Below are 230,686 nucleotides of genomic sequence, written 5' to 3'. Positions count from 1 at the left end.
GCTCGGTGCTGACCACCGCGATTTCGTGCGATACGGGTGCGACCTTGCGCAGCATCTGCATCATGCCGCAGTACTTTTCGTGCGCCAGCGTCACCGCACGGCTCACTTTGGCCTGGTCGTCCTCGGTGTCGCATTCGATGTTGTAGACTACGTGGAACGATTTGAAGGTGCTTTCGGATTGGGGCGTTTCGTCCGAGAGCTCGCCCGAAATGCCGATCTCGAAGCGTTTGGGGCGGAAACGTTCCTTGTCCATAATCATCAGGGCTGTCTTGCCGACGCATTTCGCCGCGGCATAGAGCAGCAGTGTCTTGGGGTTCATCTCTTCGCAGCGGGGCCCGCCTTCGGACGTGAAGTCCGCATCCCCGGAGAGTTGCAGCGTTACTTTTTCGATCATAAGTCACAGAATTTATGTTGAACGCTGCAAGCGGGGCAAGAATCGTACCTTACCGGTATGCCCCCGCGGTTTCCGCCGCCGTTTCCGTACGGCGGACGGGGTGCACGATCTTAAAGCAGGTGCCCTCGCCCGGCGCGGAGACGACCGATATCTCGCCGCCGAGTAGTTCGGTGATCGTACGGCAGATGGAAAGCCCCAGCCCGACGCCTTTTACATAGGAATCGGCCTTGTAGAATCGCTCGAAGATTCGGCTCAGGTGCTCTTGCGAAATGCCTTTCCCCGTATCCCTGACGAACAGTTCGACCTCTCCCGCACCGTCGGCCGTGCGGTACCCGAACGTAATGTTGCCCTTGTCGGTAAATTTCGCGGCGTTGTTTATCAGGTTGTTGACGACCTGTTTCAGCCGCGAGGCATCGGTGCGGATTGTCGTGTCGGCCTGCGGGAGTTCGAGCCTCAGTTCGACCTGCGGGGGCATGGTGAGCAGTTGGGACTGGTAGATGTCCGACAGCAGCGTGTGCAGCGAATGCTCCCCGAAACAGAACTCCATGGTGTTCGACTCGATCTTCGAAAGGTCGAGGATGTCCGATATCAGACGCAGCAACTGGTCGCCGTTGGCCGTGATCAGGCGGCTGTACTCCTGTCTTTCCGTTTCGCTGAAGGGGACGTCGTCGCACGTCAAGAGGTTGGCGAAGCCGATGATGGCGTTGAGCGGCGTCCGGATTTCATGGCTCATGTTGGCCAGGAACGCCGATTTGAGCCGGTCGTTTTCGCGGGCCTTGTCGCGCGCTTCGCGCAGGCGTCCTTCGACCTCCTTGTGGGCCTGGATGCTCTGGCAGATGCCTGCGATGCGGTAGGGTAAACCGTCGGCGGCCCGGCCCGGGGAGACGGACTGCTCCTCGAACCATTCCCAAGTCCCGTCCCCGCGGCGCAGCCGGTAGGTGACTGTTTGGGGGGCAGGTTCGCCGGCGAGTCGGTTGGCGAAAGCCTGCGACAGCGCTTTCCGGTCGTCGGGGTGGACGAGGCTGAAAAATGTTTCGGCACTGATCGTGTCGCCGTCATTCGGGAGCCCCAGGTATGCGAACCAGCGTCGGTCGATGGTCAGCAGGTTGCTGTCAGGGTCGAAGGACCACGGAAAGATTTTCGTCTGCGACAACGCCGTGTCGAGGATGAACTTCCGGGATATTTCCTCCTCGGTGTCCCGGAACAGGAACACGACCCGGCGCAACTTCCTGTGCCGGTCGTATTGGCCGACGAAGCGGCCTTCGATGTGGAATTTCAGCTGGTGCCTGCGGAGCCGGATGTACGTCCGCGGCGGCAGGTCGCCGCAGTCCCTGTGTTGCTGCAGCCCCTCGAAAATAGCGGGCAAAAGGTCTTTTTGGTATTGGCAGACGGAGAACAGGTCGGAAATCCTCAGCGGATGGGAAAAATCCCCCCCCCGAGGCGGAGTACCTTGTATGCCTGCATGTTGATATCCGTTAATTCCCCTTCGGGCGTCAGTTCGATGCAGGCGACGGAAACCCGGCTGAGCGTGTCGCATACGGCCGGAACCTGTATTCCGGCGGGCTTGTTACGGTGGAAGAGACGCAATTTCATTTTGAGTGAGTTAAGGACGTAACGGCCCGGCTAAGGTATGGATAATTTTCGACAGATGCAAACCTTCCCGGGCGCCGCCGGGGTGTCGGTTCCGGTTTTATACCGGTATATTTGGGGCAGGGGTATGCGGGGAAGGCAAATTTTCGTATATTTGCCCTTTGTAAGAATTTATGTGCGTATGCGGAAAAAACTGAGCTTGTTGCTGACCCTCGCGCTGTGCGCGGTATGCACCCTGCGGGTGCAGGCCGGGGTGCCCGAAAGTGAGACCTTTATCGAGCGCGGACGGTCGTTGTTCGACTATGGCCGCTGGAGCGATGCCCGGCATGAGTTCCTCCGGGCCCGGGACGTGCTCGCGCCTTCCGACCGTGTCGCGGCGCAGACGGTCGATTTCTACCTGGCGGCCTGTGCCGTCGAACTGGGCAGCCGCGATGCCGAAGGGGCGCTCCGCGATTTCGAGGCGCGTTATCCCGGTTCGGTCTACGCCAACGACGTGCGGTTTTCGCTGGGGTCGCTCTATTGCGCCGAGGGCGATATGAGGCGTGCCCGCGAGGCTTTCGCAAAGACCGATTACAAGGCGCTGAGCCGGTCGCGCAAGGAACAGTACGACATTCGCATGGGCTATGTCGAGTTCACCGAAGGCAATTACGACAAGGCGTTCGGTTATTTCGACCGCATCGGCCCCCAGAGCGAGTATGCCGACCACGCACTCTATTACAAATCCTATATCGACTATGCCCAGGGGCGCTACGGGCGTGCGAAGCAGGGCTTCACGGCCTTGCAGCGCAGCGATGCCTACCGCGCCGTGGTGCCGTATTACCTCCTGCAGATCGAATTCCGCGACGGAAACTACCGCTATGTCGTCGAACACGGCGACGAACTGGCGCGCCGTGCCGTGCCCGAACGCCGGCAGGAACTGGAGCGTATCATCGCCGAATCGTGGTTTCACCTGGGCGACTATAACAAGACCATCGGGCACCTGGACGCCTTTACGGCTGCCGGCGGCGAACTCGACCGTGACGGCAGCTACCTGATGGGCTTCTCGCTTTACCGCACGGCACGCTATCCCGAGGCCGTGGAGTTTCTGCGCAAGGCCTGCGGTGCCGAGGATGCACTGACGCAGAATGCCTCGTACCACCTGGCAGACTGTTACCTGCGTGCCGGGGATAAACAGGCGGCCATGCAGTCGTTCGCCATGGCAGCGGACGACAAGCTCGATCCGGCCATTGCCGAAGACGCGCTGTTCAACTACGGCAAACTGCAATACGAGCTGGGCGGCGGTGCCTTCAACGGCGCGATCAACGTGCTGACGCGCTATGTCGGACAATATCCCGATTCTCCGCGCGTGGGCGAAGCCCGTTCGCTGCTGATCGCGGCCTACTACAATTCGAACGATTACGACGCGGCTTACCGGGCCATCAAATCCTTCCCGACACAGGATGCCGACATCCGTGCCGCATTGCAAAAGATCACCTATTTCCGCGGTCTGGAGGCGTACAGCGCCGGTGACATGCGTGCCGCGCAGCGTTACCTGGCCGAATCCGCGGCCATCAATGTCAGCCCCAAATACAGTGCGCTCAACTCCTTCTGGCAGGGCGAAATCGCCTTCGCACAGGGCGACTATACGGTCGCTGCGGCCAAATACAACGCCTACCTGAAGCGTGCCCCCCGCAGCGAGGACGAATATGCCATGGCGCTCTACAACCTCGGCTACTGCGATTTCTCGCGCAAGGACATGGCCGGGGCGCGCAGTTCGTTCGAGAAGTTCCTCGAAGCCTATCCGGCCCGCGACCGCTACCGCGCCGATGCCTACAACCGGCTGGGCGATATCCGCTATTCCGACCGCGAATTCGAAGCGGCCGTAGGGGATTACGACCGTGCCGTTGCGCTGAACACCCCCGAACGCTATTACGCACAGTATAAACGCGCCGTGACGCTCGGCATCCTCGGGCGCACGGAGTCCAAGCTGCAGGCGCTGCGGCAGATCGTTGCCGCAGGGCAGGGCGACTATGTCGATGCCGCCTCGTACGAGCTCGGCCGTTCCTATATCGCGCAGGAACGCTATGCCGAAGGTGCCGGACAATTGGAACGGTTCATTGCCGACTATCCCTCGTCGCCGCGCCGTGCACAGGCGCTTGCCGACCTGGGGCTCGCCTACCTCAACCTGGGGGACAAGGAAAAGTCGCTGAAATATTACGACATGGTGGTCGAGACGGCCCCGCAGTCGTCCGAAGCCAAAGGGGCCATGCAGGGTATCCGCGAGATCTATGTCTCGGACGGCAAGGTCGACGACTATTTCGATTATGCCGCCAGGGTGGGCATGGAGAGCGACCTGACAGCCGTGTCGCGCGACTCGCTGTCGTTCGCCGCCGCCCAGAAACTTTACCTGGCCGGGCAGACCGACGCTGCCGCCAAGTCGCTGCGCAGTTATGTCAGGAGCTACCCCAAGGGGTATTACCTGAACGATGCCCTCTATTTCCTGAGCGACTGTTACCTCCGCACGGGCGAGCGCGGCGATGCCATCGAAACCCTCACCGAACTGGCCGGGCAGGGTACGAACCAGTATTCGGTCACGGTACTCGAAAAACTTTCGGAGCTGACCTATGAGGACAAGCGTTACGACGAGGCCGCCGCCGCATTCCGCAAGCTGTACGACGTCACGACGACGGTGGCCGGGCGCGAGGATGCCATGACGGGCTACGTGCGCGCCACGCTGGCCGGGGGCGACGCTTCGAAAATCGAGGCGATGGCTGCCGATGTCGCCGCGCATCCCGATGCCGGGGCCGTGGCGCTGCGCGAATCGAAATTCGCATGGGCGGAGTTGCTGCGGCAGCAGGATCGCCGTGCCGATGCTGTGAAGCTTTACAGGGAACTGGCCGCGGACGTCCGCTCGAAGGAGGGTTCCGCCGCTGCCTATTACGTGCTGGAGGACATCTTCGAAAAGGGCGATATGGACAAGACCGAGAAGGCGATATTCGCCTATTCCGAACGGGAACCCCAGGCCTACTGGCTGGCCAAGGCCTTCATCCTGCTGGGCGACGTCTATGTCCGCAAGGGAGACAATTTCCAGGCGCGGGCGACCTACCAGAGCGTCGCGGACGGCTATTCGCCTGCCGACGACGGGATCGTGGACGAAGCCAAGGAACGGATCGCAAAACTGAACTGACGATGAAACGCATGTTGTTTGTAGCCGCGCTGATGGCGGCATTGCCCTGGGGCGCGAGCGCGCAGGTCGAGAAACGGGTCGAAGTGACCAAGGCCTATGTGCCGAGTGTGGAGGGGGCGTCGAAACTCGCCGTCGTGCCCGACATGACCGACACGGTGAAGATGCGTCCCGAGATCGACTATACGATCACACCGCTGTCGTTGCAGACCACCCTCGCCACGCGGCCGATCCGCCCTGCGACGGTAACCTACTGGGAATTCAACCGCCCGCTGCCTTTCTACCTCAAGGCCGGGATGGGCTACCCGTTCAATTCGGTGTTGGATTTCTATGCTTCGAGCCAGAACCCCGGGACGGGGTATGTGGTGGGCTATGTCAACCACGAGGGGCGCTATTCCAAGATCGGGAACGACTTTGGCGTCAAGAACAATTCGACGCGGATGCTCAACCGCATCGGCGCCGCTGCGGGTAAATATTTCGGCCGTCACGTGCTCGAGGGCGACCTCTCCTACGAGAACCGCATGTACCACCGCTACGGTATGTACCTCGCGCCGGACATCTCTGCCGATGCCGTACCCGGTTCGATGGCCGATTACGGCGATGCGAACATCGCGGTGCGCTTCGGCGACGATTTCCAGGATCTGAGCCGCGTGAATTTCGAAATCGCCATCCGGGGCGGCATGTTTTTCGACCATTCCGAGTGGCCGGACTATAACGACAAGGCCCGCCAGACCACACTGGAAACCCATGCGAAGATCGCCCGCGGTTTCGGGCGTCACCGCCTGGCTGCCGAAGTGGGCTACGAGCGCCTTGCGGGACAGAAGGCCCTCGACGAATATAACCAGCAACGGATACATGCCGCGCTGCGTTACGGTATCGAGGGTGGGGTAGTACGCCTCGAAGCGGGTGCGGACTATTACCACGACAAGATTAAATCCGTCGAGGCGGAGAACTACATCCTCCCCTTCGTGCGGCTGAACCTGAACCTCGGTACGGACGGGTTGTGCCCGTTCTTCGAGATGGACGGGAGCGTCGACGACAACAGCTACCGCTCGCTTACGAAGCTGAATCCCTATTTGCTGAATCCCGTATTCGGGACTAAGAGTTCGGTCGATTACAACGGCCGCTTCGGTATCGGGGGCAGTATCTGGCGCGGGAAGTTCGACTACCGGGCCTATGCCGGGTTCTCGATCCGTGACAACCACCTTTACTGGTATAGTGCCGATGTCGTGCAGGGGAGCGATATTCTTGCCGCCGGGCTGACCATGCTGCCGTCGATGGCCCGCCAAACCGTCTTGTCGTTCAACGGCGAGGTGACGTGGCGTCCCGCGAGCAGTTTCCGGACGGAATTGGGCGTGCACGGCTATATCTATAACGACGACGAGACCAAACTCCATAACGGTGCCCCGGCTTTCGATGGCAATTTTTCCGCCCACTACGACGGCCGCAAGATTTCGTTCGGTGCGGGTATCTGGCTGCAAAGCACTCGTAAATGGTCCGATTACCAGCTGGATGCAGCATCCGGGGCGGAGAGTTTCGGCAGTGTCGAAGTGCCCTTTGCCGCCGACCTGCGGGTCAATTTCGACTGGAAGGTTTCGGGACGCATTACGCTCTTCGCCGAGGGCCGTAACCTGATCAACCGCCGCCTGTACCAATACCCGTGGTATCCGGAATACGGGGCAAATTTCACGGTCGGGGTGAAAGCCAACTTCTGAAATCCCACCTCCGGTCTGTGACGCGCAGCTGTTGCTGTTGCCGTCGGTTTTTGCAGGAATTTGCACATTTGTGTGATATATTGAAAAAATATATTAATTTTGTGAAACCTGATATGGCATAAATACAACTTTTTGAACTTATATGGCACTGAAGAACCTCCCCAAGATATGCCCCTCCTGCGGTAAACGATTGAGCGTACAAGCGATGCATTGCAACGGATGCGATACGCATATCGAAGGCGACTACAACCTCCCGGTGATGATGCAGCTTTCGGCTCCCGACCAGCAATTCGTGCTCGATTTCGTAAAAAGCAGCGGCTCCCTGAAGGAGATGGCGCAGAAATTAGGGCTCAGTTACCCTACGGTACGCAACCGTTTGGACGACATAATTGCTCAACTTAATCAATTCGAAGGCGATGAACAGGATTCTTAACCCGTTTGAATACCTTTCTACCGGGAAAGCGCTCGGCTGGGGCCTTGCCGGGACTCTTTTTTCCATCTGCCTGCTGACGGCGGTGAGCTGGCCTGTCGGGGACGATCTGTCGAAGATCGTCACGATCCTCTCTTCGAACCTGCTTTTGTGGATTCCCCTTTCGCTGTTGCTCTACGTGCTGGCCCTGCTCTTCTCGCCGTCGCGTATCCGCGCAGTCGATATCTTTGCCACGAACCTTTTTGCCATGTTGCCCACGATCGTCATACTCGGGGTGCTGAGCGTGCCTTCGAAATGGCTGGGAGGGCTTGTCTGCGAGCCCCGCAGCGCCTGCGAAGTGATGAAGCTCGCAGGGTATAACCTGATCGTGATCCTGCTGTCGGTCTCGATGGCCTGGTCGATGGTCTGGGGCTGTTTCGCCTACCTCGTCTCGGCCAATATGAAGGGGTGGCGCGGGATTTCCATCTTTGTCATCTGCTATGTTTTCGTCAGCGTCGTCAACCAGTTGCTGATCGCCTATTCGAAATAAAATACCGGATATCATGCCGCGCGGGACTTCTTTGTCCCGCTTTTTTTGTGCCTTCACGGAACCGGCGCCCAGCGATAGCAACCGGATGCATCTTCTTTACTAACTTTTTTTATCTGATAACTTATTGGAAATTAATGATGTGCATTTCTGTTGGAAATGTCGTGGCCGTTTCCGGGCAATGAATCGGCCGATGAGCCGTTTATATATCAGACGGAAAGTATGAACCGGTTGATCTGCGATCACTGCCATCCTTTCTGCGATCGGCCGAAAGACCGTTTGCCATCCTTGACGTATCCGGATACCCCGGGTTTTGCGACAAGACGGATGTTCTTATTTCGAGTTACCATATCTGACGTGTAACACGCCCGCTTACCTCTCCTTCCCTTCGGGCCATTTATTACGGTGCATAGCATCCCTTCCGAACACGCACCTTTCCAAAAAAATCCTCTTTACAAGCTGACCCGTGCGGAGCTTTTCCGCGATACATCTATTCCCGGCCCCTTTTGCGACCGGGGTGAACATGGCCCGGTATATCCTGTATGCGGGTATTCCGGCCGGTACGGGGAGTCCCACGGCTGCCGCTGAATAATATTGCGTCCGAATTCAGCGGCCGGATCCCCGAATTGCTTATTCGTTCCCTTTCCCGATTCTTCTCGGTGGAGTGTGTCTATGCTCCTGTTCCCGGCAACTTGCGTATTGCCGGAATATTCTTCCTGTGTCTTATTACGTGCATTTGTAAATTGCTGTTGTATAGTAATTTATGTGTATGAGTCATGTCTGAGCCCGTTGCCGGCTGCATGGCCTGGCTGTTCCTGTGTCCGTGCCTGGCATGCGACGGGAGCCTTATGCCGAGGCAACAATTTTAAATTTTTCTTGGGACAAATCGCCCGGGGACAACTCTAAGTAAATAGAAGTATATGGATCATCAATATTGGGATTTGATCAGGGAAGGTGACGAACAGGCCTTCAGGACATTGTATAGTCTGTACGAAGACAGGTTATTCCGGTACGGGATAGGGATCTCGCATGACGAAGAACTGGTGAACAATGCCATTCAGACATTGTTCACATACCTCTTTGAACGGCGGAAGAAACTCTCCGTCCCCATCTCCCTGTATGCCTATCTGGCCAGTTCCCTGCGCCGCCTCATCCTCAAGGAATTGGGGAAAAGGCGGACGGATTTCCTGTCGATAGATGAATTGCGCCATACCGGTAGCGATTTCGCGCTGGAGATTGATGTCGAGGCCTCGATGGTGCGTGCGGAATGTTCCGAACTGACAATCCGCAAGCTCCAGGCCGCCCTCGGAGAACTTACCAACATGCAGCGGGAGATCATCTACCTGAAATACTACGAAGGAATGGACAACAAGGGCATTGCCGAAGTTACGGGATATGCCGACAAGACCATCCGCAATGTGGCTTCCACGGCACTTTCCCGGTTACGGCAGGACAAAACGCTGAAGAACATGTACAACTGATCCACAGTTTGTTGTTTTTAATTAATTACGGGGTTCAAAATCATGGATAGAAATGAAAAGGACATGGCGCGGAGCGGCCTGGATAAATTGCTGACCAGGATCGAATACAAGACTCCGGTTAACTCCCGTATCGAAGAGATCGGAGAGTTGCTGGCGCGCAGGCGCGCGGTTATCCGCCGCCATGAAACTTTCCGCCACAAGTTGGTGCAGTGGTGCATGGCGGCTTCTGTTGTGGTGATGTTGGTTGCCGGCAGCCTGTGGCATTTCTCGGAGCACGTGCTCGTGAGCGGCGACCGGGAGCTGGCATATACGCTGCCCGATGGTTCGGGGGTGGTGGTCATGCCGCATTCCGAGTTGTCGTACAACAGTTTTACCTGGACACTCCGGCGCAGGGTCTCGCTCAAAGGCGAAGCCGTATTCTCCGTCGTGCATGGCGGGAGATTCCGTGTCGGGACACCGGCGGGACGGATTACCGTCCTCGGGACGCAGTTCCGGGTAAAACAACACCGGCAGGATATGCAGGTTTTCTGCTACGAGGGTTTCGTATTGGTCGAAACCCCGGTCGGAAAGCGTGTGCTCGTCGCCGGACAGAAAGCCGCATGCGATACGGTTGCCATCACGCTGACGGATATTCCCGAACCGTTGCCGCCTTTTATCCCGTTCCAGGCCGTCCCGCTCAGGGAGGTAATCCGGGACATCGAGGCGATCTTCGGCGTATCCGTATCTGGGAAGGAAAAATACGGTGACCTGGTCTTTACCGGGTTCATCATAACTTCGGACATGGATGGGACGCTCGAGGCGGTTTTTCATTCGTGCGGGATTCCTTATGAAATCTCGGGAACCGAAATCCTGCTGAAATAATGAAATCTGTAAGATATATTTTTATACTCGTCTTCCTGTTGTCCGTTTGCCGGATTTCATGGGCGGTGCAGCCGCCGAACCTGACGAGCCTGTTGAACGAGCTGTTGCACCGGCGCGATGTCAAGATCGCCTTCAGCCATGTCGTGACCGATCCTGTCATTGTGAAGGACAGCATTTCGACCGGGGATACCCCGGTCGTACTGGCACGCTGGCTTGCCGGAACGGATCTGGCATATAAAGAGCTGGACGGCGGTTATTATATTTATAAGAAATACGGGCCGCCGACCCGGAACCCGCGGCCCGCTTCGCGGCCGGTTCCAGTCCCTGTACCGGAAATACCCCCGGCACCGGTATATACGGCTGCATATCCTCCAGTCCTGACGGTTCCCGTGCAGCTTGCTCCACAGCTGCATTTTCCGTATGCCAGGCTGCTGCCGTTGTGGACGCCTGCTCCTTCGGGCATTTCGGGGCCGTCGTCCCTGCCCGTTGCGAAATGGGCCGTGAAGACCAACCTGCTTTACGACGCGACTTCGACGCTGAACCTGGGTGTGGAGTTCGGTCTGGGGCATCGGTGGACGCTGGACATCTCGGGCAACTATAATCCGTGGACATTTTCCGGGAACCGCAAAATGAAGCACTGGCTCGTGCAGCCCGAGGTTCGCTGGTGGAGTTGCACCCGTTTTTCGGGGCACTTCGTGGGCCTCCATGCCTACGGCGGCGGCTACAACTGGGGCGGGATGCTGCCGTGGGCGATCCGCCCGGGAGCCGGCATCCGCAATTACCGCTACGAAGGGTGGCTGGCCGGCGCGGGCGTCAGCTACGGCTACCATTGGGTGCTGGGCAACCGCTGGGGCCTCGAGGCGACGGTCGGCGTGGGTTACGCTTACCTCGATTACGACAAATATCCGTGTGCGAAATGCGGCCGGAAAATCGGCAGCGCCTCCGAACACTATTTCGGCCCCACCAAAGCGGGCTTCACCCTGATTTTTATGATAAAATAAATTTTCGCCCCGATCGGAGGAAAAAATAGTCGAAAAATTCTTGGGACAAAACGAAGTTCCGGCTCTCTTTGCTTATGGAGCGACTTTTCCGGAAGACGGGTTTCCGCAGCGTGCGTTCGCACGTGGGATAGAAGACGCAGTAAAACAATACGAGAAAACAATGAGAAAAGCTTTGATACTGCTCCTTGTGACGGTATGTTTCGGCTGTTACGTGTCGTATGCTCAGAAAGCGGCGGTCAAGACCAACCTGCTTTATGATGCGACTTCGACGCTGAACCTGGGTGTGGAGTTCGGTCTGGGGCATCGGTGGACGCTGGACGTCTCGGGCAACTATAATCCGTGGACATTTTCCGGGAACCGTAAGATGAAGCACTGGCTCGTGCAGCCCGAGGTTCGCTGGTGGAGCTGTACCCGTTTTTCGGGGCATTTCGTGGGTGTCCATGCGCACGGCGGCGGCTACAACTGGGGCGGGATGCTGCCGTGGGCGATCCGCCCGGGAGCCGGCATCCGCAATTACCGCTACGAAGGGTGGCTGGCCGGCGCGGGCGTCAGCTACGGCTACCACTGGGTGCTGGGCAACCGCTGGGGCCTCGAGGCGACGGTCGGCGTGGGTTACGCTTACCTCGATTACGACAAATATCCGTGTGCGAAATGCGGCCGGAAAATCGGCAGCGCCTCCGAACACTATTTCGGCCCCACCAAAGCGGGCATCACCCTGATATTCATGATCAAATAATTTGGATCCCTCGACTATGAAGAAAATACGCATGATCTTGTTGGCGGCTTGTCCGGCGCTGTTCTGCCCGGTTCCGGGCAGCATGGCTCAGGTGCGGCAGGGCAGCGTCACCGTGCAGGTGAACGAACTCGCGCAGCGGGGCGATTCGCTGTACGTCGATATGGCCGTGACGACCGAAGGACGCAACGTCCCCTCGCGGATGAGCGCGGACTTTACGCCGGTGCTCGTCTCCGGCGAACGTTCGCTTGCCCTGCCTGCCGTTTCGCTTATGGGGCGCAACAGTTACAGGAATCACCGCCGCGCGTTGGCGCTGATGAGCGCGAAGGAGCGCGGCGCCTATGAAAAATCCGCTCCTTATTACGTCGTACCCGATTACAAGGGCGACAGTCGGATGGATTACCGGCTGGCGCTGCCTTACGAAGCGTGGATGTCCTCGGCGCAGCTGACCCTTCAACGGATCGACTGCGGCTGCGGAAAATCCAGCGTTACGGACGTGCGCCTGCTGGCCGGCAAGGTGTCGCTGGAAGAGGTGATCGTCATCGAGCGCTACCGCATCGAGCCTCATCTGGCCTATATTCGTCCCGAAGCCGAGGCGGTGAAGAGCCGTGCCGAACAGGGCGAGTCGTTCCTCGACTTCGCCGTCGGGAAGACGTCCGTCAACCCCGAGTTCGGCCGCAATGCCGCGGAACTGGAAAAGATCCGCCGGATGATCGACCTCGTGCAGGACGACAAGGACTTGACGATCAAACGTATCGTCATCGTGGGCTACGCCTCTCCCGAGGGTTCGCTGGCGATGAACGAACGCCTCTCCGAGGGGCGTGCGAAAGCCCTCCGGGATTATCTGCAAAGCCGTTATCCGGCGATTCCGGGGTCGCTCTACTCGATCCGTTTCGGCGGTGAGAACTGGGATGACCTCGTGGAGGCCGTTCAGACCTCCGACATGCCCGACAAACAGGCCGTGCTGGATATTATCGACCGATATTCGATCATCGGGGGCCGCGAAGCGAAGCTGATGGCCCTGAAAGGCGGCACTCCGTGGCGCTACATGCTCCGGGAGATGTTCCCCTCCCTGCGTAAGGTGACGGTCACCGTGGATTACGACGTGCGGAATTTCGACGCCGAAGAGGCGAAGGCCGTGGTGAAGACCCACCCCCAGAACCTCAGCCTGAACGAACTGTATCTGGTCGCCAACACATACGAACCGGGTTCGGAGGATTTCAACAGCCTGTTCGAGACTGCGGTGAGGCTCTATCCCGAAAGTGTGACCGCGACCGTCAACGCAGCTGTCGCGGCGCTGGAACGGCGGGATTTCGTCGGTGCCGAAAGATACCTCCGGAGCGTGAAGTCTCCGGATCGGATTCCCGAATGCGACAATGCCTGGGGCCTGCTGCTGATGCTGCGCGACCAGGATTATGACCGCGCTGCGCCCTATTTCGAAGCCGCCCGGGCGGCGGGTCTGAAAGCCGCGCAGCAGAACCTTGACGAGATTGACCGCCTGCGCCGAAATCTCGACGAGATTAAAACCGCGGAACTGAAAAACGGGGACAGATGACTTTCATACAATCCATTAAAAAATTGACGCCTTTTTATTATTTAAATTTCAAAACTATGAAGATGAAAACTTATTTTGTCGCCGCTCTGGCGACGATGACGCTGGCTGCATGCAGCAAGGACGCCGAAACGGGGGCGCCGCCCCCTGCCGCGAAGACCAATTTCTCGGTATCTCTTCCGGGTGCCCTGGAGACCTATGGTGTCGAAGACCCACAGGCCGCAGGCCAGATCGCACCGTACTATGAGAACGTCGTGGTCTATCTGGTCGATGCCGGCAACAATGCGATGGGTTATTCCTGGACCGACGCCGAGATTTCGGCGAAGCAGAAGCGTTTCGAGCAGGTCGTCGAGCCTGCCAAGGTCATTGTCGTTGCGAATACGGGCAGCACGTCCCTGCTGACGGGGCCCACGTCGCTTGCAAGTATCGAGAACGGGCTGAAAAACCTGGCCGTTGCCGATCAGAACCGGGCAGTCAAGACCATCGGTGCCTCTGACGTCAAAGGCAACGCTGCCGGCGACTATCTTTCGGTACAGCAGGTAGCGCTCTACGGTGAGCAGACGACGTTCACCTCCGAGACGCCGACCGACGGCCACACGCTGAAGAAAGCCGCCGTGGAGCTCAAATCGCTGGTGTCGCGTTTCGAAGTGGGCACCGTGAAGGCCGGAACCGGCCTGGACGCGCTGACCGTCGAGGCCGTTTACGTCAATTTCTTCTATAACGACTACGGGCAGACCTCCAGTCAGAATTTCTCTGAACTGACCTGGCCCGTGACCTATACGCCCGCGTGGGCTACCGACGCCGCCAATGCGGCCGTGACCTCGCAGACCGGAACGAAAGCCTATACCTATCAGGTGTTCGCCGGCAGTCTGATTCCGCACATTATCTACAAGGTTAGCGGTACGGTTTCGGCCGGTTACAAACTCGCCGACGGAACGGGCGATGCGGATAACTCGACCTCCTTTACCGGCAAGTACATCACGGTGAAAGGTTTCCGTGACAGCGGCAGCCTGATTTCGGCGATCGAAGCCCACAAGATCTACAAGATGGGCCTGGCGGATAGCGGTATCGAGATCACTCCCGACAAGATCACCGACAAGCCCGAGAAGGCCAAGATCGACCTGATCGTTGCCGTCTCGGTCGCCGACTGGACAGTGGCCAACGTTACTCCTGAAATTTAAATTTTATCGAATTACCCCGGGGGAGGGGAAGCCCTCTCCTCCGGTTTTTATTGAATGATCTATGGAAAAATTGACGAAAAGTCTTTGCATCCTGACCGCTCTGGCATTGCTGGCGGCTTGTGACAAGGACGCCGATTCGGGCGCTCAGATCCCTGCCGCGAAAACTAACTTCGAGGTATCCCTTCCGGGCGCACTGGAGACCTATGGTGTCGAAGATCCGCAGGCCGCAGGCCAGATCACGCCCTACTACGACAATGTTACGGTTTATCTGGTGGATGCCGGCGGCAATGCGACGTATTACGCCTGGACCAACGACGAAATCAAGGCAAAGCAAAAGCGTTTCGAACAGATCACGGAACCGGCGCAAGTGCTCGTTATCGTGAATTCGGGAAGCGCCATCTTGCCGACCGGAACCGTTCCGCTCAGCGAACTCACGGCCGCGATGATGAAAAGCAGCGTGGTTGACCATAACCAGATTGCCAGAACCCTTGCGGTCGAGGACGCCAATGGCAATGCGGCCGGCACTTACAATTCCGTGCAGCAGGTGATGCTTGCCGGTGAGCAGTCTGTCTTCACGATGGAAACGTCAGATGACGGTCACACGCTGAAGAAGGCGTCCGTGGAACTCAGCTCGATAGTATCCCGCTTTGAGATAGGAACCGTGAAAAAAGGGACGGGTCTGGATGCACTGACCGTAGAGGCTGTTTACGTCAACAATTTCCTGAACTTCAACGGTGGCGCCCTCAATAGCACCATCCAGAATTACAACGAAATTACTTGGCCCGCAACGTTCACTCCTGCATGGGCGACCGACAGCTATAATGCAGCCGTGACTTCCGCAACAGGCACGAAAGCTTATGCTTATCAGGTTTTCAGCGGCAACGTGGTTCCCCATATCATTTACAAGGTTAGCGGTACGGTTTCGGCCGGTTACAAGCTCGCCGACGGTACGGGAGACGCGGATAATCCGACCCCTTTTACCGGGAAGTATATCACCGTGAAAGGCTTCCGTGAAAGCGGCACGCTGCTCTCAGCTACCGAACCCCACAAGATCTACAAGCTGGGGCTGGAGGACGGCGGTATCGAGATCACTCCCGACAAGATCACCGACAAGCCCGAGAAGGCCAAGATAGACCTGATCGCAGCCATTACGGTCGCCGACTGGACGACAGCCAACGTCACCCCCGAAATTTAAGTTTTGCCGAATTACCCGGAGGGGAGAGCTTCTTCCCTCCGGTCTTTACCCCAAAAAGCAACACATGAAAAAACTATCGAAAACCCTTTGTATCCTGATTACGCTGGCATTGCCCGCGGGGTGCATCAATGAGGATATGAGCGATTGCCCGCCCCCGTACAACACGGAGCTTACTTTCAGCTACTCCGGCGATCGGCAGGAACCGGCAATGTTCTCCCGGATGATCGTCGGGGTGACGCTTGTCGTTTTCGATAGGGCCGGCGGAGAGCGTGTGCTGGATAAAACGGTCGTGCAGGCCGACCTGAGCCGGTTTCAGGGAACAGAACTCTATCTGCCTGCGGGCGATTACCGGATCGTCTGCTGGGGCAATGCCTTCGACGACACGGAGCTGCTTTCGGGCAGTCTCTCCGAAAGCCGCGTGCATGCGCCTGCCTACGGTAAGGGCGAAAAAATCGCCACCAACGACCACCTCTATTACGGTGAGTGCGACATAACGGTTCCGACGACCGCGAATGCGTCGGGAAAGGTGACGGGAGACATCCCGTTCCGAAGCGCACATATTGACATGCGCATCTACATCAAGGGCGTGAACGGGTTGTCCGATCCGTCCGCGTGGCCGGAGCTCGAAATCGGGAACCTGATGCCCCAATACGATATACGGATGAATGCCGTACAGCCTTTCGGCGCGACGTATTATCCTGCGCTGGCGCGGGACGACGGAAAAAAGGCACTGGCGGCCTGCTTCCAGGTGCTGCGTTTCGCCGACGACAATCCCGTAACGGTAACTGTCCGCGAACCTGCGCCGGGCCGTGCGGTCAAGGTTGCGGTGGATCTTCGGGAATACATGGAGAAGAACGCTATTTCCGTGGACGGCCTTCACGAAGCGGCCGTCGAGATGCTGATCGAATTCACCGATCTGGGCGTCTCGATTACGATTCCCGACTGGAGCTCGGGCACTACGGATCCCGAAATATAGTAAAAAGAAAGATTGAGCGATGAGAAAATATAATGTACTGCGGAACTGGGCCCTGCCTCTCCTGCTATCGGCCTTTCTGTACGGCTGTGCCGAGGACAATACCGATGGCGGAGCCGGGATGGTAGACCTTAAACTTGCACTGAACACCTATGCGGCGGGCGACGATCCGAATGCCTTGGCGAACGAAGTCACGGTCGGATCGGCGTGGGTCTATATTTTCAACGAACACGGGGCGCTCGAAAATCCCGGCAAAACCGCTGTCCTGCCGGCGCCTTCGGGCTCTGCCGCCGACGGGAGCGGCCGGCTGAACGATACGTGGCGCGTCACCGTGGGACGGAAGGATATTTACGTGCTGCTCAATGCCGGACACCTGACGCGCAGCGGTACGGCAGTCGATCTGGCCTCCTACAATCCCTATTCGAAAACGGAGCTGGAAACGCTGATGACCGATCCGGCGAATTTCCCGGCGGATTTTCTGGCTGCGGGGAGCAGCGGGATGCTGATGAGCGGCAAGCTGAGCACGAACGTCACCTCAGCCGCTTCGATGGCGACGGTTCCCGTGGAGCGCCGCTATGCACGCATCGACCTGAGCCTGCGCCGCAAAGCCGACCTTGTCGGAGCGGCCGTCGTGGTCAAGAGCACGACGCTCGAAAACCGCCGCGAAACGGCTCATGCCTTCGCCCCGGCGGTCGAAAGCACGGGTGCCGATGCCGTGTGTGTGAACAGCCACGGAAACGTCACGATCGGCGCGAGTACGACGAGTTATACCGCCGTCACCTCGTTCTACACCCTGCCGCGCACCGGTGCGCCGAAAGCAGCCTGCCTGAAACTGGCGCTCAGCATCGACGGTACGGATTACACGCTGCCCGTCTACATCAACAGCGGGGCGCTCGGCGGGAATACGGCCAATAACGAAAATCTGTCCCTGGACATCACCGCGAACAAGGTCTACAAGGTCGACGTGGCGCTCGGCCGGCAGAGCGTCACGGTTGCGGCGGATATTCTCGAATGGTTCGAAAAATCGGTGAACGGCGACGTACAGGGATCGTCGCTGGTCGTGGACTCGCTCGTGCTGGTGAATGCGGGCGTCAACACTCCCGTCCCTGTTCGCAGCAAGGCCGCGAAGGTCGCGGCGAAGCTTTCCGATGCCGCGGCCGCGGCCGGCTATTCGCTGGACGGCGCCGATCCCCGAACCGGGGTGCTGGAACTCGATGTCGTCGACGGCGCCGCCGAAATTCCCGTCAAGGGCCCGCTCGCCTTTCCCGTAGGGCCGGAATACACGATGGTTGTCGCAGCCGGCAATATCCGCCGCGACGTGTTGTTGCGTGTCGACGGAGAACCCGTGTTGGTGGTGGGCGACGAGGTTGTGGAGTTTCTCTATTCGGGGGAAACCAAGCCTTATCGGGTGACGAGTTATGTCGACCTCGGCGACGATGCCGGTACGAAGGTTCCGGCAGCCTGGACGGCGGAGTTTTCGGTCGACGAAGGCGGAACCTGGACGACGTCGAAACCCGCATGGCTGACGCAGTTCACCGATACGAATTCGGGCAGCACGGCCCCGGCGTCGTTCGATGCACGGATTGAGGCGGCAACCGGAGTCACCACGCAGGCGTCCCGGGAGGCCTTGCTGGAAGCTACTCCGGTGACTGATTTCGATCTTTCGATGGCGAAGGGGAGCCGCAATACGGCCAATTGCTACGTGGTCAATGGCTCCGGAACCTATCTGCTACCGCTGGTTTACGGCAATGCCGTCAAGAACGGCGATCCTAATCCGGCGGCCTATACCTCGACCAAGATCGGAACGAACATTCTGACCGGGTTTGTCAATCACCTGGACAACGGGATCAGCGATCCGTATATCTACAACAATCCGGGCTGCACGCCCGCCGACGCCTGCCTCGTCTGGCAGGACGCCGAGGGGCTGGTACAAAATGTCTCCCTGACCGCCGATAAACAGAACATTTCGTTCGAGGTGCCGAAGGCCACGATCCGCCAGGGCAACGCCATCGTCGCCGTACGCGACGCTGCGGGGACGATCATGTGGAGCTGGCATATTTGGGTGACGGATTACAAGCTGGACAGCGACCTGCGTGCAGTGACGAATTTCCAGTCCGTTCAGTACTATTTCATGCCTGTCAACCTGGGTTGGTGCGACGGCGACACGACCGACTATGCCGGACGCAGCGTAATGGTGAAACTGACGCAGGCCGGAACCGGACTGAGCCTGGTCTTTACTCTCGACCAGCCCGAGCAAAAGATCGTCGGATTAGGCAACAATACCTATTACCAGTGGGGGCGTAAGGATCCGATGCTTCCGGGCGTATACCAGGCAGATGGAACCTCGACCATGGATAAGGGCTGTTATACCGACAGCGACAAACCCGAATACGCCTTCGGCAAAACGACCCTGAATACCGCTGCGGTCAACGAATATATCCGGAATCCGCATTGCTGCAATACGGGTTCCGGTATGGACGGGCAGTACTACAACCTGTGGAGCGCCGACAATACACTGACGACGGTCAATAACGAACGGGTCGTCAAGACAGTTTACGATCCGTCGCCCGTCGGGTACTGCGTTCCGCCGTCGGCCGTGTTCACGGGATTTCTATATAACGGAACCTCTATTTTCAACAGCAACGGGATCGGCTACGGTACACAGATCAATTCTCCGTGCCAGTCCATGGCCGAATACCGGGCCGGCCAGGGCCTCCACTTCTATTGCAACAAGATGAACGGGGAGGGTGTTTTCGATCCCGCCGGCGGTACGATTTTCTTCCCGGCATCGGGCTTTCGCTACAGTAGTGGGGGATTGGGCCTTTACGGGATGTACGGCCGCTATTGGACCGCGATTCCGGCTAACACTACCCTCGGACGCAACATGAGCATTACTTCGGGGCAGATTGACATGATAAATCACCAGTACCGTTCCTCCGGTCACGTGATACGCCCCATTCTGGAACAATGAAATTTTTGAATTACGGAGCTATGAAGAAGATACTCATATACGGTTTATACCTGCTGGCGGCTGCCGTGCTGACGGCCGGCTGCATCAAGGACGAAGCCGCGGCCCCCGCCCTGCGCGGCGGCGACAGGCTGACCCTGCAACTGCCCGAGCCGCAGCAGGTGGCCGTCACGCGTGCCGCCACGGCGGCCGAATGCCGGATCGGCAGTCTTTATGTGCTGGTCTACCGCGGTGGCGTGCTCGCTCACAAGCAGGCGTTCGCAGCGGCGGCGGTATCGGGGAACGGTACGGCACAGCCCTTCGTCGACCTGTACTACAGCCTGCGGGCGAACGACAAGGTCTGCGTCGCGGCGAACTATCCGGCGTCGGTCGGAACCTCGTTGCAGGGGCTTGCGGACGGCAGTGCCGAAAGCGGACTTGCGTCGCTGCTCGTTTACGACAATCCTGCCTGCGGACGGGTCGTGCCGGCCTCGGAGGCGCAGCCGATGTACGGATCGGTCGTCTGGTCGGCGGGTTCGAACACCTGCTCGCTGGTGCGTTCGCTGGCCAAAGTTTCCATCGAGACGGAGAACTCCGCCGTTTTTGCCGGGAAGACCGTCACGTATATCCTGGCGGGCGCTCCGGAAAAGACGAGCATGGAGGTTCGCTACGATACGTCTGCCGACAAATACGAAATTCCCGACGCCGCCGGGATCGGCGGGGCATGGAGTACGGCCATCGATGCCGGCGGCATGATCTCGTTGTCGGAGGCGACTTATTCCGCCGCCTATCCGCTCTCGGGCGTGGCAGGCGGCGCGGCGGCCGACCTCAATACGTTCGACAAGAGACGCACGGCGCTGATCTTATGCGCTACCGATGCGGCCGATGCGAAAGAGTACTACCGGCTGGATTTCTCCCGGCAGCTCTCTTCGACCTCGATCACGGGCGATGCTTCGAACGAATACATCGACATCGAACCCAATACGCATTATACCTTCCGGATCACGAGCGTGAAGAGCGGCGGTTACCTCTCTGCCGCCGAGGCGTGGAAAAATCCCGGAAGCAATATCGAATACACGGTCACGGTGTCGGACTCTAAGTGGATAAGCTCCACGAGCAATGGCCAGTATCTGGTCAAAAGCGACCGGGATTCGGTCTTGGTGGTGAAGAACATAGCCACGGCGGCTGAACTGCTGAGATTCGCCTGCCAAATGCCCGACGCCGGGCAGAAACCGGGCGGCGACCTGCCCGGTTCGGTCGAAACGCGCACCGTGACGCTGGTCGGCGCGGATCGGAAAACGCCTGTGTCCGTATCGAAACTCCAGCTTTGCAAAAGCGACGGCACGCCTGCGGCGGGCAATACATTCGACTTTTCGGGCGAAATCATTCCCGACGAAGGTTATCTGTTGAAATACCTTTCGGGCTCCTCCCTGCCGGATGAGGCCGTGTATGCCAGGGTGCGCTACGGCAATGTCGAGCATTACGTGCCGCTTTTGCCCCTGACTTTTGACGTGACGATACCTACGACCACTTTTTCGTACGCCGGAGCGACCGACCGGAGTTTGCAGGTGCAGAGCCACTATTACGATGCCCGTACCGATAGTTACGCCCCCTGTCCGTGGACGGCGGAGTTCTCGACCGACGGCGGCGTGACATGGACTGCGTCGCAATCCAGTATGTTGTCCCGTTTCCCCGCGAAGGGAGCTGGGGCGGATCCCCGTAACCTCGCGGCCTATCCGGCCGATTACAAGTTCAACGTCTTGACACAGACCGGTGTGTCCGACAATTCCCATAACGAAGCCCTGGCCGCGGCAAAACCCGAAATCGGCGTCTACGACCTTTCGACCAAAGGCGGCACGGAGCCGATGAATACGGCGAACTGTTATGTGGTCAATGCCCCGGGCACCTACACGCTGCCGCTGGTCTACGGCAATGCCGTCAAGAACGGCGGCATCCATTCGGCGGCCTATACCTCGGCTGTCAGCGGAAACTATATCATAACGAATTTCGTCAACCATCTCGACGCGCGGATCACCGATCCGTATATTTACAACAATGCGGGCTGTACTCCCGCCGGCGCCTGTCTCGTATGGCAGGATGCTTACTCGCTGGTTACCTCGGTCGAACTCACCCCGGACGGTAAATACCTCAGGTTCGATGTCGATCATTCGACGATCCGGCAGGGCAATGCCGTCGTCGCCGTACTCGACGCTTCGGGTATGATCATGTGGAGCTGGCATATCTGGGTGACGGATTACGTGCCGGGCGACGGCTTGAAAAAGGTGACCAACTACCAGGGTTATAAATACGATTTACTGCCGGTGTACGTCGGTTGGTGCGATCCCGAAACCCTGACGTACGATGCCCGCAGCATTAAGGTGCGCTTTACGCAGACCCGCACGGGTCTGGCGCGTGATTTCACGATGGCTCAGCAGCCTCACAGCGTGTCGTATTCCGGCAATCAGCCCTATTTCCAGTTCGGGCGCAAGGATCCGATGCTGCCGGGCGTCCGCACCGCTTCGGGAGACATCTTGGACAAGAGCGCTTATTATGACGACATTAAATATATGTTCTATAAATCCGGTCAGGGTAAAGTTTCCCTGGGAGGGGCCATCCGTAATCCGCATGTGTTTTTCAATTACGGCGGTACGGGGATACTCGACTGGTGTGCGACCTCCTATTACAACGTCTGGAGCGCCGATAATACGCTGACGACCGGCAACGACAACAAGGTCGTCAAGACGGTCTACGACCCTTCGCCCGTCGGGTTTTGCATGCCTGCGTCGAATGCCTTCACGGGGTATACCTACAACGGTCAGGTCGTTATAGGCGATTATTACGGTTCACGGTACAACTCGCCGTACAACTCCGCTGCGGAATTTACGGCCAATTCGGGTTGGGAGTTCTATTGCAACAGAATGTTCGGAATGAGCAGTTTCGATCCTTCCGGCGGTACGATCTTCTGTCAGGCTTCGGGTTTCCGCGATTATACGTCGGGCTCCGTGTTCAATATCGGCAGCAGCGGCTACTGCTGGACGGCCGTTCCCTATAACCTGAGCTACGGTATGGGCCTCTATTTCTACGAATCGCAGGTTCACCCCTGGTACAACTACTACCGCTCCTACGGCTTCCCGGCACATGTCGTGAAGGAATAAGAACAACTCCTGCATGAACAGAATCGGTTACATAACGGCGATCCTGCTGGCGGTGCTCCTCTGCGGCTCCTGTATCAACGAGGAGTACGCCGGCCCCGATCCGGATCTGCCCACGCGGACGATCATCGTCTACCTGGGCGGCGACAACAACCTCTCGGAGGAGACTGGGCGCAAGATCGAGGCCCTGCGGCAGGGATGGACTTACACCGGGAACAAGTGCCTGATCTATCAGGATTCCCGCGACGGGGCCCGTCTGCTGCGCCTGCGCGGGGGCTGCCGGACGACGCCGACGCCCTATGTGGAGACCGTGCGGGAGTACGGTGCGGAAAACTCGGCCTCGGCGGAGACTTTCGCCCGGGTGCTGCGAGAGGTTGCCGCCGAATATCCGGCCGACAGCTACGGATTGATCTTCTTCTCGCACGCCAGTGGCTGGTTGCCGGCTGGCGCTTTGCAGAACCCGGCGCCCCGATCCCGTTCGGTCGGGGTGGACGACGGGGACGCGGGACATGCCGAGATGGATATTGCCGAGTTTGCGGCAGCGATACCCGGCGGGATGTTCGATTTCATTGTTTTTGAAACCTGCCTTACCGCAGGTGTGGAAGTTGCTTACGAACTGCGCGGGAAGTCGGATTACATGCTGGCTTCTTCGGCAGAGATCATCTCGCCGGGTTTTACACCCGTTTATCCGTCGGCACTGCGGCTGTTGTGCGACACGTCCGTGGAGATGCGGACGGCGCTCGAAGGCTTCGGGCGGGCATACATGGATTATGTTGTGGCAAACTATACGGGGGCACGCCGTTCGGCGACCCTGAGCCTGACCGATATACGTGAAATATCCCCACTGGCTGCCCGGATGCAGGCAGCGCTTCGGACTCACTCAGCCGAGGCGCCCGATCTATCCCGTCTTCAACATTTTGATCGTCCGGGCAGCTATGGGGATTCTCCGGCTTTGCCGCGCTTCTTCGACCTCGGCGAGTGGGCGGAACTGCGGGTCGCTCCGGCCGGCTATGCGGCCCTCCGGGCCCAGCTGGAACGGACGGTCGTGTGGAAGGCCGCGACGGAAACTTTCATGAACGGGTATAACGGTTTTGCCATCCGCCGTCACTCGGGGCTTACGACCTACGTCGAGCAGGATGCCTTCCCCGACCTTAACGAGGCTTACCGCCGTTCGGCATGGTATCGGGCGACACGGGGAGGCAATAAGTAGATATAAATTTACTATCCGAATTGAATAACCCAGGAATACATGTCCAGACAGCCCCGTCCGAAAAGAAAATGCCGCCGCAGGTCTCCGGCGGTCGTGTTCCGGGGTTGTATAGGCACCCTGTTCCGGGTGTCGCTTGCCGGACTGTTGGCCGTGTGCATGCTCACTGCATTCCTTGTCTGCCTGCCGGTTTCCCTGGCCGATCTGGTGCGTAAGCGCTTGTAAATTTGAGGTCGGGGAAAGTACGGATTCGTCTCCCCAAGACCGGTGCCGCAACGGGCGAGTTGCTTGATCTGAAAGCAGGGCTGCCTATTTCTCTGCCGGCTTTCCGGGTTTCGTCGGAACGTGCAATGGCACCGCCGCCGCAGGGCCGTCCGGCCTTATCCTCGGCCAGTCCTTTCTTGCGCCTTATTGCCAATAGCAGGGTGGGGGATATGCTTTTGCGATGATGATAGCGGGGGACGTGGTATGTTTTGAGTGGCTTTATACAGCAGGGGTGTTTGTCATATTAAAGCAACGCAGCATGTTGCGAAGTTCGAGTTACTAAAAAGATATCTATAAAAAAAACGGCGTTGTAACTAATTGAGTTACAGCGCCGTTATGCAAAATGGGTGAGCTACTTACATCGCACCGCTACGACCACATACCCTTGCTCGATTCCTCGCCTGGGGGATTCTGTAGGAGCTGGTCGTATAAGACTCACCCGGGCACAAAAGTAGGAATTTTTTATATCTTTGCAAAAAATTTCGGCCCGATGCGTAAAAAAACTTTTCGCTATATCCTTTTCGCCTGCCTTGCCTGCCTGCTTGTCGCGGGGGTTGTCCTGCGGCAGCAATTTTACGGGAATGCCGTACGCGCGGAGCGCGACCTCTATATCGGCAGCCGTGCCGACTACCAAAGCCTCACCGATTCCTTGCTGCCCCGGCTCAGGCACCATTGGGCTTTCGGCCTCTATGCCCGGCGCATCAATCTGCCGGAGACGTTCAAGCCCGGCCATTACGTGCTGGAACCCGGGATGAGCGTGATCCGGGTGGCGCGGATGCTCAAACTGGGGCTTCAAACCCCCGTGCGGGTTTCGATCAACAATGCCCGCATCCCGGCGCAGCTCGCGCAGAAACTCGCCCGGCAGATCGACGCCGACTCCACGGCGATCATGCGGGTGCTGACTTCGCCCGAAGTGGCACGGAGTGTCGGTTTCGACAGCGTGACGCTCTTTTCGATGTTCATCCCCAACACCTACGAGTTCTACTGGACGGTGACCCCCGAAGAGTTCGTGCAGCGCATGAAGCGCGAGTACGACCGTTTCTGGACGCCCGGGCGCGACGCCCTGCGCGAACGCAGCGGTCTGAGCCGGCTCGAGGTCATGACCCTCGCATCGATCGTCTACGAGGAGACCCGCAAGACCGACGAGATGCCCCGTATCGCAGGGGTGTACGTCAACCGCCTGCGCAAGGGGATGCCCCTGCAGGCCGATCCGACGGTCAAGTATGCCATGCAGGACTTCGGACTGCGGCGCATCCTGCACAAACACCTGAAATACGAGTCGCCCTACAATACCTACCGCAACAAGGGGCTGCCGCCTTCGCCGATCTGCATGCCCGGCATCGACGCCATCGACGCCGTGCTCAATTTCGAGGAGCATGACTACCTTTTCTTCTGTGCGCGGGCGACGTTCGACGGCTACCACAACTTCGCACGGACGCTCCGCGAGCACAATGCCAATGCCCGGGCTTACAGCGCCGAACTGAACCGGCGCAAGATTAAATAATTTTTCGTACATTTGTCCTAATGCTTACGAAGATCTACGAACAGAACCCCTCGGAGCGGGAATTGCAGAAGGTGGTCGACGTGCTCGTCCACGACGGGATCGTCATCTATCCGACCGACAGCGTCTATGCTTTCGGCTGTTCGCTCCATTCGCCCAAGGCCATCGAACGCCTGCGGCGGATGAAGGGTAAGGATGCCGAGGCCTTTTCGGTGGTCTTCGGGGATATCGCCCAGGTGGCGGAGTATTGCCGCGTGGACAACACGGCGTTCCGGATCCTGAAACGGAACCTGCCGGGGCCCTTCACGTTCGTGCTCACGGCATCCTCGCGCGTGCCCGACAAGGCGCTTGAAAAGCGCCGTACGATCGGTATCCGTATTCCGGACAACGCCATATCCCGCGCCATCGTCGCCGCGCTGGGCTGCCCGCTCGTCACCACGTCGGTGAAGGACGACGACCAGGTCGTGGAGTATACCACCGATCCCGAACTGATCCATGAGCGCTATGGCCGCGACGTGGCACTCGTGATCGACGGCGGCATGGGGGACAACATCCCCACGACGGTCGTAGACCTTACGGGCGACGAGCCCGAAATCCTGCGCGAAGGCAAGGGGGAACTGCAATGAGATCAAATATAAACTGTATATGGAAAAAACGAATTTCTGGAAAGATGTCGCCAAGTACGGCGCGATCATAGGCGCCCTGCTGGCCGTCTCGTTCATGTTGGAAACCCGATTGCAGATTTCGGCCAGTTTCGGCCTGTACGCAATCGAATGGATTGCCGTCGTCGTACTGCATTACTATCTGCTGCACCGTTTCACGCGCCGGTATTCGATGATGTATACCGCCGAGGAGGGTTTCTCCTTCGGTCAGGGATACGCTTACATCCTCTCCGTCTCGACCGTTGCGGGGCTCATCGTCGGTATCGTGCAATACCTTTACATGCACTTTTTCATCGGTTACGCCAACTATACGGAGCGTACCACAGCCGCATTATCCGATTATATAGGGCGGAACGGCGGGGTGCCGGCCAACATGGAATCCATGCTGTCGCAGATGTTCGACCAGATGCAGAATACCCCCGAACCCTCCTTTTTAAGAACCCTGTGGGCTGTAACTTTCCTGAGCATCCTGTTCGGTGCCGTTTTCGGCCTTATCATTGCAGGCGTGTTGTCGCGTGCGCCCAAACCGTTTGACACCCCGCTGAGCGAATAGAGGCATACCGTGAATAATAAACTGGACATATCCGTCGTAGTACCGCTCTACAATGAGGCCGAGTCCCTGCCCGAACTGGTGGCATGGATCGACCGCGTTGCCGTGTCGCATGGCTATGCCTACGAGGTGATCCTCGTGGACGACGGTTCGTCCGACGGCTCCTGGGAGGTTGTCGAGTCGCTCAGGGAGAAGTACCCGGCGATCCGCGGCATCGGCTTCGCCCGCAATTACGGCAAGTCGGCAGCCCTGTACTGCGGTTTCGCCGCAGCCGAAGGCGAGGTCGTCATCACGATGGATGCCGACCTGCAGGATTCGCCCGACGAAATCCCCGAACTGCGCCGCATGATCCTCGAAGAAGGGTACGACCTGGTATCCGGCTGGAAGAAGAAGCGCCGCGACCCGGTCGGCAAACGCTGGCCGAGCAAATTCTTCAACTGGACGGCACGCCGGGTCTCCGGTATCAAACTCCACGATTTCAACTGCGGGCTGAAGGCCTACCGCCGCAAGGTCGTCAAGTCGATCGAGGTCTACGGTGAAATGCACCGTTTCATTCCGATTCTGGCGAAGCAGGCCGGGTTCCGCCGTATCGGCGAAAAGGCCGTCGAGCACCACGCCCGCAAATACGGCTGTTCGAAGTTCGGCCTCGAACGTACCGTGAAAGGCTACCTGGATCTGATCACCGTGCTGTTCATGACGCATTTCGGCCGCTCGCCGATGTATTTCTTCGGCAGTCTGGGAACGCTCATGTTCCTTATCGGCGGCGGGACTACGGTGTGGATCATCGCCGCAAAGATCTGGAAACAGATGCACGGGCTGTCGCTGCGTCCGGTCACCGACCAGCCGCTCTTTTACCTGGCGATCCTCGCCGTAATCCTCGGCGTGCAGTTGTTCCTGGCGGGGTTCCTGGGCGAGCTCATCAACCGGGGTTCGTCGGACAGGAATAAATACCTGATTGATAAAACTTTGTAAATAATTATGATACAACGAATCCAAACACTCCATCTGCTCATCGTCACGGCGCTCATGGCCGTTACGCTCTTTGCCCCGCTGGCTTGGTTCGCGGGCGATGCGGGTGAGTTCTGGCTCTATGCCTTTTCCCTGCAGACCTCGGCCGGAGAGGCCGTACAGTCGACCGTCTACATGGGCGTCGTGCTGGCACTGGCCTGCGTGCTGCCTTTCATTACGATCTTCCTGTTCAAACGCCGCCTGCTCCAGATCCGGCTCTGTGTCGTGGAGATCGTGCTGCTGATCGGTTCTGCGGTTATGGAAGCGGCCTATTATTTCCTCAGTTGGCGGGTCTTTTCCGAACTTTCGTTCCATACGCAGGGTTTCCGGCCCGCCATCGCACTGCCGCTCGTGTGCCTGCTGTTCGCCTACCTCGCTGCACGGGCTGTTTTCCGCGACGAACTGATGGTGCGTGCCGCCGATAGAATACGTTGACGCGCACCATACGACCGGACGTGGCATCAATCGGCCCGTCCGCTGAATATATCCCGCTTGCGGGATATATTTTTTTATGCCTGCCGGAGCCATCCGGCGGTTGAAAGGCATTCCTTGGCATTCGATTTGAAGCGGATATACAGGAAATTAGGAAATTCATTCATTCCTGTCTAAAATAAACGCTTCTATGAAAAAATCGAACTTTTGGAAGTTATTGTCCGGCACGGCGTTCTTTGCCGCCGTGGCCCTGGCCTCATGTGTGGACGATAACGACGACAAGGGGATGCCTTATCTCGAAGTCACCCCCGATGTGCTTACGTTCAATGCCGACGGTGCCCCGGAAGGCGCCTCCGCATTCACCGTAAAGAGTAACCGCCCCTGGACGCTCGAAGTCCTGGAGGGCAGCGACTGGGTTACACCCTCCGCGACGCAGGGTTCGGGCGACGGCACCGTCGAATTCACCATCCCCGCGAGCAACGTGGGCCGTATCGCCAAGCTCTCGTTCAACCTGAAGAACGCCTATGGCGCCTATTGGACGAAAGAGGTCACCATCGAGCAGGGCGAGGCACCCAAGGCCGGTGAGGTGAGCGCGCTGGTGGCCTACATCAAGAACACGTGGCCGAGCCTTGAAAGCGGTACCGAAGAGCTGAATTACAGCCAAAAGACGATCCCCGCCGTGATCCTCGCCAACAACGAGGGCGGCAACAATTTCGGCAAGCTCTATGTCGGCGACAACATCACGCTGCCCAACTCGGCCATCATCCTTTACAGCACGACCGAGTTTACCCGCGATAACAGCGCGAAATATCCCGTCGGCAAGAAGGTCACGCTCGACTTGTCGGCTGCCCAGTATGCGCCCTACGGCAATCTGCGCGAGCTGAAGAACGTCGTGGTGACCGTCTCCGACGATCCCGCCGTCGAGGTGGCCGTGCCGACGCTTTCGGCCGCGACGCTCAACGAGGGCAATTATCAGGGGCAGTATGTCCGGGTCACGAACCTCACGCCGCAGTCGTCGTTCGTCGGCGAGGCGTGGGCGACTTCCGCCAAGCGCGTCGTGCGCTTCGATGCCGCCGGAGGCGAGACTGTCCAGAGCTATATGGCTACGGCAACTGATGCCGCCGGTTTCGCCGCGATCACGATCGCCGACAAGACGGGCGCCCTGCTCGGTACCGCCGAACAGAATTTCAAGAACATACAGGTCATCCCGACCACGCCTTCGGATGTGGCCGCATTCGTCGCTTCGGGGGCTTCGCTCGGCATCTCACCAGAGGATAACCTCGTGCTGGCTTCGACGTCGGGCGCTACGGCGACCGTGACCGTCACGGCCAACATCGCGTGGACGGCCACCATGAGCGGCGACGGCTTCACGATCTCACCCCAGGGCGGGGATAACAACGGTACGGTCACCGTCACGGCGACCGCAGCCAATGAAACCTCCGCATCGAAAGACCTGGGCAGCATCACCTTCTCGGGCGAGGGCGTCACGCCGCTGACCCTGCGTGTCGCGCAGGCCGCCAAGCCGAGTGCCGAGCCCAAGACAGTTGCCGAATTCGTTGCCTTCGTCAAGGGGCTGGCACCTGCTTCGGGTGCCGAGGCTTCGCTCGGCGAGTGGACGGGACAGACCGTTCAGGGATATATCGCCGCCAACGACGCGGGCGGCAACCTTTACCAGATGATCTCCGTCGTGGATAACACCGGGGATGCCGGTTCGGGTATCCTGCTCGGCGATGCGGCGTACGAAACCGTCGCCGACTACCCGGTCGGCGCCCGGATCACGCTGACCCTCGATGCGACGAGTACGGTCTACAACTCCTATGGCCTGTATAAGATCAATAAGGTAACGACCGCGGTCGACAACTCGTCGCCCGTGCAGATGGTCGTGCCGTCCGTCACCCTCGCGCAGTTCAATTCGAACGATTATATGGGTATGAACGTGAAGGTCACGGGGCTCGCATTCAAGGGCGAGGCCGGCGAGATGTGGTACAGCGGTACGGCCAACTATTCGACCCGCCTGTTTACCGATGGGAGCGGCGACCTGGCTGTGCGTACCTACAAGACCGTCGCATGGGGCGGCGAGTTGATCTCGTCGACCGTGACGACCGGTTCGCTGACCGGCGTGGCCGAAGTCTACGACGGTGCGGCGCAGCTCTACCCGCAGTCCGCGGCGGATGTCGCCGACTTCAAGGTCGATGCTTCGACGCCCGTAATTACGGAGGTCGACCCCGCATCGCTGACCTGGGGTGCCGAGGAGACGGTAACCAAGGATGTTGAGGTTACGGTCGTCAACCTCGGGTCGAACGCCCTGACGGTCGATAACGATGCGATTGCGCCCTTCACGGCCGTAGTCAACGGTACCACCGTTACCGTCACGCCTCCGGCTCCCAACACGACCTCCGACGACATCGTGCGCACGATGACCGTCTCGGTTGCGGGCGGTAACAGCCGCGAGGTTACGCTCACGCAGTTCGCGGCCGGGTCGGGCGGCGATACCAAGGGCATCTATACCTCCATGAGCCAGTTCATCCCGGCTGCCACCAGCACGACCGACCGTTACTATCCTTCCAACTCGACGATCGACGGCCAGCCCGCTACGGGTTTCAAGCTCGGGACGAGCAGCCTTGCCGGCGTATTCACCTCCGAGGCGCTGGGGGCATCGCTCACGGGCGATAAGAAACTGTCGTTCTATGCCGTGGCATGGACGGGCAAGGCCGCCACGGTCTACATCCGGGTCAACAACGGCGGTGCGGTGAGCGGTGACGGCAGCCATGCGATCACGGCCAGCGCCGGTGCCACGGGGGCGGGCAACGACTTCACCTTCACTGACGTGACCGATTCCGATTACTACACCTTCCAGCTCACGGGGCTGACTGCCGCATCGACCGTGACGATCTCCACGTCGCCCGACTTCACGGCGGCATCGGATCGCAATACGGGGCGTGCCATCGTGCTGGGCGTACAGGTCTATTGATATGAAGAGGATGCGTAAATATCTGATACGAACGCTCCTCGGGGTTGCTGCGGTCGTGGCGGCGGGTTTCGCCGCCACCTCCTGCAGCGACGACTCCGATTCGGGTTCCGGGGTCTTCCGCGTGGAGTGGGATCCCACCAAGACCGTGCACCCCGACCGGGAGGGCGCTGCCGTGCTGATCGTGGACGGCCGCGAGGGGACATCGTGGAGGGCCGAGATCACGGCGGGCGCCGACTGGGTTTCGTTCAACCGTACGGCTCCGGGCGGGCAGACCGTCAAGACCGGAATTGCCGGAACGGGCCTCGCCGCCCGCAACCAGTATGTCTATTACTGGCCGAACGACACCCGGGGAGAGCGGCATGCCATGATCCGCTTCACGTTCGACGGGCAGGCGCCCCTCGAACTGGAACTCACACAATACAGCACCTCGGCAGCCGACGATGTCTACCAGACGGGCCATAACCTTGTCTGGCCGGAAATCCCGGCCCGGAAATCCGACGATGCGTATGTCTATGTGACGCATTTCGCCTTGTTGCGCAACCAGAATACGGGTGTAACCTACAACGCCCGCAACTTTACGATGTGCTTCGACAAGACCAAGTTCGCCGCCTGGTGGGTGGCCTATCCGCTCCACAGCGCTTACACGGGTTCGGGGCGTGTCGAAACCTGGGCATACGACCCCAAGATCGCCGCCGAGTACCAGGCCAACCTGACCAAAAGCTATCCGGCACGGAATTTCGACCGCGGGCACCAGATCCCCAACGCCGACCGCAGCGGGAATGCCACGATGCAGGCACAGACCTTCTATTTCTCGAATATGACGCCCCAGAATTACAGCCTGAACCAGAATCCCTGGGCGGCGCTCGAGAAGATGGCGCGCGATAACTGGATGTGCTCCGATACGCTCTATGTCGTCACGGGCGCCTATTGGAATCCCGGCAGCACCTTTGCAACGCCCGATATCGACGGCAAGCAGTGCCCCGTGCCGAACTACTATTTCAAGGTGTTCGTCCGCACGGTCAAGGGCAATGTCCGCCAGGCGGGCGACCGGCTGGGCGACTATCCGGCCGACCAGCTGAAGTCCATCGGGTTCTGGGTCGAGAATGCGGGCGGACAGGGGACTGCAAGGAGCTGGGTGAAAAGCGTTTCGGAGGTCGAAAGCCTCACGGGTTTCGAATTCTTCCCTTCGGTGCCCGCCGCCGTCAAGGCGCAGAAAGACGCCGCCTCGTGGGGATTGTAAAACCTTAAAATTTCAGAATGATGAAAAAACGATTGATATTCACCCTGTTGCTGGCGGCATTCATTGTGGCGTGCTTCGCGCAGAAGCCCTACAAGGTGATGTTCTACAACCTGGAGAATTTCTTCGATACGATCAACGACCCCGAGGTGCTCGACGACGAGTTCACCCCCGAAGGGCCCAAACAGTGGAACTCGGCCAAGTACAACCGCAAGCTGGGCAACATCGAACGGGTATTGTTCGACCTTGCGGCTGCCGACAAGGTCTATCCTGCCGTGATCGGCGTGTCGGAGGTCGAAAACCGCTCCGTGCTCGAGGATATCGTGGCGGCGCCCAAACTGGCGCCAGCCGATTATCGTATCGTGCACTACGATTCGCCCGAGGCGCGCGGCGTCGACGTGGCTTTTCTCTACCGCCCCGAAGTCTTCAAACTGGAGGGCAGCTATCCGGTGAAAACCGTCGTGCCGTCGCTCCCTAATTTCAAGACCCGCGACATCCTGACGATGTGGGGAAGGATCGACGACGAACCCTTCTTCTTCATGGTGGCGCACTGGCCTTCGCGGCTGGGCGGCAAGGACGCTTCGGAATTCAAACGCATCGCCGTCGGGGAGCAGATGCGCCGGATCGCCGATTCGGTGCTGAAAGCCGACCCCGCGACCCGGATCGTTGCCATGGGCGACTTCAACGACGACCCGACGGATCCGAGCATGGCCGAAGGCCTGGGTGCCCGAACGCGCATGAAGGAGCTCGAACCCGGCGATTTCTACAATCCCTTCGGGGACATGCTGCGTGCGGGGATCGGTACGCTCGCCTACGGCGACGCCTGGAACCTCTTCGACAACATCGTGGTCTCGGGGAACATGGTCTCGGGTGACGACGGTATGCAACTGCGCAAGGCTCCCGGTTCGAAGTACTACGGCAACATCTTCCGCAGGCATTACATGGTGCAGCGGGAGGGGCAGTACAAAGGTTATCCGCTGCGTACCTATGTGGGAAACAACTTCCAGGGCGGTTACAGCGACCACTTCCCGGTGTATATCTATTTTGCCAAATAATTTAGCTACATAGTCTATGAAAGTCAAAATTCTACTGATTTTAGTACTCTCCGTCACCACGCTGACCGCCTTTGCACAGGACGGCGGCGTCAGGGGCAGGGTCGTTTCGCGTGCGGGGCGTGTGGCCCTCGACGGCGTGAAGGTTACGATGACGCCGGGCGACGTGATCGTGATGTCCGATGAGCGGGGTAATTTCCTCATCGAGAATGTCCCTGCGGGCGAATACTCGCTGCAGTTCGAGACCCCCGAGTTCGAACCCCTCGCCATCGCCGTGCGCGTGGGTTCGCAGGTGCGCGACATCAATGCGGTCGTGTTGGTGCCCGACGTGCCCCGGCAGATGATCGACGACGCCGTGTTCGCGGAGTTCGACATGGAGACCGTCGACGATGCGCAGGCATTGCCTACGTCGCTCTCGGCCTCTAAGGACATCTTCAACAACATCGCGTCCTACAAGTTCAGTGAGATGCGCTTCAACGTCCGCGGTTACGATTCGCAGTACCAGGACGTCTACATGAACGGCATCCGGCTCAACGACGCCCTCACGGGCTATACGCCGTGGTCGCTGTGGAGCGGCCTGAACGACGCCACACGTAACCAGGAGGTGACGTCGGGTATCGTGGCCTCGGACGTCGGGCTGGGCGGCATCGGCGGTACGACCAACATCATCACCAGCCCGTCGCAGATGCGCAAGGGGTTGCGTGCCAGCCTCGTGAACGGCAATTCGATGTACCGTTTCCGTGCAATGGTCACCTATGCCTCGGGCTATCAGGACAACGGCTGGTCGTATGCCTTTTCGGTTTCGACCCGCCAGGGCGGCAACTCCTATGTCGACGGCGTTTACTACAATGCGTTCGGTTATTTCGCCGCCGTCGAAAAGCAGTTCGGCCAGCGCCACCGCCTGGCGCTGACCCTGTTGGGTGCCCCCACCGAACGCGGTGCGCAACAGGCCGCCACGCAGGAGGCCTACGACCTGGTAGGCAACAACTATTACAACCCCAACTGGGGCTGGCAGGACGGCAAGAAGCGCAATGCCCGCGTGCGTAACAACCACGAACCCATCGTGATGCTCAACTACACGTTCGACATCTCCGACCGTTCGAAGCTGGAGCTGGCCACGGCGCTGCGCTTCGGCAGGAACGGCTACTCGGCACTGACGTGGCAGAACGGCCCAGACCCGCGCCCCGACTACTATCGTTACCTGCCGAGCTATTTCGCACTCGACAAGAACTATGTCGGTGCCGCATGGCAGCAGGTCTACTGGCAGGCCAACTACCAGAACATCCGCCATTTCGACTGGGAGCAGATGTACCAGACCAACTATAATCAGAACGATCCCCTCGACGAGCAGATCTACGGCCCCGGCCGGCGGTCTAACTACATGGTCGAGGAGCGCCATACCGACCAACTGGACTGGAACCTCGTGGCCAGTTTTTCGCATATCTTCCGCGACGATTCCAGGATCAACGGCGGACTTTCGCTGCGCCGTAACCGTACGGAGTACTACTCGCAGGTGAAAGACCTCCTGGGGGGAGACTATTGGGCCGACATCGACAAATTCGCCGAACGCGATTTCGGTTCGAATACGCAGGCCTACCAGAACAACCTCGACTATTACAACAAGTACGGCCATGCGCATGCCGCCAAGGTGGGCGATAAGTACAGCTACGATTACTATGCCCACGTGCTCAGCACCCGGGCGTGGGCATCGTACGGCTTCAACGTCGGCGGCTTGGGCATCACCGTGGGCGGCGAAGTGGGCTATGCGAAACTTTGGCGCGAGGGTTTGTGGCGCAAGGGGCTCTTCCCCGACAATTCGAAGGGCGACTCCCGAAAACTGGATTACCTGACCTACAAGGCCAAGGGTAACTTCTCATACCGCTTCTCCGCGGCGCATGCCGTCGAGGCGAACGTCGTCTACATGCAGGAAGCGCCCGAGTTCCAGTCCTCGTTCGTTTCGCCCCGTACGCGCAACACCACGACACCGGGGCTTTCGGCCGAGCGCGTCCTCGGCGTGGATGCGTCGTACAACCTGCGCTACGGCGATTTCAAGGCGCGCATTTCGGGCTATTATACCCGCATCTACGACCAGTCGAAGGTGATCTCCTATTACGACGACGTGGCCGCCACCTTCACCAATTTCGCCATGAGCGGCATCGACAAGGTGCATTTCGGCCTCGAGGCGGCCGTCTCGATCCCGATCTACCACACGCTCGCCCTGAACGGCGCCGTGAGCTGGGGACAATATACCTACGATTCGAACCCCTATTACCTGCAAACGCAGGACAACAGCGGCGATATCGTCTCCGACGGTTATGTCTACTGGAAGGATTTCCGGGTCGAGAGCACACCCCAGACGGCCGTCAACGTCGGCCTGTCGTGGCGCTCGAACAACAACATCTACCTCTCGGCCGACTTCAACTATTACAACAACATGTATCTCTCGATGAGCCCGATCTACCGTACCGACGCCGTAATCACGGGCGGCATGGCGCCCGGCGACATCGAACACCTGCGACGCCAGGAGAAGTTCGACTCGGCCTATACGCTCAATGCCAGTATCGGCAAGAACTGGTATATCCACCGCAAGTATACGCTGGGATTCAGCCTCGACGTCAAGAACATCCTGAACAATCAGGACATCAAGACCGGCGGCTATGAGCAGACACGCCTCTCGAAAAATACCGAGACCACCGTGACGACCTACCAGGCTTTCGACTCGAAGTATTTTTACATGTTCGGTACGACCTATTACCTCAATCTCTATTTCCGTTTCTGACGGCTGGACGAATAAAACATGAATGCTATGGATAAATTATTCAAATTGTTACTGGCGGCTGCCGCAGCCCTGTTTTTCACAGGCTGTTACAGCGATTACCTGAATCCGGGGCCGGCCAGGGTCTATACCCGCGCCGATTTCGAGGCGAAGGGACTGGAATACATTTCCGTCGGGGAGCTGAAGGCGCGCTTCCGGGCTGAGAATGCGGGTATGAACGACGGTACCGTGGCGTCGTGGACGGTCGATGAGCCGCTGTTCACCTCGGGCAAGGTCATTTCGACCGACCGCTTCGGCAATGTCTACAAGTCGGTATACCTCTACGACGAGGCCTCCGAGTCGGCCATCGAGCTCAAGCTCAACACGGGCAACTACCTGTTCCATCCCGTCGGGCAGATCGTCTACGTCGACCTCGAAGGGCTCGTGCTGGGGAACTACCGCGGCATGGTCAGCATCGGTACGACCTCCTACAATGCGAGCTATTCGAACGACAATATCGAGAGCAAGATCATGCAGGACGAGCACATCTTTTCGGGCGAACAGCAGCCGATGCTGAAGTCAGATACGCTGGTCGTCACGCGCGACAACTACCTGACTGTGCTGTCGGACGACGACCTCGGGCGCCTGGTTCGTTTCGAAGGGGTCGAGAGCCGCTTCGGTACGGCGCCGTGGGGCTATAAGAACACCTTTCCCAATTATTTCGCCAATTCCATCTCCTACGACGTGAATTCCCCCGGGTGGGAGGATATCGACCAATGGGCTACCTGGGCGACCATGCGTAAGCTCCCCGGTACGAATGCCGACGCGTTTTTCTACGGCTCGGCCTGGTTCACCTACGACGCGCAGGCTGCCGGTACGGGCACCAATGCCGCCCCGGGCAACTATGTGGTGCGCACGAGCGGTTACAGCCAGTTCCGCGACAACAAAATCCCCGTATCCGGTTCGGTCGTTGACCTGACGGCCATCTATACCAAGTTTACCAACGGCTCGGGCAATTATGCGACCTACCAATTGACGCTCAACACCGACAAGGACGTGGTGGTGAAATGATATTGCCCCATCCCTGTTGCAAGCAAAAAGGCAGCCGTGAAAACGGCTGCCTTTCATTTTGTCGGATGGGGGCTTATTTCGCCTCTTCCTTCGCGGGGCGCATGATGACTTTCACGAGGTTGCCGTCGGCGAGCACCTTCTTGGCCATGGCCTGTACGTCGGCGTTGGTCAGCGTCTTGAGCACCTCCTCGTAATCGGCCAGGTAGTCGAGCCCCGAGCCGTATTTGCTGTTGAGGTAGTTCATCCAGCCGGCATTCTGTTCGAGGCTGTTTTTCCAGCTCTTGAGCATGAACTCGCGGTTTTTCTCGATGTCCTCGCTCTTGGGGCCGTTGGCGGCGATCTCTTCGATCTCCTTCATTACGATCTCGCGCAGTTCGTCGGCCATCTCCTCGTTGGTGTCGAACGAAATAGTCATGTCGTAGGTCTCGCTCGGGATGTATTCCGTCGAACCAGACACCTGTACGCCGTACGTGCCGCCCTTCTCCTCGCGGATCGAAACCAGGTAGCGCGAGTTGAGCGCCTGCGTGAGGAATGTCAGCGCAGCCTTGTTCTTGAGCGTGTAGGGCATTTCGCCGGAGAACCTGTAACGTACCGAAACCTTGGGCTGCTGCATCGAAGCCGTGAAATCCTCGGTCACTTCGCCCTTCACGGGAGCGCATTTGTCATCCACGAACGTCATCGGTTTCTTCGAGGTCGGGAGCGATCCGATGTATTTTTCCACGAGCGGCTTGAGCGTTTCGAGGTCGACGTTGCCCACGAACTTGAACACGAAGCTGTTGGCATCCGGATAGAGTTTCTTGTAGATGGCCGGCAGCGCTTCGAAGCTGAACTTGTCGATGATCTCGGTCGACACCATCTGGCGGCGCGGGTTGTTGCCGTATACCACGTCGATGAACTTGTCTTCCATCAGGTAGTCGGGGTTCGACTTGACGTTCTCTAACTGTGCGCGCAGCATCTTCATGAGCGTGTTGTAGTCGTTCTCATCGAAGCGCGGCTGCGTGAAGTTGAGGTAGAGCAGCTGGAACATCGTCTCCAGGTCTTTGGGCGAGCAGAAGCCGTTCATCTCGCTGGCGTAGTTCTCCACCGAAGGCTGTACAGACGCCGATTTGCCCGAAAGCTGCTTTTTGAGGTCGGTGGCCGAGAACTTGCCTACGCCCGACATCGAGTTGAATGCCGGCATCATCTCGCCCATGTAGAACTCCTCGTCCGTGAGGATCGACAGGCCGCCCTTGGCCTGGGCGTACATGCGTACCTCGTCGGCTTTGTAGGTCGTGGGCTTCACGATGACCTTCACGCCGTTGGCCAGCGTCCATTCCGTTGCGCCGTACTCGGCGTTCTGTGCGGTTTTCTTCACGGGCGAACCGTTTAGGGCGGTTCCTTCGGGGATCAGCGGCTCTTTGACCGTGTTGTCCTCATATGCTCCGATCTCGGCCGCGGCGACCTTGTCGCGGATGGCGAGAATCTCCTCGGCCGTCGGGTTTACGACACCCTCCTTTTCAGGCGCCGTGATGACGATCACCTGGTTGTTGGGGTAGATCGCCTGCTGTGCGAATGCGTTGACCGCTTCGACGTTGAGCGCCTTGATCAGCATGCTGTCCAGCTGCCATTCGGTTTCGGCGTCGGGCATGGGCGTATTCTGCTGGTAGTTGTCCAGGTATGTCTGCACGAATTCGGCGTTGCGACGGTCGTTGCGGTTCGTGTACGAACGCTCGGCGCGGCGCATCAGGTCGTTCTGTGCGCGCTCGAACTCACCCTGCGTGAAGCCGTAGCGGCGCACCTTCTCCATCTCCGTGTAGAGGGCTTCGAAACCCTGTGCCAGTTTGCCGTCCTGCGTCATGGCGACGAAGGTCGTGGCCTCGAGCGTCGGGATTACACCGATGCTGCCCGAGTTCATGCCTGCACCCAGGAACGGGGCGTCGGGCTGCATCGAAATCTCCTGCAGGCGGGCATTCTCCATCGTGGTCATGTAAGCCTGTACCACGTCGAGCATCTCACCGTATACCAGGTTGTTGTACTGTTCGGGTACGGCAGGGCGCTTTACGAACACCTGCACGCGGGAACCCTGCATTTCGGGGTCGGTGTAGATGCTGATGATCGGTTCTTCGTTGTCGGGTACCGTGATTACTTCTTTCTGTGCGGCATCTGCGGCGGGGGCCGGAATGTCGCTCATCAGCGTTTTGAGCTTGTTTTCGACGGCATCGACGTCGATGTCACCCACGATCACGACCGCCTGGTAGTCGGGGCGGTACCACGTGTTGTAGAAATCCTCCAGTTCCTTGTGCTGGAAGCCTTTCAGTCCGTCGAGATAGCCGATCAGGTTGCGGTGCTCGTATTTCGTGCCCTTGCCCAGCGCCTGGAGCATCTTCATGGTCGAACGCCACGAAGCGCCGTCGCGGGTGCGGAGCTCCTCCATGATCACGCCGCGCTCCGAGTCGATCTCCTCGGGCTGGAGGGCGATGAAGTGCGACCAGTCGTGCAGGATCAGCAGCGCACTGTCGATGATGCCCTCGCGCGAGGTCGGGACATCCTTCATCATGTACGAAGTCATGTCCCAGCTGGTACCGGCGTTGAGGTTGGCGCCGAACTTCACGCCTATCTTCTCCAGGTATTCGATCATCTGCTTGCCGGGGAGGTTCTTCGTGCCGTTGAAGGCCATGTGCTCGAGGAAGTGGGCGAGGCCCTGCTGCGAGTCGTTCTCCTGGATGGCTCCCACGTCGTGCAGGATGTGGAAATCCGCCTGTCCTTTCGGCTTTTCGTTGTGGCGGATGTAATAGGTCATTCCGTTTTCGAGTTTACCCGTCCGGACATCCTTGTCCGCCGGGATCGGCTCCATCGGGTTGAGCTGGGCCATTGCGCTCGTCATTGCGAAAGCGGCTGCAACCAGCATTGTTAATTTTTTCATAATCGATCGTATTAGGGTTTTTGTGTTATTCTTCTTCAGCGGGCAGGTCGGGGCGGTATTCGATGATGTCCCCCGGCTGGCAGTCGAGCTCGCGACAGATCGCTTCGAGCGTCGAGAACCGGATGGCCTTCGCTTTCCCGTTCTTGAGTATCGAGAGGTTGGCGGGCGTAATATCTACCCGCTCGGCCAGTTCGCCGAGTGACATCTTGCGCTTGGCCATCATGACGTCTATATTGATTATTATAGCCATAATGTCGTCCCCCCCCCTTTAATTGTCTGTATCGTTGCCATGCTATGTTACTTATTTTAGATAGTCAGTTTCTGTTCTTCGCTCAGTTGCGTCCCGAGGGAGAAAACCTCGGCCATGAAGAGGAACAAAATACCGACGATCACATTCCAGTAGCTCAGCGGAAATGTCCCCACGACCTCGAAAGAGGTGCCTTCGAGCAGTCGTGCCGCCTCGGTATTGCTGATGTATTTCATCAGGGCCTCGCTCAGTTCCGCTACGAGGATCAGGATGCCGATGGCGCGCGTACGCAGGATATTGCTGTGGCGCAGCGGCTGTTCGTCGCGGATCGACTTGCGGAGCGAATTGATTATCAGGGCGATCAGTACGAGGATCGTCAGGTATGAGAGGCCGGTTATCACCATCAGCAGGTAGCAGTAGACGTTGTTACCCATCACCTTGAATGCATTGAGCAGCGTATAGGCTTCGTCCACCTGTACGCGCAGGTCTATCCGGCTGATCGTCGGTTCGACGGTGGCGGGCAGCCCCTCGATCACGATCGGCTCGCCGGCCTTGCGCACTACCGGGGCGGAGACGTAATAGGAGCGTATGCCGCCCTGCGGGATCTCGATCTCCAGCGTGTCCTGCGCATCGCGCCATCCGCGCGAGAAATCCGGGACGAAGCTCGCAGCGAAACCTACGATCAGCGCCGCGAAGTAGATGATGTAGATCAGCAGTAAATGTTTGTGCAGTCTTTTTTTGTTCTGCATGTTGTTTGTTTTTGAGTTTCGATAGTGCAAAATTAGTATTTATTTTCGAAAAACAAATAATATTTATCGTTTTTCGATAAAATAATTGGTCGCGGATAAAAAAGGACGGCTCCGGTGCCGTCCTTCGGTTGTCGTGGGGCGTATTTATTCCACGTTGTCTTTCAGCTGTTTCCAGAACGAGGCGTCGATGGCCATTGCGATCGAAGCCGCCAGCACGAGGAGGATGAACATCACGACGAAGGTAATGAACGCGACGTCGATGGCCTCGCAGACGAACAGGAAAATCCCGTACACGATACCCATGATGATGCTGAATACCAGTATGACGAAAAACATCGTCCACTTGCTGCCGTATGTCGCGTCGTTCGACGCCTTGATGGCTTCAATCGGGTTCTTGCCCTTGTCGAGCAGGAAATAGAACGAGAGCGTCCAGGACAGGGACAGCACGATGCCCGGGACGACAAGGAACAGGGTGGCGATATAGATCGGGATCAGCATCAGCCCCCATGTGATGAGGAATTCGCCCATATAGCGGCGGTATTTGCTGTCGAAGATCGAGAGCGGATTGATTACGTTGCCTTTGGCCAGTTCGACGGGTAATAATTTGATGGCGATGGTCGTCCCGATGTTTATGTAGGGGATCCAGATGGTTACCAGCCACAGGATCACTGCCACGACGATCGACGGGGCGTTCTTGACGCCGATTTCGATCGAATCCTTCAGGGTTTCCGCGAAGTCGAGTTTCTTCATTTCCATAACTAACGATTTTAATGAGGGTTAATATTTAACCAAATATACGAAAAATTCTTATCTTTGCTGTCACGCAACGCTAAAAATCAATTACATGGGAGAAAAATCGCATTATAACTACCGTGTCGAACCGCAGGATGTGGACTTTACGCTCCGGGCCACGATCCCGTCGCTGGGCTCGGCGATCCTCAATACGGCGGGCATAGACGCCCACGGCAAGGGTTTCGGGGTCGATGCCCTCAATGCCGACAACCATTCGTGGGTGCTCTCGCGCATGGCCGTGGAATTCGACTGCCAGCCCAGGCAGTATACCGACTATACGATCGCTACGTGGATCAATGAATACGGGCGGGTGCTCTCGACGCGTAATTTCACGCTGACCGACGCCGCGGGCAACGAATTCGGGCGTGCGGTGACGCAGTGGGCGATGATCGACCTCAAGAGCCGTTCGGCGCTCGACCTGTCGTGGGTGGGCGATGCCCATGCCGACGCCATCGTCGATGCCCCTTCGCCGACCGACAAGCCGCGCAAGATCCGCGATGTCGACCCGGCGCAGACGGTCATGCACAAGGTCGTTTACAGCGATATAGATTTCAACCGCCATGTCAATACGATGCGCTATATAGAAATGATGATCGACATGCTGCCTCTGGAGATGCTGATGCAGGAGGCGCCCGTGCGCTTCGATATCCATTTCCTGCGCGAATGCCGTTACGGACAGACGCTTGCCGTCGGTTATGAACAACGCGGCCGTACGGCGCTGTTCGAGATTCGCAACGATGCCGGTACGGCGGCCGTACGTGCCTCTATCGAGTGGAAATAGGCCTGCGGGGAACGTCCTGCCGGCACTTCGTGGAACGGGTTTTGCAGGTAGGGCTGCAAAACCTTTTTTCATTATGGAAACCGCAGTCAAAACACAGAACAAGTATCAGGTGAGCATCGACCTGCTGAACGATGCCGTAGGTAAGGAGATCGCCACATCGCTCCAGTACATGTATTTCCACACCCATTTCGAAGACGACCGCTACCAGTACCTTTCGAAGATCATGCGCGAGATCTCGATCGCCGAGATGCGCCATATCGAGGAGTTCTCCGACCGCATCATGTTCCTGCAGGGCGACGTCGACATGAACGCCTCGTTCCGCACCAAGCAGGTGACCGACGTCAAGGAGATGCTCCGCCTGGCCATGCAGCTGGAGCAGAGCACGATCGACTCCTATAACGAGGCGTCGCGCATCGCCGCCGAACACAAGGACGCCGTGACACACAAGATGTTCCAGGACATTATCGTCGAGGAAGAGGAACACCTCGATACGTTCCGCACCGAATTGCAGCATATGCTCGACTACGGCGAGGAGTACCTGGCACTGCAGTCCGCAGCGGGCAGCAAGCATACCGCCAAGAGTTTCAAGCATACCGACGACGGCGAATAATTTCTCCTTCCGGAAAGTGCCGGGGCCCTGCATGCAGGGCCCCGTTTTTTTAATGCCCGGGCGGTATCCGGGCCGCTCTGCCGACAAAAAAACAGCTGCGGCGGCAGTCCGGGACGATAATTTCGTATCTTTGTGTATTCTGATACTATGAATTATGGAATTGAAACGAATCGCGGACAGCCGCACCCCGGATGCGGAAAAACTTATCGCACTGCATCGGGAAACCTTTCCCGAGTACGAAAGGTTTTGCGATACGCCGCTGATGGCGAACATGATCGATCACGAACGGTCGATGTACTTCAACGCCGTCTACGAAAAGGGCGAACTGGCGGGTTTGTTCGTCTATTGGGACTTGGGGGATAGCTACTACATTCATTTTATTGCCGTCTACCCCGAAAAGCGCAACCACAAGATCGGCCAGCATATCCTGGACTGGGTTGGGGAGCACCTGCACCGGCCCGTATTTCTGGAAGCCGAAATCCCGTATGACGCGATTACGGCACGCAGGCTTTGTTTCTACAAGCGGAACGGGTTTCTGGAATTGGCCGAAAACCCCGGAACCCTCGCGGATCACCGCCGTGGCGGGCATCCCCTGTGGTTCATGGGAACCCGGGCCGTGGAAAACCTCGAAAACCACCTGACCCAAGTAAGGGAGAGGGTGTATTACGCCACCGGGGAATAAATTCGGGCCGAGGAGCCGGAACATGGGTTCCGGGCGATACGTCCCGAATCCTGGGCCGCGTTAGCTCCGTCCCGCTTTTTAATATTAACTTTGCATCCTATGAAGATTGCGATTTTAGGCCCTGCGCACCCGTACCGGGGCGGATTGGCTTCGATCATGGAGATCATGGCCCGCACCTTTCAGCGCCGGGGCAACGAGGTCGACATAAAGACTTTCACGCTGCAATACCCTTCGCTGCTCTTTCCGGGTAAGAGCCAGACCGTATCCACGCCGCCTCCGGCCGACCTTCACATCTGCCGGTGCATCAATACGGTCAACCCCTTCAACTGGGTGCGTATCGGACGCCGGATATGCCGCGAACGTCCAGATTTCGTGCTGATGAAGTACTGGACACCCTTCATGGCGCCCTGTTTCGGCACCATTGCCCGTTTCGCCCGCCGCAACGGCCATACGAAGGTGCTCTGCCAGATCGACAATGTCGAACCCCACGAACACCACCTGACCGACAAACCCTTCAACCGTTATTACCTGAGCGTCGTGGATGGGTTCGTTTACATGTCCGAGCAGGTGCACGGCGAGCTGAAGGCATACAGCAACGCCCCGGCGTTGTTTTCCCCGCATCCGCTTTTCGAGAACTTCGGGGAGCGGGTCACCCGCAACGAGGCTTGCGTCCGTCTGGGCCTGGAGCCGACGGTCGATTACGTGCTTTTCTTCGGGCTGATCCGCGACTACAAAGGGCTCGATTTGCTGCTCGACGCCTGGGCGGAATTGCGCCGCCGGGGACTTACGGCGGGGCGCAGGCTGATCGTTGCCGGAGAGTTCTACACCCCCAAGGAGCGTTACCTGCGGCAGATTGCCGACAACGGCCTGCAGGACGAGGTAATCCTCCACGACCGGTTCATTCCCGACGAACAGGTGAAATATTACTTCTCGGCCGCTGACTTCGTCGTCCAGCCGTATAGAACCGCGACGCAGAGCGGCGTGACACAGATCGCCTACCAGTTCTGCGTGCCGATGGTCGTCACCGATGTCGGCGGTCTTTCGGAGATCGTACCCGACGGTCGCGTAGGGTATGTCTGCGAGCCTACGGTGCAGGGCGTGGCCGATGCTGTCGCCAGGATGTACGACGGGGATACGATCGAACGCTTCCGCCTGAACTGCATCGAGGAGCGCAAACGTTTCTCCTGGGAGGAGATGTGCACGCGCATCGCCGAGTTGTACGAAATGGTACGCTGAAGGATTGCCTTACATAAGGCTTGCCTGCGAAGGTTATTGCAACTCGTATTTCACGAACGGAAACTCGTCCGTGGTCGAGATGACGTATAACGCCTTGCGGGATTCGTCCACGGCAAAATAGCCCCAATTGTCGATTCGGTACCGCCTGACGGGATTGCCGTTCCAATCGAACTGTTCGATGAATGCGTAGTACTTGCCGTGCCGCTGTTCGGCGCCTACTTCCATCGGCGTTCTGCCGCTGTAATACAGGTAGAGGTAATTCTCCCCGGGATAGAGTTTCCAATAATGCGTGGTGTTGGCATCCATCGACATGCCCTCGGCGACTGCATTGCCCGGATTGTCGAACTGCAACGTACGCACATGTCCTTCGAAGTCGGCAATCAGCAGCCTTTTATCGTATTTGTATGCCCATGCAATGCGTTTGTACTTGAAATTGACCCCCAGCGACCCCATGTAACGGGTCGAGTTGCGCCCCGATCTCCCGAACCGCAGGTCGGCGACCGGCCGGACGGTCGAGTCGGCGGGCAGGGTGGGATTGTCGTCGTAACGATAAATTTTCGATCCGAATGTAAAGACCATGTGCCGTTCGTCCTGCGCTGCGAAATCCCGTGTGTAGGAGTATTTGAAATACGGGACAGGGATGCGTGTGGCAAAGGTCTCGATGCGTCCGTCTGAGGTAATGCGTCGCATTTTGCCGTCCTCCTTGATGTTGTCGATCAGCAGGGCCAGGTAACCGGGCGATGCGTAGGGATAGATTTTGGGATAGATGTATTCTTCCGGGCCCCGGCCGAAACGCCCCATGGTCGTATCGAGTTTCATTGTCGGTAGCGAGTAGATGCGCAGCGGCGCGCCGGATTTTTGCAGTGTATTGATTATCAGTAGCGAATCTTTGCATATCGCACACACTTCGCTTATTTGGAAAATATCGTCGGTTTCGATTGTCCGGCCCGTCAGCGCTATTTCCGGGCCGAAAATGTCGCTTTTGAGTCTTTGTTCGCCGGTTGTGAGCGGCGGAAGCGTGTCGGCGACGACGGTTTGCATACCGGCGCCGTTCGTGTCGGCGGCAGGGGCAGGGGCTTTGGTCGTGCGGTTGCCGCATGACGCTGTCAGCAACAGGAGCGGAAGGAGCAGGGGACGCATCATAGAGGTGTTTTTCGGGATTCCGTTACAATGTTAGTGAAAAATCCCGTGAATTCCTACCGTTCCCGCTGTAATCGGTTTTTTCCGGACATTCGCCGCCGGCCTGTCTGCACGGACGAAATTACAAAGGGCTGCCGTGCATCGCACGGCAGCCCTTTCGCTTCATTTATTCGTCGTAGTTTGGCTACTTCTTTATATTGGGCAGTTCGAGCCCGTATTTCTTTTTCCGGTCTTCCGCTTTGAGCCATAGTCCCAGAAGCATCGCGGCAATGCCGCAGCTGGCGAAAATCACCATCGGGAGCGTATAGTTGTAGGCCGTGCCGTCCACATGTCCCGGGTTACTGAATTTGAGGGCGTAGCCGATGACTGCCGGGAAGAGGCAGAGGCCGATGTTCTGGATCCAGAAGATCAGCGAGTAGGCCGAACCCAGGTAGCGGGTCTCCATGATCTTGGGAACCGAGGGCCACAGCGCTGCGGGTACCAGCGAGAACGAGATTCCCAGGATGATGATGGCGCCGTAAGCGATGAGCGTACTCGGATAGGCCGGGAGCACGAAGGCGAAGATCAGGTGGCACACCGTCATCAGGATGGCCCCGAAGATCAGCATCGTGGCGCCCTTGCCCTTGTGGTCGAGGTAGCTGCCCAGCAGCGGCGTGATGGCTGCGGCGCCCATCGGGAACCAGCGGAAGATGTCGGCGGCCGTTTGTGCCGTGACGCCGAGGTTGCTTTCCAGCATGTTCGTGGCGAAGCGCTGGAAGGGGAAGATCGCCGAATAGTAGAGCACGCAGAGTATGGCTACGATCCAGAACACCTTGCTGCTGAATATCTTGCCCAGGTCGCTGATGCGGAATTCCTCTTCGGAACTGTTGTTGCCGCGGGAATCCAGCCCGAGCTGTTTGTCCAGTTTGCGATCCATGAAAGTGAATACCGCGTAGGTGAGCAGTCCGATCAGCAACAGCAGGGTACAGAACGCCACCGGGCGCACGACCGTTGCGGGAGCCATGTTGGCGAGCCACGGCGAGATGGAGAAAACGGCGAAGACACCCACGCGGGCGATGGCCATTTCCAGCCCCATTGCGAGGGCCATTTCCTTGCCTTCGAACCATTTGGCGATGGTCTTCGAAACGGTGATGCCGGCCATCTCCATGCCGCATCCGAATATCATGAACCCGAGCGATGCGAGTTTGGCACTGGCCGGAAACGATACCCACCAGCTGTTGAGCCAAGCCTCGGCGCCTGTGCCGATGAAGGCGTCGCTCACGCCGTAATATTTGATGCAGGCGCCGATAAACATCAGGGATGCCGAGAGCATCCCCGTGAAACGTACGCCCATTTTGTCGAGGATGATACCTGCCAGGATCAGGAATCCGAAGACATTGAAGATGAACTCCGAACTTCCGTACATGCCGAACACGTCGGGCGTCCAGCCGCGCTGTGCCTCGATCATGCTCTGCAGGGGCGACATCATGTCCACGAACATGTAGCCGAAGAACATCGTCAGTGCGATCAGGATGAGCGCCGTCCACCGCACCCAGGCCGAGTCGTTGAGTTTCCGTTGGATAATTTCCGTCATAATTATTTGTTTTTGAGTTAGCTTACTTTTCTAACGGCGCGTATCGTTTCAGCACCTCGTAAGCCTCGACGATACCCAGCTCGCCGGCCTTCGAAATGTCGAGACACCCTTTGCGCGTGTCCTTCATGAATATCTGTATGATGCCGCGGTTGTAATACGCCTCGGCGAAATTGGGGTTCTGTTCGATGGCCTTCGAGTAATCCTCGAACGCTTCGGGCAGGCTTCCCGACAGGGCCTTGAGGTTGGCGCGGTTGTAATAGCTGTACGCCAGGTCGGGGAAGAGCTTGATGGCCTTGTTCAGGTCGGCCACCGCCTCGTCGTAACTGTACGTGCGCTTGCTGTTGTTGTTCAGCCGGTTGGCCGGATCCGAGTCGATCGTGATGCGCTGGTAGGAGTTGTCGATCGACGAGATGAAGTCGATCATCTCGGCGCGCGTCGTCGAGCGGTTCAGGTAGAGGAACGGGTTGCTCGGATTCTGCTCGATGGCCGCTGAGAAGGTATTTACAGCATTGGTATACTGCTTGATGAGCGACTGCGTGACACCCCGTTCGAAGAGCACCGTCCACGATGCCCGATCCGACTTGAGTTCCTCGACGTATTGCTTGTCGAGCATCACGAGCGTGTCGGCCGGGATATTGCTTTCGCGCCACGAAAGCGTGAGGTATTCGTTGTCCACCCGCTTCCTGAAGTCCTCGACGCGCTGTACGTGGTAGCGCTCCACGGTCGGCACGGTGTCGGGACGCATCAGCGTGAACTTGAACAGCGGCAGCAGGCGCATCTCCTCGTGGCCGCCGTTGTGGCCCGTGATGCGGTCGAAGCTGCCGCCCGAGAATTTGCTGTCGAACGACAACAGGCGGTCGAAACGCTGCGTCGTGTCGGCATAGATCGAGTAAGTGCTGTCGCTCAGGCGGGAGCGGTACTCCGAAATCTTCTTCTGGGCCGTGTCGCGGTCTTTCTTCGCGCCCTGCGGGTCGCGCAGCAGCTCGCGCAGGCGGCTGCGGTAAATATAGGCGTTGGCGAAGTCGGGGTAGAGCTTGATGGCCGAGGAGTAGTCCGCGACGGCCTTTTCCAATTCGCCCAGCTGGGCATAAACCCCCGCACGGTTGTAGTAGACCAGCACGTTGTTCGGCGAATAGAGCGCCACCTTGTCGTAGTCGTCCAGCGCACGGTTGTAGTCGCCGATCTGCGTGCGCAGCATGGCTCGGTTGAAGTAGGTCAGCGAATTGGTCGAGTCGAGCTGGATCACCTTGTCGAAATCCGCGAGGGCCAGCATCGGACGGTTGGTGTCCGAGTAGACCAGTGCGCGGTTGAAATACGAAAGCAGGTAGGCCGAATCGCATTCGATGGCCTTGTTGAAATCGGCTTCGGCTTCCGCAAAGCGTTTCTGCTCCATGTAGAGCCCGCCGCGGCGGTTGTACCCGCTGGGGTTCTCGCGGTTCGTGCGGATGGCGGTGTTGAAATTGTCGTAGGCGCGTACCGTATCCTTCAGGTGCAGGTAGCTCAGGCCCCGGCAGATGAAGGCGTCGGCGACTTTGTTCTCCTGGCGGATGAACTTGTCGAAATCGTCGATGGCCTCCTTGAACTGCTGGTTCAGCAGCCGTGTCACGCCGCGGCTGTAATAGGGACCCGGCAGATCCGGGCGCAGGTCGATCGCCTCGCGGAAGTCCTGCAGGGCGTCATCGTAATTACCCAGCCGCGAACGCGTGATCGCACGGTAGGTATAGGCTTGTGTGTATACGGGGTTGAGCCGGATGGCGGTCGAGAAATCGGCCTCGGCGCCCAGCAGGTCGTCGAGGTTGTATTTTGCGATGCCGCGCAGGAAATAGCCTTCGAAGGCATCCTCGTCGAACCGCAGCAGGGTGTTGAGCGTCCGGATGGCCTCCTGGTAATCGTTGTTCATCATGCACGAACGTCCCACCCAGAAGAAATATTCCCGGTTGTACTGCGCATACGATTTCATCCCGCACATCAGCGCGATGCCCAGGACGATCCCGAAGATGTATTTTTTCAATTTCCGACTCACTTGTCCCATTAACGTCCTTTTCGGGCGGTTTATTATTCCGGTTTATTCCGATTCGTACCCGAAACGGCGCAGTTGGCGTTCGTTGTTGCGCCAGTCGTCGTTCACTTTAACGAACAGTTGCAGGAAAACCTTCTTGCCGAGGAACTGCTCCATGTCCTCGCGCGCGGCCTGCCCGACCCGTTTGAGTTTCTCGCCCTTATGCCCGATCAGGATGCCTTTCTGCGAGTCGCGGGCGACATAGATCGTTGCGGCGATGCGGTCGATCGCCGGCTCCTCCTTGTAGCTTTCGATCTCGATTTCGCAGCAGTAGGGGATCTCCTTGTCATAGAACCTGAGGATTTTCTCGCGGATGATTTCCGAGGCGAAAAACCGCAGCGTCTTGTCCGTGAGCGTATCCTTCGGATAGAAGGCCGGGCCTTCGGGCAGCAGGTCGAGGATGGTTTTGAACAACCCTTCGATGTTGAAATTCTCCTTGGCCGATGCCGGTACGATGCGAGCCTCGGGCAACTCCCCCTGCCATTTGTCGACCAGTGCCTCGAGTGCCTCGGGCGTCGTGAGGTCGATCTTGTTGATGACCACGATGGCCGGGACGCCGCTCTGGCGGATGCGGTCGATGATTCCGGCCGAGCGTTCCCCCCGCTCCACGGTGTCGGTGACATAGAGTATGACGTCGGCGTCGGCTACGGCGCCCGTCACGAATTTCATCATCGACTCCTGTAATTTGTAGCTGGGTTTCAGAATGCCCGGCGTATCGGAATAGACGATCTGGAAATCCTCGCCCGAGACGATGCCCATGATCCGGTGGCGCGTTGTCTGCGCCTTCGACGTGATGATCGACAACTTTTCGCCGACCAATGCGTTCATGAGTGTCGATTTGCCGACGTTGGGATTCCCGATGATATTTACAAAACCCGATTTGTGCATAGTTAAAGCGAGCCTGGCGTATGTGCGTCTGTAATTTCCCGTCGGCTTCTGTCAATATGGAATACGCCGGACTCACATTATGCCGTCTCAAGCGACGGCATCCCGTATTGACAATCCCGCTACATCTTCCCTTTCCGGCACCGCCCGCCGTTTCCGCTGTCGTACCCGGCGTCGCGCAAGCGCGTCTCCCCGGTCGGCGATGCGGTAGAAAAAGGGCGGCTTAATGTAGACACCGGACAAAGGTAGCGATAAAAATAGACCCCTGCAAACGCCCGGGCGATTAATTTACCCGCCGATACGGTCGTTTCGCCGGCGTGCGGCGCTTTTTGCGATTTTTCTTTTATATTTGTCGGGACACGATATAACGGAAAAATTATGAACAGGTCGAAAATCCTCTTTTTCTGCGCCGGTGCCGTGCTGGCCGCGTTGCTGGTGTGGTGGCTGTCGGCCGGGGAGCGCACCCCGGCCGGGGAGTCCGGCAAGCTGAGCCCCCTCGATGTGATTATGACCCGGACGAGCATCCGGGCCTACCGGGATTGCCCGGTCGGCGCCGATACGGTCGAACTGCTGCTGCGGGCTGCGATGGCCGCGCCCTCGGCTGTGAACCGCCAGCCGTGGGCTTTCGTCGTCGTAGACGACCGGGAACTGCTGCGCGAGCTCTCCGGGGCGCTGCCTTTTGCGAAGATGGCCGCCCATGCACCCCTGGCCGTGGTCGTCTGCGGCGACTTGTCGCGCAATCCGGGGGCTTCCGGCGACTGGTGGGTGATGGATGCTTCGGCGGCCTCGGAAAACCTGCTCCTTGCGGCCCATGCCCTGGGTTTGGGAGCCGTATGGACTGGGGTTTATCCCCGCGACGAACGGGTAGAGGCCGTGCGGCGCGTGCTGGGGCTTCCCGCCGATGTCGTCCCGCTGAACCTGATTCCGGTGGGCTATCCTGCGGACAATCCGGCACCCAAGCAGAAGTGGAATCCGGCCAACGTCCGGTATAACGGCTGGGCGGAGTAGCTCCCTCCCGGATGATACGGGGCACCCCGGCCCGCAGGGCTCGGGGGCTTTCCTGTCGTATATTGTCCGTGCGCCGTGCGGTGGGGGGCTATGCCTTCGTATCGGGGGACGGGGCCTCTGCGCCGGGAGTGCGATGCCCCTTCCCGGATTGTGTGCCGGGGACTTTTCGTCGTATATTGTTTCGTGTGCCGCGCAGTAGGGGGCGATGCCGCTGTCCCGGGAGTGCGTGGCCTCCGCGCCGGGTTGCGGGCCGGGAGCCGGGATGTTATCCTCACCAAATTGCGCTGCCTACTGTGCCTTGATCCATTCGTACACCGGGTCGATGCCTTTCGTGAAATCCGCAAAACTCATTTCGATCCTTACGTCGGGTGTGATCGTGTCGGTCTCTTCGTCCGTACGCCGGAAATATTTGGTCGAATAGGCGACCGTCAGCTTCGATCCCGGGAGCTGAAAACTCCGTACCTCGCCGAAGTGGTTGGGCTTGCCGGCGGTCTGCTCGCCGACTACGACCGCATCGGTCAGGTGCTTGAAATCCATCGTATTCAGGATGGCCGAGGAGAATGTGCTTCGCCCGATGACGACATAGGTTTTTATGCCGGGATGCTGTTTCAGGAACCCGGCCAGCCTTTCGATGAATGCCGTCCCCTGTGCCGAATTCCCCCCGCCGTTGTTCCTCATGTCGAAAATGATCTTCCCGACGGGGTTGCCCTGCAATATGCCGAACGCCTTTTGGCCGAACTCCGTGAACGACGGCAGCGACGCGGCTTTCTCGCGGCTCTTGAACTCCGCCTCGCTTTCACGCCCCCAGCAGGAGTTGTAGAGGATATAGTATATTTTTTCCTCGGGGAAATAGCGATCCGTGAAAAGCACGTTCCTTTCCGCGATCGCAAAGGGCAGGGAATCGGGCTGGAAGGCGGCCCGACCCGCCCGCTGCGGATCGGACGGTTTGAGCGTATAGGTCTTGTCCCCGTCCAGCGTGAGTTCCGCCTGCCCGTTGTGTGCGAACCCGAAATATTCCAGGAGCTGTAACGACGGGAACAATTGGGGAATCATGGATTTTACCATTGCTTCGTTGTCGACCGTGAACAGGGTGCTCAGGCTGTCGATTACGGTTTCGACCGGTGCCTTGCCGACCGCTGTGAGCCGGTGCCCCAGCAACTCTTTGTTTTCGTCGGTCGTCTGTATGACGTACAACCCGTCGGAGACCCAAAGCAATCCGATCGGCAGTATCTGCTGCCGGTTTATCAGCTGTTGGAAATACAGCATGGTATGCGAATCGCCCAGTTTGGCGATCAGCTGCTGGGTTTTGAGCGCCGTAGCAAAATCTCCGGCCTCCCCGGCCGAAGCCTTGATCGCGCCGATTGCGGTCTCGAACTGCGCTTTGTCGTATTTCGCAAAGAGGTTGCAATGTTTCGCGGGCAGTTCGCTGGCCAGGTAATCCAGGTCGGCGGCCCAGTCGATGCCGCTCCCGCCCTGGGAGAAGGCGGCCGGGATCGAAGCGATTCCCAGCAACAGCAGGAATAATTTTTTCATGTGGTTTCTCGGGTTGGGTTTATCGGTACAATTTAGCGATTATTTTTCAATTCCATGCTGTAAACCGCCCTTAAATCTTCAGCCCCCCCCCGGCCTCGGCCCCTCTTTGAAACGGAAAATCCCCGCGGGTTGCTGCCCGCAGGGATTTTCTTACAAACGGATGGATTGTGCCGTGTTACTCGACTTTGAAGCCTGCAACGTCCTCCATGCTGGTGGGGTAGATCTGATGCGTCCCGTTGAATATCTGCATCACACCCTTCAGGTCGGCCGTCTTTTGGGCGATCTGTTCGTCGGCATAAACCGCATACTTGGTAATTCGTGCCGCAATGGTTTTGCCGGTTTCTCCTGTAAAGTTGGTCGTCGTGGTCTTGCCTGCGACCACCCAGGTGGTCGCCGATGTTGCCGGGGTGAGGTTCTTCACTTTGACATACTGGCCCAGATAGTCCCCGCACTGTGCATCCGTGATCTCCGGAACCTTTATCGTCGCTTTTTCCTGTGTGGCGAAAACCGTTGCCATCTTCAGCTGCGGCAGCCCGTTGTAAAGGTCGTAGGTCGCATATTTGAGGCTGACAATCACCTTCGTACCCACGGGCAGGTCTTTCTCGGTGTAGTCGTTGCCCTTGATGATGATGCCCGTGTTGGCTTCGCCGGTGTTGTCCACCAGCGAGAGAAGCTGGTGCAGGGCACCTCCTTCGTTGTTGGCTGCGATATAACCCTTCACGGCGACCAGTTCGCCCAGCGCATCGCCCGCATTCATCGTGGCGAGCTTGGCGTTGAGTTCCTTGACCGTGATGGCCTGGCTCTCGTCGGGCATGGTCTCCTGCTCTGCGAATTCGATCGACGTGGTCAGCGTATTGAGGTATTTGGTATCCGTCCCCGAAACACCGACAGTGTAGCCCGTGATGATGACCTTGCGGCCGATGAAGCCGGCGATGTTGAGGTCGCTGTTGGGGTAGGCGATCGAACCGACTACGTTCGTACCCTCCACGGCGACATTATAGTGCCACTGGTAGATATTGTCCTGGTACGAGGTGAGGTCTCCTTCGTATTTTACATACCGGATCGTCGGGTTGTTGACATAGGCGTCGAACTGCGCTGCCCCGAAATCCGTCGGGGTGGGCTGTGTATAGCTTCCCGAGCCGTTCTTGGTGAGTTCCGACGTTTCGCCGAACTGCTTCATGCCGCCGTATTCCGACGTTGCGCCTTCGACGGTGACTTTGTCGCCGACGGTCATGCCGTGGTTCTTCTTGAATACGAGGATCGTACCCGTGGCGTCCTTTACGAGGAAGCCCTTCGAGTGGGTGCCGATCACCTGGCCTTCGACTTTGTAGACATCGTCAATGGGGCCGGCCAGTACCTGGGCGATCGTCGAAAGCGGTGTCTCCTCTTCCTTACCGAACTCGATCGCCTGCCCGCCGTTGCCCGGGATCAGCAATACGTCGTCGATACGGTTTACGCTGCCCATCTTGGCCTCGAACTTGATGTAGAGCGTGCTGGTGCCTGCCGGCAGGGTGAAGTCTGCCGTTGCGAGACGCCACTCACCCGGTTCGTCCGCTACGCTGCCGAAATCGTAGTCGAGCGCCTGCGACCAGAGCTGCCCGTCGGAAGAAAGGCGCACCACGAAGTCGGACTTGATGAACGTGTTGGTGGCGCCCTGTGCATAGCGCTGTGCGCCGAACGAGAGCTTGAGGTTCTGCGACGTTACCGCGATCTTCTGGATCGTGAAATAGGTGGGAACGGACGAGAAGAAGATGTTGTTCTTGCCCGAACCGTCGTAGAGCGAAAGCGAACCTTTCGACGACTGGTTCGTACGTACGGACATGCTGCTGTAGTCGTAGGTCACAGCGGCGATACCCGAACCCTTGTGGTTGATCCAGCCCTCGAACTGGTCGAGGTACGGCCATCCCGAACTCGTGTCGAAAGACTGCGAGGAAAGTTCTTTGTCGAAGGTGCTGTAGAAGATCGCCCCGTCGGGAACTTCCTCTTCGAATTCGCCCTCGTCCCTGACCTCCACGGGGATGGTATACATATAGGTCTTGTACGAGCCGAAGAGCCAGCCGGTGATGGTCACGTTGTGGCTGTTGTACTTCTCCTTGAAATCGTCGCTCATGTAATCCAGGCTGCCCTGTACCGAAGTGCCGTCGATCTCGACGTTGACGTAGCTGCCCGATACGAGTACAGTACCCTTGTAGGTCACGTATTTCACCTCGGGGTTTTTCATGTAGGCTTCGATTTCCGTTGCCGAGAATGCCGCAGGCTGCGGCTGGGTGATATCCTGATGGCCGGTCTTGGTGAAACTGCAGCCCTTTCCGAACTGCAGCAGACCGTTGCGCGACTCGGTTTTGCCCGACACGGTGACCACGTCGCCGACGGCCAGGTCGTGGGCTTCGCCCTTGAATGCGTAGATGCGTGCACCGTCCTGCTGGAAGAGTACTCCCTGCTCGTTGGCGGCGATGACGCTCACGCCCTCGACTTCGAATGCCGAGCCGGCGCCGGCTTCGAGCACTTCGGCCAGCGTAGCCTTGTTGCCCTGTACCGTGAAACGAGCTTCGGCAAGCTGGATGTCATCACCGTTGCAGGGCAGGATTTGCAGTGTGCCGTTGTAGATGCCCGCGATACCTGCGATGGAACCGCTCTTGTCGGTCGGGATGGCATCCTGTGCATAGGATGCGGTTTGCAGGGTGCGGATTTTGTAGGACTTTCCGTCCTTGGTCTCCATGGAAACATTGCCCTTGTTCGAGTCGCTGTTCCAGGTGCCCGATTCCGACGCTTCGGGCTGCGTGTTTTCGATCTTTACGTATTGCGATTCGTATTCCGCGATTTTGTCTGCGGTGACGGCGATCGGGGCCAGCGGTTCGGTCTGCCCTACGAGCATGGGCTCGTTGTGGGTCGAAACCTGCAGCAGACCGCTGAAGAGTTGTGCCGATGCGTCGCTGAGCGATACTTCGACGATGTCGCCGCGCTCGAAGGTGTTGTTAGACTGGCTGATCGAGAGCGCGAGGCCGGCACCGGCATCCTGCGTATCGTCGGCAAGGATTACGATGAAGGGCTGCTGATTTCCCCCCCCCTTGTCCGAGACTACGATACCGCACAGCGTCATGGCTCTGATCGCGTCCGTCAGTTCTTTTCCATCGGCAGTGGGGTTGGTTGCCATGATGAGCCTGCGGAGTTCCGCAACATTCGTATTCGTTTCACCTTCCTTGATCTGCCTTACGGAGCACGTGCCCGTGTCGGTGGCGCCCATGTAACCGGTGGCCGTTACGGTGATGGTACCCGTACGCGAAGTGGCGTTCGCGGGGACGGTTACGGCTACTGTTGCCGAACCTTTGCCGCTGGTTTGCGACAGCTCGATCCATGCGTCGGCTTTGATCTGCCAGTTGAGCTTTCCGTTAAGCTCGATTTCGAGGTTTTTCGTCTGGGTTTCCGTGCAATCGAACGTCAACGATTGGGTAACCTCGATTTCAGGGATCAGCTTGTCGTCCTTCGTGTCGTCGTCCGAACAGGCTGCCAGTGTTACTCCCAGCGCGAGGGTGAGCGCCGCGCAGAGTAATCTTTTCCAAAATGATAATTGCATCATGTGGGTGTGATTAAATTAGAAAAAGTGAGATTTGAAGTATTGCGTGTACTAAGGTAATAATTTTTAACTGTTTTGCTATGAAAAAGTGATGAAAAATTCGTATCGGGCCCTAAAAACTACCGCATAAAAAATCCCCCATTCCGAATGAGGGATTGTGGTTTACTTGCAATCTGTTGGTTATCGGCGTCTTCCGGGCATGTTCGGGATCTTCATGTTGCCGCCGGCTACGGCCTTCATCATCTTGCGGGTATCCTCGAACTGCTTCATCAGGCGGTTCACGTCGGCCATCGTCGTACCGCTGCCCTTGGCGATGCGTTCGCGGCGGCGTGCGTTGATGATTTCGGGATGCTCGCGCTCGGCCGGGGTCATCGACGAGACGATCGCCTCGGTTTGCTTGAACACGTCGTCCGGGATGTCCACGTTCTTGAGCATCTTGCCTACGCCGGGAAGCATTCCCGCGAGGTCTTTCAGGTTGCCCATCTTTTTGATCTGCTGGATCTGCCCGATGAAATCGTTGAAGTTGAACTGGTTCTTGACCAGTTTTTTCTTCAGGCGGCGTGCCTCCTCTTCGTCGAACTGCTCCTGCGCACGCTCCACCAGCGATACGACGTCGCCCATGCCGAGGATACGGTCGGCCATACGTTCGGGGTGGAACACCTGCAGGGCGTCCATCTTCTCGCCGCTCGAAATGAATTTCAGCGGTTTGCTGACCACCGAGCGGATCGAGATCGCGGCGCCGCCGCGGGTGTCGCCGTCGAGCTTGGTGAGTACCACGCCGTCGAAGTCGAGCCGGTCGTTGAACTCCTTGGCCGTGTTCACGGCGTCCTGGCCCGTCATGGCGTCCACTACGAAGAGTATCTCCGAAGGCTTCACGGCCGCCTTGATGGCCGTGATCTCCTGCATCATCGCCTCGTCCACGGCCAGACGGCCCGCCGTATCGACGATTACGACGTTGAACGAGTTTTGGCGGGCGTATTTGATGGCGTTCTCGGCGATCTGCACCGGGTTTTTGTTCCCCTCCTCGGTGTAGACTTCCACGCCGACCTGCCCGCCGAGCACCTTCAGCTGGTCGATGGCCGCGGGACGGTATACGTCGCCTGCCACCAGCAGTACCTGGCGGCCTTTCTTGCTTTTGATGAATGCCGCGAGCTTGCCCGAGAAGGTGGTCTTACCCGAGCCTTGCAGACCCGCGATCAGGATCACGGCCGGGTTGCCCTCCAGCCTGATGTCTGTGGCCGTGCCGCCCATCAGTTCGGCCAGCTCGTCGCGTACGATCTTGGTCATCATCTGCCCGGGCTTCACCGCCTTGAGCACGTCTTGTCCCAGCGCCTTCTGCTTCACCTGGTCGGTGAACGATTTTGCGACCTTGTAGTTGACGTCGGCGTCGATCAGTGCACGGCGGATCTCCTTGAGCGTTTCCGCTACGTTGATCTCGGTGATGCGCCCCTCGCCCTTGAGGATTTTGAATGACCGTTCGAGTTTATCCGTTAAATTTTCAAACATGGCTCAGCGAAATTTTGCCCACAAAGATAACGAATAATTCACAAAGAGCAAGGGTTGCGGCTATTTTCAGGGCGCATGGCCGTATGCCCTGCATTTTCCTGCAATAATGTTTGGACGGCGGCCTTATTCTGTTACCTTTGCGGGCAGAAGCAACCTGTAAATTATGAAGAAACCAGTTTTTGCGGCACTCCTCGCGCTTCTGTATTGCGTCAGCGGGGCAGCCCAGAATACGAACCAGTGGCGCACCCCCAAGGGGTTGCCGTCCGGCAATGAGATCGGGGTGCGGTACAGCGCACAGCTTTTCATGGGGGACGGCCGTGGCCCGGAATTCGAGGCGATCAGCATCGACTACGCCCGGTACAACTATTATAATATAGGTTTCCGCACGGGGCTGAACCTGTTTTTCGACGACGAAGTCTGCGACTATTATTCGATCCCGATGCAATTCACCTGGCGCACGGAACGTATCCGGGGGCTGGTTTTCCCGGGCGACGGCGAGGCCGGGTCGTGGGTCGCCGCGGCATTGCTTTCAATCATTCCCAAGCAGTTCGAAGCGCATACGGGTTTTACGCCGGGCATGATGCTGGGCCCGCTCAGCCGCGAGCCCTACTCCGGAAATTTCCTCGTCAAGCACCGTTTCAGCTGTACCTATGACCTCGGGGTGCGGCTTATCATCCCCATCTGGCGGTTCAACCTCTACGGCGATTTCACCTACCATTGTTACCTGACCGACAATTTCGGGTTTGCCTACGGAGATTACCGTCCGGGGCGTTCCTACATGGAGCTGGGCGTTGGCCTGTCGTTCAATTTCTGAGCCTATTTGCTGCCGGGATTCCCGAAATTCATGCTGTCCGAAATAAAACGGTGTGCGTCATTCCGTACTTTTCCAACAAAGTGTGTATTTTTGCATGGGCATATTTGATAGCAAGCAACGACTGAGATAAGTTTGACGTACACATAGGCCGGGCGGCCTGTCCGAACCGGAACCGCATTATTACAAAATCCAAGCTATGAGCAACCTCTTTTGCCATTTGAACCCTGTCCCGCGTATCGGGACTACGATTGCCGCGGCACTCTTGTCCCTTGCCGCGTTCACCGCCTGCGAAAACAACGGCGCTGCCCGGCCGCTCGACCGGTGGCACGACGGGGAACGCGAGATCCGCACCCCGTCCCCAGCCGTAACGGCGGGCCGGACGCTCCTGGCAGCAGGCGACTACGGCAACTTCCGCCTTACGGGGGAAGCCCTCACGCAGCCCGGTGCCCAGGCGGCGCTGCTCTTCCACACCGACGGCGAGTCGGGCTACGAGGTGGTTTTCCGCAACGGAGCCATCGACGGGACGCGCAAGAGCGGTTCGCTCGCCTCCGTGCGCAACCTTTACCGCTCGCTGGCCGAGGACGGCGAGTGGTTCGGCTTCGAGGTTTCTGTGCGCGGCCGTAACATCGTCGTCCGCATCGACACTACCGAAGTGGTCTGCTATACGGAACCCGAACATCCCTACCGCACCGAAGGACATGCCCGGCAATTGCTGGGGCACGGCGCGATCGCGCTGCGCGGCGTGCAGGGCGAAGTCGCGTTCCGCAACCTTGCAATCGAGCGCCTCGGCGCACAGGCGCGCAACGAGGCCGACACACTGCCGCCCGTGGACGAACGCACCGACGGCGTGATCCGCTTCCAGCAGCGCGATTTTCCCGTCATCGACTACCACGTACACCTGAAGGGCGGCCTGACCAAGGAACAGGCGCACGCCATGTCGATGAACTACGGTATCAATTACGGTGTGGCGCCCAATGCCGGGGAAGGCGGTATCGGCCGCATGCTGGCCGACGACGGAGAAGTCTATGCCTATTTCGATGAAGTGAGGCGGATGCCTTTCCTGCGTGGCGTACAGGGCGAGGGCCGCAAGTGGACGGCGACCTTTTCGCAGAAGGCCCTCGGTGTATTCGACTACCTGTTCACGGATGCCATGACCATCATCGACCACAAGGGACGCAATTCGCGCATCTACCGGCCCGAGGAGGTGCACTACGACGGCGTGACGAAAGAACAGTATATGGATCATCTGGTCGACCAGACGGTGAAGATACTCACCAACGAGCCGGCCGACATCTACGCCAACCCGACCTACCTGCCCGACGACATGCAGGCCGATTACGACAGGTATTGGACTGACGCGCGCGTCGACCGCGTACTGGATGTGCTGGAGCGCTATGGCATCGCCCTGGAGATCAACGCCCGCTATCGTATCCCGAGCTTCGACATCATCCGCCGGGCCAAGCAGCGCGGAATAAAGTTCACGTTCGGCACCAACAACGTCGACGCCGACTTCGGACGTCTGGAGTACTCGCTCGAGGCGGTGGAGAAATGCGGACTCACGGCCGGTGACATCTGGTTCCCCTCGATGAGCGTACGCCGCGAGCGTCCCGTCGTCCTTTATAACAAATTCGAGTAACGGATCGGGTTTATCCCGGTTTGCCTACCGCAGCAGGCCGGCTTCGTAGTAAATTACGATCTGCTCGATCATCTTGTCTTCGTTGTCCTTGTCGTACTGCGATTTGAGGTTCTGCCCGAAAATCCGCGATACGCCCTGCCAAAACCCCGCTACGAATCCGCCCCGGAACTCCTTGAGCACCTCGTAGGCCGTATATTCGGTTTCGCGGTCGATCAGCTTGAGCAACACCTTGCCCTGCGTGCGGGTCATGTGTTTCAGCACGGGCGTATATTCGTCCTTGATCTGGTGGTATACCTGCCTGATGTACTCCTTCTGCGCCTTTTTGGTCGGCAGGCGGCATAATTCCTCTTCCATGTCGGCCATCCTGGCTTTCGCGACCTTGGCGATGGGGTAGACCTTCTTCACGGCGTCGACCAGCTTGCGGTAACGGCGCAGGTCGACGGGGCGGCTGAACACGTAGACCGGCAGGATGTGTACCAACGGTACCGAGTCGCCTTTTTCCACTGCCCATTCCTGATGCCAGAAACCGCGGCCTCCCTGCGCACGCACCCCGGGGGACACGGCGGCCAGCATTACCAGAATCAGGAGCCACTTTTTCATCTCGGTGAAAATCGTTATCTTTGCGAACGGCGGACTTTCGCGGGGCAGGCCGTGCCTTGTGCATTGCCCGCGGGTTTGCCTTTGAGCCCGGTTTGCATTATCTTTGCCGCGGACAAACCCGGCGGCGGTTCCGGAGCCCTCCTCCGTACGCAGCCTGCACGGCCACTGCAAAAGTAATTATTTATCGGATAAACGTATAAAGCGAATTGGATATTATGCTGGAAAAAGGATTGTCGGCCCAGAGCCGGACGACGGTGACGGCCGGAAATACCGCCGCGACGATGGGGTCGGGCGACCTCGAGGTTTTCGCCACGCCTTCGATGGTGGCGCTTATGGAGCATGCCGCCATGACGGCCGTAGCCGCGGCGCTCCCCGCGGGGGCTACGACCGTAGGGGCGGAGATGAACGTCACGCACATCAAGCCTTCGGGGTTGGGTGCCGAAATCACCGCCACGGCCGTGTTGACCGGTGTCGAGGGGCGCAAGCTGACCTTCAACGTCGGCGCCCGCGATGCCGAAGGGATGATCGGCGAGGGCGTACACATCCGCTACGTCGTGGATCGTGAGAAATTCATGGCCAAAGTCCGCTGACGTAGGTGGGGGACACCCGGCCGGCTGACGGGGTTTTACGCAAAACGCAACGGGCGCGGAAGCATTGCCTCCACACCCGTTATTCCGTTTCCCGCTGTCGGTCAGAGCCCGACCAGCAGGTGTTCGGCCAGGATCACCAGGATGCCTGACGCATAGCCTGCGAAGGCCAGCCAGGTGATCTTCTTGAAATACCATCCGAAATTGATCTTTTCGAGCCCCATCGCCACCACGCCGGCCGCCGAGCCGATGATCAGCAGGCTTCCGCCCACCCCGGCGCAGTAGGTCAGCAGGTGCCAGAACAGGCCGTCCTGTACGAACGACTGCATGTAGGCAGGGTCGGTGCTCGCGGCCACCGCCGCCGTGTCCATCACGGGGTACATACCCATGCAGGCGGCGACCAGCGGCACGTTGTCGATCACCGACGACAGTATGCCGATGACACCCGCTATGGTGAACACTTCGTGTACCTGTTTGTCGAGCCAGTTCGCCACGTCGGTCAGCACGCCTGCGGTTTGCAGCGCCGCCACCGACATCAGGATTCCCAGGAAGAAGAGGATCGTCGGCATGTCGATATGCTTGAGCACCTTCGTCACGCGGCATTTGATCGACTCCTCGATGCCGCGCTTGCGGTCGTAGATGATCTCCGTCAGAACCCACATCACACCCAGCGAGACCATCATGCCCATGTAGGGCGGCAGGTGCGTGATGCCCTTGAATACCGGTACGAACAGCAGGCTCAATACGCCCGTGATGAGGATGAATTTGCTCAGGCGCGGGCCCACGCCCACGGGCAGTTCCGCTTCGAACGTACTCTCGTCCACCGGGGCCGTATCCTCGTTGCGGACATACCGGGTGGCGATTGCCGTCGGGATGATGACCGAGACGATGCACGGCACGAAGAGCGTCCCCATCAGCGCTGCCGAGGTGACGTTGCCCCGCATCCACAGCATGATCGTCGTCACGTCGCCGATCGGTGACCAGGCGCCGCCGCTGTTGGCCGCGATGACGATCAGGCTGGCGTAGATCCAGCGCTCCTTCTGGTCGGCGATGATCCTCCGCAGGAGCATCACCATGATGATCGTGGTGGTCATGTTGTCCAGCGCCGCCGACATGAAGAAGGTGATCAGAGCCAGCAGCCACATCAGCTTGTGCTTGTTGCGGGTCTTGATGTGGTCTGTGATGACGTTGAAACCGCCGTGCGAGTCGATCAGGTCGACGATCGTCATGGCGCCGATCAGGAACACCAGTATCTCGCACGTGTCGCCCAGGTGGTCGACCATGTCGTGGCCGATGTTCGCGTCGTGGCCCAAGAGGCTGAAGATCGTCCAGATGGCGCCGCACATCAGCAGTGCGATGGCCGATTTGTCGACCTTAACTTTGTGCTCCAGCGCGATGAAGGCGTAGCCGACCACGAAGAGCAGGATCATTGTCAGGATCATATCTTATCGTATTAATCGTTCAGTTTCAGCAGGGCGCCTGCCGGCCCGTTGTCCGGCTTGTCGGCTCCATGCGTGCAAAAGTAATGAAATTCTTTCTTGCACACCTGCAAGAGTCGGGCATTTTTCCGTTTCCCGATTGTAAATTACGATTTTTTGCTTATCTTTGTCCCGCTTTCGAGCAACGGATTGAGCTGTGGTGTAATGGTAACACAGCAGATTTTGGTTCTGTCGTTCCAGGTTCGAGTCCTGGCAGCTCAACGAAATTAAGGCAAATTCCCCGCAATCATCATATTGCGGGGAATTTGCTGTTTTACCGGTTCCCGTATTTGTCTTTTATACAGGCCAGATATTGATTTGTCGTCGAGGGGCGGGATTTCTCCGGAATGAAAATATCGTGTACGGCACCTCGTTCGTCTATTATGCAGTAATAGGGGAGCAGTTTTTCATCCAGATCGAGTATTTTTTCCACATTCAACATCCGGAACCCCCATGGATTAATCCTCGGCCCCTGCCGCCTCATCTCCTGGATATTGTCATAGCGGGCAAGGAATACGACCGGAATATTCGAGCCTTCCAACTCCCTTGCGAGTTTATCCGCGCCGAATGAGATGCATTCGCCGCAGGCACGGTCGCAATAGCGGAATACCAGCGTCGGCTGGCGGACGATTGCCATGAGCGGGCAACGGATTCCTGCGGAATCTTCGGTCTCGCAGTCCCCGACAGGCAATCCGCCGTAACGGTAGTTTACATTCAGATTCGTGGCCGTGCAGTCTGCAATGTATTGGGACATGGTTAATTTGTCGATTATCCGGTCTTTCAATAGGATCTCTTCCTGCAGCCTGAAAACCCGCACCAACAATACCGCGTCGACGATGAAAAGAAGGGATAACAGACCGTAGGTCAATATTCTGTCCCATTTCATAGGTCGGGTTCCTTGAGCGTATAGAAAACCAGCACGGGATTGGCATCTTCGCCGATATTCTTCAATACCGGGTTGTCCGTTCCGTCCCGCTGGTATACCATCGGGACTACATAGGCGGGTACATGTGCGATGAACTGATCCTTCCAAGAACCCATAATTCCGACGAAAGCCATTTCAGCCAAGGCCCTGTCTCCGGATCTCGGGGTATTCTTAAGGAAATAGAGTTTCCGGCTCGTTTTTGAATAGCAATATCTGTCGATAGTCTTTGTAGGTGGCATGGAAACATCTACGAATAAAAAATTCTTTCCCGATATGAAATCACCGCCAAAGACAGGCGCTTTTACGCCCAGTTCTAAAATCTGCTCGTCAGTAAGATCCTCTGTCGGCAGTACGGGGCCTAATGCGGACTTATCCACATAATAAAGCGGTTGCAGGTCATGCCCATCAAGTCGGTAAATCGTATCGGTCATATTCGGATTCACCAATATTTCTTCGCCGTTCCATTTTACAAAAGGAACCGTAAAGCTGATTTTACGTTTTTTCGCTCGGTTGGTCAGTGCACTGGCCTTGATCTGGAACTTATTGTCCGTAAAAAAGAGCAGCCTGTTAGTGTCTTCACGTTTCTTAAAGATAGGATCTTGTTGGATATAGGCATTTGCATAACAGAGTAATTCATTCTTATTTAAATATTCCATACCTGTAAAACGGAAAGGAATTGGAGAAAAACGGATGAATTTACCGTCTAAACCATAGAATAATACTTTGCTTCCCATTTTATCGAGTACAGCCAGTAGCGGCTTCTGTCCCGGGGTCAGCGTCACATGGTCTATATGGTTGTATTCCTGTGGCCCCCGGCCGGGCCTGTATATTTCAGCGCAGGGGTTACCGTTGAGGTCGAAAATAAAAACTGTTTGCGCCCTCTCCTTGTCCACAACGATGATCCGGTCGTCGGTCACGAGCAACTGGTCTATATTACCCACGGGTTGCCGGGTTGTCCCCAGCGGCACATACCGGTAATCGGCGATAAAATCGGCAGGCGTGGCTTCGGTCTCCTTGGTCAATAGGAGCCGGGTCATCCCATCTGTATTCTGTGCAGTGTCCTGCCGGGTTCCGCATGAGGGGCACAGGCTGCACAGCAAAAATATAGCAATATATGATTTGTACATAACGTCGTCGATATCTAATTATGAACAAGGGTAGTAGGGCGTGCACGGCGTTGTATCCGTGCGTTCACAATATGTACCTTTTCTTTTGTCGAATTCTGTTACTATATGACCAGAAGGATCCATGTGATACTTTGGGCATTTAACCTCATATGTGCCATTCGGCCCGTAATATGCAATCACACTACCTTCGCCTCCCCCGATTCCTCCGGTTCCCCCTTCATCTTGAGTTAAGGCTTTTACGTTGACATCCAGCAGGGATTTAATGGGAGAAGTCAGTGACACGATCAGCGACGTAGTCGCAAAGATGGCGACCGCAATGGCCATCATGATTTTAAATGTTTTCATAAAAGTGGGTTGTATTTGGGTTGTTTGCTTATCGCAAATTAAATTAAAAATAAATGATTTTGCAAACATTGTGCGATATAAATAATAATATATTGATAACATTCCCTTGTTATGCCGAAATAATTCGTTTTGTTGGGGTGTTTTTAAATTAATTGATCTGATGCGAAGCAATTCGTGTGTTGAACCGAATAATCGGAGTGTCGCTTGCCGTCCCGGCTGTGCGGGAGGTGGTACAAAAAAAGGGGACTTATCGAGTCCCCTTTCCCGGTTTTACAGCCACAGCACCGGGTCGGTTTGGCGGTTATTTTTGCATATTCCCGTCCTGAATGTCGGCGGTTCCGGCAGTTTTTGCCGGCTCCTTGCCGTCCCCGTCGTTGTCGCCGCAATGGGTTGCGGCATCGAGCATTCCTGTCAGGAGATCCATGGTCTCCGCATTTTCCGCTTCTGCGGTGCCGGCGTGTCCGCCGTTTTTCATGTTGTCCATAATCGTTGCGGGTTTAACGGATTTTCTTGTGTGAGATGGCCGCGGCAATCCATAGCAGCACCACGGCGCCGATGACCGATGTGGCCAGGCTGCCCAGCGTGCCTGCCGGAACCAGCCCGAAGAACGAAAAGAGCCAGCCGCCGAGCACGCCGCCTACCAGCCCTACGACGAGGTTGACGATGAGCCCCGAGCCGCTGCCTTTGACAATGAGGTTGGCGATCCATCCGGATGCCAGGCCGAGCAGGAGATACCATACGAAATACATAGTTTTTCTGTTTTGATCTTATGCTCCGTCTGCAAAATCCGTTCCCGAACAGATGCTGCGTTGGTTCAGAGCGCCTGCCTGAGGGCTTTGGCCAGCTGGTCGGGGCACGACGTGCCCTTGCCGCGGCAGTCGATGCCTTCCAGCCGGGCTATCGCGTCGGCGGCTTTCATGCCGCGCACGAGCGCCGCTATGCCCTGCGTGTTGCCGTGGCAGCCGCCCGTGAACGTCACATTGCGGATGATGCCGTCTTCCAGTTCGATGTCGATCTGCCGGGAACAGGTGCCGAGGGTAGGGTAGGATATGTGTCGGGTCATGTGTATGCGTTGAAGAATCCGGATGCAAATATAACGATAAAACCGGTTGCATCTGCTGCCTTGTTTGCGCGTTCAGGATTTTTTGTCCCGAATTTTCTGGGGACGCCTTGCCGGCCGGCCGCGGATTTGGGCCAAAATCCCCGCAGGATCGTTTGCAGACATACGGGCATAAAAAAACATTGCCGAGAAAGAGGTAATCTGTAAGAGGCGCTTAGAAATTCCCCCCCCCCTCGACAATGTTGTTGGGACTGTGCCCGGGTTTCCCGGACAGGTATGCAAATGTAAAATAAAAAATTTGAACCTGCAAATAAAAAAGCTGCAAAAATTTGCAGCTTTTTTCATATCTGAAAGCGGTTTTTACTGGCGCTGAAGGTCGCTGTTGTCGGCTACGACCATGTTCTTGTCGATGCGCAGCGTGACGTTGCCGTCCACCTCGATCAGCAGGGTTGTCTCCTTGATCTCTTTCACCGTGCCGTAAATGCCGCCGGCGGTAATTACCTTGTCACCTTTTTTCAGGCCTTCGCGGAATGCCTGCATCTGCTTGCGGCGCTTGGATTCGGGTCGCCACATGAAGAGCCATAAAACCAGCACCATGAGGCCGATCATAATGATGAAACTGTACTGCTGCATGAAACCCGGCTGGGGCTCTACGGGCGGCACCTGAAGAAAATTAATCATACGTCGTTATGTTTTAAGTGTTTATTTCCGTTAACGGAACAAATATACGAAATATTGTCGAATACACAAATGTTTATTCCACTTCGGCCTCGATGAACAGCCTCAGGGGTTTCCGCCCGCCGGCGAATGCGATGTCCAGCGTCTTGAGCTGCCAGCCCCATTCGCCCCACGCATCGAAGGTGAGCGATACCTGCTGCGCATCGCCCGGCGTAATGGGCTGTGCATCATATCCGAGCGTCGTGCACCCGCAGCTGCGGTCGTATCGGGTGATGGCTACGGGCTTCGATGCCCGGTTTTCGATCCAGAGCCTGAGCACGGCCACCTCCCCCGAGTGCATGCGTCCGAAACGCACGGTATCCGTGCCGCCCGTGTCGAGGATCGTGTCCGTGACGGCGATAATCCGGCCTTTCCGCCCGGTCTCGCCGGTGCGTGCCTGCCGGGTGCCGCATGCCGCGGTCGTCACGGCCAGCGTCAGCAACAACACCTCGCGCAGCATCGGGACTCAGATAAGGCCGCGGCCGGCTTTCCTGATGCGGCCTTCGGCGGTGAGCGATTCGACGATCTTGTCCAGCACGCCGTTGATGAAGGTGCTGCTGCCGGGGGTCGAGTAGTATTTCGAAATCTCGATGTACTCGTCGAGCGTCACCTTGACGGGAATCGACGGGAACGAGGTCAGTTCGGCCATGGCCGTGCCGATGATCAGGTTGTCCATGAACACGATGCGTTCCACGTCCCAGTTGGCGGTGAACTTTTCGATGTAATCCTGGTAGGCATCGTAGTTGACCAGCGATTTTTCGAAAAGCGTCTTCACGAATTCGGGGTCTTCGTCGCTCTTGAACTTCGAGGGGACTTTCAGCTCGGTGTGCGACGGTTTTAGGCCCGAGAGCGAACGCAGGATCATCATCACGATGTAAGGCAGGTCGTCGCTCCAGAGGATCGACATCTCTTCCAGCTCGGTTTCCAGTGCCTCGCAGCTCTGCAGCTCCTTGAAGAAATCTTCGAGCAGCTTGCGGTCGTCGGCGAACGAGCGCTCCTCGCGCAGCATGTAATCCTTGAAATAGTCGCTTTCCGAGAGCTGTGTATAGAGCGTACGGATCAGCTCCGGATGGCGGCCCCAGCCCAGCTTGCGGGCGGCGATATGGTCGTTCACGGCATCGCTGTTGGCGATGACGCGGATCACCTGGTTGTCTACGAACTTGGTATTGGGGTTGAGGTCTTCGTATGTCGGCAGTTTTTTCTGTTTGGCCAGTTCCTGCCGCTGTTCGGCGTAGCGCGTCAGTTCCACGGGGAGGGTCAGGATCTGGAAATAGAGGTCGTAGGCCTTGTCTACGGACGCCATCAGCGTTTTTTCCGATGCCATCATGTTGTCGGCGCCCGATTTGAGGTGGGCGAACAGTGCCTTGACGACCTTTATACGGAGTAATCTTCTGCTCAACATATCTGTTTAGAACGGTTTTTTCGGCCGCAAAGATAGGAAAAATTTTTCCGGAAAGAAAGAATTATTGTCTATCTTTGCAGCCGTATGGAACAAATCGAAGAAAAAGAAATCCGGCCGTACGACGTGATCGTCATCGGGGCGGGGGCAGCGGGCATGATGGCCGCAGGTACGGCGGCGCGCGACGGCAAGCGTGTGCTGCTGATTGAGAAGATGGACAAGTCGGGCCGTAAAGTCCGTATCACGGGCAAAGGGCGCTGCAACGTCACCAACGCACGGCCGGCCGAGGAGTTCGCCGCGCAGGTGCGTACCAACGCGGAGTTTCTCGGACAGGCTTTTGCCGAGTTCAATAACCGCGCCGCCATCCGTTTCTTCGAAAAGGCCGGGGTGAAGCTCGACATCGAACGCGGCGAGCGCGTCTTTCCCAAGAGCGGCAAGGCGTGGGACATCGCCAATGCGCTGTTGGAATATTGCTACGAGAACGGCGTGAAGATCATTTATAATACGCGCGTGACGGAGATCATGACCCTGGGCGACAAGGTCTTCGGCGTCCGCTATATCAACAGGCGCGGTTTCGAACGCAAGGAGGAGTGTCCGCAGGTGATCGTCGCCACGGGCGGCGTTTCCTATCCCGCCACGGGTTCCACGGGCGACGGCTACACCTTTGCGGCCGACCTGGGACATACCGTCGAGCCTGTGCGCCCTTCGCTGACGCCGCTCGTTTCGTCGCATCCGCAGATCGGTTACCTCGACGGCCTGTTGCTGAAAAACATCAGGGCCGTGCTCCATATCGACGGCGAACCCGTGCGCGAGGAGTTCGGCGAACTGGGCTTCTCCGAGCGCGGCATCGAGGGTGCCGTGGCGCTGCGCATGAGCCGCGATGCGGTCGACGCACTGATCGACGGGCGCCGCGTGAAACTGGTCGTCGACCTGAAGCCTGCGCTCACGGAGGAAATCCTGCACGAGCGTATCGCCCGCGAGATAGCCGGGATGGAACCCACGGAGTTTTTCGGCGAACTGCTGCGCAAGCTGGTGCCGAAACCCCTGGTGATGCCGCTGGCGCAGGAACTGGACATCCATTCCAAGAATTACGTCGGCAAGCTCACCGAAGAGGAGATAACCCGCCTTATAAAGACGCTCAAGGGATTCACTTTCCCCATCACGGACTATGCGCCGTTCGAATACGCCATCGTGACGGCCGGGGGCGTTTCCTGCGCCGAGGTCAACCCCTATACCATGGAATCGCTGAAGGTTCGGGGGCTCTATTTCGCGGGCGAAGTGCTCGACCTCGATGCGAATACGGGCGGTTATAACCTCCAGATCGCCTTTTCGACGGGGCGTCTTGCGGGACTGTTGAAAAAATAACGGTTATGGGGATCGGCGGCCATAAACTCGGTTTGAAATTTTACGGGCGGGTCACTGAGCTGCGTAACAGGCTCTCCCGGGCCCGTTTCTTCCGTGGGCACGGCGTGCATTCGCCTTTCGTATACGACGTCGTGCGTAATGTGTTCATGCGCGATACGCTGCTTCCCGGCGACCGGGCGTTGTTCCGCGAACTGCTCGCGGCTGGAGTGCCCGAACGCCGCGCCGTGCAGCTGCAAAATCTGGCGATCCATTGCGGTTACGCCTCTTTTGGCCTGAATCGTGCGGATGCGGAGTTCTGCATAGCGACGCGCGGACTGTCCCGGGCGGAGACGCTCGCGCTGGTCGGCGATGCGGCCGCCGCCGGGAATACGGTAGCGGTCATGTCCCCCTACGACGGGCGTGAACGCCGGGCCATGTGCCTGCAAATCGTCGCGGCGCACCGTTCGACGACGGTGGACAACCGCGGTTACCTGCTGGTTTTCAATAATAATTTGCCGAAACAACACTTCCGGATATGAAAGTATACACGAAAAAAGGCGATAAGGGGTTGACCTCCCTTGTCGGCGGCGAACGGGTCTTCAAGACCGATGAACGGGTCGAGGCTTATGGCACGGTGGACGAATTGGCGGCCTTTGCGGCCTTGCTCGGAGACAACATGCGTGCGGAAGCTGCGCTGTCGCCCTATGTCGATGACCTGAACCGCATCCTGTCACGCCTGATGACCGTCGAGGCATTGCTGGCATGCGGAAAAACAGGGTGCGGGAAGGTTGCGCCGCTGGCTCCCGAGGCCGTCACCTGGCTCGAAGGCCGTATCGACGCGATGCAGGACGCGCTCAAACCGATCGACAAATTCACGATCCCGGGCGGCAACGCCGTCGTTTCGATGTGCCACGTGTGCCGTACGGTCTGCCGACGTGCCGAGCGTGCCGCGCTGCGTGCCGATGAAAAATACGGCACGGATGCCACGGTGCTGATGTGGCTGAACCGCCTTTCCGATTATTTTTACCTGCTCGGGCGCACGCTCACAGAGCATTACGGTGTCGAGGAGACCCTGTGGATTCCGTAAGTCGTTGTCCGGCAGCTTGTTGATATGTGCGTGCGGATGTTTTGTAATTTTTTCTTTGTTTTTCTCGTTTTTTTTATACTTTTGCAAATCAGTGATAGCGGAATAGCGATTGTCGCCTGATGTTAATCCGCTGATATTTGGGAACTTAAAAACTTGGAACTATGTACTGGACACTTGAATTGGCATCGAAGCTGGAAGATGCTCCCTGGCCCGCTACGAAAGATGAACTGATTGACTATGCTGTGCGTTCGGGTGCGTCTCTCGAAGTGCTCGAAAATCTGCAGGAAATAGAGGACGAGGGTGAGATTTACGAATCTATCGAAGATATTTGGCCCGACTACCCGTCGAAAGACGATTTCTTCTTCAACGAAGAGGAGTATTAAACTTGACGAGCGCTCGGATGAGCCGTTAAAAAGAGCAAGCAGCCCCATCGGGACAGTCCTTTAATAATTGCAACAGATTGATTATTCGGTCTGTTGCAATTTTATTTTTGGGCAGAGGTAACGATTAGGCAACGGTTCTTTTTTCTGTCAGTTGCTTTAAATTAATAGCATTAAATAACTGATATAAAGGTAATAATAAAAATTAACAAATGCAATTAATTCCCTTTTTATCGTTACTGATAGTATCCGTTATATGGTTAGACATTTATTCTGTTGAATCCCCATTTCTATCCTTACCACCTTTTCACCGTTGCGCAAACCTTCCAGAGTGATTCGACTGCGGCACAATCGACGAGCTCCGGGTCTTGGTTCTCAGGGACAAGACCTACCATCTGAATACAGTCCATATAGGCTTTTCGTTCGAGGAACCTGAATAACCGTTCCCCTTTGTAGTCGATCAGATACAGGCCGCTTCCTGTCCCCACGTTTTCGAGCGGCTGTCTGCGGAACAACAAAATCGTATCGCGGAGGAAAAACGGCACCTCCAAAGAACCGCCATTGCAGGGAACTGCGCACTGCGCGCCGTTCGCGGCCGCCTTGGAAATGATGAACTGCTCTTCGGCAGCATCCTCCAAAAACCGTATCGTCCACATGTCATGGTACAGCGGGAGAACCGTTAAGGCCTCTCTGTTATTGTCCATCACTTCGGGTTCCCCGCATATCAGCCATGAAATCGAGTATTTCGGGAACTTCCGGTGAATCCTGCGTGCTACGTCGAGGCTTATTTTGTTGCGTCCCCGCTTGATCTGATAGAGATTCTCCCCGTGCCGCAGTCCGATGTATTTTGCAAAATAATTTGCCGACATATCGGCATGCTTCAGCACCTTTTCGATCCGCTGCCAACAGTCGTTACTCTTCTTTTCCATCCGCTGAAGGTGTATTTCCCGGCTCCGAATCGCAAAGCCGCGTTTCCGGCTTCTCCAGACGATCCATCCATCCGAACTGTTTGAATATTTTGTCGTAGTTGTCGAAGTCGAGCAGGTCGAAGCATCCGGTGTCGATCCCTCTGCGGCGGCATACCGCCAACAGTTTCAGCAGCCGCCGAAATTGCCGGAAGCGGCTGTTTATCTCTTCGCAGGCCGCACTTCCCGGCTCTGTCAGCAGACGGTGGTAGACGATATAAGCCGCCGTGAAGACCTTGTAAAGCAGGTAATGCGCTTTGTCCGTATCCCGTCGGCCGAACAGGTCTGCAAGTTCCTCCTGCACTCCGAACTCCATGAAATTGCCCGGCAGGTCGGCATTTGCGAGCCACTTGTCGAGCAACTCCTGCGGGAGTTTGTCCGTCATCACGCGGAACCCGCTGCGACGGATGTACTCGATGCTCTGATGCAAGTCGAGCATCGGCTCCATGCTCACGGGTGCGGAAACCGAAAACCCCTCCATGATGTAGCGCACGAGCGGCTGCCGGCCCTTTTTCATGCGGACTTTCCGGGCGAAGTCGTCCCGGATGTATTGCGGAACCCGGAACGTCGAGTAGACGATCTGGTCGCAGCGCTCGATGAACCGCTGATGATAGCCGGGTAACTTGTTCGAAGAGAGTGTGTCGGGAACCACCTCGTAGCCGTCTGCGACGTCGAGCCGCCTTTTGCGCTCGCGGGCCGATTGGCTCGGACTGTTTTTCTTGTAAATGCGCTCCTCCTGCTCCGTGATGACCGGAACCAGCCGCAGCCCCGGAAGCAGGTTGCCGATCTCCAGCACGCGCCCGGCCATGAGCCGGTCAGCCTCGCGCCGGAGCGTCACCATCACCCGCACCTCGCCGTGTTGTTGCAGGGTGCGTAGTATCAGTGTGTCCATGTAGTCGCATATGTGCTCCGTGTAGGCGAAATGCCCCAGAAATCCGATCGTGTATGCTCCCATGTCAGCTTACGGTTTCGGGCAGCATCCGGAATAACCACTCCGTGACCCCCAGACGCCGCCGTATGGTGTCGTACTGCTCCGTGTTCAGGATATTCACCGCCGGAAGCGGACGCCCGTCGCGCCGTGCGCAGGCGATGTAACGCAACACATGCTGGAACTCCAGCCAGCGGTGGCGGAAGTCGGGGATGGCGTCGATGGACGACGCGGGCGGCAGTTCGGGATGGTGCTCCATGTAGGTGAAGACAAGGACGTACATCGAAAGGTAATACGTCCTAAACTCCGGACTGCGGGGCGACTGCGGGCCGCAGTAACGACCCTCCCTGATCTGCGGTTCGGGAACCAGCCACAAGCGTAGCAACTCGTCCGGAAGCTCCGCGGGCGTCAGCCTAAAATCGTGCGCACGCAGGAAATCCAATGTCGTCTGCAAGGGGTTATTCTTTGGGTCGTGTTTCATGTCTTCGCTTTTTTAAGAATGGTGCCGGAGCCGCTAAACCCCGACACCAAAACCCGGCGAACCGGGGAAAAACATTAAAAAAAGCCGGGTTTAACCACTACCCGACTTTGGCAGTGAAACGACAAAAACCGGGCCGGGGCTGACCGTACGCATTGGGGACTGTGCACGGCGGCGGCCGGCCCGGAACCGTCCGGGGGAATAAACTTGTGTTAGTGACGCACCTTTACACCGGACGGGAAAATGAGACCGTACGCCGCACAGCGGAGCCGGAAGAGAGAGAAACGGAGTCTGCCGCCTGCTCCCGGCCGGGAAGCAGGTGTAATCCGCACACGTGGCGGCAGAACTCCGTTTGGGATAGCATGAAAAGCGGAAACGGGCAGCGAAATTTTCAGGTTGCAAAAGGCTGCTCACGCAGGGTTGGTTCGGGGTGTTGCTTGAATCTCGTCGATTCTCCCGCGTACTGCCCGTTTCCGCAGTGATAACGGGGACGGAGGATATGAGCCTCCGCACCCCGACCCTATTTTTTCTGTTTATTCTACCCTCTCTTGAGGTCGGATTCGACAACGAATATTGGAAAAAATTAGGGTTTTGATGCCGGGAAAGGATAGGCCGGCGGGGTTTGCCGTCGCATTGTTTACCAGATCGTAGGGCCGCACCGCCTATCCTTATGCAAACAACCCCGGCAAATGTCATGGCGGCTCGGGCTTCCTTACAGTCTCCCGAAGTTACAATAACCTCAAATTTAACCTTTTTAAAATATATTGGCCGTGGCAGATTGCCGGGGTAAAACTTCGAGAAAAAAACGGGGCGCAGGTTGATCGGGCCTGCGGCCCCGACCCTAAAATTATGCAGCCGACTCTGCGGCCCGTTTTCCAATGGGGCATAATTTTTAGGGGTGGTAACGCGACAAGCCGGCAAAATGTCGACAAGCGGAGCGTACGGCTCCGGGGAAGAAATTTCCGATTGGGAGTCGGTAGATCCCCTTGCGGGGTTTGGAGTAGAAATCCCGGCATACGGCACGGCAATTCCCGCCGACCAGGGGCCGACGGACGCAAAAAACGCTTCCTTCTTATGATTGATTTGCCGTGACATTGTAACCGGGGTTGTGCTGGTGACTGAAAGAATCCCCAAAAAAGGGGCATAGGTATACTATTCTCGAACGTCCGGCCTCGCGAGCCTTACCAATCAAAACAGCCCTTGCGTCCACGGCATACCATAGTCTATGGTAAAACCGAGGAACACAAGCCTGCTTTCTGACTGGGAAACACCATCCGAAGATGGGCGCGCGTTTGACGTTCAGATCAGCAGGATTGTCCCTAATATGTCACGGTTTCCACCGTGTATGACGACGCAAAGATAACATAACTTTCAGTTTTAAGGTTATGCCATCCGTCGAAAAATTGCCTCGTTAATAAAGATAGCATGAACTCCGACACTCGGAATCCATGCTATCCGTAAAAACTAACGGGCGGAGGGGCAGTTGCATTATACGCAATAACAAGGTCCTGGAAAACCCAATCCGACAATATAACACAAAAGCCCACGCCCGTTAGGGGGTCGTATGCTTACTGATAAACACCTCGCCCTTTCGGGCATAGGCCGACACTCTTACGAATGTCTTTTGCTTGCCGCGGATTAAAAAACTTTCCAGGTTTAGTTATTGCGACAAACCGCTCCCCGCCTTGCGACGGATTGCACCTCAAATATAGTCATTTTTTTATCCTAGCAACAATAAAAACACATTTTTCTTCGAGAAAAATGTCTGCATAATTATTGCAACACAACTATTTACGGTTCAAATATATAAACAATTCGTCACAATAAAGGCGGCTTATTCGTTGAATGTAAGAAATTTATGCAAATATATATTAAGCATAGTATTAGCTATGCTTCATTCAATAAACGATGAGTAGTAATTGCTGTCCTTTGTACTATGAGTAGTCAGCGATACAATGAAAAGCTAATAAAAGCAGTCGGTTTGAGACTTCGACTGATACGGGAGGCAAAAATGTTGTCCCAAGAAAAAGTGTTGTTTCAAACCAATATCCATCTATCGAATATCGAAAACGGTCACAAGAATATAACCATCGGGACATTAGTTGAACTTTGCCACACCTATCAAATTAAATTAAAGGATTTTTTCAAAGGGCTTGAATATGATTAATCTGGAACGTAATGAAGATGCCCTGCGTAAAATTGCGGCAAAATTTAGACTACTTCGTCGCAAAGCCGAATTGAAACAGAAAGATGTTGCCAAGGAAACAGGGCTGAACATTGGCAATATTGAAGCAGCGAGAATCAATCTTAATCTTACATCACTCGAAGTCCTCTGTCGATATTATGGACTGACACTCGAAAAGTTCTTCGACGATATTGATTTATAGCCGATATAATCTGCCGGGGATGATCGAACGGACAGATTGTTGCTACATTCTGAACAAAAGTTCTTAGCGTCATTTATCCAGTCTGTTATTGACCAATGAGTATATGTATTTTTTGCCATAAAGATTCCTCTGGGTCAAAAAGTCTCGAACATATAATTCCCGAATCACTTGGGAATAAAAAATGGGTATTACCTAAAGGATATGTATGTGATGCGTGTAATAATTATTTTGCCCGGAAAATAGAGAAAGAATTATTAGAACAACCATATTTTGTATCACTTCGATTTCGGAAGGAGATTCTTACCAAGAAAAATAGGCTGGTTAAACAGCATATGATATTTCCGGGGGCAATGAAAGCTACCGATGTCATTATGCTTTCTACACCAGATGGAGTATTAGCTTCATTTGATGATGAAGAAATATATGAAAAAATTAAGACTGGAAATTGTCATCAAATGATTGCCCCATATTTACCAGAGCCAGATTTTCCTAATGAAAAAATGTCTCGCTTTCTTGCAAAATGTGCATATGAATATTTTCTGTACAATATGGGAGAAGAAAAATTTGATTTATGTGTCCAAGAATTCATGGCAAATAAAGAAGGCAAATCTATATTAGATGCAATTAGGAAATATGCTCGATATGGCAAAGGTGAATATTGGCAATACAGCCAACGTCGAATATATCCTGAAAGTGCGTTATTTGTCGATTCAAAAAAGAAACCCTATGAAATTTTGCATGAGATGAAATTATTTGTGAAGGAATTAACGCATAAGGAAAATAACCAGATAGAAGCGGAAATTTATTTTATATTAGCAATATGTGGAATAGAATACTCGATATGTCTATCTGATCCAGATATATCAGAATACAATCAATGGTTAAAGGAGAATAATTATAAATCACCTTTAGTAAATGAATCAGAAAAAATGTTACCATATATTTACCCCAATTTAATTTAAATATTATGGCTTTAGTGACTATCAGTTCTAATATGTCTGATAGCTAAAATGAGATTGCTTGTCACAACTGTATTTTGCGTATCATGATTAATAGAAAGCCATCAAAGTAAACTAACGAGATATTTGAAAAACTCGGACACGTTTGACCTTGTTGTCCGCCGAAATTAAGTAAGCCTGTTGACACTTAATTTGTTTTAGACAATAAGAACGACTCTCGTTTTTGCTTACTACGATTTTAAAGTATATGTTGATTTCTCAATGACGTGACTTTAAAGCGTCATTTCAGCCCCGCAGGGCGAGCACCTTTGTCGGACAAACGCCAGTTTGTCCGACAAAGGTACAGCTCGCTACCGTCTCCGCGACGGTAAAACGCAATCGCAGAACAACTTGCGAAGCCCCATTATGCCAAAGGTCTGCGGGTAACATCTCGTACTGCAATGATACGACGGATTTCAAGGCTTTGCAAGACGCGTGAACGGCCTGGAGCGGCCAGCCGTCCGGTTCGCCAAAGAGGGGTATTATCTTCGGCCCGTGAGTGATTTCAGTGTTAGAAACCAATCAGCGAAAGAATGATTTCTGCGGCTGCCACTATTCAGCGACAGGGTGATTTCAGTATGTGGGTGATTTCAGACTATGATTGATTTCAGTGTGAGGCTGATTTCAGTATGAGGTTGAAATCAATCGCTGAAATCAATCAGCATGAGGTTGATTTCAGACATAGACAGATTTCACTCGTTAATGTTTTATTAAACCTAAAATGCTATGGGAATTTTATGTATGGATGAGCGCGTATGAAGAGCGCTTACGGAACGGCTGAAAACTTTGGACATGGAGTCGCGGCAACTTCGGAAACGGTTTGATTCCGGCTCTCCCGACCCCTGACTGGACGGACAAGAGGTATGCCAGGCATTACGAATTACCAAACGCACCCTGCAAAGTTACCGGGACAAGGGACTATTGGGCTGTTCCACGGTCGGTGGTAAGTACTATTACCGCGAAAAAGACGTGACCGAGTTTTTACAGGCACGAACAGCTAAAAAGGAGATATAATATGTCATCTGATTATTTAACACTGGAAAGCGAAGAGGTCAAAGTCTTTTTCACTTCTATCGACCGATCCGTCGAAACCTTGCAACTGGCGGACAAAAATTACCGGCCCGCGATCGGTTCGGAACACTACTTGTCGAGCGAAGAAGTTTGCGACTTGCTACATATTTCATCCCGGACGCTTCAAACATTGCGCGACAGACGGCAAATACCATTTACTATGATCAGTGATCGTAATATTCTTTATCCGGAAACGGGCATCCGGGAAATGTTGATGGAAAATTACAAACCGATCAAAAACCATTTCTAATTTAAAAAGGAGCAGGAATTTCTGCTCTTTTTTATTAAAACCACCTATTAGATATTTTCAGAAGTCTTTTGTAGGCAACTCCATCTGTTACGCATTTGTATCGGCTCAAAGTTTTTGAAAGCCCTAACCCAAATTCCAAAGGTATAAATGTAGGGATGGTAAATGCTGGATTATTATAGATATTACGGATGGCTATGATGCGTGTTTTTGCAATTTCATGTAATTCGTTATCTGCTGCAATATCCCCGGTTTCTTTTATTGCTATATCTGATATTTGTGTATAGATTGCATTATAATAATGCATTCCCTTGTATTCTAATAATTGAATTATTTTATTCCTAATATATAGTTGTTGCTCTTTTATTTCAGTTGCTATGGAATAGAAATGATCGATAGTTTCAAACTCATTCTGTTTCAGCTCCTTTACGATCAAATAGCGATTCTTCATCCATTGATTATCATCATAAACAATTTTTGAATAATGCATTTGAGTTTCGTTAATTATCTGATTTGTCGAAATGCATTCGCTTTTTAGATATGAAATAGCTTCTTCTATGTTTCTAATTTGTAAAACTAATATGCGAGCGATGTTTTTCACCATACGTCTCTTGCCAAACAGATATACACTCCAAGCAACTCCTGCCCCAACTAAGACAGCAACCGTTTGAAACAAATTAGAATCAAGAATTTCCCAGAAAGTCATAATAACTACATTATTGTCTACAAATGTATTAAAAATAATGCGCACTAAAAAATAGGTTAAAAATATGCACCAAAAAGGCGAGGCGTGTTAGGGATCCTCCAAATCCCGTGCGCCCCGCCTTTCGTTATACGAGCATCGCCCTACCGGGCCATCTTGAATCTATCACCGATCCTTTCCGCCAGCGCATCCATATCCCGGCCTATCTTATCATTGGTGATTTTGGCATATATCTGGGTCGTGGTAATATGTTTGTGCCCCAACATTTTCGATACGGTCTCCAACGGTACGCCCTGTGTCAGCGTAACCGTCGTGGCGAACGTATGGCGAGCGCAATAAGTAATATTTAGAAATGCAATAAAAAACAGAATGACGATAATTAAACGTAAAACGTTTATAATTAAGCATTTTGCGAGAATTGCAGAACAGACAGACCTGCAAAAGAAAACAAAATATTGCGACGTTTCAGTTACCAGACTGTTAGCCGCCTGTTTCGGAAACGACGGCAGGTAACCGAATTTTTACCGATAAGAACAAAGCGGATTTGTATTCACTGTTTCTCAATGTTTTGCATGCCAAAGGACGCTTTTCAAAGGAGTATTTTTACAACCTAAAAAAGAGCGTTATGAAAGTGGAAAAATTCAAGGTGCTGCTCTACCTGAAAAAGAGCGAGCCGGACAAGACCGGCAAAGCCCCGATCATGGGACGGATCACCCTCAACCGCACGATGGCGCAGTTCAGCTGCAAGCTCTCCTGCACCCCCGGGCTGTGGAACGCGCGTGAGAGCCGGCTGAACGGCAAGAGCCGGGAAGCGGTGGAGACCAATGAAAAAATAGAAAGACTGCTGCTTGCCGTACACTCGGCCTTCAATTCCCTCATGGAAAGAAAAAGGGATTTCGATGCCGCCGCGGTCAGGGACATGTTCCAGGGCAATGCGGGCATGCAGATGACCCTGCTCAAACTTCTCGACCGGCATAACGGGGAAATGAAGGCCCGTGTCGGTGTGGACCGTGCGCCCACCACACTCTCGACCTACCTCTTCACCTACCGCACGCTTTCCGAATTCATCAAGGCGAAATTCAAGGTTCCGGACCTTGTCTTCGGGCAGCTCAACGAGCAGTTCATCCGCGACTATCAGGATTTCATCCTTCTGGAAAAGGGATATGCCGTGGACACGCTTCGCGGCTACCTGGCCATCTTGAAAAAGATCTGCCGCATCGCCTACAAGGAGGGCCACTCGGAGAAATACCATTTCTGCCACTTCAAGCTGCCCAAGCAGAAGGAGACAACACCGAAAGCACTCAGCCGTGAGAATTTCGAGAAGCTGCGTGATCTGGAGATACCGGAAAAACGCAGGTCACATGTCATCACCCGGGACCTCTTCCTCTTCGCCTGTTACACCGGCACCGCCTATGCCGATGCGGTAAGCATCACCCGGAAGAACCTCTTCCGGGATGACGAGGGCAGCCTCTGGCTGAAATACCAGCGAAAGAAAACCGACTACCTCGGACGTGTCAAGCTGCTTCCGGAAGCCGTCGCGTTGATTGAGAAATACCGGGACGATACCCGCGAGACTCTTTTCCCGCCGCAGGACTACCACACGCTCAGGGCCAATATGAAATCCCTGCGCCTGATGGCAGGGCTGAGCCAGGACCTTGTCTACCACATGGGACGGCATTCTTTCGCCTCGCTGGTCACGCTCGAGGAGGGAGTGCCGATAGAGACCATCTGCAAAATGCTGGGACACTCCAACATAAAGACCACCCAGATATACGCGCGCGTAACCCCGAAGAAGCTGTTCGAGGACATGGACAGGTTCGTCGAGGCAACCCGCGATTTGAAACTTATCCTTTAATCCCTAAACAATCATTATCATGCGCAGTACATTCAAGCTCTTATTCTACATCAACCGTAACAAGGTGAAATCGGACGGCACGACCGCCGTCCTCTGCCGGATCAGCATCGACGGAAAGAAATCGGCAGTCACGACAGGCGTCTATTGCAAACCCGGGGACTGGGACAGCAAGAAGTGTGAAATCAAAACAGCCAGGGAGAACAACCGCCTTGCCGCCTTCCGCAGCCGGTTGGAAGAGGCGTACGGGAACCTGCTGAGGAACCAGGGAGTGGTCACGGCCGAACTGCTCAAGACCACCGTGTCAGGCGCCAATTCCGTACCGGAATACCTCCTGCAGGCCGGAGAGGTGGAACGCGAACGGCTCAGGGTCCGCTCCAAGGAGATCAACTCCACTTCCACCTACCGCCAGTCGAAGACCACCCAGCTCAACCTCAGGCAGTTCATCGAATCCCGCGGGATGAAGGACATCGCCTTTTCGGACATCACCGAGGAGTTCGCCGAATCGTTCAAGGTCTTTCTCAAGAAGGAGCTGGGACACAGGAACGGACACGTGAACCACTGCCTGTGCTGGCTCAACCGACTCATCTACATCGCCGTGGACCGGGAAATACTAAGAGCCAATCCGATAGAGGACGTGGCATACGAGAGGAAAGAAACACCTAAACTAAGGCATATCAGCCGCAGTGAACTGAAGCGGATGATGGAAACCCCGCTGCCCGACCCGATGATGGAGCTGGCACGCAGGACGTTCATCTTCTCCTCGCTGACCGGTCTGGCCTACGCGGATACGAGGGCTCTCCATCCCCGTCACATCGGAACGACTTCGGAAGGAAGAAGGTATATCCGCATCCGCCGCGCCAAAACGGACGTGGAGGCGTTCATCCCGCTGCATCCCATAGCCGGACAGATACTGGAGCTTTACAACACCACGGATGACGACAGGCCGGTATTCCCGCTGCCGGTCCGCGACGTCCTCTGGTATGAGGTACATGGAATGGGCGTGGCATTAGGCATGAAAGAGAACCTGTCCTACCACATGGCCCGGCATTCGTTCGGAACCCTGACACTGACCGCAGGTATTCCGATAGAGAGCATCGCCAGGATGATGGGCCACACGAACATCGACAGCACGCAGGTCTACGCCCAGGTCACCGACCGGAAGATATCCTCGGACATGAACCGGCTGATGGAAAGAAGAAAGCCCGCGGCCGGCAAGGAAGCCGCAGGCTAAATAAAAACTGCCGCCGGAATCGTAAATGCAATTCCGGCGACAATCCTTAAACTTAAATACGATATTATACCAATGCAGGGTGATAGTTCTCCTCCAGCAGCCTCTCGATGTCCGACTGCCTGTACAGGATCTTCCCGCCAAGCTGGATATAGGGAATCCGTCCTTGGTCCCTGTAATCCTGCAGGCACCTGCGGCTGATCTTCAACATCCCGGAAAGCTCCCTGTCGGTCAGGAACCGTTCCCCGTTGAAGGGAGGACGGTTGTCACGGGCAAGACGTTCCACTTTTTTCTCCATGTCGTCCAGCAGGGCAAAGAACCTGCGGACACGTTCGTTCTCCTTGTCGATAATGCCTTCCATCTCTTCCGCTCTTTAAAGGTTTCCGTTCTTCCTTCTTTCTCTCACCTCCTTCTCCTTGCGTCTGATGCCGACGTAGACCATCAACTTCTCCACATCCCCGGGCTTGTAATAGAACTTGCGCTGGAGGCGGGTGAACGCCAGCCGTCCGGTATCGCGGAGAGTCTGCAGGGTACGCGGCGAGATGTCAAGGCGCAGGCAGACATCCTGGCCGTCCAGTCACTCTCCGGGTTCCTTACAGCGGTTTCTCTCATACAATCTGTCCACACGTGCGGACAGGTTCTCGGCGCGCGCCAGCATCCTCTCAAGGACACCGGCCTCGATGTAGCATATTTCCATATTTTCAACTCGTTTAAATATCAGTGCGAATATAAGGGAAGAAACCATGAGAGGCAAGCACGACCGGCACACTGGCAGGAATAGTCATGGATAGTCGGTTTTTGTCATATGGGAAGGAAAAAGAAAGCCGAAGCAGGTCTGGATCCACTACCCCCTTTGGGTATGTGAAAGGAACGTTGTGGTGAAAGAAAAAACTCCTTTTCACACATGGATGAGGCAATGCCGGAAGTCCGGCAATAAAAAATGTGGCTTCTCTATCCGGGTAAATGCCATGATTACAGACTTCTTCCTGTTCCTATACCATCAGGTCGGTTACCTTCAGGTTAACAACTTATCCAACCTGTGATAGATCCGGATGTGAAAAGATTACTTTGGCTGGCTATTACAATATAATAAGTAGAATCATGTCAAATCTACTGCTGCTATTGTTTGTTGATAATGGCTGGCAGTAGAACAAACTTTCGTTAAACCAATACGTTCATTCTTTATTATCAAGTTTTTAGACTACCTTTGTATTTTATTAACTCATTTACCAAACATTATGGGACTACTCAAACCGAATCAAGTTTTGAACAAAGCATATAGACAGGTTGCGATTGAAACAACAGATTTTGACTTATTCAAAAATGCCCTTCGCACATTGAGAGACAATATTGTGGATGGGCAAAGAGAACACACGCAAAAAGAACATTTACGTAATTTTCTGAGTGAAACGTTCTACAAGCCATACTACATGGCTCCCGAAGAAGATATTGATTTGGCTATCCGATTGGATAAAACTATCAAGTCCAATATAGGGTTATTGATTGAAGTAAAGAGTACCACCAACAAAGGTGAGATGATTTCTAATGACAATCTTAATCGTAAGGCTTTGCAGGAATTATTGCTATACTATCTTAAAGAACGTGTCAATAAGAAGAACAATGATATTAAATATCTCATCGCTACTAATATTCATGAATTCTTTATTTTTGATGCCCATGAGTTTGAACGCAAATTCTATCAGAACAAACAATTACGTCGTGAGTTTCAAGACTTTGTGGATGGACGCAAAACCAGTAACAAAACCGATTTCTTCTATACTGAAATTGCAACAACCTATATTGAGGAGGTGAAAGATAGCCTTGAATACACTTACTTCAACTTACAAGACTATCAACACCTGCTTGATAGAACAGACGGTAGCGCTTCACGCAAACTTATCGAACTTTATAAGATATTCAGCGATACACATCTTTTGAAGCTATCGTTCCAAAATGACAGCAATTCGCTCAACCGTGGATTCTACACTGAGCTGCTACACATTATTGGTATTGAGGAACGCAAAGAGAATAATAAAACCGTGATTGTACGCAAAGCTGTGGAACGGCGTGACGAGGCTTCATTACTAGAGAATACTATTAACCAACTGGATGCAGAAGATTGTTTGCGTCACATAAATGGTAGTTTGTATGGGAATGATTATGAGGAACGGTTATTCAATGTTGCAATGGAATTGTGTATTACTTGGATGAATCGTATCCTTTTCTTGAAACTGTTGGAGGCTCAGATGTTGAAATACCACAATGGAGATGCAATCTATAAATTTCTTTCAATAACTAAGATTCATGACTATGATGATCTCAACACACTCTTTTTCCAAGTGCTTGCACGTGACATGGGCAGTCGCACACACTCCATTATGCGTGATTTTGCTTACGTTCCCTATCTTAACAGTTCTCTTTTCGAGGTGACAGATTTGGAAAGTAAAACAATTAAGATAAACAGCCTTTCACAACGTACGGTACTTCCTGTCTTGGCGAGTAGCGTATTACGAAATAAAAAACGCAATCTACAAGTCAACGCATTACCCACCCTGCAATATTTGTTTGCTTTTCTCGACGCTTATAACTTTGCGAGCGAAGGCAGTGAAGAAGTGCAAGAAGAGGCTAAAACACTCATCAATGCTTCTGTTTTAGGGCTTATATTCGAGAAAATAAATGGTCACAAGGATGGTTCAGTATTCACTCCAGGCTTTATCACTATGTTCATGTGCCGTGAAGCAATCACCAAGACCGTGTTGCAAAAGTTTAATGGTTATTATGGCTGGAATTGTACCACCCGTATAGAACTATACAACCATATTGACAATATAGTCGAAGCTAATGAACTAATTAACAGTTTGCGACTGTGTGATCCAGCTGTTGGTTCGGGTCACTTTCTTGTGTCTGCTCTCAATGAACTGATACTCTTGAAATACGAATTAGGTATTTTGGTAGATGCTACCGGTAAGCGTATCCGCAAAGCGGACTATCAACTTGCCATTGAAAATGACGAGCTGATTGTTACCGATACCGAAGGTAATTTATTTGCTTACAACCCACTCAATGCGGAAAGTCGCCGCATGCAGGAAACTCTTTTCAAGGAGAAGCGTCAAATCATTGAGAACTGTTTATTTGGCGTTGATATTAACCCCAACTCTGTGAAGATTTGCCGCCTACGACTGTGGATTGAATTGTTGAAGAATGCTTACTATACGGCTGAAAGTAATTACACTTATTTAGAAACCTTACCAAATATCGACATTAACATCAAATGTGGAAATTCTTTGCTTCACCGATTCGCTTTGACAGACAGTATTCAGACCGTACTGCGAGAGTCTAGTATCAGCATCAGCCAATATAAGGAGGCTGTAGCTAAATATAAAAATGCCCAAAGTAAAAGCGAAAAGCAGGATTTGGAAACGTTTATAACAGAAATCAAGTCGAAACTGAAAACAGAGATCAACCGCCGGGATGCACGATTGGTTAGATTGAACAAACGCCGCTCTGAGTTGGCAAACTTACAAGCGCCTCAACTGTTTGAACCGACAAAAAAGGAAAAGAAAGCGTCGGACAAGCGCATTGCCGATTTAAAGAAAGAAATTGCGACTTTAGAAAATATATTTGAGGAAATACGCTCCAACAAAATTTATCTTGGTGCATTCGAATGGCGTATAGAGTTTCCAGAAGTACTCGATGCCGAAGGCAACTTCTTGGGATTTGACTGTATCATTGGCAATCCACCTTACATTCAGTTACAATCTATGGGTAAGAGTGCCGATGTATTAGAATGCATGGGTTACATAACTTATGCACGCACTGGTGATATTTACTGCCTCTTCTATGAGTTGGGTATGAACCTGCTTACTCCCAATGGTTTTCTTTGCTATATCACGTCTAATAAATGGATGCGTGCGGGGTATGGTGAAGCCTTGCGAGGTTATTTCGCAAGCAAGACCAATCCTATTATGTTGGTAGATTTTGCAGGTATAAAAATATTCGATGCAATAACGGTAGAAGCAAATATTCTTTTATCTCAAAAAGCAGCAAATATTTTTAACACACAAGCTTGTTTGGTACAAGATTCGAATGGCTTGAATAATTTGAGCGATTTCGTGCAGCAACAAGGCGTGAAGTGTAACTTTGCAGATTCTATCCCATGGGTGATATTGTCTCCCATTGAACAGAGCATCAAGCAGAAGATTGAGTCTGTGGGAATACCCTTGAAGGATTGGAACATCCAAATCAACTATGGGATAAAAACTGGTTTCAATGATGCTTTTATCATTTCTACCGAAAAGCGTGATGAGATACTAGCGAATTGTCAAACAGAAGATGAACGTGTTCGGACGGCTGAACTTATACGACCGATTTTGCGTGGCAGAGATATTAGGAGATACGGGTATAAATGGGCTGAATTATGGATTATCAACATTCATAATGGTATAAAAGGTAAATTACCTCGCATCAAAATCGAAGATTATCCTGCCATAAAAGCTCATTTAGATTTATATTGGGATAAAATATCGAAAAGAACAGACAAAGGAGATACGCCATATAACCTTCGTAACTGTGCTTATATGAGGATTTTTCTAAGCCAAAAATTGTATGGAAAATAATCGGAAACCAAATGGCTTTTGCATATGATGCCAACAATTATGTAATGAACAATGCCTGTTATATTATGACAGGCGATCATTTGGATTATCTGTTGGCAGTATTGAATTCACAAGCTATAACATGGTATAGCTATGTGACTAATATGAATAAAACTGGCGTTGGAGATGTTCAAGTTGGAGGTCAAAATATAGCGACTTTCCCTATACCTTTTTATGATGCCAATAAAATAGAACTCATTGAATTAGCAGAACTTGCAAACAGTATAATAAATAAAAATATCAATCTACCATTTATTGACTCTAAAATAGAGGGTTTGGTTTCAATGATATATGGATTCACGAGTGAAGAAACTAATTTTCTACATTCATTTGTTTCTTCACTCCGAAAGTCTATTTAGACAATTTGCTGGTTTTCAATATATTGAATTTCATCTGAGGTAAGTTTATAAACATCATACATCAACTTATTGCTAAAACATTCAAAATCCGTAATGCTCATCTTGCCTACTTTCAAATCATTGAAAGCAGCAAGATGAGTATTTAGTTGTTCAGTAGATAGCTTAGCAACAATAAGCTGTTCTATGGTATACTTTTTCCATCTAATAGTCCCTACTCCTGTAGTTGTCCCTACTTTAGAAAACAACCATTCAGACACGGACGAATTTAAAGCAGACAAAAGGTATTCAATACACTCGCCTTTCATGTAAAAAGAAGTTGCTTCTGGTATATATTCTCCCAAAAAGTCGAAAGCAAATTTTGATTTATCAGATATTTCTCCCCATATGATTTTTGGCTTAGAAAAATCCTCCCAATACTTGGCCCCCCAACATTGCATAGCATACCACTCATATCGAATTCCTGTCTCTGCTTTGTTTCGTTTAGAAAGTGGTTCTTTATATTCCAACATATGGTTATATACAGCAGGATATTGTTCTTTAAACGCTTTTTCTGCCTTTTCAGAAGCACCAGTTATAGATTCATCAAATTGGTATGGGAAATGCCAAGGGATATATATTAGCCATTGCCCTGCCCAGTCATATCCATACCTCTTTATATCTCTGCCACGAAGAATCGGTCGTATAAGTTCAGCCGTCCGAACACGCTCGCCTTCTGTCTGGCAATTCGCCAATATCTCATCACGCTTTTCGGTAGATATGATAAACGCATCGTTATACCCGGTAAGGACTCCACGATAAATGTTTATATCCCAATCTTTGAGTGGTGTACCAATAGATTCAATCTTACGCCTGATACTTTGTTCAATGGGAGACAATATCACCCACGGGATAGAATCTGCAAAGTTACACTTCACGCCTTGTTGCTGCACGAAATCGCTCCTTATGCTTCTACCATAAAAGTCTTAATAAATCGAGCGAGCGTATTTCTATCCACTTTACAAATTTTAGCGATTTTGCGTTGTGAAACTTCAGCTTTCAATAGTTCTTGTATGAGAATCCTCTTATCGTGGAGTTTGTACTTCTCTGGAGCACTTTTTTTCCCTTTAGGACGTCCTAATATTACCCCTTCTATTTTCTTTCGTGCTAAGGCTTCTTTTGTTCGTTGGCTAATAAGGTTACGTTCAATCTCTGCTGACAGTCCAAAAGCAAAAGCCAACACTTTACTTTGAATGTCCTCTCCTAACTTATAGTTGTCTTTGATAGTCCAAACCCTACATTCCTTGCTCATGCAAATATTCAGAATTTCCATTATCATAAAGAGATTACGACCCAATCTGGACAATTCAGCGCAGATAATCAAATCATCTTTCTGTACCTTATTGAGCAATTTTCCGAGTTCACGTTTGTTATAGGCTTTTGTTCCACTAATGGTTTCCTCTATCCAACCATCAATTTTTATGTTTTGATTGTCGCAGAAATTCTTGATTTCAAAACGTTGGTTTTCTACTGTCTGCTTATCACTGCTTACTCTAATGTATCCGTATATCATATGTCTAATTATAAATGTTTATAGATATATAATATGGATAGTTTTTCTATAGAAACCTAAGAGAGCGTTGATTTTACATTTAATTCTTTGCCATTTCGTTTTTAATGAACTTTCAATTTCCATTAGTCGTAAAGACCGTGAAAAATGTTTAGCCCCCACACTCTTACATCAGAAACCGGATAGTTCAATGGGCTTTTGAGCCCCCGCATTCGTAATGATGGCTCACGATGTAGTGATGTTGTTTAATTAAAGTTTCAGACTATGACCTACGTTGGAATCGATGTCAGCAAGGCGACCTTTGTTGTCGCTTATTCGTCCGCCAAGACCGGCAGGACAAAAACATTCAAGAACCACGGTTAAGGGTGTCCATGAGTTCATCCAAACCATTTCAGTAGCAGAGCACCATTGAGTATTAGAAGCCACAGGCAATTACAGTGCGTTGCTCGTCTATCTGCTTTCCGAAGCAGGGATAACCGTCAGCCTTGAGAATCCGCTGAAGATAAAGAACTTCGCCCGTGCCATGCTCTCCGTCACCAAGACGGACGAGATAGATGCCCGTCTGATAGCCCTGTACGGGGAGAGGATGCAGCCGGATCCTTATAAGCTCCGCAGTGACTCAATCCTCGTACTGAAGCAGAAACGAACGGTACTACGCCAGCTAAAGAAGCAACTTGTGGCAACACGCAACCTTAAAGGCTCGATGGAGTTCTTTCTTCTTTTGACCCTGAATGCAAGAAAACCATCGAAAAGACGATTGCTTTCCTCGAGAAGCAAATCAAGGCAATGGAAGAGAATATCACTTCCTTGGCGTAAGGCGAGTACAGGAAACAGATGGACTTGCTCACCTCCATCAAAGGCATCGGTGTTACACTGGCAGCCGCGCTTATCGTGGCCACAGGCGGGTTCACCTATTTTGATAATGCCAAGCAACTGACCCGTTATCTGGGCCTGTCACCTATTTACCAACAGTTCGGTACGTCAGTCAATGTCAAAGGTCACATCAACCAGAACGGGGATTCAAACCTCAGAAGCCAGCTCTATGTGGCGGCTTTCTCGTCACTCAGGTGTAATGCCGAGTGCAAGGCTTGTTTCGACCGTTTGCGGTCTAACGGCAAGCCAGGCAAGGTGGCGGTCGTTGCTGTCGCCAACAAACTTATAAGGCAAGCCTTCGCTGTGGTCACGCAAGGAAAACCGTATGTCGATGGGTTCAAGTCCGAGAAACCGTAAATACTCATCTGCGGAGGGAACGCCATGCGGCAACCTTAGATTTGCAGCATCAAAATATTTATCTTTGAATTGATATTGAAAGGAAAGCAAAAGGAAAACCATCAGCGGCAATAGAAGTCAAGTCTAAGTCCCTATTCGGTCCTTTTGCTCCTTCCTTGAACTCAAACCCATATAAGAATTTCAGTAAACCTGTTTAAGATTATTAGGTCAAGTTCAGGTCCTTTCTTTTTTGTTTAATGTTCAAAAACAAAAGTATGAAAGTTTTTTATTTAGGAGTTGATGTGAGTAAGAAAAAATTGGATTTATGTTTAAGGAGTAACGGTAAGGACATCCTTTATGATGTTATTCCTAATGATCTATCCTCTATTAAATCTTGGTTAACAAGAACGTTTGAGAAATTTTTCCTCTCTGAGGACAGTTTGGTTGTCTGTGCGGAACATACAGGGCAATATACCTATCCTTTGGTCTGTGCAACAAAAAGTATAGGAGTCTACTTATGTTTGGAAGATGCAGCTAAAATAAAATATTGTCATGGAATACCTCGTGGCAAAAATGATAAAATAGATGCCTGCCGAATAGCAATGTATGCAGAAAGATATAATGATTGCCTACAACCGTATACCGCATCAGAGCTTATAATACAAAAACTCAAAAACTTATCAACAGAACGCAGTATGCTTGTTGCAGATAGGGCTAAATATCAATCCCAGCTAAAAGATCAGGTAGACTATATGGAACACTCAATATATATTGCTAAATGCAATAGAGTTGAAGGGATTATCAATACATTTACGGATTACATAGCACAAATAGACCTTGAAATAAAAGAACTTATAAATCAAGCACCTGTCATTGCTCATCAAATGGATTTACTCATGTCTGTGGATGGAGTTGGGGAACGTGTTGCACTGAAGATGATCATGGAAACAGATGCTTTCACTTCTTTTACTGATCCCAGGAAGTTTTGCTGTCATGCAGGAGTTGTTCCGTTCGTCTATGTGTCAGGAAGTAGCCAACGTTCTAAAAATAGAGTATCTAATAGGGCTGACAAAAGCATCAAGCATTTGCTACATATGGCGGCACTATCTGTTTCACAAGTGAAAAATAGTCCATTGAAGAAATATTATGACAGAAAGGTCGAAGAGGGAAAAAATAAGATGTCGGTTCTGAATGCAGTTAGAGCGAAATTAGTTACGATTATGTTCGCTGTAATTAGGGCGGATGCTTTTTTTTCGAGAAATTATCAAAATTCGCTTGCGTAATCCATAAGAATAGGGGCTGAGCAGTCAGCCCCGACGAGCTTTCCATGCACGACAACTGCATAAATATACTAATTATCGTTAACCATATTCAGTTTTCTTATTATAGTCCATTTTTCTTTCCATTTTAAATAGCTTCCTGTCAGAAACTCAAATTATTGAAATACAGTTCAAAATACTTTCCAAAGGCACTTCCGGCTGGGTGTCGTGGTTTCCGACTCCCCCTCCGGAGCTGTTTGAAGAAGGAGTTCAATATATTTTTTACCGTTTCTCCGTTATCGCCTTTTTACTTTCCGACCGGTGATGAAAAGTCCTTGTGGGCGCCACCTCTTTCCGGTTCCCGGAAATGCGGTTCAAATATGAACCTTTAGCAGCAACGTATATCCGGCATCTTCTTCCCGTCGATATGATACGGATTTGGGGGGTCCTTTCAATGCTGTCCATAACCATAACTTCTGATTTATACATTAATTCCATGTGATAACCGGGTGTTTGGTCAGGCGGACGTTCCCGGTGGCGGATTGTCGTCCTACGCCGCAAAGAAAAAAAGAGTAAATGTATGAGGGAATACCTTGTCAGTTATAGTCATATATAGACATAAATAGTCAATGCCGGCAAAAGATATGACAAATGGCAGTCCGGCGAGAGCCCGGGATTCTTCCCGATATTGCCGGGATTGTGTGTAAAAGTACGACAATCCGTTGATAGCAGTATGAAAAGAGAAAAAAATGATTGAGGAAGGAGGTCGTGAAACCAGCCTCCGGAAAACAGGATACGGCGGAGATCAGATACCGTGAAAAAAGAAAAAAATCCCCACCGGAGATGAATGAACCGGCAGGGAACGTAACAATAAAGGAACGGGCCTCTCAACCCTTGATGTAACCGTACTTTTTCAGGTCGTCCATGAAATGCTCCGGCGTGTCGGTCCTCACCGTCACCCCGTGCAGTTCCCTGTACCGCCCGGAGAAATTCATCATGTACTCCTTATCGGTGCACCCGCTGTCAAACCAGCTGCCCTCACGCAGGAGGCGTACAAACTCGGAAGGGCCGGAGGCGGCAATCCTGCCGCCATCCGCCAAAATATACATATGCCTGTTCATGCCGATAATTTTTTAGTTCTCAGTTTATAATATAGTTTCTGTTCACCATCCAGGAAGGGGATGTCCTGGAGCGCGGTGCCCGCAGGCACCTGTCCCCTTGTGGCAAAGGTAACCAATTTGTGGAGAAACAGCACCCAATTTCGCATTTTTGTGAAGCTGGTCGTTCCCGAATGCTGCCGGAACTCGACCGTCTTGTGCCGTGAGTAGGCCTCAAGGTTCACCTTGTGGTAACGGTCACCGATCCTTCCTTTCAGCTCGTCCACCGTCCGGGCGGAACGTATCATCCCGTCAGAGACATGGCCCAGCCCACGGCAATAGTAGTTGTCCCTGCGGGATGCAGGCATGAACCTGTCGATGACCGGTTCCAGGTGTTTGTAGCTCAGGGCCAGGTTGCGCCAGGTCTCCATGCTGAAACCGGCGGCATCGATATGCACGTGAAGCCCGCAGCTCCCGTTCACCTTCACATCACACAGCTCAAGCACCCAGCAGACCTTCTCCAGTTCACGTAACCCGGCTTCGCCGACAAGGATCGGACTGACCAGCTCGAAGGTGTCATTCCCGTTCAGACTACTGTCTGTCACGAGTTTCCAATGCGGACGGGTGGTATGGTTGTAACCTTCCACCACAACCTCGATACCGGACTCCCTGAGCTCGCGTGCGAGCCGTTCGCGGGAACAGTTGTAAGCCTCGATCTCGATACCGAACTTGCGGTTGAAAGTGTAATCCGGTGCGGCTGCCAACGGTTGGATGTTCGGACCGCACTCACATTCACTCATACGGCGCAGGGCGTTCACTACAAAGCCGTAGTTTCCGTTGGTCACCATTCGTGCGATTTCCGCACGGGGAACACCCAGAAGATACAGTTGCCGGATCTTGCTCGTCTTTGTCGTTTCTTGTGCTAAAATGCTTCTGATTTGCTCGTTCATAATTTATTACCTCCTTTATTATTACACTACTAAGGTAATGCTTTTACAGGAGATATCGTAATTATAAGATCCTTATTATCACGCCATTAGCTTACTTTATCTTAGGCTAAAAGTCCTTATTTAAGGTGTCTATACCCTGACATCCGCTACCGGTCGGTATCGGGTTCCTCCAGGCCGATGGTACGGCATATCTCCTCCACCAGTTCAGGAAGGCCGGAGCCTTTCTCCTGATGGGGATCGGGTGGAAACAGCGTGGAACGGAAGACACCCTTGCAGACAGGGTCCGCCTCCCTGTTGTAGCGGAGGGTGTTCGGAATGTGTGAGGACAGCAGCCGCAGCCCCATCTTGTCGATGACCCGGTTCCAGGCGTCATACAGGTTCTTCCGCCCCCTCCTGTCCACCATGTTCCAGAACAGCCAGGTCCCTTTCAGGTTGCAGTTCTTCCTGGCGACCAGCTCCTCTTCCAGAGCCTTGGTAAACTGCAGGGAACTCTGCATGACGATGTTGTCCGCCTTGAGCGGGACGAAAATGTAGTCCATCGCGGCAACAGTATAGACCACCCCCTCGCTGCGGAGCGTTCCGGGAAGGTCGAAAAGCACGATATCGAAAGTTTCCTCCTTTTCGTCCATATAACGATGCAGGTCCTCCACCGCCTTTTCCGGATCGCTTTTGATGACCGGATAGGCAGGCTTCCGGATTCTCTCGTGCTGCCGGTAAAGGCTCACCTTCAGGTCGTCATTTTTCATGACACTCTCCATGTCCCTCTCACGCATCAGGGCGATGCTGTGCTGCGGGTAGTCACAGTCCACAACCGCCACACGCAGGCCTTTGCGGTAATGCAGCACACTGGCCAGCAGTACCGTAAAGACGGATTTTCCCACGCCACCCTTCTGGCTGGCGACGGCAACCAACAACTCTTTTTCTTTTTTCATCATACTTCTTGCATTAAATGTTAAACACTATTATGACCGGCCGGGCAGGGACTCTTCCAGAATCATCTCCACCGTTTCCCTGTATTCTTCCAGATGCCGCGATACAAGGTGGTTGATGAACCCCTCCAGCGTGACCGTTCCATTTCTCGAGGCTCCCGCCAGGATGGACAGTTTCCGGTGCAGGGCGGCAGGAATATGCAGTGACCGGCGCTGCACGCCCGCAATGCCATGCAGGTATTCCTCCCCATAGACGGACGGCTGCATGGGGCCGCTTTTCCTTGCGGGACGCATTATGTCGTTACCGGACGTTCCACGTCCCTTCCGGGGACAGGCAGGTGCTTCCCCCATGATCTCACGGATGCGGTCCGCGTCCATCCCGCCGGAACCCATCCGGTCTTTTACGTTCTTTCCTGTCATGATATATCTTCTTGGATAATGACAACATTTTATCGGCGGGCCGGTTCTCCCGGCTGCCCGTCCTCATCCCAGGGACGGTAGACCTCACCGAGCAGGGCGGCGATATCCTCCCTATGTTCCTCCATATGGAGCTCCAGCAGCCGGATGATAAACCCGGAGATGCTGCCGCAACCGGCGGCCCTGACCAGCATGGCGATCCGGCGGTGCAGCCTCCCGTCAATATACGCGGTCTTCCACTCCACAGACTTGGGAGCGGGAACCAGAAACCTCCTCTTGTATTCTTCCGGGGCTGTCACTTTCCCTGCACGGACCTGCCTTTCATGACCCGGCATATCCACCGCCGGTTCCGGGGATGGGGAAACGGGAGCTGACAGAAGGTTTCCCGTGAGTCCGACCCTCTCGAGAACGATATCGGAAAGCCGGTTCTTTTCCTTTTCTGAATCCATTGTCTTAAAATCTTAAATTATTAAATTACACAACTGGCATTGTTTCGGAATACAAAATAAAAAAAGAAGAGGACAGGACGGAACCACCTGTCACTTATAGTCATCCAAAGTCGTTTATTGTCATGATACACATGATGGTGGGGACGAACATATGGTTCCATCCGGATGGTTCTTCCCATGCAGGAGTGACGTCAGAATCCTGCTGTCCGTAGCGGCGTGGAAAAGCGGCGGGATTCCGTTCCTTGTCCACCGCCCCTTTCAAATCCTTATGGGCAGGTGTGGGAGCATGCATCCGTCCTGATACGGATTCTTGAATTATCGGTCTGTGGAAGTGTAAAAATATCAATCCGTTAATGGAGACAAGGAAGAAAAAACATAAGGCGTACACGGCTACATGCACGTTCTCCATTTGCAGAAGTGTAGAAGTGACAATCCATTAATGGAGACAATGAAGGAAAACCATAAGGCGTACACGGCTACATGCACGTTCTCCATTTGCAGAAGTGTAGAAGTGACAATCCATTAATGGAGACAATGAAGGAAAACCATAAGGCATACACGGTTACATGCCCATTCTCCATTTGCAGAAGTGTAGAAGTAACAATCCGTCAAAGGAGACAGTGAAGGAAAGCCATAAAGCATATACGGTTCACTGCCCATTCTCCATTTGTAGAAGTGTAAAAGTAACAATCCGTCAAAGGAGACAGTGAAGGAAAGCCATAAGGCATATACGATTCACTGCCCATTCTCCATTTGTAGAAGTGTAAAAGTAGCAATCCATCAAAGGAGACAGTGAAGGAAAGCCATAAGGCATATACGGTTCACTGCCCATTCTCCATTTGTAGAAGTGTAAAAGTAGCAATCCATCAAAGGAGACAATGAGGGAAAACCATAAGGCATACACGGCTACCTGTCATTCTCCATTTGCAGAAGTGTAGAAGTAACAATCCGTCAAAGGAGACAATGAAGGAAAACCATAAGGCATACACGGTTACATGCTCATTCTTCATTTGCAGATGTGTAGAAGTAGCAATCCATCAATGGAGACAAGGAAAAGAAACCATAAGACATACACGGTTACATGCCCATTCTTCATTTGCAGATGTGTATAAGTAGCAATCCGTTAATGGAGACAATGAAGGAAAGCCATAAGGCATATACGGTTCACAGCCCATTCTCCTTTTGTAGATGTGTAAAAGTAACAATCCATTAATGGAGACAATGAAGAAAAACAATAAGGTGTATACGGCTACCTGCCATTCTCCATTTGCAGAAGTGTAAAAATAACAATCCATTAATGGAGAATAGGGTATGGAAAGGGCAGATTTCCAGTACATACGTCTCCCTTATTCCTGAATTATGGGCGTAAGTCACATGATTCAGGAGAGACAGCCACCTTTTTATGGGGAGAGCAGCCGGCAAATGCCTGATGGAAATGACCCGAAAATCACAGGAGAATAGCCGTACAATGGGCTGATACACAATTCCTATTGGAGAATGTTGTCCCCATTAGGGGACAGCAAGTTGTGTTTTCGTTTAACGAAAACAGGACGGTTTAACGGAGAATACACCGATAAACCGTTACTTATTTCAAGCTCCAGCGTCGCTTTTTACATATCTAACTATAATTCATTTGAAATCACAAAACAGATTGAACCGAATGTGGTTAGTTTGTCTGTTTATTTCATGTCCGAATCATTAGTATGCTATGTTGCAAAGTTCGTATTCATTATGAAAAAATCCGCTTACGAGAACAAGATATTCAGGTAATTTGCCATCCTTTCCCCAAAGAAGTTCGATGTTAAAAAGTTCAGAAAGCGTTTTGGCTATGTCAAATCCGAAGGCTTCGAGTGACGGACGCACTTTTTCCGGGTGTCGGCATGGTGTGCCGCAGTTACGCGTACACTCGTTATCTGAGCAGTGAAGACATTTACCTATATAGGCAAATGAACGCCCTCCATATTTCCGTTCCATATCCAATAATTCGCTCTCGATTCGTATCCGTTCCGGTAAAATGAGTTTTTGTGTATATTCAATCGGAATATCTTTGTCTTCAGGGATTATCTTCGTTGCCATAAGATGTGCATACTTGTATTGTCGGAGAAACGATTCCGTATCAAAATCAAATGGAGGACACCCCCAACTTTTACCGTAATTGGTACATTGTTTGCAAAGTTCAAGAAAATGTGGTTCGTCACGGAATTCGGCGATATATCCTTCAACAGTGATGTCTGAAGTAAAATTTTCTACAGTGTATATACTCATTGTTTCAAAATCATTGTACCGCATAAGGAGTCGAAACGGATGTTTTCATTTTGGAAAAGTCTGTCAATGTATCCGCTTTTCTGCATTTCAGACGCGGTCAAGCAACTTAAATTCGGGGTATCTAACAATGCTATCGAATCGCACATGGACAACGCGATGTCAAGTTCATGTGTCGAGAACATGATACATTTTTTCTCGTCGTGGACAAGCCTACGAAGCAACGCCACAAGTTCGTAGCGATTAGGCATGTCAAGAAAGGAAGTCGGTTCATCAAGGAGAATGATAGGAGTATCCTGTGCCAATGCACGAGCAATCATCACACGCTGGCATTCGCCATCCGACATTTTATCCATCGTGCGGTTTGCATAAGCCTCCATTCCCACCGAAATGAGCGATTGCATGACTATCTCCTTATCTGTTTCTTGCATCCTACCTATCCAGTTGGTATAAGGAGCACGGCCTATGGCTACGACATCCTTGCACCGCAGGTTGGCGATGCGCGTGCGCTCGGTCGTGACGACAGCCAGCGTTTTTGCCATATCTTCGGTTTTCATGCAGGCGATGTCGTGCCCGTCGAGAATGATTTTTCCGGAATAACACCGGTTCAGACCGGCTATGGCGCGGAGCAACGTCGATTTTCCTGTCCCGTTTCTTCCGATAAGGGCTGTCAGTTGACCTTTTTTTATCGTGGCATTTACCTCGTGGAGCAACGAGTTTTCTTTGTAACCTATGGAAAAATGCTGTAATTCTATCATGCGGTGATGGATTTGTTGCGTAAAACCACCCATACGACGATTGGGATTCCCAATAGAGCTGTAATGGCGTTGATCGGCAAGGTGAATATTTTAGAAATGATGTCGCAAAGAAGCAATATCGATGCTCCCGAAAGAATTGTTCCGGGCAGAAGGACATGATGATCGCTATTTTGGAAAAGCATTCTTGTGACATGAGGCATAGCGAGACCTATGAAACCTATCGGACCGCAAAAAGCGGTTATCGTTCCGGCGAGCAGCGTTGTCGAGAGAAACAACAGGCTGCGTGAACGCCGAATATTCAGTCCCATTGTTACGGCATATTCCTCTCCGAACAGCAGGAGGTTAAGCGGTTTGATGGTCAGTACCGCCAACAGCAGTCCGGCAAACACCGATGGAACAAGAATCAGAAGTTGTCCGGAGGTGACGTCACCCAAAGCCCCCATCGTCCAAATGACAAAGGCTTTCAGCGATTCCTCTTTGCTGAGGTACTGCAATATCTGCACGACAGCACCTACGCCCGATGAGAACATCATGCCCAGAATCAGGATTACCATGATGTCTTTTATTCGCTGTCCGACGGCAGTTATCACGAGCAACACGACAGCCGCACCCACCCACGCTGCTCCGGCAATGCCTATTGATGAACCGATCCCGGCAAGTACCACAAGTGCCACACCGAGACTTGCACCGGAACTGATGCCAAGGACATAGGGACCGGCAAGAGGATTACGGAAGAGGGTCTGCATCTGAAGACCGCTGACCGATAAGGCAGCCCCGGCCAACAGTGCCACTATAGCTTTTATGAGGCGTATGTTGAGTACGATTTTTTCCGTGGCACGGGAACAATTTCCCCCGGTCAGTGCTGCCCATACATCGCGGATCGGAATGTTGACAGCTCCCACGGCCAAGTCCAGTAAAAAAAGACCGACCGTGAGCGTAATCAATATGGAGAATAATATAGTCGAACGGGAACGCATCTATTTCAGTTGCTTGTAATACACACACTCTTCCTGCACCAGTTCAGGATGGAATATCTTCACGAGGTCGCGGAGCACGATGTCAGGATTCACGACGGCAGACTCGTAATAGTCGTTACCCCCGGCTGTGTTGGTACGGGCGTTGTTGTTATACACCTCTCCATTTTTGAAACATCGGGTATCGGTGAATTTCGGACATGATGCCTTCAAGTCGTCAAGGGAGTTCGCCATTCCCACGTTCAGCCACATGTCCGCATCCGACGCGAGCAGATATGCTTCTTCTAAGTCAATGGGGATAGAAGCGTTTCCCGTGTTCTTCTGGTAGATATAGCGGCCTCCCGCATCAGTAATCAAGCGGGCTACATAACTTTGGGTTGAAGGCATGAACCACGAGTCGCCATAGGGAACATTAAGCATAACCGAAGGAGTGCCGAGGGTACTGTCGGCCACTTTCTTTTTCAAGGCGTTGTATCTGACCGGGATTGCGGCAAAGGCTTTTTCACCCTTCTCACGTTTTCCTGTGACTTCTGAAAGCACTACCATCCATTCGGCCTTGCCGAGAGGCGACTCTTCAAGATAATCGCCGACATACATGAACGGTATGTCGAGTTCTTCGAGTTTGCTTTCCATTGCGCTTGCGCCGTTCACCCCATAGAGCAGAACGAGGTCGGGATCGAGCGAGAGCAGCAACTCGTAGTTGATGTTCCCTTCATAGCCGACATCGCCAATACTGTCGCGGCGGGCTTGGATGTCTGGGTTGGAAATGTAGTCGATTCCCGAAACGCCGGTTATACACCGGACTTCACCGATTGCGTCAAGCATGGCGATATGAGTGGAAGACATCGCCACGATGCGTTTGGCGTCTCCTTTGAGTACCTGTCCTGCAAACCCTTCGGGAACCTCTTCACCGTTGCGGACGATAAACAGCCATGTGGTTACACTGTCCGCTCCCTGCCAGGGATTCCTGACGGTTATCAGTACACTTTCCTTCCCGCCCGCCCCTTTGATGTCGAAGCCGGAGGCATATTCGGGAGCATAAAGCAGCAGGTTGAAATCATTGATTTTTGAGCTTTTGTTGTGGCAGCCTGTAAATGCCAGAGAAAGCAACAAAATCAGGCTTAAATTCTTTAATGCGTTCATATTGATGCAGATTATCGTTTACTATTTTTGTTTTTTCCGAACTTGGGTGTTATGCCGATGAATATCTCGAAATTGATGCCCGGCATGGGACGGGACAATACGGAAAGGTATTCTTCATCGAACAGGTTGTTGATGCTGCCCTTTAGCGACAGATCGGCCCATCGGAAAGAGAGCTGTTTTTCCAGTGTCACGTTATTCATGAAGTAAGGGGGCAGATAGCCCGTCAGGGTATAGTCATTACTCGACATGGTATAACGCTGGCTGTAATAACACCATTTGTAAAGCAGGCTCCATGTCCGCCATGACAGACGTCCGGTCACCGTTGCGGAAAACTCCGGCACGTATGGCAACTGTTTGCCGACGGATTGGTCTGCCGGACTCATCGGTTCGCTCTCGTTGATCGAGGGAGTCCACGAGAAAGTTCCGTTCATATCCAGTTTCCAGTCCTTTCCGAGCATTATATCAAGGTGGGCGTTGGTCTCTGCCCCGTAAGCATGTACCTTTTTGAGGTTTCTGGGGGAGAAGAATCCCTTGGTTGTGGGTAGCCAGATGATCCAGTCGTCGATGTGCGAATCGAACCAGTTGATACCACCGCTCAAAGCATATACATTTTCTTTCCCCACCGAGAACGACAACCCCACGTCGTATGTGAAGCCGTGCTCGCTTTTCAGGTCGGGATTACCGCCCGGCAGAAAATAGAGGTCGTTCAGCGTGGGAAAACGGTAGTTCCGGGAGATGGATGCTTTCGCCACGATATTGCCTTTTTTCGACAGTACCCCGTCGATGAAGAAAGCCGGGATAACCGGGGCCCATTCCGTACCGAACATATCCTCGCGAAGGACAAGCGAGGCGGCAAAACGATCGACAGGCCGCCATTTCGCAGAAACGGAACCGGAAAACTCGACACGTCCCTTGTCATACCCGACAACAGCCTTGTTACCTTCCTGCGAGATGATATTTTTGTCCGCGCTTTCCACCAAATGCTGGTGTACGGAAACACCGGCCGTGAACAGCCATTTCTCTGAAGGAGCATAATCCCCGTCCGCACTTCCGTAGAACGTGTTAATCTTACTGCGTGAGCGGGTCATCGAAGCCATTTCGCCGTTTCCCTTGTCCCGCTTGTAATCATAGGCCATCCATGTGTGTATATAGCCGCCTTTTACACCGACCTTCCATTTCTCCCGCACGCGATCCCACGAGAGGACGCCGCGAAACGTCTGCTCCCTTTGGCGGTTCTCGAAGTCCATGTCGTTCCCGTAATCCGTGCTGAGCATCGCCAGTTCCCGGTTGGAATTGATATACCAGGCGTTTAGCCCGAACTTGTCGCCTTCGCCCGTGTTATAATAAATTTCCTGCAAGACGTGCAGATCCTTATAAGCCCCGCTGCGGTTGCGTTCCGTCGGGTAATAGGAACCGATGATGTTCTTGTCCTCGTCATAGATGTTTTCCTTCTTGTCCCGGTTTCGGTATTTGTAGTCGTTGGGGGAAGAGGAATACACCACACGGGTGGAGGACTGCCAGTGTTTGTCACCGTAGGTCAGGCGGAGAAACTCGTCGAACGTGCTGAACGACCCCACTCCCTGCACGTACTGCAACCCGAACCCTTCATGGTTGGCCGGAGAAGTGGAGAGCCTGACCAGACCACCCAAGCCGCCGCCCGTTTCGTTTACCGATGACGTTCCGTGCAGCAGCGAGGCATCATCGATAAAGTAAGAAGGGATGGTGGAAAAATCCGTCATGCCCAGCATCGGGTTGTTAATGCGCATACCATTCCACGTCACTTGGGTATGCGAGGGAGAGGTACCCCGGAAAGCCACGGTGGATAACGTGGCGCGTCCGTAGTTCTTGACAAAAACGGATGAGTTGAATGTCAGCACATCGGCCATAGACAAGGCGATGTTCTCTTTCATGGCGATGGAATCGAAACGGGTTCGTTGCACGCCTATATCCTTCATAGGTCGTTTGCCCACCACCGTAACCTCCGGAATACGTAGTACCCTTTTGGTAATGCTGACGGAATTTTTCTGCTGGGCGGCAAGCAGAAAGGGCAGGCTTACCCCCACGAACAATAGAATAAGATGTCTTTTCATTTTTGTCCTCCTTCCTCGTTATTTCCAGCAGAAAGCTCCCGGAATGATTCCCACGTAAAATTCATCGATCAGCTTGCCTTGCGGCGAATAGCGATACACGATACCTTGTTGCTGGTAATCAATAGCGTCGGCCACATATACCTCCCCGTTGTTGGGATTGACCGTAAGGCCGTAGTATTTGGTGTCCCGAAACTCCAGAAAAGGCCGGACGGGAACACGGTCGGCTTCCACCGGCATTCGCCAAATATCGTTGTTGATCCAGTAAAGTGTATCCCGTGTACCGTTGAGCTGGACTTCCGAAGGCCAGTCGCCCAGCTTAAACTTGAACTGTTTCTCTACGGTGAAAGTCTCGGCGTCTATACGATAGAGAGACGGTGCCTCGTAACCGTATGGGCTGCCCTCGTAACCGCCATCCGTGATGGTCCACATCTTGTTGTATTTGTCCATGACCAGCGAAGTAGGTTGTATGCCGATGGTCAGTTCGTCCACGACCTTGTCCGTCTCCGTGTCGATTTTCAGGATGCGGTTCTGGTACGACCAGCAGTTCACATAGACGTACTTGCCGTATTGTACCATTTGTTCGGTGGAACCCGATTCCATGTCCATGTCTGGACATTCGATATAGCCGGTAATCTCGTATGTCTTGGGGTTGATGATGAAGATACGGTAGTCCCATATCTGCGTCACATAGGCTTTCTCATCCGACAGAAAATGGATATACCGGGGTGAGGTGAAACCTGTGATACGGCCCACTTCCTTGAAAGTATTGATGTCGATGGCGAAAATCACATGCGAGTTGTTCACCACGATCCAGCCTATACCGTCCCGGATAACCATAGACTGGGCCACATCGCCCAACTTGAACCCGTTGGCACGGTAAAACACTTCATTCTCCACTTCGCACGTGGCGGGATCGTAGTAGGAAAGCGTGGCATTGCTGTACTGGAAATTCCCCTCGTTGGTAATGAAAAGACCAGAGGCCGATACAGAGAAATCTTCCATCTCTCCGTAATCCCATTTCATGCAACTGCCGAAAACTGGCAGGCAGAAAAGAAAAAGGCAAATCCGTTGTATTGTTCTGCTCATTGTCATTCGGATAAAAAAGAGTACCCGAATCATTACGGGTACTCTGGTTAAGGTATAAGGTTTAATCCTGCTGCGTATATTGTTTGTCCTTCATATTTTGGAAGGTTGGGTTATACCCACATTTCGTCACGCTCCAACTTTCCCCCGTAATCATTCCGTTTTCTATAAACTTGCCGAAGAAAGTGTAGTCGGTAAATTTCGTCAAACCGTCAAAAACAACCCCATGCAAGGTCTCCAACTTCTCCATGGAAAGTGTTTCCTGAGAAAGAGAAGTCGCACTTTTTATCTGTAGCGTACCATCTATAGTCTGTAATTTATCACAAGTAATGCCTGTTGCTTTATTAACGAACAACCCTTCACCTCCTACGTGAAGCAATTCCGGAATATCCAGCGATTTACTTTGTAAAGATATTGCTAACGAACCCTCTCCCTCTTTATAATATACAGGAGAAGCTGAACAACAAACTTTGGATAGTAAGGGCAAGTTACAACTGGTAAAATTTCCAGATAAATAGAACTGTCCTCCCACTTCTTTCAAGACTGGCATTGTGATTGAAGCAAACATGGGTATTTGGATATATCCATATCCATCTATGATTTCCAAGTCGGGAAATTTGGCATTGCTTCGCATTTGGCCTGTCACATTTAGATTTCCATATACATGTTGAATTGTCGATATGGTATAATCGATATTGTTGGTGGTTGGCTTACAAGTGAAGTCTTTGATATTCTTGAACGTGATTTCAGGGAACTTATTATTCGTGAGACTGGTGATGACAAAATTTACATTTGACAAATCTTCGGCTGTTTCAATTTTGGAGAGCTGCACCTTGTTTATAATTTCAATCTGGGGCGCTGTTTCTCCGAAGGTTTCAAATCGGGCGTTCGGCAACAGCAGTGTTCCGCTCACATCTTCAAGATAATCCAGCGTGATGCTTCCAAGTGTGGTGATCTTGCTCCAGTCGGGAAGTTGTTTGAGTGCCGTGAAATTCTTTATCTTTATCTGTCCCTTTATCGTTGTCAGTTTGTCCATTCCACCGAAAGCCTGAAGCACGTCATTTCGTTGGGGAACAAAACTACCGGTAGGAGGAGCTTCCATATTGGCTTCCATAATAATACTTCCGTTTACTGTTTCGATTTCCGGAAGGTTGATGGTTTCCAACATCACGGGGACGGTATGGAAATCAAGGCCACCGGTCTCTTTCAGCTTAAGGAAGCTCATGGAAGTCAGCTTGGCAAGATTGTTTACGGACAAGACCCCTCCGACACTTGTCAGTTCCGGTATTTCCAAAGACGCAATCGAACCGGCTGCTGTGTTCTCTTCATTGAGTCCTTGAAGATTCAGATCCTGACCTACAGTAGTCAGAACCGGAAACTCAAAACTCTGTAACGACGACGCATTGAACATCACGCTTCCTTCAATAGTTGCCAGTTTCTCGAATAGGACATACGTCACTTGGTCGTTATATACCGATATGTCTCCGGAGAGCGTTTCCAATGCTTTCATGGAAATCATGTGAAGTTCCGTAGCTTTCGAGGCGACATCGGTCGAACCTACCTGTAAACCTCCGGCAGAAACGATATTATCCAACCCTGTCAAGTCTGCACCGTTGTAACTGTTACGAATGACAATGTTGCCAGTAACCTCTTTCAAAGATGCCAATGCAGATATGTCAGTGATTTTTTCTGCCTCTTCCGCATCAGAGCCGATAATCAGGTTCCCTTTGACAACGGTTGTTTTGGTTGCGGCAAAAGAAGCTACCTCCTCGGTGGTCTTCAACTCCACATCTCCGTCAGATTCTATCTCGCTTTTCACGACCTTATAGGTATATTCGCGGGCATCTCCGTTATAGGATGTCACCCGGAAGGTTCGTTCGTTATCCCAGTCCGTTACCGTTTCAGGATCAGGTATGATTGTTGCAGAAGTTGTGTACTTGAATTCCACTTCGGCGTTGTTCAGCGATACCGTATAGGGAACGGTTATTGTTACTGTATTGTCCGTAATGTCGGCCGTGTACGATTTCCCGTCCACGGTCATCACGACCGATGTGATGAAATTTTCATCTGCATCTTCAGGTATAATTTCATCGTTTTTGTCACACGCTCCCAAAAAGAACAAGGATAGGAGCATGGGAAGAAAATAAATTTTCATACTTGTAATTTTTATTATTTGGTTAGATCCTCAAAAGAAAATACCTCCGTAGAAACTTCGCCCAGCCAGCCGCTTTTGGCCAGAACACCGCATTGTATTTTGATAAAGTCAATATATTGCAGATTGGCTTCCGTTCCATCGGCATGGATGGCATTGGAAATTTTGAAACCGTTCCTTTGTCCGCTTCCATCCACCGTACTGCCGCCTTCTATCTGGTCGTTTCCGAAATTATCCACGTACCCCCAGTCATAACTCTGATTATCCCAATAACCGGTTTGAGAATCTTGGGTGTTGCGGGCGGCCAGACAAGTGCCTGTCAGGGTATAACTGTTTTCCGAAATCCAAGCCGGATAATAATAGTCTTGTGTATGATAAGCGGACAGATAGTCTACCCAGCCGTTTCTACCGTCGGAACTGATCCATTGGACATCCATTTTTTTGCCTTCCGGACGGTAATAGGTCACTTCAAAATTCTGTATTGTTTCTTCCTTGCCTGCTTCAGATCCTTTCAGTTCGTACCACTCGTCATCCGGCAATCCGTTTCCGTTTATATCTTGCATGACCCATACGATACCCGGTTCGGAACTGCCGTCAAAGGCGTTCCCCTGAACACAGAAATCATATTGGTTACCCGAATTGGGAATACTGTGGTCGAAGCCGACGATGATATAACCCCCGAAAGAACCTAAAGAGACGTGCAGTTTGTCTTTCAAACGCTGTGTTGCCCATGCGACAGCCGCTTCAGGGGATGTTTCGTTGCCGGTCATACCGCCTATCGTGCTCGTCTCGTTGATAAATTGGCCGGGAGCTGGGGTATATTCATAGACTTTATTCCAGAGCTTGGAACTTCCCGAAGCCCGGAAGCCGTCTTGTTCCTTTTTGTCCACACAAACGACTTTTACGGTGGCAGTGACAGCCGTTTTCCCTTTGTCGATATTCCTGCTTATTTTTTCCGTCGGTGTGTCTTCCGACACAGTACAGGAGACGGTGTATTCTCCGGGTGCGGACGGCGTGAACTTGAACATGCGTTCCACTTCTCCTTCCATGACCTGACCGTCCACACTCCACTCAAAACGGGGATTGTCGAAATACTCCAACAACGGACGCAGGAAAACAGGACGGTCGGCAAAAGTGTACCTGTCCGTGGATGTTTGCAGGTAAGACGGGGTCGGGAATTTGACAACGTAGGGCATCGTTTCCACGACCTCTACGCTTACGTCTTTCGTTGTTGTCCCATCTATATTGGAAGCGTTGATTGTCACCGTATAAACACCGAGTTCTTTTTCATTGAAAGTATAAGTATTCTCGGTGGAAACGATTTTTCCTTCCCGTACCCATTCGATTTTGAACCCTTCGACATCCGAATGCTGAATATCGGGAGTAAATGTGTAATCGGTATTCCGGACGACTTTTAGCCCCTGCGAAGGTAGTGCCAGTGAGATGACCGGAGGGGTGAGTTCTTTCACTTCTACTTTCAGTTCCTCTTCGGCATAGCCTTCCGCATTGTCTACTCTTAGTTTGACATAAAAATCCCCGCATTCATTCCATGTACGTTGAAGAGACGGACCCGAAGAAACCAGCGTACCGTCTATCGTCCAAGCAAAAAGAGCATCTTCAACATTCTGGTATGTCGGGGCGATAGTCAATTCGTGATCGACCTTGACCGTGTAAATACCGGTCTCGCTGTCAAGTTCTATTATAGGTTGTCCTCCTACTTCTTCGGTAATGACTTCATCCTTGTTGCAGGAGGTGAACAGCATACAGGCAGAAATAATAAAATAGTGAAAACGATGCATGATGTGTGGATTTTAGAAAAATAACAGGGATACCCCCGACAGAAGGGATATCCTTGTATTCTTTTTATTGTATGGTGATATCATCAATACAGATATAAGCCGGAGTATTCAAACCGTATGCTCCCGAATCCGAACCCTCGAAGTTGAATTTCACACTTTGCACCCCTTCGGCATTGATTTCCCAATAATCCCATGTCGTGATAGGATCAACCTGTTGTTGGCCGTTACGATAATCGGCTAAAAGACGTTTGTAAGTGCGGATCAGACCGCCATTCGCATCATAACATTCCAGATTCACTTGGAAATACCCTTTCATCTCTTTCAGAGGAGTCGCTACCCCCGTAGAACCGAACTGATTACCATAAGTAATGACACCATAAGTGTATGAGGTGTTGCAGATCCACAGGCCGACCAATTTCCGGGGAACATTGAAATAAAATTCTGGTTTAGCCATCCATGCCTGATTGTAAGCATCCACATATCCGTAAACGACACCGAAATTGGAACCGCTGTGCCCGGCTTCCTTATTCTGTCCTTCCGCTTCCACCGCAGTGTTATAGACAGAACATTGGTTTAGATAAGAATACCACCAGTCTCCGGTATTTCCCGACTGATTGGAGCGGATGTTCCAGTTGGAAAGTGCGATGCCGCCGCTGGAATACTCTGTGCTTCCACCTACAGTATTAAACATTGAAAGGAAGAGATATTCTTCCGGAGTATTGTCGTAAATGGTGGTTACTTGAGGATACCCTTGGTACGAATAAAGATTTTCTCCGGCCGAGGTAGGTCCTGCTAACATGCCGGGATCGAAATCATCGAAAGTGATAGTTAAAGTACCGTCCGAATTTGTCACAGCACGGGTTTGCGAAGTTCCGGAATCAACCGGGTCCATCAAAAAGTCATCGTCCGAGCTACAGCCAGAGAACAAGGCGGTTGCGGTAAATAGACAGGCACCTGCCAGAAAGCGTAATTTTCTTTTCATAGGTCACTCATTTTAATGTAAAACATATTATTAACAAACACAAAAAATTCCCGTTCGTGCGGACTTACACGAACGGGAATATGTCTGTCTTCAAATATTGAATGGCCGATGAGCTATTCCTTATTTGATTACGACCCGTATATCCCGCAGGTGTAAATCTCATTCCGGTCATGGCAGGTCTTCTGACTCGTCCCGGTCATCGTGCCTTCCCGGTATTACACCAGTGGCAAAAGTTCGATGTCCGTTTTTGTGGACTCACAGCAGCGGGTACTGTCCCGGATTTTCACCGGGTTCCCTTTTCATTCGGAAGGCGTAAACCTCCCGAAACCATTTCCCGACTGCAAAATTATCTATATTACATATCAATTCCAAATAATTCATAATATTTATAATAAAACACACAAAGCATGACAACCGTACTGTTTTAATTAGAGCATTCAAGTTTACGACAAACGAAGACGGTAATTATCATACACAATATCCATAAACCAACAAAACAGCTTGCCATTTTCCATAACAATGCGTTCTGGAATAGATAACTGTTAGCTGCAATTATGCAAGCAAAAAAAGCAGACAGAATAATGACTATTAATATCATGCACCAGAAATTAATCCTATAAATTTATGGAAAACAAGTAAGGGAATGGAAGTTCCGTTGCCGCATGGATGCAGGTGAAGGACCTTCTCTTTTAACGTTGGATACGCCAATGCACGCCAACGGAAGACTCTGATATTATCTGTTTGGAAAGGATATAGGATGTGCGTTACTTTGTCGCATATTCAGAATCTTAAAAAGAATTTTAGTATGGAACTGACAATTATTGAAACAAGCGCGTATTAGGAGTTGAGAAAGCTGGTCAGCACGCTGGTCGTACAGATGGGCGACTTCCAGAAAAAGATTGCCCCGCCTGCGCCGGACAAGTGAATGGATGCGCAGGACGTATGTGATGGACTTATGCCCAAACACTTTCTGAAGAGTTTCCAGCAGCATCCCCTTGAGTATGGCCAGAACGGCAAATGCGTGGCGTCCGATGTGCGGGGTGACCTCGCCCCGGAGTTGCATTTCCTGCCTATGATTCCAAGACTGAGCCGCATGGCATTGTATTCACCTACCGGAAAGACACATTCGGGGAGTCTTTCTTTTCATCCGTACCCCTATATTTTTCAATCAGTTCGATAGCAATGGGCAATAATTTTACGACATACGCCACTCCCGTTTTTATACGGTTGCCCATCAGCCATGTACCGCCGTCGGAGTCGGTATGGATATTATCGTATGTTATGGCTTTCAAGTCCACATAGGAAAGACCGGTGAAGCACATGAACAGGAACATGTCGCGCATGGCACGCTGGCGTTTGTATCTCGGTTCTATATGGATTATCCTTTGCAGTTCCTCTTCGGAAAGGAAAGAACGCCTCTTGTATTCGGGCATACACTCGAATGATGCGAACGGATGAACCCGTATCCAGCCTTTTTCCTGCGCGATATACATCAGCCACTTCAAGGTATTGACACGCCCGAAGACAGTGGAGTTTGCCAAAGCGCATGTACCGAGCATCCAGTTGTAGTAATCCTCGATGAATGATTTCTCAAGTTCTTCGATGACAATATCCTCTGCATTCTTCTTGCTTTTCATGAAAAGCAGGAGACTCTTGTAATCGGCAACCAGACCGCAGTAGGTGCTTTCGGCTTTCTCTATGCCGATTTTCTTTTTATACGGTTCCAGCTGTTCCCTGAAAAGGTTCATAAGGGTGTGGCATTCCTCTGAGAAGCCGACATAGCGGTTATAGACTTTCTTGGCTGTAACAAAACTGTCGTGGTCGCAGATGTACTGGTAGTGCCTGGTGATTTGCGCCTTGATATTGTCAAGCTCCTGATTGAGTGTACGGGCCTCCTCGGACTTGCCTTTGGCCCGGTTGGTTTTGACGTCCCACAAAGCGAGGGACACTTCTTTCTTACAACTGAAACCGGCTTGGGTTCCATTGATGGTGATACGGCCCATAATCGGTGTCTTTCCGTTTTTTACAGACTGTTTATTCTCAAAACACTTAGCTATACATGGTCTGCGATAAGCTAAGAGAGATTCCCCTTACACAAAAGCATGGCATCTCCTTGTCGTATCTCGCCTTTATACTTTTATGTATAGTAGTCTACCGGATCGAATGAACAAGACCTATCCCATACATAAACCAATTTAGACTGCTATGTTATTTTTGAGGAAGAAGATGGAATGAGACCAGATACCCTCTTTAAGGCTGACTGTAAGTCGATTAAATGTAGAAAAAGATTGCTTTTGTCACAAGTAAAGTGTATATTTGCATTGAAAGAATCGTTCTTTGACAGAGGCAAAAGAAAACAGAATATTGTAATTCGCTCGTTTCTAAATCGTTACCTGATATTAATTAAACAGAAATAACTGTTTAATTTTCAATTAGATAGAGATTGTATGATGTTTCGCGACATGTATGGTGGGGTTAAACGATAATCCGGCGTGCCGGGCGACATGCCGTAACGACATATTCATCGAATCACGGTCTTTGACCGGGAAAATGATACTGCCGGGAAGGCTCAAGCAACTATATCGGGTTATAAGAGCGTTAGCGATAGGCAGTAACTTCACCCGGAATTGTGTGCCCGTCTTGGCCCGGTGGTCGATAATCCAACTTTCATTGTTGTCATCCGTATAAATATCCGCCGTCGTCAGTTTCTTCACATCGGCATAACTCAAACCCGTGAACGCACAGAATACGAATATATCCCGTACAACCCTTGTTTTACAATTAGGCAAACTGGCATTTATAACGGCTTGCAACTCCTTTTCCGATAAAAAGCGCCGGTCACGATATTGCGGGATGACCCGGAATCCGCGGAACGGGTCAATCGGAATCCAGCCGTTCTTAAAGGCGGTATAAGTCATCAGCCGAAGTTTCTTAACGGCATTGGGAATCGTGCCGGGCAACATACCCCGTACCGTCGAAAGGTATATTACGTACTTTTCGATAAAGTCACGTTTCAACTCTTTGAACGGAATATCCGTTACTCCGTATTCGTATTGAAGAAAACTTGCAAGACGCTTACGTTGTCTTGTATAAGCTTCAAGTGTAGAGGCTGCGCGGTCTTTACCGACACGTTTCTGCCGGAAATCCTGTAAATACTCATCGAAAGTTTGCATCAGCAGGCGATATTCATCCCCGAAACCTTGCCATGCGTTCTTCACTTTTTCCGCAGTGATATACGAATCCCGGTCACAGATATGCTGATACTGTTTGCCGATGTTCGTCTTGATGTTTTCCAGCTTTTCGTTGATACGTTGCGCTGCAATGCTTTTCCCGGCAGCTTTATTGGCTTTCGTATCCCATAATTTCGGGGAAACAGACAATTTGCAACTGAATTGCGAGATTGTCCCATTGATGGTGATACGTCCCATAATTGGGACTTTGCCATTTTTCTCGTTTTGCCTTTTCAGATAGAAAAGGACTTTGAATGTGCTTCTTGCCATAACTCTAAAATTGCTTGTTCGTAATACGTGAATTAGAGTTATTTAGTGCCGGATAATTTAACGCAACATACTGAAAAATAAACGATTAATAAAACAAGTCCGGAAAAAGTCGCGGTAACGATTTGGTAACGCAACTCTTTCCGAACTTTGCCTTTCGATGCGGGATTACCGCATTTGAACCTCTGAATATATAATGCTAAATATCTATTAATGTGATATTTGCATTATATTACCCTTTGCCTGTTTTGAAAACGGCTGTCCCATGCGGGGCTGCTTGCTCTTTTTTATAGTAAACCGATTGTAATCCGAGGGTGCTCAGCGGCTATTTTTCGGCCACGTAAAACAGGTCGAAACAGTCGTCCGACACCGGGCAGATGCGGTAATCCTCCATACGGATCGAGGAGGTGAGGTCGGTATTTGCTTTCAGCAGCTTCCGGCGGTTGATCCGGTTCAGGATGTCGTAGGGTAGCTGGAGCAGGCGGCGGGGCAGGCGGTGCTGGAGATCCAGGATGTCGAAGCGCGTGATGCGTGCCACGCTGCGGCGGTTCTGCTCGTAGTACTCCATGACTTTCCCGTTGCCTGCGACCCCGAGGGTTTCGACCGACCGGAATTCATGCCCCAGCAGGATTTGCAGCTGTTCTGCCGTATATTCCCGTACGTGCCACGGGTTGCGGGTGAGCGACATCGGTGCATTGGGGGTCGTCACGATGAACTTGCCTCCCGGTTTCAGTACCCGTTTCACTTCGCGCACCAACTCGATGTCCTGCTTCACATGCTCGATCACCTGGAACGAGATCACGAAATCGAAACTGTTGGCTGCGAATGCCAGCGGCGGCACTACGGCCTGGTGGAATTCGACATGCGGATGCCGTGCCAGCTCCGCTGCCGGGGCGAATTTGTCTACCGTGATGAAACTCCGTGCATGGGGAGCCACCACCTCGATGCCGTAACCCGCTCCCGTGCCGATCTCCAATACGTCGCCGCCGATGCGCTGCGCCGCGGCATGGTAGGCCAGCAGCGACCGCTGGAAGACGAAATTGTCGGACATTTCGCGCGAAACCCGTTCCGCCGTGTTTATCTTACCCATTATTGCCGTTTGACTTTTATCCCGTCTTCGCCCACTTCGACCGCGCCGCGTTTCATCAGCACGCCCAGCGAGCGTTTGAAGACCTTTTTGCTCATTTCCGTAAGGCGGTTCACCTCCTCCGGGGAACTGTCGTCGTTGAGCGGCAGGTGCCCGCCGTTGTCGATCACCAGTTGCAGCAAAACCTCTGCCGAATCCTTGACCTGCGCATATCCTTCCTGTTGGAGGCTCACGTCGATACGGTTGTCCTCGGTGATTTTGCGGACGTATCCCTTCATGCGGTCGCCGATGGCTACGGGGCGGAATACCTGGTTGCGGTATAGCATGCCCCAATGGCGGTTGTTGACGATCACGCGGTAACCGATCGGGCTTTCCGAGGCGACCAGCAGGTCTACCTCCTGGCGCGGTTCCACCGTGATCAGGTCGTTGTTGATGAAGCCCTTGAGCTTGGTGGTCGCCACGCAGCGCCCCGTGATGCTGTCTTCATAGAGGTATACGATGTAGCTCCGTCCCGCGAGGATGCCGCCCTGCTGGTTGCGGTTGGGCAGGAAGAGGTCTTTGCCATGCAGTCCCCAGTCGAGGAATGCCCCGTGCACGGTCTTGTCCACCACGCGCAGGTAACCCGCCTCCCCGACCCGGAGCAGCGGCGTTTCGGTAGTCGCCACGAGGCGGTCTTCCGAATCGTGGTAGACGAAAACCTCCTTTACGTCGCCGGGTTTGTCGGCGAGGGAGATATAACGGTTGGGCAGCAGAACCTCGTTCTGCTCCTCGTCGGTGAGGTATAATCCGTATTCCGAAACACGGCTTACGGTGAGTTTCTGGGTGCGTCCTGCTCTGAGCATATCGTTTTTGCGGAATTGACCGCCTGCAAAAGTACGTTTATTTTTGCGGGATTGCAACTTTCCCGGCCAAGTTCCGCGGTGCGGGAGCGGCCGCATCCCTTTCCGGGAGTCAGAGGGATCGGGCAGCACCGATCCGTAGTCCCCGTTCGTGCCGGCTTTTGGGCGTTTGCGGAAAAAAGCGTAACTTTCGAAAACGAACCTTAACCTTCCTGCCATGAAAATCCGTGGATTTTTCGCGCTCCTGTTGACCGGCCTGCTCGCCGCAGTTGCGGCCTGTGCCGGGCAGCCCGTCGCCGAACTGTACGACAAGGCCGAGTACCGCATCGCCATGCGCGACAGCGTAGCCCTCTACACGGCGGTCTATACGCCCAAGGCGCCCGGCAAAGCCCCCGTCATCATTTTTCGCACGCCTTACGGCTGCGGGCCCTATGGCGCCGGACGTTTCCCGCAGGGGTTCGGGAAGGGCTATCTGCGCAGCTACGTCGACCGCGGCTATATCATCGTCATGCAGGATGTCCGGGGGCGTTATATGAGCGAAGGCGACTTCGAGCATGTCCGGCCTGCCGGCAGCGGTGAGACCGACGAGACGACCGACAGCTACGACACGGTCGACTGGCTGGTCAGGCACATCCCGCACAACAACGGCCGGGTGGGTTTCGCCGGGTGTTCCTATCCGGGGTTCTACGCCATGATGGGCGGCCTTTGCGGCCATCCCGCCGTGAAGGCCGTCTCTCCGCAGGCTCCCGTCACCGATTGGTTCATGGGTGACGACGTGCATCACAACGGGGTGCTGATGCTCACTGACTCCTACCGCTTCCTGAGTGGCATGAATACCCCTCCCGGACGTGTTCCGGCCGCGAAAATGCCCTCCATGTCCCGGCAGACCCAGCCCGACGAGCGGACGTTCTTCCTGGAGCATACGACGCTTGCGGAGCTTACCGCTCTGCTGAAACCCAACCCCTTCTGGGAGGAGATGGCCGCGCATCCCGATTACGACGCGTGGTGGCAGGAACGCGACCTGCGCCGTGCCTGTTACAATGTCCGGCCCGCGGTGCTCGTCGTCGGCGGGACGTTCGATGCCGAGGACTGCTTCGGGGCGTGGAACCTCTACCGGGCCCTGATCCGGCAGAGCCCTTCGACACCGTGTCACCTGGTCGTGGGCCCGTGGGCGCACGGGGCGTGGCGTAACGGCGGCCGGACGCTCGGGGCGTTCGATTTCGGCGACGATGCCTCGTGGGAATATTATATGGAGCATTTCGAGGTGCCGTTCTTCGACCACTACCTCCGCGAAGGCAATACGGACGAAGCGGCTCCGCTGCCGGCCGCTGCGGTCTTTTCCTCGGGGGACAACCGCTGGCATACTTTCGGCCGCTCTCTGCCGCGCGGAGCCTGGAAACTGACGTTGTACCTCGCCGACGGCGGTATCCTCGATACCCGGCGCCCGACGGCCAAAATATCCGCAAGTACCTATGTCTCCGATCCTTCCGATCCCGTGCCTTACTACGAGGCTTCCGGCCTGCGCCGTCCCAAAGAGTATATGGTCGCCGACCAGCGTTTCCTGTCCGGGCGGCCCGACGTACTGACGTTCGTTTCGGAGCCCCTCGAAGAGGATATGACCTTCGTCGGCCCGGTCGATGCCGACCTGGAGGTGATGCTTTCGACGACCGATGCCGATTTCGTGGTCAAGCTGATCGACCTTTTCCCCGAGGACGATCCGCTGCCGGGCTACCGGATGCTCGTGCGGGGCGACGTCATGCGCGGCCGCTACCGCCGCAGTTTCTCGCGCCCCGAGGCGTTTACGCCCGGTGTCCCGGCGCGGGTGCCTTTCCGGATGACGGACATCGCCCATACGTTCCGTGCCGGACACCGCATCATGGTGCAGGTACAAAGCACCTGGTTCCCGCTTGCCGAACGCAATCCCCAGCAGTTCGTCGACGTCTGGAACTGCCGGGCTTCGGATTTCGTGCCCTGCCGGATTTCGCTGCTGCACCAGCGCGACAATGCCTCCTCGGTCACGGTGTGGCGGTTGGGGGCGCATTGAGGCGCGCAGGTTGGCGTCGGCCGCCCGTGCCTGTCTCCGTCCGGTCGTTTTGCCTGTCCGCTATTGTCCTGTTGACAACCCGCGTCCGGTCGTCAGTGTAAGTCCGTTTGCCCGGTTGCGTCCGGTCGTTTGGATAGGTTGTCTGGGCAGATTGTTTGGATAGGTTGTCTGGACAGGTCGTCCTCAAGGCCGTCCGCTTCGGCCGGTTGCCCCCGGCTGCCTGCGCCCTGTTTCCCGCATTGCTTTTCATCGCCGAACCGGATGCACTGCCGCAAGGGTGCCGCCCTGTGTGTCCGTTTTGTATGCCCGGTTCCCTTTGTTGCCGCCCTGCCTTACAAACCTCCATGTTTTTTATTCCCGCAGGTGCGATCTGTAAGAAAATTTTATATATTTGTTTACAAAACGGAGTTTTTCTATGAAAATACGTGTTGCTGTCTGCCAGGTCGACATGGAGTGGGAACATACCGCCCGGAACCTGGAACGTCTGGAGCCTATCGTCGCGGCGGCCGATGCCGATATTGCCGTGCTGCCCGAAATGTTCGCCACGGGGTTCAAACTGCGCCCCGCCCGTGTCGCCGAGCCTGCCGACGGGCTTGTCGCTACGACCATGCGGCGCTGGGCGGCACAATACGGCAAAGCCGTCGTGGGCAGCGTCGTCATCGCCGAAAACGGGGAGTTCCGCAACCGGATGTTTTTCGTGAAGCCTTCGGGCGGGGTTGCCTGGTACGACAAGCGGCACCTGTTTCGTCCCGGCGGCGAAGCGCGCGACTATACTCCGGGAAACCGCCGCGTGGTGGTGGAATATATGGGGTTCCGGTTCCTGCTGCTGATCTGCTACGATCTGCGCTTCCCGGTGTGGAGCCGCAACCGGGGCGATTACGATGCCATCCTGTGCAGCGCCTCGTGGGCGGACGACCGCCGCGAGGTGTGGCGTACGCTGCTGCGGGCGCGGGCCATCGAAAACCAGTGCTACCTGGCAGGCGTAAACCGCGTGGGCACGGATCCCGATGCCTCCTATGCGGGCGATTCGGCGCTCGTCGACTTCCGTGGCGCCACGCTGGCCGATGCCGGTGAGCGGGAGCAGACCCTCGTCGCCGAATTCGACTCCGAGGCGCAGGCGGCTTTCAGGGAGGAGTTCCCGGCGTGGATGGATGCCGACGGCTTCGAACTGGAATTCTGATTTCCGAAAAATTTGGTATTGCCCCCGGTATGCGCTATCTTTGTACGATATTCGCGCCGGAGAGCCCGCACACTAAACGGAGCTTCCGGTACGTTTGACTACGATGATGAAAGAAGACACGATCAAAATACTGGGAGCCCGGGTTCACAACCTGAAAAACGTCGATCTGGAGATCCCGCGCCGTAAACTGGTAGTCATAACCGGCCTTTCCGGTTCGGGTAAGTCGTCCCTGGCGTTCGACACGATCTATGCCGAGGGACAGCGCCGCTACATGGAGACGCTTTCTACCTATGCCCGCCAGTTCGTGGGGACGATGGAGCGTCCCGATGTCGACAAGATTACGGGCCTGAGCCCCGTGGTCGCCATCGAGCAGAAGACCACCAACAAAAATCCCCGTTCCACGGTGGGTACCGTGACCGAGATCAACGATTTCCTGCGTCTGCTGTACGCGCGCGCGTCGCGCGCCTATTCACCCGTCACGGGCGAGGAGATGGTGCATTATACCGACGAGCAGATCGCCGGGCTCATCATGACGGGCTTCACGGGGCGCAAGATCGCCCTGATGGCTCCCATCGTCAAAGGCCGCAAGGGGCATTACCGCGAACTGTTCGAGTCGCTGGCCAAAAAGGGGTATATCTATGCCCGTATCGACGGCGAGATCCGCGAGATTTCGGCCGGCATGCGCCTCGACCGTTACAAGATACACACCATCGACCTGGTGGTCGACCGCCTGGTCGTCGGCGAGGAGGCCCGCGACCGGGTGATGACCTCGCTCAGGGAGTCTCTGCGCCAGGGCAAGGGTACGATGGCCGTCTACGACTACGGTACCGAACAGCAGCGCTTCTACTCCCGCCACCTGATGTGCCCCTCGACGGGCATCGCGTTCGAAGACCCCGCGCCGCATACCTTTTCGTTCAACTCGCCCCAGGGCGCCTGCCCGCATTGCAACGGGCTGGGCGAGGAAGCCGTCTTCGACGTCGGGAAGATCATTCCCGACATGGGGCTTTCGCTGCGCGAGGGCGCCGTCGAACCGCTGGGCAAATACCGCAACAACATGCTTTTCGCCATTCTCGAAATGCTGGGGCGGCGTTACGATTTCACGCTCGACGACCCCGTCGGGTCGCTGCCCGAGCCGGGGCTGAATGCGGTGTTGTACGGCGATTCCGAGCCGTTGACCATCAACCTTTCGGAGTTCAGTTCTTCGGGCGGCAACCACCTCGTCTCGTGGGAGGGCGTCGCCGAATATATAGGCCGTACCGAAGACGAGGACTCCAAACGCGGCCAGAAATGGCGCGAGCAGTTCCTCGTCTACCGCAAATGTTCGGTCTGCGGCGGTTCGCGCCTCAAGAAGGAGGCGCTCCAGTTCCGCATCGGCGGCAAGAGCATCGCCGACGTGTCGGCCATGTCGATCTCCGAATTTTCGGAATGGGTGGCGCACATCGAGGATTATATGGACGACAAGGAGTGGAAGATCGCACAGGAGGTCGTCAAGGAGATCCGCGAGCGCCTGCGCTTCCTGATGGACGTGGGGTTGGGCTACCTGTCGCTGTCGCGTTCGTCGCGTTCGCTCTCGGGCGGCGAGAGCCAGCGTATTCGCCTCGCCACGCAGATCGGCTCGAAGCTGGTCAACGTGCTTTATATCCTCGACGAGCCCTCGATCGGCCTGCACCAGCGCGACAACCGGCGCCTGATCCGCAGCCTGGAGGAGTTGCGCGATGCCGGCAACTCGGTGATCGTCGTCGAACACGACGAGGACATGATGCGTGCCGCCGACTTCATCGTCGACGTCGGCCCCCGTGCGGGGCGCAAGGGCGGGCATATCATGGCCGCGGGTACGATCGACGACATCCTGCGTTCCGATTCCATCACGGCCGACTACCTCACCGGACGCCGCCGTATCGGGATTCCCGAAACGCTCCGCAAAGGCACGGGGCAGTGCATCGTGATCCGCGGGGCGCGGGGCAACAACCTCAAGAACGTCACGGCCGAATTCCCGCTCGGCAAGTTCATCTGCGTGACGGGCGTCAGCGGTTCCGGCAAGTCGACGCTCGTCAACGAGACGCTGCGCCCGATCCTTTCGAAGGAGCTCTACCGCTCCTTCGGGCAGCCGCTCGAATACGACAGCGTCGAAGGCATCGGACATATCGACAAACTGGTCGTCGTCGACCAGTCGCCCATCGGCCGTACGCCGCGCAGCAACCCGGCGACCTATTCGAACGTTTTTTCCGACATCCGCAAACTGTTCGAAATGACGCCCGATGCCCAGATCCGCGGCTTCAAGGCGGGGCGCTTCTCGTTCAACGTCAAGGGCGGCCGCTGCGAGGAGTGCCGCGGCGCGGGCGTCCAGACCATCGAGATGAATTTCCTGCCCGACGTCTACGTGCGTTGCAAGGCGTGCGGGGGACACCGTTACAACCGCGAGACGCTCGAAGTGAAATACAAAGGCAAGAATATCGACGACGTGCTGAACATGACGGTCAACATGGCCGTGGAGTTCTTCGAGAATATCCCTGCCATCCACCAGAAACTCCGTGCCATCCAGGAGGTCGGCCTCGGCTACCTTACGCTCGGACAGCCCTGTACGACGCTCTCGGGCGGCGAGAGCCAGCGTATCAAGCTCTCCTCCGAACTGTCCAAGCGCGATACGGGGCGTACGCTCTACATCCTCGACGAACCTACGACGGGGCTTCATTTCGAGGACATCCGCCTGCTGCTCGACGTGCTGAACAAACTCGTCGACCGCGGCAATACGGTCATCGTCATCGAACACAACCTCGACGTAATCAAGGTCGCCGACTACATCATCGACATCGGCCCCGAAGGCGGGGCGGCCGGCGGCGAGATCGTCGCGGCGGGCACTCCGCACGAAATAGCCTGCGCCCCACGCAGCTATACGGGCGAATTTCTGAAAAAACTGGGTCTTTAGTCACGACTTTAGGCAGTTAGGCACCGTATTTGCATTTTTCATGGCCGTATAAACCTTTTATGTGCTATGAAAAAAACAGTCATTATCGTCGTGAGCGTGCTGCTGTGCGCAGTCTGCGCCACCGTGATCGGACAGAAAAAGATTCTGTCGCCCAAGGAAGAACGCCGCGAGGTGCGTGAGAAGAGACGTGCGGAACGTATCGCAGATTTCGAGAAAACGATGGATTCGGTCATCCTTTCGCGTAACTTCCAGTTCAACCCCCAGACCATGCAGCGGCAGCCGGCCGGCCCCATGCGCCAGATCATCAACCCGGCCTTCAACGTGGGCGTCTGGGACGGCACGATCGACATCTGCCTGCCTTACGTCAAGGGCTATGTGCCGCCTTATTACACGACCATCATCAACTACACGGTTCCCAGCGTGCAGGGCTATACCACCGAGCAGACCCACGAGGGCTGGATGGTAACCTTCTCCACCTCGCTTTTCTCGGCGTCGACCTATACCTTCACCTTCGAGATCTTCTCCCGTACGGGCGGTGCCAACCTGACCATCACCAACCCGTGGTATAACCCCGTGGAGTACTCGGGTACCATTTCACAGCTCTATTGACCATGAGTTCCGGGATGTATCGCCGGACGGGATGCGGCGCCCCCTTCCCGTCCTTCCCGTCGCGGCGGGATGCCGCAACGCAAATCCTTCCCGAACTGCGAGCCCCCGCCCCGGCGGGGGCTTTTGCTCCTGCGGGGCGGGCGGCGCTCCGGATGCTGTGCCTCTGCGCCCTTGTTTTCGGGGCGTCGGGTGCTGTGGCGCAGTCCGCGCAGCCCCAGTTCACGCTGGGCACTTCCGCCGTCGACAGCGTGCCCCAGACGACCGTGGTGCCTGTCCAGCAGCCCCCTGTGCAGGTCGTCGAGCATACGACCGTCTACGAGGAGTCCACGCGCGGCATGACGCGGCCCGAACGCCGTGCCTACCGGGCGAAGCTCTATGCGCAGAAGATCGACTCGCTGGTACAGTCGCGCGACTACCTGTTTTTCCCCAACAGTATGCAGGAGGTGCCGGGCGGCATGATCCGCAGCATCTATACCGATTATTACTTCTTCGGGATGTTCATCGACCACGTCGGGGTGCACCTGCCGACCGAGCGCGGCATCACGCAGTATCTCTACGTGCTCAATTTCGACTCGCCGTCCCTGTCCGATTACCGGGCCGAGCGCCTGGCGTGGGGCTGGCGTATCTCCTTCGGTTTTGCCGACGGCGATACGGCCTACCATGCCGGTTTCGAGGTTTCGACCGCCACCGGCGAAACGGTGCTGACGCTGGCGGCTCCCGACCTTGTCATGCGCTATGTCGGATGGCTCTGGGACAAACGGATCGGCGACCCCAAGTTCCGGCGGCTGGACTGAGCGGCGGCTTCTTCGCGGGCGGCAAACCGAACGGCCGGCACCTCCATAGGTGCCGGCCGTAATTTCTGTTTTCCATGGTTCCCGTGCGCCGGGTTCCCGCCGTCCGGAATTCCGAAGTGACTCCCGCTTTCGGCACACTTCCTGTCCGGCGCACTTCCTGCCTGGCTAACTTCCTGCTTGGGCGGGTGCCATCCCGTTTCCGCGAGCCCTGCTTTTCCGTGAGGCCCGCATTGCGGGCTTTTTTGCGCCTTCCCCGCGGCTACTCCGATACGAGGAACAGCGACCGGGCTCCCGGAAGCGTCAGTTGCAGCCGCGTCCCCTGCGCCGATACCTCGGCGGCGAACGGGGCGTTGTCGCCCGTATGCGGGTCGAAACTGCGCAGTTTTACGGCGTCGCGTAGCAGGATCCCGGCTTCGGCCGTTTCGGTGTCGATATTGGCGAAATAGTAGATATGGCGGCCGCCGCATATCCGGTGGATGTAACGCAGGCCGGGAGCACCGGAAACCGAGACGTCCGGTATGAAATCAGCCTCCAATGCTTTGCGCAACGATTCCGTGTCGGGTTCGGGCAGGAATAACGCCGGGTTTTTACGTGCCGTGAGCATCTCCTGCACGCGGGCTGCGACCTGCGTTGCCGGTACCTCGAAGCGGGTGGATGTTTCGGGCAGCGCCGTGGTGAAGATCACCCGTCCCCCGGCACGGCGGAACCGTTCCACGGTACGGAGGCACTCCGGCGAGATACATTTCACGCCGGGCAGGATCAGCACCCGGTAGTGCTGGTGGTTGACCTTGTTGTCGAGGTGGAGCATCCCCCTGCCTGCGGGGCAACGCGCCAGTACCTCGGGATGCAGGTAGGTGAAATCGCGTGCGAGCGTGTCGCTGAGCATCGCCGCCACGCGGATGTAATCCGTGCCGGGAAGCTTCACGCCCCCGGCGTAATAACCCTCCGGGCCGTCGAGGTAATGCCCCGCCTGCAACGTCTCGATGGGGTAGAGCATGGCTATGTCCGCCACCGTGCGCCCCTCGGGCTGCAACAGGTAGTTCAGCCGGGCGAGGAAGCGGTTGAATGCGGGCAGCGCCTCGTTATAGAGCAGGTTGCGGTAGGAGAGTTCGGGCAGGAACGTCACGTCTGCGTCGTTATACCATACGGCATGGGGGATAAGCTGGTTGATGCCTTTGGTATATTGCTCCATTGCGATGGTATAGAGTTCCCGGACGGGGATGTTGCCCATCGCCCCGAATGTTTCCGACATGACCAGCTGCTTGTCCCAGTTGGCTGCCGATGAGGATACCACCTTGTAGAAAAGTTCCGCGGGGCGGTCGCCGCCGATTTTGTCGATGCCGGGCACGTCCATGTACTTGCCGCAGAGCATCAGGTCGCCCGCGACGCTTACGGGGTTGAGCACCTCCTCCTGATCCTGGTGTCCGGTGGAGCGTATGCCGTGCGCTGCCGCCCAGTCGTGGATCGTCTTCATGAACCCTTCGGCATAGAGCCGCGCCCGGAACCCGAACAGGTAGTTGCGAGCGGCGGCAGTCCCGGGGCCTGTGTCGTACCACAGGGCGGGGTAGAGCGCTTCGGGTGAAAACCCGTGTGCGGCTTCGAAACGCTCGTTGAAGCGCTCCGTCCAGATACGCCCCTGTGCCCGGTAGAGTGTCGGTTCGTCGCAGAATGTTTCGGTAATGACCTCTCCGAACGCCTCCGGGAACCGGTCGTAATAACGCTGGTGGGTATCCTCCACGAAGAGCTGTACTGCATCCGGGTCGAGGTAGTCCACATTCGGGTCGCCGTCCTTTACGCACATGAAGCAGAGCAGTTTCCATGCCCCCTGGGGCGGTGTCCAGCGTATGCGCCCGCCGGAAATGCGTCCGGACAGGGGGCGTACCTCCCGCGTGAGGCTGTCCATCGCCACGAGCGCCATCAGGCGCCCATCGCGCGGCAGTTCTATGTCGCACTCCGTGCCTGCCGCCAGCGGGTATTCGAATTTGTCGAGCCGTTTTATCGTCGCCTCCGGATGACGCTGCATGAAGCGCGGCGTGCCGTCGCCGTTGATGGCGCCCATGCTGCCGCTCGGGAACCCGTACTCGTCGTAGAGCGACAGGACGAGCCCCGCCTCGCGGGCTTCGCGGACGATCTCCCCGTAAAGTGCGAAATACTCGTCCGAGAGGTATTCCGGTGCGAAATGCCCGCCGAACGGGAGGATGGCGCATCCGCCGTACCCGTCGCGTTGCGTGAAAGTGCGGAATTGTTCCGCGGCCTCCGTCCGTTCGATCGGGGTGTTGTTCCAGAACCAGAGCGGCACGGGGCGGTACGCTGCGGGCGGGTTGCGGAATTCGTCGGCATTCTGTGCCGCACTCCCGGCTGCGGCCAGTACGCAGGCCAGGGTCATCAGTTCTTTTCTCATCTTAACTCCGGGTTGTCGGTTTAACGGGCTGCCTGCGGATCGGAAAAACCTTGGCTCCCCGATCCCGGTTTGGCCTGCATTTTGTATATCAGTGCCACGGCGGAGACGGAAACCCCCTCTTCGCGCCCCTCGAAACCGAGATGCTCTGTGGTCGTAGCTTTGACCGATACCCGGTCATCGCCTACGCCCATTGCACCGGCCATCGCGGTGCGCATGGCGTCGATATGCGGCCGCAATTTGGGCCGTTGCATCCGGATCGTACAATCGACATTCCCGATCTCATATCCTTTTTCGCGCAGCAGCGCCGCAACCCTTCGGAGCAGTATTTTCGAGTCGATGCCCTTGAAGTCGTCCGACGTGTCGGGGAAGTGCATCCCGATGTCGCCCAGCGCTGCGGCGCCCAGCAGTGCGTCGCATACGGCGTGTATCGCCACGTCGCCGTCCGAATGTGCCACGAATCCTTTCATGTGCGGAATTTCGATCCCGCCCAGCACCAGGGGCAGCCCGTCGGCCAGCGCGTGTACGTCGTATCCGTGTCCTATCCTGAAATCCGTCATAGAGTTCCGTATTTTCCCGTAAAGATAGTGGAAGCGGAGTGCAAAAGCAAATTTCGGCCGTCGCAGCCAGCCGGAAATGCAAAAAACCGGACGCGGGATACCGTGAATTACGCTGTTTTTGTTATATTTGTATTTGAAAATCTTCGGCCGGAAGAATTCTTGCAGATACCCCATCTTCGAAGCGTCTTTCTGCCGTTATAAATATTGTCATGGAATGGGCGGAAATCGAGGGGCGTGCGCCCGGTGTTACAGCCGGCGGCAACCCGACGATGTGCCTGTAAATTATATTAGGAGATTATGTCTGAAATAGTAAACCTTGAACCCCGGATCGTGTGGGAGCAGTTCGATGCCATCACACAGGTTCCGCGCCCCTCGAAGAAGGAGGGCAAGATCATCGAATTCCTGGTCGATTTCGCCCGGAAGCACAACATCGAGTATAAGAAGGATGCCATCGGCAACGTGGTGATGCGCAAACCCGCCACGCCGGGCTTCGAGGAGCGCCCGGCGGTTATCCTCCAGTCCCACATGGACATGGTCTGCGAGAAGAACTCCGACGTGGAGTTCGATTTTGACAACGACCCGATCCGCACGCACATCGACGGCGGGTGGGTCAGGGCCGAAGGTACGACGCTGGGTGCCGACTGCGGCATCGGCATGGCTGCCGCACTGGCCGTCCTGATCGACCCCGCGGTGCAGCACGGGCCCGTCGAGGCGCTCTTTACGGTCGACGAGGAGACCGGCCTTACGGGGGCTTTCGAACTGGGCGAGGAGATGCTCACGGGCAAATACCTCATCAACCTCGACTCGGAGGACGAGGGCGAGATCTTCATCGGCTGTGCCGGCGGCATCGACACCATCGCCACGTTCCGGTATGCGATGGAGGAGGCGCCGAAGAACTACTCCTTCTTCCGCGTCGACGTCTCCGACCTGCAGGGCGGGCACTCGGGCGATGACATCGACAAGGGACGCGTCAATTCCAACAAGACCGTCGCACGCCTCTTGTGGGACGGCATGCAGTCGTTCGAACTGAAGCTGAGCTATTTCAACGGCGGCAACCTGCGCAATGCGATCCCGCGCGAGGCGTACGCCATCTTCGGCGTCCCGACACGGTTCAAGTCCGAGTTCGTCAAACGCTACGACCTCTTTGCCGCTGACCTGAAAGCCGAATTCCGCTTCCGCGAGCCCAATTTCAAGATTACGCTCAACGAGATGCCCGAGGTCGACCAGGTGCTCGATGCCCGGACGCAGTTCGGGCTGGTCTACTCGCTGGTGGGCGTTCCCAACGGCGTGATCGCCATGTCGTTCGCCATGCCGGGGCTGGTCGAGACTTCGACCAACCTCGCTTCGGTGAAATTCGAGGGCGACGACCGCATCGTCGTCACCTCGTCGCAGCGGTCGTCGGTCGAGAGCGCCAAGACCTATGTCATGCAGATGGTCGAATCGGTATTCGCCCTGGCCGGTGCCGACGTCGCCCATTCCGACGGTTATCCGGGCTGGGCGCCCAACCCGCAGTCCGTACTGCTCGAAAAGACCGTCGGCGCCTACGAACGCCTGTTCGGTGCGGAGCCCAAGGTGCGTGCGATCCATGCCGGATTGGAATGCGGCCTGTTCCTCGAGAAATACCCCGAACTGGAGATGGTTTCCTTCGGCCCGACGTTGCGCGGCGTGCATTCGCCCGACGAGAGGCTCGAAATCGCCACGGTTCCCAAGTTCTGGGATTTGCTGCTCGAAGTGCTCAAGACCGTCTGACCCGCCTGCGAACGCGGCAAATCCCGCCACGGATGCACGGTTCACGATAACGGCCCCGTCTTTGCGGGGCCGTTGCCGTTGCGGGTGGTGCCGCGGTTATTCTCCCGCTGGCCTTACCACTCCCGTGAACTTGACCACGGGATATGCCAGAAGTTCGTTCGAAACCTGTACATGGCATTTGTCCGTGTCCTTGTACAGCGTTATTATTACCTTCCTGTCCTGGGAATTCGCCGGCCCGGTCATTCTCATGCAGAACTGCATGTCTCCGTTCTTTTTCCGCTTTTCCAGCGTTATTTCCGCCGAGTCGTCCGTTATGGTCAGGTTGCCCAGCGGTGTTTTCGGGAAGAGGTCGGGGGTGAAACTGATAACGCCCCGTTTGCCCTCCATGGATATGTAGTTGCCCGTGGATGACTTGACCGGGGATTTGTTCTCCGGGAGGTAAAATTCATTCGCCTCGATCACGAACCGCCCCTCTTCCAGTGCCTTCGACGCTTGTGCGTGGCGGATCTCCCCTCCGGCCGCTTCGCCTTGCCGTCCGGCTGCCGGTTTTTGCGCTGCACATCCTATTATAGAAAAGAGTCCGCAGGTCGCTGCCGCAAAAGCTATGAACAGGCTTTTCCGGAGTAAAAAAAGTTTTTTCATGGCGGTAAATTTAAAGGATTAATGAAAGGATTGTGAAGCATGTGTTTTATATTGTTCACAATGTAATTAAAAAATATGAATTAAACAATCATTTTATTCATATTTTTGCCGGGCTATGAAATCCATGCGGTCGATGATCCGGGCCCCCATCCGCATGGATCGGGTAACCGATGACCGCTCCGGGTGTTCCCGGCAGGGCGCTGCACGGCAGGCTGCAAATAACAGAGGGGCTGTCCGGCAAGTCCGATTTTACGATTTCACCCCCGCCGGAACAAACTCCGGCAGGGGTGATTTCTGTTTCTGGCTGCTTGTTCGGCAGCTCCTTTTCGTCGATATGGATGCCGCGCCCGGAAGCCGTATGCGTCGTCCCTTGCAGCAGGGGAAAGACGGCCGCGTAAATGCCGCGATGATTTCCGCGATGATTCCTGGAATGATTTCCGCGATGACTCCTGCGATGATGGCCCACGCGGTGATGCCGGCGCCCGGCGTATCGGGCAGGATCGCCGGCGGGGGATTACATCCCTCCTCCGCCCTGAGCGCCGCCGGTGCTTCCGCCGCCACCGCCCTGTGCGCCGCTGCTCATGTCGTCGTTGCGGATCGACTTGGCAGTGCGTTTCACCCCGACGTTCTGTTTGCCGAAGCGGTAGCTGACGCGGAAATAGAGGCTGCGGCACGCATACCTGTATTCGCTCCAGCCGCCGAAGGTCGGCGTGTCCGAGGTGTTCCTGTTCCTGCGGTATTTCTCGAAGGGGTTGTTGCACATGATGCTCAGGTCGAGCTTCTTCTTGAGGAACTGCTGTTTGATGCCCATGTAATAATAGTAGTAGCTTTCCGATTTGCCGCCGAGCCACGCATACCCCGTCGAATAATTCTCACCCAGCATAAGCCGCGCCTCCTTCCAGAGTGCGAAGTCGAGGTTGAGGTTCTGGCTGAACGTGAACTGGTCGGTGTGGATGTCCATGGCGTCGAAATCGTTCTGCGAATACCTGCCGTTGTAGCTCAGCGAGAGGTTGACCTTCTCCGACGGGCGGTACGAGAACGAACCGTTGAATCCGTAGCTGCGCGAACGGACGTCGTTGCTGTAGGTGGTGTTCGTGATGCCGTCCCCGTCCGAGAAGGAGTACGACGACATGTTGTTGTTCGACAGGAACGTGTTGAGTGCGAAGGTCATGCTCCATTTTGCGGCATAGTGGCCGTACTGGAGGTTGATCGTGTGGTATACGGCCGCTTCCAACCCCGGGTTGCCGTACGACAGCCGCGTGGGGTCGGTGTCGTCCTCGGCCGGCGAAAGCATGTAGATGCCCGGGCGCTGGAGCCGCTGCGTGTAGGAGAGCGAAATGTTGTGGCTCACCTTGGGGATGAATGTCAGGCTCAGGTAGGGCACCACGTTGAACTGGCGGTTCGAAAACGAGTAGGTGCCTTTGGCGGTCTCCTCCACGTCGGCGTCGTTCCATGTCCGTTCCATGCGCGCACCGAGGCGTCCCGACCATTTGGTGTAGGTGAATCCGTATCCGGCGTAGATGCCCAGCACGTGCTGGCGGTAATCCATGCCCGTGAATTTTATTTTTTCAATCGGGAATGTGCCGTATTCGTCGCTCTGCTTGTTGTCGGTGTCGGAGGTGCTGTTGCGGTAGATGTGTTTCAGCCCCGCCTCGATCTTGTGGTGCTCCGACAGCGGGTTGGCGTAGTCTACCTGCACGGTGTTGCCCGTCATGCGGTTGTCCGCATCCTGCAACGCCCTGTAATTGTATCCGTCGTTGTATATCCGGTCTGTATGGCCTTTGTCCGGGTCGATCTCGACTTCATCCGATATGGTCAGCGTGTGCCCCTCCTTGCCGAAGGTGTGTTCGTAATTGAGCGAGACGCTGCCGCCCATGTAGTTCCATTTCTGGATGCTGCGGCTGCCGTATTCCAGCAGCGGGTTCATCTCGGGGTCGAGGATCGCGTTCGTGCCCAGCGATTTGTAGCGGCTGCGGCCGAGCCACAGCCATCCGTTGAGCGTGATCAGGTTGAGCGTGTCGGGCTGGTAGCTCATGTCCAGTCCGACGTTGCCGTAACGCGAGCTGCCCTTGTTTTCGGAGTAACTGCGGTTGTAGCGGTTCTCCGAGTCGTAATTTTCCTGCCACGACTCCGATTCCGAGGGGGTACGGCCCCCGTCGTAGTAGCCTGCATAGCCCATGATGCTCGCCGCGAACTTCCCGGCCTGGATCGAGAGGCTGGCGTTGCCGTTGTAGGCCGGGTTCTCCAACACCGTGACGCTCGCGCCGACGCTGCCGTTGTATCCGTGGAACTGCTTCTTGCGTTGGGTGATGAGGTTGATGATGCCGCCCACGCCTTCGGCTTCGTACTTGGTCGAGGGGTTGGTGATGACCTCTATGCGGCTGATCTGCGAGGCGGGCATGCTCTGGATCACATCCTTGAAATTGTTGCTCATCGTTGCCGAATTGCGCCCGTTGAGCAATATCTTGTAATTGCTCTGTCCGTTGAGCAGGACGTTGCCGTCGCCGTCGAGCGAGAGCTGCGGAACCTTGCGGATGATTTCGTCGAGTGTGCTCGTCGAAGCCTGCGGGTCGTCCTCGACCGAGTAGGTGGTCTTCTCGGCGTCGGCCATTACGAGCGGTTTCTGGACTTCGATCACCACGTCGCCGACCTCGACACCCTGCGTGATGGCGATCTTGCCGAGCGCCTTGCCCGATGCGGGCACTTCCACGGCCTGTTTGTAGGGCGTGTAGCCTACCATCGTGATGCAGAGCTGGTAGTCGCCCGTTTCGGGGGCTTTGAGCGAGAAGCGGCCGTCGGTATCGGCGGCTACGGCGTTCACGACCGTGGCCGAGTCGCGCTGGAGCGAGACGGTGGCATAGCCGACGGCTTTGCCGGAAGCCGAATCGGTGACCGTCCCGGTCAGGGTGTTGGGTTGTTGCGCGGCAGCCGGATGCAGACACAGCAGCATGACTGCCGACAGCAGGAGAGCGAGGGCTTTTTGCATGTCAGGACACTTTGAGGTTTCACAAATATGGGGCTTGTTTTCCGATTTTCCAAATTTGCGGACGGCATTCGCCCCCCCCCGTGTGTAATTCGGATTAATGTCATGTAAATCAGTAGATTGGCTGTTTCCGGAAAATGTAAAAAATCTTCGGCCGTTATAACCGTTGCAGCCGGCGCACTCCGGCAGTTTTTAATGTTGATATTAAAACATGGTTAAAATAGTTATATTTGTATTCTGAAAAGTCCCTGTGCATGCTCCGCAAATACGCTCTTACCGTGGTTTTCCTGTTCGTCGTGTGCGGAGCTGCGGCCCAGCTCCCCGACGACGAATACTATCCCTATGGCACGGGTTATGAGCAGCGTACGCCCATCGTGCTTACCGACTCCTCGCTTTTCTACCGGGCAATCCAGACCATGCCCGACCTCTACGGCAGCATTTCGGCCTTCAATCTGCCCTACATCGCGCTCGGCCGCCGCGGGCAGCATTACTCCTCGGAGGCGGCCTCCTTTTCCGGGTTGGGGATTTCGTCCCGCTATTTCGGTTCGCTGCGGCTGCTCGGGGCTCGGGAAGAGCGCCGTGCCGGGATCGCGGCATTGCCCGAGGCCATCGGCGGTGCCGGCGGCGTGCGTACCTTCCGGTTCCCCGGGGCGCTGGCCGAACCCTCCTGCCATGCCTCCGTCAGTTTCACCGACCGCAACTACCTGGCCGGGGCGAAACTCGCCTATGCGCGGCCTGCGGGACGGGGCTGGGATGTCGCTGCCGCCGTTGAGGCCCGCACGGGGCGCGACATGCACGTCGAAGGCGTCTTCACGAATGCCCTGACGGCGGGATTCCGTGCCGCCAGGCATTTGGGCGAGGGCCATACGCTGGGATTCCTCCTCATTGTCCCGCCGTTGGTACGGGGCACACGCCTTTCTTCGGTCGAAGAGGCTTTCCGCCTTACGGGCGACAACCTCTACAATCCGGCCTGGGGTTTCCAGGACGGCAAAGTCCGCAATTCGCGCGTGCGGCGCGAGTTCGTGCCGCTGGCCGCCGCTACGTACTGCGTGCGGCTGTCGCCCGCGACCTGGCTCGACATGGCTGCCGGGGCCGAATACGGGGTGCGGAAATACAGCGCCCTGGGGTGGTACGACGCCCGTACGCCCATGCCCGACAATTACCGTTACCTGCCCGGCTATACGGGCGACCGGGAAACCGAACTGGCATGGCGGTCGAACGACGCGCGCTATACGCAGGTCTGCTGGGACGAGCTGATCGCCCGCAACCGCATGGCGGGCGGACATGCCGTCTATACGCTCGAAGACCGCGCCGAACGTATCCGCAACCTCGGTTTCGACGCCCTCTTTACGACCGCGCCGGACGAGCGGCTGACGCTCCGCTACGGCTTTTCCTACCGCCATGTCCGCACGCGCAGCTACAAACAGATGCGCGACCTGCTGGGGGCGGATCATATCACCGACATCGACCAGTACCTCGTGGACGACGACACCTACGGCAACCTCCTGCAAAACGACCTGCGCCATCCCGGCCGCACCGTCCGCGAGGGCGACCGTTTCGGCTACGACTATGCGCTCTCGACGCGCGAGGCCACCGTCCGCCTGTCGGCCGAGTACCGTTCCGACCGCCTTCGTGCCGACGTCGCCCTCGCGCTGGGCGATGCCGTCGTGCTGCGCCGCGGGTATTATGAGAAAGAGCTCTTCCCCGGGACACAGTCCCTCGGGCGCTCGCGGCGGATGGGGTTTACGCCCTATACGGTCAAGGCACTGGTGGGGTGGGCTTTCTCGCCCCGCAGCTACCTCGAAGCATCGGCCGCAGCCGGGGCTGCGGTGCCCGATGCCGCCGACCTGTTCTACCAGCCGTTGTATAACAACCGTACGGTCGACGACCCCGCTGCCGGGCGTTTCTACGCCGCCGAGCTCAATTTCACCCGTACCGGCGAACGGCTTTCGCTCCGCATTACGGCCTTCGCCGTCGCCACGCTCGACGGCATCCAGTCCCGCCGTTATTACGACGACATGGCGGGTGTTTACAGCGACATGGCCGTTACGGGCATCGGACGCATGGCCTGCGGCGTGGAGGCCGCTGCCGACCTCCGCCTGGCATACCGCTGGAGCCTTTCGCTCGCCGCTTCGGGCGGGCGGTACAAATATATCCGCAACCCGCGCGTCACGGTCATCTCCGACGTCGACAATTCGGCCGTCGACACCCGTGCCGAAAGCCACATGGGCGGTTGTACGCTCGGTGCCGCACCCCAGCTTACGGCTTGCGCCGAACTCTCATATTTCGGCCCCCGGGGATGGGGTTTCCGCGCCTCGGCGGGATATGCGGGGCTGCGTTACGTCGAGCCTGTGCCCCTGCGCCGTACGGCACGCATCGCGCGGCAGGGCGGCATCACGCGGGAGATGTTCGATGCCTTCACGCACCAGGAGCGCCTCGGCGACGCCTTCACGTTCGACGCCTCGCTTTTCAAATCCTTCTATTTCGGCCGTTCGCGGCTGACTGCTTCGCTCATGCTGCGCAACCTGCTGGGCGATGCCGATACGGTTTACAGCGGTTACGAGTCGCTGCGCGTCCGGCGTATCCGTTCGGGCGACGCCCTCTATTTCGCACCCCACGCCACGCGCTATACCTATGCTTATCCGCGTTCGTTCTACCTTACGATCTCTTATAAATTTTGACCCGGAAGTGAAAAATCGCCGGAATATTTTGCTGTTCCGGATAAAATCCGTAAATTAAAAGGCAAAAAACCTAAAAAACTTCAAGCCTTATGATTATCGGTATTCCCAAAGAGATCAAGAACAACGAGAATCGCGTTGCCCTTACCCCCGCAGGCGCCCAGGAGCTCGTCAAACGGGGCCACACGGTTTATGTGCAGGCTACGGCCGGTGTGAACAGCGGTTTTGCCGATGATGCCTATACGGCGGTAGGGGCCGAGATACTTCCCACGATCGGGGATGTCTATGCCCGTGCCGAAATGATCGTCAAAGTCAAGGAGCCCATCGCCCCCGAGTACAAGCTGATCCGCAAAGACCAGATGGTCTTCACGTTCTTCCATTTCGCCAGCAGCGAACCCCTTACCCGCGCCATGATCGACAGCGGGGCGGTATGCTGCGCCTATGAGACCGTCGAACGTGCCGACCGCTCGCTGCCGCTGCTGATCCCGATGTCCGAGGTCGCAGGCCGTATGTCCACGCAGGAAGGGCGCTATTTCCTCGAAAAACCCCGCGGCGGCAAAGGCAAGCTGCTGGGCGGCGTCCCGGGGGTGAAGCCCGCCAGGGTCTTCGTCATCGGCGCCGGTGTGGTCGGTACGGCAGCCGCGCGGACAGCCGCGGGGACGGGTGCCGACGTGACGATCTGCGACATTTCGTTGCAGCGCCTCACCTACCTGGCCGACGTGATGCCCAAGAACGTCAAGACCCTCATGTCTTCGGAATACAACATCCGCGAAGAGCTTAAACATGCCGACCTGGTGATCGGCTCGGTGCTGATCCCCGGTGCCAAGGCTCCGAAGCTCGTCACACGCGACATGCTCCGGGAGATGGAGCCCGGCTCGGTGATGGTCGACGTGGCCATCGACCAGGGCGGCTGCTTCGAAACCTCGCGTCCCACGACGCACGAAGACCCCGTCTACTATGTCGACGGCATCCTGCACTACTGCGTGGCCAACATTCCCGGCGCCGTGCCTTATTCCTCGACGCTTGCGCTCACCAACGCTACGCTTCCCTATGTCGTTCAGCTCGCCGACAAGGGCTGGCGCCGTGCCTGCAAGGAAAACCGCGAACTGGAACTGGGGCTCAACATCGTGCAGGGCAAAGTGGTCTACCGGCCCGTTGCCGAAGCCTGGGGGATTCCCTGCGAGCCGCTGGCGCTGTAACGTCCCGGCCTTGGATCATGAAGCGGAGCGACAAAACGATCGCTCCGCTTTTTATTTTGAAATCTTGATTTTTTATCGTATATTAGACAACACCATCCATAACCCGCCCGCCTATGATTATATCCTTTGTTCTCTGATTGTTGCGTCCGTTATCCGGTTCTCTGCTTGAATTAGTTAACCTTGAAATCTCGTCTCCGAATGCAAAAAAGTTGCCGTTACTTTTTAGTGTGTGTCATTGCTGCCGGATTGTTCGCTTGCGTACGGGAACCGCACGAGGCTTCTTCCGGTTCCTCCCCGCAACGTTCATCCAGACTTTCTGTCGATGAAGCCCGGGCTTTCTTCGAAAAAAACCTGTCGTCGGATGTCACCCGTGCGTCGGATGCCGTGCCGACGGGCCCTTTTGTCGTGGAAAATGTGCTTCCCGACTGGGAGGGTGCCGAACAGTCGTCGAACAAGCGTATCGCCTGTGTCGACGTTCCTGCGCAGACCGGAAGCGAATTCCTGATTAAACGCCGCCGCACCGACGGGACGTTTTACGGGGTGCGCGCCTACGGTAAACTCCTTGTCGTGAAATCCATGCAGACGGATTCCCTCTCGACTTATATGCGTTATCTCGTTCCCGACGAGATTTATGCGACGTTCTATGACGGCGATCTGAGCAACCTGTTTGCCAATTGCGAGGATCGCGGCGATTACTGCGGATTGGAGCTGTATACCACCCTTGACGGCGCCGTTGTGGCTGCCGCCCGCTATTATGAGGGCACACTGCTCGCATCCGTTTTTATCTGCGATACCCGGATGTCCGAATTCGAACGCTCCTGGCGGCTGCGGAATCTGTTGGCGGGCGTCTATATCAACCGGCGGATCGTCGGCCCGACCCGTATGACGGACGATTGGGATTTTGGCGGTAAAACCTGTTTCTACGACTCCCGGGGAACGCTGTATTACGTCGATTATATCGACGGAGTCGGATATGCCACCGTCGATGTCGATGGTACGCGCGGCCCGTGTATCGATGGTATCGAGGATGTAAATCATTTGGGGGGCGGTTTTCCCGGCGGTGGAAATAATGATGCCGGCAACTCCGGTAATGCTGGAGGAACCGGAGAAGCTGGAGATACTGAGGGCGGTTCCGGAGGGACAGGTGGGACTATCAATGGCAATACCGCCACTTCGGGGAATTCGGGTTCGGATATTCCGGTGGGAGGAGACGACGAACAGAATATCGGTGGTACTGATCTGCTGCCGGGATTGGTCAATCCGTTGCCAGATCAGGAACCACTCCTCGATTTGCGCTGTCCTGTCTGCGGGAAACATCCGTGTATCTGCATTAAGGAGGTCGATTGTGAAAACCTGGCGCCCCTGGCGGGTGATAATTCTGTTGCGACGAGTTCTTTGTATAACGAAGTTACGGGACTTGCGCAATTTTCCGAATTCCTGAATGCCGTAGCCGGCAGTTCCGTCGAACACGGCACTACCGGGTACCACGATGCAGACGGGGCCCTGCAACTGATGATGCCGTATACGGATGGTCAAACGAATAGTGTGCAGGTCGCCTGGAACCCAGATGCATCCAATGTGGTGTTTATTCACAACCACCCGCGGGGCACAGCTTGTTCTTCGACGGATGTAGTCAAACTGATTGAGTTTCGTGAAAAGTATGACAGTTCTTTGCGGAGCGTATATGTTGTAACTGCAATAAATATATATGTATTGTATGTTTATGATGAAACAAGGGCCCATAATTTTTATAATTCGGGGGCGTTTTTAGGGTTCATGCGGCTTTATCAGGATGCGGAAAAGTGTTTGCTGGATCAGGGATATGATTATTACAACGCCAGACTTTATGCCATTGCATATTTATTGGAAAAACACAATACGGGTATTGCCATACTTTCCCAGTCCGGGACAGACTCCTATTTTCATCAGCATAAAACCGTTGCGGGGAAAGAAATTACATCGCTTCCGGTACAAGTAATAACCTATAAATGTAAATAATTATGAAAAAGATTTTATTGTTATCGTTGATGCTTATTTCGGGCACATGTGTCTATTCTCAGAATCCCTATCCGCAGGAATATGACGGTTACCGTTCTTGGTCTACGTTCAATCAGGACACGGTTCGCTACCTGCAATATAATTGGGGCCTTAAAGTTGTCGGTGTATATAACGATGTTCCGCTATCCGATTTTTTCGATGTATTTGAACTGCCAATTTGTGATGTCGAAATTCGTTGCACCACTCCTGGCGGAAGGGCCGAGGTCGGATATATTCGTTTTTGGCTGCAACCGTATGAAAAAGCATATAAGGAATGGAAGGAATCCGGAGAGTATTCAAGTAAATACAGCGTTGTAGTATACAGTGTGATGTCGGAGCTCGACAAATATTCGATGCTATACGAGGACTTGCAGCCTTATATCCCGACCCTGAAAAGGGACGGGCTGACGATCGTCCCCTGGAAGGATAGTTATAAAGAGGCGCTCGGATCTTTTATTGCTTCTGGTATACGGTATCTTTATGGTGTTTAATATGCGGTGGTTTATATTGTTTTCGATACTTGTTTCGGGGCTGCATGCCTATTCTCAGAATCCCTATCCGCAGGAATATGACGGTTACCGTTCTTGGTCTACGTTCAATCAGGACACGGTTCGCTACCTGCAATATAATTGGGGCCTTAAAGTTGTCGGTGTATATAACGATGTTCCGCTATCCGATTTCTTCGATGTATTTGAACTGCCAATTTGTGATGTCGAAATTCGTTGCACCACTCCTGGCGGAAGGGCCGAGGTCGGATATATTCAATTTTGGCTGCGACCGTATGAAAAAGCATATAAGGAATGGAAGGAATCCGGAGAGTATTCAAGTAAATATAATATCATAGTATATAGTATTCTACCGAAAATCGACAAATATTCGATGCTTTACGAAGACTTGCAGCCCTATATTCCGTCACTGAAAAGGGACGGAATTACGATCGTTCCTTGGAAGGATAGTTATAAAGAGGTGCTCGGATCTTTTATTGCTTCTGGTATACGGTATCTTTATGGTGTTTAATATGCGGTGGTTTATATTGTTTTCGTCGATAATCTTTTCGGTACATGTTGCTTTTGGGCAGAACGCTTTCCCCAAGTACGAAGGTTACAAGTCTCTGTCTTCGTTCAGTCAGGACACGGTTCGCTACTTGCAGTATAATTGGGGAATTAAAACGGGTGGTCTTAAAACCACCCGCTTTTTTCGTATATTTGGGCGATGATCCGGAAATTGCTGCTCATACTCCGCTTTTATTATTCGGCCATGTTCTTTTTTTGCATGGCTGTGAGTATCGGGTTCGCATGGGTGGTCTCCAACCACGGCCCGACAATCATCCCGTGGTGCCTGTTGGGCAAGGCGGCGGTCTATCCGCTTTATCTCTATGTCTGGATCGTCCAGCGTTACGGTGACGAGTTTTTCTACTACCGTAACCTCGGCGTGCGGCGCCGCGAACTGCTGGGCGTGAGTTGCGGCGTGGACTTTATCCTGTGTTATGTGTTATTGAAACTGACGGCCGCCTTCCTTTATGAACCCCTCTGAGAAACATATCCTCGAGATCGACTCCGTGGAGTTGTCGTTCGGTGACCGGCGCATCCTTTCGGGAGTGTACCTCGCCGTCGAAACGGGCGGTGTTACGGCGGTGCTCGGCCGTAACGGGTGCGGCAAGAGCTGCCTGATGAAGATACTGTGCGGTTCGCTGCGGGCGGATTTCCGGTCGATGCGCATCGACGGGGTATGGCATGACCGTTTCCGGGCCGACGAGGTGCGTTACCTCGCGCAGCAGGGTTTTATCCCGGGCTGGCTGACCGTCGACCGGGTGTTGCGCGATTTCGGGTTGCCGTGGGACGACCTGCTGGCATGGTTCCCGTTGTTCGGCAAACTGCGCGGTACGAAGATCCGCGCCCTGTCGGGCGGTGAGCGGCGTATTCTGGAATCCTACCTGATCCTGCGCAGTCCGACGCAATTCGTCATGCTCGACGAACCTTTTTCGCAGGTTGCCCCGCTGCATGTGTCGACGCTCAAGGCGCTGATCCGGCAGGAAAAATCTTCGAAAGGCATTCTCCTGACCGACCATATGCACCGCCATGTGACGGATATCGCCGACCGCCTCTACGTGCTGGCAGACGGCCAGACCCACCTTGTCCGCGGCGGGGAGGATCTGGTGCGCTACGGATACCTCGCACACTTGTAATGTTTTTCCGGGAACTTATCCCGTGATCCATTTTTTGAACTCCGCAGCCCGGTTCTTGCTTAGGAATACGGGCTCGGGCGTCTCGGTATCCATCGAAACCAGCAGGCGGCTGTTCGACCATACGACGATGCTTGTGATGTGCTCCCTGGCGACGACGTATTGTTTGTTGACCCGGCAGAATGCCCGGGGATCCATGTCGTCGCAGATGCTCTCCAGCGTCCTGTTGTAGGCATAGTTGCTGCCATCGGCGAGGTATACCCTCGACGTCTCCTTGGTCGAATAGAAAAAGGCGATTTTCTCCGTCGGGATCGGCAGCAGTTTGTCCTTGTAGGCCACCAGGATGTTCCTGCGGGAATTCGTCCGCTGGCAGGAAATCATTTCATACAACTTCTCGATATCCGGGAGTACCTGCGGCCGGCTGAGCTTCCGGTATTTTTCCAGTGCGCGTTTCACCTCGTCGATGGCGAGCGGTTTGAGCAGATAGTCCACGGCGTTGACCCTGAAGGCATGGATGGCGTACTCGTCGTAGGCGGTCGTGAAGATCACGGGCGCCTCGACGGCCGTCCGCTTGAATATCTCGAAAGCCGAACCGTCGGACAGATGGATATCCATGAAAATCAGATCCGGGGCGGGGTTCTTTTCCAGCCATGCGACGCTTTGCATGACACTCTCCGTCGTGCCCGCTATCCGGATGTCCGGGGCCGATTCCGCGAGGATGCTCCTCAGGTCGTCGAGGGCCCCCATTTCGTCTTCTATGATCAGTACCCTCATCTCGTATGCTTTATATTCATCTTGACCATCGGCAGGAAGACCCGGAATACTCCGTCACCCCCCCCCTCGGCTTTCTCGATGCGTATTTCCTTACCCAGCAGCAGCCTGTACCTGTTGCTCAGGTTGGTCAGCCCTATGCCGTTCGATTCGGGCGGCGTGAGCTTCGGATAGACCGGGTTGGCGATCACCAGTTCATTGTTATCGTTGAACGAGATCGTGATCCGCATGTGGTGTTCGCTGTCGATGATATTGTGTTTAACGATATTTTCGAACAGCGGCAGCAGTGAGAGGCTGGGCATGCGCATGTTCAGCGCCTGCTGCGGGATGTCGACGTCGCAGGTGTAGCTTTTGGCGAAGCGCACGTCCATCAGTTGCTTGTACGAATTTATGAAATTCAACTCCTCGCCCAGGGTCGTCAGCGACGATTCCTTGAAGCGGATGATGTACCGGAATATCCCCGACAGGTTGCCGATGTATTCGAGGCTTTCCTGTTTCTTGTCGCCGCGTACGAGCGACGAGAGGTTGCTCAGTGCATTGAAAAAGAAATGGGGGCTTATCTGGTTCGCAATAGCGTTGTACTGGCTGCTGAGATTCTCGATCCTGAGCATCTCGATTTCCTTTTCATGCCGGTGCTCCTTGTTGATCATCAGCACGATGCTGCCGATCAGCAGACATATCGTATACGTGATGATCAGATACCCGACTTCGTCGTAGCCCAGCGTGAGCCACGGTTTTTCGGACTGCAGCGTGATGACCAGCATGGCCGTGAGGATGACTCCCGCGATGACGAGTGTGCCCATCAGGCACCGTACCAGGAAGGGGAACCGCCTGCTCAGGAATATTTCCAGCAGCAGGATGGTCGCCAGCCACAGGACGCAGAACCAGACGACCGATACGGTCGCCCGTTTCGACCACCAGGTGACTGTTACCAGCGTATTCCAGTATTGGCTCAGTTGGATCAGGAAAGCCGTCATCGGGACGGCCCACCGTGAACGCACAGCCTGTTCGAGATAGCCCATGTGTTTTCGTGTGTGTGAAGAAGGGGTGACGTTGCAGGCAAAAATAGTAAAAAAATATCACATTGTGTCATTCCCGTTCATCGCCTTGTTTTTCCCGATTATCGGCCTTATTCGCCTTTTTGGCGTGGTATGAGAACTTTATGGACGATTCGTAGCGATATTTACAAAAACTGATTTGTTCGTTTTACAGCCTTTCCTGGCAATCTTTTTTCGGGCTGTATGGGCTTTGAATCAGTAGGTTAATGAACTTTTGCAGCAAATTTTTCTAAACATTTTCAGCTATGAAGAAAAAACTACTTTTCTCAGCTTTTTTTGTCCTCGGGGCCGCTTTTGCAGGTTGCTCGGATGACGAAAAACCCGTGGATCCCGTTGCTTTGGCGATCCCCGTCCTGGCGGAAGACGCCGTGACGCAGGTTTCGGTAGCCGTGACATGGGACGCCGTAGAGAACGCCGTGTCTTACGCCTGTACGCTCGACGGTGGCGCCGAGACGACCGTAACACAGCCTTCGGTGCGCTTCGACGGACTGGAGCCCGGTCGCAGCTATACTGTCAAGGTAAAGGCTGTCGCGGGGCAGGAGCAGTACCTGGATTCGGAATTCGCCCAAATCACCCTGACAACCCTGCCGGCCACGCAACTGGCGGCTCCTGTCCTCTCGGCGGGCGACGCCACGGAGAATTCCGCGACGGTCGTGTGGGAAGCCGTTCCCGATGCGGCATCCTATGTATATACGGTCGATGGCGGCGAGGAGCTGACCGTTACGGGTCTGTCGGCAGTCGTGACCGGGCTGGAATCCGGTATGCCGGCTACCGTGCGTGTGAAAGCCGTTTCCGGACAGGTGCAGTTCCTCGATTCCGAATTCGCCGAGCTGACGGTCACCGCCGCCATGGAACAGAATCCCTTTACGCTTTCGGCTGCCGAGATCGGGATGAACAGCATTTCCGTATCCGTATCTCCCAAAAGCAAGACGCGAACCTACTACTGTGGTTATGCCCTGAAGTCCGACTTCGACAAATACGCTTCGACGGAGGAATTTATCGGGTCGGTGCGCCGCAAACTCAGCGCTTCGGCCCTGATTGCGGGCGTTAGTTTCGAGGAGTACCTGGCCACACAACTCGTACAGGGTGACCATCCCTTCGAGTTCACCGGGCTGAAACCCGAAACCGACTATGTCGTCTACGCAGTAGGGTGGTACGCCCCGGGCGACCTGCTCACGACCGTCCTCGTATCGGCTCCTGCCACGACCCTTCCCGATGCGTCGGGCGAAGTGACGGTAACGTTCGAGAATGTCGCTTCCGACGGGTTCGATGTCGTCTGTACGCCCGATGCCGCCATCGAGAAATATTATGTCTATGTCCTGAAGACCTCTTCGTTGCCCATGCAAGTCTTAATGGCCGGGGGACTGGAGGCGTTCAAGAAGGAGGTGATGCCCACCAAGGACGAGTATACCGGGACGCAGACCATCCGTAAGACCGGGCTGGCAGCCGGAACCTCCTATTCGGTCTGTGTGTTGGGCATCAGTAAGAGCGGCTCCGATTTCTGGATCGAGGCGACACAGAAGACCGAAAAGGCTGAATAAAAGATCACGTAAGAATTTCATAACCGATAAATACGAACAACAATGAAAAAGATCAGCAGAATTTTAATGTGTGCTTCCCTGTTGCTGGGTTTTGCCGCTTGCAGCGATTCCGATTCCGGTGACGACGGGGATAACAACGGGACGCAGCTCGCCGCACCCGTCCTCGCTCAGAGTTCGGTCGAGGAGACCGCTTTCTCCGTGACCTGGCAGGCCGTCGAGCATGCAAATGTATATGCTTATTCGCTCAATGGCGGCACTGAAGCGACCACGTCCGAAACTTCCGCCCGTTTCAGCGGCCTGAATCCGGGTACGGAATATACGGTCACCGTCAAGGCGCTCTCCACCGACCCGAAGTACACCGCATCCGATGCAGCCCAGATCAAGGTGACCACGCTCGCAGAGGATACTTCCGGAATGATCCAGTCGGCCGAGTTCGACGCCCTCGTCGGTGAGTGGGTCGGCAAGCAGAGCGTCAAATACGCTACGGGATTTGATCCTGCTACGGGCGGGTTTTTCTTCACGACCGAGGAGTGGACGTTCGATGTCGAAATCATGGCACAGGTCGGCTCGCGGAAATACCGCAAGGAAAACTATCTCGTCTGCCTTGGCCTCGGGGACTTCGAGAAAGAGGGCAGTGCCCGAACCTACGAACAGCTGATCGAAGAGGGCTTTTCCGTAGCCCGTGCGCTCGAAGGCTTCGGCCCCAAGTGGTTCCTCAAACTCCTGGAGGACGGTTCGATCGTTGTCGAAGCTACAACCAAGTTCAATGTCCTGAGCTGGTTCACTACCGATGAACTCGGCCCGGTTTACCTGCTCGGCGGTGCCGATGACAAGAGCTTCTCCGATTGCGAATGCGAGCTTCCCGTCACGGTCGCCGGCGACGAACTGCGTGTGGGGTCGACCGTGATCTCCGGAAAAACCTGGACGCCGTCGCTGTTCCAGTGGCATCCCAAGCAGGGGGCCTATGCACGTTACTACCTCGGTGTGTCCGACATCGTGCTGACGCGTAAGAAATAAGCCTCCACCCGGCTACTTCAAGGCCCGTGTCCCCGACACGGGCTTTTTTGATGCCCGGGCATTTCCAAATAAATCCGGCATCGCCCCGGCTTGCACTATCTTTAACCCTGTTTTAGACAGGCGGCGCCTCGGCAAAATGCAAGTAAACTTGCTTTTGCTCTCGGCTTGCACTATCTTTGCAACCTGAAGTTACGAAAAGAGTGTAATTTATTGGAAATGAGCGTAGGTTAATTGCTCTTGATAGTAATAGGTTACGATTTAGTTAGTTATCTACTGCATTATCCTTCTGCGCGTTGCGTAACCTTCAAAGAACTCTTCGTATGCAAAAGTAGCTATTTAATTCGAGATTTTGATATAAACTCCCGTTTTTTATCCCCTCATTCATAAGAATTTTCCGTAAAAGCGGTATTGTCCGTCGGCACACCATTGCCCAAAACGAGTTTGGAACAAACGTGTGCCGACTACCGCATAGCTGGAGAAAAGGGCATTGCCTCACGCCTAAACGATGTTTAGACAGATGAAGCAATGCCCCTTTCTTTTGCGCCTATGCCAAGAGGTGCTTTTACGGGTTTTCAAATGATTTTTCTTTTTTCGCTGTCTCTTTTGCCGGAAGCGGAAAGTGAATGCAGAGTGTGTCAGCCTGCCCCATGAATGAAACAGGCGCCCACACACAGCCGGACAAACCGGGAAGAATGATTGTTGCCACCCGGCTGAACAAGTTCCGTCGGATCGGAAACAATCATACTTCCTTTGTTGTGGTTTGCCCTTTTCACGCTTCCGGTGATGTCTTTTTCCTTTTGGTGATTCTTTTTTTTACGGATTTTCCCCTGAAGTTTTTTTCTACACAATCTGCCTCTGTTTTCGTTTACCTCCATTTTGCGCCTTTCAGTAAGCCGCATCAGTCAGTCATTTTCGTTCTGGGCGCAAAGGTAATTCCGGGATTGGACGGGAAAGCAAGGTCAAGCCTCCTGTTTTCGGTAAAAATCTCCAGCCCTGCGGGTAGTATTTTGACCGAAAAACCTTGCATTCCCTAATCCCTACCTTTTCAAGCACCCGAAACGAAAACGACCGATGCGACAGAAAGACGCATAAAAAAAATGTCGGATAAACGAGAGGCAGATAAGATAGTTTGAAACTCAACTCCCTCAGCTCTTGAATCCGCATTAAAAACAAAAAAATCAAAAACAGCGAAGATATGACGGCAACGGCAAATTTCAGACAAATGGCGCAACACATCGGGTTGGCGATATGCGGCTTGATGATGCGCACCGCCTTCGGGGTGTTCGGCATCCTTTGGGGCATCATCAGAGAGATTGTAAACGGAGTGTTCCGAGTGGCGATAGGTGTAATCGTGGCTATCCTTTCCACCATTGCCTTCTTTGGCTTCATCCTTTGGTTATTCACCCTTTAACCCTTACCGACATGGCAAAAAGAAACAGCAAGACGGCAGCGCAGCAGTGCAGATATTACGAGGTGGACAACATCTTCGTGTATATGGTGGAAACGTACATCAACGGCAATTTTGAAACTTTCCGAAGATTGTACCACGAACTGAACAAGGACGCACGGAGGGATTTCATGGACTTCCTTCTCAGCGAGGTAGAGCCGACCTATTGGAGAGAGATACTGAAACAGATAATCTAAAAATGACAGCGATATGAAAGGAACAGACCATTTCAAGAGAACGATATATATGTACTTGGAACAGCGTGCGGAGGAAGATGCGCTATTTGCAAAGAAGTACCGCAACCCTGCCAAGAACATGGACGAGTGCGTGACCCACATTCTGAACTATGTGCAGAAAAGCGGTTGCAACGGTTTCACGGACGGAGAGATATTCGGGCAAGCCATCCACTACTATGAGGAAAACGAGATAGAGGTGGGCAAACCGATGGACTGCCAAGTGGTTGTGAACCACGTTGTGAAACTCACGGCAGAGGAAAAGGCGGAGGCACGTCAGAACGCTGTCCGCAAATACCAAGAGGAGGAACTCCGCAAGTTGCAGAACCGCCACAGACCGTCAGCGAGAAAAGAAAACCAACCCCAACCCTCATTATTTGATTTAGGCTTATGAAACCGAAGACCAAGATACAGAAAGAGGTGGCAAGACTTTCCGCCAACCTTCGCCCCATATCAGCGACACAAATAGATTGGGCATACCGCCACTGCGTTGAGCATATCGGCTACCGCACCAAGAAAGGGAACATCACCTGTTCCGACTGCGGTCACGAGTGGCACAGCGACAGCGGACTATGCGACACCCTTGAAGGCTGCACCTGCCCCAAATGCCATGCCGAACTCAAAGTGCAGGACACACGCAGACGCATCTACAAGGAAACGCAGAATTTCAGCGTGATAACCACCTGCAAAGGGTATCAGGTAATCCGCGTGGCGCAGGTCAGATGCGAGAGCAGGAAAGGCGAACCGATGCGTTTCTACTGCCACGAGGTCGTGCAGCGTTGGATTTCACCCGACGGCAAGGTTACGGACATGGCGTTGCTCCGTGGCTTCCTTTTCTGCTATTGCGATGTGTGGGCATTAGGCAGCGATATGGAGGTAAGACCGCACAACAGCCTATACGATGATGTGGTGGCAAGAAGCTGTGCATATCCAAAGATGAGGATATTGCCCCAACTCAGACGTAACGGCTTCAAGGGCGATTTCCACGGCATCTCCCCCGTGCGTCTTTTCAAAGCCTTGCTTTCAGACCCAAGAATTGAAACCCTTATGAAAGGCGGTGAGATTGAGGTCATGAAACACTTTCTTTTCAATACCCGTACTGCCGATGAATGTTGGGCATCATATCTGATTGCCAAGCGTCACAAGTATCAGATAGACAACCTCTCAATGTGGTGCGACTATCTGCGTATGCTCAAAAAACTCGGTCAAGACCTCCGTAACCCGAAGAACATCTGTCCCGAAGATTTCATGGCGGCACACGACAACGCAACCCGAAAAATTGAAGCCATACACGAGAAGGAAAGAGCCGCAGAGCAACGCCGTTGGGAGATTGAAAGGCGTGAGCGTGAGCAACAGCGACAACTCCAACGAAAGAAAGATGCGGAGGATTTCATCGCCAACAAATCCAAATTCTTCGGCTTGGTAATCACGGACGAGGAAATAATCGTCAAGGTGCTTGAAAGCATAGACGAGTATTACAACGAGGGCAAGACGCAGGGCATCTGCGTGTTTGGCAGTGGATACTACAAGAAAGCCGACACCCTCATACTATCGGCAAGGATTGGCGATGAGATTATTGAAACCGTAGAGGTGGACTTGCGAACCCTCGAAGTGGTGCAGTGCCACGGCAAGCACAACCAGGACACCGAATATCACGAGCGCATCATAGACCTTGTGAACAAGAACGCCAACCTTATCCGTGAGCGGATGAAAGCGGCATAGCATAACCCCTAAAACAACATTGATATGGAAGTAAGAATTGAAAGTATGATTTGTGTGTGGGATGATGCAATCCCCACGATGTTCCTTGAATTTGTGAACCTCCTCACTCTCACAACGAGTGAGGGGGAATTGAGAAAGAGCGTAAAGGAGTTTGCCGAGAAGCACGAACTTGACAAGTTTTTCCTTTACGGCTTCGGCTCACACCATTTCTACCTGCACCAACGCTACACAAGCAACCCCGAAATGGTGATGAAGAACAGAGTTCTGTCAGTACATTTTTAACCATCTAAAAAGCAACATTATGACAACACGAATGACCATCAACGGAGTAAGCACCTGCGCGGAAGCAGGTACGGAGAAATACGAGCGTTTCCAATCGGGTATCGGAAGACGCAGGCGGACACTTGTGCAGTACGACTACCGCCACCCCATAGACAGAGAATTGTTCTCTTGTGTCAAACCCACGTTGGACGAGTGCCGAGCCGCACGGGACAAGTGGCTGAACGCAAAGAAGGGAAAGGAGGACAGACTATGAACACGACCTATCAAACGCTGATAGTCAAGTTCAGCGAACCTATCACGGCATTGGACGGTATCTTTGACGATACCGGAGCGTGGGGAACGGACACCCTCAAGGGGTGGATAGATGATTACGAAAGCACACGTTTCACCGCCACCGACAGCCATACGGCAGTCATCACGAGCGAGTACAATATGGAATGTGTGAAAGAGTGGCTACAACGGCAGACCCCCATTTCCGAAATGCGAGAATTTTGAACGGGATGGCGGTGTCCGCACCGCCAATACTTAAAACCCTAAAAACAAAAGATATGATAGCCAAGACGATATTACAGCAGATAGGCGGAAAACGCTTCACCGCCATGACAGGTAGCCGTGATTTCATAGATATGGGCAACGGCTTACGGATGAGCCTTGCAAGGAACAAAACAAGTGCCAACCGCCTTGACATCATCTATGACGAAGGGGCAGACCTCTACAATATGCGCTTCTACCGCAGGACGTTCAGCAAAAAGACCTTTGAGTGCAAGACAAAGGACATTGCCGTACACGAGGGTATCTATTTTGATATGCTGGAGGAAATGTTCACGATGGTGACGGGACTTTACACACGCTTTTGAGTGGCGGGGCGGCGAGAGCCGCCCTACTTTCTTTCAGTGAGCATGATGGCGGACAAAGAAAGTAGCAAAGAAACCTTTGTCCAATCTGCGATAACTAAAAAATCCGCAAGTAAAACTTGCGGAGGCTATATATTGGGTCGTTATTTTTTGGTGGAGGGGAATGATAATCTCGAACCGTTGAACTACACATTTCTGCTTCGTCTCCATTTCCCCCAACGATTTGATACGTTCAATCATTTTTGTTGTTCCTTTCTGAATTTTCCTAAATACTTTCTTCATAATTTCGCTATACTTTTTATGGTTAATAACTATGTTTTGTATTGCTCTCACAACACTTACAACTTGAAGTGTTATTTGGAAACCGATAGGCAAAAATGGCTCAACGATGTCAATTAACGAGAAAATCCTACGATAATCTATCAAGTGATAGAGCAAAAGACGTGCCAAGTTAAATATGGCACGTCTTTTGCCAGTTTTGTCAGTCCTTTTATGGGATATACAACAGCGCAAACTCCGCCTTTCTCCGTTTGAGCAGCATGGCGTGGCGTTTTCCTTTGTAGTTGCAGAAGGCTATATACTCACGGTAGATGTTCCTGTCACCAGCTTCCAGCTTCTTGATTAAGGTGCTTTTGGGGATTGTTTTGCTGCCTAACAGCTTCGCCGGTCCCACATTGTAAGCTAACGTGCCAAGCAAAATCGAATCAACCCCGAATTTACGGAACATGGCGACAAATTTGCGCAGGTCTTTCCGCAAAAGTTCATCCGCATCCCGTTTTGTCATGGTTCGTGCCGAATACTTCTCGTTTGGCAAAAGTTTGTGACCCCAACCGACGTATGGGTAGTGTTTTTCTGAGTGCCAGCCTTCAAAGTAGCGGCAGCATAAAAAAGCACGTTCCATAAGCGGCAGTCGGTAGATTGCCGCCTGCCCGTCCGTTCCCTCTTGGCGGCTGATCTGCGCGGACACAGAACAGACCGTCAGAAGTGAACAGAGCATTGTCATGAATACACGCATCATTTCAACAAGGGGCTGAAGTTGCCGATGGGAACGATGGTAAGATCGTCGTCCTTTACATTCCTGTTGTTGAAGTCAAATTCCAGTTCGTAGGAGTTGCTAAAGTTATCCTCCACCACCACGATGAAATTATGCGCCTCATCACCCGCCGCCGTGTAGTACAGGCGGAATTTTTCGTTCTCCAGCAGGTAGCGGTCGTTAGGCAGGAAGGTGATGCCGTTATCCATTTTGAGCGAGCCTTCCCCCTCGAACTGGAAATAGCGGATGGTATAGAGCGTACCCGAAAAGTCGCCCTCCTTTTTCAGTTCACAGCGGATTTCCACTGTCTGCCCCTTTACTACCTTGTTCGGCACGGGCATGACCTCCACCGTGAAGGGATAGGACTGCTGGATGTCCATGTCATCGTCACATGACACGAGGGTGAATGACATGGCGGCTATCAGGCATAACGCCACTGCCTTGAATATTGATGTTCTCTTGTTTCTGTTGTTCAGTATGTTCATTGTTCTTCGATTTTTAGATGGTTGTTTTTCTGTTTTTTCGTTGTCAGTTGCAGGTACTCGTTCAAGTCCTTGCAACCGTCATAGAGGGAGGAACGGTCGGTGACACGTTCCCCGTATCGCATGGTAAGTGCGGCAAGCGTCCGCCGTCCGGCTTCGTCACGGTCGAGGAAGCAGCCGATGCGCCCGTATCCGTCCAGCAATCCCGCCGCCTTCTCCACGTTGGCGACTGAGTTCAGCACAAGACAGTCAGCGTTACCGGTTACACCAAGCGTCACGGCAGAGAGAAAGTCCATGAAGCCCTCGAACACGAGGCACTCGTCAGCCGGGATGTCATTCGCCTTTACCAGTGATACAGACTTCGGAGGTATGCAACCCTTGAAATATCGGCTTCTGACTTCATAGCCACCTGCCATGTTCGGAAAGCCAACGGCAAAATACCGTTTCCCACGCACACCGTAGTTCAAGCGGCAGCAGTGACGGGATGCGATGGCGTAAGGGATGCCCCGTTCCTCTAAATACTCCGTCAGCAGTGAGCGGAGCAGCGGAGCGACCTCCACATCCTCAAAAACGGATTCGGTCGGCTTCGAGAGATAGACGGGCTTTTCCCATCCGGCAACCGTCATATTGGCGGCTTCCGCTATGAACTTCGCTTGCTTCATGAAGTCATCGCTTTGCAGAAACTCCCCGGCAAGCGTGAAGATGTCGCCGCCCTTGCCCAAACCGAAGTCGTACCAGAGCTGTTTCGCCACGTTCACACGGAAAGAGGATGTGCGCTCGCCCCTGTACGGGGCAAGATACCACAGCTCGTTACCGCTCCTTCTGACAGGCTCATGCCCCAGCCGTGCGAGAAAATCCGCAAGCGGCATCCTTCTGACAGCATCTATTTCCGTCCTTTCCATGCCCGTGTCAGTTGATGATGAACTTGATACCGACCCCGAACTGCGTGTGGAACTTCCGTGTGTCGCCACCCCAAAGGCAACGCTCCCGCAGGTTGGCAAGCAGGGCGATACGGTCTGCCACGTAACACTCCACATCGAGCGTCAGCGCACCGCCGTAGATGAAGGCGTCCCGGTCGTGCAGCGTGGAGCCGTCATGCAGCACCTTCTTCCCCCAATTTACCGCCTCATATCCGGCGAGAGCCGAAGCCCCGGCATAGACGAAAACAATCTTTCGGGCGTCCGACAGTATCTTGAAGTAATAGCCGCCCTCCGCCGTGAACTGCGCCACGGGTATCTTGGTGTCCTTGTAGGGATTGTTCTTCAACAGGTATTCGCCACCGAACACCCACTTGTTCCCCTTCTTCGTGTAGGTGGAGAGAGCCGCCCCGAAGCTGTACCCGCCGTCCTTGCCGCCGAGATTGAAGCCGTCCGCCATGTCCGCCCTCACCTCGATGCCCTGCATCTTCGGCAGACACCGCTGGGCGTGCGCCTGCCCTGTAAAAAGGGCAAGCGACGCGATGATTATTGCGATGTACTTTCTCATGGTCAGCGTACTTGAAGTTCGTTGATGGTACCCGCGCGTACCAAATCCTCGTTCTCAATCACGAAGGACTGGTGACGGCCGCCGTTCTTCTCGTTCAATTCCACCACGAGGCACTTGTCATCGGGGATGGTGAACTTCGCCATCGTGAAGACCGTGCGCTCGCTCTTTTTGCCCGGCACGAGGGTGGCGTAGTTCTGCGCGCGGAGCGGCAGAATAATCTGCTCCTGCACGGCAGTACGCTTCGCAACCTTCTTGTCCACGATTTTCCAAGTGATGTAGTCCACATCGAAAGGCACGTTGCTCTGGTTCTTTATCTCCGTGTGGAAATAAAGCAAGCCGTTGTGCGTGTAGATGCCTTTCAACAGGTATTGGATGCCGAAACGCTTGCAGCCGATATGCTTCACCTCGCGCTTGTTCTGTTTGTGGATGGACTTCATGATAAGGCGCACCAGCATCGGGCTTTCGCTGCCCAGCTCTTTCAGATAGATTTCCTGCGCGTTGTTCGGGCGGTTCACCGTGCTGCCGTCATGGATGAAGTCGCACATCTCCACGTTGAGCAACAGCGGTTCGGCGGCGTACTTCACGTTGAAGGTGTAGAAACTGCCGTCCTCCGTGATGACGGACATATTCGTTTCGTTGGGAAAATTCCTTACGGTAGCCTTCACACGGATGATGTTCTCCGCTCCGTCGGCTTTCCCGGCAATCAGGTCGGGCGAGCCTAAATCGACATAGCGCACCTCCGCCGGAAAAATGACGTGGACGGTCTTGTCGTAGGTCACTTCCAGACCGTGCGGCGGTATCATGCGGTCGAAGGTCAGCTTGCGTGACAGCCCGTGATATAGGTCGCCGTCCGCCTCCTTCTGCGGATAGACCTCCTTCGTCAAGGTCGGTTGTTCACTTCCGTTGGTCGTTTCAACGGTTACATTCTCCTGCGCGTTGGCAGTTATGATGCCCATAGCGAGGGCAAACATGATGATTACTTTTCTCATTACTTTTGGATTTTAGTGGTAATTTTTATTGTTTTCAATATTTTTCTTGGTAAAGCATGACCCTGTACCCGGCTTTCAGATGCACCTTGACGGTTCGCATCTTTTTGGCGATGTACTGGCTCGTGCCTTGTATCAGCCCCTTGCCCAAGTCGGAGGCGAGCTGCGCCCCGGCATTGGTGGAGATGTTGATGCTGCTTCCCAGCGAGCCGCCCATGTTGGCGGCGACCTCCCGGACGGCGTTCATCTCCATCGAGTTCGGGATGAAGATGCCGGGCTGTCCGTCCGTGTCATAGACCGCAAGCTCCACGGGGATAATCGTGCCGTCGTATTCCAGCGAGGTAATCTCGATGTCGAGCCGCTCACCCTGTATCTTGCCCGTGCCGACCACCACCGCACCCCGGGGTATTGTCCTGCCTGCCACCGCCATAGGCTCCAGCAGGCGCAGCCTTACCGTCTGCCCGTCCGTCACGCTCTGCGCCCCATGCACGCACGCCGGTATGGTGTTCCTGTCCAATACCTCCGCCGTGCCGACAGCCGTGTTGAAACCCCGGTTGCGTTCCTGCGATAAGGCGGCGACAAACTCCGCGTTACTCATAGGCTGTGAGAGTGAAGAAACTACTTGATGCTCCACCTGTCTGATAGGCATTGCCTTGTTCTTCTTCCCTTTCTGCACGGTAGTTGGCTCTGCCCTCTGTTCCGCCGATGGCTGTCCTCCGTTCTGACCGCCCATGTACTTTGCCGCCAGCTCGTAGGACTTCTCCATAAGAGCCACCTGCTCGTCCATAGAGGAAGCCTTGCCCCTCTCGCTTTCCAGTTCCGACTCCAGCGATGCGATGCGCTCCAACAATTCGTCCATCTCCGCATTGTCGTTTTTCGGCTGGTCGTAGAAGTTTCCGAGCGTGGCGTTCAGGTCACGGTAGGCGGCTGCGGAGGACTGGATGGTCTGCGGCGTGGCTGGCTTTGCCCTTTCTTCCTTGCCGCCCGGATTGGCGAGGTCGAAGTCCACTCCGTTCTCCGTTCCCGCTATCTCGCGGTCGAACATGTCGCCCAGCTGCCCGATGGCACGGTTGCGGCTCTCCTGACGCTCTTCCATCTCCCCATGCTCGTAGGCTTTCAGCTTGTCGCCGATAATCTGCCGGTTCGCCTTGTCAGCGTCGGGCATCTCGGTGTTGTATCCGTCCGTTCCCGGCGGTTGCTCCTTGCCGGAGGACGGGGCGAATATCAGCCACATCGCCCCGATGAACACCAACACCATAGCGGGCAGCACGATCATCTTCTGCCGTTTCAGCCGTTGCGCCTCTGTCAGCGGTTCGCGCTCCTTTTTCGGTTTCCCCGTTTCGGGAGCAGCTTTGTTCTCTTTCGTCGGTTCATTCTTTGTCTGTTCCATATAAATAAGGTGTTAAGTGATTGCCTGTTTCCGCCGGGGTCGGCAGTTCCACCCGTCCGGCGTGTCCCGTTTCCATATGTGAGCCGTCGTTCCTGCCGATGTCATAGACGGCTCTGCCGAAGGTGTAAAGGGCAAGCACCGCGAAGGCGGCGAACATCCCCAGCACGATGCGGCGGCGTGTTTCCGGCGGCAAGCCGTCCAGATACCCTTTGAGACTTGCCGCCAAGCGTTTCCGTTTGTCGTGGAGTTTCCAATACATGCCCCACATTGATTTTCTGATACTTTTCATGTCCTGTTACCGTTTGATAGTCTGTAAATCCTTGTTCTCAATGATGGTGAAACCCTCGATGGTAAAACCGTTCGGGTTGTCATCCGACCGCGATGCGTTCAGCAGGCGGCAGGTGGTCACGAGGCTGCGCTCGGTGACGTTGCTCTGCCGGATGATTTTCTGTGTGGCGTAGGTCACGGCACGGTAGGGATAGGCGTTGAAGTCGCACACCACGCTGTCCACCTTCAGCACTTGGTTGATGTTCCCGGCGATGATGCGGTTGTAGTACCCCTTCTCCGCGAAGTCCGAATAATAGTGGTACACGCTCTTGTCCGCCAGCAGCAAGGCACGTTTCACGTTGTGTTCAATCGCGCTTTTTTCAGGTGATAGCGTGAAGAACATCTCGTGGAAACGGCGCACATGTTCCCGTGCCTCCGCCGGGCGGTTCTGCGACAAATCCTGAGACAAGGCGAGCATCAGGCTCTTGCCGTTGTCCAGCACATAGATTTTCTCCCGTTGCTTCTCTGCGAAACGGTAGGAGTTCCACACGCTCCACACCGTCACCACGGCGCACAGCGAGAGGAAGACGATACCGAACAGGCGTATCTGCCTGAACGACGATTCGATGTTTCTAAGTGATTTGAATTCCATTTATATTTTCCAATTTATGATTGCACATTGATTATTTCAGCAATTTGCCGACACGTCCGACTGCGTTTCCTGCGGCTGCACCCGCCACGCTGCCCGCCATGCTTCCGGCTCGTCCCGCCATCTGGTTCACGTTGCGACCGTAACCGCCCATGCCTCCGGCTTGGATAATCCAGCCCGCAACGGTGGGAATGGTAAAGTAGCCGATGATGCCGATGCAGAGGAATACGATATACACCCCGTCGCTCGAATCCAGCGAGAAGTTCGGGTCTGCCTGCATCCGCTCGATGTCGTTTTGCAGCATCAGAACCTGTATCTTCGCCAGTATGGTGCTGAACATGTCCGATACCGGTAGCCACAGATAGACCTGTATATAGCGGCATATCCACTGCGTGAGCGTGTTTTGGAAACCGTCCCATACCGACAGGGCGAAGGCTATCGGACCGAGAATCGCCAGCACCACGAGAAAGAAGGTGCGGACGGTGTCTATCACGAGGGCGGCGGCTTGGAACAGCAGTTCGAGTATCTCGCGGAAGAAGTCGCGGATGCTCTTCTTCATGTTGTACATTCCCCGGTCGATATACATTCCCGCCATCGTCACCATGTCGGAGGGCGACCAGCCGAGTTCCTCCAGTTGCTTGTCAAATTCCTCGTTGGACACGAGGTAGGCGGTTTCGGGGTTGCGTACCATCGCCTCGTATTCCAGTTTGTCCTTCTGCTCCCGGTATCGGTTCATGTCCAGCGTTTCCGCCTCCAGCATCTTTGCCGTGCCCTGTACGACGGGTGAGAGGATGCTGTTTATCGTGCCCAGCACCACAGTCGGGAAGAACATGATGCACAGACCGATGGCAAAAGGACGGAGCATCGGGAATACGTCTATCGGTTCAGCTCTCGCCAGCGACTGCCATACCCGGTAGGCGACGTAGAACAGCGCACCCAGCCCGGCGATGCCTTTCGCCACACCAGCCATGTCCCCACACAGCGGCATCATCTGCTCATAAAGTGAACGTAAAATCTGATGAAGGTTGTCGAACTTCATAGGCTACCAGTATCTTTCGTTCATGTTCCCGTACAGCCCCATGATGCGGTCGAGGTCGTTCTTCTTTTTCGCACGCAGGTAACTCACGGAGATGTTCTTGTTCGTGTAGTAGCTCACGAGGTTGCGGTAACGCTTCATCTTCGAGTGGCAGCGTTCCACCACGTCCATGCGCTCCTTGTCGGTCATGGAGAGCGTGGTGATGTTCACCACGTTCCTGAGTTCCGTCAACACTTCGTTGCTTTCCTCCAGCAGTTTCGTGTAGCCGAAAGCGATTGCGGAAAGCTCTTCGGGTCTGAAATTCCCGTCACGGAGCATCCGTTGGAAACTGTTCACATAGATGTCTGTGATGTCGCCCACCATCAGGATGGTCTGCTGCACCTTGCGGGCGTCCTTGACCAGATTGTTCACCGATTTGAGGGCATCGTAATACTTCTTGCCCTGCTGATAGATTTTCACCGTCTCCTGAAAGTTGCTCACCATGTTCGTGGCGGTCTTGGAGGTATGGATGATGTTTTTGGAGGCATTGATGATGCCCTGCGCTAGATTGCCCGGATCGCTTACGACCCACTGTGCGCTTGCCCTGCCCGCGAAAAGCAGGCACAGGCAGATAATCATTGTTATTCTTGTTCTCATGTTACTTTGGATTTTAGTGGTTGTTATTCTTCGGTCGGATGTCCCGGCTGCGGCTTCACCCGCACATAGTCCCCGTTTGGCGAGAAAGTCAGCACATCCGTGGCCTCGTTGTAGGACACGTCGATGCGGAAGCCGGTGTTCATGAACAGGTTGCCGTTCTCCTCCTGCAAGAGATAGGTTTCCGGCTTGAGCTTGCGGCGCAGACCGCTACGACGGAACACCGTCACTTTGTAGGCTTCGCCCTCCTTGTAGATAAGCACGTCAGGTTTTCCCTCCACGCTCTCCCAGTTCCCGCACAGCATGTCGCGGCGGTTGTCGGCCACGTCGCAGGATTGCAGCATCATGACCGCCAATCCGATAAGGCACTTGCTGACTTGCAGCATTTTCACTTTTGGTAAATTCATACGCGTTTTTCTTTTTTGGTTGATACATTCTGTTTTTTAGTTATTCCTTGTTTCTCCGCCTTTCGGCAAGCTGCCGGATGGCGGCTTCGATGTCGTCGCCCAGCTTCTCCGCCAGACGGTAAACCTCCACTTTTTCCGTTTCCTCGGTGGTGTACGCCAGATACTCTTCCGCGCTGACCTCCGTGGCATAGACCGCCGACTGCGTGCCGCCCAAGCCTATCCACACCTCCTTGTAGAGCCGTGAAGGGTTGTTCGCCATGTTGATGGAGAGTATCTGCGACTTCTCCTTTTCCGTCAGTCCGAGCAACGCCTGTATCTGGTCGAACTTGTTCATATATTTCCTTTGGTCAAGCAGGATTTTACAATCCGAGTTGTTGATAATGCTCTCTTTGACCACCGGAGAACTGATAATGTCGTCCACCTCCTGCGTCACCACGATTGCCTCGCCGTAATATTTTCTGACCGTCTTATACATATAGCGCAGATATTCAGCCATGTTCGCCGATGAGAGGGCCTTCCAAGCCTCTTCCACGATAAGCTGTTTCCGCACGCCTTTCAGCCGCCGCATCTTGTTGATGAAGGCTTCCATGATGATGATGGTCACGACGGGGAACAGTTCGCGGTTTTCTTTAATCGAATCTATCTCGAAGACGATGAACCGCTTGCCGAGCAGGTCGATGTTCTCCGTGGAGTTGAGCAGGAAATCGTAACGCCCGCCCCGGTAATACTGCCGCATGGTGGTGAGCATGTTGTCGATGTTGAAGTCGGACTTCTCCACCTTGATGTCACGCTGTGCCAGTTCCTTGCGGTAGTCGTCACGCATATACTCGTAGAAGGTGTTGAACGACGGCACGATGCTACGGTCGGATTGGATGCGCTCAATATAGGCACTCACGGCACTGCCCAGCTCGCCGCTCTCCGTCTTTGTCACCTTGTCGTCCTCCGACTTCCAGAGCGTCAGCAACAGGGTCTTGATGCTGTCCTTCTTCTCCACGTCGAAGATGTAATCGTCGGTGTAGAACGGGTTGAAGCTGATGGGCTTATCTTCCGTGTAGGTGAAATACACACCGTCCGCTCCGCCTGTCTTGCGTCGGATCATGCCGCACAAGCCCTGATAGGAGTTTCCCGTGTCCACCAATACCACATGTGCGCCTTGCTCATAATATTGGCGCACGAGGTGGTTCATGAAGAAAGACTTGCCGCTGCCCGAAGGACCCAGCACGAACTTGTTGCGGTTGGTCGTGATACCTCGCTTCATGGGCAGGTCGGAGATGTCAAGGTGCAGCGGTTTTCCCGTGAGCCTGTCCACCATCTTGATGCCGAAGGGCGAGAGCGAGCTGCGGTAGTTGGTTTCCTCTGTGAACAGGCACACCGCCTGTTCGATGAAGGTGTGGAAACTCTCTTCCGCCGGGAAGTCCGCCGCATTGCCGGGTATCGCCGCCCAGTAGAGTGTCGGGCAGTCGATGGTGTTGTGGCGCGGCACGCATTCCATGCTTGCCAACTGGCTGCCCACGTCGTTCTTGATATGCTTCAGTTCCTCCGCATCGTCGCTCCACGCCATGACGTTGAAGTGTGCCCGTACCGAGGTCAGTCCGTAGGAATGGGCTTCGTTCAGGTATTGGTCTATCCACTCGCGGTTGATGCTGTTGCTCCTTGAATAGCGAGATAGCGACTGCATGTTACGGGCGGACTTCTCGAACTTCTGCAAGGTTTCCTCACTGTTGTCTATCAGCACATACTGGTTGTAGATATGGTTGCAGGAGAGCAGAAGCCCCACCGGGGAGGCGAATGACAGTCGGCAGTCACTCCGGTCGGTGGAGAGCTTCTCGTAACGGGTGTCGGTAGCCACCTTGCCCGGCAGGTCTTCCGCGTCGGAGAGGGTGTGCAGACACAGGCGGTTGTCGCCGATGCGCATCTCCCTTGCCGAAAGCTCGATGTCCTGCAAGGTGGTGTCACCTTCCGGCATGAGCGAGAAGTAGCGTTCAATAAGTCCCGTCTTTCCCTCAGTACCCACAATCTCATCGGTGGAGAGGCGGCGCAGCCTGACAAGCCCGCTGTCGTTCATGATGCGCTCGAACTGTTCGCAGGCTTCCAAGAACTTGGTCGTGGTTTCCCTGTCCAGCTCCTTCGGGATGATATGTCCCCGGCACAGCGTGCTGAAATTGCTCTGCATCCGGTTACGCTCCTTTGTTGTCTTGGTCAGGTAGAGGTAGCAGGTGTGTTTCAGGTACGGACGCTCGTTGAAGTGACGCTCGAAAGAGCGGCTTAAAAAGCTCATGTCGTCCTTCTGAAGCTCCGGTTTGTAGCGTTCCTTGATGAACCAGTCCTGTTTGTGGACGACGGAGTAGTCCGGCAGCACCTTGATAGCCTTGCACCAGCAACTGTGTATCGCCTCGTACTCCGCACCCGTCACGGTGTAAAGTTCCGGTAGTTCCACCTCGAAAGCCACCGTGATGTCGGCGTCCTTTGAGATGATGCAGCCATGCTCCACCGCTAAAAGTGGGAACCTGTTTTCCAGTGTTGTCATTTTCGATGTATTCCTCATTGTCTTTCTTCCTTTCGTTGTCGTTTGAACAGACGGGTTATCCGCCGCCGGTTGATAAGGTATCGGGGATGGCTCCGTGCCGCTCCTAATTTCATCAGCCCGTGTTCACCGTACCGGGCGTTCAGCGCGAAGGTCTGCCATACAAGGAGGGAGGACGATGCCGCGCCGAAGCCGATACATATCCACTGGTCGATACCGACCATGTAGAGGATGACGAACAGGACGAAGAGAGCCAGCAGACCTCCGCAGAAGATGAAGAGGTACTGTGCCTTCAAGCCCTTGAACTCTACCGGACGGCCGATACCCTTGTTGATTGGGTATTCAGCCATACATTATTTATTAAAGGAAGAATGAGCGCAGGATGGTGGCGGCAACAATCAGGAAGATGCACGCGCCGAACCACGAGGCGGCTGTCTTGCTGGTGTCGGGGTCGCCCGATGAAAACTTGCCGTACACTTTTACGCCCCCGATAAGCCCGACGACTGCACCGATGGCGTATATCAGTTTAGTTCCGGGGTCGAAATAAGAACTCACCATAGAGGTGGCTTCGTTGATGCCCGCGATGCCGTTTCCCTGCGCGAAAGCGGAGGCGGTTGCGGCGATGACAAGTGCCGCGGAGAGGATTGCTTTTCTGTTTTTCAAGATGTTCTTGTTCATAAACTGTTCTTGTTTTTTGCCGTCAAAAGGGTGGATGGTCCTTTGTCGGGCGGTTGATACTTTGTTTCTTTACTTTGGTTTTAGTGGATGCCCGTTTGTTTCCACGGACGTGGGCGTGTCCGTTGCGGATGGGGATGCGCCTTGCGTTTCCTCGCCGCGTGGGTTGATGTCATTCTTTCATGTTCATTTCTTTTATTGTTGTCATACATAGTTGCGAATGTCGAACTCCTCGATGTTGTCCGGCACGACGAACTCCTTTTCAGATTTCTTCAGCCGAATCTCGATAAGCCCCTTGATGCGGATGCCTATCTCCGAAGAGCCTTCCATCATTTTCTCGTACAACTCCGTGCCCTCCATGTCGGTGAACACCTTAGCCGCCTTTTCACGTTCCGCCTGTGTCGCGTCCGGGTTTTTGGCGGTCTTGCAGGCGTCGTCAATCTCGTCAAAGCTGCTGCCCGAAGCCCGTGGCGTGTCCGAGGCGTCCTCTTCCGGTTCGTCGTCCCCGTATCCCAGTTCCTCCGGCGGTATGCTCGTGAAGGTCTCATCGAGTTTTTCCTCCGGGACTTGTGCCGGGCGGGATGCGTTTCCCGTTTTTCCGTCGTCAAAAGTAGCCTCTTCCTCCGACAGCTCAATGCCTTTTTCAATAGTGGCGGCTTCTTGCGTCGGTATGGCAGCGGTTGTCCGGGTGGATGCCATCCTGAAACGGCTCTTGCCGATGATGTCCGCCTTTTCCGCAGGGACTTCCTCGTGTGCCGCTATGCGTTTAGCCTCATTCCCGTCCAGTGACCGCCATAATCCGACAATGCCCTTGAAGAAGCGGACAATCCGCGTGTCCATGATGCGCTCGTAAAGGAGCAGGAACAGGAACCAGAGGTTGCAGCCGACCGATACCGCCAGCAGAATGTCTGTCATGCTGATTGTGTAATTCATATCCTTCCGTTTTTGGTTAGAATACTGAATTGTAATTTCGGGCATAAAGGCTCTTTATCGCATCTTCGCACTGGTTGAAGTGGTGCGTCAGCACATGGTCGATGTAAGCGGACAGCGTAAGCCGGTCATGCCCGATTACACGGGTGATACGCATGATACGCTCGTGGTACTCCGGGCGCACATACGCCATCTTCCCCTCACGTGCCTTTACTTCCGGGTCGCGGATGAACAGGCGTTCATAGTCCTTCTCACTGCATTTGCCGCTTACCGGGACAGGCGACAGTATTTCCACACTCGCCTGCACTTGGGTAAACATACCTCCGCAGTCTTGCTGTGGTCTTTTTTCATTCGGTGTCATTTCTTTTTCCATTTTCAAATCAGATCTTCACGTTGTTTCTTGTACAGTTCGTTGATTCTCTCCTTGTGCTGTTCCAGATGCTGGCGCAGCACGGTATCCACATATCCGCCTACTGAGATTTCCCCTCCGGCGATGTCGTTCACGATTCTGAGGATCTTGCCGTGGACGTCACGGCTGATATAGACACATTGGCGGGTCTTTATCTCGTTGCGGCGCAGGAATAGCTCGTTGTAGTCCTCGTCCTGCCTTTTCCGGCGTCCACTTTCCCTCTGCGCTTTTTCCCGTGTTACGGGTTGCACAGGAGATGGTTCCGGTGCGGCGGTGTCCTCTTCGGTCGGTGCAGCTGCGGGTACTTCCTGTGCGGGGCGCAGTGTCCCGTCCTGTGTGCGCCGCCCGATGGAGGCTAACAGCAGTTCCTCGTCGATGCCTTCCGTGTTCACTTTCCTGCTGCCCATGCTCACTGCGGTCTGATGATGTCGCTTATCTCTTCGGAAAACTCCCGGATGCCACTCCCTTTCAGCAGTGCCGTGTCCATCGGGAAGATGGTGGAGCGGAAAACGCTCTTGCGCTCTTCCGAAAGGTCACGGCGGAACTTCTTGCTGTCGGGCAAGCGGGTGGAAAGTACCGGAAAGCCCATTTCGGCTATCACTTCCTCGTAGATGCCGTACAAGTCGTTCCTCTCCCTGCCGTCCACCATCGTCCAGAACAGATGCAGCCCCTTTGTTTTCGCCTGTCCGGTAGTCATCAGCCTGTCGCGGAACATCGTGACGAATTTCAGGGTACTCTCCACGACAAAGCGGTCGGCACTCAGCGGAGTGAAAATGTAGTCCATCTGCGAGAGCGTCTTTATCACGCCGTTGCTTCGGAGTGTGCCGGGCATGTCGAAGAACACCACGTCGGGTTTCACGTCCTCAGTGGCAATCATCCTCTCGGCATCGTCGAGGGCGTTCACCGCATTGCTTTTGACGATGGTGTAGGCGTTCTTTTTGATCCGGCGGAAATGGTCGCAAGCGAGAGCCTTGAAGTAGGTGCTGCTGTCGATAAGCCCCATTTCGTGTTCGCGCAGCCCGTGGATGCTGTGCTGCGGGTCGTCGCAGTCCACGACGGCGACATTGTAGCCTTTCACGTTGTGCAGGTAGCTGGCGGCAAGTGCCGTGACAGTGGATTTGCCGATGCCACCTTTCTGTGTTGCGAATGCAACGAAGATTTCCTTACTCATAGTTCCATTTATTTTAATTGTTGATGATTTGTTTTTCTGTTTCCATACGGATTTGGCTGTCGCACCATCCGCTTCCGTGACTACACACGCAGGCGGGTCGTCGCGTATCCGGTTCTGTGGTGAAGCGGTGCGTCGGACAAATGGTGATTGACGACATTGCGTCATGAAGTCATTGAATCCATACGTCACCGAATTGTCGGAGAACCGGGTTTCCGACGGTTCGGGTATCCGTTTCGGCAAGTATCCGAAGAAGCGGATTTCCGGGTATTTGAATGTTCCGTTTATCATATCTTCAAATCGTTCGTTTCTTGAATCATGCTGCAAATAAACAAGTATATTTTGGAACCTGTATCACTTCTCCGGCAAGTGGCGGCACGTTGCGCCGGTTGGCAGTCATTGACCGGGTCAAGCATCTGTCCGATACCGCTTTAAGGGCGTAACTTTGCACCCGGACAGCAGGGTTCGCCGATGACGCGCGGCCCGGAGTCCTGAAAGGTATTTTCCCAATCCGTCCCCTGACGGATTTTTATGTTCACCTGAACATAGCAAGATGTCTTTTCAGCCGCTCAAAATATTTTGAGCAGCCACGAAAAGCACTTGCCCTTGCAGGGGGCGGGCTTTCCCTCCGAAGTCGGGAAGCCTTTCAGAACTGCGGTGCTGTAATCCGAAGCGGCGGCTTATGCCGTCAATCCGCTAAATCCAAAGTAATATGAAAGAGAAAAGGAAAAGCAAATCAGGGAGAAATCCCAAACTTGATCCGGCGGTGTACCGGTACACCGTCCGTTTCAACGAGGAGGAACACAACCGTTTCCTCGCCATGTTCGGAAAATCGGGTGTCTATGCACGGTCTGTTTTCCTCAAAGCGCACTTCTTCGGGCAACCGTTCAAGGTGCTGAAGGTGGACAAGACGTTGGTGGACTATTACACCAAACTGTCGGATTTTCATGCACAATTCCGTGCCGTGGGTACGAATTACAACCAAGTCGTGAAGGAACTGAGGCTGCATTTTTCAGAGAAAAAGGCGATGGCGTTGCTCTACAAATTAGAGCAACACACCGTCGAACTCGTGAAACTGAGCCGCCGGATTGTGGAACTTTCAAGGGAAATGGAGGCAAAATGGTCGCAAAAATCAGTGTAGGAAGTTCGTTGTACGGCGCGATTGCCTACAACGGGGAGAAGATTAACGAGGCGCAGGGGCGGCTTCTCACCACCAACCGCATCTACAATGACGGTTCGGGAACGGTGGACATAGGCAAGGCGATGGAGGGTTTTCTCACCTTCCTGCCACCGCAGATGAAGATCGAGAAGCCGGTGGTGCATATCTCTCTCAACCCGCACCCGGAGGATGTGCTGACCGATATTGAGTTGCAGAATATCGCCCGCGAGTATCTGGAAAAACTCGGTTTCGGAAACCAGCCTTATCTTGTATTCAAGCACGAGGACATCGACCGCCACCACCTGCACATCGTGACGGTCAACGTGGACGAGAACGGGAAAAGGCTCAACCGGGATTTTCTCTACCGCCGCAGCGACCGTATCCGCAGGGAACTGGAACAGAAGTACGGATTGCATCCGGCAGAACGTAAAAATCAGAGATTGGATAATCCGTTGCGCAAGGTGGCCGCATCGGCAGGTGATGTGAAGAAGCAGGTAGGCAACACCGTGAAGGCTCTGAATGGGCAGTACCGTTTCCAGACGATGGGCGAATACCGTGCGCTCCTTTCCTTATATAATATGACGGTGGAGGAAGCGAGGGGCAACGTGCGCGGACGGGAGTATCACGGGCTGGTCTATTCCGTCACGGACGACAAGGGTAACAAGGTGGGCAACCCGTTCAAATCCTCGCTTTTCGGGAAGTCCGCAGGCTATGAAGCCGTACAGAAGAAGTTTGTCCGTTCCAAATCGGAAATCAAGGATAGGAAACTGGCAGACATGACGAAACGCACCGTCCTTTCCGTGCTGCAAGGCACTTATGACAAGGACAAATTTGTATCCCAACTCAAAGAGAAGGGCATCGACACCGTACTGCGCTACACAGAGGAAGGGCGCATCTATGGGGCTACCTTCATCGACCACCGCACGGGATGCGTGCTGAACGGTTCGCGCATGGGTAAGGAGCTTTCGGCGAATGCCTTGCAGGAACACTTCACCCTGCCATACGCCGGACAACCGCCGATACCGCTATCCATCCCTGTGGATGCTGCGGACAAGGCACACGGGCAGACCGCCTACGACAGTGAAGATATATCGGGCGGTATGGGCTTGCTCACTCCCGAAGGTCCGGCGGTAGATGCCGAGGAAGAGGCTTTCATCCGGGCGATGAAGCGCAAAAAGAAGAAAAAACGCAAGGGCTTGGGTATGTAATCAGAGTATCAACAATTAAAAAATCAATGTATGTCACAACAAGAAGACGATTTGAGGGCATTGGCGAAAATCATGGATTTTCTGCGTGCCGTGAGTATCATTTTAGTGGTCATGAACGTGTACTGGTTCTGCTACGAAGCCATCCGGCTGTGGGGCGTGAACATCGGCGTGGTGGACAAAATCCTTCTGAACTTCGACCGCACGGCGGGGCTGTTCCATTCCATTCTCTACACGAAGCTGTTTTCCGTCCTTTTGCTTGCCTTGTCCTGTCTGGGTACGAAGGGTGTCAAGGGTGAGAAAATCACTTGGGGGAGAATCTGGACAGCATTTGCCGTCGGGTTCGTGCTGTTTTTCCTGAACTGGTGGTTGCTGCCCCTGCCGCTGCCGCTTGAAGCGGTGACGGGACTGTATGTCCTTACCATTGGAACGGGCTATGTCTGCCTGTTGATGGGTGGTCTGTGGATGAGCCGCCTGTTGAAACACAATTTGATGGAGGATGTTTTCAACAACGAGAACGAGAGTTTCATGCAGGAAACGAGGCTTATCGAAAGCGAGTATTCGGTCAATCTGCCGACACGTTTCTATTACAGGAAACGCTGGAACAACGGTTGGATCAATGTAGTTAATCCCTTCCGTGCGTCCATCGTGTTGGGTACGCCGGGCAGCGGCAAGTCCTATGCCGTGGTAAACAATTTTATCAAGCAACAGATTGAAAAGGGCTTTAGTCAATACATCTACGATTTCAAGTATCCCGACCTATCTACTATTGCCTACAACCATTTGCTGAACCACCCGGACGGCTACAAGGTAAAGCCGAAGTTCTATGTGATCAACTTCGACGACCCGCGACGCTCTCATCGGTGCAATCCCATTCACCCGGATTTTATGGAAGATATTACGGATGCCTATGAGAGTGCCTACACAATAATGCTCAACCTCAATAAAACGTGGGTGCAAAAGCAGGGCGACTTCTTCGTGGAGTCACCTATCATTCTGTTTGCCAGTATTATCTGGTATCTCAAAATCTATCAGAACGGGAAGTTTTGCACGTTTCCCCATGCTATCGAGTTTCTGAACCGCCGTTACGAGGATATATTTCCGATACTGACCTCTTATCCGGAGCTGGAGAACTACCTTTCGCCGTTCATGGATGCGTGGCTTGGAGGGGCTGCGGAGCAGCTCATGGGTCAGATAGCGTCGGCAAAAATCCCGCTTTCGAGGATGATTTCACCGCAGCTCTACTGGGTGATGTCAGACAGCGAGTTTACGCTGGACATCAACAATCCCGAAGAGCCGAAAATCCTCTGCGTGGGTAACAATCCCGACCGTCAGAATATCTACGGTGCGGCACTCGGTCTGTATAATTCCCGTATCGTGAAGCTCATCAACAAGAAGGGGATGCTGAAGTCATCGGTCATCATCGACGAGTTGCCCACAATATACTTCAAAGGGTTGGACAATCTTATAGCTACCGCCCGAAGCAACAAGGTTGCCGTGTGTCTGGGCTTTCAGGATTTCAGCCAGTTAGTGCGTGACTACGGGGACAAAGAGGCGAAAGTGGTGATGAACACTGTCGGCAATATTTTCTCCGGTCAGGTGGTGGGGGAAACAGCCAAGACGCTCTCCGAGCGGTTCGGTAAGGTGTTGCAGAAACGGCAGTCCATCTCCATCAACCGGCAGGATGTTTCCACCTCCATCAACACGCAGATGGACGCGCTCATTCCACCGAGTAAGATTTCCGGGCTTACGCAGGGAATGTTTGTCGGTTCTGTATCCGACAACTTCAACGAGCGTATCGAGCAGAAGATTTTTCATTGCGAGATTGTGGTGGATGCCGAAAAGGTGAAACGGGAAGAAAGTGCCTACAAGAAAATTCCCGTCATTACAAACTTCACGGACGAGGACGGCAACGACCGCATGAAGGAAACGGTGCAGGCGAACTACCGGCGCATCAAGGAAGAGGTGAAGCAGATTGTGCAGGAGGAACTGGAGCGTATCAAAAACGATCCGGTGCTGTGTAAACTGCTACCAGATAATGAGACTGTCTAACAAGTCCCCAAAATTGAAAATTATCCCTATCGAAGTTTGAAGTGACCCCCAAAAGTTGGATACAATTTTTTTGGGGGGCACTTCAGTTCTGACGGGTAAAATCGTAAAATTCGGACTTGTTAGACAAATACTTACGCGGTTTCAACCTCAGGTACTGAATCTATCGAATTGACAAATTTAACCAATTGCGGATCTGAATCTTTTTGTATGAGGTTTCGGAGACTCTTTTTCAATTCATAAGCATCATCCCCTGCTGTATTTATTAAATCCATATAAAAATCTTTGTTTTGCAGAATCAATGAACGGCATGCCCCATCGGAAATTACAGGTTTCACTATTTTATCAATAACGTCTCCAGCTTGACTTTTCAAATTACCATGCGATCTAAGCCATGTTTCGAAAAATTGAAACTTTATTGCATTGATAGTCTTTTTACCGATGCAGAAATCATTTCTTATATCGGTAACTGTCGATTTAATTTTTCGTTTATCCAATCTTTCAACTATATTCTTGAAACAATTAGGGAAAGGATTCAAACTTTGAGTTCCAGAAGCAATATCCATCAGAATCTTTTTGCCAAATTCAGTCAAGTTATCTGGCAAGGATTTGATTTTAGCCAGTAAATGTTTTATTGCGACAAACCAATAATATGATGTATGTGCTGTTCTTTGGGCGTATAATGTATCAACACTTATTTCAGACAACGCTTCGAACGCTATTTTATTGATATGATCGGTCAGGACATTGCTTATTTTAGTGGTCAAATCGTAAAAAGATGCGTCAGGAATTACATCTTTAATATTGTTCTTAGTGATATACTTATCCAAATCGGTATTCCACTCTGCTAAATGCTCGATAAATACCTCATCCGTTACACCTATTCTGTTCTTAATATCTTCAAATTGGGGCAATATGTCTGAGAGCAATAATTTATAGCCAAGTTTATGATTTACCATGTATTGTAGTGTTTCATTTAATAGCGGTATATTCCATCCCACACTATTTACTAATAAGTCTCCATGATCCACATAATAGTCCATGAGTTCTGCAACATATTTTATATCTCCACCCTCTATTAAGGAAACGGAATGACCATGTGCCAATTGCATGGCGACTAAATCGTAATATCCAGACTCTTTAATGTTTCGGCCATCAGTTTCTAATTCAGAATGCAACTGATTTATGTAGGTTGAATCTAACGTTACAGGTAAAGGTCTTTCTTCGTCAGATGCCAATAAACGATAGGTTGTAAATATAGCCCCTATATTATCTTTATTTACATTCTGTTCATCAATGCAATTCGTGATCGCTTGCAAAAGCGTTGGAAACGTATAGGTAGAATTATCTTTTAACGTTTTTACAATATCTGCATGGTCGAAATTATCGGGTAGTAAGTTTGCCAAATAATTATCGAGCGCCTCCGAATTTGTTGCTACTTGATAATATTTATATGCTTTAGTTGTCGCGTTATCCCGATAGGCAGCATCTGTTGCATTTGCAGCTTGAATATAATCGATAAATGTATTTGGCTTGACTGTTTTTGCTTCAATCAATGACGTAAAATCGCACGCCAACTTATTTTGCGCAATAAACCTGTCTATTGCATCTAACGTTTTGAAATAGTCGCCGCCATTGAAGTCATTGAACCGAACTATCTTCTTATATAATTGAGCAATCACATGGTTTTGGCTTTCCGTGTCTAAATGCAACAGCAGTTCTTGGTATTCGACAGGGAACACCTGCTTCTCTATGGATTCTTTTAATTTCAATTGTGCTATTCTTTGCCATACACGCAGAATAACATCGCTCTTTCGAGTTAATTTATGCAAACAATGTATAATCTTATCGATAAGCGCATTGTCCATACATTGTATAACTTCTTCTAATACAGTGTCAAATTGTTTATTAGTCTCTGCATATTGATTTATGTCGTGGTCTTCTTCTCCGTTGATGCAGCCTTCAATATATTTTTTCAATGGAATTTGTCGAGCATCTTCAACATCGACACCATATACCAAAGCTGCAATTTCGCGTTGTGTTTGCAGATCATTGTTAATTATTGTTTGAATGCCATTCAGATAGTCGCCGGACAATATTTGTTCTACTGGATTTGCCAGAATATCCGTCTTCTTCAAACAGAACAATGCTATGTTTATCATCAAAATTTCGTTACACCACTCTTGTTTAAGAGCGACCATCTCATTGATATATGATATAATTTCCCTAACATTGGCATTAGGATTTACCAATCTGAATATCCGATTTATAGTTTCTTTCGCTTCATTTTCTGTTTCTCCAAATGCTTCAACAAACAGTTTGTTGAATATACTTCGATAGTCGGTAATAACAGGAGGAGCAACACGATAAACAATAGGGAAAGTTTTATTGATAAAATACTTGGTCAGTTGTTTCGTTTGTTCGTCGGTCTCATCTCCGAATGCACAAGCTAAATGTGTTTCATCGAAAGGAATAACAGCCCAAACATTTTCAAAACCGCTATCGGCGAAGAACGTATGGATAGAAGACCATAATTCTTTTACTTTTTCAGCGGGGAGACGATCCATGTTGTCAAAAACAAGGACTAATTTACGTTGTCCTTTTTCCTTGATAAAATCAGAAATGTCTTGCATCCATGTTTTGAACTCGTAAACCGTTGGTTCGTCTTCGCTCAAAGTCTCATAGCAAACGTCCTTTTCGACTTTATCTTGATAAATAGCTAACATATAACTCCATCCATATTTATGATCTTTGCTATATGCCCATTTCCAAACGCACAATGCAATAAGAACTGGCAGTGCAGCTATGATAATAGACAATAAAGAAAACCACCATGTTGTGGGTGTAGGTTTTACTGCATACGCAATAAATGTAAATATCGGAGTTAAAACTGCAACCAAAAATGCCGCAACCATACCATTACTGATAAGGGGATATTTTTCGGTTACGGTCTCCGTTTTACGGGCTAATAAATATTTCAGCTTTTCAGACCATGATACGGTTTTCGTACCTCCACCTTTGACTTTTATTGTTGCATTTCCAGATAGGATACCATCATCAATAAGTTTGCTTGTAAGCAATTCCAATATAGAGCGGCGTTGCAAGTCCTCTTGATGTCCCCATGCGTCATACTCAAAAAAGTAATAGTCGTCTGATAATTCACGTTCCAACATTTTAACCACGTTGGATTTTCCAGATCCCCAAATACCTTCGATGCCGATAATTCGAGGTAAAGTACATTCCTCATCCAATGAATCATTCTGACAAAAATGGCGAGCAATAGTTTTTGCCAACCTTTCTTGCGAACCTCCATCGAATTTGTCAATACCACACGGTTTATTTTGGATAAACCGCGGATATTGCTGTTTGGATTGTAGTTTTGTTTCCATATACGTAATTTATTGATTATACGAACTCCAAATAATTCTCCCGATTTACCACATGAAACTCGGCATAGGGATAGGCTTCTTGGAAGGCTTTCGGTGCGGCCGGCATTTTATTTCCCCACTTGAACTCCAAGGCGGTAAGACTGTCGGCACTCTCCTCAATCAGGTCGATTTCCTGTTTGTCGTAGGTGCGCCAGAAATAGAACTCCCTGTGCAGTCCCTCATTGAAGTTCGCTTTGCGCCGCTCTCCGATGATGTAGTTCTCCCACAGCGCACCGACATCCTGCCGAATGGCCAGCGGTGAGAAAGCCCCGATAATGGCATTGCGAATGCCGTTGTCGTAGAAGTACCACTTGCCAGCTTTTGTAACCTCCTTGCGTAGGTTACGCGAATAAGCCCCCAGACGATAGATAACGAAGACCTTTTCCAATAGGTCGAGGTATTTTTCAACGGTCGTCTTGCTCATGCCGAGTTGTTTACCTAACTCTTCGTAAGAAACTTCGCTGCCCAACTGAAAAGCTATCAATCGCAGTAGATCGCGCATCTTGCTCGAATTTTTTAAGCCGTCAATTGCTAAGATATCTTTAAGCAGGTATGCACCGACAATATCACGTAGGTAGTCTGTTTTACGTTCATAGTTCTCCATCATTACTACTTCGGGATAGGAACCGTAAATCAAGCGCGCTTCGAGGTTCTGGCGGGTTTCAAGTGCCGTTTCCGTCTGTGCGATTTCCCGTTGCGAGAATGGTGTAAGGAGAAATTGCGTACTGCGGCCGACCAACGGTTCACCAGTCTTATTCAGCAAATCGAATGACGAAGAACCACTTGCCAAGACACTTATTCCCGGTATTTCATCAACTATCAACTTCAGAATACTACCGATTTGTGGTATGTTCTGTGCCTCATCAATAGCCAGCAAATCAATACCATCCAATAAATGCCGATAATTGGCTATTGAGCGATTCTCCAATAGTGCTAATGTGTCGTAGTCTTCGCCGTTGAGCATCATCGTCCTACCTGAATAGTTGTCCACAATTTTACGCATCATTACCGTTTTACCAACACGGCGAGCACCAAAAATCAGTACTGCTTTATTGGGCGCGATTCGTGCTGTAATCTTCTCTTGAAGTATTCTATTTACTGTTTCCATACCTTATAAAATATAATGCAAAGATAATCATATTTTTTTAATTGGCGAATTTTACAAAAAAAACGGGCTATTAAATGGCGATTTTTACAACCACAATCTTATGGAAGTTGTTTCATTGTTTTTAGTAATGATATATGTTCATACTATGATGACTCAATAATTTACCAGACATACGTTTCTGAAATTTGTCCTTATAGGAATGAAAAACTCACATATATTGTGCTAATTAATATATAATTAAATGAAAATAAAAAGACAGGATACGAGTATTCCTGTCTTCTCATATGTAATGGATATTTTTTTATTTTCTCATCCGCTCCAACTCCTCATCACGCAACATTCTCTCGTTCAGTTTTTCCTGCATCCTGTCAATGAAATAGGTGCGGCTTTCGTTCTTCCGGCGTTTGATATCAGTGTAGAAGCGGTAGCAGTCTTTAGAATCAACCCCGAATATCTTATAGAGAAGTGGGGCGAGCTGTTTGAGCGGCATATTGCCGTTGTTGATGCAGCCCATCACGTCTATGCCGTAGATAAGTTCCACGAGGTCGATGGCATTGCCCGTCCATTGAAGAAGGCTGGCGGTGGTTTCTGTTGCGTTGTTGGCGGATATTAGTGGTGGCACTTGGGGCGTGGCAAGGAATTTCTGCATCTTTCTTACGAAAGACAGAGCCTTGCTGACGTAGGCGGCAATCTCTCTTTTTTCTTCTGACAGATTACGTACGGGATGGTGCTGCAACTCGATTTCGATGTAGGCAAGCGCGATGACGGTAAGGTTCATGTCCATGCCGCCGTTGCACAGTTCGATCACTTGGGTGGCGAAAGCCGTGTATGCCGTTTCCATATTGCAGTCGCCGGCTTCGTTTATCAGGCGGAAAAAGTCGGTTTCCGCCAGCAAGAAATAATTCATGGTTCTGTCAATTTTGAAAATTACACTTTGTTTTCTGCGTGCGCACATGAATATAATTGGCAAAAAACGCGGCAGAAAATAAAAAATCCAACACTCAATTTTACAAAGTGCTGGATTTCAGAGGTATAAAATTCAGTATTTTTTCACAAGGACAAATTATCTCCGACTTAAATTGTTTGTAATCGGAACATTTATTCTATTCCTGAAAATAGAAATGTATGCTTGCCGCACATTTTGGCTATCTTGCTTTTTTATCAAGGATATAGATAATGCGACATACACCGTTGGGATAGCTTTTCAAAGAGGAAAGCGTCCAGTGTTGCTCTGGCAGAGCCGACTTAAAAAAATGTCGTCCGCTTCCGGATATGAAAGGAACGGTGTATAGTATGATTTCATCCACAGCGTGCATCCGCAGCAGTCCGTTTATATAGTCTGCCGTGTCCGGTGTGGCTTCCGCGAGGTAACGGATGTTTGTGCAGTCTTTTCTCCATTCGTGCAGCATTGAAATGGAATAGTCCGGTGTCACACGGTAAAAGGCTTTCTTCCTGATTTCATCAAGACCGCAACGGTCAAGGCACAAATCCTGATGTGCTTTATCATATAACTCTGAAGAAAGACATCCGTCCATCGTCAGTACGGCGAGAATCTGAACTTTACCCATAATCGTTTCCTTTCGTTAGGCAAGGGTAAAAAAGTAGCGTGCAATTCACACTACCTTCAAGCGATGGCTCTGGTAAAGCCTTTACGGAGAGTACGTGAATGCACGCTATGCGTAAGCATAGCATAAGCATCACGCAATCGTCTCCGTAGTTCCAATTTACCAGATTTTCGCTTGAAACGCCTTGCGGTCTTATCCTATATGTTGGCGGCGAAAAGCTCCTGCCAATCGCCGTTTTTCTCAAATGTTATGCAAAGATAGCCAAATTCAGTGAATTACGGGCTATGATTGCTTGAATTTATATTTAAGTCCATACTCTTCAAGTTTGCTGTATAGTGTTGTCCTGCCTATGCCGAGCAGTTCTGCGGCGACACTCCGGTTGCCGTTTGCCTGTTTCAACGCACGCAATATCCGCTCCTTATCCTCCGCGTCATTGCGCAAGGCGAAGCTGACAGTAGAGGTCGGTTTCGTCACGGCAAGTTCCAGATGCTCTTTCATGACAACACCTTCCTGCGCCTGCAATACAGCACCCATAACTTTCTGCCGAAGTTCCCGCACGTTGCCCGGCCATGCGTGTGTCAGCAACGCTTTACGTGCTTCGGAACTGAACCCGCTCACGCTACACTCCAGCTCTCTGTTTGCCATATCACGGAAGAACTCTGCCAGCGGCATAATGTCTTCTTGACAGTCACGCAACGGAGGAACGGTTATCCCGAAGTCGTGCAGGCGGTACAGAAGATCCTGCCGAAAACGCTTTTCATTCACCGATACCTCCAAATCTTCATTGGTAGCAGCGATGATGCGGACATTGAAATTCCGGTCTGCCTTGTCTCCGACCGGGCGATACCGCCTCTCCTGTATGGCACGGAGCAACATCTGTTGGGTTTCCAACGCGAGGTTTCCTACCTCGTCCAGAAACAACGTGCCGCCTTCCGCCTCATGGAAATATCCTTTCTTGGCATTGTCCGCACCTGTAAATGCACCTTTGACGTGTCCGAAGAAAGCCGACGGTGCAAGCTCTTTGGAGAGTGAACCGCAGTCCACCGCCACAAATGGCTTGCCTGCACGTTTGCTCTTGTCATGCAACAGGTGGGCAATATGCTCCTTGCCCGTGCCGTTCTCACCAAATATCATCACGCTCATATCGGTGGCGGCTACCAGCCTTATGCGGTGCATGATTTTCTGAAAGGCGGAACCTTCACGGGCGAATATAGGCATACGGCGTTGTCCTGCCTGACGTTCTTTCAGTATGGAACGGATCAGGGGGACAAGTTTATCCTCCACAAGCTGTTTGGGAATATAGTCTATCGAGCCGAGTTTCATGCTTTCCACGGCGGTATTAACTTCGGCGTAGTCGGTCATAATGATGAAGGGCTGCATCTTTCCCTCCTTTCGCATCCAGCACAAAAGGTCTATGCCACTGCCGTCAGGCAGACGCAGGTCGGCAACCACGATATCATTATCTGTTGCCTGTTGCAGATGTTTCTTCGCGGTTGAGAGGTGGTAAGCCTTCATATTGCGGTAGCCCTCCCGTGACAGCATATTGCAGACATATTCGCAATACACGATGTTGTCTTCCACCACAATTATTTTTGTCTTATTCATCTTCGTATTTTCTCCTTTCCTCTTCTGCCAACCGTATTATTTCCACTCCCTTATCCAGCACGGCAGTCACGGCATGGCTTAACGCTTCACCATCCGGGAGAGCATCGCCACGAAGCAATCCGTAAAGTACATTCAGCGGTTGGTCGGCACGGAGCACCTCCCACGAACTGCGCAGGTGGTGGATCAGGGAATCCAGCTTTTGCAGGTCTTTTTCTTTTGCTGCATCCCGTACCGCCTGCATTTCCTTTTCTGTTTCAGTTATCAACTTTTCCAGCATGACGGCTTCATTGCCATAGGACAATAAGGCGGAAAAGTCCGGTTTCCCGTCCGGTGTCGCTTTTATGGCACACCTGTCGGAAACCTCCATCAGTTCCGATATGGAGAACGGTTTGAACAGGCATCCGGCAAAGCCTTTTGCCAATAGTTCCCCTTTGTTACAACTGCCCGAAGCGGTTGCCACAACCACCGGGATTGTTGGTGAATTGCCCACGTTGGACGAACGCAACAGTTCCAGCAATTCGAAACCGTTTATATCGGGCATATTCAAGTCTGTCAGCAACAGGCTGTATTCTTTCTGGCGTATCATTTCCATCAGTGCCGCAGCATCGGTGCAAGTGTCGCAGTGTATTCCTTCTTGGGAATACATCTCTTTCAGCATCAGAAGTAATACCTCATCATTGTCAATGGCGACAACATCATGGAATTTATTGTTATGATAAACAGGTGTATTGCTTGTATATCCAAGCTGTTCTTCAGCTTCCTGCATAGAAATTTCAACTGTGAAACGACTGCCTTTCCCTTTCTTGCTGTCTAAACGGATTGTTCCGCCAAGCATCGACACAATATTACGCATTATGGCAAGCCCAAGCCCGAAACCCTCCTTTGCGGCGGCATTTGATAGACGTTCAAACGCACCGAACGCTTGTTTCTGTTCCTCTTCTGTCATGCCTGTACCTGTATCTTCAACGACCAGTGTCAGAACTCCATTATCATATTCAGTAATCAAAGAAACACCGCCTTCTTCTGTGAACTTGACAGCGTTTGACAGCAGGTTATTCCCGATTTGTATTATTCGCTCTTTGTCGGTCAATACAATGGCATCGTGTCCAGTCTTCACGGACAAGGACAGCCCTTTGTTCACGGCAACAGGCATGAACTCCGTTTCAAGTGTGTGCGTGATTGCTGAAATCCGGCAGGGTGACAGACGGGGCTGTTCCTTGCCGTTGTCCAGGCGGAAGAAGTCAAGCAAAGTGTTAAGCATATCCCGCATACGGTCGGAGGATTGCAGTATGTTTTGGATATACTGCCCGGACTTATCCTCACACTGTTCTTTCCGTATCAGTCCGGCATAGCCTGTTATTGCTGTCAGCGGTGTGCGCAGTTCATGGGTGATAGTATGTACCGCCTTCTTCCTTGACGTTATCAGTGCCTCGTTCCGTTGTACGGATTGTTCCAGTTGCCTTATCAAATCAGTTGTCTTGTGCTTGTATTGTTTAATGCTTTTTGCATCACGATGTATGATGATGTAGGAAATTAACAACAATAGAAGAACGAATCCCATTAAACCGCCTACTTGCATAAATGACTTTTCACGCATGGCAACTATTTCGTTTTCCCGGCTTTGCAGTTCGGTTTGTACCTTTTCTTCTATTTGGCAAATCAATTCTTGCAGTTGTCTGTTAAGTTCTGCATTACGAGCTGCAAGGCTGTCGGCTTGTTCCGACAATTGGCGATCCTGCACTTTCTGTTCGCTGATTACGTTTCTATTGACCGAATGAAGGATAGTGGTTGATACTGCTGGAGTTACTTCCTTTTTTTTGCCGAATATGCCTAAGAAACCTTTTCGTTTTGGCTTTTTGGACTGTTCCTGCACACTTTTCTGTACAATAACCGGAATTTGATTGGCTATCTTCTTGTTAATAGATTGTTGTTCATCCATTAACCGGACTATCTGGAACATCTGTCGTTCCTTATCCTCTAAAAGACTGCGCACACTATCGATGCGCTCTGCTGGATAGGTGGCCTTGAAACGGCAGAGCATACTGTCCATTGCCATACGCCGTGCATGGTAATGCTCGATATCTTTATCGTTCCATTCCAGTATTGTTTCACCCAATAGAGAAAATTTTATCATTTGAATATTGATATTGTTTATTTCTTTTCGGAGCTCGTCTATTTTTTTATTGCCAAGTTCTAATGCTTCTATCTCCTGCCATTCATAGAGGCTATTATATGCCATACATCCGATAAGAATGGAGATAAGTATATATCCCAACCGTATTGCCTTATAGAAATTTCCTGACCGCTCCATTATTTTAATGACATTGATTTTTGGAACATGAATAAAAGTTTATCTTTTTCGTTCATGCGGATATTATCAGAATAACCGTCTTTTGTTATTTGATACCCACATGGCTTAACCATAAAAATGCCTAAGCCCTTAGTGTACGAACTTACTTCTGAGGCATAGTCTTTACTTGTATTTAATGGAACTTTCCCTTTAATATGACACCACTCATTATTACAACTGATGTCTTCAATCTCAGACATCAGTTTTTGCAAATCTGTAATAGCTTTGGAACTCGCTACTTGGGGTATCTGCAACTCAAAACAGAGCATCGGTTCGAGAATGTCCACACCTGACTGTTGCAAAGCCAGCCTGAAGACATAAGGGGTCAGCTGTCTGAAATCAGCAGGTGTACTTACCGGGCTATAATACTCGGCTTGAGTAAAAGTTACTTTCAGATCTGTCACTTCCCATCCATGTAAACCAGATTGGCAAGACATACGAATCCCTTCAAAAACGGCATTTTGAAAAGAATGGTTCAGATAACCATAGGAGATGTCACTTTCGATTTGCAACCCTGCCCCTAACGGTAAGGGTTCAAGAGTCAGCCCTATTGTGGCCCAGTAAGGGTTGGGTGGTACTTCGATCTGAATAATCTTATTGACCTTTTTTATAGGTCGTTCTTTGTAGATAGTCTTGATCTCATCAAAATGGACCTTTACGGAAAATCGTTCTTCCAGCAATGTCTGTATGATTTCCTTTTGGGTCAAACCATATAACGAGATTTCCAATTCATCACTATATGAGTTTATGGAAAAGGACAAAGACGGGTCTTCAATCCACAATGTATTCAGAGCGGATATCACCTTGCTTCTCTCTTCGGGCTTATTTGGCCGGACGGAGGATTTGAGAGCGGGATGCTGATGAGATAATCCTTGAATCAAACAAGGTTTAGCACCTAAATAATCTCCGATTCGAAAATCTTCTATATCTTCTACAATCGCGATATCATTGGCACCCACTTCATCAACATTTATCTCTCTGCCCTGATAAATAGTCTTTAGATTTTTAATCTTGATGAATTTTTCCGAATCGTTGATTCTTACAACGTCTCGAAGTCTCAGACTTCCGTCAATTATTTTAAGAAAACTTCTTTTATGCCCTTTGGGGTCATGCTCTATCTTATAGAGATAAGCTGAAAGTCTGTTTGAGACTGATGCCGGAGGAAGTATAAAAGAAGAAATGGCGTCCAACAACTCATTGATACCGATATTGAACATTGCTGATCCATGTAGCACCGGATAGACTTTGGCTTTTGCCACAAGAGCGATTATCGTATTCCAATAATCAGCCGGTGAAATTTCGCTATCCGCCAAATATCGTTCTAATATATCGTCGTCATGGTTGCATACAAATTCTTTGTATTCTTCCTTTATATATGTTTGGGAGCAAACCGGATAAACCGATCCATCGACAACAGTTTGCATAAACAGGACATCTTGCGACAGATTTGTTTTTATATCCATATACAAACGCTCCAAATTCACACCGGCACGGTCAATCTTATTGATAAATATAATTGTCGGGATTTGCAGCTTTTGTAAAGTACTGAACAGCAACTTTGTCTGCGCTTGTATGCCTTCCTTTGCGGATAAGATGAGGACTGCTCCATCAAGCATTTTGAATGTCCGCTCCACTTCCGCAATAAAATCCATGTGTCCCGGAGTGTCAATGATATTGCATTTCACTCCATTCCAGATAATAGATGTCGTAGAAGCCCGGACAGTAATTCCTCTACGTTTCTCTATATCCATAGAGTCCGTTATGGTGTCACCATTATCCACACGGCCGCACTTTTCCGTTGCTCCACTGGCAAACAGCAGATTCTCGGTTACGGAAGTTTTTCCTGCATCAATGTGAGCAAGAATTCCTAAATTTATAATATTCATTTGGATTAAGCAATAATATACTACAGTAGATGCATTGTCGAAACGCACCTTTTAATACCTCCTCGTAGCATATGAGAACTACAGGATTACTAACTCGTATTAATATGTATATTATTACTGCCGCATAACGATTACAAAATTACACAAAAAAATATATCTAACAAAAGTGGGAGGATTTTTTAACTTTTTACCATAGACATTTTATTAGGGAAGCGTAGGTTCAACTGGCAAGTACAAATAAGTAGAAATGTTTGAACAACACCGTTTTAGGAAGTTGAAAAATCAAGTTTCTCTCTCGGTATAGCGTTTATTTTGGCCAATATCTTCTTTAGTTTAGCATTTGTGTATTTCCCATTCGTGTTCTATTTAGCTCCTTATTATGAGTATGTAGCAAGTTACTTATCAAATTCAGCCTCTTTGAGGGTCAAATATGGTTTTGCAAATGGTGACTGACAAGACATAAACAAGGTCAGCAGGAATTTTTTACATAAATGGACATGAATGTATATAACCTAAAATAAGAATAAATTTTAATAAGGGCTGCCCAAAAAGAAAAAAATGCAGTTGCCATCCTATAGATACTTGCAGAAAGGATAAAATTTACTTTTAGACCTTTTGGGATAGCCCTTATTAATACTTCAGATAAAATTCCTTAGGTTATATTTTCAATCCTTTGGACCGGGTTTCCTCCTTGGCATACAGTCCCGGACGCCCGATTATGACATGGTTGGCAACGATACTATCCGCCGGACTGCGTATCTGCGGCGGTGCATTTTCGGGATATTGCGCCTGCCTGTTCCTCACATCTTCCGCTTCCGGCTTGAGCTGTTGCCCTTCATTCTCCTTTTCTGCGACTTCGGGCGTGGGTGGCGCAAGCTCCAGCTGAATTTTTCGGTCAAGGGCGGCAAGTTCGGACTTCAACTGCTTCAGCTCGTCCTCCTTCTTCCACACCTTACCCGCTATCTCCTGTAACTGCGGTATCTCCATCTCCAGCACCTCGTTCTTCGCCTTGTACTGGTCGATGATGGAGGGTATCCTCTCCATCGCGTTGAGGAAGTTGCGGGCGGCGGCCAACGGGTCAGCCATCGCCAGATGCCCGTTGTTGTAGGTGTACTTGTAGTTCCCCTCGACCACGAAGCGGTTGTCGGTGAACTCCAATCCCTCTTTGAGTATCCTTTCGCTCACCACCTTTATCGGAAAACCGTAAAGTTCACCGACCTGCGTGTACAACCCTCCGGTCGTGGCATTCTTGGCTATCTCCTGCAAACGCTTTCCGATGACCTTCTCATCGGCGGAATCCACTCCGTCCACCTTTATTATATTAAGGCGGTTGCCCTCCTTGTCGGTCTGCACCACCGACAGGAAGCGGTTCCAGTCCTCCGTCATGGCATCTATGAAAGCCGTGTTGTTGCGCAACTCGCCGGTCTTTGACTCCAGCTTGAACTCCGAATCACGCTTGCCCTTGTTGAACGACTTGCGTTCCCCTTCGAGCGATGCGATCCGCTTTTCCAGTTTCGCCTTGTCCAACAGGTCGGTATTGCCGGAGAGCAACGCCATGTATTCCGAGAAATTCATGCCCGATTTTTCGTCCATTGCCCCCTCGTCGATGGTACGCGCACCCATCGCACCGCTTTTGAGCTGGCTTATGAAAGTCTGCTTGCAGTGCAGGAGGTTGAACTTGTAGCTGTCCAGTGACTTCTCCACCGCGTAGATGATTACATCCACGTTGTTCCCGGCGAAATGTTTGGCAATCTCATTACCTGCCCTAACTCCGCGTCCGTCACGCTGTTGCAAGTCGGACGGTCGCCACGGCGTATCGAGATGATGGATAGCCACACACCGTTTCTGGGCGTTCACACCCGTTCCGAGCATAGAGGTAGAGCCGAACAGCACACGCACCGTCCCGGCGTTCATGGCGTCTATCACCGCCTTCCGCGCCTTGTCGGTCTTGCACTCCTGAATGAAGCGCACCTCGCTTGGCGGTATACCGTAGTCCTCCGTCAGTTTGCGCTTGATTTCCGAATAGACGTTCCACCCGTCGCCCGGCTGGTATGTCCCCAAATCAGAGAAAACGAACTGCGTGCCTTTCTGGGCGTCGTATTTTTGATAATACTCCGCGATCATCTTGGCACAGTGACTCGCTTTGTTGTCGGGATGATCTTCGTAATTCGGGTCTATCATGCGCATGTCGAGTGCCATTTTCCGGGCATAGTCCGTGGCGATGAGCATCTTCGCCTTTTCTTCCGTTTCCGAAAGCGGCAGCCTGCCCAACAAGGTGGCATCGCCCGTCTTGGCGAACTGCATCAGTTTCTGTATGAAGTCCTCCTGTTCCGGCGTGGGCGGTATATGGTGCAGTATCTCGTTCTTGGCAGGACGGTCAACGCCCACATCCTCCGCCGTGCGGTAGTCCGTGATTTCATTATAGAAGGCGGCAAGCTCCGGCACTTTGATGAAGTAGCGGAAACGCTCCTTCTGGACCACATTGTTCGTCACGTTAAATTCAAAATCCGTCGTCTTCTTGGCAAATATCGCCGCCCAAGCGTCGAAACACCTTATGTCCTGCCGTTCCAGCTCCTTCGGGCGCAGGTACTTGAACAGCAGGTACAATTCAGTCAGTGAGTTGCTGATAGTCGTGCCGGAGAGGAAGGTCGCACCCAAGTCTTTTCCTGTGCGCTCCTGTATGGTGCGTATGGCAAAGAGCATGTTAAGTGCCTTCTGGCTTCCCTCGCTGTTTCCCAATCCCGCCACACGGTCGTGGCGCGTGTTGAAAGTCAGATTCTTGAACTGGTGGCTCTCATCTATGAAGATGTGGTCGATGCCCATCTGCTTGAAATCCACCACGTCGTCCGTGCGTGACTTTATGGCGTGTTCCACCTTCTCCAGCTTCGCTTCAAGGTTGTGCTTGCGCTTCTCCAATCCTTTCAGCATCGCCCGCGACACGTTCTTTCCCTGCTGCCGTAGCACTTCGAGGTTTTCCTCCACCGTGTCAAGCTCTGCTTGCAGGATGCGCTGCTGCAATTCCGGCGACTGCGGTATCTTGCCGAACTGGTCGTGCGACATGATGACGCAATCGTAGTCGTTGTTCTTTATATTATTGAAGAAGCGCACACGGTTGGCGGTCGAAAAGTCCTTCTCCGAAGCGTACAGAATACGTGCGTTGGGATATGCCGCCTGATAGGTGGCTGCAATCTCCGCAACGTTGGCTTTCAGCCCGATAATCATCGGCTTGTGTGCCAAATTCAGACGCTTCATCTCATGCGCGGCGATGCACATTATCAGCGTCTTACCGGTTCCCACCTCGTGGTCGCAAATTCCGCCGCCGTTCTGTTTCAACATCCAGACGCAATCCATCTGTGAGGGATAGACGCTCTTGATACCCCGGCTTGCCAGCCCTTTCAGGTTGAGGTCGGGAAAGGTCTGATGGGAGCCGTCGTAGCGCGGGCGCACGAAACAGTTGAACTTGCGGTTATACATCGTCACAAGCCGCTCCTTGAACTGCGGCGACTGCTCTTCGAGCCATTCGGAGAAGCCGTTTCGTATCTCGTCAATCTTGGCGTTGGCGAGTTGTATTCCCTCGCTGTCGCGCATCTTGATGTCGTTGCCATGCTCGTCCTTGCCGATGGACTTCATCATGTCAGGGCAGGTGTTGTGCAGGGCGTGTTTTAGGAGGTGCATACCGTCATAGTTCCGGTAATACCCCTTCACCAGAAACTCGTCCGTGATTTTCATGGTGCGGTAGCCGCACACCACCGAAAACTCGTCCATGCTTGCGGAATAGGCGATTTTCACCTCCGTGTCGAACAGCCGGCTCATGTAGGCGGCATAGACACCCGTCGGAATCCAGCGTTCCCCGAAATTGAAGTCCAGATCCTCGAAGGCGATGCGCTGCGGCTCGGCATCTTTCAGAGCCTCCAACGCCTGCTTCACCTCCGGCATACGCTCATTTTCGGGATTGTCACCCATCCATGCCTCTATGCGTTCCGCTTTCTCTATGACATTTCCGGCGATGAAACGGTCTTTGATTTCGTAACCGGTCACGAGCGGATTGTAGTAGATGCGCCCTTGCAGGGCAGTGAGCAAATCCTCCGCCGTGCTGTCGGTTATCTCCCGCATATAGTCGAGATTGACCGTACCATATTTGTTGAGCGACGCAGACAGGGCTTCTTCGGGAGAGCCTACGTTGGCATGGCTCTCCACCGCGAAGGAAACAGGATGCTCGAAGATGTCCGCCTTGACGAACTTTCCGTTTTCCATCCGTTCCAGCGAAAGGATGTCGCGCCCGCCCGCATCCATCATCACTAACTTCACGTTCTGCTTGGCGTTGAGGTTGCCGTAGCGCATGACAAACTCATCGTAACAGGTATTCAGATGCTCTCGCCACGGAACATTTGCCTCGCGCCGGAGCGATTCATAACGGTACAGACGCTCGTAGGCGTCACGCAGCGACACATACAACAACGCCTTTTCCTTCTGGTATCCTTTCAGGTCGAGCGGCTGGAATGTCGCCCCGTATGGCGTGATGTCTTTCAGGTAGCCGATGTTATGACGCCCCCGGTCAGCCACCAGCGACCCTTCGCGCAGGTGCATCTCCGGCGTGCGGTGGTAGGCACGCGGAGAAAGGTCCACGACTTCCTCCTTCGGCTTTTCCGCTTCGATGTCGGGGAAAAGGAAAGTCCCCACCGCTTCCGATGGGGTATCTGTAACGGCAGGTGCGGCGACTGCCTCCGGCTGTGTTTCCTCCTGTCGTGGCTGCTCACGGGAAGTTTCCGGCACGGCTTTCACTTCCGTCTTTTCCGCCACTTGTTTCTCGTTATGCTGCCTTGCCAGTTCCCGAAGTTCTTTCCTACGCTCCGGCGTCAAACCCATCATCATTTCATAGGAACCGTTGATGGGAGGATTGGTATCCCAGTCCAGTGTGGCATAGATGTCGTCCGGGTCGGCAGGCTTGGCGGTGTTCTCCGCTTTCACCTCCTTATTCTCCATTGCGGGTTTTGCAGTTGGAGCTGTCGGTGTAACCGTGACTTTCGGTTTGGGCGGAGTGGACTTTGCCGTAACTGCCTTTTTCACCGTCTTTTTCTTTTTGGAGGTTTTCGGTTGGCTGACCTCTTCCGTCATCCCCCAGAGGTCAAGCAGGGTGAGCTGCACGCCTGCGGAATATTGCGGGCGCGGTTCTATCTCCGGCTTTTCATCTGCGGGTTGCGGCTTTTCTGTCGGAGTTTCCACCGTCTGCGCCGAGGATACTGTTTCCAATTTTATGGCAGGACGCTCTACTTTATTTTGAACGGCAACTTTTTCTTCCGTTCCTGCCTGCCGGATTGAACCCGAATACAAGCGCATGGCAAGCCTGTAATGGAAATCCTCGTCGAGCATACGGCGCAAATCCCCGGCGATGCCTGCTGCCTTGCCCTCGTGCAGATAAACCATAGCGGGCTTCCCGTAGGGGTCTGTGTCAAGTTTCGCCATCGTATGCACGATGCGTTCCGGGTGGTGGATGAAATAGGCGTTGTCGGTCAGGGCGGTTTTCGTGTCCGTCTGTATCACGGTCATCAGCCGCTCGTCCTGCGACATTTCCTTCTTGCTGAGGTTCTTTTGCAGGACAATCAGGTCACTGCCCACCTCCGTGCCCGCGTTGTCCGTGAACAGGTTGTTGGGCAGGCGTATCGCGGATACCAGATTGGCCTGACTGAACAGCTCGTTACGCACGGAGGTCTTGGTGCTATTCAATACCCCTTGCGAGGTGATGAACGCCACGATACCGCCGTCACGCACGGCATCCAGTCCTTTGAGAAAGAAATAGTTGTGGATGGTTTTCTGGGCGGAGCGTCTGCCGAAAGAGTCGCTCCGCTGAAACTCCGCGTCGAACACGGCAATGTCACCGAACGGAATGTTGGACACCGCCAAGTCGAAATAATTGTTGAACGGTCTTTCGATTTTCTCAAAACCGCAGGTGCGCATTTTCTGGTCGGGATAGAGATGCCTCAAGATTGTACCCGTGAGCAGATCCTTCTCGAAAGCCATCACATCCGCATTGGGGCTGTGCCGCAGCATGGAATCCACGAACACGCCGACACCTGCCGACGGTTCGAGCATACGGGCGGGGCGGACGCTGTAATCTGCCAGCACGTCCGCGATGGTGTCGGTTATCTCTTTGGGGGTGTAGAAAGCGGTCAGCACGGACGCTTTCAGCGAATCCACAAACCGCTTGTACTCTGTTTCGTCCTTGCTGTTCTCACGGATAAGCCTGTGCAGCTCCACCGTCGGGGCGAACAGTTCGAGGTCGGATTTCGCCCACCGGACGGCATCCGTCAGTTCCTTTGCAGGGTTGAGGATACATTTCAGACCGCCGAAACCGCAGTACCTTTGAAGTATGGCACGCTCTTCGGTTGTCGCTGTCCTATTTTCCCTGTCAAGGATGAATGCCGTCCGTATCGCCTCGATGTTGTCCCGCAGTTTCTGTTTGCGGTTAAACGCCATATTCGTCTAAGTAAAGGACGGTTGCTCCCGTCAGCTCCGTGTAGAGCAGGTCGTAATCGGAAGACAGGGCGAAATTGTCATCCGAGAGGTCATAGACGGAGAACACGTTGCCGACAAGCGGCAGCAGTTTCAGGACAAAGGCTTCACGCTTCTCTTCCGGCACTTCATCGGCAAACTCGTTTTCCACGACTTCGCGGAGGATGGCGTAACGGGAATAATGCAGCCCGCGCAGCAGCGTGTCCATCGCCAGTTCCTGCGCACCATCGGCGGGATAGCCTTCAAGCCGTGCCCTCTCATACGTTTCGGCGGCACGGTCGGCCCGTTCCCGTATGAAAGCGGTGTCGTCAGCCTGTTCAAACTTGTTCGTGCGGAGATAGTCCAGCAGGTACAGACCGTAATAGGAAAAGTCGGTCTGACCCTCGTTTTTCTTCTTGTTGTTCATTACTTTGGATTTAGCGGATTGATAATTAACGGGATAATCGGTTGGAAAAAGGAAGAAAAAGGCACTCGGTATCCCTCCGAGTGCCACCACTAAATCCAAAGTATGAGTGTAATCCGGTATCGAAGAACAATTCATTACTCTGAACAAGTGGCAAAGTTAATACTATTTCTTCCGTCCTGAAAATTTCTTGTCCTTTTTAGCCTCCGGGAACACAAAAGTCGTGTTATATTCCCCGTCAAAGGCGACAACAGCATCGAAACTCTTGCCCTGTTTGCTCTTGAACCCTTTGAGCAGCTTGGTATGCCCTTCGGTGAGCAGGTCTTTGATTTCATCGTCGGACAGGGTGCGTCCCGCTTTCAGCCGGAACACGGGCAGTCCGCACTCCGTGTTGTCGCAGCGTACCACCTTGCCGTAGAACCGCATCCTGCCCGTGCCACACTTGGGACACGCGCAGCCGGAGTCACGGCTGCCGAAGAGCTTGTCGCACGAGATCAGTTCGGAGGTTATCTCACGTGTGTACGCCTCTATCTCCTTGCGGAAGGTGTCGTCGGACAGTTCCCCGCGCTCGATACGCGCCAGCTCCTTTTCCCATTCGCCCGTCATGGCAACATCGGCGATGCGCATCGTCTTGACGACGGAATTGAGGGCAAGTCCTTTTTCGGTGGGAACAAGCGACTTCTTGCAGCGTTCCATGTAACCGCGCTTGAAAAGCGTTTCGATGATGGAGGCGCGTGTGGCGGGAGTACCGATGCCACAGTCCTTCATCGCCTGCCGCAGTGCGTCGTCCTCAATTTCCTTGCCCGCCGTTTCCATTGCCGAGAGCAGGGTGGCTTCGGTATGCAGCGGCTTGGGTTTGGTCTTTCCTTCGGTAATGGACGAGCCTTTCGGTGTCAGCGTGTCGCCTTCCTGCCAGCCGGGGATGGTAATTTCCTCTTTTTCCTCGCCATAGACGGCACGCCATCCGGTTTGCTTCACGACGCTGCCTTTTACGGTAAACTCCACTCCGGCACATTCCGCCGTGACAGTGGTCACATCCTTGACGCATTTCTCAGAGAATGCCTCGACCATGCGCCCGGCAATCATCTGATAGATGGTATTGTCCTCTTTGGAGAGGAAGAGCGGTTTCTCACCCGTGACGAGCAGGGCATGGTGGTCTGTCACCTTGCCGTCGTCCACGCTGCGGCGTGTCGGGGCGGCTTTTGCCCGCACCTTGTCTTTCCATTCGGGCTGTGTGCCGATGAAAGCGAGCAGTTTGGGAATTTCGGCAAACACGTCTTCGGGGATGTAGCGGCTTCCCGTTCTCGGATAGGTTATCAACTTCTTTTCGTAGAGTTTCTGCGCGATTTCAAGCGTCTGTTCCGCCGTGAAGCCGTGCTTGGCGTTGGCTTCTTTCTGGAGCGTGGTCAGGTCGTAGAGCAAGGGAGTTTCCTCCGTCTTCTCCTTGCGCTCGGCTTTCGTGACAGTGGCGCAACCTGCCGCCTTTACCTTATTATATAGTTCCATCGCCGGTTCTTTCTCTTTCCATTTCTCGGAGGATGAGAATTTCACGACTTCGCCGTCGCAACCGTCCGTTGCGATATGGAGCTGCCAGAATGCTTCGGACGTAAAGCGGCGGTTCTCCCAGTAGCGTTCACATACCATAGCCAACGTTGGTGTCTGCACCCGCCCCACGGAATACGTGCCGTGTCCGGCGGCGATGGATAACGCCTGTGTGCCGTTGATGCCCACGAGCCAGTCGGATTCGCTCCGCGCTTTGGCGGCGAGGTAGAGGTTGTCGTATTTGCTGCCGTCTTCGAGTTTCCGCAGTCCCTCGCGGATAGCTTTGTCGGTGAGAGAGCTGATCCACAGGCGCACGAAAGGAGTGGTGCAACCCGTATAGTGGTAGAGGTAGCGGAAGATAAGCTCTCCCTCGCGTCCGGCATCGGTCGCCACGATGATATGTTCGCTTGTGTCGAACAGTCTTTTGATGACTTTTATCTGCGACACCACGCCGCTGTCGGGCTTGTAACCTTTCTCCGTCCTGACCTGACGGGGGACGAGCGTGAATGTGTCGGGAATAATCGGGAGGTTGTCACGGACAAATCCGCGCACGCCGTAGCCGTCGGGCATGGCAAGCTGAACGAGGTGTCCGAATGCCCATGTCACGGCATAACCGCCTCCCTCGAAATATCCTTCCTCTCTCTTTGTCGCGCCCACGATGCGGGCGATTTCACGTGCCACGGAGGGCTTTTCTGCAATGATTGTCTTCATGTCTTCTTCTTTTTTGTTGATACTTTGGATTTTATTTTGGATTCAGTGGCGGACACGGGATTACATTTTCATGCCCTTGCCCGTTTTCTTCTGCGGCTTCTCCTGCTGCTGTTGCTGGCGGGCGTCCTTCGGGTTGGTCTGACCTTTCTGCAACGGCTCTCTCAGATTCTTTGTAGCCTCGTTGGTCTTGCCATCGTTGTTCACCGCCACCTGCGTGCGGCTCTCGTTGGACGGAGCAACCTGCTGTGCATTGTCAGGGTTCGTGTCGTAGCGGTACGGGCGTCCCTTCTCCGGGTTGAACTTGATATACATCGTGGCATGGAAGCCCTGCTTGTCGGTCACGTTCTCCAGCTTCACGGCTTTACCCGCCACATAGTCGGCTTTCTGCTGGTCGGTGAAGCTCACGCCGCTCCATTTGCTGATGGGGCGGATGCTGCCGTCCTCGTTCGTCCACGTGTTGCGGCGTTGCTCCTTCTTGGTCTGTGCGGCATTTTCCCCGCCCTGCGCCTGACTTTTCGATGTGTCGCCTTTGGTTTCCTGTGTCTGTGCGGTACGGGGCGACTTGCCGGTTCCCGGCACGAACTCCACGCCGCGCTGCTCCACGTTCACTTGCAGGGTGGTGACGAACTTTCTGCCGTCGTTGCGCTCGATGAGCTTGTCGCGTACGGGCAGTCCGGCGCGGAGCATGTCCCGCTCCTGCGTGGTGATTTCCGTCTTGCCGATGCGCTCCGGGATGCGCACCCTGCTTGCCGGAATGTCCGTGATTTCATTCGTCTTGCGGTCGATGCTGATGTAGGAGGGGATGATCTCGCCCGTTTCCCTGTCCACAATGTCCACGACCCTACCGAGATTGCCCGTTTCGCGGAGGTTCTTCCGGTCATTGTCGGAGAATTTGTGTTCCTTGTACTCATCCAGCTTCTGCTCCTTGCGGATGAAGTGCGGCACGAGGCTGATGTTTCCCTCACCGTCCTTCTTGAAGGAGAGGCGGGCGTCCAGCTCGAATGATTCGCCGCCGAAGGTCGGTTTGACCTTTACCAAGTCGGACTTGCCATAGTTGAGCATCTTCGTAAGGTCGCCGGACTTTTCAAGGTTGTCCCGCTTTACGCCCCATCTGTCCTCCAGCTCCTGCCAGTTGATTTTACTCTCGTCGATGGGCTGGTAGCCACGTTTGCCCTGCATCTGTTCGGATTTGTCCTGTTGCTGTTCTTTCCGTTGTTCCATGTTCTCCTGTTTTTGAGGTTCTTGTTTCTCTGTCTGTTGTGCTGCCATCTCTTCCTGCACCTTCTTCTCATAGTCGGAGGTGTCCACCTTGTGAGGGGCGAGCAGCTCCTTGTTCGCTTCGGGGTCTTTCAGCAGTTGCTTCATCACCTCTAAGAGATTTTCAGCTTGGTCTGCCGCAATGCGGTAGAAACCGAAGCGGCTGGGTTCCTTGCACTGCCGGAAGAAGTTCTTGAAGAAGTTGTCCAGCACGTCGCCATGTCGGTCGAATTGCAGGAAACTCTGCGCGTTCTCCGCTTTTGCGGGGGTGCGCTTGGGTGTGCCGTCCGCGTTCAGCCCGGCTACCACGCTGATCTCGCCTGTCTTCTCGTCACGGACTACCAGCACGTCCTTTTCGTCTTTTTTCTTTGCCATCTGAAAAATGTTTTAATGGGTTATTTATGAAAGAAATTATGGATACGAGCCTTGTAGAAGGCTATATCTTCCTTTTTGAAGTCCTTGATATGGTTGGAAAGGAATGTCAGCACGTCCTCCTCGCTGTAATAGGTCTTCTTGCCCAGCGTCTTGTAGGGCAATGCGCCTACGCTGCGGTAGCGTTGGAGGGTGCGTTTGCTTATCTGGAGCAACATGCACAAATCCTGATTGTCGAAAAGGCGGATGCTTTCCGTGATAGTGGGCTGTTTCCCCTCAGCCTTCATCGCCAGCAGCAGTTCGTCCTGACGGTCGAGCCGTTCCATCAGCTTCTGCATCCAGCCCTCGAAGTTGTTTCGTGTGAGCAGTTCCATGACCTATGTCCTCCTTCCTTTTGGTTTGCCGCCCGTGCGCAGCGTGTGGTTGTGGAACAGGGTGTCTATTGTCCCTTCCTCGTTCCTTACTGTGTTGTCCTCCAATAGCCGCAGTATCTCGGAAAGGCGGTAGCGGCAGCTTCCGCGTACCACCACATACTCGATACGGTGGTCGGTGCGCATACGCTGCATGGTGCGCTTGCTCACGTTGAGCATCTTCGCCGCCTGTGCCGTGTCAAGCAGCTTGTCTTCGGTTTCCCGCTTCCGTTTCTTCTCGTCCCTTGCCTCGCGGATGTACCCTGCGATGTTCGCAATCTGCGCCATCATCTCCTTGTAGGCGGAACTTTCCATTGTTATCACTTTCATGTTCAGTCCTTTCTTTTTGTTTCTGCGACAAAATTCGGCAATAAACAAAAGGGGCTTTAACAACTCACTACGTGACTCACGTAAGATTTTTGCGGAAGATGGCTCCGTAACCCGGTCAAACGGCGCAACAGGCAGCCTTTCAGCGGAAAACGATACGTCTTGTATGCCGTTTCGTTACCTTTGCGGCAAACTCTAAATGACATGAATATGGAAATAGTATCTATCGAGAAAAAGACTTTCGAGATGATGGTGGCGGCATTCGGCGCACTCTCGGAGAAGGTCGCCGCCCTGAGGCGCAAAAGCGACACGGGGCGCATGGAAAGATGGCTCACGGGCGAGGAGGTCTGCGGGCAGTTGAGAATAAGCCCGCGCACGTTGCAGACGCTGCGTGACAGGCGGCTTATCGGCTACTCGCAGATAAACCGCAGGTTCTATTACAAGCCAGAGGAGGTGAAGCGGCTGATACCGCTTGTCGGCACGCTCTATCCGCACGGCAGATGATTTGATTTATTCACCCACTGAATCCGAAGTTATGATGAACGAGAACAACGATGTTTTTACGATGGAAGACGAGCCGATAGCCTCTGTGGTGCAGGATATGCGCAAAGGCTCGAAATGGCTGTCCGCATTTCTGGAAAGCTACCGTCCTCCGCTGGACGGGGAACGTTACCTGACGGACGGCGAGGTGTCGGAACTGCTCCGTGTGAGCCGGCGCACCTTGCAGGAATACCGCAACAACCGCGTGTTGCCCTTCATACTTTTGGGAGGGAAGGTGCTTTACCCGGAAACGGGGCTGCGCGGGGTACTGGAAGCGAACTACCGCAAGCCGCTGGAGTGAGGCGGTTTCATGAAAAAGTAAACGGGTGACACCTTTTGTGGTGCTACCCGTTTACTTGTCTTATGGGGTATGTGCAATCAGCAATACCCGGCTTTTCCGTTCTGTATGAACATCACGTATGTCTGCCGTTTCTCTTGTGAGAGTGCCTTTCCCACCAGCCATGTGCGGAACAGGTGGGTGTTGTAGGTATTCACCCTGAAAGCGACCGGGATGATGATTTCAAGGGCGTACACGTCCGCGTGCAGCCCGTTTTCAAGCTGCATGTAGCGGCACACCTCGTAGTCGTTCAGCACGTCCGACTTGCGGACGGCTCTGATGGCGGCGTTCACTGCCGGGACGGTCGTATGGAACAATCCGGCTATTTCGGTGGCGGTCATCCACACGTCGTTACCGGTTACGCTGACTGCCTTGTCCTCGATGATGATTGTGTCACGTTTCATGGCTTTTCTTTTTAGATGGTGCAACCTGCAAATTCCTCGACGCCGTTCAATCTTGCGGCAAGGTTCTCCATGTCCTGATTGAGCTTCTCTTTGGTTATCTTTGCGTAAATCTGCGTCGTCTTTATGCTCTTGTGTCCGAGCATGGAGCTGACCGTTTCGATGGGAACACCGTTGGAGAGGAATATCGTCGTGGCTGCCGTGTGGCGGCTCTGATGCCACGTGATATGCTTGGTGATGCCGCAACGCTTGGCGACGGCACGGATACCGGCAAGGCACGTGTTATAATGCGGAACGGGAAATATCCTGCCGTCCCCGCACAGTCCCCGGTATTTGCCGATTATGCGGTTGGCGATGTCGAGCAGGCGGATGTTGGACACCACGCCCGTTTTCTGGCGGTTGATGTTTATCCACTCGTGTTCGTCGAAGTAGGTGCGGATATTCTCTTCCGTAAGGTTGCGCATATCCGCGAACGACAGCCCCGTGAAGGCGCAGAACAGGTAGAGGTCGCGGTACAATTCCTGTTTGGCGTTTTTCAGTTTCCCCTCCATCAGCAGGCGGATCTCATCTTTGGTCAGGAAACTGCGTGTTGTTTCCTCCTTCTTGATTTCATACTCGCGGAACGGGTCGCGCGTCAGCCACTCGTTGTTGATGGCGATGAATACCATCGTCCGTAACGGGCAGACGTACAGCCACACGGTATTGGTGCAGCAGTGCTTGTCCGTGCGCAGGAACATCTCGAAGTCGGAGATGAAAGCCGGGGTAAGCTCTTTTAGGGCGATGTCCTTCACATGGTAGCGGATGTCGAGGAACTCTTGCATGTGCTTGTAAACGGTGCGGTACTTCAGCAGCGTGCCTTTGGCTTTCATGCCTGCCTCCACCTGCTTCTCGTAGTCCTCGTTGTGCTGGCGGAACACCTGCATCAGCGTGTGGTAGCGGTGTTCCAGTCCGAGAAAGGCGTTCTTCACCTTCTCCGCCGTGACGAAGTTGTCACGCTCCATGATTTCCTGATAATGCCTGTTGATGCGTACCCGCATCTTGTCAAGCATACGGTTCGTTTCGAGTGCCGCCGTGCTTCTGCCCGTGACACGTCCACCTTTGGTGTCCCACAGTTTCGGATCGACAGTCAGTTTGCAGCTGAACTGTGTCTGGCTGCCGTCCACCGTGATGCGTCCCATGACGGGAACTGTCCCGTCCTTTTTCACTACCTGACGCTTGAGGTAGTAGATTACTGAAAATGTACTCTTCATTGTCCTTAATTTTTGGGTTTCAAAATTAGTTGGTGAAGAGTCCGGTGTTGGTACGCAAAACGGGGAGGAACGGCGCAATCTTTTTCCGTAACCTGATTTTTCGCATGAGTTATGGATAACTCACTATTCCTTAGAGCCTTGTTTCGCTATTCGTACCCGTTTGTCGCATTTTCGGGCATGGTTACGAACAAGTAACGTAGCGGCGTCAGGATTTGGCTTCGGCAGGGATTGTAATGGCTTCACGGATTATCGCCACTTCAACCAAAACCCTTGTAACTCAATTCTATCACTATATCTTTCCGCATTTCACTTTTTTGTAGTAACTTTGCGCATCAAATAATCAAGGTATGGCAGGTTCGAACTTTGTAGATTACGTGAAAATATTTGCCCGTTCGGGACACGGAGGGGCCGGCTCGGCGCATTTCCGCCGTGAAAAATTCGTGGCTTTCGGCGGCCCCGACGGCGGCGACGGCGGCAAGGGCGGTAGCATCGTCCTGCAGGGCGACAGCCAGTACTGGACGCTTATCCACCTCAAATACCAGCGCCACCAGTTCGCCGAGGACGGGCAGTGCGGCTCGGGAGCCCGCTCGTCGGGCCGGGACGCCCGGGACATCGTCATCCCCGTGCCGCTGGGCACGGTCGCCCGGCGTGTGGTCGAACAGGAGGACGGCACCACGCTCACCGAAGATGTCGGCGAGGTGACGGCCGACGGCGAACAGCTCGTACTGCTCAAAGGCGGCCGGGGCGGCCTCGGAAACTGGCATTTCAAGAGCGCCACGAACCAGACGCCGCGCTATGCGCAGCCGGGCGAGGAGGGCGACGAAGGCACCTTCATCCTCGAACTGAAGGTCTTGGCCGACGTCGGGCTGGTCGGGTTCCCCAATGCGGGCAAGAGCACCTTGCTCTCGGTGGTCTCGGCTGCCAAACCCAAGATCGCCAACTATGCTTTCACCACGCTCGAACCCAACCTGGGCATCGTCGAGGTGCGTGACCACAAGTCGTTCGTCATGGCCGACATTCCGGGTATCATCGAGGGGGCGCACGAGGGCCGCGGCCTGGGCACGCGCTTCCTGCGCCACATCGAGCGCAACTCGGTGCTGCTGTTCATGATCCCGGCCGACAGCGACGACCTCAAACGCGATTACGCGGTTCTGCTGGGCGAGCTTACGCAGTACAACCCCGAACTGCTCGACAAACAGCGGCTGCTGGCCATCACCAAATGCGATATGCTGGACGACGAACTGATCGAAGAGATGAAATCCCACCTGCCCGAAGGCGTCCCGTCGGTGTTTATCTCGTCGGTTTCGGGGCTGAATATCCCCCGCTTGAAGGACATGCTGTGGGACGCGCTGCAACCGTAGCGAAATCCACCTCGCGGTTGGCGATGCGGAGCGTGTATTTTCCGTTGAAATAGTCGATTATCCCATATACGGAGCCTGTGCCCTGCGGTACGGGCTCCGTTGCATAGGTGCATGTGCCCGCCGTGCGGACGGTGAATTCCCGTCCCGAGGCATCCGCTATCTGCCGCTCCGTCGTCGCGGGGCGTCCGGTCTCGGGATCGGGGTCGCACCAGTTGCCCTGCTGCACGAACCGCACTCCTTCGAAATGCACGTAGGTGTCGGTATGCCGCATGTCTACCTCCCCGAACGTGAGCGTCCGAGGTCGTAGGGGCCTGGTTTCCGCCTGCTTCTGCCGCAGGTACAGCGCCGCCTCCGCCGGAGGTATCCTCCCCGGCCCGGCATATTCGCCCGTGGGGCGCGTGCCAAGCATTACCTTGCCGCCGTAGTCGCACAGGAACAGCCCGTTGCAATGGATCGTGACCGCCGTGCCGACCGGGTAGTCGACGTAGAGTTCCGTGGCGTCCACGGCTATCGAAATTCCGCCGCTCGTGTCTTCGACGACCAGTGTTTTGTAGAATTCTCCGTAGAGGTCGTTGCCCGTCACCACGCCTTCGACCGTGATGTCCTCCGTGACGGCGGCCTGCTCTCCCGTGCACCGCGATTTGAGCGCAGCGATCGTGGCCGTCCCCGCCGGTGGATCGTCGTCGAATTCCAGCCCCGATGCCTTGTCGCACCCGGCGAGGACAGCCAACGCCAGCACGACGGACACGGCCGTCCGGAGTGCCGTGCGGGATATCGCCGGGAGCCGGTTAACGGGTACAATCGTTTTCATCGCGCAGTTTGAGGATGTAACGCCCTTCCCCGGTGGCGTCGTATTGCAGGATTCCCGTGAGCGTACAGCGGCCGACGGGCACCTCGTCGTCCGCAAACCGGGCGTAGCTGCGCACATAAGTGTAGACCGCCGCGCCTGTGTCGTCCGTGAAACGCTTGTATCCGGCCCATGTCCCGGGCGTAAGGTCTTCGGGAGTGTAGCCCAGAGCCCCGATCCGCACCAGCGTGCCGCATCGCTCCGGCGTCAGTTCGCCGGGCGACAGCAGGGTAGGGGCTATGGGTTCCAGCGCCTCCCCGTTGCGGGTCACCGCTGCGTCCAGCGCCGCTTTCGACCCTATGTAATCGGTCGCGAAACCGCTTCCTGCGGCGGGCATCCGCCCGGCCTGCAATACCCCGTGGCTTTCGCCCAGCGCCAGGCCCCTGAGCCTGAGCGTGACATGGCAGCCCTCCGGGAAATCGTTGTGCAGGTGGTCTATGCCCGCCATGACTTCGATCCCCGCTCCGTCCTCTTCGATGCAGAACGTGCGGTAGAAATTCTCGTCGTAATCGCTGGTGGTCACGCGCCCCGACACCACGATGTCCCCCGTGACGGGGAAGGTCGTCCCGGCGAATTTCTCACGCAGCTGCCGGATGGTCGCCGTGACGGGCTCGGGCGTGGCGTCGTCGCCGCGCTCCCCGAACCGGGAGTCGTAGCACCCCGCCGCGAGCAGGGCCACACAGAGCAGCGCCAACCGTCGCATGGGGTTATTGTTCGATGCGTGAATCCTTCAGGCCGAGGAAATAGAGGATGCCGTCCAGGCCGATGGTCGAAATGGACTGGCGGGCCGTGGCCTTCACCTTGGGTTTTGCATGGAATGCGATGCCCAGGCCCGCGAGGTTGAGCATCGGCAGGTCGTTGGCGCCGTCGCCGACCGCCACCGACTGGGCGATGTTGATCTCCTCGAACTGGCACAGCAGGCGCAGCAGCTCGGCCTTGCGGCGCCCGTCGACCACCTCGCCGACATAGCGCCCCGTGAGCTTGCCCTGCTCGATCTCCAGCTCGTTGGCATATACGTAGTCGAATCCGTATTTCTGGCGCAGGTAGTTGCCGAAATAGGTGAACCCGCCCGAGAGGATCGCCGTTTTATAGCCCACGCGCTTGAGGATCGTCATCATGCGCTCCAGCCCTTCGGTGATGGGCAGGTTACGGGCTATCTCCTCCATGACCGAGACGTCGAGCCCCTTGAGCAGGGCCACGCGCTCGGTAAAACTTTCGCGGAAGTCGATCTCGCCCCGCATGGCGCGTGCCGTGATCTCGCGCACCGCATCGCCTACGCCGGCGCGCTCGGCCAGTTCGTCGATCACCTCGGTCTCGATCAGCGTCGAATCCATGTCGAAGCAGATCAGGCGGCGGCTGCGGCGGTAGATGTCGTCTTTCTGGAACGAGACGTCGAGGCCGATTTCCGACAGGTTCATGAACCCCTCCTGCATCGTGCTGCGCTCCTCGTCGGTGAGCGACCCGCGCACCGAAAGTTCGATGCACGATTTGGCCGCACGGTCGTCCTCGCTGAGCGGGATGCGGCCCGTCAGGCGCTTTATGGCGTCGATATTCAGCCCGTGCTGTGCCACCACGCGCGTCACTTCGGCGATATGGCGTGCCGTGACCGTACGACCCAGGAGGGTGATGATGTAGCGGTTCTTGCCCTGCCGGCCGACCCAGTTGTCGTAGTTCTGTTCCGAAATGGGGGTGAAACGGATCATCACGCCCAGCTCCGATGCCTTGAACAACAGCTCCTTCATGATGTTGCCCGACTTGTCCGACGTGGTCTTGAACAGGATGCCCAGCGTCAGCGACTGGTGGATGTTGGCCTGGCCTATGTCGAGGATGAAGGCGTCGTAGCGCGCGAGTATTTCGGTGAGCGAAGAGGTCATGCCCGGCTTGTCCTCGCCGGAGATGTTTATCTGGATGATTTCGACGTTGTTTTGCATCGTGTAGCGTTTTTCCTTTTTTTCTTTTCCGTAAATTCGTAGACAAAGTTAGTAAACTTCTCTTTTTTTTGGTTATTTTTGCAGACAAACTTTATTCCCGGTTTATGTGGCCTCTTTTTTTAGGAACCGAGACGCCCGCGCCGCTGATGCTGCCCGACAGTGTGCAGAAAGCCCATTTCGCGGAGACCGTCCATAAAATTGCGAACCTCGATCTCGAGACCGTATTGCAGAACCTCCTCTCCGAGTCGGTCTGGATACTGCTGAAAATCCTCCTCGCGCTGGCGATCTATTTCGTCGGCCGCTGGATCCTGCGGCGCATCGTCAGGCTGCTCGACCTGGCGCTGGAACACCGCCGTGTCGATATTTCGCTGCGGTCGTTCATGCGCAACACCGTGCGCGTGATCTTCACGCTGCTGCTGGTGCTGATCGTCGTCTCGACGCTGGGCGTCAACGTCACGTCGCTCATCGCCGTCTTCTCCGCCGCCACGCTGGCCATCGGTATGGCCCTGAGCGGAACGGCCCAGAACTTCGCGGGCGGCGTGATGATCCTGCTCATGAAACCTTACCGTGTCGGCGACTACATCTCGGCACAGGGGCAGTCGGGCACCGTGCGCGAGATCAAGCTCTTCTCGACGGTCATCACTACGGCCGACAACCAGACAATTTACATTCCGAACAACTCGATCGCCACGGCCATCATCGACAATTATTCCACGTCCGATACCCGCCGTGTGGACTGGACGATCGGCATTTCGTACGGCGACGACGTGGATACGGCGCGTGCGGCGATCCTCGCCATCCTTGCCGCCGACAACCGCGTGCTGGGCGACCCTGCGCCCGTGGTGTGGGTCGCGGCCCTTGCCGACAGCTCGGTCAACCTCTCTGCGCGAGCCTGGGTGAAGAACGGCGATTACTGGAACGTGTTCTTCGAAAACAACGAAAAATTCTACAAACAACTGCCCGAAAAGGGGATCAACTTCCCCTTCCCGCAGATGGATGTGCATGTGAAAAACAATTAATCTGCCTATAAAATGAAAAAACTGCTTATCATGGCCGTGGCGGCATGCTGCCTGGCGGCTTGCAACAAGGAACTCGGCCCCGAGTATAAGGTTGCGCCCGTAATTTCGAATGTCTCTTGCAGCCCCGGCCTTGATGATGTCCATGCCGGCGATGACGTCCGCGTAACGGCGACCGTCACGAGTGAATACGGATTTACCGGCATCAGCATCCTGCGGGCCCTCAACGACGACGAGACGAAGGTGAAGGAAGAGGGTGCATGGCTGAGTACCAACAAGACGGATACGGAAAAACGCTATTCGGGTACGATCGGCAAGGAGAAGGCCGGCACGAAAGTGACTTTCCAGATACTTGCCGTCTCTGCCTACGGCGTGTATACGTTCTCCGAGGTATACGAATATACCGTGCAGGAAGAGACCGACCCGGAGCCGATGCCCAACCCCGAAGCGAATTAATTTACACACTATATAACAATATGGAATTGAAAGAAATCCTGGCCATCTCGGGCCAGCCCGGACTTTATAAGTATGTAGCGCAGTCCACGCACGGTGTGATCGTCGAATCATTGCTCGACGGCAGGCGGATGAACGCTTCGGCGACGTCGAAAGTAAGTTCGCTGACCGAGATCTCGATGTTCACCGAGGGGGACGACATTCCCTTGGCCGATGTGTTCACCAAGATCTATGCCCATACGGGCGGCCGCGAGGCCGTCAGCCCCAAGGAGTCGCCCGAAAAACTGAAAGCCTGTTTCGCCGAGGTGCTTCCCGACTATGACCGCGACCGGGTACACGTTTCCGACATAAAGAAGTGCTTTGCGTGGTACAACATTCTCGTGAAAGCCGGGTTTACCGAATTCAAGCTTCCGGCCGAAACCGAATAAGCCCTGAGCCCCGCCCGAGCGGGGCTTTTTTGTTGTGTCGTATCCCGATTAAATTCGTATGTTTTTATCCGTAATCCCCGTGTTTGTATTATCTTTGTTCAACGGATAAAAATATCGCTATGGCTAAAATGACGAAAGTGCTGGCACTGGTTGCCCACGACAATATGAAACGCGACCTGGCCGAATGGGTCGACTGGAACAGCAGGAACCTGAGCCGCCATCATCTCGTTTGTACGGGTACGACCGGCAAGATGGTCGAAAAGACACTGCGGGATCACCGCGAGGAAGACGAATCCGCGGATGGGATCCGGGAATTGCCCGACCTGAAAATCACGCTGCTCAAATCCGGCCCGCTGGGCGGTGACCAGCAGTTGGGGTCGCTGATCGCCGACGGCAAGATCAACGCCCTGATCTTCTTCTGGGATCCCATGTCGGCGCAGCCGCACGACGTCGACGTCAAGGCGTTGTTACGCCTGGCGACGCTCTACAATGTCCCGACGGCGATCAACCGTTCGTCGGCCGATTTCCTGATCTCGTCGCCGCTCTTCGAGGACGAGGATTACGAGCCCGTCGTAAAGGATTACAAAGCCTATGTCGAGCGTGTGCTGAAGTAATGGTTGCGCTATGAGCATGTAAATGCCTGATCCCGTTTGGGATCAGGCGTATTTTTTTGCTGTTTCGCACAGAACGGGCAAAACCCCGTTCCATCTCCGTCTCGGCCACCGACCGGAATCGGCCTTCGTGTGAACCCGATCGATTACAGGTCGTGCGACAGCGGTGCGGGCACTGTGCCGCTCACGTCGAAATCGCCCCAGCGCTCGGCGATCGAGTCGAGCGTGGCGAACAGTTCGGGGATGTCGAGCAGCGTGACCAGCTTCAGGCGCGTAGGCTTGAAATCGGGCAGCCCCTTGAAATAGTTGGACAGGTGGCGGCGCATTTCGAGGATGCCCACGTATTCACCTTTGATTTCCAACGATTTTCGCAGGTGCTCCTTGGCGATCTCCACCCGCTCGCAGACCGATGGCTGGGGCAGCACTTCGCCCGTGGCAAGGTAGTGTTTCACCTCGCGGAATATCCACGGGCGCCCGTAGGTCGCGCGGCCGATCATCACGCCGTCCACGCCGTAGCGGTCGAACATTTCGGCCGCTTTCGGCCCCGAATCCACATCGCCGTTGCCGATGATCGGGATTTGTATCTGCGGATTGTTCTTCACCTTGCCGATCAGCGTCCAGTCGGCTTCGCCGCGGTACATCTGGGCCCGTGTGCGGCCGTGTATCGTGAGCGCCGCGATGCCGACGTCCTGCAGGCGCAGGGCTATCTCCTCGATGTTCTTCGACTCGTCGTCCCAGCCCAGGCGGGTTTTCACGGTCACGGGTTTTCCGACCGCCTCCACGATCCGCCGCGTCATTTCGACCATCAGCGGCACGTCGCGCATCATGCCCGACCCGGCGCCCCGCCCCGCGATCTTCTTCACGGGGCAGCCGAAGTTGATGTCGATGATGTCCGGGCCGGCCGCTTCGGCCATGCGCGCCGCCTCGACCATCGGTTCGACCAGATGTCCGTAGAGCTGGATGCCCACCGGACGCTCCGCGTCGTCGATTTCGAGCTTTTTGAGCGACTTGGCCGCGTCGCGTATCAGCCCGTCGGAGGAGATGAATTCCGTGTAGACCACGTCGGCGCCGAAACGCTTGCACATGTAGCGGAACGACGGGTCGGTCACGTCCTCCATCGGCGCCAGCAGCAGGGGTTTTTCCCCGAGTTCTATGTCGGCAATTTTCATGATTCGCCCGCTTGGTCGTGTGTTACGAGTATTTTGTCGATGCGGACGCCGTCCATGTCGACGATCTCGAGGTCGAAACTGTTCCAGCGGAGCTTCTCCCCCGTGGCGGGAATGTGTTTCAGCTGGTCGAGAACCAGTCCGCTGATCGTATTGTAGGCATTGCGGGGAATGGCGTTCTCCTCGCCGAAAAAGGCCAGGAAATCGTAAAACGGACACTGCCCGTCGATGAGTACACTGCCGTCCTCGCGCCGTACGATGTCGGGTTCCTCGTAGCTGTCGGGGATCTCGCCGACCAGCGCCTCGAAGATGTCCTTCAGGGTGACGATGCCGCGCGTTACGCCGAACTCGTCGCACACGATGCCGTAGCCGAGCTGCTCGCTGCGGAGCTGCTCCAGCGCGCTGTATACCTCGAATCCCTCGTGGAAGAACTTGGCGGGAGAAAGGTGGTTGCGGATGTCGAATCCGGGTTCGTCGATATGCCGGAACAGGTCTTTCAGGTAGACGACGCCTGCGAGCTTGTCGAGGCTCCCTTCGCCGACGGGATAGCGGTTGTGGGGCTCCCGGTTGACCCGTTCGCGGATCTGTTCCGGCGTCATCGCGGTGTCGATCCATACCAGTTCGCTGCGGAAGGTCATGATCGACTCGACCGTCCTGTCGCCCAGCGAAAATACGCGGCCCATGATCTTCTGCTCTACCTCCTGCACTTCGCCGTCCTCCGCACCTTCCTGGATGATGGAGCGTATCTCCTCCTCGGTGACCTTCGAATCCGATTTGCGGAGCCCCAGCAGGCGGGTCACGCCTGCGGTGCTGCGCGACAGGAGCCATACGAACGGCGAGGCCAGCAGCGAGAGCAGGCGCATGGGCCGTGCTGCCAGCTTGGCGATCTTTTCCGCCGAGTTCATGCCGATGCGTTTGGGCACGAGCTCCCCGAATATGAGGGTCAGGTAGGTTACGACGATGACGATCGTGATCTGCGCCACGACCGTGGCCGTGCGCAGGGAAATGCCGAGTGCGGCGAGCTCCCGGCCGAATTTCGTGGCCAGCGCATCGCCCGAGTAGATACCCGTGAGGATGCCTATCAGCGTGATGCCGATCTGGATGGTCGAAAGGAATTTGTCCGGGTCTTCAATAAGCTTCTGCGCCTGCCGCGCCTGCATCTCCAGATTGGAGCGGCGCGCGGAGATCATGGCGATCTCCGACATGGCGAAGAAGCCGTTCAGGATGATTAATAATAGAATGATGAGGAACTCCATTGGGGTGTCCGGTTTGTTTGTCTGCAAAGATAATGCATGGCGTGTGTAATGCCAAATTTATTTGTGCGCCCGCCGGTGCCGGGGCAGGGTATTGCATCCTGTCCGAATAATATGGGGCCGGGGATTGAATATTCCCTGAAAAAATACTAAATTTGCGGACAAATTCTTTCACGATATGAATATTGAGAACTTTATTTCGGATGCCGTCCGCCGCTCGGTGGAGGCGCTTTACGGTACGCTCGACGGCGAACAGTTGCAGATTCAGAAGACCCGCAAGGAATTCGAGGGCGATTATACGCTCGTGACCTTCCCGCTGCTGCGACGAAGCCGCAAGTCGCCCGAAGCCACTGCGACCGAGATCGGCGGTTATATGACGGCCAACGTCCCCGAAATCAAGTCTTTCAATGTCATCAAGGGTTTCCTGAACCTCGTGCTCGACGGCGCTTTCTGGGCGGCGCGTTTTGACGAGGTCGCTGCCGATGCCGATTTCGGGCAGGCCCCGGCCACCGGGCGCACGGTCATGATCGAATATTCGTCGCCCAATACCAACAAACCCCTGCACCTGGGGCATATCCGCAACAACCTGCTGGGCTACTCCGTGGCGCAAATACTCAAGGCCAACGGCCATAACGTCATCAAGGCCAACCTGGTGAACGACCGCGGCATCCATATCTGCAAGTCGATGCTGGCGTGGAAACTCTACGGCAACGGCGAAACGCCCGCCACGTCGGGCATGAAGGGCGACCACCTCGTAGGCAAATACTACGTCGAATTCGACAAGCACTACAAAGCGCAAATCAAGGAGCTCATGGCACAGGGGCAGAGCGAGGAGGAGGCGAAAAAGAACGCCCCCGTGATGCTCGAGGCGCAGGAGATGCTGCGCAGGTGGGAGGCCCGCGATCCCGAGGTCTACTCGCTTTGGGAAACCATGAACGGCTGGGTGTACGAGGGCTTCGACGTGACCTACAAGGCGCTGGGCGTCGATTTCGACAAGGTTTACTACGAATCGCAGACCTACCTGCTGGGCAAGAGCCTCGTCGAGGAGGGGCTCCGCAAGGGTGTTTTCTACCGCCGTCCCGACAATTCGGTCTGGATCGACCTCACGGCCGACGGGCTGGACGAGAAACTGCTGCTGCGCGGCGACGGGACTTCGGTCTACATGACGCAGGATCTGGGTACGGCCTACCGCCGCTTCGAGGATAACAAACTCGACGACATGATCTATGTCGTGGGCAACGAACAGAACTACCACTTCCAGGTGCTCAAGCTGGTGCTCAAGAAACTGGGGTATGCCGACTGGAGCGACCATATCACGCACCTCTCCTACGGCATGGTGGAACTGCCCGAGGGCAAGATGAAGTCGCGCGAGGGCACGGTGGTCGACGCCGACGACCTGATCGCCGGCATGGTCGCTACCGCACGCGAGATGTCCGCCGAGCTGGGCAAGCTGGACGGCTGCTCCGAAGAAGAAGCCAATGCCGTGTCGACGATGGTCGGGCTGGGGGCGCTCAAGTATTTCATCCTCAAGGTCGACCCCAGGAAGACCATGCTTTTCGACCCGCGCGAATCCATCGACTTCAACGGCAATACGGGGCCGTTCATCCAATATACCCATGCGCGTATTTGCTCGATCCTGCGCAAGGCTACCGAAGCCGGGATCGACTTTTCCGCCGCCGTGCAGGCCGATTACCTGCCCGAGGAGATCGATCTGGTGAAGACGCTCACGGAATATCCGTCGGTCGTGGCCGCCGCGGGCGAAAATTTCGCCCCCTCGGTCATCGGCGCCTATGTCTACGAGCTGGCCAAGCAGTTCAACGGATACTACCATGATCATTCGATCCTCCGGGAAGAGGATGCAGCGACCCGCACGATGCGTCTCCGGCTGGCCGGGCAGGTGGCGCGTGTCATCCGCCGCGGCATGAACCTGCTCGGCATCGACGTCCCGGAGCGGATGTAATCCGTTGCCGGGCTGCGAAAGCTGAGATATGATTTCGAAAAGGGCAGCTCCCCGCGGGAGCTGCCCTTTCAGCATCGTCTGCCGTCCGGGTTTCCCGGCCGCCGCAGGCGTTTCGTGATGACCATGCCCGTCATTGGGCCACGATCCGGTATTTGTAGGTGTTGGTTTTTCCGGGGACGGTCGTGGACTGCTCGACAATCGGTTCAGCCAGTTGTTCGAATTTGTAACCTGCTGCCGGGGTGATCGTCGTGCCGCCGTTGATCTTGTCGAGCCCCATGTCGCCGAAATAGCCGCCTTTCAGCTCGACCGTGCTCGGGTCGGAAGCCGCTGCCGCACCGTCGTCGCCCAGGCGTACGCAGTAGTCGTGCCCTTCGCTGTAAAATTTACCGCCGTTCACGACCGCATGTCCGTCGGCCAGTACGGCCAGCCCGTGGAAATTGTTGCCCGTGCCTGACAGGTCGTAGGTCGAGAAAATACCGTCGTTGATCGTCACCTTGCCGCCCGAGTCGACCGTCACGGCTCCTTGTACGCCCGATACCTCGGCGTAGTTGATGACGGTTTCCGTCCCTTCGCCCAACGTGCGGATGCAATATGCCCACTGGCCGTTTCCGTTGTGTGCCGTCGAGGAGAACTTCCCGTTATTGACAATCAGCGAGCCGCCGCCCTGGTTGGCAACGGCGTAAAAAGCCGCGTTGACGGTGCAGTCCCCGAGTACGACCTTGCCGCCGTTGTTCAGGATGCCCGACCCCTGCTGGTTATTGGTCGTTTCGAGCGTCGCGCCCCCGTCGATGGTCAGGTTGGCCCCTGCGTAATTCCGGATCAGGCCGTAATCGCCCGTAATGGAGCCGGGGCCCGAAACCGTGAGATCCGAGTAGTTGTTCAGCTTGTTGGACGAGACCGTTATCTTCGTCCCTTGGCCGAGCGTAAGCACGGTGGGGTAGTTGACCTGCACTGCTTGCGCGGCCGTCAGGTCGAGGTCGGCGGTCACGGCGATCTCGCCGCCGCGCGATGCCAGCGTTGCGGCCAGTTCCTCCGGTGTTGCGACCTCCACCTTGCGGCTCAGCGCCTCGCCGTTCAGGGTCAGCGTACTGATGCACAATTCGCCGACATAGGGCTGTATGTCCCACGTCGACTCGTACATCGACCCGAGCCCGTCGAGGTCTTCGCGCGAATTCGTCCCGCTGACCAGCTCCCCGGAGCAGGTGATGTCGATCGTTCCCTGGTTCACGTCGCCCGCGAAATACGAAGAGGCATAAACATACCCTCCGGTAGCCGGATAGCTCGTCTCCCCGTACAGTATCTGGTTCTTATGCCGGATGGTGACGTTCTTCACCGAGCACTCCTCGATACGGGCGTTTTGCTGCATCGTCCCCGCGAAACCGCCCAGTGCGTAGCCGCCCGTCAGCGTCACGCCGTCGGCCGTGATGTTCTTGTAGAGTGAAACCTCCGCCGATCCCAGTTCCATCAGGCCTATCACGCCGCCAATGCGGTAGGAGGTGGAGGCACTTTCTTTGCTCCCGTTTGCTGTCAGACTGATGTTCGTGAGTGCCACGTCCGAAACCGTCGTTCCGGGAAGGGCATACCCGATCAGTCCGCCGATCCATTTCCGCTGGCCTGCCTTCTCCGACGGCAGGTCGCTCTCGTAGGTGAGGTTGGCGACCTTCAGGTTTTTGATCACGGCGCCCGATTTCGTAGCCCCGAAAATTCCCACGCAGGTGTGGTACGACGGATTGACCGTGACGTTGCTGATCGTATGGCCTCCGCCGTCGAATTCGCCTGCGAACTCCTGTGCCTTGGCGCCTTCGGTGTAATTGGTGCCGAATCCGATCGGGGTGTAAATTTTGCCCGTCATGTCAATGTGCTTCGTCATTTTATATTTCTTCGCAGCGTCGGTGGCATTCTCCGAAACCCACAGCATGTCCTCGTAGGAGTCGATCTCGTAATACCCCTCTGCATCCTGGGACGGGGCGTCCACCGGGAGCTTGTTGCTGTCCGACATCGTGCATCTGAACGTCCTGCGGATGTCGCGCTGCAACGATACCGTGGTATTGTCGTTGAAGGTCTTGCGCTCCACGAACTTGTAGCCGTCGGTCGTCCATGCCGTAATCACGCAGTAGCTGATCTGCAGCGGATGTACTACGGCGTAAATATAGGTGTCTCCTCCGGCCGCGATGGTCGCCGGGACGGCGAGCGTCACCGATACCTTGTTGTCCGTTCTGCCCGCTACGGCCGTGGTCTTGTAGTCCGTATTCCCGAATTGGGGGTTCGCCGTCAGGTCTGCCGTATAGAGCCCCGTCAGGGGCTGGTTCCGGGCTGCCTCGAAATCGACCCGGCCGATCGTTACGTCGTTGTCCGTATCGTTCACCAGCCGGATGCGGAGCAGCGCGAATATCCCCGAGAAACTCAGTTTTACCGTGGGAGTATTGTCCGTATCGTTGACCACCGTGGTGGGCACGGCCGCCAGTGCATAGTATTTTGCCAGGTTCGAAAAGTCGTCGCCGGCAACCTGCTGCTGTTCGGCCGGGACTTCGAGGTTGCGCGTACCCGCCCAGTTGCTCGACACGGCCGCGCGCGAATCGGCCGTGCCGTCCGTCGTCCCCGATACCTGGGCTTCGTTTTCTTCGTACGGGTAGTAGGCGTAAACATTCAGCCCTTCCTGGATGGCAAATGTCGAGGAAGACACCTGCTTGAAATCCACCCAGCCTTTTGTCTGCGAGTTCACGGCTTCGAAACAGAGGTTCTGATCCGTCCAGTCGTTGGCCGGATAGTTCAGGTACAGGCCGATCCGGTCGGCATCCTCGGCGCTGAACGAGAACCTCAGCCCGTCCTCCGTCATATCGGCCCTGGTCTGTCCGTCGTCCCCGACGGTGGCGCGTACGATGAAGTCCGCATCGGTTTGCTTCGCTCCCGACTCTTCTGTCGTGTCCGTCGTACAGCCGCACAGGGCTGCCCCAAGCAATAAATACGATAATTTGTTAATTTTCATCGTCTTATTTTTTTAGTCATACACATAAGTTTCCCGAACGGACACATCAGTATTCATTGGTGTCGTCATCCGGTTTTTCTACCTGGCTCGCTGCGAAACCTTGTTCGACGAGCACGAGCACCTCCTCGACGGAGGGCATCTCATAGCTTTTTCTTTTCATTTTGTAGGATTATTGTTAAAAGGGAAGTGACAGGTAAACGCAAGAAAGGGATGCTCTTTTGAGAACATCCCTGATATGGGTGTAATACGTTGGTTGTTAGTGTGCTATGTGCCCAGTCCCGTGGGGGGGGGTAAAATGACCGGCCTTACGGAGCGAATGTTCCGCAGAAGTGTGTTTCAGATATGTCCGGTAATTTCCCATTGTTTGACAAAAGTAGCAATTTTGGCGTAGAGGGATATGATTCCGGTCTGAAATGTTTGTTAAAAAGACGTATTTGTTTGGGTGAGGGCATTTCCCCCCCCCATGCGAATGCGATCCATACCTTTATATATAAAAAGGGGAGGGTATACGCCCTCCCCTCATGTACCATCTCCGGGGTTATTTCCCGGCAGGCAGTTCCGGGTCATTTCCCGATGTTGATGAACGGTAATGCGCCGCCGCCGCTGTATGTCGGGAGTTTGCCGTCCCATTTGTCGATGGCGTCCTGCTGCACGAGCAGCGGGCTCAGCGATTGTGCCACGACGCGGTTGTAATAGGCTTCGCCGTCGCCTTTGATGCGCAGTGCCTGTGCCTCGCCTTGTGCCTTGGCGATTTCGATCTTGGCGTTCGCCTCGGCCTCCTTGACCTTGTTTTCCGCCTTCAGCGCATTCTGTACGGCCTCGTTCTTGGCGTTGATGGCTTCGGCGAGCGATTGCGGAGGGGTGATCTGCGACGTGAATTCCTCCACCAGGAATCCTTCCGACGAGAGGCTCACCTCCAGGCGTTTGCGCACCTCCGATTCGAATTCCCCGCGGTGCGACATCAGGTAGTCCGACGTATACTGGTTGGCACACGTACGGTATGCCTCGTAGATGCAGGTGCGGATGTAACCGTCTTCGATCTCCCCGAGGGTCTTGCGGTATTTGGTGAATACGGCCGTGGCCTTGTCCGGGTCGAGCCGGTAGGCGATCGTCGGATCCATCGTGAATTCCGAGGCGTCCTTGGCGTTGACGCGGAACGGTTCGTAGGTTTTGCGCTGGACGTAGATCGGGTATTCGAAGATCTTTTGCGTGATGGGGTTGTACCACACCCAGCCTTTGCACGTTCCGAGAACGCCTCCGTATTGGCTGGCGTCCGACGACCATTTCTTGAAGCGGATGCCGACCGAACCGCTGTCGATCGTCGTGCAGCTTATGAATGCGATTAACAACAGCACTGCGGGGATGAGTGCGAGCAGCAGATAGCGGGGTTTTATCTGCTTGATTTTGGGATTGTCGAGGAGATCCATTTGCATGTCGGGATAGATTTATGGTAAATAAGGTTTTACAAATATAACGAAAAATCCTGATCCTGTTCCGCACCGGGGCATTTAGCGTGGTACGAATCTTGCGAATAGGGTGGCATGAATTAACCAACACCATTATTGCGTGAAAACAATCTTTACAACATTCGCTCTATCCCTTGCGTTGTGTGCCGCTGCCGGAGCGACGGCCCGGGCCGGGAGCGCGGTGCCGGCGCCTGCGGCCGACACCGTGATGCTGTCGGAGGCCACCGACGGCGATTACATCGTCCGCAGGTTCCTTGTGAAGCGTCAGGGCGACACGGATTATTCGATCCGTTACCAGATCAACCTGGCCAGCCTTTCCGCGGCGCTCGACGGCAATTCGCGCGAACTCGACGGGCTGAACGCCTTTGTGGACAACCTCATGCGCGATACGCTGATGAATGTCAAATCGGTCGAAATCACGGGCTATTCTTCGCCCGACGGGCCCCGGGCGTTCAACGAGACCCTCGCTCGGAACCGTGCCCGGGATTTCAAGAGTTACGTTGACAAGAAGTATGGTTTTTCGAAGAAGTACGACGTCACGCTGAATTCCGTCGCCGAGGATTGGGAGATGTGCCGTGCGCTGGTCGCCCAGTCGCCCGTACCCGACAAACAGGCCGTGCTCGGGATCCTCGACGGGAAACAGTCGTCCGATGCCAAGGAACTGGCACTGAAAAAGATACCTGCGGCCTGGGAGTATATGATAAAGCATATCCTGCCGCCGCTTCGCCGCGTCGAACTGACAATCAATTACGGTGCGGGCAGCATTGTCGAGCAGCGCACGATGATCCCCAAGCCCAAAATCGCACCCCGGCCTGCCGAGCAGGCCTGTGAGCCGTGCGGATGCGAGGTTGTCGACGAGTCGATAACGGGTATCATCGTCGAGATGCCCGGGGATACCGATTACCGGAAAGACCTTCGCGAAGCCCGGCGCGAGGCGGGGAAAGCTTTGAAGGAGGCCGGCCACTATTCGAAGAAGGAACTCCGTGAAGCCCGACGCATCGCCCGCGAACAGGAACGTGCCGCGCGCAAGATCGCCAGGCAGGAGGCACAGGCCGCCAAGGCTGCCGCCAAAGCCGGCAAAAAAACCTATCGGGAACTCGAAAGGATGTAGCCCGGTATCCGCCGATAAAAAGGATTCCCTTCTTTAGGGAATCCTTTTTTCGTAGGTGCGCATCGGCGGCGGGTGCAATCTATGCCGATGCCGATGCCGATGCGGCTCCGCTGCCAGCCGCAGTGGTTTTTCTCCGGTTTCTGATGATCCGATCTCGGGAGTCCCGGTTGGTCTTTTATCCGAACCGCTGCAAATGATAATAAAAGTTTTTAATAATTGTCCCCGCCCGATAAACCTTTGGTAATCCAAAGCTTTTTCGTACCTTTGTCCAGGAAATTTTTAAATACACGATAATATGGCAAATTTAAGGTACCTGAAAAAGGAGATCGACTATCGTCTGGAAGAGGTGGTTTTCGACTGCGATATGGCAATTTGTTTCCAGCCTTCGAAAGAGACGGAGATTTTCGAGGTGATGCAGGAGGCCGTGGCTATCCGCAACGACCTTTTCACCAAGGCGAACAATCCCGCCGAGCCGCATAACCCTTCGCTTGTCCGCAAGCACTATGCTGCGCTGCGTGCCGAGATGGTCGGTGAGTTCGAAAAACTCTTCGAGAAGCTCAGCAAGATCAACGAGGCGAAAAAGTAAAGCCTGTTCGTTCCGAATACGGGCGGTTCTGCATGGCGGAACCGCTTTTTTTGCCTTCATCCGACATTGGAAGTTCTCTCGTCAGCTTTCCCGGCTATTTTCCCCCGGGCAGTCCTCCCGGCACTCTTTCCCGCCTGTTTTCTTGGCGATCTCCTTGGCGGTTGCCTGAGAAACTTTCCGGCAGTCCTTTGGGCAGTCTTCCCGTCTGTTTTTCCCCTGACTGTCCTCCCGACACTCTTTCCCGCTTCCTCGTCTTCCACGCTTTCTCGTTACTCATCCTGCCATTTCTTTCCGAAACATTTTCCCGATCTTTTTCCCCGGCTTACTTTCTTTTTTTATTCATATCCTCCGGGTTTTTCCTTTCGTTGGTTTGTATTTCTCTCAGCTTCTTTTCCCGCTTATCCCTTTTCCGTCTTGCCTGCCCCCCCCCTCTTCTGTAACCTTGCCCATTTGACGCTACTCGCTCCATCTCTCGCTCATTCCGCCATTTTCCCTGCTATTCTCCCCGTTGTATTTTCCTGTGCCGCTTCTGACCCACCCTTATCCTTTTCCCGTTATTCTCCCTCGCCTCCTCGCGCGTTCCCTTTTCATGCCGGTTCCATGCTGCATCTGTTTTCTTCCGTCTGCGATTTCCCGTCTTCCGTCCATCCCCGGTTCCTGTCTTCCAAGCTCCCCGAACGATTTCCCGAGCCGCTCATCCCTGTTATCCGCGGTGCAATCCAAACTGAAATCTAACACCCCGGTTTATGTATTGCTTTTATTATTATGTTTTATTTTCTTATTTTTGCTTTTTTATGAAAAATAAGTATATTTGTTAGGTTGTAAAAAGAAAATTAATATTTCGTTTATTGTTCCTTTGTCTCTTCGATGTGCCGCGGCTATTTTCATCCGGAGCTTACCGGAAAGGGTAGGGCGCAACGGCGATGACGCCGGAATATCGACGAAACCCCAGACCAGCGTAAACCCATACTTACTATGAACCGGACAATTTTTGACAAGATCGGCTTGCCCAGACCTCTTGCCTGGGCGTATTTGGGAATTCTTATTTTCATGATGGGCGATGGCATCGAACAGGGGTGGCTGAGCCCGTACCTCATCGGCCGGGGATTGTCCCTGGAGCAATCCGCCGGGCTTTTCACCATGTACGGCGTGACCATCGCCATTTCTGCGTGGTTCTCGGGCGTCCTGGCCGAGGCGTACGGCGTCAAACGGACGATGTTCGCCGGGCTCGTGCTCTACCTGCTGGGCACCTGCGGCTTCGTCGGTTTGTCACTGCCCGGGCTGCATTACCCGCTGATGCTCGTGACCTATGCCCTGCGCGGGTTCGGTTATCCGCTGTTCGCCTACTCTTTTCTGGTCTGGATCGCCTATGCCGCCCCCAAAGACGGCCTCGGAAAGGCTGTCGGCTGGTTCTGGTTCGTATTTACGGGAGGGCTGAACGTCCTCGGGGCCTATTATTCCAGTTGGGCCATCGAGCGCATCGGCAATATCAATACGCTGTGGACATCCGTATTCTGGGCTTTGCTGGGGGCGTTTTTCGCCTTGGTGATGAACAAGTCGCAGAAGCGGCTTGCCGTTGCGGGCGGTACCCGTGAGAAGATGAAGGAGTTGCTGAAGGGTATCACCATCATGAAGGAGGAACCGAAGGTGCTCCTGGGCGGCATCGTCCGTGTAATCAACACCACGGCGCAATTCGCTTTTCCCGTTTTCCTTCCGATGTATATGGCCGATTATGGGTTCACGACGACCGAGTGGCTCCGGATCTGGGGCACGATTTTCACGGCCAACATCGTCTTCAATCTCATTTTCGGCTTCGTCGGCGACAAAGTGGGGTGGCGCAACACCATTATCTGGTTCGGCGGCGTGGGCTGCGGCATCACCACGCTGCTGTTCTATTATTCGCCGCAGTTTTCGGCGGGCAATTTCTGGGTGGTGATGGCTGCCGGCGTGCTCTGGGGCGCCCTGCTTGCCGGATATGTCCCGCTGTCGGCCCTGATGCCCTCGCTTGTCAAAAAGGATAAGGGGGCAGCCGTTTCCGTGCTGAACCTCGGTGCGGGGCTTCCGGTTTTCGTCGGCCCCGCCATCGTCGGGGTGTTCTACCGGCTGGTCGGCGGCGAGGGCGTCGTGTGGATTTTGGCCGGACTTTACCTTTTCGGGGCTTTCCTGACGAAATTCATCACCCTGCCCGGGAATGCGAAGACCGTGTAACCGGTCTGCGGCGGGTACATTTGGGCGGCGGCTGGCGGAGCCGGTCAGGCGGCCTTGCCGGCATCGCGCCCCAGCCGCAGGCAGGCGTGTGCGCTGTCCCGCCCCGGATCAGTCGTGGTCGCAGCAGCAGTCGCCCGGATGGTGCTCCAGCACGGTGTGCGGGATATGCCCGTGGGATACGATCTGAATAGGGCAGTCGTAATTGCGCAGCTGCTCCTCGGTGATGACGTTCGAATGGTGGCGGTGCACGCGGCGGTTCACGCAGACGATCTCCTTCACCACGCTGGTGATCGTGCCGATGTCGTGCGATACCATGACGATCGCCATCCGGCCGTTCAGTTCGCGCAGCGTCCGGTAAAGCTCGTTTTCGAATTTGTTGTCCACGAAATTCGCAGGCTCGTCCAGTATCAGCAGCTTCGGGTCTGAAATCACCGCCCTGCACAGCAGCGCCCGCTGCATCTGCCCGCCCGAAACCTCGCCGATGGGGCTGCGTGCCGTCTCCCCGATCCCCGATGTTTCGAGCAGCCCGAGGGCTTTCGCCCGGTCTTCCTTCGTGTACCGGGAAACGAAGCCCCGGTGTCCTTGCAGCCCCGACAATACCACCTCCAGCACCGAGATCGGGAATGTCCGGTCGAAATTGCTGATCTGGGGCATATATCCGATCAGCCGCTCCTTGCCGCGGAACAACTCCGGGGCGAGCACGACCTCGCCGGTGTGGGGTACCGTGCCGAGGATCGCTTTCACGAGGGTCGTTTTCCCGCCTCCGTTGGGGCCTATTATTCCCAGGAAATCATCCTGTGCGATCGTGAGGTCGACATTTTTCAGCGCCTCGTACCCGTCGTACGCTACGCCGACGTGGTGTAATGTCACCAGGTTCATCTCTGTGTGATTATGCCGGTTATCTCCTCGATGTTTGCGATCACGTCCTCACGCAGCGGGTCTACCTCCACATACTGGGCGTCGATGTCGCGGGCAATGACCTCCACGGCCGATGCCGGGAACTGGCTTTGGTAGAGGATGCGCCGCACGCCGTCTTCGCGTGCCTGCCGGATGATCTGCGTCAGTTGTTTTGCCGACGGTTCCTTCCCGTCGGCTTCGATGGCAATCTGCCGCAACCCGTAGTCCCGGGCGTAGTAGGTGAGGGCGGGGTGGTAGATGATGAAATATTCCACGTCGCTTGCGGCGATCCGTGCCGCCGTCCGTTCGTCCAGTGCCTTCAGTTCCTGTTGCAGCAGCCTGTAATTCGTTTCGTACTTTACCGAGTCGGGATAGGCTTTCCGGATCGCCTCATAGGCGTTTTCCGCCATCTTCTGCAGTGCCCGGGGCGATGTCCAGACATGCGGGTCGATGCCGTGCGTATGCGTATGGCCGTGGCTCCCGTGCGAGCAGGTACCGGCGATCAGTTCGATGCCGCGGCTGAGGTTGACGACCTTCTCCTGGTCTTCGACCTTTGCCAACAGCGTGTTTTCGAAGTCGATAAGCCCGACATTGAAGACCATGCGGGCTTTGTTCAGGCCGACGAACTGTCGGGGTGTCGGCTCGAAGGTTTCGGGGCTCGCTCCCGGCGGTACGAGTACCTCGATGTCGAAATCGTCGCCGACGATTCCCTGTACGAGGCTCCGGAGCGGCAGGATCGAGACGTACAGCGGCTCGCCGTCCGTCTGGCGGCGAGATGTGCAGCCGCCGCACACGATGGCTATGAGTAGGGCGATGTAGATTTTACGCATCTTGTATCTTATTGGTAATTAATGTATTGATCTGTATTCGGTAGGGTAGTCCCTGTTTCCTCTTGTATGCAACAGTCAGGCCGATTGCCAGAATTATGGTGCAGAGCCGCAACGCGTTGGCCCCTATGTCGCCGACGGCGCCGCTCGTACTTACGCGGAACACTATCCAGGGTAGGTTCATCAGAGTGTGCAGCCAGATTACGCTCCAGAGGTTGTAGTTCCATTCGACATAGAGCCAGCTGAAAAAAATGCTGCCCAGTGCCGTAACCCCGAAGGCCGTCAGTGCCGATACCGGGTCGTGCCCTTGGTAGAGATGCAACGATCCGAATGCCAGTGCCGCCAGTAGTGCCGCGGGCAGAAACCCCCAGCGGGCGTACCTGAAGAGCTGTCCGAAGACGAATCCCCTGTATACCAGCTCTTCGAACATCCCGGCAATGAATATCCATGTAAATGCTTCGTCGGCAGAGAGTTCCCGGTCGAACTCGCCGATGACGGCATACCCGGTGATCATCGGCAGCGTCGCCGTTACGGCGAAGAGCAGCCCTGTGCCGAAACCGTGCGACAGGCCCATCGACGAGGCGATGTCCCGGCGTGCGTGCAGCAGGAACAATGCCCCGGTCGGAATAAGCCCCGCCAACAGGTAATTCAGTATATAATGGAGCGTCCGCGAACTGCCGATGCTGTCTTCGAACGGCCGTACGGCAATATTGAAATACCACAGCGCGAAAAAAAGCATGAAAGCCCCGAGGATAATTGCAGAACGTTTTATACAGCAGTCATTTCCAGCCATTCGTTTCGTTTTTACAGTACAAAAATACGAAAAAAACACGGAAATGACATATGATTGTCGTATGCCGTATTTCTATTTAGTTAAGATATTGGTATATAGTCGGATAGAAATTATGCTTCCGTTTCTCCGGCGTGCTTGTGCGCATATATCCTGCAAGGGGTTTGGAACACGACCGAAGCGTAGCTTGATTCCTGCGCAGGCGATATTTGAAACGCCGGGATCGCTATTACGTTGCAGAGCCGGTAACCCGTTAACGGTGCACGTTTCCACCTTCATAGAGGCGACTCAGGGTTTGTGGCGTAATGCTATATGCCGTTTCAGGGGGATACGCATTTCGGCGATTGTGCCGTTATGTGGTTTTAATTGAATTAATATTGATATTCCTATAAATTCATTTAAAAATGTTAAAAAAAACTTGCAACGTTGCACGAGCGATCCGCCATGAAGGCGCATAGTTTACAAATGCAACACGCAGAAATACGACATCTTACACAAGAAAAATACACTACCTATAACGAAAGTGGAGAATCTGGAGGGGAGTAGGGGCCGAACCTTGCATCTGAGCTACTTAACGTCTCGCACACGCGCGCGCATAGTGCGCACACGCGTACGGCCTGCAGACAATCTCATCTGCGGAGCCCCCTAACTCCCCTCCAGACCTCCCCATCACCCGACAGTGTGCTTCGCACAAATATATTATTGAATAATACTCTGCAGAGCAGGGGAGTAAAACCGATGTGGAACCGCGGCAAATATGCCGTTTCCACATCTGGCATATATTGGCGAGAGAAGAGGCCTTTTACGCAACCATTGCGCACGCCGAAGACGGTACTTCGGCGGCGAGAACTGTCTTACGGCTGCATCGTAGAAAAGTAGTCAACATGCAAACAGAGTATGACTGCAATAGCAAACCATAACGAACTAAACGCCTTCAGACGGGGTATTTTACCAGCTTCGCTGGTGAGTTTGAGACAACAAAACAAACAAAACAAAAATCCCGATCTCAAAGGGATCGGGATTAAAATTCAATGGCGATTCAAATAACGAATAATCGCGCGGAGGAGCAAACCAAACGGCAAGATCAAAAAGAGAAGCAACACTATAATCTCGCCAACACCGATATTGCCAATAAACAGCACCATACGCAAATATAACACTATTTCGAATAATTCGAAATAGCTTTTATAAGAGCAAAACGCAACTCATCCGCTTTACCCTGAGGGCCACCAGGCAAAATAGCTTCGGTCTTACGAACATAACGATCAACAATCCCCCAAAGAGAATTAGCAGAACGAGTATTAGTAAGAGCCTCAATAAGTTCATTGTACTCTCGACCCGCACGAGCCTCAGAAAGACCAGCCGAAGCAAGAGCAGCACGCGCCTGCTCCTCGGTAAGCTTAATCCTACCAGAACGCAAAGCATCCTCAGTTTCACGCTGAGCATCCATAAGAGCAGCCGAAGAAGTAGCCGTACCAGCTTGAGCCTGATTAAGAGCGGTCTGACTCTGAACATTCTCACGATTAGCATCCTTCATAAAATCAAGATACAAGCGGTCAGCATCCGACTTAGCGGCAGAAGCCAAAGAATTCTTGGCCTGAGCCCAAATAGATTCGATCCGGGCGTTCCGCTCAGCCAAATCAGAAAGAGCCTGTGCCTCAGCAAACTGAGATTCAACCTCAGCAACCGTAGCCTTAAACTGCTTAGAAAGAGCATCAGATTCAGCAGCAGCCTTAGTAAAGGCAAAGAGCGAATTCTCCTGCTGGGCCTTGACAGCCTCGGCCTGGGTCTTGGCGGTATTAGCATCAGTGAGTTGAATATTCGCCTCAGCCTGACGCGCCGAAAGAACCTGCTGAACACCCGAAGCAAAAGCAGGAGAGAGAGGAGACATGGCATTGCCACCGGGCTGAGTGAACGGCTGAGAAGAAGGAGAAGAACCAGAATAAGAACCGGGATCAACACCCATAGCCTGAACACCGGACTCATCAGCAAAAGGAGACATACCAGCCTTCATACGAGCGATACGCTGAGCAGAAGGGGAGTTATATTTATTCCAATACTCCTGGTTCTGCTTAGCTTCAAGCTCCGAAAGATACTTAGAATACTCCTTTTGAAAGGCGCGCTGGCGTTTATTTTCAGCAACAGAATACCGAACAGCACGGCGATTCATCTTTCCGGCAGAAATGGCGGAAACGCCCGCGCTACCAAGCGCGGCCGCTCCACCAATAATAGCAGATGTTACAAGGGCTGACATAACGAACTACTTTTTAAGTTCCTCATCAGGAGTAACACCAAGATCATCCTCATGCTTCTTACGCTCACGCTCAGAAACAACTTCGACAATCTTTTCGAGACGCTCGAACTTATCGAGCGAAAAATCCGTCGACGGATCAACCTGCGTCGTAGAATCCTCGTCATAATACTCACCCGAATTACGCTGAACAGGATCACAAGGATAAACACCAGTCTCCCAATATTCCTGCAAACCCTGACGAAGAGACTTAACACCATGGATAAGGCAATCCTCAGAACAAGAATGAACTACAACAGACTCGACCAAATCCATACGACGCGGAAGATCGGAATAAGAAAAACAATGCTCTTTCATAATCAAAGAGTGTTAGGAACGTTAACCTTCGACTTCTCACGATAAACAGAAATTTCAGCCGAATTATCCAGCACGAAATTCTGAGCGTTAGGATCAGTATCGGCAAAGACATAATTGTACATTGCCGGGAGGATATACGGAACAAAATCCGTCGAAACATAGGTATTCTTAAGCCAAGCGTTAAACGTCTCGACATCAAGAGTATCGACCTCATTGCCCAACTCCTCAAGAAAAACAGAAGCGTCTTGAGCGTCATTCGAACTATACAAAACAGTACCGTAACGACGCTGGAAAGCCCAATAATCAAGGTCATTACATAAACGACCATGAGGCTTGGAAACACCAGTCATAAGTTCAGCCCAAGCAGGCTGATAGCCAACCGCAATACCTTCAGCGGCACTCAACTTATCAACCGCAACAGTTCGAAGTTCACCAGTACCCATATGATTCAGAACATGGGAATAAGAACCCGAACCGGTATTGAAATAAGCATTACCCAAAAGGGTAGGAACCGTAAGCGGCTGCATCTGGATATTATCCAAAGCAGGCGCATAACGCTGACCGAGATTCGTCTGAAGCAGGGTAGGATTCAAGTAGTTCGGGTACATAACCGTAGGAACAACCGAAGTGATCTCCATGAAGTAACCAGACTCATTAAAATGGAACGTACGACGCTTGAAAGAATCACCACCGGACATCTGACCTGAGAACGAACCAAGAGGCGAAGAAGCATTACCAGCACCCGTAGTCTGATAAAGAACGTTACTACCAAGGCGACAAGTGTCCGAACCAAGGAAAATAGGAACAGTAGCAGATAACTTCGGATCGACATCAAACTCGGATTTGATGAAATCAGAACCACGACTACCGCCACCGAATGCAAGATCACGGAACCGCTGAAGATGCGAAGCCGTCGAAATGGAACGAACCGAAACCGAATTCGAAGTCACATCAACCACAGTATTGGAAGTATTGAAACCCGAGGTTTTCAACCATGATTCCAAGTAATAATCCGGGAAAGCCCGCTGAAAAATCGAAGCACGAGAGCACAACCAAGACCAAGTACCAAGACTGTAACGACCAACACCTGGCTTCTCAACAGCACCAACAGCCACATCCCACTGATTAGAATCAGAGGTAGGACGAATAGTCTTCAACGTCAACAAAAAATCCTCAAGAGTACTCCAATCAATGGTATACTGACCAGCATCCGAAGATGCAACACCAGTATTCAAATAACGATAAAGATTCGTAGGAATCTTATCCCATTGCTGATTAAGATAATAGGAGTAGACAATATCGAGGTAACCAGCCACAGGCGTCATGTCCAAAACAAGACCAACAGGACAAGAACCCGGGCAGATACCAAGATAATCAGCCAAAGAACCGGGCGCAACAAAGTCCTTAACCGAAGAAGAATCACCACCTGAAAGGTCTTTAAATTCAAAACCTTTCTGATCGGGGTGCGCAGAATCGATGTTGATATAATTATCAGCATCAACCAACAAAGACGGATAATAAACCTCATGCGGAGCATCGGTAACACCCGAAAAATTCATGGCAAGCTCAACGTTGTAAAGGCGATCCGGAATAAAAAAATATTCCTTCTTGATAGAAACGCCACCAATCAGGGGCGCCAAGAGAGGCATTGCCTGCAAATAGGTTGAAGGCTGGTAAGAAAAACCATCACCCGCAACAACACGAGTAATATTGGTCGGCATAAGAGCACCATAAGAAGTAGTCGTCGGATTCTTACAACTCAGATTCAACCGAGATTTAGAATTTCGCCGACGCGAAAGAAACATCATGCCCATAGCAAAGATTGATAAATTAATTCTTTTTGTCTGAAAGTTCTGTTTTTAAACTTCGTGTTCACAAGATCACGAAGAAGGAGAGGGATATAACTATCGTTCCGACATTTTATCTGAGCCTTGTTAAAACACTTGGTACGATAATAACGAGGGATACGATAGGAATGGTTGTTAATCAAAATAGAAAACCACGACTTCATATTCTGCATCATATAGGAAGCAAGTTCCTTGAGTTCGGAATCTGAAAGACGGCCGAAACCATGCGAAACATACAAACGACCATTAAGCTTTTTCAAATCCTCAGAAACAGAACCATAATGAACCGGATCGTCCTTGGTAATATATTTCATCACATAACGAACGCCTGCCATAGATCGAAGAGGATCAACCCAAGCAAGGCCATATTGCAACCAATGATAACGAACAGTCCACCAAGGCAACGGACAACCAAACATGATAGCATGAAAATGAAGGCGATGAGAAGAGGGTATACCACGCTGCTTAGCACGCTTACCGTCTGCCACCTCAGAAACAAACAAAAACGGAAAACGTATTTTACGATGACGATAACGCTTAGTAACGGGGTCTTTGTATCGCAAAGACTTATCTTTACGAAGCCGATCTATAAATCGGCGAATAGCCTTGTAGGGCTCCTTACAGTACTCCTCATAAAGTTCTGGCTTTAAAGTAAAAGTGCAAAAATAAGTGTTCGACAAGTCAAAACCTCTGCGTTTCATAATGTTATAAGCACGAACAAACCACTCTTGGCGACGCTTTTTCAAACAATCAGGACAATGACCACAAGGAACACGAAGAAAATAATCCTCTTCACCGCTAAAAACTCGTAGGTTAAAATGTTGAGCCTTAGCAATTTTCTTGTAATGAGGGTTTATAACACGTAAAGGTTTTTGACACATAGGATAAAAAGTTAAAGATGAGAACCACCAATAGGAATATTTCTGATCTTAGGACGAGGCCTACCTTTTCGACCGCCGCGACGACGCTTGTCGTGAGAAGACGGGGAAACTCGTGAAAGCGGCACGCCGATCATCATAAGAGCCAAACAAACGCCTGAAGATTCCCTCTTTGGTAAGTTCGATGTAGATAAGGGTGTTATTTGTTCCAAGCAATTCCGATTCAACATGATAAAAGAAACTGAATTGATAGAACTTGAGAGAATCGAGGGTAGAACGGAGTGAATCCGGAGCGGGGAAATCAAATACGAACTGATAGATACCCCGGAACTCCGAGAAAGAAATACAGTCCCGGAAGAGCAAACAGACGACATCGTAGGGCGATGCCATGATGAAAGACCGATCTGGTTCGATAGCCATGCTGAATAGTTTTTGTGTTTAATGACTTGTTCATACCTTACGGTGTCATGATGAACACCTTCGCGCTGGAGTTTCAGATACCCAGTGCACGACGCGGTAAAAAACGCCGTTAGAGCTGCAACAATAGCGGCAACCAACGTCCAAAACTTTTTAGACGTTAGAAGGGCTTTTAATTTTTCCATACGAAACGAGATTTGAAGTGAAAAATAATTGATAAAAGAGGCTTAAATACGTCAAAGAACCCATAATTCTGAGGTGACATGATTACAGACGTAAATAACCATCTCACCGCAAATATATGAATTAATATTAATATTATGTTAAATTATTGGGTGGTAGCCCGATTGTCTCGAGAGGAATTACTTTCTCACCTATTTAATAAGTAAATACCGCGGATAATCCTGGTAAGCACCAACACGCCCGCTTCGAAGCGGAAACCGGGTCTGTCCGAATTTTATCTTCCCGATTTTATCTTTCTGAGAATCGAATATTCCGGGCATCTGCCCGCATGGATTATTTTAACGCTTTGCTGATGGCGTATAGCTTTCGAAGGTCTGGTCATCATAGAGCACGATGACCCGTTTGACATTCGCTTTGCCGAACAACGCCTGCGGGAACTGCGCCGCAGATCCGTCATGTCCGTCGGCCGCTTTGTCCTGCATTCGTTTTTCATCCGCCGGAAGTCCGCCCGGCTGTGCTGGCGCGAAAAGGTCGTTGCCGGAACCGAGGGGCACCGTTTGCACTGCCGTTGTCCGGGAGTCCGGGCGGGCAGACGAGGCTGCCGGATATTCATCCCGATACATTTTGTCGGAATCGAGCAACAGCCAATCCGGGTTGATCCGGGGAAACCTCCTGAGAATCTTTTGCAGCAAATCGAAGCCCGGTTTGTTGCGTCCGGCGAGAATGTGGGATATTCCGGCGGGATTGATCTCGAGCTGCTCTGCAAGCTGGCTCGGCTTCAATCCTTCGTTTTTCATCAAATCGAGCAATTTTTCCCTCATCAGCGTAATTTTTTACAAATATAAAGTTTTTTCTTTTGTAAAGCAAGTGAAATCTACATTTGTAAAATGTTAATAATTGTTGATAATGTTTACATCTGTAAAAGAAATAATATCGTTAAATTCGCCCGGATATATTATTCTGTATTTTTAGTTTATGTAAATATATTTATATTATTGGTTATTAGTGTGTTATATATCATATTTTTCCCTGTGAGGCTACTTTGCATAACTGTTCTGTATCTACTCTGACGGTATTTAACTTAATCTGAATATAAATCGTATAATTCATTGGTGTTTAATGAATATGTATTTAGTTGTTTAACAATTTAACTCATGTACTTTGCATTGCGGACAGGCTTTGTCTGCACTCCCCTACTGTTTTTACAAAAATATAAATCAACAGGAATTACAGTCGAAGTTGATTTACATTTGTAATTACAATTGGAAAATACCCTCCCTTTTGATATTTATATTTGTAAATACACTACCCTTTTTCAATAAAAAATTCGATTTTCCCCGGTATTCCCGGTAACAGCAAGTGCTTTTTCGACAAACTCCTGCTCTCCGCAAATATTATGTTAAATAAAAAGAATGCGGATAGTGTTAATAACCCACTATCCGCTTATAATATAAGTAATTATATTTTTGTAAACAGCTCCTTATCCGAAGAGTTTTGCTGCAATTTCCCGGAACTCTTCCGGCGTCAATTTGAGCTTTTCGCGGTGGAAATCCACGTCGTTTTCGCTCTGTATGGGGATCAGATGGATGTGTGCATGCGGTACTTCGAGCCCTAAAACGACCATTGCGACCCTCTTGCAGGCTATTTCCTGCTTTATTTTGGCCGCGACCCTTTTGGCGAAGAGCATCATGCCGGCCAATGTCTTGTCGTCGAGGTCGAAAATGTAGTCCACTTCCATTTTGGGTACCACCAGCGTGTGCCCTTTGGTCAGCGGATTGATGTCGAGGAATGCGTAATAGTTTTCGTCTTCGGCGACCTTATACGAAGGGATCTCGCCGGCAATGATGCGTGTAAAGATGGATGACATAACTTCGTTTTTTTAGATTTCCGTTTTTTGCGTTCTTTCTGTCGTTTTTTGGGGAGGTTCCTTCATGCTAAAACAGCTTTTTCCCGGCCAGGAGCCGCCTGAGGTTGACGATGCCGAGCAGTATGTTGGCATAACCGGCGAGCAGTGCCACGGCGGTCGTCCAGCCGAATGTGTCCGTTCCCGTACATAACAGTACGACCCATGCTCCTGCCAGGAGGCTCCAGGCGCCGAGCAGCCAGTATTGCAGCTTCAGCTTCCGCCTCAATTTTTCGGGGGCGTAAACGCTCGCCCGCCATTTTGTCTCCTCGGGTGTCATGGGCAACTCCTCTTTCCGGCCGTTATTCGTCGAATTTCGGCTTGAGTATCTCCGAATAGATGACGGCCCTGCGCAGGTCGAAATCCTCGGCTATTTCGGCTGAAACATCCTCCTGCGCGTCGTCATACGCAGCGTGGGGATGCTCCGCGGCTGCCAGACGGTCTTTTGGCGCGTTGCCGCGCCCGCTTAGGACGGTCGAGAAGTTTTCCATATCAGCTCAGGGTTCGTTTGACACTTTCAATACCTTTTATCTTGCGCAGTTTGTCCATCACGTCGTGCAGGCCCTCCGCATCCTTCACATAGAGGCTTATGCTGCCCTCGAAGATGCCGTCGTGGCTGTGGATGCTGACCTCGCGGATGTTGATGCTGAAATCGCCGCTCACGACCTTCGCCAGGTCGAGCAGGATGCCCATGCGGTCGATGCCCCGCAGCTCGATGGTGACCAGGTACGACATGGCCTTGTGCTGCGACCATTTGATTTCGTCCTTGACGATGTTCTTGCCGAATTGCGCTGCGAGCCTGTCCAGCTCGTCGCAGTTGGCTTTGTGTACGATGATGTTGCCCGTCGCCGGGTCGCGGTACCCCACGACCTTGTCTCCGGGGATCGGCTTGCAGCATTCGGCGATTTTGAACTGGGGTTCTGCCGCCGGTTCCTTTTCCGGGGCGGTTTCGCCCGGGGCGGCCGTGTCGTCGCCGTCTTCCTCCTCCTTTTTGTTGATGAACAGCGTCCAGAATTTGAGGATTTTGCTTTTGGAGTTGACCTTCAGGACTTTTTCGAGGTTGTCGAGGTTGACGATCCCCGCCCCGATCTTGCTGTACAGTTCCTCCTTGTTGTTACTCTCGTAAATGGGTACTATTTTGCGCAGGACGCGGCCGCTGAGCTTGATATTGAGCGACTTCATCTTTTCGTCGAGCATGTGCATACCCCGCTCGATGTTGTTCTGCCGCTCGCGTTTGAGGAAGCTCTTGATCGACTGCTTGGCTTTGGCCGTAGTCACGATCTCCAGCCATTCGGGCTTAGGACGCGCATTGTCGGCCGTGATGATCTCGATCTGGTCGCCACTGTTGATCTGCGTGGTGATCGGTTCGAGCTTGTGGTTGATCTTGGCGCTGATGGCGCTGTTTCCGATCTTCGAGTGGATGTCGTATGCGAAATCGAGCGCCGTGGCGCCGAACGGCATTTTCCGGGCCTCTCCCTTGGGTGTAAACACCACTATTTCCGAGGTATACAGCGATAACTTGAAGTTGTCCAGGAAGTCTACTGCGTTCTCCGTGGGGCTGTTCAGCGCCGAGCGGATCTGTTTGAGCCACTTGTCGAATTCGTCCTCGTCCTGCGAGATGGTCGCATGCTTGTATTTCCAGTGCGCGGCGAATCCCCTTTCGGCGATGTCCTCCATGCGCTGGGTGCGGATCTGCACCTCGACCCATACGCCGTCGGGCCCCATCACGGTCGAATGCAGCGCCTCGTAGCCGTTGGCCTTGGGCATCGAGATCCAGTCGCGCAGCCGGTCGGGTTTCGGGGTGTAGATGTCCGTGATGGTGGAGTATACCTGCCAGCATTGGGTCTTTTCCGAGGGGAACGGCAGCGGCTTGAACACGATGCGGATGGCAAACAGGTCGTATATCTCCTCGAAGGGGATCTGTTTGCGCTGCATCTTGCTCCATATCGAGTAGACGCTCTTCACCCGCCCCGAGATTTCGTAGTTGATGTTGTCGCGGTTGAGCCCCGCGATGATCGGGGCGTTGAACTTGCTGATGAACTCCTGGCGCGACGCCTCGGTTTCATTGAGCTTCTGTGTGATCTCGGCGTATTGCTGCGGGAACCGGTACTTCATGCAGAGGTCTTCCAGTTCGCTTTTGATCGAATAAAGCCCCAGCCGGTATGCCAGCGGTGCGAAGAGGTAGATCGTTTCGCCCGTGATCTTGATCTGTTTGTTCATCGGCATCGCTCCCAGCGTGCGCATGTTGTGCAGGCGGTCGGCGATCTTGATGAGGATGACCCGCACGTCGTCCGAGAGGGTCAGCAACACCTTGCGGAAATATTCGGCCTGTTCCGAGGTTTCGGCGTTGAACACGCCCGACATCTTGGTCAGCCCGTCGACCATCGAGGCGATTTTCGGCCCGAAGATGCGTTCCATGTCTTCCACGGTGTATTCCGTGTCCTCCACGACGTCGTGCAGCAATGCCGCCACGACCGATTTCACGCCCAGTCCGATCTCCTCGATGACGATCTTGGCTACTGCAATAGGATGCAGAAGGTATGGCTCGCCGGAGCGGCGCCTTACCCCCTGATGTGCCTCCTTGGCCAGGAAAAATGCCCTTTTTATGAAATTCCAGTCCTCGTCGTTCTTACATATCTTGGTGCACGAGAGGAGCAGGTCGTCCCACTTTTCCTTGATTATAACTTCATCCTCGGCAGTATAATCCATACCTTATTGTTTAGGTGCCTTCATGGCCTCGCGTACCTTGGCCTCGATTTCGTTGCGGAGCCCGTCGTCGTTTTTCAGCAGCTCCTTCACGGCGTCGCGTCCCTGGCCGATCTTGCGGTCGCCGTACGAGAACCACGAGCCGGCTTTCTTGACCACGCCGTAGTCGACGCCCAGGTCGACGATCTCGCCGATCTTCGAGATACCCTCGCCGAACATGATGTCGAATTCCGCACGTTTGAACGGGGGCGCCACCTTGTTCTTCACGACCTTCACCTTGGTGCGTGTTCCCAACTGTTCCTCGCCGTCCTTGATGACCGACATGCGGCGGATGTCGATGCGCACGCTGGCGTAGAATTTCAGAGCATTGCCGCCCGTCGTGGTCTCGGGATTACCGTAGACGACACCGATTTTGTCGCGCAACTGGTTGATGAAGATGCAGACCGTCTTGGTCTTCGAGATGCTCGACGTCAGCTTGCGCAGCGCCTGCGACATCAGGCGGGCCTGGAGGCCCATCTTCGAGTCGCCCATCTCGCCTTCGATCTCGGCCTTGGGGGTCAGTGCCGCCACCGAGTCGATGACGATGATGTCGATCGCGCTCGACCGGATCAGCGAATCGGCGATTTCGAGCGCCTGCTCGCCGTTGTCGGGCTGCGATATGAGCAGGTTGTCGACGTCCACGCCCAGTTTCTGTGCGTAGAAGCTGTCGAAAGCGTGCTCGGCGTCGATGAACGCCGCGATGCCCCCTGCTTTCTGCGCCTCGGCGATGGCGTGGATCGCCAGGGTCGTCTTACCCGACGACTCGGGGCCGTAGATCTCCACGACGCGGCCTTTGGGATAGCCGCCCACACCCAACGCCATGTCGAGCGTGATCGAACCCGTCGGGATGACCGGTACGTCGTTCACCTCCTGCGAGTTCATGCGCATGATCGAGCCCTTGCCGAAGTCCTTTTCTATTTTTTCCATTACTGCGTTAAGCACTTTGAGCTTATCCGCATTTACCTGTACTTTTTCTGCCATTTTTGTGTAGTTCCTTGTTATTTGAATTTTTTATCGTCTTTGTTGCCGCATCCTGTCCAGGGCTTTCATCTGGTCGGTGCGCTTGTCGGCTTTCGTGCCGCGCGGCATCGGGAAGCTGATTATCCGGGCGTCCAGCAACCGATCCTGGAAAGGGCTCCAGTTGTTGACCGACGTGTTGCCTATTCCCCAGAGCCCGGTTCGCCTGTTCAGGTCGTGCGGGTATTTCTGCCGGGATCGGATCAGGGACTCCTCCTGTTGCGCAGCCCGTTCTTGCATGGCGCGGTGGAGTTTGCGGCGTGCGCGCAGGTAGGGGTTCACCTCCTCCTGCAGCCACTGGAGCCCGAACTCTTCCGGGGGAAGCATCTGCAGCGAGCTTGCGGCAGCATGCGCCTTGGCCGAAAACTCGGCCGGAAGTTCTGTCGCGGGCACGCCCGGGAGGCCTGTTGCGAATTGCGCCGGCTGTTTCCGCCCCGGCTCCGCCGCGGATTCCCGTGCGGGGCTTTGCGCAAGCTCATGCCCGAGTGCTGCCGGCCGCCCTTGTGCCGGAAGCTGCAAGGTGCCCAAGAGGCTGCCTGCCGCAAGTAGTATGCCCGCAAAGAATTTCATGCCTGTCGTCGGTTGGTGCCGTCCTATTTGTAAGCGTCCAGGATTTGCCGGTAGTGGTTTGCGGTGTCGACCTTGGTGAATACCTTTTCGATCCGCCCCTCGGCGTCGATGACGAACGTCGTGCGCAGTACGCCCATGTATTTGCGGCCGTACATCGACTTTTCGGCCCAGACCCCGTAAGCTTCGCAGACGCTGTGGTCGGTGTCGGCGAGCAGCGTGAAATTCAGGTCGTGCTTGGCACAGAAGTTCCGGTGCGATTTTTCGCTGTCGGGGCTTACGCCGATGATCCGGAATCCCATGCGGGCGAGTTCTGCCCTGCCGTCGCGCAGGCTCTTGGCTTCGAGCGTGCACCCCGAGGTGTTGTCCTTGGGGTAGAAATAGAGTATCGTGCGTTGTCCCTTCAGGTCGGCCAGCGTCAGCGCCGCACCGTCCTGGGTCGTGGACTTGAAATCCGGGGCCATATCCCCCGCCTGTAACTGTGTCATACGTTTCCGAAAAAAAGGTTCGTTTTCGCAAAAATAGTGCAGACCCTGCGCTGTGCCCCGTTTCCGGGGCAAGGCCCGGGCAGTGCCTATTTTGGGTAAAGATAGGAATTTTCCGCGGATTTTCACCCTTCCGGGCCTACTTTTTTGTTGCTCTGCCGCGTACGCCGCGCGCCGTTCAATCCCACATGTAGGTCACCTCGATCTGTTCGTTGAACTCTTCCTGCGTGGTGTTGAGTTTCTTGTGGCACGCCGGGCAGCGGATCGCCGTTTCGGTTTCGACATATTCGCCGCATCCCACGCACACCGGCAGTACGCCGTAGCCCGGTTGCATGTGGTGCTCGAACTGCGCTCCGCAGTGCCTGCACCTGATTTTGTAAGCTGTTCCCATAATCGTTTTCTTTTAGGTTCACGGTACAAAGGAACGGCTCTGTAGTGACAACTTGTGACACAGAATTAAAAAAACGCATGTTTCACCAAAAAACATGCGTTTTTTTGCCGGAATCCCCGGGGTCAGTGGGCGTGTTCGGCCTCCATGGCTTCCTGCTGGGTCTTGTGTACCGTGCCGTGGGGGTGCTCCGCCGGGGCGTAGATCGAATAGAGTTTCAGCGGCTTGTCGCCTTTGTTGACGATGTTGTGCCACTTCCCGGCCGGGACGAAGATCGCATAGTCGTCCTCCACGTCGCGTACGAAGTCGAGCTTGTCCTGGCTGTCGCCCATCAGCACCTGCGCCATACCCTCCTCGATGCGCAGGAACTGGTCGATGCCCATGTGCTGCTCCAACCCTACGTCCCCGCCTACGGGAATCGTCATCAGCGTGACTTGCAGGTTGTTGCCCGTCCATAGCACCGTTCTGAAGTCCTCGTTCCCGAGCGTGTAGCTTTCGATGTTCAGGACGGTCGGTTCCGCCCCGTAATCCTGCAGTACGACGGCCGCTGCTGTCGGCAGCGTCCCTGTCGTTTCGGGTGCCTGGCGGCAGCAGGAACCTGCCGCTAATGCCATACAGAGCATTCCCAGCGTTGTGATCGTGTTTATTTTCATGATGTTCGATGTTTTGTGTGTAATACAAATATAACAAAAAAACTTATTGCAACTTGTTTGCCGCGATATAATCGCGGAGATAGGTGGTCAGTTCCGGCGAGTCGACGATGCGGATGTCGTCCAGCAGCCCGACGGCGAAGCGTCCTACCCCGGCGAACCCGGCTACCTGCGTGTCGAGCAGCCAGCGGCCCTTGCCCGCTGGCCGGACGTCGCGTTCGGCCAGCGGGTATTCCTCGCACAACAGGTTGTAAGCCAGCAGTCCCAGCTCCAGCTGCACCCGGTGGCGTGCGCCGCCGTGCATGCGGAAAACGTCGATGAAACCTTCGCGGTGCTCCGCTTCGTGCTTCCATGCCTCCCCGGTAAGCTCCACCGACCCGATGCGCGAGGTTTTGAATAGCTTGCATGCCCCGGCCTCCGGATCGTAGCACCACACCTGTACGTAGTTGGTCGTAAAGGCGAAGGGCTCCACGCGGCGATCGCGGACTTCCCCGCCGTGCGGCGACTGGTAGCTGTGCAGTACGGCCTGCTGTTGCCGGTCGATGGCCTCGATGAGCGTCCGGATGTTCGGGGCGTTCTTGCCGCGCACGACCGTGTCGGCCAGCGTCTTGTTGTCGTAAACCGAGTAGAGCTTGCGTTTGAGATTCTGTTTCAGCAGGTTCGTGTCGTCGATGTTTTCGATGGCGCTCTTGAGGATCACGGCCTCTTCTTCGGTGAAATGCACGAGCTGCGAGATGTCGCGGAAGTGCGGCGATTCCTTGTCGAGGCGGATGCAGTCGCCCGCCTTTTTGATGACGAAGCCCGCCTCGCGGAAGGTGTCTATGTAGCGGTAGATGGTGCGGCGCGACATCTGGAGCCGTTCGGCCAGCTGGTCGACGTTGTAGGTGGTGTTCGCCGTGAGCAGCTTCATCAGCCGCAGCAGGCGTTCGAGTTTGGGTTGGTCCATGTATTGCGTATTCAATGATTTCAAAGCTGTTCCTCCCGGGATTGCCGGTGCGTATGGTCTGCTCCGCAGGCGGCGCAGCGTCCCGTGTGGACGCAGAACGTGCCGCCGCACGACGGACAGCTCCATTTTGTCCGTTCGCGATCCAGGAATGCCGTCATTCCCTCTTTGCGGATGAACGCCAAGTTCTCCATCGGCGATTCGCTCAGCGGATAATCGTTCGTATACCGGTTTTCCCGCTCCATCGTTTCTGTGCAGGGGTATTGCGGACATTCATCGCAGAAACCGCCGGGTAGCGTTTTGCGGATCGTGCAGGTTGCGATCTTACACTGCGAAGAACAGAATTCCGGTTTCGTGTCGTCGGGGCCCCAACATCCGGTGCAGGGGCTCTCTTCCCGCAGGGCCCCGATGCAAACGCTGCAATCGAGGCCGCACGGGGCGATCATTTTTGCGTGATAATCCATTCCATTCCTGTTTTAAAGGCCGAGACGACTGCCGCCGGCCTTGTAATATACGAAAAAAGTCGTGACGGATAATGTCACGACCTCCTGTTTGTCGATACGGTGTGTTTACCCTAATGCGCAAGTACTTTCTTTTCGATCTCCTCGACCTGCCGGCGGAACGCCTTGTCGGTTTCGATCAGGTTCGATACGGCCTTGCACGAGTGGAGCACCGTGGCGTGGTTGCGGCCTCCGATGGCGGCCCCGATGGTCGTGAGCGGCGCCTTGGTGTGCTGTTTGGCGAGGTACATGGCGATCTGCCGTGCCTGGGCGATCTCGCGCGTCCGCTCCGTGGAGTTGAAGCGTGCGAAATCGAGGTTCAGGTATTCGCACACCACTTCGATGATGTGGTCGAGCGTGATCTCCTTCTGGTAGAGCTGCACGTAGACCTTCAGGATCTCCTTGGCCAGCGACGTGGTGATCTTGCGCCCGAGGAACGAGGCGTTGGCCACCAGCGACGAGAGCGCCCCCTCGATCTCACGCACGTTGGCCGAGATGTTGTCCGCCAGGTAGGCCACCACGTCGTCCGAAATCTGCGCCCCGAACTTCTGCGCCTTTACGCGGATGATCTTGAGCTTCGTGTCGTAGTCGGGCGTGTTGAGCTGTGCCGACAATCCCCACTTGAAGCGCGTCAGCAGGCGCTGTTCGATGTCTTTCAGCTCCACGGGCGGCTTGTCCGAGGTGAGAATCAGCTGTTTGCCCGCCAGTTGCAGATGGTTGAAGATGTTGAAGAACGCATTCTGCGTGCCCGTCTTCCCGGTCAGTTCCTGGATGTCGTCGATGATCAGTACGTCGATCATCTGGTAGAAATGGATGAAATCGGGGATTTCGCCGTTCTTGTACGCGGTCTGGAACTGCGCCTGGAATTTGTTCATCGAGACATACAGCACCTGCAACTCGGGATGGCGCTGGCGTACCTCGTGGCCGATGGCCTGTACGATGTGCGTCTTGCCCAGTCCCGAATCCCCATATATATATAGGGGGTTGAAGGGGTTGTTGCCCGGGTTTACGGCGACGGACATGCCCGCCGAACGTGCCAGGCGGTTGCATTCGCCCTCGATGAAGGTCGCGAACGTGAGCCCCGGATTCAGCTGCGGGTCTATGATTATCTTCTTGAGCCCCGGAATTACGAAGGGATTCTTTATATTTGCGGTGTTGGTCTGCGTGTTGAAACGCGAGATGGCCGTGGTGTCGGCATCGGCGGTAACGGGTACGGCCGGGGGTGTCGAACGCGGCACGGCATAGTGCAGCCGGGTCTGCTGTCCGTAGAGCTGCGAGATGATCGGGCGCAGGAACGGGATGTAGTTCTTTTCGATCTGGTGTACGTAGCTCTCGTTGGGAACACGCAGGCGCAGGTTGGTGCCGTCGAATTCGAGCGGTACGATCGGCTGGAACCACTTCACGAACTCCTCTTCGGAGGTCTGTGCCTTGATTCGGTCAAGGCAGTTCTGCCACATATCGCTATATGTCTGCGTGTTGTTTAACAT

At 53.9% G+C, this 230,686-nt stretch carries 205 protein-coding genes, 1 tRNA gene, 1 other RNA gene, 2 pseudogenes and 1 riboswitch (1 of these 210 cut by a window edge); of the genes and pseudogenes, 88 read left to right on the top strand and 121 right to left on the bottom strand.

The genetic code is table 11. The annotated features are described in order from the left end of the window. The 3 genes in view from NQ559_RS01020 to NQ559_RS01010 are tightly spaced (at most 49 nt apart) and all read right to left on the bottom strand, a layout consistent with a single transcriptional unit that may run on beyond the window. Positions 1-394, bottom strand: partial view of an OsmC family protein gene (locus tag NQ559_RS01020; protein ID WP_018695355.1) — the 5' portion only. The gene continues 14 nt to the left of window position 1, outside the view; only the first 394 of its 408 coding nucleotides appear in the window; its start codon is at positions 392-394; its stop codon lies off the left edge, out of view. Between the two features lie 49 nt (positions 395-443). After that, complete coding sequence (locus NQ559_RS01015; RefSeq protein WP_018695356.1) at positions 444-1,760, bottom strand: PAS domain-containing sensor histidine kinase; 1,317 nt, start codon at positions 1,758-1,760, stop codon at positions 444-446. Between the two features lie 44 nt (positions 1,761-1,804). Next, positions 1,805-1,987 carry a hypothetical protein gene (locus NQ559_RS01010; RefSeq protein ID WP_026318269.1) on the bottom strand — a complete coding sequence of 61 codons (183 nt, stop codon included), beginning with the start codon at positions 1,985-1,987 and terminating at the stop codon, positions 1,805-1,807. A 178-nt stretch (positions 1,988-2,165) separates the two neighbouring features. Here NQ559_RS01010 and NQ559_RS01005 point away from each other — a divergent pair, with 178 nt between their 5' ends. The 15 genes from NQ559_RS01005 to NQ559_RS00935 all read left to right on the top strand — a co-directional run bounded on the left by NQ559_RS01005 (position 2,166) and on the right by NQ559_RS00935 (position 24,104). Beyond that, complete coding sequence (locus NQ559_RS01005) at positions 2,166-5,150, top strand: tetratricopeptide repeat protein (RefSeq protein WP_026318270.1); 2,985 nt, start codon at positions 2,166-2,168, stop codon at positions 5,148-5,150. Positions 5,151-5,152: 2 nt separating this feature from the next. Then, positions 5,153-6,862 (top strand): hypothetical protein, encoded by a 1,710-nt coding sequence (locus NQ559_RS01000; protein WP_018695359.1) that lies wholly within the window; start codon positions 5,153-5,155, stop codon positions 6,860-6,862. A gap of 142 nt (positions 6,863-7,004) precedes the next feature. After that, complete coding sequence (locus NQ559_RS00995) at positions 7,005-7,295, top strand: DUF2089 family protein (protein ID WP_022332975.1); 291 nt, start codon at positions 7,005-7,007, stop codon at positions 7,293-7,295. Then, positions 7,279-7,821, top strand: coding sequence for a hypothetical protein (locus NQ559_RS00990; protein ID WP_018695361.1), 543 nt, complete (start codon positions 7,279-7,281; stop codon positions 7,819-7,821). The genes NQ559_RS00995 and NQ559_RS00990 overlap by 17 nt, the downstream gene beginning before the upstream one ends. Before the next feature lie 917 nt (positions 7,822-8,738). Beyond that, positions 8,739-9,299, top strand: coding sequence for an RNA polymerase sigma factor (locus NQ559_RS00985; protein ID WP_026318272.1), 561 nt, complete (start codon positions 8,739-8,741; stop codon positions 9,297-9,299). A gap of 42 nt (positions 9,300-9,341) precedes the next feature. Next, positions 9,342-10,160 (top strand): FecR family protein, encoded by an 819-nt coding sequence (locus NQ559_RS00980; protein ID WP_230322104.1) that lies wholly within the window; start codon positions 9,342-9,344, stop codon positions 10,158-10,160. 437 nt (positions 10,161-10,597) lie between these two features. Next, positions 10,598-11,161 (top strand): DUF3575 domain-containing protein, encoded by a 564-nt coding sequence (locus NQ559_RS00975; RefSeq protein ID WP_394800517.1) that lies wholly within the window; start codon positions 10,598-10,600, stop codon positions 11,159-11,161. Positions 11,162-11,321: 160 nt separating this feature from the next. Further along, positions 11,322-11,897 (top strand): DUF3575 domain-containing protein, encoded by a 576-nt coding sequence (locus tag NQ559_RS00970; RefSeq protein ID WP_087401930.1) that lies wholly within the window; start codon positions 11,322-11,324, stop codon positions 11,895-11,897. Positions 11,898-11,913: 16 nt separating this feature from the next. Beyond that, positions 11,914-13,449 (top strand): DUF3868 domain-containing protein, encoded by a 1,536-nt coding sequence (locus NQ559_RS00965; protein WP_026318275.1) that lies wholly within the window; start codon positions 11,914-11,916, stop codon positions 13,447-13,449. 62 nt (positions 13,450-13,511) lie between these two features. Next, positions 13,512-14,627 carry a hypothetical protein gene (locus tag NQ559_RS00960; protein WP_244062178.1) on the top strand — a complete coding sequence of 372 codons (1,116 nt, stop codon included), beginning with the start codon at positions 13,512-13,514 and terminating at the stop codon, positions 14,625-14,627. Positions 14,628-14,697: 70 nt separating this feature from the next. Next, a complete protein-coding gene (locus NQ559_RS00955; RefSeq protein ID WP_018695368.1) occupies positions 14,698-15,822 on the top strand; it encodes a hypothetical protein in 1,125 nt (374 codons plus the stop codon). A 64-nt stretch (positions 15,823-15,886) separates the two neighbouring features. Continuing rightward, positions 15,887-16,798 carry a FimB/Mfa2 family fimbrial subunit gene (locus tag NQ559_RS00950; RefSeq protein WP_018695369.1) on the top strand — a complete coding sequence of 304 codons (912 nt, stop codon included), beginning with the start codon at positions 15,887-15,889 and terminating at the stop codon, positions 16,796-16,798. Positions 16,799-16,817: 19 nt separating this feature from the next. Further along, a complete protein-coding gene (locus tag NQ559_RS00945) occupies positions 16,818-19,766 on the top strand; it encodes a hypothetical protein (protein ID WP_018695370.1) in 2,949 nt (982 codons plus the stop codon). Positions 19,767-19,786: 20 nt separating this feature from the next. Then, positions 19,787-22,897: a hypothetical protein gene (locus NQ559_RS00940; protein ID WP_018695371.1), complete on the top strand. Its 3,111-nt coding sequence runs from the start codon at positions 19,787-19,789 to the stop codon at positions 22,895-22,897. 13 nt (positions 22,898-22,910) lie between these two features. Next, positions 22,911-24,104 carry a clostripain-related cysteine peptidase gene (locus NQ559_RS00935; protein WP_018695372.1) on the top strand — a complete coding sequence of 398 codons (1,194 nt, stop codon included), beginning with the start codon at positions 22,911-22,913 and terminating at the stop codon, positions 24,102-24,104. Between the two features lie 604 nt (positions 24,105-24,708). On the opposite strand, the gene ffs is transcribed toward NQ559_RS00935, so the two are convergent. Further along, positions 24,709-24,806, bottom strand: an RNA gene (gene ffs, locus NQ559_RS00930) — signal recognition particle sRNA small type. A gap of 49 nt (positions 24,807-24,855) precedes the next feature. Here ffs and mltG point away from each other — a divergent pair. The 10 genes from mltG to NQ559_RS00880 all read left to right on the top strand — a co-directional run bounded on the left by mltG (position 24,856) and on the right by NQ559_RS00880 (position 37,604). Beyond that, a complete protein-coding gene (gene mltG, locus NQ559_RS00925; RefSeq protein ID WP_018695373.1) occupies positions 24,856-25,869 on the top strand; it encodes an endolytic transglycosylase MltG in 1,014 nt (337 codons plus the stop codon). Between the two features lie 20 nt (positions 25,870-25,889). Beyond that, a complete protein-coding gene (locus NQ559_RS00920; RefSeq protein WP_018695374.1) occupies positions 25,890-26,492 on the top strand; it encodes an L-threonylcarbamoyladenylate synthase in 603 nt (200 codons plus the stop codon). 19 nt (positions 26,493-26,511) lie between these two features. Beyond that, positions 26,512-27,081: a DUF4199 domain-containing protein gene (locus NQ559_RS00915; RefSeq protein ID WP_018695375.1), complete on the top strand. Its 570-nt coding sequence runs from the start codon at positions 26,512-26,514 to the stop codon at positions 27,079-27,081. Between the two features lie 21 nt (positions 27,082-27,102). Next, positions 27,103-28,050: a glycosyltransferase family 2 protein gene (locus tag NQ559_RS00910; RefSeq protein WP_026318278.1), complete on the top strand. Its 948-nt coding sequence runs from the start codon at positions 27,103-27,105 to the stop codon at positions 28,048-28,050. 6 nt (positions 28,051-28,056) lie between these two features. Then, the gene (locus NQ559_RS00905) at positions 28,057-28,521 is read left to right on the top strand and encodes a DUF4293 domain-containing protein (protein WP_018695377.1); all 465 of its coding nucleotides are present in this window, start codon (positions 28,057-28,059) and stop codon (positions 28,519-28,521) included. 187 nt (positions 28,522-28,708) lie between these two features. After that, positions 28,709-31,489 (top strand): DUF5689 domain-containing protein, encoded by a 2,781-nt coding sequence (locus NQ559_RS00900; protein ID WP_154654002.1) that lies wholly within the window; start codon positions 28,709-28,711, stop codon positions 31,487-31,489. A 10-nt stretch (positions 31,490-31,499) separates the two neighbouring features. Then, positions 31,500-32,729 (top strand): DNA/RNA non-specific endonuclease, encoded by a 1,230-nt coding sequence (locus NQ559_RS00895; protein ID WP_018695379.1) that lies wholly within the window; start codon positions 31,500-31,502, stop codon positions 32,727-32,729. 20 nt (positions 32,730-32,749) lie between these two features. Beyond that, positions 32,750-33,781, top strand: coding sequence for an endonuclease/exonuclease/phosphatase family protein (locus NQ559_RS00890; protein ID WP_022332966.1), 1,032 nt, complete (start codon positions 32,750-32,752; stop codon positions 33,779-33,781). A 16-nt stretch (positions 33,782-33,797) separates the two neighbouring features. Next, positions 33,798-36,557: a carboxypeptidase regulatory-like domain-containing protein gene (locus NQ559_RS00885; protein ID WP_018695381.1), complete on the top strand. Its 2,760-nt coding sequence runs from the start codon at positions 33,798-33,800 to the stop codon at positions 36,555-36,557. Between the two features lie 27 nt (positions 36,558-36,584). Further along, positions 36,585-37,604 (top strand): DUF5689 domain-containing protein, encoded by a 1,020-nt coding sequence (locus NQ559_RS00880; RefSeq protein ID WP_018695382.1) that lies wholly within the window; start codon positions 36,585-36,587, stop codon positions 37,602-37,604. Positions 37,605-37,677: 73 nt separating this feature from the next. Here the strand turns inward: NQ559_RS00880 and NQ559_RS00875 are convergent, their stop codons facing one another. The 4 genes from NQ559_RS00875 to NQ559_RS00860 form a co-directional block, all read right to left on the bottom strand. Next, the gene (locus tag NQ559_RS00875; protein WP_018695383.1) at positions 37,678-40,491 is read right to left on the bottom strand and encodes a M16 family metallopeptidase; all 2,814 of its coding nucleotides are present in this window, start codon (positions 40,489-40,491) and stop codon (positions 37,678-37,680) included. A 40-nt stretch (positions 40,492-40,531) separates the two neighbouring features. Further along, a complete protein-coding gene (locus NQ559_RS00870) occupies positions 40,532-40,756 on the bottom strand; it encodes a helix-turn-helix domain-containing protein (RefSeq protein WP_026318279.1) in 225 nt (74 codons plus the stop codon). 56 nt (positions 40,757-40,812) lie between these two features. After that, positions 40,813-41,502 (bottom strand): DUF2975 domain-containing protein, encoded by a 690-nt coding sequence (locus NQ559_RS00865; protein WP_018695385.1) that lies wholly within the window; start codon positions 41,500-41,502, stop codon positions 40,813-40,815. Positions 41,503-41,646: 144 nt separating this feature from the next. Then, positions 41,647-42,258 carry a hypothetical protein gene (locus NQ559_RS00860; RefSeq protein WP_018695386.1) on the bottom strand — a complete coding sequence of 204 codons (612 nt, stop codon included), beginning with the start codon at positions 42,256-42,258 and terminating at the stop codon, positions 41,647-41,649. 88 nt (positions 42,259-42,346) lie between these two features. Between NQ559_RS00860 and NQ559_RS00855 the strand changes: the two genes are divergently transcribed. The 4 genes from NQ559_RS00855 (at position 42,347) to NQ559_RS00840 (ending at position 45,603) form a co-directional block, all read left to right on the top strand. Continuing rightward, entirely contained in the window at positions 42,347-43,075 is a 729-nt protein-coding gene (locus NQ559_RS00855) for an acyl-[acyl-carrier-protein] thioesterase (RefSeq protein WP_018695387.1), read from the top strand. 73 nt (positions 43,076-43,148) lie between these two features. Next, positions 43,149-43,685: a ferritin-like domain-containing protein gene (locus NQ559_RS00850; protein WP_018695388.1), complete on the top strand. Its 537-nt coding sequence runs from the start codon at positions 43,149-43,151 to the stop codon at positions 43,683-43,685. 154 nt (positions 43,686-43,839) lie between these two features. Then, positions 43,840-44,367: a GNAT family N-acetyltransferase gene (locus NQ559_RS00845; protein WP_018695389.1), complete on the top strand. Its 528-nt coding sequence runs from the start codon at positions 43,840-43,842 to the stop codon at positions 44,365-44,367. A 99-nt stretch (positions 44,368-44,466) separates the two neighbouring features. Then, positions 44,467-45,603: a glycosyltransferase gene (locus NQ559_RS00840; RefSeq protein ID WP_018695390.1), complete on the top strand. Its 1,137-nt coding sequence runs from the start codon at positions 44,467-44,469 to the stop codon at positions 45,601-45,603. Positions 45,604-45,636: 33 nt separating this feature from the next. Here the strand turns inward: NQ559_RS00840 and NQ559_RS00835 are convergent, their stop codons facing one another. From NQ559_RS00835 to era, 4 genes are all read right to left on the bottom strand, one after another. Further along, a complete protein-coding gene (locus NQ559_RS00835) occupies positions 45,637-46,746 on the bottom strand; it encodes a TolB-like 6-bladed beta-propeller domain-containing protein (RefSeq protein ID WP_018695391.1) in 1,110 nt (369 codons plus the stop codon). A gap of 181 nt (positions 46,747-46,927) precedes the next feature. Next, a complete protein-coding gene (locus NQ559_RS00830; RefSeq protein ID WP_018695392.1) occupies positions 46,928-48,316 on the bottom strand; it encodes an MFS transporter in 1,389 nt (462 codons plus the stop codon). Between the two features lie 22 nt (positions 48,317-48,338). Next, positions 48,339-50,327: a tetratricopeptide repeat protein gene (locus tag NQ559_RS00825; RefSeq protein ID WP_018695393.1), complete on the bottom strand. Its 1,989-nt coding sequence runs from the start codon at positions 50,325-50,327 to the stop codon at positions 48,339-48,341. Positions 50,328-50,381: 54 nt separating this feature from the next. After that, on the bottom strand, positions 50,382-51,263 hold the full coding sequence (gene era, locus NQ559_RS00820; RefSeq protein ID WP_018695394.1) for a GTPase Era: 882 nt from the start codon (positions 51,261-51,263) through the stop codon (positions 50,382-50,384). A 375-nt stretch (positions 51,264-51,638) separates the two neighbouring features. On the opposite strand from era, the gene NQ559_RS00815 reads away from it, so the two are divergent. Further along, positions 51,639-52,268: a nitroreductase family protein gene (locus NQ559_RS00815; protein WP_018695395.1), complete on the top strand. Its 630-nt coding sequence runs from the start codon at positions 51,639-51,641 to the stop codon at positions 52,266-52,268. 288 nt (positions 52,269-52,556) lie between these two features. Here the strand turns inward: NQ559_RS00815 and NQ559_RS00810 are convergent, their stop codons facing one another. The 3 genes from NQ559_RS00810 to ffh form a co-directional block, all read right to left on the bottom strand. Further along, a complete protein-coding gene (locus NQ559_RS00810; RefSeq protein ID WP_018695396.1) occupies positions 52,557-53,801 on the bottom strand; it encodes a S41 family peptidase in 1,245 nt (414 codons plus the stop codon). Between the two features lie 175 nt (positions 53,802-53,976). Continuing rightward, positions 53,977-57,378, bottom strand: a complete 3,402-nt coding sequence (locus NQ559_RS00805) for a DUF5689 domain-containing protein (RefSeq protein ID WP_018695397.1) — start codon at positions 57,376-57,378, stop codon at positions 53,977-53,979. Positions 57,379-57,555: 177 nt separating this feature from the next. After that, positions 57,556-58,881 (bottom strand): signal recognition particle protein, encoded by a 1,326-nt coding sequence (gene ffh / locus NQ559_RS00800; RefSeq protein WP_018695398.1) that lies wholly within the window; start codon positions 58,879-58,881, stop codon positions 57,556-57,558. Positions 58,882-59,044: 163 nt separating this feature from the next. On the opposite strand from ffh, the gene NQ559_RS00795 reads away from it, so the two are divergent. Together NQ559_RS00795 and NQ559_RS00790 are read left to right on the top strand one after the other, a co-directional pair. Next, entirely contained in the window at positions 59,045-59,695 is a 651-nt protein-coding gene (locus NQ559_RS00795) for a hypothetical protein (RefSeq protein ID WP_018695399.1), read from the top strand. 196 nt (positions 59,696-59,891) lie between these two features. Next, positions 59,892-61,331, top strand: a complete 1,440-nt coding sequence (locus NQ559_RS00790; RefSeq protein ID WP_018695400.1) for a DUF1080 domain-containing protein — start codon at positions 59,892-59,894, stop codon at positions 61,329-61,331. A gap of 24 nt (positions 61,332-61,355) precedes the next feature. Here the strand turns inward: NQ559_RS00790 and NQ559_RS00785 are convergent, their stop codons facing one another. After that, on the bottom strand, positions 61,356-61,931 hold the full coding sequence (locus NQ559_RS00785; RefSeq protein WP_026318281.1) for a DUF4294 domain-containing protein: 576 nt from the start codon (positions 61,929-61,931) through the stop codon (positions 61,356-61,358). Positions 61,932-62,146: 215 nt separating this feature from the next. On the opposite strand from NQ559_RS00785, the gene NQ559_RS00780 reads away from it, so the two are divergent. Then, positions 62,147-62,521, top strand: a complete 375-nt coding sequence (locus NQ559_RS00780; RefSeq protein ID WP_026318282.1) for a thioesterase family protein — start codon at positions 62,147-62,149, stop codon at positions 62,519-62,521. 101 nt (positions 62,522-62,622) lie between these two features. Here the strand turns inward: NQ559_RS00780 and nhaD are convergent, their stop codons facing one another. Next, entirely contained in the window at positions 62,623-63,960 is a 1,338-nt protein-coding gene (gene nhaD / locus NQ559_RS00775) for a sodium:proton antiporter NhaD (protein WP_018695403.1), read from the bottom strand. A 187-nt stretch (positions 63,961-64,147) separates the two neighbouring features. Between nhaD and NQ559_RS00770 the strand changes: the two genes are divergently transcribed. Further along, a tRNA-Gln gene (locus tag NQ559_RS00770) sits at positions 64,148-64,218 on the top strand. Between the two features lie 52 nt (positions 64,219-64,270). On the opposite strand, the gene NQ559_RS00765 is transcribed toward NQ559_RS00770, so the two are convergent. The 9 genes from NQ559_RS00765 to NQ559_RS00725 all read right to left on the bottom strand — a co-directional run bounded on the left by NQ559_RS00765 (position 64,271) and on the right by NQ559_RS00725 (position 69,572). Next, positions 64,271-64,882 carry a hypothetical protein gene (locus tag NQ559_RS00765; protein WP_018695405.1) on the bottom strand — a complete coding sequence of 204 codons (612 nt, stop codon included), beginning with the start codon at positions 64,880-64,882 and terminating at the stop codon, positions 64,271-64,273. Further along, positions 64,879-66,048, bottom strand: a complete 1,170-nt coding sequence (locus NQ559_RS00760) for a DUF4934 domain-containing protein (RefSeq protein WP_083923822.1) — start codon at positions 66,046-66,048, stop codon at positions 64,879-64,881. Before NQ559_RS00760 ends, NQ559_RS00765 begins: the two co-directional genes overlap by 4 nt. A gap of 18 nt (positions 66,049-66,066) precedes the next feature. Next, positions 66,067-66,393, bottom strand: coding sequence for a hypothetical protein (locus tag NQ559_RS00755; protein WP_154654003.1), 327 nt, complete (start codon positions 66,391-66,393; stop codon positions 66,067-66,069). Between the two features lie 301 nt (positions 66,394-66,694). Then, on the bottom strand, positions 66,695-66,877 hold the full coding sequence (locus NQ559_RS00750) for a hypothetical protein (protein ID WP_018695407.1): 183 nt from the start codon (positions 66,875-66,877) through the stop codon (positions 66,695-66,697). Positions 66,878-66,890: 13 nt separating this feature from the next. Continuing rightward, entirely contained in the window at positions 66,891-67,142 is a 252-nt protein-coding gene (locus tag NQ559_RS00745; protein WP_018695408.1) for a GlsB/YeaQ/YmgE family stress response membrane protein, read from the bottom strand. Positions 67,143-67,207: 65 nt separating this feature from the next. Next, the gene (locus NQ559_RS00740; protein WP_018695409.1) at positions 67,208-67,456 is read right to left on the bottom strand and encodes a TIGR03905 family TSCPD domain-containing protein; all 249 of its coding nucleotides are present in this window, start codon (positions 67,454-67,456) and stop codon (positions 67,208-67,210) included. A 357-nt stretch (positions 67,457-67,813) separates the two neighbouring features. Next, entirely contained in the window at positions 67,814-68,134 is a 321-nt protein-coding gene (gene yajC, locus NQ559_RS00735) for a preprotein translocase subunit YajC (RefSeq protein WP_018695411.1), read from the bottom strand. 73 nt (positions 68,135-68,207) lie between these two features. Further along, positions 68,208-68,630, bottom strand: a complete 423-nt coding sequence (locus NQ559_RS00730) for a DUF1573 domain-containing protein (protein ID WP_018695412.1) — start codon at positions 68,628-68,630, stop codon at positions 68,208-68,210. A 6-nt stretch (positions 68,631-68,636) separates the two neighbouring features. Next, a complete protein-coding gene (locus NQ559_RS00725) occupies positions 68,637-69,572 on the bottom strand; it encodes a transcription antitermination protein NusB (protein ID WP_018695413.1) in 936 nt (311 codons plus the stop codon). 84 nt (positions 69,573-69,656) lie between these two features. Here NQ559_RS00725 and NQ559_RS00720 point away from each other — a divergent pair, with 84 nt between their 5' ends. The 4 genes from NQ559_RS00720 to NQ559_RS00705 all read left to right on the top strand — a co-directional run bounded on the left by NQ559_RS00720 (position 69,657) and on the right by NQ559_RS00705 (position 72,383). Continuing rightward, positions 69,657-70,934, top strand: coding sequence for a BaiN/RdsA family NAD(P)/FAD-dependent oxidoreductase (locus tag NQ559_RS00720; RefSeq protein WP_018695414.1), 1,278 nt, complete (start codon positions 69,657-69,659; stop codon positions 70,932-70,934). A gap of 5 nt (positions 70,935-70,939) precedes the next feature. After that, complete coding sequence (locus tag NQ559_RS00715) at positions 70,940-71,452, top strand: hypothetical protein (protein ID WP_018695415.1); 513 nt, start codon at positions 70,940-70,942, stop codon at positions 71,450-71,452. Then, the gene (locus tag NQ559_RS00710; RefSeq protein WP_018695416.1) at positions 71,449-72,000 is read left to right on the top strand and encodes a cob(I)yrinic acid a,c-diamide adenosyltransferase; all 552 of its coding nucleotides are present in this window, start codon (positions 71,449-71,451) and stop codon (positions 71,998-72,000) included. Before NQ559_RS00715 ends, NQ559_RS00710 begins: the two co-directional genes overlap by 4 nt. A 161-nt stretch (positions 72,001-72,161) precedes the next feature. Beyond that, entirely contained in the window at positions 72,162-72,383 is a 222-nt protein-coding gene (locus NQ559_RS00705; protein ID WP_018695417.1) for a DUF2795 domain-containing protein, read from the top strand. Positions 72,384-72,676: 293 nt separating this feature from the next. On the opposite strand, the gene NQ559_RS00700 is transcribed toward NQ559_RS00705, so the two are convergent. The 3 genes from NQ559_RS00700 to NQ559_RS00690 are packed head-to-tail and all read right to left on the bottom strand — an operon-like array spanning position 72,677 to position 74,754. Further along, entirely contained in the window at positions 72,677-73,309 is a 633-nt protein-coding gene (locus NQ559_RS00700; protein ID WP_018695418.1) for a helix-turn-helix domain-containing protein, read from the bottom strand. Next, on the bottom strand, positions 73,293-74,300 hold the full coding sequence (locus NQ559_RS00695; protein ID WP_018695419.1) for a hypothetical protein: 1,008 nt from the start codon (positions 74,298-74,300) through the stop codon (positions 73,293-73,295). Before NQ559_RS00695 ends, NQ559_RS00700 begins: the two co-directional genes overlap by 17 nt. Before the next feature lies 1 nt (position 74,301). Next, a complete protein-coding gene (locus NQ559_RS00690) occupies positions 74,302-74,754 on the bottom strand; it encodes a hypothetical protein (RefSeq protein ID WP_018695420.1) in 453 nt (150 codons plus the stop codon). Positions 74,755-76,687: 1,933 nt separating this feature from the next. On the opposite strand from NQ559_RS00690, the gene NQ559_RS16055 reads away from it, so the two are divergent. The 6 genes and pseudogenes from NQ559_RS16055 to NQ559_RS00670 all read left to right on the top strand — a co-directional run bounded on the left by NQ559_RS16055 (position 76,688) and on the right by NQ559_RS00670 (position 79,457). Then, positions 76,688-76,918, top strand: coding sequence for a helix-turn-helix domain-containing protein (locus NQ559_RS16055; protein WP_026318284.1), 231 nt, complete (start codon positions 76,688-76,690; stop codon positions 76,916-76,918). After that, a complete protein-coding gene (locus NQ559_RS00685) occupies positions 76,911-77,138 on the top strand; it encodes a helix-turn-helix transcriptional regulator (protein WP_018695422.1) in 228 nt (75 codons plus the stop codon). The genes NQ559_RS16055 and NQ559_RS00685 overlap by 8 nt, the downstream gene beginning before the upstream one ends. 95 nt (positions 77,139-77,233) lie before the next feature. Next, positions 77,234-77,389, top strand: a pseudogene (locus NQ559_RS16050) (HNH endonuclease); the annotation flags it as partial. Between the two features lie 99 nt (positions 77,390-77,488). Beyond that, positions 77,489-78,100, top strand: a complete 612-nt coding sequence (locus tag NQ559_RS00680; RefSeq protein ID WP_244062175.1) for a hypothetical protein — start codon at positions 77,489-77,491, stop codon at positions 78,098-78,100. A gap of 882 nt (positions 78,101-78,982) precedes the next feature. Then, entirely contained in the window at positions 78,983-79,150 is a 168-nt protein-coding gene (locus NQ559_RS00675; protein ID WP_083923824.1) for a helix-turn-helix domain-containing protein, read from the top strand. Position 79,151: 1 nt separating this feature from the next. Then, the gene (locus NQ559_RS00670; RefSeq protein WP_018695425.1) at positions 79,152-79,457 is read left to right on the top strand and encodes a helix-turn-helix domain-containing protein; all 306 of its coding nucleotides are present in this window, start codon (positions 79,152-79,154) and stop codon (positions 79,455-79,457) included. Positions 79,458-79,491: 34 nt separating this feature from the next. On the opposite strand, the gene NQ559_RS00665 is transcribed toward NQ559_RS00670, so the two are convergent. Together NQ559_RS00665 and NQ559_RS00660 are read right to left on the bottom strand one after the other, a co-directional pair. After that, positions 79,492-80,160, bottom strand: coding sequence for a hypothetical protein (locus NQ559_RS00665; RefSeq protein ID WP_018695426.1), 669 nt, complete (start codon positions 80,158-80,160; stop codon positions 79,492-79,494). A 140-nt stretch (positions 80,161-80,300) separates the two neighbouring features. Beyond that, positions 80,301-80,576: a tyrosine-type recombinase/integrase gene (locus NQ559_RS00660; RefSeq protein ID WP_309295501.1), complete on the bottom strand. Its 276-nt coding sequence runs from the start codon at positions 80,574-80,576 to the stop codon at positions 80,301-80,303. A 206-nt stretch (positions 80,577-80,782) separates the two neighbouring features. Here NQ559_RS00660 and NQ559_RS00655 point away from each other — a divergent pair, with 206 nt between their 5' ends. Further along, entirely contained in the window at positions 80,783-82,012 is a 1,230-nt protein-coding gene (locus tag NQ559_RS00655) for a site-specific integrase (RefSeq protein ID WP_004311259.1), read from the top strand. Positions 82,013-82,031: 19 nt separating this feature from the next. Continuing rightward, complete coding sequence (locus tag NQ559_RS00650; protein ID WP_004311260.1) at positions 82,032-83,243, top strand: site-specific integrase; 1,212 nt, start codon at positions 82,032-82,034, stop codon at positions 83,241-83,243. Between the two features lie 64 nt (positions 83,244-83,307). Here the strand turns inward: NQ559_RS00650 and NQ559_RS00645 are convergent, their stop codons facing one another. Then, the gene (locus NQ559_RS00645) at positions 83,308-83,601 is read right to left on the bottom strand and encodes a helix-turn-helix domain-containing protein (protein ID WP_004311261.1); all 294 of its coding nucleotides are present in this window, start codon (positions 83,599-83,601) and stop codon (positions 83,308-83,310) included. Between the two features lie 12 nt (positions 83,602-83,613). After that, positions 83,614-83,817 carry a helix-turn-helix domain-containing protein gene (locus NQ559_RS00640; protein ID WP_032849094.1) on the bottom strand — a complete coding sequence of 68 codons (204 nt, stop codon included), beginning with the start codon at positions 83,815-83,817 and terminating at the stop codon, positions 83,614-83,616. Positions 83,818-84,478: 661 nt separating this feature from the next. Between NQ559_RS00640 and NQ559_RS00635 the strand changes: the two genes are divergently transcribed. Further along, positions 84,479-87,856 (top strand): type IIG restriction enzyme/methyltransferase, encoded by a 3,378-nt coding sequence (locus NQ559_RS00635; RefSeq protein ID WP_459538935.1) that lies wholly within the window; start codon positions 84,479-84,481, stop codon positions 87,854-87,856. A gap of 11 nt (positions 87,857-87,867) precedes the next feature. After that, complete coding sequence (locus NQ559_RS16045) at positions 87,868-88,254, top strand: TaqI-like C-terminal specificity domain-containing protein (protein ID WP_018695430.1); 387 nt, start codon at positions 87,868-87,870, stop codon at positions 88,252-88,254. On the opposite strand, the gene NQ559_RS00630 is transcribed toward NQ559_RS16045, so the two are convergent. Together NQ559_RS00630 and NQ559_RS00625 are read right to left on the bottom strand one after the other, a co-directional pair. Beyond that, complete coding sequence (locus tag NQ559_RS00630; RefSeq protein ID WP_259804678.1) at positions 88,251-89,183, bottom strand: TaqI-like C-terminal specificity domain-containing protein; 933 nt, start codon at positions 89,181-89,183, stop codon at positions 88,251-88,253. The two genes, NQ559_RS16045 and NQ559_RS00630, sit on opposite strands and share 4 nt — an antisense overlap. A gap of 11 nt (positions 89,184-89,194) precedes the next feature. Continuing rightward, positions 89,195-89,803, bottom strand: a complete 609-nt coding sequence (locus NQ559_RS00625; RefSeq protein ID WP_005680425.1) for a master DNA invertase Mpi family serine-type recombinase — start codon at positions 89,801-89,803, stop codon at positions 89,195-89,197. Positions 89,804-90,064: 261 nt separating this feature from the next. Between NQ559_RS00625 and NQ559_RS00620 the strand changes: the two are divergent. Both NQ559_RS00620 and NQ559_RS00615 read left to right on the top strand, forming a co-directional pair. Next, positions 90,065-91,030, top strand: a pseudogene (locus NQ559_RS00620) (IS110 family RNA-guided transposase). 254 nt (positions 91,031-91,284) lie between these two features. Then, positions 91,285-92,292 carry an IS110 family RNA-guided transposase gene (locus NQ559_RS00615; RefSeq protein WP_022459586.1) on the top strand — a complete coding sequence of 336 codons (1,008 nt, stop codon included), beginning with the start codon at positions 91,285-91,287 and terminating at the stop codon, positions 92,290-92,292. Positions 92,293-93,155: 863 nt separating this feature from the next. Here the strand turns inward: NQ559_RS00615 and NQ559_RS00610 are convergent. From NQ559_RS00610 to NQ559_RS00525, 19 genes are all read right to left on the bottom strand, one after another. Continuing rightward, complete coding sequence (locus NQ559_RS00610) at positions 93,156-93,389, bottom strand: hypothetical protein (RefSeq protein ID WP_004329589.1); 234 nt, start codon at positions 93,387-93,389, stop codon at positions 93,156-93,158. Further along, positions 93,386-94,315: an amidoligase family protein gene (locus tag NQ559_RS00605; RefSeq protein WP_004329590.1), complete on the bottom strand. Its 930-nt coding sequence runs from the start codon at positions 94,313-94,315 to the stop codon at positions 93,386-93,388. Before NQ559_RS00605 ends, NQ559_RS00610 begins: the two co-directional genes overlap by 4 nt. 146 nt (positions 94,316-94,461) lie before the next feature. Continuing rightward, complete coding sequence (locus NQ559_RS00600) at positions 94,462-95,250, bottom strand: ParA family protein (RefSeq protein WP_026318286.1); 789 nt, start codon at positions 95,248-95,250, stop codon at positions 94,462-94,464. A 27-nt stretch (positions 95,251-95,277) separates the two neighbouring features. Then, the gene (locus NQ559_RS00595; RefSeq protein WP_018695434.1) at positions 95,278-95,664 is read right to left on the bottom strand and encodes a DUF3408 domain-containing protein; all 387 of its coding nucleotides are present in this window, start codon (positions 95,662-95,664) and stop codon (positions 95,278-95,280) included. A gap of 29 nt (positions 95,665-95,693) precedes the next feature. Continuing rightward, the gene (locus NQ559_RS00590; protein WP_004329593.1) at positions 95,694-96,110 is read right to left on the bottom strand and encodes a DUF3408 domain-containing protein; all 417 of its coding nucleotides are present in this window, start codon (positions 96,108-96,110) and stop codon (positions 95,694-95,696) included. 1,698 nt (positions 96,111-97,808) lie between these two features. Then, positions 97,809-98,375, bottom strand: coding sequence for a DUF2284 domain-containing protein (locus NQ559_RS00585; protein ID WP_004289236.1), 567 nt, complete (start codon positions 98,373-98,375; stop codon positions 97,809-97,811). After that, on the bottom strand, positions 98,372-99,130 hold the full coding sequence (locus NQ559_RS00580; protein ID WP_004289235.1) for an ABC transporter ATP-binding protein: 759 nt from the start codon (positions 99,128-99,130) through the stop codon (positions 98,372-98,374). Before NQ559_RS00580 ends, NQ559_RS00585 begins: the two co-directional genes overlap by 4 nt. Continuing rightward, complete coding sequence (locus tag NQ559_RS00575) at positions 99,127-100,107, bottom strand: FecCD family ABC transporter permease (protein ID WP_004311292.1); 981 nt, start codon at positions 100,105-100,107, stop codon at positions 99,127-99,129. Before NQ559_RS00575 ends, NQ559_RS00580 begins: the two co-directional genes overlap by 4 nt. Then, on the bottom strand, positions 100,108-101,247 hold the full coding sequence (locus NQ559_RS00570; protein WP_004289233.1) for an ABC transporter substrate-binding protein: 1,140 nt from the start codon (positions 101,245-101,247) through the stop codon (positions 100,108-100,110). Positions 101,248-101,258: 11 nt separating this feature from the next. After that, entirely contained in the window at positions 101,259-103,337 is a 2,079-nt protein-coding gene (locus tag NQ559_RS00565; protein WP_004311295.1) for a TonB-dependent receptor plug domain-containing protein, read from the bottom strand. An 18-nt stretch (positions 103,338-103,355) separates the two neighbouring features. Beyond that, positions 103,356-104,456 carry a YncE family protein gene (locus NQ559_RS00560; RefSeq protein ID WP_004293828.1) on the bottom strand — a complete coding sequence of 367 codons (1,101 nt, stop codon included), beginning with the start codon at positions 104,454-104,456 and terminating at the stop codon, positions 103,356-103,358. Between the two features lie 28 nt (positions 104,457-104,484). After that, positions 104,485-106,575, bottom strand: a complete 2,091-nt coding sequence (locus NQ559_RS00555; protein WP_007567602.1) for an SGBP N-terminal domain-containing protein — start codon at positions 106,573-106,575, stop codon at positions 104,485-104,487. A 14-nt stretch (positions 106,576-106,589) separates the two neighbouring features. Further along, positions 106,590-108,371 (bottom strand): PKD-like domain-containing protein, encoded by a 1,782-nt coding sequence (locus tag NQ559_RS00550; RefSeq protein ID WP_004293827.1) that lies wholly within the window; start codon positions 108,369-108,371, stop codon positions 106,590-106,592. A gap of 64 nt (positions 108,372-108,435) precedes the next feature. Continuing rightward, positions 108,436-109,353 (bottom strand): DUF4465 domain-containing protein, encoded by a 918-nt coding sequence (locus NQ559_RS00545; RefSeq protein ID WP_004289228.1) that lies wholly within the window; start codon positions 109,351-109,353, stop codon positions 108,436-108,438. Positions 109,354-109,508: 155 nt separating this feature from the next. Then, positions 109,509-109,700: riboswitch (cobalamin riboswitch) on the bottom strand. Between the two features lie 386 nt (positions 109,701-110,086). Further along, positions 110,087-110,416: a site-specific integrase gene (locus NQ559_RS15995; RefSeq protein WP_004289226.1), complete on the bottom strand. Its 330-nt coding sequence runs from the start codon at positions 110,414-110,416 to the stop codon at positions 110,087-110,089. 46 nt (positions 110,417-110,462) lie between these two features. Continuing rightward, the gene (locus NQ559_RS00540; protein WP_004289225.1) at positions 110,463-111,356 is read right to left on the bottom strand and encodes a phage integrase SAM-like domain-containing protein; all 894 of its coding nucleotides are present in this window, start codon (positions 111,354-111,356) and stop codon (positions 110,463-110,465) included. Positions 111,357-111,785: 429 nt separating this feature from the next. Next, positions 111,786-112,853, bottom strand: coding sequence for a site-specific integrase (locus tag NQ559_RS00535; protein WP_026318287.1), 1,068 nt, complete (start codon positions 112,851-112,853; stop codon positions 111,786-111,788). A 322-nt stretch (positions 112,854-113,175) separates the two neighbouring features. After that, entirely contained in the window at positions 113,176-113,940 is a 765-nt protein-coding gene (locus tag NQ559_RS00530) for a class I SAM-dependent methyltransferase (protein WP_018695439.1), read from the bottom strand. After that, positions 113,940-114,779 carry a CvfB family protein gene (locus tag NQ559_RS00525; protein ID WP_026318288.1) on the bottom strand — a complete coding sequence of 280 codons (840 nt, stop codon included), beginning with the start codon at positions 114,777-114,779 and terminating at the stop codon, positions 113,940-113,942. The genes NQ559_RS00530 and NQ559_RS00525 overlap by 1 nt, the downstream gene beginning before the upstream one ends. Positions 114,780-114,993: 214 nt before the next feature. Here NQ559_RS00525 and NQ559_RS00520 point away from each other — a divergent pair, with 214 nt between their 5' ends. From NQ559_RS00520 to NQ559_RS00500, 5 genes are all read left to right on the top strand, one after another. Beyond that, the gene (locus tag NQ559_RS00520; RefSeq protein ID WP_018695441.1) at positions 114,994-116,820 is read left to right on the top strand and encodes a CocE/NonD family hydrolase; all 1,827 of its coding nucleotides are present in this window, start codon (positions 114,994-114,996) and stop codon (positions 116,818-116,820) included. A 415-nt stretch (positions 116,821-117,235) separates the two neighbouring features. Further along, positions 117,236-118,000, top strand: coding sequence for a nitrilase-related carbon-nitrogen hydrolase (locus NQ559_RS00515; protein ID WP_018695442.1), 765 nt, complete (start codon positions 117,236-117,238; stop codon positions 117,998-118,000). A gap of 103 nt (positions 118,001-118,103) precedes the next feature. Beyond that, positions 118,104-120,926 carry an excinuclease ABC subunit UvrA gene (uvrA, locus tag NQ559_RS00510; protein ID WP_018695443.1) on the top strand — a complete coding sequence of 941 codons (2,823 nt, stop codon included), beginning with the start codon at positions 118,104-118,106 and terminating at the stop codon, positions 120,924-120,926. A 66-nt stretch (positions 120,927-120,992) separates the two neighbouring features. Beyond that, positions 120,993-121,535 (top strand): DUF4251 domain-containing protein, encoded by a 543-nt coding sequence (locus NQ559_RS00505; RefSeq protein WP_018695444.1) that lies wholly within the window; start codon positions 120,993-120,995, stop codon positions 121,533-121,535. A gap of 2 nt (positions 121,536-121,537) precedes the next feature. Next, complete coding sequence (locus NQ559_RS00500) at positions 121,538-122,329, top strand: hypothetical protein (RefSeq protein ID WP_244061855.1); 792 nt, start codon at positions 121,538-121,540, stop codon at positions 122,327-122,329. A 259-nt stretch (positions 122,330-122,588) separates the two neighbouring features. Here NQ559_RS00500 and NQ559_RS00495 read toward each other — a convergent pair whose 3' ends face one another. Both NQ559_RS00495 and ispF read right to left on the bottom strand, forming a co-directional pair. Then, the gene (locus NQ559_RS00495; protein WP_051087673.1) at positions 122,589-124,730 is read right to left on the bottom strand and encodes a glycosyl hydrolase; all 2,142 of its coding nucleotides are present in this window, start codon (positions 124,728-124,730) and stop codon (positions 122,589-122,591) included. A 20-nt stretch (positions 124,731-124,750) separates the two neighbouring features. Continuing rightward, positions 124,751-125,287, bottom strand: a complete 537-nt coding sequence (gene ispF / locus NQ559_RS00490) for a 2-C-methyl-D-erythritol 2,4-cyclodiphosphate synthase (RefSeq protein ID WP_051087676.1) — start codon at positions 125,285-125,287, stop codon at positions 124,751-124,753. A gap of 297 nt (positions 125,288-125,584) precedes the next feature. On the opposite strand from ispF, the gene NQ559_RS00485 reads away from it, so the two are divergent. Then, positions 125,585-127,036 carry an aminoacyl-histidine dipeptidase gene (locus NQ559_RS00485; RefSeq protein ID WP_026318290.1) on the top strand — a complete coding sequence of 484 codons (1,452 nt, stop codon included), beginning with the start codon at positions 125,585-125,587 and terminating at the stop codon, positions 127,034-127,036. 96 nt (positions 127,037-127,132) lie between these two features. On the opposite strand, the gene NQ559_RS00480 is transcribed toward NQ559_RS00485, so the two are convergent. Continuing rightward, positions 127,133-127,678: a DUF4251 domain-containing protein gene (locus NQ559_RS00480; protein ID WP_018695449.1), complete on the bottom strand. Its 546-nt coding sequence runs from the start codon at positions 127,676-127,678 to the stop codon at positions 127,133-127,135. Between the two features lie 514 nt (positions 127,679-128,192). Then, entirely contained in the window at positions 128,193-130,664 is a 2,472-nt protein-coding gene (locus NQ559_RS00475) for an outer membrane beta-barrel protein (protein WP_018695450.1), read from the bottom strand. Between the two features lie 251 nt (positions 130,665-130,915). Here NQ559_RS00475 and NQ559_RS00470 point away from each other — a divergent pair, with 251 nt between their 5' ends. From NQ559_RS00470 to NQ559_RS00440, 7 genes are all read left to right on the top strand, one after another. After that, positions 130,916-133,342, top strand: a complete 2,427-nt coding sequence (locus tag NQ559_RS00470; protein WP_018695451.1) for a TonB-dependent receptor — start codon at positions 130,916-130,918, stop codon at positions 133,340-133,342. An 89-nt stretch (positions 133,343-133,431) separates the two neighbouring features. Next, the gene (ald, locus tag NQ559_RS00465) at positions 133,432-134,538 is read left to right on the top strand and encodes an alanine dehydrogenase (protein ID WP_018695452.1); all 1,107 of its coding nucleotides are present in this window, start codon (positions 133,432-133,434) and stop codon (positions 134,536-134,538) included. A 198-nt stretch (positions 134,539-134,736) separates the two neighbouring features. After that, a complete protein-coding gene (locus tag NQ559_RS00460; protein WP_154654005.1) occupies positions 134,737-136,536 on the top strand; it encodes a hypothetical protein in 1,800 nt (599 codons plus the stop codon). Between the two features lie 2 nt (positions 136,537-136,538). Further along, the gene (locus NQ559_RS00455) at positions 136,539-137,066 is read left to right on the top strand and encodes a hypothetical protein (protein ID WP_143257181.1); all 528 of its coding nucleotides are present in this window, start codon (positions 136,539-136,541) and stop codon (positions 137,064-137,066) included. Further along, positions 137,056-137,592, top strand: a complete 537-nt coding sequence (locus NQ559_RS00450) for a hypothetical protein (RefSeq protein WP_244061854.1) — start codon at positions 137,056-137,058, stop codon at positions 137,590-137,592. The genes NQ559_RS00455 and NQ559_RS00450 overlap by 11 nt, the downstream gene beginning before the upstream one ends. 255 nt (positions 137,593-137,847) lie before the next feature. Beyond that, entirely contained in the window at positions 137,848-138,108 is a 261-nt protein-coding gene (locus NQ559_RS00445; RefSeq protein ID WP_244061853.1) for a hypothetical protein, read from the top strand. Further along, positions 138,095-138,760, top strand: coding sequence for an ATP-binding cassette domain-containing protein (locus NQ559_RS00440; RefSeq protein WP_018697137.1), 666 nt, complete (start codon positions 138,095-138,097; stop codon positions 138,758-138,760). The genes NQ559_RS00445 and NQ559_RS00440 overlap by 14 nt, the downstream gene beginning before the upstream one ends. Before the next feature lie 15 nt (positions 138,761-138,775). Here the strand turns inward: NQ559_RS00440 and NQ559_RS00435 are convergent, their stop codons facing one another. Continuing rightward, positions 138,776-139,531 (bottom strand): LytR/AlgR family response regulator transcription factor, encoded by a 756-nt coding sequence (locus NQ559_RS00435; RefSeq protein WP_018697138.1) that lies wholly within the window; start codon positions 139,529-139,531, stop codon positions 138,776-138,778. Then, a complete protein-coding gene (locus NQ559_RS00430) occupies positions 139,528-140,550 on the bottom strand; it encodes a sensor histidine kinase (RefSeq protein WP_018697139.1) in 1,023 nt (340 codons plus the stop codon). Before NQ559_RS00430 ends, NQ559_RS00435 begins: the two co-directional genes overlap by 4 nt. Before the next feature lie 281 nt (positions 140,551-140,831). Between NQ559_RS00430 and NQ559_RS00425 the strand changes: the two genes are divergently transcribed. From NQ559_RS00425 to NQ559_RS00375, 11 genes are all read left to right on the top strand, one after another. Then, entirely contained in the window at positions 140,832-142,127 is a 1,296-nt protein-coding gene (locus NQ559_RS00425; protein ID WP_154654070.1) for a fibronectin type III domain-containing protein, read from the top strand. Positions 142,128-142,169: 42 nt separating this feature from the next. Next, positions 142,170-143,144, top strand: coding sequence for a fibronectin type III domain-containing protein (locus NQ559_RS00420; RefSeq protein ID WP_022332696.1), 975 nt, complete (start codon positions 142,170-142,172; stop codon positions 143,142-143,144). Positions 143,145-143,836: 692 nt separating this feature from the next. Continuing rightward, entirely contained in the window at positions 143,837-144,178 is a 342-nt protein-coding gene (locus NQ559_RS00415; RefSeq protein WP_227962251.1) for a hypothetical protein, read from the top strand. 161 nt (positions 144,179-144,339) lie between these two features. After that, a complete protein-coding gene (locus NQ559_RS00410) occupies positions 144,340-144,555 on the top strand; it encodes a hypothetical protein (RefSeq protein ID WP_004291535.1) in 216 nt (71 codons plus the stop codon). A gap of 11 nt (positions 144,556-144,566) precedes the next feature. Next, entirely contained in the window at positions 144,567-144,788 is a 222-nt protein-coding gene (locus tag NQ559_RS00405) for a hypothetical protein (protein WP_004291534.1), read from the top strand. A gap of 13 nt (positions 144,789-144,801) precedes the next feature. Further along, entirely contained in the window at positions 144,802-145,218 is a 417-nt protein-coding gene (locus NQ559_RS00400; protein ID WP_004291533.1) for a PcfK-like family protein, read from the top strand. After that, entirely contained in the window at positions 145,215-146,546 is a 1,332-nt protein-coding gene (locus NQ559_RS00395) for a PcfJ domain-containing protein (RefSeq protein ID WP_004291532.1), read from the top strand. Before NQ559_RS00400 ends, NQ559_RS00395 begins: the two co-directional genes overlap by 4 nt. Positions 146,547-146,570: 24 nt before the next feature. Next, complete coding sequence (locus NQ559_RS00390) at positions 146,571-146,828, top strand: DUF8466 domain-containing protein (protein ID WP_004291531.1); 258 nt, start codon at positions 146,571-146,573, stop codon at positions 146,826-146,828. Positions 146,829-146,847: 19 nt separating this feature from the next. Continuing rightward, a complete protein-coding gene (locus tag NQ559_RS00385) occupies positions 146,848-147,081 on the top strand; it encodes a DUF3873 domain-containing protein (protein WP_004304291.1) in 234 nt (77 codons plus the stop codon). Further along, positions 147,078-147,323: a DUF6956 domain-containing protein gene (locus tag NQ559_RS00380; RefSeq protein ID WP_004291529.1), complete on the top strand. Its 246-nt coding sequence runs from the start codon at positions 147,078-147,080 to the stop codon at positions 147,321-147,323. Before NQ559_RS00385 ends, NQ559_RS00380 begins: the two co-directional genes overlap by 4 nt. 53 nt (positions 147,324-147,376) lie before the next feature. Beyond that, complete coding sequence (locus tag NQ559_RS00375) at positions 147,377-147,685, top strand: hypothetical protein (protein ID WP_004304290.1); 309 nt, start codon at positions 147,377-147,379, stop codon at positions 147,683-147,685. A 33-nt stretch (positions 147,686-147,718) separates the two neighbouring features. Here NQ559_RS00375 and NQ559_RS15985 read toward each other — a convergent pair whose 3' ends face one another. The 19 genes from NQ559_RS15985 to NQ559_RS00285 all read right to left on the bottom strand — a co-directional run bounded on the left by NQ559_RS15985 (position 147,719) and on the right by NQ559_RS00285 (position 162,047). After that, positions 147,719-148,108: a hypothetical protein gene (locus NQ559_RS15985; protein ID WP_004291527.1), complete on the bottom strand. Its 390-nt coding sequence runs from the start codon at positions 148,106-148,108 to the stop codon at positions 147,719-147,721. Positions 148,109-148,172: 64 nt separating this feature from the next. Next, positions 148,173-148,700 (bottom strand): glycoside hydrolase family protein, encoded by a 528-nt coding sequence (locus tag NQ559_RS00370; RefSeq protein WP_004291526.1) that lies wholly within the window; start codon positions 148,698-148,700, stop codon positions 148,173-148,175. Continuing rightward, complete coding sequence (locus tag NQ559_RS00365; RefSeq protein WP_004291525.1) at positions 148,697-149,200, bottom strand: DUF3872 domain-containing protein; 504 nt, start codon at positions 149,198-149,200, stop codon at positions 148,697-148,699. The genes NQ559_RS00370 and NQ559_RS00365 overlap by 4 nt, the downstream gene beginning before the upstream one ends. After that, complete coding sequence (locus NQ559_RS00360) at positions 149,197-150,099, bottom strand: DUF8464 domain-containing protein (protein ID WP_004291524.1); 903 nt, start codon at positions 150,097-150,099, stop codon at positions 149,197-149,199. The genes NQ559_RS00365 and NQ559_RS00360 overlap by 4 nt, the downstream gene beginning before the upstream one ends. A gap of 7 nt (positions 150,100-150,106) precedes the next feature. Then, positions 150,107-150,682, bottom strand: a complete 576-nt coding sequence (locus NQ559_RS00355) for a conjugal transfer protein TraO (protein WP_004291523.1) — start codon at positions 150,680-150,682, stop codon at positions 150,107-150,109. A 2-nt stretch (positions 150,683-150,684) separates the two neighbouring features. Next, on the bottom strand, positions 150,685-151,671 hold the full coding sequence (gene traN / locus NQ559_RS00350) for a conjugative transposon protein TraN (protein ID WP_004291522.1): 987 nt from the start codon (positions 151,669-151,671) through the stop codon (positions 150,685-150,687). A gap of 34 nt (positions 151,672-151,705) precedes the next feature. Next, positions 151,706-153,058, bottom strand: coding sequence for a conjugative transposon protein TraM (gene traM, locus NQ559_RS00345; protein WP_004291521.1), 1,353 nt, complete (start codon positions 153,056-153,058; stop codon positions 151,706-151,708). Beyond that, positions 153,039-153,326 (bottom strand): TraL conjugative transposon family protein, encoded by a 288-nt coding sequence (locus NQ559_RS00340; RefSeq protein WP_018697145.1) that lies wholly within the window; start codon positions 153,324-153,326, stop codon positions 153,039-153,041. The genes traM and NQ559_RS00340 overlap by 20 nt, the downstream gene beginning before the upstream one ends. A gap of 27 nt (positions 153,327-153,353) precedes the next feature. Continuing rightward, on the bottom strand, positions 153,354-153,977 hold the full coding sequence (traK, locus tag NQ559_RS00335; RefSeq protein WP_004291519.1) for a conjugative transposon protein TraK: 624 nt from the start codon (positions 153,975-153,977) through the stop codon (positions 153,354-153,356). A gap of 31 nt (positions 153,978-154,008) precedes the next feature. Further along, positions 154,009-155,013 carry a conjugative transposon protein TraJ gene (gene traJ, locus NQ559_RS00330; protein ID WP_004291518.1) on the bottom strand — a complete coding sequence of 335 codons (1,005 nt, stop codon included), beginning with the start codon at positions 155,011-155,013 and terminating at the stop codon, positions 154,009-154,011. A gap of 3 nt (positions 155,014-155,016) precedes the next feature. Then, positions 155,017-155,646: a DUF4141 domain-containing protein gene (locus NQ559_RS00325; protein WP_004304283.1), complete on the bottom strand. Its 630-nt coding sequence runs from the start codon at positions 155,644-155,646 to the stop codon at positions 155,017-155,019. A gap of 23 nt (positions 155,647-155,669) precedes the next feature. Next, the gene (locus tag NQ559_RS00320) at positions 155,670-156,050 is read right to left on the bottom strand and encodes a DUF3876 domain-containing protein (RefSeq protein WP_004291516.1); all 381 of its coding nucleotides are present in this window, start codon (positions 156,048-156,050) and stop codon (positions 155,670-155,672) included. 40 nt (positions 156,051-156,090) lie between these two features. Beyond that, positions 156,091-158,595, bottom strand: coding sequence for a TraG family conjugative transposon ATPase (locus tag NQ559_RS00315; protein WP_004291515.1), 2,505 nt, complete (start codon positions 158,593-158,595; stop codon positions 156,091-156,093). Beyond that, a complete protein-coding gene (locus NQ559_RS00310; protein WP_004291514.1) occupies positions 158,592-158,924 on the bottom strand; it encodes a DUF4133 domain-containing protein in 333 nt (110 codons plus the stop codon). Before NQ559_RS00310 ends, NQ559_RS00315 begins: the two co-directional genes overlap by 4 nt. Positions 158,925-158,934: 10 nt before the next feature. After that, positions 158,935-159,252 (bottom strand): DUF4134 domain-containing protein, encoded by a 318-nt coding sequence (locus NQ559_RS00305; RefSeq protein WP_002560983.1) that lies wholly within the window; start codon positions 159,250-159,252, stop codon positions 158,935-158,937. Between the two features lie 201 nt (positions 159,253-159,453). Next, entirely contained in the window at positions 159,454-160,182 is a 729-nt protein-coding gene (locus NQ559_RS00300; RefSeq protein ID WP_004304280.1) for a hypothetical protein, read from the bottom strand. A gap of 16 nt (positions 160,183-160,198) precedes the next feature. Next, entirely contained in the window at positions 160,199-160,552 is a 354-nt protein-coding gene (locus NQ559_RS00295) for a DUF3408 domain-containing protein (protein ID WP_004291505.1), read from the bottom strand. A gap of 2 nt (positions 160,553-160,554) precedes the next feature. Next, positions 160,555-160,995, bottom strand: a complete 441-nt coding sequence (locus tag NQ559_RS00290) for a DUF3408 domain-containing protein (RefSeq protein WP_004291503.1) — start codon at positions 160,993-160,995, stop codon at positions 160,555-160,557. A 2-nt stretch (positions 160,996-160,997) separates the two neighbouring features. Further along, a complete protein-coding gene (locus tag NQ559_RS00285; RefSeq protein WP_004291492.1) occupies positions 160,998-162,047 on the bottom strand; it encodes a ParA family protein in 1,050 nt (349 codons plus the stop codon). A 421-nt stretch (positions 162,048-162,468) separates the two neighbouring features. Between NQ559_RS00285 and mobA the strand changes: the two genes are divergently transcribed. The 3 genes from mobA to mobC are packed head-to-tail and all read left to right on the top strand — an operon-like array spanning position 162,469 to position 166,172. After that, a complete protein-coding gene (gene mobA / locus NQ559_RS00280; RefSeq protein ID WP_004291488.1) occupies positions 162,469-162,897 on the top strand; it encodes a conjugal transfer protein MobA in 429 nt (142 codons plus the stop codon). After that, a complete protein-coding gene (mobB, locus tag NQ559_RS00275; protein WP_004291483.1) occupies positions 162,876-164,123 on the top strand; it encodes a conjugal transfer protein MobB in 1,248 nt (415 codons plus the stop codon). Before mobA ends, mobB begins: the two co-directional genes overlap by 22 nt. 30 nt (positions 164,124-164,153) lie before the next feature. Continuing rightward, entirely contained in the window at positions 164,154-166,172 is a 2,019-nt protein-coding gene (mobC, locus tag NQ559_RS00270; RefSeq protein WP_004291482.1) for a conjugal transfer protein MobC, read from the top strand. A 131-nt stretch (positions 166,173-166,303) separates the two neighbouring features. Here mobC and NQ559_RS00265 read toward each other — a convergent pair whose 3' ends face one another. The 13 genes from NQ559_RS00265 to NQ559_RS00205 all read right to left on the bottom strand — a co-directional run bounded on the left by NQ559_RS00265 (position 166,304) and on the right by NQ559_RS00205 (position 189,709). Next, positions 166,304-169,558, bottom strand: coding sequence for a P-loop NTPase fold protein (locus tag NQ559_RS00265; protein ID WP_004291481.1), 3,255 nt, complete (start codon positions 169,556-169,558; stop codon positions 166,304-166,306). Between the two features lie 16 nt (positions 169,559-169,574). Then, entirely contained in the window at positions 169,575-170,705 is a 1,131-nt protein-coding gene (locus tag NQ559_RS00260; RefSeq protein ID WP_004291480.1) for an ATP-binding protein, read from the bottom strand. 301 nt (positions 170,706-171,006) lie between these two features. Then, positions 171,007-171,612, bottom strand: a complete 606-nt coding sequence (locus tag NQ559_RS00255; RefSeq protein ID WP_004304269.1) for an RteC domain-containing protein — start codon at positions 171,610-171,612, stop codon at positions 171,007-171,009. A gap of 238 nt (positions 171,613-171,850) precedes the next feature. Then, positions 171,851-172,273: a dihydrofolate reductase family protein gene (locus NQ559_RS00250; RefSeq protein ID WP_004291474.1), complete on the bottom strand. Its 423-nt coding sequence runs from the start codon at positions 172,271-172,273 to the stop codon at positions 171,851-171,853. Positions 172,274-172,552: 279 nt separating this feature from the next. Continuing rightward, complete coding sequence (locus NQ559_RS00245; RefSeq protein WP_004291471.1) at positions 172,553-173,875, bottom strand: sigma-54-dependent transcriptional regulator; 1,323 nt, start codon at positions 173,873-173,875, stop codon at positions 172,553-172,555. After that, a complete protein-coding gene (locus NQ559_RS00240) occupies positions 173,868-176,186 on the bottom strand; it encodes a hybrid sensor histidine kinase/response regulator (RefSeq protein WP_004291467.1) in 2,319 nt (772 codons plus the stop codon). The genes NQ559_RS00245 and NQ559_RS00240 overlap by 8 nt, the downstream gene beginning before the upstream one ends. Beyond that, positions 176,186-178,111, bottom strand: coding sequence for a tetracycline resistance ribosomal protection protein Tet(Q) (tet(Q), locus tag NQ559_RS00235; protein ID WP_004291466.1), 1,926 nt, complete (start codon positions 178,109-178,111; stop codon positions 176,186-176,188). Before tet(Q) ends, NQ559_RS00240 begins: the two co-directional genes overlap by 1 nt. A gap of 657 nt (positions 178,112-178,768) precedes the next feature. Next, positions 178,769-184,585 carry a helicase-like domain-containing protein gene (locus NQ559_RS00230; RefSeq protein ID WP_018697152.1) on the bottom strand — a complete coding sequence of 1,939 codons (5,817 nt, stop codon included), beginning with the start codon at positions 184,583-184,585 and terminating at the stop codon, positions 178,769-178,771. After that, positions 184,575-185,027, bottom strand: coding sequence for a DUF1896 domain-containing protein (locus NQ559_RS00225; RefSeq protein WP_004304266.1), 453 nt, complete (start codon positions 185,025-185,027; stop codon positions 184,575-184,577). The genes NQ559_RS00230 and NQ559_RS00225 overlap by 11 nt, the downstream gene beginning before the upstream one ends. Positions 185,028-185,189: 162 nt before the next feature. Next, a complete protein-coding gene (locus tag NQ559_RS00220; protein ID WP_004291456.1) occupies positions 185,190-187,277 on the bottom strand; it encodes a type IA DNA topoisomerase in 2,088 nt (695 codons plus the stop codon). 60 nt (positions 187,278-187,337) lie between these two features. Further along, positions 187,338-188,909, bottom strand: a complete 1,572-nt coding sequence (locus NQ559_RS00215) for a DUF3945 domain-containing protein (RefSeq protein WP_004291455.1) — start codon at positions 188,907-188,909, stop codon at positions 187,338-187,340. A 20-nt stretch (positions 188,910-188,929) separates the two neighbouring features. Then, a complete protein-coding gene (locus NQ559_RS00210; RefSeq protein WP_004291454.1) occupies positions 188,930-189,280 on the bottom strand; it encodes a helix-turn-helix domain-containing protein in 351 nt (116 codons plus the stop codon). A gap of 3 nt (positions 189,281-189,283) precedes the next feature. Beyond that, on the bottom strand, positions 189,284-189,709 hold the full coding sequence (locus NQ559_RS00205) for a helix-turn-helix domain-containing protein (protein WP_004291432.1): 426 nt from the start codon (positions 189,707-189,709) through the stop codon (positions 189,284-189,286). Between the two features lie 138 nt (positions 189,710-189,847). Between NQ559_RS00205 and NQ559_RS00200 the strand changes: the two genes are divergently transcribed. Continuing rightward, positions 189,848-190,147 carry a helix-turn-helix domain-containing protein gene (locus NQ559_RS00200; RefSeq protein WP_004291426.1) on the top strand — a complete coding sequence of 100 codons (300 nt, stop codon included), beginning with the start codon at positions 189,848-189,850 and terminating at the stop codon, positions 190,145-190,147. Between the two features lie 31 nt (positions 190,148-190,178). After that, positions 190,179-190,484, top strand: a complete 306-nt coding sequence (locus NQ559_RS00195; RefSeq protein ID WP_004291424.1) for a helix-turn-helix domain-containing protein — start codon at positions 190,179-190,181, stop codon at positions 190,482-190,484. A gap of 77 nt (positions 190,485-190,561) precedes the next feature. Here the strand turns inward: NQ559_RS00195 and NQ559_RS00190 are convergent, their stop codons facing one another. After that, positions 190,562-190,924, bottom strand: coding sequence for a hypothetical protein (locus NQ559_RS00190; RefSeq protein ID WP_004291423.1), 363 nt, complete (start codon positions 190,922-190,924; stop codon positions 190,562-190,564). An 11-nt stretch (positions 190,925-190,935) separates the two neighbouring features. Next, entirely contained in the window at positions 190,936-192,171 is a 1,236-nt protein-coding gene (locus NQ559_RS00185) for a site-specific integrase (RefSeq protein ID WP_004291422.1), read from the bottom strand. 347 nt (positions 192,172-192,518) lie between these two features. Between NQ559_RS00185 and obgE the strand changes: the two genes are divergently transcribed. Continuing rightward, positions 192,519-193,532, top strand: coding sequence for a GTPase ObgE (gene obgE / locus NQ559_RS00180; protein WP_018697153.1), 1,014 nt, complete (start codon positions 192,519-192,521; stop codon positions 193,530-193,532). Here the strand turns inward: obgE and NQ559_RS00175 are convergent. The 3 genes from NQ559_RS00175 to serB are packed head-to-tail and all read right to left on the bottom strand — an operon-like array spanning position 193,462 to position 196,310. Next, complete coding sequence (locus NQ559_RS00175; protein ID WP_018697154.1) at positions 193,462-194,343, bottom strand: DUF5689 domain-containing protein; 882 nt, start codon at positions 194,341-194,343, stop codon at positions 193,462-193,464. The genes obgE and NQ559_RS00175 overlap by 71 nt on opposite strands. Then, positions 194,321-195,082 (bottom strand): DUF5689 domain-containing protein, encoded by a 762-nt coding sequence (locus NQ559_RS00170; RefSeq protein WP_026318615.1) that lies wholly within the window; start codon positions 195,080-195,082, stop codon positions 194,321-194,323. The genes NQ559_RS00175 and NQ559_RS00170 overlap by 23 nt, the downstream gene beginning before the upstream one ends. Before the next feature lie 4 nt (positions 195,083-195,086). Continuing rightward, positions 195,087-196,310: a phosphoserine phosphatase SerB gene (gene serB, locus NQ559_RS00165; protein ID WP_018697156.1), complete on the bottom strand. Its 1,224-nt coding sequence runs from the start codon at positions 196,308-196,310 to the stop codon at positions 195,087-195,089. Positions 196,311-196,414: 104 nt separating this feature from the next. On the opposite strand from serB, the gene NQ559_RS00160 reads away from it, so the two are divergent. The 4 genes from NQ559_RS00160 to NQ559_RS00145 all read left to right on the top strand — a co-directional run bounded on the left by NQ559_RS00160 (position 196,415) and on the right by NQ559_RS00145 (position 198,821). After that, on the top strand, positions 196,415-197,329 hold the full coding sequence (locus NQ559_RS00160; protein WP_018697157.1) for a mechanosensitive ion channel family protein: 915 nt from the start codon (positions 196,415-196,417) through the stop codon (positions 197,327-197,329). Between the two features lie 12 nt (positions 197,330-197,341). Then, the gene (locus NQ559_RS00155; protein ID WP_018697158.1) at positions 197,342-197,782 is read left to right on the top strand and encodes a hypothetical protein; all 441 of its coding nucleotides are present in this window, start codon (positions 197,342-197,344) and stop codon (positions 197,780-197,782) included. 20 nt (positions 197,783-197,802) lie between these two features. Further along, positions 197,803-198,207, top strand: coding sequence for a DUF5606 family protein (locus NQ559_RS00150; protein ID WP_018697159.1), 405 nt, complete (start codon positions 197,803-197,805; stop codon positions 198,205-198,207). Between the two features lie 119 nt (positions 198,208-198,326). Continuing rightward, positions 198,327-198,821, top strand: a complete 495-nt coding sequence (locus NQ559_RS00145; protein ID WP_026318616.1) for a methylglyoxal synthase — start codon at positions 198,327-198,329, stop codon at positions 198,819-198,821. A 143-nt stretch (positions 198,822-198,964) separates the two neighbouring features. Here the strand turns inward: NQ559_RS00145 and dusB are convergent, their stop codons facing one another. Together dusB and NQ559_RS00135 are read right to left on the bottom strand one after the other, a co-directional pair. Next, on the bottom strand, positions 198,965-199,987 hold the full coding sequence (gene dusB / locus NQ559_RS00140) for a tRNA dihydrouridine synthase DusB (protein WP_018697161.1): 1,023 nt from the start codon (positions 199,985-199,987) through the stop codon (positions 198,965-198,967). Further along, positions 199,984-201,240: a hemolysin family protein gene (locus tag NQ559_RS00135; protein WP_018697162.1), complete on the bottom strand. Its 1,257-nt coding sequence runs from the start codon at positions 201,238-201,240 to the stop codon at positions 199,984-199,986. Before NQ559_RS00135 ends, dusB begins: the two co-directional genes overlap by 4 nt. 175 nt (positions 201,241-201,415) lie before the next feature. Between NQ559_RS00135 and argS the strand changes: the two genes are divergently transcribed. Next, a complete protein-coding gene (gene argS, locus NQ559_RS00130; RefSeq protein WP_018697163.1) occupies positions 201,416-203,197 on the top strand; it encodes an arginine--tRNA ligase in 1,782 nt (593 codons plus the stop codon). A gap of 130 nt (positions 203,198-203,327) precedes the next feature. On the opposite strand, the gene NQ559_RS00125 is transcribed toward argS, so the two are convergent. Beyond that, positions 203,328-206,183 carry a fimbrillin family protein gene (locus NQ559_RS00125; protein WP_033395380.1) on the bottom strand — a complete coding sequence of 952 codons (2,856 nt, stop codon included), beginning with the start codon at positions 206,181-206,183 and terminating at the stop codon, positions 203,328-203,330. Between the two features lie 563 nt (positions 206,184-206,746). Next, a complete protein-coding gene (locus tag NQ559_RS00120) occupies positions 206,747-207,616 on the bottom strand; it encodes a prohibitin family protein (RefSeq protein ID WP_227412443.1) in 870 nt (289 codons plus the stop codon). A gap of 133 nt (positions 207,617-207,749) precedes the next feature. On the opposite strand from NQ559_RS00120, the gene NQ559_RS00115 reads away from it, so the two are divergent. The 3 genes from NQ559_RS00115 to NQ559_RS00105 all read left to right on the top strand — a co-directional run bounded on the left by NQ559_RS00115 (position 207,750) and on the right by NQ559_RS00105 (position 211,554). Continuing rightward, on the top strand, positions 207,750-208,760 hold the full coding sequence (locus NQ559_RS00115; RefSeq protein ID WP_244061852.1) for a hypothetical protein: 1,011 nt from the start codon (positions 207,750-207,752) through the stop codon (positions 208,758-208,760). 295 nt (positions 208,761-209,055) lie between these two features. Further along, entirely contained in the window at positions 209,056-209,346 is a 291-nt protein-coding gene (locus NQ559_RS00110; RefSeq protein ID WP_018697168.1) for a hypothetical protein, read from the top strand. 975 nt (positions 209,347-210,321) lie between these two features. Further along, complete coding sequence (locus NQ559_RS00105) at positions 210,322-211,554, top strand: MFS transporter (protein WP_026318617.1); 1,233 nt, start codon at positions 210,322-210,324, stop codon at positions 211,552-211,554. Positions 211,555-211,662: 108 nt separating this feature from the next. Here the strand turns inward: NQ559_RS00105 and NQ559_RS00100 are convergent, their stop codons facing one another. The 20 genes from NQ559_RS00100 to dnaA all read right to left on the bottom strand — a co-directional run bounded on the left by NQ559_RS00100 (position 211,663) and on the right by dnaA (position 230,686). Beyond that, positions 211,663-212,433, bottom strand: a complete 771-nt coding sequence (locus tag NQ559_RS00100) for a metal ABC transporter ATP-binding protein (protein WP_018697172.1) — start codon at positions 212,431-212,433, stop codon at positions 211,663-211,665. After that, positions 212,430-213,281, bottom strand: a complete 852-nt coding sequence (locus tag NQ559_RS00095) for a metal ABC transporter solute-binding protein, Zn/Mn family (protein ID WP_018697173.1) — start codon at positions 213,279-213,281, stop codon at positions 212,430-212,432. The genes NQ559_RS00100 and NQ559_RS00095 overlap by 4 nt, the downstream gene beginning before the upstream one ends. After that, the gene (locus NQ559_RS00090; RefSeq protein WP_026318618.1) at positions 213,274-214,071 is read right to left on the bottom strand and encodes a CPBP family intramembrane glutamic endopeptidase; all 798 of its coding nucleotides are present in this window, start codon (positions 214,069-214,071) and stop codon (positions 213,274-213,276) included. The genes NQ559_RS00095 and NQ559_RS00090 overlap by 8 nt, the downstream gene beginning before the upstream one ends. 1,156 nt (positions 214,072-215,227) lie before the next feature. Continuing rightward, a complete protein-coding gene (locus NQ559_RS00085) occupies positions 215,228-216,322 on the bottom strand; it encodes a hypothetical protein (protein WP_018697176.1) in 1,095 nt (364 codons plus the stop codon). Positions 216,323-216,328: 6 nt separating this feature from the next. Next, on the bottom strand, positions 216,329-216,676 hold the full coding sequence (locus tag NQ559_RS00080; protein ID WP_154654071.1) for a hypothetical protein: 348 nt from the start codon (positions 216,674-216,676) through the stop codon (positions 216,329-216,331). A gap of 2 nt (positions 216,677-216,678) precedes the next feature. Continuing rightward, positions 216,679-218,490 carry a major capsid protein gene (locus tag NQ559_RS00075; RefSeq protein ID WP_154654072.1) on the bottom strand — a complete coding sequence of 604 codons (1,812 nt, stop codon included), beginning with the start codon at positions 218,488-218,490 and terminating at the stop codon, positions 216,679-216,681. Next, a complete protein-coding gene (locus NQ559_RS00070; protein ID WP_154654073.1) occupies positions 218,481-219,404 on the bottom strand; it encodes a rolling circle replication-associated protein in 924 nt (307 codons plus the stop codon). Before NQ559_RS00070 ends, NQ559_RS00075 begins: the two co-directional genes overlap by 10 nt. Before the next feature lie 935 nt (positions 219,405-220,339). Next, the gene (locus NQ559_RS00065) at positions 220,340-220,822 is read right to left on the bottom strand and encodes a helix-turn-helix domain-containing protein (protein ID WP_018697183.1); all 483 of its coding nucleotides are present in this window, start codon (positions 220,820-220,822) and stop codon (positions 220,340-220,342) included. 659 nt (positions 220,823-221,481) lie between these two features. Next, positions 221,482-221,868 carry an HIT family protein gene (locus NQ559_RS00060; RefSeq protein WP_018697184.1) on the bottom strand — a complete coding sequence of 129 codons (387 nt, stop codon included), beginning with the start codon at positions 221,866-221,868 and terminating at the stop codon, positions 221,482-221,484. A gap of 67 nt (positions 221,869-221,935) precedes the next feature. Then, on the bottom strand, positions 221,936-222,184 hold the full coding sequence (locus NQ559_RS00055; protein WP_018697185.1) for a hypothetical protein: 249 nt from the start codon (positions 222,182-222,184) through the stop codon (positions 221,936-221,938). A 22-nt stretch (positions 222,185-222,206) separates the two neighbouring features. Beyond that, entirely contained in the window at positions 222,207-222,395 is a 189-nt protein-coding gene (locus NQ559_RS00050; RefSeq protein WP_018697186.1) for a hypothetical protein, read from the bottom strand. 1 nt (position 222,396) lies between these two features. Further along, entirely contained in the window at positions 222,397-224,613 is a 2,217-nt protein-coding gene (locus NQ559_RS00045; protein ID WP_018697187.1) for a RelA/SpoT family protein, read from the bottom strand. Between the two features lie 3 nt (positions 224,614-224,616). Continuing rightward, positions 224,617-225,630 carry a recombinase RecA gene (recA, locus tag NQ559_RS00040; RefSeq protein ID WP_018697188.1) on the bottom strand — a complete coding sequence of 338 codons (1,014 nt, stop codon included), beginning with the start codon at positions 225,628-225,630 and terminating at the stop codon, positions 224,617-224,619. 30 nt (positions 225,631-225,660) lie between these two features. After that, entirely contained in the window at positions 225,661-226,236 is a 576-nt protein-coding gene (locus NQ559_RS00035) for a hypothetical protein (RefSeq protein ID WP_018697189.1), read from the bottom strand. A gap of 23 nt (positions 226,237-226,259) precedes the next feature. Further along, on the bottom strand, positions 226,260-226,721 hold the full coding sequence (gene bcp, locus NQ559_RS00030; RefSeq protein ID WP_018697190.1) for a thioredoxin-dependent thiol peroxidase: 462 nt from the start codon (positions 226,719-226,721) through the stop codon (positions 226,260-226,262). Positions 226,722-226,896: 175 nt separating this feature from the next. Continuing rightward, on the bottom strand, positions 226,897-227,109 hold the full coding sequence (locus NQ559_RS00025; protein ID WP_018697191.1) for a hypothetical protein: 213 nt from the start codon (positions 227,107-227,109) through the stop codon (positions 226,897-226,899). A gap of 122 nt (positions 227,110-227,231) precedes the next feature. Continuing rightward, a complete protein-coding gene (locus tag NQ559_RS00020) occupies positions 227,232-227,759 on the bottom strand; it encodes a cupin domain-containing protein (protein ID WP_018697192.1) in 528 nt (175 codons plus the stop codon). 43 nt (positions 227,760-227,802) lie between these two features. Beyond that, positions 227,803-228,702: a helix-turn-helix transcriptional regulator gene (locus tag NQ559_RS00015; protein ID WP_018697193.1), complete on the bottom strand. Its 900-nt coding sequence runs from the start codon at positions 228,700-228,702 to the stop codon at positions 227,803-227,805. Between the two features lie 20 nt (positions 228,703-228,722). After that, a complete protein-coding gene (locus NQ559_RS00010) occupies positions 228,723-229,163 on the bottom strand; it encodes a DUF3795 domain-containing protein (protein WP_230322115.1) in 441 nt (146 codons plus the stop codon). Between the two features lie 110 nt (positions 229,164-229,273). After that, a complete protein-coding gene (dnaA, locus tag NQ559_RS00005) occupies positions 229,274-230,686 on the bottom strand; it encodes a chromosomal replication initiator protein DnaA (protein WP_018697195.1) in 1,413 nt (470 codons plus the stop codon).

The sequence above is a fragment of the Alistipes onderdonkii genome, from assembly GCF_025145285.1.
Taxonomy (GTDB): Bacteria; Bacteroidota; Bacteroidia; order Bacteroidales; family Rikenellaceae; genus Alistipes; species Alistipes onderdonkii.
Note: the sequence above shows the minus strand (reverse complement) of the source record. Positions and strands in the feature narration are given on the sequence as shown.

Excerpts from the sequence above, each read along its gene's own strand:
- NQ559_RS01010 (WP_026318269.1), bottom strand. The coding sequence starts at position 1,987 with ATGAAATTGCGTCTCTTCCACCGTAACAAGCCCGCCGGAATACAGGTT.
- NQ559_RS01005 (WP_026318270.1), top strand. The coding sequence starts at position 2,166 with ATGCGGAAAAAACTGAGCTTGTTGCTGACCCTCGCGCTGTGCGCGGTA.
- NQ559_RS01000 (WP_018695359.1), top strand. The coding sequence starts at position 5,153 with ATGAAACGCATGTTGTTTGTAGCCGCGCTGATGGCGGCATTGCCCTGG.
- NQ559_RS00995 (WP_022332975.1), top strand. The coding sequence starts at position 7,005 with ATGGCACTGAAGAACCTCCCCAAGATATGCCCCTCCTGCGGTAAACGA.
- NQ559_RS00990 (WP_018695361.1), top strand. The coding sequence starts at position 7,279 with ATGAACAGGATTCTTAACCCGTTTGAATACCTTTCTACCGGGAAAGCG.
- NQ559_RS00985 (WP_026318272.1), top strand. The coding sequence starts at position 8,739 with ATGGATCATCAATATTGGGATTTGATCAGGGAAGGTGACGAACAGGCC.
- NQ559_RS00980 (WP_230322104.1), top strand. The coding sequence starts at position 9,342 with ATGGATAGAAATGAAAAGGACATGGCGCGGAGCGGCCTGGATAAATTG.
- NQ559_RS00970 (WP_087401930.1), top strand. The coding sequence starts at position 11,322 with ATGAGAAAAGCTTTGATACTGCTCCTTGTGACGGTATGTTTCGGCTGT.
- NQ559_RS00965 (WP_026318275.1), top strand. The coding sequence starts at position 11,914 with ATGAAGAAAATACGCATGATCTTGTTGGCGGCTTGTCCGGCGCTGTTC.
- NQ559_RS00960 (WP_244062178.1), top strand. The coding sequence starts at position 13,512 with ATGAAAACTTATTTTGTCGCCGCTCTGGCGACGATGACGCTGGCTGCA.
- NQ559_RS00950 (WP_018695369.1), top strand. The coding sequence starts at position 15,887 with ATGAAAAAACTATCGAAAACCCTTTGTATCCTGATTACGCTGGCATTG.
- NQ559_RS00945 (WP_018695370.1), top strand. The coding sequence starts at position 16,818 with ATGAGAAAATATAATGTACTGCGGAACTGGGCCCTGCCTCTCCTGCTA.
- NQ559_RS00940 (WP_018695371.1), top strand. The coding sequence starts at position 19,787 with ATGAAGAAGATACTCATATACGGTTTATACCTGCTGGCGGCTGCCGTG.
- NQ559_RS00935 (WP_018695372.1), top strand. The coding sequence starts at position 22,911 with ATGAACAGAATCGGTTACATAACGGCGATCCTGCTGGCGGTGCTCCTC.
- mltG (WP_018695373.1), top strand. The coding sequence starts at position 24,856 with ATGCGTAAAAAAACTTTTCGCTATATCCTTTTCGCCTGCCTTGCCTGC.
- NQ559_RS00920 (WP_018695374.1), top strand. The coding sequence starts at position 25,890 with ATGCTTACGAAGATCTACGAACAGAACCCCTCGGAGCGGGAATTGCAG.
- NQ559_RS00915 (WP_018695375.1), top strand. The coding sequence starts at position 26,512 with ATGGAAAAAACGAATTTCTGGAAAGATGTCGCCAAGTACGGCGCGATC.
- NQ559_RS00905 (WP_018695377.1), top strand. The coding sequence starts at position 28,057 with ATGATACAACGAATCCAAACACTCCATCTGCTCATCGTCACGGCGCTC.
- NQ559_RS00900 (WP_154654002.1), top strand. The coding sequence starts at position 28,709 with ATGAAAAAATCGAACTTTTGGAAGTTATTGTCCGGCACGGCGTTCTTT.
- NQ559_RS00895 (WP_018695379.1), top strand. The coding sequence starts at position 31,500 with ATGCGTAAATATCTGATACGAACGCTCCTCGGGGTTGCTGCGGTCGTG.
- NQ559_RS00890 (WP_022332966.1), top strand. The coding sequence starts at position 32,750 with ATGAAAAAACGATTGATATTCACCCTGTTGCTGGCGGCATTCATTGTG.
- NQ559_RS00885 (WP_018695381.1), top strand. The coding sequence starts at position 33,798 with ATGAAAGTCAAAATTCTACTGATTTTAGTACTCTCCGTCACCACGCTG.
- NQ559_RS00880 (WP_018695382.1), top strand. The coding sequence starts at position 36,585 with ATGGATAAATTATTCAAATTGTTACTGGCGGCTGCCGCAGCCCTGTTT.
- NQ559_RS00875 (WP_018695383.1), bottom strand. The coding sequence starts at position 40,491 with ATGCTGGTTGCAGCCGCTTTCGCAATGACGAGCGCAATGGCCCAGCTC.
- NQ559_RS00870 (WP_026318279.1), bottom strand. The coding sequence starts at position 40,756 with ATGGCTATAATAATCAATATAGACGTCATGATGGCCAAGCGCAAGATG.
- NQ559_RS00865 (WP_018695385.1), bottom strand. The coding sequence starts at position 41,502 with ATGCAGAACAAAAAAAGACTGCACAAACATTTACTGCTGATCTACATC.
- NQ559_RS00860 (WP_018695386.1), bottom strand. The coding sequence starts at position 42,258 with ATGGAAATGAAGAAACTCGACTTCGCGGAAACCCTGAAGGATTCGATC.
- NQ559_RS00855 (WP_018695387.1), top strand. The coding sequence starts at position 42,347 with ATGGGAGAAAAATCGCATTATAACTACCGTGTCGAACCGCAGGATGTG.
- NQ559_RS00850 (WP_018695388.1), top strand. The coding sequence starts at position 43,149 with ATGGAAACCGCAGTCAAAACACAGAACAAGTATCAGGTGAGCATCGAC.
- NQ559_RS00845 (WP_018695389.1), top strand. The coding sequence starts at position 43,840 with ATGGAATTGAAACGAATCGCGGACAGCCGCACCCCGGATGCGGAAAAA.
- NQ559_RS00840 (WP_018695390.1), top strand. The coding sequence starts at position 44,467 with ATGAAGATTGCGATTTTAGGCCCTGCGCACCCGTACCGGGGCGGATTG.
- NQ559_RS00835 (WP_018695391.1), bottom strand. The coding sequence starts at position 46,746 with ATGATGCGTCCCCTGCTCCTTCCGCTCCTGTTGCTGACAGCGTCATGC.
- NQ559_RS00830 (WP_018695392.1), bottom strand. The coding sequence starts at position 48,316 with ATGACGGAAATTATCCAACGGAAACTCAACGACTCGGCCTGGGTGCGG.
- era (WP_018695394.1), bottom strand. The coding sequence starts at position 51,263 with ATGCACAAATCGGGTTTTGTAAATATCATCGGGAATCCCAACGTCGGC.
- NQ559_RS00815 (WP_018695395.1), top strand. The coding sequence starts at position 51,639 with ATGAACAGGTCGAAAATCCTCTTTTTCTGCGCCGGTGCCGTGCTGGCC.
- NQ559_RS00810 (WP_018695396.1), bottom strand. The coding sequence starts at position 53,801 with ATGAAAAAATTATTCCTGCTGTTGCTGGGAATCGCTTCGATCCCGGCC.
- NQ559_RS00805 (WP_018695397.1), bottom strand. The coding sequence starts at position 57,378 with ATGATGCAATTATCATTTTGGAAAAGATTACTCTGCGCGGCGCTCACC.
- ffh (WP_018695398.1), bottom strand. The coding sequence starts at position 58,881 with ATGTTTGAAAATTTAACGGATAAACTCGAACGGTCATTCAAAATCCTC.
- NQ559_RS00795 (WP_018695399.1), top strand. The coding sequence starts at position 59,045 with ATGAAGAAACCAGTTTTTGCGGCACTCCTCGCGCTTCTGTATTGCGTC.
- NQ559_RS00790 (WP_018695400.1), top strand. The coding sequence starts at position 59,892 with ATGAGCAACCTCTTTTGCCATTTGAACCCTGTCCCGCGTATCGGGACT.
- NQ559_RS00785 (WP_026318281.1), bottom strand. The coding sequence starts at position 61,931 with ATGAAAAAGTGGCTCCTGATTCTGGTAATGCTGGCCGCCGTGTCCCCC.
- NQ559_RS00780 (WP_026318282.1), top strand. The coding sequence starts at position 62,147 with ATGCTGGAAAAAGGATTGTCGGCCCAGAGCCGGACGACGGTGACGGCC.
- nhaD (WP_018695403.1), bottom strand. The coding sequence starts at position 63,960 with ATGATCCTGACAATGATCCTGCTCTTCGTGGTCGGCTACGCCTTCATC.
- NQ559_RS00765 (WP_018695405.1), bottom strand. The coding sequence starts at position 64,882 with ATGAAATGGGACAGAATATTGACCTACGGTCTGTTATCCCTTCTTTTC.
- NQ559_RS00760 (WP_083923822.1), bottom strand. The coding sequence starts at position 66,048 with ATGTACAAATCATATATTGCTATATTTTTGCTGTGCAGCCTGTGCCCC.
- NQ559_RS00755 (WP_154654003.1), bottom strand. The coding sequence starts at position 66,393 with ATGAAAACATTTAAAATCATGATGGCCATTGCGGTCGCCATCTTTGCG.
- NQ559_RS00750 (WP_018695407.1), bottom strand. The coding sequence starts at position 66,877 with ATGGACAACATGAAAAACGGCGGACACGCCGGCACCGCAGAAGCGGAA.
- NQ559_RS00745 (WP_018695408.1), bottom strand. The coding sequence starts at position 67,142 with ATGTATTTCGTATGGTATCTCCTGCTCGGCCTGGCATCCGGATGGATC.
- NQ559_RS00740 (WP_018695409.1), bottom strand. The coding sequence starts at position 67,456 with ATGACCCGACACATATCCTACCCTACCCTCGGCACCTGTTCCCGGCAG.
- yajC (WP_018695411.1), bottom strand. The coding sequence starts at position 68,134 with ATGATTAATTTTCTTCAGGTGCCGCCCGTAGAGCCCCAGCCGGGTTTC.
- NQ559_RS00730 (WP_018695412.1), bottom strand. The coding sequence starts at position 68,630 with ATGCTGCGCGAGGTGTTGTTGCTGACGCTGGCCGTGACGACCGCGGCA.
- NQ559_RS00725 (WP_018695413.1), bottom strand. The coding sequence starts at position 69,572 with ATGTTGAGCAGAAGATTACTCCGTATAAAGGTCGTCAAGGCACTGTTC.
- NQ559_RS00720 (WP_018695414.1), top strand. The coding sequence starts at position 69,657 with ATGGAACAAATCGAAGAAAAAGAAATCCGGCCGTACGACGTGATCGTC.
- NQ559_RS00715 (WP_018695415.1), top strand. The coding sequence starts at position 70,940 with ATGGGGATCGGCGGCCATAAACTCGGTTTGAAATTTTACGGGCGGGTC.
- NQ559_RS00710 (WP_018695416.1), top strand. The coding sequence starts at position 71,449 with ATGAAAGTATACACGAAAAAAGGCGATAAGGGGTTGACCTCCCTTGTC.
- NQ559_RS00705 (WP_018695417.1), top strand. The coding sequence starts at position 72,162 with ATGTACTGGACACTTGAATTGGCATCGAAGCTGGAAGATGCTCCCTGG.
- NQ559_RS00700 (WP_018695418.1), bottom strand. The coding sequence starts at position 73,309 with ATGGAAAAGAAGAGTAACGACTGTTGGCAGCGGATCGAAAAGGTGCTG.
- NQ559_RS00695 (WP_018695419.1), bottom strand. The coding sequence starts at position 74,300 with ATGGGAGCATACACGATCGGATTTCTGGGGCATTTCGCCTACACGGAG.
- NQ559_RS00690 (WP_018695420.1), bottom strand. The coding sequence starts at position 74,754 with ATGAAACACGACCCAAAGAATAACCCCTTGCAGACGACATTGGATTTC.
- NQ559_RS16055 (WP_026318284.1), top strand. The coding sequence starts at position 76,688 with ATGAGTAGTCAGCGATACAATGAAAAGCTAATAAAAGCAGTCGGTTTG.
- NQ559_RS00685 (WP_018695422.1), top strand. The coding sequence starts at position 76,911 with ATGATTAATCTGGAACGTAATGAAGATGCCCTGCGTAAAATTGCGGCA.
- NQ559_RS00680 (WP_244062175.1), top strand. The coding sequence starts at position 77,489 with ATGAAAGCTACCGATGTCATTATGCTTTCTACACCAGATGGAGTATTA.
- NQ559_RS00670 (WP_018695425.1), top strand. The coding sequence starts at position 79,152 with ATGTCATCTGATTATTTAACACTGGAAAGCGAAGAGGTCAAAGTCTTT.
- NQ559_RS00665 (WP_018695426.1), bottom strand. The coding sequence starts at position 80,160 with ATGACTTTCTGGGAAATTCTTGATTCTAATTTGTTTCAAACGGTTGCT.
- NQ559_RS00655 (WP_004311259.1), top strand. The coding sequence starts at position 80,783 with ATGAAAGTGGAAAAATTCAAGGTGCTGCTCTACCTGAAAAAGAGCGAG.
- NQ559_RS00650 (WP_004311260.1), top strand. The coding sequence starts at position 82,032 with ATGCGCAGTACATTCAAGCTCTTATTCTACATCAACCGTAACAAGGTG.
- NQ559_RS00645 (WP_004311261.1), bottom strand. The coding sequence starts at position 83,601 with ATGGAAGGCATTATCGACAAGGAGAACGAACGTGTCCGCAGGTTCTTT.
- NQ559_RS00635 (WP_459538935.1), top strand. The coding sequence starts at position 84,479 with ATGGGACTACTCAAACCGAATCAAGTTTTGAACAAAGCATATAGACAG.
- NQ559_RS16045 (WP_018695430.1), top strand. The coding sequence starts at position 87,868 with ATGGCTTTTGCATATGATGCCAACAATTATGTAATGAACAATGCCTGT.
- NQ559_RS00625 (WP_005680425.1), bottom strand. The coding sequence starts at position 89,803 with ATGATATACGGATACATTAGAGTAAGCAGTGATAAGCAGACAGTAGAA.
- NQ559_RS00615 (WP_022459586.1), top strand. The coding sequence starts at position 91,285 with ATGAAAGTTTTTTATTTAGGAGTTGATGTGAGTAAGAAAAAATTGGAT.
- NQ559_RS00610 (WP_004329589.1), bottom strand. The coding sequence starts at position 93,389 with ATGAACAGGCATATGTATATTTTGGCGGATGGCGGCAGGATTGCCGCC.
- NQ559_RS00605 (WP_004329590.1), bottom strand. The coding sequence starts at position 94,315 with ATGAACGAGCAAATCAGAAGCATTTTAGCACAAGAAACGACAAAGACG.
- NQ559_RS00600 (WP_026318286.1), bottom strand. The coding sequence starts at position 95,250 with ATGATGAAAAAAGAAAAAGAGTTGTTGGTTGCCGTCGCCAGCCAGAAG.
- NQ559_RS00595 (WP_018695434.1), bottom strand. The coding sequence starts at position 95,664 with ATGACAGGAAAGAACGTAAAAGACCGGATGGGTTCCGGCGGGATGGAC.
- NQ559_RS00590 (WP_004329593.1), bottom strand. The coding sequence starts at position 96,110 with ATGGATTCAGAAAAGGAAAAGAACCGGCTTTCCGATATCGTTCTCGAG.
- NQ559_RS00585 (WP_004289236.1), bottom strand. The coding sequence starts at position 98,375 with ATGAGTATATACACTGTAGAAAATTTTACTTCAGACATCACTGTTGAA.
- NQ559_RS00580 (WP_004289235.1), bottom strand. The coding sequence starts at position 99,130 with ATGATAGAATTACAGCATTTTTCCATAGGTTACAAAGAAAACTCGTTG.
- NQ559_RS00575 (WP_004311292.1), bottom strand. The coding sequence starts at position 100,107 with ATGCGTTCCCGTTCGACTATATTATTCTCCATATTGATTACGCTCACG.
- NQ559_RS00570 (WP_004289233.1), bottom strand. The coding sequence starts at position 101,247 with ATGAACGCATTAAAGAATTTAAGCCTGATTTTGTTGCTTTCTCTGGCA.
- NQ559_RS00565 (WP_004311295.1), bottom strand. The coding sequence starts at position 103,337 with ATGAAAAGACATCTTATTCTATTGTTCGTGGGGGTAAGCCTGCCCTTT.
- NQ559_RS00560 (WP_004293828.1), bottom strand. The coding sequence starts at position 104,456 with ATGATTCGGGTACTCTTTTTTATCCGAATGACAATGAGCAGAACAATA.
- NQ559_RS00555 (WP_007567602.1), bottom strand. The coding sequence starts at position 106,575 with ATGAAAATTTATTTTCTTCCCATGCTCCTATCCTTGTTCTTTTTGGGA.
- NQ559_RS00550 (WP_004293827.1), bottom strand. The coding sequence starts at position 108,371 with ATGCATCGTTTTCACTATTTTATTATTTCTGCCTGTATGCTGTTCACC.
- NQ559_RS00545 (WP_004289228.1), bottom strand. The coding sequence starts at position 109,353 with ATGAAAAGAAAATTACGCTTTCTGGCAGGTGCCTGTCTATTTACCGCA.
- NQ559_RS15995 (WP_004289226.1), bottom strand. The coding sequence starts at position 110,416 with ATGCAACTCCGGGGCGAGGTCACCCCGCACATCGGACGCCACGCATTT.
- NQ559_RS00540 (WP_004289225.1), bottom strand. The coding sequence starts at position 111,356 with ATGGGCCGTATCACCATCAATGGAACCCAAGCCGGTTTCAGTTGTAAG.
- NQ559_RS00535 (WP_026318287.1), bottom strand. The coding sequence starts at position 112,853 with ATGGCAAGAAGCACATTCAAAGTCCTTTTCTATCTGAAAAGGCAAAAC.
- NQ559_RS00530 (WP_018695439.1), bottom strand. The coding sequence starts at position 113,940 with ATGGGTAAGATAAACACGGCGGAACGGGTTTCGCGCGAAATGTCCGAC.
- NQ559_RS00525 (WP_026318288.1), bottom strand. The coding sequence starts at position 114,779 with ATGCTCAGAGCAGGACGCACCCAGAAACTCACCGTAAGCCGTGTTTCG.
- NQ559_RS00520 (WP_018695441.1), top strand. The coding sequence starts at position 114,994 with ATGAAAATCCGTGGATTTTTCGCGCTCCTGTTGACCGGCCTGCTCGCC.
- NQ559_RS00515 (WP_018695442.1), top strand. The coding sequence starts at position 117,236 with ATGAAAATACGTGTTGCTGTCTGCCAGGTCGACATGGAGTGGGAACAT.
- uvrA (WP_018695443.1), top strand. The coding sequence starts at position 118,104 with ATGATGAAAGAAGACACGATCAAAATACTGGGAGCCCGGGTTCACAAC.
- NQ559_RS00505 (WP_018695444.1), top strand. The coding sequence starts at position 120,993 with ATGAAAAAAACAGTCATTATCGTCGTGAGCGTGCTGCTGTGCGCAGTC.
- NQ559_RS00500 (WP_244061855.1), top strand. The coding sequence starts at position 121,538 with ATGAGTTCCGGGATGTATCGCCGGACGGGATGCGGCGCCCCCTTCCCG.
- NQ559_RS00495 (WP_051087673.1), bottom strand. The coding sequence starts at position 124,730 with ATGAGAAAAGAACTGATGACCCTGGCCTGCGTACTGGCCGCAGCCGGG.
- ispF (WP_051087676.1), bottom strand. The coding sequence starts at position 125,287 with ATGACGGATTTCAGGATAGGACACGGATACGACGTACACGCGCTGGCC.
- NQ559_RS00485 (WP_026318290.1), top strand. The coding sequence starts at position 125,585 with ATGTCTGAAATAGTAAACCTTGAACCCCGGATCGTGTGGGAGCAGTTC.
- NQ559_RS00480 (WP_018695449.1), bottom strand. The coding sequence starts at position 127,678 with ATGAAAAAACTTTTTTTACTCCGGAAAAGCCTGTTCATAGCTTTTGCG.
- NQ559_RS00475 (WP_018695450.1), bottom strand. The coding sequence starts at position 130,664 with ATGCAAAAAGCCCTCGCTCTCCTGCTGTCGGCAGTCATGCTGCTGTGT.
- NQ559_RS00470 (WP_018695451.1), top strand. The coding sequence starts at position 130,916 with ATGCTCCGCAAATACGCTCTTACCGTGGTTTTCCTGTTCGTCGTGTGC.
- ald (WP_018695452.1), top strand. The coding sequence starts at position 133,432 with ATGATTATCGGTATTCCCAAAGAGATCAAGAACAACGAGAATCGCGTT.
- NQ559_RS00460 (WP_154654005.1), top strand. The coding sequence starts at position 134,737 with ATGCAAAAAAGTTGCCGTTACTTTTTAGTGTGTGTCATTGCTGCCGGA.
- NQ559_RS00455 (WP_143257181.1), top strand. The coding sequence starts at position 136,539 with ATGAAAAAGATTTTATTGTTATCGTTGATGCTTATTTCGGGCACATGT.
- NQ559_RS00450 (WP_244061854.1), top strand. The coding sequence starts at position 137,056 with ATGGTGTTTAATATGCGGTGGTTTATATTGTTTTCGATACTTGTTTCG.
- NQ559_RS00445 (WP_244061853.1), top strand. The coding sequence starts at position 137,848 with ATGGCTGTGAGTATCGGGTTCGCATGGGTGGTCTCCAACCACGGCCCG.
- NQ559_RS00440 (WP_018697137.1), top strand. The coding sequence starts at position 138,095 with ATGAACCCCTCTGAGAAACATATCCTCGAGATCGACTCCGTGGAGTTG.
- NQ559_RS00435 (WP_018697138.1), bottom strand. The coding sequence starts at position 139,531 with ATGAGGGTACTGATCATAGAAGACGAAATGGGGGCCCTCGACGACCTG.
- NQ559_RS00430 (WP_018697139.1), bottom strand. The coding sequence starts at position 140,550 with ATGGGCTATCTCGAACAGGCTGTGCGTTCACGGTGGGCCGTCCCGATG.
- NQ559_RS00425 (WP_154654070.1), top strand. The coding sequence starts at position 140,832 with ATGAAGAAAAAACTACTTTTCTCAGCTTTTTTTGTCCTCGGGGCCGCT.
- NQ559_RS00420 (WP_022332696.1), top strand. The coding sequence starts at position 142,170 with ATGAAAAAGATCAGCAGAATTTTAATGTGTGCTTCCCTGTTGCTGGGT.
- NQ559_RS00415 (WP_227962251.1), top strand. The coding sequence starts at position 143,837 with ATGATTGTTGCCACCCGGCTGAACAAGTTCCGTCGGATCGGAAACAAT.
- NQ559_RS00410 (WP_004291535.1), top strand. The coding sequence starts at position 144,340 with ATGACGGCAACGGCAAATTTCAGACAAATGGCGCAACACATCGGGTTG.
- NQ559_RS00405 (WP_004291534.1), top strand. The coding sequence starts at position 144,567 with ATGGCAAAAAGAAACAGCAAGACGGCAGCGCAGCAGTGCAGATATTAC.
- NQ559_RS00400 (WP_004291533.1), top strand. The coding sequence starts at position 144,802 with ATGAAAGGAACAGACCATTTCAAGAGAACGATATATATGTACTTGGAA.
- NQ559_RS00395 (WP_004291532.1), top strand. The coding sequence starts at position 145,215 with ATGAAACCGAAGACCAAGATACAGAAAGAGGTGGCAAGACTTTCCGCC.
- NQ559_RS00390 (WP_004291531.1), top strand. The coding sequence starts at position 146,571 with ATGGAAGTAAGAATTGAAAGTATGATTTGTGTGTGGGATGATGCAATC.
- NQ559_RS00385 (WP_004304291.1), top strand. The coding sequence starts at position 146,848 with ATGACAACACGAATGACCATCAACGGAGTAAGCACCTGCGCGGAAGCA.
- NQ559_RS00380 (WP_004291529.1), top strand. The coding sequence starts at position 147,078 with ATGAACACGACCTATCAAACGCTGATAGTCAAGTTCAGCGAACCTATC.
- NQ559_RS00375 (WP_004304290.1), top strand. The coding sequence starts at position 147,377 with ATGATAGCCAAGACGATATTACAGCAGATAGGCGGAAAACGCTTCACC.
- NQ559_RS00370 (WP_004291526.1), bottom strand. The coding sequence starts at position 148,700 with ATGATGCGTGTATTCATGACAATGCTCTGTTCACTTCTGACGGTCTGT.
- NQ559_RS00365 (WP_004291525.1), bottom strand. The coding sequence starts at position 149,200 with ATGAACATACTGAACAACAGAAACAAGAGAACATCAATATTCAAGGCA.
- NQ559_RS00360 (WP_004291524.1), bottom strand. The coding sequence starts at position 150,099 with ATGGAAAGGACGGAAATAGATGCTGTCAGAAGGATGCCGCTTGCGGAT.
- NQ559_RS00355 (WP_004291523.1), bottom strand. The coding sequence starts at position 150,682 with ATGAGAAAGTACATCGCAATAATCATCGCGTCGCTTGCCCTTTTTACA.
- traN (WP_004291522.1), bottom strand. The coding sequence starts at position 151,671 with ATGAGAAAAGTAATCATCATGTTTGCCCTCGCTATGGGCATCATAACT.
- traM (WP_004291521.1), bottom strand. The coding sequence starts at position 153,058 with ATGGAACAGACAAAGAATGAACCGACGAAAGAGAACAAAGCTGCTCCC.
- NQ559_RS00340 (WP_018697145.1), bottom strand. The coding sequence starts at position 153,326 with ATGTGGGGCATGTATTGGAAACTCCACGACAAACGGAAACGCTTGGCG.
- traK (WP_004291519.1), bottom strand. The coding sequence starts at position 153,977 with ATGGAATTCAAATCACTTAGAAACATCGAATCGTCGTTCAGGCAGATA.
- traJ (WP_004291518.1), bottom strand. The coding sequence starts at position 155,013 with ATGAAGTTCGACAACCTTCATCAGATTTTACGTTCACTTTATGAGCAG.
- NQ559_RS00325 (WP_004304283.1), bottom strand. The coding sequence starts at position 155,646 with ATGAGAACAAGAATAACAATGATTATCTGCCTGTGCCTGCTTTTCGCG.
- NQ559_RS00320 (WP_004291516.1), bottom strand. The coding sequence starts at position 156,050 with ATGAATTTACCAAAAGTGAAAATGCTGCAAGTCAGCAAGTGCCTTATC.
- NQ559_RS00315 (WP_004291515.1), bottom strand. The coding sequence starts at position 158,595 with ATGAGGAATACATCGAAAATGACAACACTGGAAAACAGGTTCCCACTT.
- NQ559_RS00310 (WP_004291514.1), bottom strand. The coding sequence starts at position 158,924 with ATGGCTGAATACCCAATCAACAAGGGTATCGGCCGTCCGGTAGAGTTC.
- NQ559_RS00305 (WP_002560983.1), bottom strand. The coding sequence starts at position 159,252 with ATGAACAAGAACATCTTGAAAAACAGAAAAGCAATCCTCTCCGCGGCA.
- NQ559_RS00300 (WP_004304280.1), bottom strand. The coding sequence starts at position 160,182 with ATGAATTACACAATCAGCATGACAGACATTCTGCTGGCGGTATCGGTC.
- NQ559_RS00295 (WP_004291505.1), bottom strand. The coding sequence starts at position 160,552 with ATGGAAAAAGAAATGACACCGAATGAAAAAAGACCACAGCAAGACTGC.
- NQ559_RS00290 (WP_004291503.1), bottom strand. The coding sequence starts at position 160,995 with ATGGGCAGCAGGAAAGTGAACACGGAAGGCATCGACGAGGAACTGCTG.
- NQ559_RS00285 (WP_004291492.1), bottom strand. The coding sequence starts at position 162,047 with ATGATAAACGGAACATTCAAATACCCGGAAATCCGCTTCTTCGGATAC.
- mobA (WP_004291488.1), top strand. The coding sequence starts at position 162,469 with ATGAAAGAGAAAAGGAAAAGCAAATCAGGGAGAAATCCCAAACTTGAT.
- mobB (WP_004291483.1), top strand. The coding sequence starts at position 162,876 with ATGGTCGCAAAAATCAGTGTAGGAAGTTCGTTGTACGGCGCGATTGCC.
- mobC (WP_004291482.1), top strand. The coding sequence starts at position 164,154 with ATGTCACAACAAGAAGACGATTTGAGGGCATTGGCGAAAATCATGGAT.
- NQ559_RS00265 (WP_004291481.1), bottom strand. The coding sequence starts at position 169,558 with ATGGAAACAAAACTACAATCCAAACAGCAATATCCGCGGTTTATCCAA.
- NQ559_RS00260 (WP_004291480.1), bottom strand. The coding sequence starts at position 170,705 with ATGGAAACAGTAAATAGAATACTTCAAGAGAAGATTACAGCACGAATC.
- NQ559_RS00255 (WP_004304269.1), bottom strand. The coding sequence starts at position 171,612 with ATGAATTATTTCTTGCTGGCGGAAACCGACTTTTTCCGCCTGATAAAC.
- NQ559_RS00250 (WP_004291474.1), bottom strand. The coding sequence starts at position 172,273 with ATGGGTAAAGTTCAGATTCTCGCCGTACTGACGATGGACGGATGTCTT.
- NQ559_RS00245 (WP_004291471.1), bottom strand. The coding sequence starts at position 173,875 with ATGAATAAGACAAAAATAATTGTGGTGGAAGACAACATCGTGTATTGC.
- NQ559_RS00240 (WP_004291467.1), bottom strand. The coding sequence starts at position 176,186 with ATGGAGCGGTCAGGAAATTTCTATAAGGCAATACGGTTGGGATATATA.
- NQ559_RS00230 (WP_018697152.1), bottom strand. The coding sequence starts at position 184,585 with ATGGCGTTTAACCGCAAACAGAAACTGCGGGACAACATCGAGGCGATA.
- NQ559_RS00225 (WP_004304266.1), bottom strand. The coding sequence starts at position 185,027 with ATGAACAACAAGAAGAAAAACGAGGGTCAGACCGACTTTTCCTATTAC.
- NQ559_RS00220 (WP_004291456.1), bottom strand. The coding sequence starts at position 187,277 with ATGAAGACAATCATTGCAGAAAAGCCCTCCGTGGCACGTGAAATCGCC.
- NQ559_RS00215 (WP_004291455.1), bottom strand. The coding sequence starts at position 188,909 with ATGGCAAAGAAAAAAGACGAAAAGGACGTGCTGGTAGTCCGTGACGAG.
- NQ559_RS00210 (WP_004291454.1), bottom strand. The coding sequence starts at position 189,280 with ATGGAACTGCTCACACGAAACAACTTCGAGGGCTGGATGCAGAAGCTG.
- NQ559_RS00200 (WP_004291426.1), top strand. The coding sequence starts at position 189,848 with ATGAATATGGAAATAGTATCTATCGAGAAAAAGACTTTCGAGATGATG.
- NQ559_RS00195 (WP_004291424.1), top strand. The coding sequence starts at position 190,179 with ATGATGAACGAGAACAACGATGTTTTTACGATGGAAGACGAGCCGATA.
- NQ559_RS00190 (WP_004291423.1), bottom strand. The coding sequence starts at position 190,924 with ATGAAACGTGACACAATCATCATCGAGGACAAGGCAGTCAGCGTAACC.
- NQ559_RS00185 (WP_004291422.1), bottom strand. The coding sequence starts at position 192,171 with ATGAAGAGTACATTTTCAGTAATCTACTACCTCAAGCGTCAGGTAGTG.
- obgE (WP_018697153.1), top strand. The coding sequence starts at position 192,519 with ATGGCAGGTTCGAACTTTGTAGATTACGTGAAAATATTTGCCCGTTCG.
- NQ559_RS00175 (WP_018697154.1), bottom strand. The coding sequence starts at position 194,343 with ATGAAAACGATTGTACCCGTTAACCGGCTCCCGGCGATATCCCGCACG.
- NQ559_RS00170 (WP_026318615.1), bottom strand. The coding sequence starts at position 195,082 with ATGCGACGGTTGGCGCTGCTCTGTGTGGCCCTGCTCGCGGCGGGGTGC.
- serB (WP_018697156.1), bottom strand. The coding sequence starts at position 196,310 with ATGCAAAACAACGTCGAAATCATCCAGATAAACATCTCCGGCGAGGAC.
- NQ559_RS00160 (WP_018697157.1), top strand. The coding sequence starts at position 196,415 with ATGTGGCCTCTTTTTTTAGGAACCGAGACGCCCGCGCCGCTGATGCTG.
- NQ559_RS00155 (WP_018697158.1), top strand. The coding sequence starts at position 197,342 with ATGAAAAAACTGCTTATCATGGCCGTGGCGGCATGCTGCCTGGCGGCT.
- NQ559_RS00150 (WP_018697159.1), top strand. The coding sequence starts at position 197,803 with ATGGAATTGAAAGAAATCCTGGCCATCTCGGGCCAGCCCGGACTTTAT.
- NQ559_RS00145 (WP_026318616.1), top strand. The coding sequence starts at position 198,327 with ATGGCTAAAATGACGAAAGTGCTGGCACTGGTTGCCCACGACAATATG.
- dusB (WP_018697161.1), bottom strand. The coding sequence starts at position 199,987 with ATGAAAATTGCCGACATAGAACTCGGGGAAAAACCCCTGCTGCTGGCG.
- NQ559_RS00135 (WP_018697162.1), bottom strand. The coding sequence starts at position 201,240 with ATGGAGTTCCTCATCATTCTATTATTAATCATCCTGAACGGCTTCTTC.
- argS (WP_018697163.1), top strand. The coding sequence starts at position 201,416 with ATGAATATTGAGAACTTTATTTCGGATGCCGTCCGCCGCTCGGTGGAG.
- NQ559_RS00125 (WP_033395380.1), bottom strand. The coding sequence starts at position 206,183 with ATGAAAATTAACAAATTATCGTATTTATTGCTTGGGGCAGCCCTGTGC.
- NQ559_RS00120 (WP_227412443.1), bottom strand. The coding sequence starts at position 207,616 with ATGCAAATGGATCTCCTCGACAATCCCAAAATCAAGCAGATAAAACCC.
- NQ559_RS00110 (WP_018697168.1), top strand. The coding sequence starts at position 209,056 with ATGGCAAATTTAAGGTACCTGAAAAAGGAGATCGACTATCGTCTGGAA.
- NQ559_RS00105 (WP_026318617.1), top strand. The coding sequence starts at position 210,322 with ATGAACCGGACAATTTTTGACAAGATCGGCTTGCCCAGACCTCTTGCC.
- NQ559_RS00100 (WP_018697172.1), bottom strand. The coding sequence starts at position 212,433 with ATGAACCTGGTGACATTACACCACGTCGGCGTAGCGTACGACGGGTAC.
- NQ559_RS00095 (WP_018697173.1), bottom strand. The coding sequence starts at position 213,281 with ATGCGTAAAATCTACATCGCCCTACTCATAGCCATCGTGTGCGGCGGC.
- NQ559_RS00090 (WP_026318618.1), bottom strand. The coding sequence starts at position 214,071 with ATGGCTGGAAATGACTGCTGTATAAAACGTTCTGCAATTATCCTCGGG.
- NQ559_RS00085 (WP_018697176.1), bottom strand. The coding sequence starts at position 216,322 with ATGTCAGCCCTTGTAACATCTGCTATTATTGGTGGAGCGGCCGCGCTT.
- NQ559_RS00080 (WP_154654071.1), bottom strand. The coding sequence starts at position 216,676 with ATGAAAGAGCATTGTTTTTCTTATTCCGATCTTCCGCGTCGTATGGAT.
- NQ559_RS00075 (WP_154654072.1), bottom strand. The coding sequence starts at position 218,490 with ATGGGCATGATGTTTCTTTCGCGTCGGCGAAATTCTAAATCTCGGTTG.
- NQ559_RS00070 (WP_154654073.1), bottom strand. The coding sequence starts at position 219,404 with ATGTGTCAAAAACCTTTACGTGTTATAAACCCTCATTACAAGAAAATT.
- NQ559_RS00065 (WP_018697183.1), bottom strand. The coding sequence starts at position 220,822 with ATGAGGGAAAAATTGCTCGATTTGATGAAAAACGAAGGATTGAAGCCG.
- NQ559_RS00060 (WP_018697184.1), bottom strand. The coding sequence starts at position 221,868 with ATGTCATCCATCTTTACACGCATCATTGCCGGCGAGATCCCTTCGTAT.
- NQ559_RS00055 (WP_018697185.1), bottom strand. The coding sequence starts at position 222,184 with ATGACACCCGAGGAGACAAAATGGCGGGCGAGCGTTTACGCCCCCGAA.
- NQ559_RS00050 (WP_018697186.1), bottom strand. The coding sequence starts at position 222,395 with ATGGAAAACTTCTCGACCGTCCTAAGCGGGCGCGGCAACGCGCCAAAA.
- NQ559_RS00045 (WP_018697187.1), bottom strand. The coding sequence starts at position 224,613 with ATGGATTATACTGCCGAGGATGAAGTTATAATCAAGGAAAAGTGGGAC.
- recA (WP_018697188.1), bottom strand. The coding sequence starts at position 225,630 with ATGGCAGAAAAAGTACAGGTAAATGCGGATAAGCTCAAAGTGCTTAAC.
- NQ559_RS00035 (WP_018697189.1), bottom strand. The coding sequence starts at position 226,236 with ATGAAATTCTTTGCGGGCATACTACTTGCGGCAGGCAGCCTCTTGGGC.
- bcp (WP_018697190.1), bottom strand. The coding sequence starts at position 226,721 with ATGACACAGTTACAGGCGGGGGATATGGCCCCGGATTTCAAGTCCACG.
- NQ559_RS00025 (WP_018697191.1), bottom strand. The coding sequence starts at position 227,109 with ATGGGAACAGCTTACAAAATCAGGTGCAGGCACTGCGGAGCGCAGTTC.
- NQ559_RS00020 (WP_018697192.1), bottom strand. The coding sequence starts at position 227,759 with ATGAAAATAAACACGATCACAACGCTGGGAATGCTCTGTATGGCATTA.
- NQ559_RS00015 (WP_018697193.1), bottom strand. The coding sequence starts at position 228,702 with ATGGACCAACCCAAACTCGAACGCCTGCTGCGGCTGATGAAGCTGCTC.
- NQ559_RS00010 (WP_230322115.1), bottom strand. The coding sequence starts at position 229,163 with ATGGATTATCACGCAAAAATGATCGCCCCGTGCGGCCTCGATTGCAGC.
- dnaA (WP_018697195.1), bottom strand. The coding sequence starts at position 230,686 with ATGTTAAACAACACGCAGACATATAGCGATATGTGGCAGAACTGCCTT.